This window comes from Streptomyces violaceoruber (genome assembly GCF_033406955.1).
Taxonomy (GTDB): domain Bacteria; phylum Actinomycetota; class Actinomycetes; order Streptomycetales; family Streptomycetaceae; genus Streptomyces; species Streptomyces violaceoruber.
In genome coordinates this window covers 7,895,321-8,120,703 of record NZ_CP137734.1, presented here as the reverse complement: position 1 = coordinate 8,120,703, position 225,383 = coordinate 7,895,321, and the positions used below count along the sequence as shown (strand labels likewise).

The following is a 225,383-nucleotide window of genomic DNA, read 5'->3' as shown; positions in this document are numbered from 1 at the left end:
CGCTCTCCAGTACGGAGACCACACGGCCGTCGGCCAGGGGCACGAAGCGGGCGGCCAGGTTCGGGTGGAGGGTCAGCAGGCGGGTGGCCGCCGCGGCCAGTCGGCCGGGGTCCACCTCGCCCTCCAGGGTGAGCAGTTGCTGCTCGACGTAGCTGCCGGTGGCGTCGCCGTCGTAGACCGAGTGGAAGTACAGGCCCTCCTGCAACGGGGTCAGCGGGAGGATGTCCCGCAGCGCCGGGCCGTCCAGGGCGTCGACGTCCGCCTGGGTGAGCGGCAGTGGGTGGAAGTCGCTGGGCGAGTGGCCGCCGTTCTCCAGGGCGGCCAGCCCCGTGAGCGCCTCGACGTAGTACGCGCCGAGGGTGGTGATGTCCGTGTCGGTGAACATGCCGTCCGGCCAGGAGATCGCGGTGACCAGTGTGTACGCGCCGGTGGCGTCGGGTTCGGCGATCGCGTTGAATTCCAGGGCCCGGGGCAGTCGCATGCGCGGGTCCCGCTTCTCGCCCAACTGTCCGTTGACACTGGCGAGTTGCCAATCGTCCGACGAGCCCGCGTCGAAGCGGCCCAGATAGTTGAAGAGCACCTGGGGGGCGGGTGCGTCGAAGGCGACCCGGGCCAGATGGCGCAGCGCGCCGTAGGAGACACCGTGGTCCGGTACGCGTGCGAGGTCCTCCTTGACCGCCTTCAGCGCGGCGGACAGGTACGCGGGTGCGGTCGGGTCCGGGGCGGTGCCGGGGTCGACGGTCACCGGGAAGAGGGTCGTGAACCAGCCCACGGTCCTGGAGAGTTCCGGCTCGAAGCCGGCGGAGGGGGCGACGAACGCGGCCTCGCGGCCGTGGCCCTCGAGTTCAATGTGCGCGAAGGTCTGGGTCTGGCCGAGATCGTGGCGCCGTCGGGCGAGGGCGACGGCGAGCGCGGTCACCAGGACGTCGTTGATCCCCGTGTGGAACTTCGCGGGTGTGTCGCCCAGGAGCGCGGCCGTGGCCGTGGCGCCGATCGACACGGTCCGAATCCGCTCGCGGGCCACGGTGTCGTCCGCGCGCAGGGGGCGACCGCCCAACGGCTCGTCGGGCCCCGGCAGGGCGCGGCGGTAGTAGGCGCTGTCCGCGTCGAACGCCGCGCGTTCCAGCAGTTGGGTCCAGCGCCGGAACGACGTTCCGCCCGACGGGAGTTCCACCGCCGTGCCCGAGGTGAACTGCCGCCACGCCGTGGCCAGGTCGTCCATCAGCACCCGCCAGGACACGCCGTCGATCACCACGTGGTGGACGACGAGGGCCAGTTGCCGGGCCTCGCGGCGCCAGACGGCGCGCAGCATCGCGCCGCCCACCGGGTCCAGTTCCCCGGTGGCGAGGGCGAGGCACGCGTCGAGCGGCTGGTCGCTCTCCCGCCAGAGCGCCACGGCCGGTACGGCCTCCGCCTCCGCCTCCGCCTCCGCCTCCGCCTCCGGGATGTCGAATCCCCAGCGCTCGCCGCGCACCAGCCTGGCCCGCAGCATGGGGTGCCGGCGGACCACGGCGGCGAGGATCAGGTCGAGGGCGTCGGCGGTCAGGTCCGCCGGGGTGTTGAGCACGACCGACTGGACGAACCCGTCGATGGCGTCCGTGGTCTCGCCGAGCCACTGCACGACGGGCGACCCCACGACGCTTCCGGTGGGCACGTCACGGTGGTCCACGACGGTGGTGTCCTCGCGGCTCGCCACCGCCGCCAGTGCTCCCACCGTGCTGTGGGTGAAGATCTGCCGGGCCGTGACGTAGAGTCCCGCGTCGCGCAGCCTGCCGAGCAGCGAGATGGCCAGGATGCTGTCGCCGCCGAGCTGGAAGAAGTCCTGGTCGACGCCGACCCGGTCGAGTTGGAGCAGCGCCGCGACCGCCGCGCACACCGTCCGCTCCTCGTCGGTGGTGGGCGGGGCGGACGAGCCCGCGGGGATCACGGGCTCGGGCAGCGCGTTCCGGTCGAGCTTGCCGTTCGCGGTGAGCGGGAACTCCGTCATCACGACCACGTGGGTGGGCAGCATGTACTCCACCATGTGCTCGCCGGCCCAGGCCTTGACCTCGTCCGCCCGCAGGTCCTCGTGTCCGGCGGCCGGGATGACGTATCCCACCAGGTAGGTGCCGCCCGCCGTGTTCTTCCTCGCGACGACGCAGGTGTGGCGCACGCGGGGGTGTTCGGCGAGGCCGACCTCGACGTCCTCGATCTCCAGGCGCATGCCCCGGATCTTGACCTGGTTGTCCGCGCGGCCGAGGAAGTCGAGCGAGCCGTCGGGGGCGAAGCGTGCGAGGTCGCCGGTCCGGTAGAGCCTGGAGCCGTCGTCGGCGAAGGGGTTCGCCACGAACCTGGACGCGGTCAGGCCGGGCGCGTTCACGTAGCCGCGGCCCAGCAGCAGCCCCCCGGCGTACAGTTCGCCGCCGACGCCGACCGGGACGGGGCGCAGTTCGTCGTCCAGGACGTACAGCCGGGTGTTGGGGTTGGCCCGGCCGATCGACGTCGACAGACGCTCCGCCGCGCCCCGGTAGACGACGTGCGACACGCCGATCGTCGTCTCGGCGGGTCCGTAGCCGTGGTAGAGGGGGATGTCGAGCCGGGTGCGGAAGCGCTCGTAGAGTTCGGGCGTGAGCACCTCGCCGCCGCACCAGACGTGACGGAGGCTGTCGAGGCGCCCCGAGTCGCCGGCCATCTCCAGCAGCACGTCCAGCATGGACGAGACCAGGTAGGTGAAGGTGACGCGCTGTTCGTCGATCACGCTCAGCAGATGGTGCGGGTCGCGTTCGCCGCCGGGCCGCAGGACGACGAGTCTGCCGCCGCTGACGAGGGGCAGGAAGATCTCGTTGATGGAGATGTCGAAGGACAGCGGCGCCTTGAACAGGGACGCGTCGTCGTGGCCGAAGCCCAGGATCTCGTGGATCTGCCAGAGCAGGCGCTCGCTGATCGCCTCGTGCCGGATCATGGCGCCCTTGGGGCGCCCGGTCGAGCCCGAGGTGAAGATGACGTAGGCCAGGGCGTCGCCGGGGACGGTGACTCCGGTGTCCTCGGTGGGACGGTCGCCGAACCGCCAGTCGTCGAGGTCGACGGCCACGGCTTCCGGTTCGCCCGGGGCGGGCTCGCCCGAGGCGTCGAGCTGCACGACGACCCCGGCGTCCTCGATGACGACGGCCCGGCGCTCGGCGGGCCAGTGCGGGTCGAGCGGGACGAACGCGCCGCCCGCCCGGAGGACGGCGAGCAGTCCGATCACCATCTCGGCGGAGCGTTCCAGGGAGATGCCGACGACGTCTTCGGCGGCGAGCCCTCGTGCGAGCAACTGGTGGGCCAACTGGGCCGACAGCTTCTCCATCTGACGGTAGGTCAGGGTGCGGCGCTCGTCGACGACGGCCACGGCGTCCGGCCTGGCGCGCGCCTGTTCGCGGAACATCTCCACCAGGCCGGGACGGGCCCGGTCGGCGTCGGTGTCGTTCCACCCGGCGAGGAGCTCCAGCCGCTCCGCCGGGCCACAGGGGCCGACGGTGCCGAGCGGGCGGTCCGGGAAGTCGGCCAGGTCGTCGAGCGTGAGCTGCGCCTCGTGGGACACGACGCCGCCCGGGACGGTGACGGTCCCCGCGTCGGCGCCCCAACCGGTGGGCGCGGTACCGCCGCTGTCGGCCCAGCCGAGCACGTCGGTGAACAGGGTGCCCGGGGCGAGGTCGAGTCCGGCGGGGCCGCGCCCCTCGGCCCAGTACGCCAGTGCGACGGCGCACGCCTCGGTGATGACCTGGTCGGAGAAGTCGCCGGTGCGGCGGCGCAGGCCGGCCAGCTGCGCGGGAGAAAGCCGTACGAGAGAAGCGGTCGGTTCCATCATCGAAGACTCAACGCCCCTTCCAAGGAATGAAGGCAGGCTAACCTAACTTAGGCATGCCTAACACCCCGCCCGGCCGCCCTCCCGCCAGGCCCGCCACAGCCGTGCGTAGCGGCCGCCCAGAGCCACCAACTCCGCGTGCGTGCCCTCCTCGACGACCCGTCCGGCGTCCAGGACGGCGATCCGGTCCGCCGCCATCGCCTGGGTCAGGCGGTGGGCCACGAACAGCGTGGTGCGTCCCGCGCACGCGGCGAGCACGGCACGTTCCAGCTCTGCGGCGCCCTCGCTGCCCGCCTCGGCGGTCGACTCGTCCAGGACCACCACGGGCGCCCGGCCGAGCACCAGCCGGGCCAGCGCGATCTGGGCGACCTTGGTCACGTCGAGGCGCTCGCCGCCCTCACCGACGGGTGTGTCCAGCCCGTCGGGCAGCGCGTCCACCCACTGACCGGCGCCGACGGTGCGCAGGGCGTCCAGGAGTTCGGCGTCGGTGGCCTCCGGCGCGGCCAGTCGCAGGTCGTCGGCGAGCGGACCGGAGAACACGTGCGTCTCCTGGGTCAGGATGCTCACCAGGGCCCGCGCCCCGGCCTCGTCCAGCTCCGCCAGGTCGGCCGGCCCGACACGCACCGACCCCGCCTGCGGGGTGCCGATGCCCGCGACCAGCGCGGCCAGCGTCGACTTGCCCGCGCCCGTCGCCCCCACGAGGGCGAGCGAGCCCCCTGCCGGGATCGTCAGGTCGACGTCCCTGAGGACCGGTTCGTCGGCGCCCGGATAGGTGAAGGTCAGCCCCCGCACGGTCACCGGGTACGCTCCGGCCGCCGCCGTCCCGACGGACGCGTCGCCGACCAGTCGGTCCGCCGCGTCCTCCCCCAGCACGCCGACCAGCCGGGTCAGGCTCGCGCCCGACTTCTGCGCCTCGTCGAAGGTGAACATGATGGCGCCCAGGGGGGTGAACAGCCGGTGGAAGAGCAGCGGTGCCGCGGACACCTCGCCCAGGGTGGCCGCGTCCGCCTCCAGCAGCGCGTAGCCCACCACGATGATGAGCGTCAGCCCGATGAACTCGGCGCGGTTCTCCCGGCCGACGAACCGGCCGAAGAACCGGAACACCTCGATGCCGAGCTCGCGCACCCGCCACGACTCCCGGGTGACCCGCTCCCGGAAGGCGCCCTCGAGCCGGTAGGCCCGGACGGTGTCGATGCCGTTCAGGCCGCTGATCAGGGCCTGCGCCCGGTCGGCCTGGGCCACCCGCTGCTTCCGGTACAGCGGGGCGGACCTCGGCAGGTACCAGCGCAGGGCCAGCGCGTACGCGGGCAGCGCACCGGCTCCCGCCAGACCGAGCCGCCAGTCGAGCCCGAACATGCCGGCGGTGGCGATGGCGACGAGGACTCCGGCCGAGAACACCGTGGGGACGGCGGTGCGGATTCCCTTGGAGATCACGGCGACGTCGTCGCCGACCCGGGACAGCACGTCGCCGCGGCCCACCTGTTCGACCCGCGCGCTGGGCATCGCCAGGACGGCGCGCACGGCGCCCTCCCGCAGCCGGGCGAGCAGGTCGGCGCCGAGCCGTCCGATCAGACAGGTCGACACCGCGGTCGCCACCGCGCCGAGCAGCGCCGCGGCGACCATCAGAATCCCGATCGTGACCAGGACGTCCTGCGACTCGCCTCCCGCCACCGCGTCGACCACCCGGCCGAGCAGCAGTACGGGGAGCACCTGGAGTGCCGCTCCGGCCACCGTGGTGAGAACCGTGGCGGCCGTCAGCCACGGCACCTCGCGGCAGTGTGCCGCGACCCACCGGCCGGACTCGCCTCCGGTCGCGGTGCGCAGGACGGCCGGGGCCGTGGCGACGCGGGTGTCGGTGGCGCTCACACCTACCCGGCCGACTTGACGAGTTCGTCGACGGCGTACGGCATGGACAGCAGGGTGCCCTGGGAGATGGCCGCGCCGACCGCCGGGCCCTCGCTGTCCAGCAGGTACGACACCTTGCCGTTCTTGACGGCGTCCAGGTTGGTGAACAGCTCGAACTTCTTCAACGCGTCCTGGTCCGCCTTGTCGTTGATGACGAAGACACGGTCCACGTCGACCAGGTCGACGCGTTCGGGCGAGAGCGTGGTGTAGAAGTCGCCGCCGGCGACCTTGTCGATCTCGGTCTCGTACTTGAAGCCGATGCCGGTCACGAGCCGTCCGCGCACGTCGGTGGAGGTGAACGGTGCCACCGAGTCCTTGTACCAGGACAGCACGACCGCGGTCTTGTCCGCGAATTCGGGGTGCGCCTGCTTGGCCGCGTCCAGCTTGCCCTGGATGTCGGCCACCATCTTCTCGCCCTCCTCGGCCTTGCCGAGCGCCTTGGCGATGTGCAGCGCGTTGTCCTGCCAGGGAGCGCTGAACGGCTCCTTCTCGCCCTTGGTGCGGCCCACCGTGGGCGCGATCTTGGAGAGCTTGTCGTAGGCGGCCTGGTCGATCTCGGAGTAGACCGCGACGATCAGGTCGGGGCGCAGCGCGGCGATCTTCTCGAAGTTGGGGCCCGTGTCCCCGTTCTTCATGACGACCTCGGGCTTGGTGTCGCCCCACTTGTCCTTCACCCAGGGCCACTGGGTGTTGATGTCGGGGCTCTGGCCGGCCGGGTTCGGGTACTGGTCGACCATGCCGACGGGCTTGATGCCGAAGGCCAGGACGGTCTGGTCGTCGGTGTAGCCGACGGAGACGACCCGCTCGGGCGCCTTGTCGATCTTCGTCGTTCCGAACGCGTGCTCCACGGTGACCGGGAAGGCGCCGGCCGCGGCCGGGGTGCCGCCGCCCGCCTCGTCCGCCGGGTCGTCCGAGTCGGATCCGCACCCCGCGAGGAGTCCGACGCCGAGCGCGGCGGCGGACAGGGCCGCCGCGAGTCGTCGCCAGGGCTTCGTACGCGTTGTTCTGAGGAGCATCCCGGGCATCCCTTTGCTGTCGCGCCAACCAATGTGAGGTAAGCCTACCCTCACTTCAACAACTCGGGCGCGGATCGGTCGAGTTCGACATGGGTGCGCCCGATCGGCACGATGAGCGGGCGGTCCCCGACCGGGTCGTCGATCACCTTGGCGCGCAGCCCGAACGCCTCGTGCAGCAGGCCGGCGGTGATGACGTCGCGCGGGTGCCCCTGCGCCAGGATCGCGCCCTCCCGCATGACGACGAGGTTGTCGCTGTAGCGCGCGGCCAGGTTGAGGTCGTGCAGCACCATGACCACGGTGCGCCCGGATTCGTGCAGGTCGTCGACGAGGTCGAGCACGTCGACCGCGTGCGCGAGATCCAGATAGGTGGTCGGCTCGTCCAGCAGCAGCAGGTCGGTGCCCTGGGCGAGGGTCATCGAGATCCACACCCGCTGGCGCTGGCCACCGGACAGCGAGTCGACGGGCCGGTCCGCGAGGTCGGACACGCCGGTCATGGCCAGCGCCTGCCGTACGACGTCGGCGTCGTCCGAGGACCACTGCCGCAGCCAGCTCTGGTGCGGGTGGCGGCCGCGGGCGACCAGGTCGGACACCGTCAGCCCCTCCGGGGCCACCGGTGCCTGGGGCAGCAGGCCGAGCTTCTTCGCCACGTCGCGGGTCCGGAGCGCGGCGATGTCCTCGCCGTCCAGCACGACCGTTCCGCCGGTCGGCCTGAGCAGCCGGGACAGGGTGCGCAGCAGGGTCGACTTGCCGCAGCCGTTCGGTCCGATGATGGTGGTGATCACCCCGGGCGGGATCGCCACGTCGAGGCCGTCGATGACGGACCGGGTCCCGTACCCGACGGTGACGCCCCGGGCCGCCAGCCGTGAGGCGCCGACAACTTCCGTCTCGGTCCCGGTGATGGACTGAACGACCACAAGGCCCCCTCGATTAGGCTCGCCTTACTTTGTACCAGCTATCTGCGGTTCGCCCGCACCAGCAGATAGACCAGGAAGGGGCCGCCGATGGCGGCGGTGACCACGCCGACCGGCAGCGAGACGGGCAGGGCGGTGCGCGCGAGAAGGTCGGAGCCGGTCAGCAGCAGCGCCCCCACCAGACCGGAGGCCACCAGCGGCTGGGTCGGGCACCGGGCCAGCCGCATCGCCACCTGCGGAGCCACCAGCGCGACGAACGGCACCGGTCCCGCCGCGCTCACCGCCACACCGGCCAGCAGCACCGCGCACAGCAGCAGGACCGCGCGCACCGTCCCGTACCGGACGCCGAGTCCGGCGGCGACGTCGTCGCCGAAGTGCAGCGGCTTGAACTGGAAGGCGACCGAGGCCACGACGACCAGCAGGACGAGCGTGCACCACAGCGCGACGTGCACCTCGCCCCAGGACCGGTTGTCCAGCGAGCCCACCAGCCACGCCTGGGCCCGGGCCACGTCCCTGATGTCGGCCGTGACCAGCAGCCATGTCGTGATCGCCTGCATCACGGCGTTCACCGAGATGCCGATGAGGATGAGCCGGAAGCCGTCGATCCCGCGGCGCCACGCCATGAAGTACACCAGCAGCCCCGTGCCGAGACCGCCCGCCAGGGCCGCCGCCGACAGGCCCACGGAGTCGGCCACGGCCGTGGCGGCGCCGCCGGACACCGTCACCAGGAACACCGCGACCGCGCCGGCGCCGCTGGTGATGCCGAGGACGTCCGGGCTGGCCAGCGGATTGCGGGCGATCGACTGGGTGAGGGCGCCGGACACCCCGAGCGCGACGCCCACGACGAGCCCGGCGAGCGCGCGGGGCATCCGCAGGTCCATGATCACGAACCGGTCGACCTGCTCGCCCCCGCCGAAGACGGTGGCGACGACCCGGGGCAGGGCGATGGGGAAGTCGCCGACCCCGATGGACAGGCAGAACACCAGGAAGCCGGCCACCGCCAGCAGCAGGGTGACGCCCGCGACCCAGGGCCGCCACACGAACGACAGGCCGCCGAACCGCACGCCGGGCGCCACCGAAGTCCGCACGTCTGCCTTCACGTCCACCGCCGCATCCGCCCCGTCCGCCCTCATGTCCGTACCGTTCACGCGCTCTTGAACTTCCCGCGCCACACCAGGACGGCGAAGAACGGTGCGCCGAGGAGCGAGACGACGACCCCTGCGTCCAGTTCCCCCGGCCGTACGACCAGGCGCCCCACGATGTCGCAGACCAGCAGCACCACGGCCCCGAGCAGACCGGCGTACGGGACCAGCCAGCGGTAGTCCGGGCCGGTCAGGTACCGGGCCACGTGGGCCACCATGAGACCGAGGAAGGCGATGGGGCCGCAGGCCGCCGTCGCCGCCCCGGCCAGCAGGGTGATGGCGACGATGCCGACGGTGCGGGTCAGCGCGATGTTCACCCCGAGTCCCCGCGCCACGTCGTCGCCCAGGTTGAGCAGGTTGACCGAGGGCAGCGTGGTCAGCGCCAGCAGCAGCCCGGCGGCGATGAAGGCCGACACGGGCCCGATGACGTCGAAGCCGACCCCGGTCAGCGAGCCCGCGTTCCAGAACCGCAGAGCGTTCAGCGAGGCCTTGTCCGTCAGCGCGACGGCCGTGGTCATCGCCGCCAGGAACACCGTGACCCCCTGCCCGGCCAGTGCGAGCGTCAGCGGGTTGCCCGCTCCCCGGCCGATGCTCGACAGCCCGAACACCACGACACCGGCGACCGCAGCGCCCGCGAAGCCGAACCAGACGTACTGGAACGGGCTGGTGAAGCCGAAGGCGGCGATCCCCGACACCACGGCGAACGAGGCACCGGAGTTCACCCCGAGGAGACCCGTGTCGGCGATGGGGTTGCGCGTGTACCCCTGGATCAGCGCCCCTGCGACGCCCAGCGCGATGCCCGCCACGACGGCGAGGACCGTGCGGGGCACCCGCACGGTCTGCACGATGAGCCTGATCTCGGTGAGCCGCTGGTCGGACTCGGGCGCCGCGAACAGTCCGTGCCAGACCTCGGCGGGGCTGAGCGCACGCGCGCCGACGGCCAGTGAGGCCGCCGCGGCGACCAGGAGGAGCGCCGCGAGCAGCCCCAGACCGGCAACGCGGCGCCGGCGCGCCTCTGTCGGGCCTCGGGGAGTGGGCGCGGGACGCTCCACCTCGGTCGTGGTCATAGCGCCGTACATTAACGCGCGCCGGTGCCGGTCCCGTCGGCGACCGTGCGGACCTCGTCGGAAGCGGACTCGAGGCCCCGGTCGAGGAGCGACTCGAGGATCTCGCCGACCCGGACGGCGGTGTTGGAGAGCAGCGACGAGGTGATGCCGTGCGTGTGCTCCGTGCCGCCCTGCAGGTAGATTCCGCAGCGCAGGGCGGGGTCGGTGGCGACGCGGTAGTCGCGCTCGACGCGCACCCGGCCCTCGTCGTCGCGCAGGCAGCGGTCCGCGACCTCGCCGAGCAGGCCGAGGGGGTCGGCGGGGCCGTAGCCGGTGGCGAGGACCACGACGTCGGCGTCCAGGTGGCTCTCCTCGCCGGTGACCAGCGACGTCACGGTGGCGCGCACCCGGTCCGGCGTCTCCTTGACGTCGGAGAGCCGGGACACGTTGAGGAAGCGCAGCCGCTCGGTGCCGAGGACCTTCTCCCGGTACATCTGCCGGTACAGGTCGTCGATCAGGTCGATGTCCACCACGGAGTAGTTGGTGTTGCCGTGGTAGTCCATCAGCCGGCGTTTGACGCTGCCGGGCGCCGTGAAGTAGTCGTCGACCGCCGCCGGGTCGAAGATCCGGTTGGCGAACGCGCTGTCGTCGGCGGGGCTGTAGCCGTAGCGGGCGAAGACCGCGCAGATCTCCGCCGAGGGGAAGCGTCGGTGCAGGTAGGCGACGTTCTCGGCGGCGCTCTGGCCGGCACCGACGACGACGAACCGGGAGGGCGAGGTGCCCTCCAACGTGTCGACCCTGGCCAGCAGTTCGGAGTTGTGCCAGACGCGGTCGCCGCGCTCCACGCCCTCCGGCACGAGGGGGCGCAGCCCCGTGCCGACGACGAGGTTGCGCGCCCGGTGGACCTCGAGCCCCTCCCCCGAACGCACCGTCACCTCCAGGTGGTCCACCACGCCGTCCCGCACGACGGGTGCGACGCCGACGACCTCGTGGCCGTAGGAGACCATGTCGTCGACCTTGGCGGCCGCCCACTCGAAGTAGTCGTGGAACTCGACCCGGAGCGGGAAGAGGTTCTTGTGGTTGATGAAGTCGATCAGCCTCCCCCTGCTCTGCAGGTAGCAGAGGAAGCTGTACCGACTGGCCGGATTGCGCAGGGTCACCAGGTCCTTGAGGAAGGACACCTGCATGGTCGCGTCGTCGATCAGCATGCCGCGGTGCCAGCCGAAGCGCGGCTGCTGCTCGAAGAAGCGGGCGTCGAGCTCCTCCTGCCCGCCGGCCTGTGCGTTGTGTTCGCGGATCGCGATCGCCATGGCGACATTGGACGGTCCGAAGCCGATACCAATGAGGTCGTGGACCAGCGTTGAGTCAGCAGGAAGAACCTGTGACATGTCACTCCCATCGTGCGCCGGAAACTTAGGTGAGCCTAAGCTAATGAGATACGGCTGTCGATAGGGCGCACCAGGGGCCGATTCGAGCCAACTCGGGACCTCCGAGGCGGTGTTGCGCACTAAGGTAAGCCTTGCTTAACTGCCCGGGTCAGCCCCTGCTCTGAGGAGGAACCCCATGCGGGTCGTCATGTTCGGCTACCAGACCTGGGGCCACCGCACCCTGCGAGCCCTGCTGGACTCCGAACACGACGTGGTCCTCGTGGTCACGCATCCCAGGAGCGAGCACGCGTACGAGAAGATCTGGAGCGACTCCGTCGCCGACCTCGCCGAGGAGCACGGCGTCCCGGTGCTGATCCGCAACCGCCCGGACGACGACGAGCTGCTCGAGCGCCTCAAGGACGCCGATCCGGACATCATCGTCGCCAACAACTGGCGGACCTGGATCCCCCCGCGCATCTTCGGCCTCCCGCGCCACGGCACGCTCAACGTGCACGACTCGCTGCTGCCGAAGTACGCCGGGTTCTCCCCGCTGATCTGGGCGCTGATCAACGGCGAGACCGAGGTGGGCGTCACCGCGCACATGATGAACGACGAGCTGGACGCCGGTGACATCGTCCGCCAGGAGGCCGTGCCGGTGGGCCCGGCCGACACCGCCACGGACCTGTTCCACAAGACCGTGGACCTCATCGCCCCGGTCACCGTCGGCGCCCTCGGGCTCATCGCCTCCGGGCAGACGGAGTTCACCAAGCAGGACCGGTCCCGGGCGAGCTTCTTCCACAAGCGGTCCGCCGAGGACATCCGCATCGACTGGAACTGGCCGGCCGAGGACCTGGAGCGTCTGGTCCGGGCCCAGTCCGAGCCGTACCCCAGCGCCTTCACCTTCCACCGCGGCAGGCGGCTGGAGATCCTCGCCGCCGTGGTCTCCGAGGCCCGGTACGGCGGCACGCCCGGCCGGATCTTCTACCGCGAGGGCGAGGGCGTGGTGATCGTCGCCGGGGCCGACGCGCGCCGGGGCCGCAACCACGGCCTCGCCATCACGCGCGTACGGACCGAGGACGGCCGGGAGTTGGCCGCGACCGAGTACTTCACCTCGATGGGCGGCTACCTGACCGCCCGCCCCTGAGCGCCGCGACCGGACACCCATGACGGGCAGGGCCCGACCGTGCCGTCACGGTCGGGCCCTGCCGGGTTGCGGGTCCTGCGCGGCCTCAGCCGCTCTTGCGCCGGAACGACCGCTGGCTGGCGGCCGGACCGTGGGTGCCCCGGATCTTCGCCACGTCGGCGTTGGCGGCGAGGGCGGCGGCCTCCGCCTGTTTGCCGCGCTTGCGCTCCAGCGCCTCGCGGAATTTGTCCTTCAGGTTGTACTGACCGTCGGCATCGGGTGTCAGGGCGGTGCCCTCGGCCTCCGCCGGTTCCGAACCTGCTTGCGATGAAGACTCTTCAGTCATGGCGACCTCCTGGGCTCGGACAACAGGAGCACAGCTTGTCACGACCGGCCGCCCGGAACCACCGAGAATGTTCCCGGCCCGGCCGGCAGGCTCACCGTGTACTGACGCAGATACGTGTCCAGGTACGGCGACCGGTCACCTGCGGTGGCGACGTCGTCCGCCGGATTGTCCAGCGCCAGCCCGAGCCTGGCCCCCTCGACCTCGACGGTCTCGCCGGAAGGCGTGTCGCGCCAGGAGCCGGTCTGGATGGAGCCGATCTCCACCGCCAGGACGTGCCCGGCGGCGAGGGTCCAGTCGGTCGCCTTCAGGTCGACGCTCATCCGGCCGGACTTCACCAGGGAGACCTGCTCGTCGAACATGACCGCGGTGCCGTCGGGGGCGACGTCGTACAGCTTGAGCATGACGTTGCCCGCGCCGCGGGCCGTCAGGGACACCCGCGGGGTGCCGGTGACGCGCGTGGTGCTCTTCAGCGGCTTCGACCACACGAAGAAGCTGGAGGCGACCTCACCGGCGCGCTGACGCTTCGCCAGTTCCGCGGCCAGCCCCGCCGGGGCGGGCTGCTCGGTCGCGGGCGCGTTCTCCATGTCCCACCTGCCGGCCGGCTGCGGCGGAGCCTTCGGCGCCGGGCTGCCGGACGCGGTCAGGGCCGCACGGGCGGACGCCCCGCCGTCGTCCACGTAGGAGCCGCCGCCGAGCGGCAGCGTGACCGTCCGTTCGGTGACGGGCCAGGTGCGCTGGGCCCGCCAGGCACCGGTGGAGTCCTCGACGGCGTAGGCCGGGTAACGCACCGTCGGCCTGGTCCCCTTCAGGTACTGGTCGTAGAAGGAGAGGGTCTCGTCGTACCAGCCCGCCCGGCCCATCGCCAGGCGTCCGTCCTCGACCCGGTCGCCGCCGCGCACGTGGTCCCACTGGCCGAGCCAGCCGCGCTCGGGGCCGCGGTGGTTGTCGAGGTACTCCTCCATCTCCTCGGGCTTGGTGTTGTTCTCGACGAAGCCCTGCGTGACGAAGAGCGGGGTGTCGCTGCCCCGGGCCATCCTCGCGAGGTCACGGGAGGTCCAGTGCGGGTCCCGCTGGTCGGATATCCGGTAGCCGGCCGAGTTCTCCGTGAGGCACTCCGGGTGGCTCTCCTCGTAACGGGCGGCGGCCTGGTACCGCGGGTCGTCGTCGGCCATCGGGGGCATCGAGGCGATGGAGTTGTACGCACCGGCGGTGCCCGTCACGTTCGGGCGGGGCACTCCGTTGGAGTAGATGTACTGGTACATGTCCCACACCGGCTCCTGGGCGACCACGGCCCTGAGCGCGCGCTGGTCCAGGTTGTTGCCGATGAGGCCCGTGACGGCGTCGTAGGACTTGCCGTACATGCCGACCGCGCCGGTGGACCACGGCTGCTTCGCCGCCCAGTCGATCGCGGCCTTCACGTCCGCCTGTTCGCCGGGTCCGCCCCAGTCCAGACAGCCGGTGGAGCCCCCGAAGCCACGCAGGTCCACCATGACGAAGGCGTACCCCTCGTCGAACAGGTCGGTGCCCTCGATGAAGTCCTGGAAGCGGGCGGAGGGGCCGGTGCGGGACCAGCCCTCGGGGCCGGTCTGGCCCGCGTGCGCGAAGTACGGGCCGATCGACAGGATGACCGGCACCTTCTCCTTCCGCTTCAGCCCTTCGGGCAGCAGGACGTCGGCGTGCAGCCGGGTGCCGGAGCGGTCGGCGGACGGGAAGTAGTGCTGGGTCCAGACCGAGCCCTCGGGGACGCGGTCGTTCTCCTCGTGGGTGACGGAACCGGTCCCGGTGGTGGCCGGCCCGGCCTCCGCCTCGTGCGCCGCGACGGCGGGGCCCCCGAGGCCGACGGTGAGGGCGAGGGCGGCGACGAGTGCCGAGGCGGTCCGGGCGACCGCGCGACGTGGTCTCACATGCTCCTCCTTGGAAGGCGGGTGCAGGTGGTACGGGTGGTGCAGGTCTAGCAGCGAAGTCCCTGCCCGTCGATGGGGCGCAATCACAACGTCCCCGGCCACATCGGGCGTTGACGGACGCGACCGGCCACCCGCCTCACGCCGGGCCCGCGGGGCGACGGCACCCGGCCCTCGCCTGCCGCGCCTCCGGCTCCGCGTCCGGGGCCGCTCCTGAATCGCCCGCACCCCGATCCCTGCCTAGGCTGAGCACGCCGACGGAACCGGAGTCCTTGCCGACCGCAGGAGAGTGGGGCGCCATGGCACGGGGTGTCGAGTCGATCCGGCGCACCGCCCTGGGTGCCCTCGGTGCCGTCCTGCTGCTGATCGGCGTGGCGCTGCTGGTGCTGCCCGGTCCGGGCCTGCTGCTCGTCTTCGCCGGCGTGGTGCTGCTGGCGCGCGCCGTTCCGGCACTGGACCGGTTCGTCGCCCCGGTCCGCGTCCGGGCGATGCGTGCCGCCGAGGAGAGCGTCTCGTCCCGATGGCGCATCGCCGGCTCCGTGCTCGTGGGCCTGTTCCTCCTCGCCGCCGGTGCGGCCTGGGGTCTCGTGCCCGAGCTGCCGTACTCCGGATGGGCCACCGGGGCGAGTCTGATCATCTCGGGCTTCGTGCTGTTCGCCCTGCTCGGGTGGAGCCACCGCCGGGTGCGGGCGGCGCGGCGCGGGTCGCCGCCGGCCTCGGAAGGCACGCGTTGACCAAACGGGACAGCGTTCCGTATATTTAACCGGGACAGCGTCCCGCTTTTTTCGCGCCGACGCGTCGCCTCCCGCACGGCTTCGCCGTCTCCGCCGTCGACTCATCGAACGGACATCCGCAGCATGAGCGCACAGACCCACCCGACCGACTTCGTTCCCGCGTCCGCTCCCGTCCTCTCCGTCGCCCCGGTCGTGCTCCCGGCCCCGGGACGCCCCGTGGACCTCCGGCTGCGGGTCTCCGCGCCCGTGACCGGGACCGGCCTCCCGGTGATCCTGCTCTCCCACGGCCAGGGCTACTCGAACCACCTCTCCTCCCTGGACGGCTACGCGCCGCTGGCCACCTACTGGGCGGCACACGGCTTCGTCGTGATCCAGCCGACCCATCTCAGCTCGCGGACGCTGGCTCTCGATCCCGGGACCCCCGGAGCGCCCCTGTTCTGGCGGTCGCGCGCCGAGGACATGACGCGTGTCCTCGACGGGCTCGACCTCCTGGAGAAGGCCGTCCCACAGCTCTCCGGCCGGCTGGACCGGAGCAGGGTCGCGGTCGCCGGGCACTCGATGGGCGGACACACCGCGAGCCTGCTGCTCGGCGCCCGGCTCACCGATCCGGACGACGGCACGGAGGTGGACCTGACCGAGCCCCGGATCGGGGCGGGCGTCCTGCTGGCCGCTCCCGGCCGGGGCGGCGACGCCCTCAGCGAGTCCGCCGCCCAGAGCATGCCCTTCTTCCTGAGCACGGACTTCTCCCGCATGACCACGCCCGCACTCGTCGTCGCCGGCGACCGGGACGACTCCGCCCACCTGACGGTGTCCGGCCCCGAGTGGCACACGGACCCGTACTCGCTCTCCCCCGGCCCCAAGTCGCTGCTGACCCTGTTCGGCGCCGAGCACGGGCTCGGCGGGGTGGCCGGATACGACGTCGCGGAGACCACCGACGAGGACCCCGGCCGAGTCGCCGCGGTGCAGCGGCTCACCTGGGCCTACCTGCGTTCCACGCTGTATCCGGGGGACACCGCCTGGCAGGTGGCACGGGACGCACTGGACTCCGGGCCTGATCCGCTGGGCCGGGTCGAGTCCAAGCAGGCCCCGCACCCTCGGCCGTGAGGCGGCGGAACGCCCGCTGGTAAAATGGGCCCACGCTTCGAGGCGCCCGGGTCCGTACCGAGGGGTACGGGCCCGGTCGCGTTCCGGGCGCCTGATCAGAAAGGTCTCCCATGAACGCGAAGCCGACCGCATCCTTCGACGGCCTCGGACTGCCGCCCGTACTGGTGGAGACGATGACCTCCCTCGGGGTGACACGCCCGTTCCCGATCCAGGCGGCGACCCTGCCCGAGGCGCTGGCCGGTCGCGACGTCCTCGGCCGGGCGCGGACCGGCTCCGGCAAGACGCTGGCCTTCGGTCTCGCCCTGCTCGCCGGGACCGCCGGCCGGCGCGCTGAGCCGAAGCGGCCGCTGGCCCTCGTCCTGGTGTCGACCCGGGAACTGGCCCAGCAGGTGAGCGACGCGCTGGCGCCGTACGCGCGGGCGCTGGGCGTGCGCCTGACCACGGTCGTCGGCGGGCTGTCGATCAACCGGCAGACCCAGGCGCTGCGCGACGGCGCCGAAGTGGTCGTCGCCACGCCGGGCCGCCTGACCGACCTGGTCTCCCGCCGGGACTGCCACCTGAACCAGGTGCGGATCACGGTGCTGGACGAGGCGGACCAGATGTGCGACCTGGGCTTCCTGCCGCAGGTCTCCGGCATCCTGGACCAGGTCCCCTCCGACGGGCAGCGGCTCCTGTTCTCGGCCACCCTCGACGGCGACGTCGACCAGCTGGTGCGGGACCACCTCCACGACCCGGTCCCCGTGTCGGTCGACCCGGCGTCGGCCTCGGTGAGCACGATGGAGCACCACGTACTGACCGTCCACCCGGCCGACAAGTACGCGACCGCGACCGAGATCGCCGCCCGCGACGGCCGGGTGCTGATGTTCCTCGACACCAAGGCCGGGGTCGACCGGTTCACCCGGGAGCTGCGGGCCGCCGGGGTGTCCGCGGGCGCCCTGCACAGCGGGAAGTCGCAGCCGCAGCGCACCCACACCCTCGCCCGGTTCGTCGAGGGCGGGGTCACCGTGCTGGTGGCCACCAACGTCGCCGCGCGGGGCATCCACGTCGACGACCTCGACCTCGTCGTCAACGTCGACCCGCCGGCCGACGCCAAGGACTACCTGCACCGCGGCGGGCGTACGGCGCGGGCCGGCCGGGCGGGGAGCGTGGTCACGCTCGTCACCCCGGACCAGCGGCGCGAGGTGAACCGGATGATGTCCGAGGCCGGGATCCGGCCGACGGTGACCCCGGTGCGGTCGGGCGAGCAGAAGCTGACGGACCTCACCGGCGCGAAGCGCCCGCCGGCCGGGCGGGGCAAGGAGAGCGGCAACGCCCCCTTCCGCGGGATGGGCACCCGTCCCGCCGGTGCCGCCAAGGGGTCCCGCAAGGCCGTCGAGGCGCGCAGGGCCGCGGAGGCGCGCGCGGCGGCCCGGGTGCGCAAGGGCCGCTGAGCCGACGGTCGAACGCGCCACCCGGGGCGGGGACTTGACGTCGGGAACTTTGAACACACCGATGACAAAGTATGGACACGTCGAGCGGAAGTCTCCTACCTTGGCGGCGGAACGTCCGTCACACCGCACAAGACCGGAGCGATATCCGGCACGGTCCGGTCCCCACCACCCGGAGGACCAATGCACCCACGGCTGTTCTCGCGTGCCCGAAGACACCTCATCCTCCTGCTGACCTCGGCCGTCGCGCTCGGCGGCGCCTGGGCCGCCCCGGCGTCCTCGGCGGCCCCCGCCGACATCCCGCCGCAGGAACCCGGCGTCACGCTGCGCGTGTTCGACGTCCAGACGCCGCTGAACGAGCTGTGCACCCTCAAGCCGGGCCAGACCCCCAACCACGACAAGCTGATGCCGACGGTCGACTGGTCCACCACCGCCGACTTCGGCGGCATCGCCGACAACTTCGTCTCCCAGGCGTCCGGTTATCTGGTGGCACCGCGTGATGGCACCTACGTGTTCCGGCTCGTCAGCGACGACGGCTCCCGGCTGACCCTCGACGGCGCCACGGTGATCGACCACGACGGGCTGCACGGCGCGGAGCCCAAGGACGGCACGGTCGAACTCACCGCGGGAGCGCACCCGCTGCGCATCGACCACTTCGACCGCGGCGGCGGCCAGCAGGTGCAGTTGTCCTGGATGCCGCCGGGCGAGAGCGGGTTCACCGTCGTCCCCACCGAGGCGTTGAGCACCGACGCCGGGGTCGTCCGGGTGACGGCGCCGGGCCGCAAGGAGTGCGAGGCCGGGCGCGACACCCCCGGCGACGGTCTGCCACTCACCTCCGTGCGCCCCGACCTCGACCTCACCGACCTGCGCCCCGAAGGCTTCGAGCCGCAGGTCACCGGCATGGACTGGCTGCCCGACGGCCGCCTGGCCATCAGCACCTGGGGCGGCACCGACAACGTTGCCGGAGAGGTGTACCTCCTGGACAACGTCACCGGTGAGACCAGCCGCGACAAGGTCACCGTCGAGAAGGTGGCGAGCGGGCTGCGCGAGCCGATGGGCATCAAGTACGTGGACGGCTCGCTCTACGTCTCGCAGAAGCACGAGCTGACCCGCCTGGTCGACAGCGACGGCGACGACGTGACCGACGAGTACCGCACGATCGCCACCTGGCCCTACGGCGGCAACTTCCACGAGTTCGCGTTCGGCCTGCTCTACCGGGACGGCTACTTCTACGTGAACCTCTCCGTCGCCATCGACCTCGGCGGCGCGACCACCAACCCGCAGCCCGCGCCCAACCGCGGCACGACGTACAAGATCAGCAAGAAGACCGGGAAGATCAGTCCGATCGCGGGCGGGCTGCGCACGCCCAACGGCATCGGCTGGGGACCGGGCGGGAGTCTGTTCGCCACCGACAACCAGGGCGGCTGGCTGCCCGCCTCGAAGCTCGTCCAGATCAAGCAGGACCGCTTCTTCAACCACTACACCGAGCCCGCCGGGCCCTTCGAGGACTCCCCCGTCACCGAGCCGGTGCTGTGGCTGCCGCAGAACGAGATCGGCAACTCGCCCTCCACCCCGCTGTACCTCACCAAGGGCAGGTTCGCGGGCCAGCTGCTGATCGGCGACGTCACCTACGGCGGCCTCCAGCGCGCCTACCTGGAGAAGGTCAAGGGCCAGTACCAGGGCGCCGTCTTCCGCTACACGCAGGGCCTGGAGGCGGGCGTCAACCGGGTCTCCATGGGCCCCGACGGCGCGATCTACACCGGCGGCCTGGGCGCCGACGGCAACTGGGGGCAGGAGGGCAAGCTCAAGTTCGGCCTGCAGAAGCTGACGCCGAACGGGGGCAACACCTTCGACGTCCAGAAGATGCGGGCCGTGCCCGGCGGCTTCGACCTGACGTACACCCAGCCGGTGTCCGAGGAGACGGCCGCGGAGCTGGCGTCCCGCTACGAGGCCGAGCAGTGGCGCTACACGCCGACCGGCGACTACGGCGGCCCGAAGATCGCCGAGGAGGAGCTGGCCGTGCGGTCCGCGACGCTCTCGGACGACGGCCGCACCGTGCGGCTGCGGCTGGACGGCCTGAAGCCCGACCGCGTCGTGCACGTGCGCTCCCCGCGCCCCTTCACCTCGGCCTCCGGTGAGACGCTCTGGAGCACCGAGGCCTGGTACACCCTCAACGAGATGCCCGGCAAGCAGCCGCCCGCGGCCACCCTGTACGAGGCCGAGGAGGCGCGTCTGACGGGGAAGGCGGGCATCAACACCGACCACGTCGGCTACTCCGGCAGCGGCTTCGTCGACCGCTACGCCACCGAGGGCGACGTCACCACGACGTTCGACGTGACCGTCCCGAGGACCGGCACCTACGACGTGGGCCTGCGCTACTCCAACGGCCCGGACCCCTTCGAGGGCACCAAGTCGCTGTCCCTGTACGCGGGCGGGAAGAAGGTGCGCCAGACACAGCTCCCGTCCACCGGGGACTGGGACACCTGGTCCACCCGCACCGAGAGCGTGCGGCTGCGGGCCGGCCACAACACGGTCTCCTACCGCTACGACCCCGGCGACACCGGCCACGTCAACCTCGACCTGATCACCGTGCGCCCGCACGGCGCGCGGGTCGCCCTGTTCGACGGCACCGCGGCCTCTCAGGAGCAGTGGCAGCACACGGACGGGAGGAAGGCGGCCTGGCCGCTGGCCGAGGAGCGGTCGATGGAGGTGTGCTGCGGCGACATCCGCACCAAGGACGCCTACCAGGACTTCAAACTGCACGTGGAGTTCCGCGTCCCGCTGCTGCCGGACGACGTGACCGGCCAGGACCGCGGCAACAGCGGCATCTACCTCCAGGACCGCTACGAGCTGCAGATCCTCGACTCCTACGGCGACACCACCCTGGACACCAACGAGGCCGGGGCTATCTATCTGAAGAAGGCACCCGACACCAACGCGGCGACGGCTCCGGAGACCTGGCAGACGTACGACATCGTCTTCCGTGCCGCCCGCTTCGACGAGAACGGCGCCAAGACCGCCGACGCGCGGGTGACGGTGGTGTGGAACGGAGAGACGGTCCACGACGACATCGCCCTAGACGGTCCCACCGCGGCGGGCCGGGCCGAGACCCCGGCCGCCGGGGCGATCCGGCTGCAGGACCACGGGAACAAGGTCCGGTTCCGCGACATCCGGGTCGAACCGCTGAACTGACCCGTAGCCGTGCGGGGCGGTTCCTGACGGCCGCCCCGCACCTCCCGCTCCACGGATCCGGTGGGCGGACCGGTGCTCCGGCCGCCTCTGGGTAGGGTGAATCGAGGAACACCCTGCCCGTCGAACAAGGAGCGGAATTGAGCGAGCCGGCGTCCATCGCCCTGCAGAAGGAGATCGCCCGGGAACTGGAGGTCGCCGAGACCTTCGACGCCGAACGGGAGATCGAGCGCCGGGTGGCCTTCCTCGCCGAGCGGCTGACCTCCACGGGTCTGCGTGCGCTCGTGCTCGGGATCAGCGGCGGGGTCGACTCGACCACCGCGGGCAGGCTGTGCCAGCTGGCCGTGGAGCGGGCCCGCGCCGCGGGACACGAGGCGCTCTTCTACGCGATGCGGCTGCCGCACGGGGTCCAGGCCGACGAGGACGACGCCCAGCAGGCACTCTCCTTCATCCGGCCCGACCGGGTGCTGACGGTGGACATCAAGCCCGCGAGCGACGCGGCGCTCGACGCCCTGCTCGCCGCCGACGTGGCCTTCCGGGACCCCCACCACCAGGACTTCGTGCACGGCAACATCAAGGCCCGGCAGCGCATGATCGCGCAGTACGCGGTGGCCGGGGCGCACGGCGGCCTGGTGGTCGGCACCGACCACGCGGCCGAGGCGGTCTCCGGCTTCTTCACCAAGTTCGGCGACGGCGCCGCCGACGTCGTACCGCTGACGGGCCTCACCAAGCGCCGGGTGCGCGCGGTCGGGGACGCGCTGGGCGCGCCCGCCGCGCTGGTCCGGAAGGTCCCGACGGCCGACCTGGAGACACTCGACCCCGGCAAGGCCGACGAGGACGCCCTCGGCGTCACCTACGAGGAGATCGACGACTTCCTGGAGGGCAAGCCGGTGACGGAGCAGGTCTTCGAGACGATCGTCACCCGCTACCGGCAGACCGACCACAAGCGGCGGCTGCCGATCGCTCCTTGACCTGCTCCGTCGCGCGGTCTCAGCCGGTCGCCGGTCCCGGCGGGAACCCCACGCCGGTGAGCCGCTCCGACAACTCCCACAGGCTGCGGCCGGTGGCGGCGTCGGCCGCCGCCGGTGACAGCCGGACCCGTTTCGGTCCGCCCCGCAGCTCGCCCGGGCCGTCCGGGCCGATGAACCCGCCGCCGCGCACACCGGGGTCGGCCGCCGCGTACAGCCGCGGCAGGGCTCCCCGTTCGGCGGACCGGGCGAGCGGCCGCAGTACGCGGCCGAACAGCATCCGCACCATGCCGGCCGGTGCGCTCGTCTGCGGGCCGGTGGCGCTGTAGCCGGGGTGTGCGAGCACGCTGCGCACCGGGCTGCCGGTCTCGGCCAGCCGTCGGTGGAGTTCCTGTCCGAAGACGGCGTTCGCGAACTTCGACCGGTTGCAGAACGCCATGGGTGAGTAGTGGCGCTCGCCGGTGAGGTCGTCGGGGAAGAGGTCACCACCGACGAGATCGCGTCCGCCGCGGGGGTGTCCAAGAGGACGTTCTTCCGCTACTTCGCCTCGAAGGAGGCCGTGGTCGTCCGGTTCCTGACGGACCTGGGCGCCGGCATCCACCGGGAGCTCGCGGCCCGCCCCGCCGGGGAACGACCCTCCTTGGCCCTGCGGAGCGTCCTCTCCGGCCCCCTCGCGGCCTGCGCGGATCACTCCGACAGAGCACTGCGGGTGGTCCGGCTGATTCTGCGCACTCCCGCCCTGCACGCGCGTCTCCTGGAGCGGCAGGGACGGTGGCGCGAGGGCCTCGCGGCGGAGCTGGCCCGCCGCCCGGACCTCGGCCCCGACCACGAGCTGTACCCCGAGCCGGCCGCCGGGATGGCACTGACCGCGTTCAACACGGTGCTGCACCGCTGGAGCGACAGCGACGGCACGGCGGACCCCGAGGCACTGACCGAACAGGCTTTCGCCCTCATCGCCCCGGCCCTCGACGGCACCCGCCGGCAGACCTGAGCGGCGCATGCCCTTTATGTGCGGTCGGCCGCGAGTCGCCTTAATCTGACCGAGGGGGGTGCTCGGGCAGTCGACGGCCGGTCACGCCGGCGGAATGTGAGCTTCCATGGCGGACTTCATCGGTGCGGTGGACCAGGGAACCACCAGCACCCGGTTCATGATCTTCGACCACGGTGGCAACGAGGTCGCGAAGCACCAGCTGGAGCACGAGCAGATCCTCCCGCGCTCCGGATGGGTCGAGCACGACCCGGTGGAGATCTGGGAGCGCACCAACTCGGTGATGCAGAACGCGCTGCGCAACGGCGGCCTGTCGGGGACGGACCTGGCGGCCATCGGCATCACCAACCAGCGGGAGACCACGGTGGTCTGGGACCCGCGCACCGGCCGCCCCTACTACAACGCCATCGTGTGGCAGGACACCCGCACCGACGCCATCGCGGCGAACCTGGAGCGGTCGGGCCGGGGCGACGTCATCCGCCGCAAGGCCGGCCTGCCGCCCGCGACGTACTTCTCCGGCGGGAAGATCCAGTGGATCCTGGAGAACGTCGACGGCGTCCGCGAGGCCGCGGAGCAGGGACACGCGGTGTTCGGCAACACCGACTCCTGGGTCCTGTGGAACCTCACCGGCGGCCCCGACGGCGGCATCCACGCCACCGACGTGACCAACGCGAGCCGCACCATGCTGATGAACCTGGAGACGCTCGACTGGGACGACGAGCTGCTGGGCTTCTTCGGCATCCCGCGCGGCATGCTGCCCACCATCAACCCCTCCTCGCACCCCGAGGCGTTCGGCACGACCCGGACCTCCCGGCCGCTGCGTGCCGCCGTGCCCATCACGGGAGTGCTGGGCGACCAGCACGCGGCGACCGTCGGCCAGGTCTGCTTCTCGCCCGGCGAGGCCAAGAACACGTACGGCACCGGCAACTTCCTGGTCCTCAACACCGGCACGGAACTGGTCCGCTCCCAGCACGGCCTGCTGACCACCGTGGCCTACCAGTTCGGCGACAACCCGCCGGTCTACGCGCTGGAGGGCTCCATCGCGGTGACCGGGTCCGCGGTGCAGTGGCTGCGCGACCAGATGAAGATCATCAAGACCGCGGCCGAGAGCGAGGAACTCGCCCGCACCGTCGAGGACAACGGCGGGATGTACTTCGTCCCCGCCTTCTCCGGCCTGTTCGCCCCGTACTGGCGCTCCGACGCGCGGGGCGCCATCGTCGGCCTCGCCCGGTACAACGACAACGCGCACCTGGCCCGGGCGACGCTGGAGGCCATCTGCTACCAGAGCCGCGACGTCGTCGTGGCCATGGAGCAGGACTCCTCGGTCCACCTGGACGTGCTCAGGGTCGACGGCGGGGTGACCGCGAACGACCTGTGCATGCAGATCCAGGCGGACATCCTCGGCGTCCCCGTCAGCCGCCCGGTCGTCGCCGAGACCACCGCCCTCGGCGCGGCCTACGCGGCGGGACTGGCGACCGGCTTCTGGCGGGACACCGACGAACTGCGCACCCACTGGAGCGAGTCCAGGCGCTGGGAGCCCCAGTGGTCCGAGGAGCAGCGCGCGCAGGGGTACGCGGGCTGGAAGATGGCGGTGGAGCGCACGCTCGACTGGGTCAAGGTCCCGGAGAGCTGACACCGGGGCGGATCACCGGCCGACGGTTCCGGCGGCGTACTCCCACAGACGGCCCGCGGCGCGCGGGTCGAGCGCGTGCGGAGCTACGCCGCCCGCCTGTTCCCCGTCCCCGCCGGCGACCGCCCGCGCTTCCCGGCCGTCCTCGAAGCAGCGCCCCGTGACGCCCTCCACCAGTGGGGACGCGGCCGGCAGCACGGAGGTCGCGGCGTCCTGGAGGGGCGTCTCGCAGGAGGGCCGCTCGATGACGTTCCCGTCGTCGTCCATCGCCCCAGGACCCGCATCGTCGCGGCGTCGAGGTGCCGCTGGAGGCTGGTGCCGATCCAGCGGGGTTGAGCGCGTGGGCGGCAATGCGGTCGGCGACCCAGTGGCGGGCGCCCACGGCGAACAGGACGTCGGCGGTCGTGGACTGGGCGCAGGCGGCCCAGCGGTCGGAGCCGGCCGCCCGCGGCTTCCTTCACACGGGTCACCGGCACCTCTCCGCGCGCGTACCGCCACCGGCACCGTACGGGCTGACCGAACTCTTTTCTGGACTTGCCAGTCCATTTTATTCGCCGCACAGTGGCATCCGCGCCCCGGCCGCCGGCCGGGGACGACGGAGAAGCACACGGCTGAGACGGCAGGCGAGGAGCAGGACATGTCGATGCGGCTTGCGGACAGGACCGCGCTGGTGACCGGGGCGACCAGCAACATCGGACGGGCCATCGCGGAGGCCTTCGCGGCCGAGGGGGCCCATGTGGTCGTCTCCGGGCGCAGCGCCGAACGGGGCAGGGAGGTCGTCGACGGCATCCGCGCCGCCGGCGGCCGGGCCGACTTCGTCCACGCCGACCTGGACGGCAGCGCGGCCGCCTCACGGACGCTGGCCGGCGAGGCGACCCGCGTGCTGGGCGGACGCGTGGACGTGCTGGTCAACAACGCCGGGATCTATCCGCCCGGCACCACGACCGACACCGACGAGGAGACCTTCGACCGGGTCTACGCCGTGAACGTCAAGGCCCCGTTCTTCCTCACCGCGGCCCTGGCACCCGCCATGGTCCGGGCCGGGGGCGGGACGGTCATCAACCTGGGCTCCTGGATCGCGCGCCTGGGCGTCCCGGTCGGCGCGCTCTACAGCTCCACCAAGGGTGCCGTGGAGACCCTGACGCGGGCGTGGGCGGCGGAGTTCGGGGCGCGAGGCGTACGGGTGAACGCCATCTCGCCGGGGGTGGTGCAGACGCCCCCGCCCGGCGAGGTCCATCCCGCCGAGGTCATGATGAAGGGCACGCCGGCGGGACAGATGGGCACGCCCGAGGCGATCGCGAGCGCGGCCGTCTACCTGGCCGGCGACGAGTCCTCGTTCGTGCACGGCACCGTGCTCGACGTCGACGGCGGGCGCACCGCGGCGGCCGTCATCGCCGCCTGACACGCGGCGGGTGCCGCGTCACCGCGCGGCGGCACCCGCCCGCCGGAGGTCCGCGATCCCCTGGTCGAGAGCGGCCCGCAGATGGGTCGACCGCCCCGTCGAGAGCAGGATGGACACACCGCCCTGAATGGCCGTCAGCAGGGCGGCCGCCCTGGTCTCCACATCGAGATCGGCGGGGAGCGCACCGGCCCCCTGGAGCGACCTGATGCCCGCCGCCAGGCTCTCCTGCCACTGACGCAGCAGCTCGACCACGATCGCACGCGTGCCCGGGGTGGAGCGGCCGATCTGCAGGAACAGCGACCCGAGCGGGCACTGGTCGCCCTGCGTCTCGTAGCGCTCGATCACGACGTCCCGCCATTCCCGCCACGCCTCCCACGAGTCCAGGCGGCCGAGCTGGGGCTGCTGGTCCTCCAGCACCTGGTCCGCCTCGAACCGGGCCACTTCGACGAGCAGTTCGTCCTTGCCCGCGGGGAAGTAGTGGAACAACTGGCTCTTGCTGGTGGCGGTCCGCGCCATGATGTCGTCCAGGGTCGTCGAGGCGACGCCCCGCTCCCGCAGCACCGCCGCGGCGCCCTCGACGATGCGGCGCCGTGTCGCCCTGCCCTTGGCCGTCAACTCACCGCGCACGCCGCACACCTCGAAAATATTGGACCGACGGGTCCATCGTACGGGCGCCCCCTTAGGGTGATCCCATGTCTGCCGGATTGAGCGCGGCGAAAACCCGGGCCGCGCTGCGCACCAGCGCGCGCGTCTCGGGCGAGCTGCTGCTGATACTCGTCATGCTCGCAGTGACCCTGTGGGTCCTCGGCCGTATGTGGTCGGTGGTGTGGCCGCTGCTCGTCGGCCTGCTCCTGACCACGTTGACGTGGCCCCCCGCCCGCTTCCTGCGGCGGCACGGGTGGCGTCCGGCACTGGCCGCCACGGTGGTGACGGTGGCCTTCCTGCTGGTCGTCCTGGGCATCGTGGCACTGATCGCCGTGCCGATGTCCTCCCAGACCGACGAGTTGACCGACGGCGTGGTCGAGGGCATCCAGCGGCTGCGCGAGTGGGCGGCGGGGCCGCCGCTGAACATCGGTGACGACGAGATCACCGGTGCGATGGACTCGGCGGTGGCACGCATCCAGGACAGCGTCGGCAGCATCACGACCGCGGTGGCGACGGGGGTGGGCGCGGTGGTCAACGGCCTGATCACCGCCGTCCTGGGCGTGTTCCTGATGTTCTTCTTCCTCAAGGACGGACCGCGGTTCCTGCCCTGGCTGGCCCGTCAGTTGCCCGGCCGGCTGGCCACCGACGTCCCGGTCGTCGCCCTGCGGGGCTGGGAGACCCTGGGCTCCTTCGTCCGGTCGCAGGCCCTGGTGGGGCTGCTCGACGCCGTGTTCATCGGCCTCGGCCTGTGGATCCTGGGCGTACCGCTGGTGCTGCCGCTGGCGGTCCTGACCTTCGTGTCCGCGTTCGTGCCCATCGTGGGCGCGCTGTTCGCGGGCTTCGTGGCCGTGCTGATCGCCCTGGTGTCGAACGGCCTGACGGACGCGCTCATCGTGCTCGCGATCATCGTGGTGGTGCAGCAGTTGGAGGGCAACGTCTTCCAGCCCATCCTCCAGAGCCGGGGCCTCGGTCTGCACGCGGCGGTGATCCTCCTGGCCGTGACGCTGGGCGGCAGCCTGTCCGGGATCGTGGGCAGCCTGCTCGCCGTACCTTTCGCCGCGCTGATCGCGGTGGTGTGGACCTACGTGCGCGAGCAGTTGAGCGAGCGGCCCGAGGCGACCGCGACCGCCGACGGCTGAGCCGACGGACACGTCTCCCGCGCGAATCGGGTCGCGGCCGGGCGGGCGGTGGTGTTGGCTGTCGGGCGTGGATCTCTTCTCCCGTTCCTGGTCGGCCCTGCTCGCCGCGGTCGCCGGCCTCTGTGACGAGGACTTCGCCCGGCCGTCCGGGTGCGCCGGCTGGCTCGTCCGGGACCTGGTGTGCCATCTGGTCGTCGACGCCCAGGACGTCCTGATCACCCTGGCCACCCCGACGGCCGACGAGCCGACCCGGGACGCGGTGACCTACTGGCAGGTCGTTGAGCCCCCGACCGGGGACGACCCGCTCGACGCGCTGATCGTCCGCCTGGCCGCCGCCTACGAGCAGCCGGGGCTGCTCAAGTTCCACCTGGACGACGTCGGTTCCGCGGCCGGGCGCGCCGCCGCGCTCGCGGACCCCGCGGGCCGGGTCGGCACACAGGGCCAGGTACTCACGGCGGGCGACTACCTCTCCGCGTACGTACTGGAGTGGTCCCTGCACCACCTCGACCTGATCGCACACCTCCCGGAGGCGGCGCCCCCGCCCGCGGCGGGGCTCAGGCGCTCGCGGGAGCTGCTGGAGGGGGTCGTCGGTACGGCGTTCCCCACCGTGTTCACCGACCGGGACGCGCTGCTGATCGGCACCGGACGGCGGGCGCCGACCCCGGCGGAGGAGGCCGCGCTGGGCGAGTTGGCGGCGCGGCTCCCCTTTCCGGTCGGCTGACCCGCACGTCCGGGTCCAGCCGCCGAAGGGGGACCGGGGAGTCGTCCGGCGGGTCGTCCGATCGGACGACAAGGCCGTCGTCCGTCCGGCGGGCGGGGAGGAGCCGGTGCGTCGACTCCTGCCGGCGCCTCGCGGGTCCAGGCTTGAGGAACACGTCCCCGACACCGTGGAGCCGTCCCACCATGACCGCCAAGCCACCCACCCCTGCCGACCTCGCCCTGTCGGACGCCGTTCGCCGCGGCGACGCCGATGCCGCCCGGGCCGCGCTGCGGGCCGGCGCCGACCGGGAACTGCGCGACGAACAGGGCCGCACGCCGCTGCTCCTGGCGGCCCTGGCCGACCGGGTCGCGGTCGCCGAGGTCCTGGTCGCGGCCGGCGCGGACGTCAACGCGCAGGACGCGCGGGACGACAGCGCGTGGCTGGTCACCGGTCACGGGCAGCGTCCCGATGATGCGGGCGCTGCTGCCCGGCGGCCCGGACGTCACGCTGACCAACCGGTTCGGCGGCGTCTCGGTCATCCCGGCGAGCGAACGCGGGCACGTGGCCTACGTACGCGCCGTGCTCGCCGAGACGGACATCGACGTCGACCACGTCAACCGGCTCGGCTGGACGGCGCTCCTCGAAGCCGTCGTCCTCGGCGACGGCGACCGCGCGCACCAGGACGTCGTGGTGGCGCTCCTCGCCGCCGGCGCCGATCCCTCGCTGCCGGACGGCGACGGTGTCACGGCCCGTGCCCACGCCGAGCGCAGGGGGTTCGAGGCCATCGCGGACCTGCTGCGGCGGGCCGAGTCGCGGGGCGGCGACGGCCCTCGCGCGGCGGGTGTCCGGCGGTGAACCGGCGTTCCCTCGCGGGCCGACTCGCCGCGCTGGCCGCCGTCACCGCGACGCTGGGCGGATGCGCGCCGGACGGCGGTGACGACGGGGCCGCCTCCCCGGTGTCCGCTCCGCCCGGCAGCACGGCCCAGCGCACACCCGGCTCCGGCGGCACCTCGGCACGCACACCCCAAGGCACCCTGCTGGTCACGGACTTCGGCGCGGACACCGTCACCTTCGTCGACCCCGCCGGGCGGGGCACGGCGGCCGACCTGGGCTCGGTACGGGTCGGGACGGCGCCGTACGGAATCGCGCTCGGCGAGGACGGCACCGCGTGGGTGGCGACCGCGGAGGGCGTGGCCGCCGTGGACACCCGTACGCGCGTGCGCACCGCCCTCGTCCCCCACCGGACGGACACGGGCCCGGTGACGACCGGCGAGTACCGGGGCGGCGGCATGGGCATCGCCCTGTCCCCCGACGGCAGCCGTGTCTACGTCGGGGTCAACGTCCCCGGCGGCAAGGGCACCTTGGAGGTCGTCGACACGGAACGGCGGGAGGTGACGCGGGTGGTCCCGATCGGTCGCCGTCCCTTCGACGTCGACGTCTCGCGCGACGGCCGGCAGGTCTACGCGACCAACCACGACTCGTTCGACGTGAGCGTCGTCGACACCGGTGACTGGACGGCGCGCCGCATCGAGGTCGCCCCGTACGGCACCGAGGGCGGCCTCGGCTCCTGGCTCAAGCCGCACTACGCCGCCGTACGCCCCTCCGACGGGGCCCTGCTGCTGCCCTTCGAGGGCGAGCGCCTGGCGGTGGTCGACCCCGGCACCGGGCGGGTCCGGATCGAGGACATGACCGCCAACACCCACCAGCACGGCGTCACGGCGGGCGCCGACGGCACGCTCTACGTGGTGGGCACCGGCCCGATCGACCCGTCCGAGGACGACGGCCCGTCCCTGACCGTCCGCACGCCCGAGGGCGACGAACGGGTCGTCCCGCTGGACGGCCCGCACGAGACCGTCGCCCTCTCGGCCGACGGTCGCACCGCCTACGTCTCGGGCGGCTTCACCCGCGACGGCTACTGGAACGGCCTGAGTGCCGTCGACGTCGCGACCGGCCGGGTGACCCGGCTCCCGGTGGGCGAGCGGCCCCTGGCCGTCGCGGTCCTCGGCGGCCAGGGGACCGGCGCGGGCTGAGCGCCGGGGGCGAACCAGGGCCGGCCGGCCCGTGCCGGGGTCGACGGCCCCTGGTGTCCCGGCCGGCCGGCGGGACGCTCGGATCGACAGTCCCCGGCGTGCCCCCGAAGGGAACGGCGAGAGGCGGCCGGACGAGCGGCGGTCCCGGACCGTCGGGCGGACCGTCCCGCCGAGCGGTCCCCCCGCCGTCCGTCCGCGGTGACCGCACGAATGGAGCCGGAGCGGTGACCTCTGGCACCACCCTGTCCGCGGCCCTCCACGGCGACCACCGCGAGCGCCTCGTGCGGGTCGCGCGGGAGGTCCGCGTCGCGGAGGGCACCCGCCTCTTCGAGGAAGGCCGGCGTGCCGAACGGTTCCGGATCGTCCGGACCGGGACGGTCGGCCTCGACCTGCGTGTCCCCGGCCGCCGGTCCCCGGTCGTCGAGACACCGGGGCACGGGGAACTCGTCGGCTGGTGCTGGCACTTCCCGCCGGCGGCGGATACGACTACCGGGGCACGGTGTCGGTCTGGTTCGGCGGCCTGTTCGCGCTCGGGCCCCGGCCGGAGGCGATCGCCGACGCCCCGCTGCTCTTCCGGCCGCACGCGCCGAGCGCCTGCCCGCTCTTCGCCGCCCGGCCGTTCACCCGGCTGGTGCACGTCTGGAGCGCACCGGTCGGATACCTGGTCCGCCCCCCTATTCGGTCCACCGGCGCCGCGCCACCCCCGCACGGGCCTCACGGACCCGCTCGACGACCGGGAGGTGGTCCGGTGACGACGACGGGCTAGTCCTGTGCGGTGGGACGGACCACGATGTCGCCCACGTCGACGCCGTCGGGCTGCTCGACGGCGAAGGCGACCGCGCGGGCCACGGCCTGCGGCGGGATGGCGACCCGGTCCCTGGTGTCGAGGATTTGGGCCCTGGCCCCGGCGTCCGGGATGCCGTCCGCGAAGTCCGTGTGGACGAACCCCGGTGAGACCACGGTGACCCGCAGGCTGTCACCGGCCTCCTGGCGCAGCCCCTCCGACACGGTGCGCACCGCGTTCTTCGTCCCGGCGTAGACCGACATGAGCGGGCTGATGCGCAGTCCGGCGGTGGAGACGATGTTGACGAAGTGGCCGGAACCCTGTTCCCGGAAGACGGGCAGGGCCTCGGCGATGCCGTACAGGACACCCTTCAGGTTGACGTCGATCATCCGCTCCCAGTCCTCGACGCGGAGTTCGTCCAGGGGTGAGATCAGGCCGACGCCGGCGTTGCCGACGAGGACGTCGAGCCGGCCGAAACGTTCGCGGGCCAGGGCGACGAGTGCGGCGACGTCCTCGCGGCGGGTCACGTCCGTACGGATCCAGGCCGCCTCCCCTCCGCTCCTGCCGATGCGCAGGGCCAGGTCCGCCAGACGCTCCGGACGGCGCGCCCCGAGCACGACCTTGGCTCCGCGCTCGGCGAGCAGGAGGGCGCTCGCCTCGCCGATGCCGCCACTGGCACCGGTGATCGCCACGACCTTGCCTTCGATTCCCGACATGTTGGGCAGTCCTTCCGGACGGGGACATGGGCAGAGCTGTGTCGTGCCCTAGAGTGAAAGTGGAGGCGCCGCCACTTCCATCACAGTAAGCGGGGGCGCCTCCACTTAGCAACCGGCGACGAGGAGAGGGCCGCTCATGTCCGACGCCACGAAACGGCCGCTGAGGGCCGACGCACAGCGCAACCGGGACAAGATCCTGGCCGCCGCCGTGCGGGTGTTCAGCGAGGAGGGGCTGGACGCGCACCTCGAGCGCATCGCCAGGGAGGCGGGCGTCGGCAGCGGCACCCTCTACCGGAATTTCCCCACCCGTGAGGCCCTGATCGAGGCGGCGTACCGCAACGAGGTGGCGCGACTGTGCGACTCCGTGCCCGGTCTGCTGGCGCAGCTGCCCCCGGCCGAGGCGCTGCGCGCGTGGACCCGCCGCTTCATCGACTACGCCACCGCGAAGTTGGGGATGGCGGACGCGCTGCGGGCCGTCGTCGCCTCGGGCGGCGATCCCTACGGCGACAGCCGGCAGCTGATCCAGTCCGCCCTGACGGCCCTCATGGACGCCGCCGCGGCGGCCGGTGAGATCCGGTCCGACATCAGGTCGACCGACATGTTCGCCGCCCTCGCGGGCATCGCCCTCACCTCGTCCCGCCCCGATCAGCGCGCGCAGGCCGAACGCCTTCTCGACCTCGTCCTGGACGGCCTGCGCCCCACGGCACCGCGTCCCGCATGACAGCGCCTGCCCTCACGTAGACTCCGCGCCATGGGTCGATGGGAGCCGAACGCGCGCGGCCGCCTGGAGCAGGCGGCGCTGGAGCTGTACGTGGAGCGCGGCTACGAGCAGACCCCGGTGGCCGAGATCACCAAGCGTGCGGGGCTGACGGAGCGGACGTTCTTCCGGCACTTCACCGACAAGCGGGAGGTCCTCTTCGCCGGGTCCGGCAGGCTGGAGGAGCTGTGCGTGGCCGCCGTCGCGGCGGCGCCCACGACGGCGAGTCCGATGGAGGCGGTGGCCGCCGCACTCGACGCCGCGGCGGGCGCCTTCGAGGAGCGCGGTGACCTGGTGGGCCTGCGGCAGGGCGTCATCGACGCCAACGCGGAGCTGCGGGAGCGGGAGCTGATCAAGCTCGCGTCCCTGTCCGGCGCGCTCGCCGACGCGCTGCGCGGGCGCGGCGTGGCCGAACCGGCGGCGGAGCTGACCGCCGAGTCGGCGATCGCCGTGCTCAAGGTCGCCTTCCGGCGCTGGATCGACGGGGGCCGGGAGCGACCGCTGCGGCCCCTGCTCGCCGAGTGCTTCGACGTGCTCCGCACCCTGTCCGCACGGGGCGCCGCGAGCGCCGGTTAGCCACCCGGGCCGCCCTCCCGCACGCCGGCGTCCCCGCGCGCCGGGCATGCCGCCGACGAGGCGGAACAGCCGTGTCCGCAGTCGCCGTCCCGCGTTGCCGGGGTGTGCCGCACCCAGGCGGGGAGCGTCCTGGTCCGTCCCCGATGTCCCGTACAGACTCGGCGCAGCAGATGCGGACCATCCATCGGAAGGACATCGTCATGACGCAGACCTCCAAGGTCGTCCTGGTGACCGGCGCGAGCAGCGGGATCGGTGAGGCCACGGCCCTGCGCCTGGCCGCCGACGGCCACCGGGTGTTCCTCGGCGCGCGCCGCACCGAGCGCCTGGAGAAGCTGGCCGCGCGGATCGCCGAGGACGGCGGCACCGCGGGCTACCGGCGGCTCGACGTCACCGACGCCGCCGACGTACGGGCGTTCGTGTCGGCCGCGGTGGAGCGCTGGGGACGGCTGGACGTCATCGTCAACAACGCGGGCGTGATGCCGCTCTCGCCGCTCTCGGAACTGAAGGTGGCCGAGTGGGACCGGATGCTCGACGTCAACGTCCGCGGAGTACTGCACGGCATCGCGGCCGCCCTGCCGGTCATGCGGGCGCAGGGCGGCGGGCACGTCGTGAACATCGCGTCGGTCGGCGCGTACGAGGTGGTGCCGACCGCCGCCGTCTACTGCGCGACCAAGTTCGCCGTGCGCGCCCTGTCCGAGGGGCTGCGCCAGGAGTCGGCCGGGGACATCCGGGTCAGCGTGGTCTCCCCGGGCGTCACCGAGTCGGAGCTGGCCGACTCCATCTCCGACCCGCGGGCGCGCGAGGACATGAAGACCTACCGCTCGGTGGCCGTTCCGGCGTCCGCGATCGCCGACGCCATCGCCTTCGCCGTCTCCCGGCCCGCCGAGGTGGACGTGAACGAGATCGTGGTGCGCCCGGCCGCCAGTGCGCAGTAGGCGACCCGCGCGCCACCCGGCACGTCGCTAGCCGGCGTCCAACGGCCGTTCGAAGAAGGTCTCCAGGACCACCGTCGCCTGGGTCCCGCTCACCCCGTCGATCGCGTAGAGGCGGCGCAGCACGTCCTGGAGCCGCTCGGTGGTGGCCGTGCGCACCTTCACGAGGACGGCCGCGCTGCCCGCGATGACGTGCGCCTCCTGGATCTCCGGCACGGCGGCGAAGTCCTCGGCCCGGTCACCCATCCACGCCGTCGAGTCGACCAGCACGAAGGCGAGGACACCGCGGTCGAGCGCCTCGGGGTCGACGTCGACCGTGGTCGACCGGATGACGCGCTGTTCGCGCAGTTTGCGGACGCGCTCGTGGGCGGCGCCCGCGGACAGACCCACCTCCCCGCCCAGCGCGGCGTACGGCCGGGTCGCGTCCTGCTGGAGCAACGCGATCAGTCTCCGGTCGATCTCATCCACTGATTTCATTCATGGACCATATCTGGTTCGGTAATGTGGGTGCTACGTTGAACGAGGTACTGATCACCGCGCTGAGAGGACACCATGTCCACCGACGGCCCGTACGAGATCCTGGACGACCGCTTCCGCACCGGACGCTGTGCGAACGGAGACAACAGGCTGGAGGTCCTGTATGACGGCTGCCGCTGGGCCGAGGGCCCGCTGTACCTCCCCGCCTGGCGTCAGCTGGTCTGGAGCGACATCCCCAACGACCGCATCCTGCGCTGGGACGAGGCCACCGGCTCGGTCGGCGTCTTCCGCGCTCCCGCGGGCCACAGCAACGGCAACACCCTCGACCGGCAGGGCCGCCTGGTCACCTGCGAGCAGGGCAACCGGCGCGTCACCCGTACCGAACCCGACGGGAGGGTGACCGTCCTGGCCGAGCGCTTCGACGGCAGGCGGCTGAACAGTCCGAACGACTCCGTCGTCCGCTCCGACGGCACCATCTGGTTCTCCGACCCGGACTTCGGCATCACCAGCGACTACGAGGGTCATCGCGCGGAGTCCGAGATCGGCGCGTGCAACGTGTACCGGATCGACCCGGTGTCCGGGCAGGTGCGGCTCGCCGCCGACGGTTTCGACGGGCCCAACGGCGTGATCCTTTCCCCTGACGAGCGGCGGCTGTTCGTCTCCGACTCGCGGGCCGCCCGGATCCACGCGTTCGACATCCGGGAGGACGGCACGCTCTCCGACGGGAAGGTCTTCGCCGAGGGCCGGGGGGACGTGCACTTCGACAACATCCGCTTCGACGACGAGGGCCGCCTGTGGGCCGCCGCCCTGCACGACGGTGTCCACTGCTACGACCCCGACGGCACGCTCATCGGCCGTCTGCGCGTGCCCGAGCCCGTCTCCAACATCGCCTTCGGCGGCCCCAAGAACAACCGCCTGTTCATCACGGCCACCACGTCCCTGTACTCCCTGGTGATGTCGGTGACGGGGGCACCGCGCCTCTGAGGACCGCCACCGTCCCGACGGCACCCCGGTCGCGTCCGGGCCCATCGGTTAACCGGTGTACAGAAAGGGGCCGTTGCGACGTAGGTTGTGGGCAAGCACCCACGCCTCGGCTGAAAGACGGACCGCACCCATGAGCGACCCCTCGACGACTCCCGGCCACACCGCGCAGCAGAAGATCGACACGTCCGTGCCGCACTCGGCGCGGATCTGGAACTACTGGCTGGGCGGGAAGGACAACTACCCGGTCGACGAGCAGGCCGGCGACGCGTACACCGCCGTCTTCCCCGGCATCGTCACCGTCGCCCGCAGCAGCCGCGCCTTCCTGCGCCGCAACATCACCCATCTGGTCGCCGAGGCGGGCATCCGGCAGTTCCTCGACATCGGCACCGGTCTGCCGACCGCCGACAACACCCACGAGGTCGCCCAGCGCATCGCGCCCGAGAGCCGGATCGTCTACGTCGACAACGACCCGATGGTCCTCGCCCACGCCCGCGCGCTGCTGTACTCCACGCCCGAGGGCGCGACCTCTTACATCGACTCCGACGTGCTCGACCCCGACACGGTCCTCGAGGCGGCCGCCCGGACGCTGGACTTCGACCGGCCCATCGCGCTGATCCTCAGCAACATCCTGGGGCACATCCCCGACTACGACCAGGCACGTTCCGTCGCCGCCCGGCTCGTCGACGCGCTGCCGTCCGGGAGCTACCTCTCGATCAACGACGGCTCGCGCGGCATCGACCCGGAGTTCGACCGGGCCCAGGACGGCTACAACGAGAGCGGTGCCGCGCCGTACATCCTGCGCACCGTCGACCAGATCACGGCGTTCTTCGACGGGCTGGAGCTGGTGGAGCCCGGCGTGGTGCCGGTGACCCGGTGGCGCCCGGACGCGGACACCGAGGACCCCGGGCTGATCGGCGAGCACGGCGGACTCGCCCGCAAGCCGTGACGTCCTGACCCGCGCCGGAGCGAGAGGAACCCGCACCATGTCGGCATGGCCGTTGCCCGAGGCGTTCACCGGCGGTTCGGGCACCGTCCGCTGGAACCGGCTGGGCACCCCGGACGGGCGCCCCCTGGTCCTGCTGCACGGAACGCCCTTCTCGTCGTACGTCTGGCGTGCGGTGGCCCGCTCGCTGGGGCGCGACCACCAGGTGTTCGTCTGGGACATGCCCGGCTACGGGGTGTCGGAGAAGAGCGCCGGGCAGGACGTGTCCCTGGCCGCGCAGGGCAGGGTCTTCACGGAGTTGCTGGAGCACTGGGGGCTCGAGGAGCCCCTGGTGGCCGCCCACGACTTCGGGGGTGCCGTCGCCCTGCGGGCGCATCTGCTGCACGGTGCCCGGTACGGGGCGCTCGCCCTGGTCGACCCGGTCGCGCTGGCGCCCTGGGGGTCGCCGTTCTTCCGGCTGGTCCGCGACCACGCCGAGGTCTTCGAGCAGCTGCCCGAAGCGCTGCACCGGGCGCTGGTGCGCGAGTACGTCGGTTCCACCGGCGGTCCGGGGCTGCACCCGGCGGTCCTGGACCGGCTGGTCGAGCCCTGGCTGGGCGAAACGGGGCAGCCGGCCTTCTATCGGCAGATCGCCCAGGCGGACCAGCGGTACACGGACGAGATCCAGGACCGGTACACCGGAATCGACGTCCCCACATTGATCTGCTGGGGCGAGGACGACGCCTGGATCCCCGTGGCCAAGGGACGCGAACTGGCCGGTCTCGTCCCCGGTTCCCGATGGGAGCCGATCGCCCACGCGGGCCACCTGGTCCAGGAGGACGCGCCCGCCGAGCTGACGGCCGCCCTGCTCGACTTCTTCCGCCGCGTCCCCTGAGGGCCTGGCCTTCGTCCCGCGGGACGACATGCCACAGGGCGGGGCCCCGGGAAACTGGCGTTCCCCGCAGCCCCGCCCTGCGCGGCGATCTCCCGATCAGGCGGGGGTGATGTTCTCCGCCTGCGGGCCCTTCTGGCCCTGGGTGATGTCGAAGGTCACGGCCTGGCCTTCCTGCAGCTCGCGGTAGCCCTGAGCGTTGATGTTGGAGTAGTGCGCGAAGACGTCGGGGCCGCCGCCGTCCTGCGCGATGAAGCCGAAGCCCTTTTCAGAGTTGAACCACTTGACAGTTCCGCTGGCCATGCCTTTTGCCTTTCAGCCGTTATCGGATTCGCACCGCGCGAACCCGGAGGTGGTCGTCCTGGTCCTCCGGCATTGCACAGCAAACCGCCCGCACTCCTGGGCGGGCGGTCTGGGCGAACCACGACATCTGCTGCTGACGCTACACGGCATGTCCGAGCCTCACCAGTGAGTAAGGGGTGTGAGCGGGAACCTTGTTGCCGACCCGAGTCCTCGGCCACCGCCGTGCGGGTCCCCGCTGCGCCATCCGGGGGAGACCGCGAGGCGGCCGCACAACCCGGTTCCGGAAGTGGTCTAGCTATGAAGAGTCCACCCACGGAGTCGGAGATCGATATGACCGTCAGGAAAGCGCTGGCCCTGGTGATCGGCGCTGTCATGTGCACCGGCGTGCTGGCCACCGGCTGCGCCCGGGAGCACGCGGGCGCCTCTTCCCAGGACGCGCACGCACCCGGGAGTTCCGCGGCCCCGCGCCCGGCTCCCCCGCGCTCCTTCCCCCGCCCGCTGCCCGGAGTCGGGCCGGTCATGCGGGACCGCCTCCCGGACGGCACCCGGCAGGCCCTGGTGGTCACCGGCGAGACCGAGAGCTCCTCTCAGGCACAGGTGGTGCTCTACGAGCAGTACCCGGCCGAGGGCTGGCGCGCGGTCGCCGGTCCCTGGCCCGCGCACAACGGCCTGCGCGGCTGGACCGACGACCACGAGGCGGGCGACCTGCACACGCCCATCGGCGTCTTCGGCCTCAGTGACGCCGGCGGCAGACTGCCCGACCCGGGCACCCTGCTCCCCTACGACGAGGACCCGGAGTTCTCCGTGTCGGGTACCGGGTACCTGGGCGAGCCCCTGGAGGGGTCGTTCGACTACGTGGTCGCCATCGACTACAACCGGGTGCCCGGCACCACCCCGCTGGACAAGGCCCGCCCCCTGGGCGAGGACAAGGGGGGCGGGGTCTGGATCCACGTGGACCACGACGGGCCGACCAACGCCTGCGTGTCCCTGAGCGAGGAGCACATGCGCGCGCTGCTGACCGCCCTGGACCCGGACAAGGAGCCGGTGGTCGTCATGGGCCCGCGGGAGGTCCTGATGCGGTAGGGGGTGCCGGGGCCCGGACGGCCGTGCTCAGCCGGCCGGCGGCATGTCGGTGGGCGCCGAGTCCAGGCCCGGCCTGCGCTCACGCCAGGCACCCCGGGTGAAGTCGGGTATCTCGACCGGGCGGCCGCCCCGGGCCAGCGACGTGACGCTGAGCGGGACGGGCGAGCACCAGGCGGCCGAGTCGTACACGTCGATGTCCGGTACCAGCCCCGCGCGCATCAGCTGGACGGTGCGCCACTGCAGGACGTAGTCCATGCCGCCGTGGCCGCCGTTGTTCGCGGCGTCGTCGCCCACCTTCTGCCACAGCCAGTGGTCGTACTCCTTGCGGTAGGTCTCGAAGTCGCGCCAGGTGTGGCCGCCGTGGTCGGGTTCGACGTAGATGCGGGCGCCGGTCGGGGCGGGTCCGGCGTAGTCCTCGACGATGCCGCGGCTGCCGGCGAGGGTGTTGATCCGGCTGTAGGGCCGGGGCGAACTCACGTCGTGCTCCGCCCGGACGGTCCTGCCCTTCGCCGTCTCGATCATGCAGGTGACCAGGTCACCGTTGATGTAGGTCTCCTTCCAGGACGGGTGGTCCCGGGGGACGAAGCGGGCCCGGTAGTCGGCCAGCCCCTTCGGGGCCGTCGTGGTGGCGCGCAGGGTGGTCATGCGGTCGCCGCGGTTGACGTCCATGGCCGCCGCGATCGGGGCGAGACCGTGCATCGGGTAGAAGGAGGCGGTGCTGCGGGTGTGCCACAACCGCCGCCAGGAGTCGGTGTAGTAGGTGTCCGAGAAGAGGAGTTCGCGCAGGTCGTGCAGGTAGCCGCCGTGGCCGTTGGTGAGGTCCCCGAACAGGCCGTCGTGCGCCGCCTTCAGCATGGCCAGTTCGTTGCGCCCGTAGTTGCAGTTCTCGGACAGGAGCAGGTGCCTGCGGGTGCGCTCGGAGGTGTCGACGAGGTCCCACAGCTGGCGCAGCTCCGTCGCGACGGGCAGTTCCACGACGGCGTGCCGGCCGCTGAGCAGCGCGGCCCGGCCGTGCTCGTAGTGGAACTCCCAGGGCGTGGCGATGTACACGAGGTCGATGTCGTCGCGGCGGAGCATCCGGGCGTAGGAGTCGGCCGAGCCGCCGTACTCGGCGGGGCGCGGGTTGCCCTTGCTCTCCAGTCGGTCGGCGGCGCGCTCGGCCCGGTCCGCGCGGATGTCGCAGACGGCGGTCACGGTGCAGCCGGGCACGGCCGCCCAGCCGGTGATCATGCCGCCGCCCCGGTTGCCGAGGCCGATGACCGCGACGCGGACGGTTGGGTGGGCGGCGAAGGGCACGCCGATCATCGACTTCTGGCCGGGCCTGCGGCGGGGCGCCTGCTCGGTCGCCGCGACGGGGGCGGCGGACCCGATGCCGGTCGCGAGGGCGCCGGTGGCGGCGGCGGAACCCAGGAGCAGTCGGCGTGAGACAGCGGGCGTTTCGGGCATGACGGCAACACTCCTCGTGGCGGTTCGCATCACGGTCGGGGCGCGGTCGGGCAACGTCGGGCTGTCGAACACTTTCGGGGCATGACTCTGCGACGTCAGCCGTGACATGTCAATGCGTGCTCGATACAAAGCCGTTCCGAGCACTTCCGCGCAGTCTCACGCAGTTCCGCGCACCTGAGGTGCCGCTACATGCCGCCCTGCACGACTCCGCGCGTGGAGAGCGTGACGGGATCCTTGGTGGCGAAGTCCCCGGGCGGGATGCCCGGGTGGTGACCCTCGCCCGGGGGTGGCGCCTGGTCGCGGGGGCCCAGGGTGAGCCGGGAGACGATCCGGTAGCGGTCGCCCCGGTAGAGGGAGTGCACGTACTCCACGGGGCGGCCCCGGGTGTCGGTGGTCAGGCGCTCGAAGAGCAGCGCCGGGGAGAGTTCGGGCACGTCGAGCAGGTCGGCCTCCGCGCGGGTGACCACGGTGGGTTCGATGGACTGCACGGCCTCGCTGACCCGGACGTCGTGCCGCTCGCCCAGGTGCTCGTACAGATCGCCCTGCTCCAGTTCCTCACTGGTCAGGTCCGAGACGAGGTCGGCCGGTACGTGCAGGTACTCGATGGCCATGGGCGAGCCGTCGACCAGTCGAAGACGTGCCACGTAGTGGATCTGCGCCGCCGGCGACATGCGCAGCTTGCGCCCCACCCGGGCGCCCGCGGGCAGGGTGCGGACCTCCAGGAGCCTGCTGGTCCAGGCGCCGGCCGCCTGCGGGAGGCTGAAGGCCCGGCGGTCGGAGACCAGTTCCTGGGTGATCTTCTCGGCGGCCACGAACATGCCCCGGCCGTGCTCGCGCACCAGCAGTCCGGCGACCACGAGTTCGTCGATCGCCGCCCGCAACGTCGGGCGGGACACGCCGAGTTCGGCGCACAGGGTGCGCTCCGAGGGGATCGCGTCCCCGGGGCGCCGGTCCTCGATGAGTTCCAGGACGGCGTCGCGGACGCGCTCCCGCTTGAGCACCGCACCGGAAGCGGCGGCGTCGATCTCCATGCAGTACTCCCGTGACTGGTCTGCTGGTCAACCGAGCTTACCTGTCCACCTGGGGCGCGAACCAGCCACTCTCCGCGAACGACAGGCCTGAATCCCATACATACGTGAGGGGTTGACGCCCTCATTGGTCCATGCCACCTTCGACCAACGCCGACTGGTAAGTCCTGCGCCCCTTACTGGTCAAGTGCGGGTGCGTCGTCCCTTCCAGCTCTCCCAGAGGTGAACCGTGAAGTACCGTTCGCTCGCCCTGCTCTCCACGCTGGTGCTCGGCGCCGGGCTCGCCGCCTGCTCCTCGTCCGGCGGTTCCGCCGACGGCGCCGGGGCCGGCAGGACCGCCCTCGACGTCTGGCTCATGCGTGACAGCGTCTCGGCCCAGTTCCAGAAGGAGTTCGAGACGGGCTTCGAGAAGGCCCACCCCGAGATCGACGTGAAGATCCAGATCCAGGAGTGGGAGGGCATAGGCGAGAAGGTGACCGCCGCCCTGGCCAGCAACGACGCCCCGGACGTCATCGAGGTCGGCAACACCCAGGTCGCCCAGTACGCCCAGAGCGGCGGCCTCACCGACTTCTCGGGCCGCGTCGCCGAACTGGGCGGCGGCGACTGGCTGGAGGGGCTCGCGGAGCCCGGGTCGTACGACGGCAGGCAGTACGGCATTCCCTACTACGCGGCCAACCGGGTGGTCATCCACCGCACCGACCTGTTCGAGAAGGCCGGGATCGATCCCTCGCGGATCAGGACCAGGGGCCAGTGGATCGCCGCCACCCGCAAGCTGAACACGGGCGGGACCCAGGGCATCTACCTGCCGGGGCAGAACTGGTATGTGCTGTCCGGTTTCGTCTGGGACGAGGGCGGCGACCTGGCCGTGCAGTCCGGCGGCGGCTGGAAGGGCGGTCTCGACAGCCCCGGGGCGCTGCGGGCCATGGACTTCTACCGGCGCCTCCAGGCCCTGGGCAAGGGCCCCAAGGACTCGGACGAGGCCCAGCCGCCGCAGGCGGAGGTGATGGCGAAGGGGCAGGTCGCCCAGATCATCGCCGTGCCGGGCGGAGCCAAGGTCATCGAGGAGAAGAACCCGGAACTCAAGGGAAAGCTCGGCTTCTTCCCGGTACCCGGCAAGTCCGCCGACGGGCCGGGCGCCGTCTTCACCGGCGGCTCCGACCTGGTCGTCCCGGCCGTCGCCGCGCACCAGGAGGAGGCGTTCACCCTCATCCGCGAACTGACCGGTGACGCCTGGCAGAAGAAGCTCGCCGTCGCCATGAGCTACGTACCGAACAAGACCACCCTGGCGGGCGCGGTCGCCGACGACCCGGGCACCGCGGCCATGGCGGCCGGCGCCGTGAACGGACACGCCACGCCCAACACGCCCCAGTGGGCGGCGGTCGAGGCCAAGAACCCGATCAAGGAGTACATGACGGCCGTGCTCACCGGCGAGGACGCCGGGTCCGCTGCGGCCGAGGCCTCCCGGACCATCACCGAGACGCTGGGCGGCGACTCCTGACCCCCCGCCGTCCCCGGCCCCACGACCACGAGACCAGGAGGCGACGTGTCGACCGTCCGTGAGCGGAGCGTGCCGCCCGGCGCGGCGGGCCGGGGCACCCTCTGGCCGTACCTGCTGATCGCGCCCGCCGTGCTGGGCATGCTGTACCTGCTGCTCTATCCGCTGGCCCGCGCCGTGCTCATCTCCTTCCAGGACTTCCGGCTGCGTCAGCTCATCCTGGGGGACGCCGACTTCGTCGGCCTGCGCAACTACCGGACCCTGCTCGGCGACCCGGAGTTCTGGGAGGTGGTGCGCCGGACCTTCGTGTTCATGGCGGTCGGCGTCGTCGCGATCATGGTGCTGTCCACCCTGGTCGCGCTGATGACCGAGCGGCTGGGCCGGGCGGCCAGGACCGTGGTGCTCAGCTCCCTGGTCCTGGTCTGGGCGGTGCCGGTGGTCGCGGCCACCACCGTCTTCCAGTGGCTGTTCCACTCCGAGTTCGGCATCGTCAACGAGACCCTCACCGGCCTCGGGTTCGAGTCGTACGAGGGCTATCCCTGGTTCGCGCACGGCGGGGCCGCGTTCGGCATCGTGGTGGTGCTGATCGTCTGGCAGTCCGTGCCGTTCGCCGCGATCACGCTCTACTCGGCGCTGGTCACGGTGCCGGCCGAACTGTACGAGTCGGCCCGCATGGACGGCGCGGGAGCCGCCCGCGTCTTCCGGTCGGTCACCTTCCCGCTGATCCGGCCGATCTTCATGCTGGTGCTGTCCCTCGAGGTGATCTGGACGTTCAAGGCGTTCGTGCAGATCTGGGTGATGACCCGCGGCGGACCGGGCGAGGCCACCACCATCCTGCCGGTGTACGCCGTGCAGACCGCGCTGGCCGGGCAGCGCTACGACCTGGGATCCGCCGCCTCGATGCTCACGGTCCTGCTGATGAGCGGCGTCCTGGTCCTCTACTTCCGCCAACTGTTCCGTCAGGAGGGCGAGCAGCCGTGAGCACCCCGCGTCCCCGTCCCCCGGTGCGCCGCGCGCTGCGCCGCCTCCCGCTGAACGCCGCCGCCGCGCTCACCGTGGTGGTCTGCCTGTTCCCGGTGTACTGGATGGTCACGACCGCGTTCAAGCCGTCGACGGACATCCAGTCCTACGATCCCCGGCTGGTGCCCGGCGCCTGGACGTTGGAGCACTTCCGGAAGGCGGTCGGCGCCGACGGCTTCGCGCTGTTCTGGCGCAACAGCCTCCTGGTCACCCTGAGTGCCGTCCTGCTCGCCCTGCTGGTCGCCCTGGGCGCCGCCTACGCCGTGGCCCGCATGCGCTGGCGCGGGCGCCGGCAGTTCATGCTGGCGGTGTTCGTCGCGCAGATGGCGCCCTGGGAGTCACTGATCATCCCGATCTACATCATCTCCCGCGACACCGGGATGCTCGACCGGCTCCCGACGCTGACCCTGATCTACTTCATGATCACGCTGCCGTTCACGGTGGTCGTGCTGCGCGGCTTCATCGCGGGCATCCCGCCGGAGCTGGAGGAGGCGGCCCAGGTCGACGGCTGCACCCGGGCCGGGGCGTTCCGCAGGGTGGCGTTCCCGCTGCTGGCCCCCGGGCTCATGGCCACCTCGCTGTTCGGCTTCATCACCGCCTGGAACGAGTTCACCTACGCCAACTTCCTCATCATCAAGCAGCAGGACAGCCGCACGCTCCCGGTGTGGCTCTCCTCGTTCCAGTCGACCTTCGGCACCGACTGGGGGGCCACCATGGCGGCCGCCACGCTCTTCGCACTCCCCGCGCTGGTCATCTTCCTCGCCCTGCAACGGCACGTGACGGCCGGGCTGGCCTCGGGAGGCGTCAAGGGCTGACCGGGAACGCCCGCCCCGCCCCTCCTACCCCCGCTCCTTCGCACTCTCTTCCTCCTCCCCCTCGACGTCGCCGTCGCGCACCGCCGACCACCGGAGCCGCCCCGTGGACCTGCCACGCCCCGAACTGGCCCTAGTCCCCCGCCCCCGCCGCCTCTCCGCCCGTTCCGGCCGCTTCCGGCTCGACCGCACGACCCGGCTGCGGGTCACCCCCGGGGCCGGTCCCGCCGCGGTCCTGCTGCGCACCCTCCTCGCCCCGGCCACCGGACTGCCCCTGGACTCCGCCGCCGACGGGGCCTTCGTCCTCGCCCTCGACCCCGCCCTGACCGGCCTCGGCGACGAGGGATACGGCCTGACCGTGAGCCCCCAGGGCGTCCTGCTGCGGGCCGCCCGCCCGGCCGGACTGCTGCGCGGAGTGCAGACGGTGCGGCAACTCCTGCCCTACGAGGCCCTGTCCGGGCGGCCGGTGCGCGGGGTGCCGTGGGAGCTGCCGGCCGTGGAGATCACCGACGTACCCCGCCATGCCTGGCGCGGCTCCATGCTCGACGTGGCCCGGCACTTCCAGCCGGTGTCCTATCTGCGGCGCTACGTCGACCTGCTGGCGCTGCACAAGCTGAACGTCTTCCACCTCCACCTCACCGACGACCAGGGCTGGCGGATGCCGGTGGCGGCCCACCCCCGGCTGACCGAGGTCGGCGGCCGGCGCGCGGAGTCGATGGTGGGCCCCGCGGGCAGCGACCGGTTCGACGGCGTGCCGCACGGCGGTTCCTACACCCGTGCGGAACTGCGCGCCCTGGTCGCGTACGCGGCGGAGCGCGGCGTGAGCGTACTGCCGGAGACCGGTGTACCGGGGCACGTCCGCGCCGCCCTGGCCGCGTACCCCGAGCTGGGCACCGACCCCGCCCGCCGACTGGACGTGTGGACGCACTGGGGCGTGTGCGAGAACGTCCTGGGCACCGGGGAGAACGTCCTGGACTTCTTCCGCACCGTCCTGGACGAGGTGATGGACGTCTTCCCCTCGCCGTACGTGCACATCGGCGGGGACGAGGTCCCCACCACGGAGTGGGAGCTGAGCCCGGCGGCGCGGGCCCGTGCCGCCCGTGAGGGGCTGGCGGGGCCCCGCGCGCTGCATCCCTGGTTCATCGCCCGGCTGGCCGAGCACCTGGTGCGCGCGGGCCGCAGGCCGGTCGTCTGGGCCGAGAGCGGCGTCGCCCTCCCCCTCGACTGCACGGTGATGAGCTGGCGCGATCCGGCGCACGCCCGGGCGGCGGCACTGCGCGGGCACCAGGTCGTGCACGCCGACCACCGCGCGACCTACTTCGACTACCCGCGCGGCGCCGGTCCCGGGGAACCGCCCGCGCAGCCCGGGGTGGTGGTCGACCTGCGCGCCGTCCACGAGGTGGACCTCGCGCCGCCGACTCCGCAGGCGGCGTCCCGGGTACTGGGCGCCCAGGGCCAGTTGTGGACGGAGTTCGTGCGCACCCCGGAGCACATCGAGTACCTCACCTTCCCGCGGCTGTGCGCGCTCGCCGAACGGGTCTGGGACGGCACGTCGGGCTGGCGGGACTTCACGGCCCGGCTGGCCGGACACCGGGCCCGGCTGGACGCCCTGGACGTCCCGCACGCCGCACCGCCGCCCGGTCCCCCCGTGTCGTTCCCCCACACCCCGCACCACCCGTCGAGGCTCCCGCTCGGGCGGGAGTCGTACCGAAAGGATCCCGCATGAGAAACCGACCCACCGCCGACCGCGCCCGCCTGGCGCTCGCCCTGTCCGTTCTGCTGGGCGGCGGTGCCCTGACCGCCCTCCCCGCCCAGGCCGCTCCCGCCGCCGACGGTCTCACCGTCCAGTACCGCACCAGCGCGAGCGGGGCCACCGCGGACCAGACGGAACCCTGGTTCAAGGTCCGCAACACCGGCTCCTCCACCGTGCAGCTGAGCCAGGTGAAGATCCGCTACTACTTCAAGGCCGACTCCCCGAACGCCTCCTACCGCTTCGCGTGCTCCTGGGCGGTGCGCGGCTGCGCCGCGGTCACCGGCACGTTCGGCACCCTGGCCAACCCGACGGCGACGGCCGATCGGTACCTGGAGATCGGCTTCACCTCGGCGGCGGGCACCCTGGCGCCCGGCGCGGACACCGGCGACCTGCAGCTGCGCTTCTACCAGAGCAACTGGCAGCCGCTGCGGCAGAGCGACGACTACTCCTTCGGCGGCGGCCAGACCTCGTACGCGACCTGGGACAAGGTCACCGCCCAACTGGCCGGCGCCACCGTCTGGGGCACGGCTCCCGAGGGCAACGACCCCACGGACCCGACCGACCCGACCGATCCGCCCGGCGGCGGTCAGACCCTGTTCGACGACTTCGACTACAGCTCGCACACGGATCCCGCGATCGCGGCCCACGGCTGGAGCGTGCGCTCCAACTCCGGCGGGCCCGGCGTCCCCGGAGCCACGTGGGACCCGTCGAAGGTCACCTTCGTCTCCGCCGGCGGCAACTCGGTGATGAACCTGGAGACGTCCACGGCCGGCACCGGCGCGTCCACCACGCAGACCGAGGTCCTGACCAAGTCGGTGAAGTTCAAGGACGGCACGTACGCGGCGCGGGTCAAGTTCGCCGACACCCCGAAGTCCGGGCCGGACGGGGACCATCTGGTGCAGACCTTCTTCACCATCAACGACCTCAAGGCGCCGATGGCCGACGACTACGCCGAGTACGACTTCGAGTACCTGCCGAACGGAGGGTGGGGCGAACCGTCGAACATCCTCTACACGACGTCCTGGGAGACCTACAACCCCGATCCCTGGCAGGCCGTCAACCAGCACTCCGAGCAGCGCAGCAGTTACGCCGGCTGGCACGACCTGGTGGTGACGATCGACGCCGGCGCCATCACCTATTACGTGGACGGGCAGCCGTTCGGCACGCATGACGCGCAGTACCTGCCGGAGCGGCCGATGTCGATCAACTTCAACCAGTGGCTGATCGACCTGAACGGCCAGACGTCGACGACGCCGCGCTCCTACGACCAGCAGGTCGACTACGTCCTGCACGTCAAGGACCAGGTGCTCACCCCGGCCGAGGTCGCGGCCAAGGTCGCCGGGTACCGCGCCGCCGGTACCGGGTTCGTGGACGAGGTGCCCGCCGCGTGATCCCCGGCGGGGACGGTCAGAACAGCGGCTCCTGACCGGGCGCGGGCCGTCCCCGCCGGCTGCGCGGCCGGGTGCCGGGTGCCGGTGCCGTCTCGCCGAACAGGGGGGCGGTGCCGTACTCGTCGGGCTCGGCTGGGACGGTGGCGGGGCCGGTGCCCACGTTGAGGACCAGTGGGGCGTCCCGGTCGAAGTCGCCCGGCGTCATCGCCACCCAGTCACGGTCCTGCCGCTCTCCCACGCACCGACACCTCTCTCGCGCCGCCCGCCGCGACCACGCGACGCTACCAGCCCCGCGGCGGCGCCGTGATCACGGCTCCCGCCCGGCCCGCATCCATCGTTCCCGGGTACCGGGGAACCGACGCCTGATGATTGTTTCTGCACTCTTGGAGCCCCTTTCAATCATCTTCATGCATCGCCTCTCTCGTTTCGAACCCTTGACAGGGCCTATATCCGGTCGATTTACTCCCGATCAACGCCGATGCCGTGTGATCGGCGGCAGAGGTACGCCCAGCCGGTAGCTGGCTTCGCGCCAGGAGCCCGGACTGAGTCGCCAGGACGGCCACGCGCGTCCGAGGCGGGGACGTGCCCACCATCCTCCGGAGCTCGAACCATGAGCCGTACACAGGTGCACACCCCCAGGAAGCCGGTACTGGCCGGCATAGGTGCCACCGCCGTCCTCGTCACCGCCGCGGCGCTCGTCCCGGGCAGCACCCCGGCCGAGGCGGCCACCTACACCCCGCCACCCGCCCACGCGGGCTTCGACTACCAGATCGGCGGCGCCTACACCCCGCCGGCCGGTGTCGAGGTGGTCAGCCGCGACCACACGGCCTCCCCCGCGCCGGGCCTGTACAACATCTGCTACGTCAACGCCTTCCAGGCCCAGCCCGGCGCCGAGGGCGACTGGGACGACGACCTGCTGCTGCGCGACGCGAACGGCGACGTCGTCTACGACACCGACTGGGGCGAGGCGTTCCTCGACATCCGCACCGCCGGCAAGCGCGAGCGCATCGCCGAGCAGGTCGGCACCTGGATCGACGGCTGCGCGGACAAGGGCTTCCAGGCCGTCGAGCCGGACAACTACGACAGTTACACCCGCGCGGGCGACCTGCTGGACGCCGCCGACGCGCAGGGCCTGATCAAGCTGCTGGCGGAGCGCGCTCACGCCGACGGGCTGGCCATCGGGCAGAAGAACACCGTCGAGCTGGCCCCGAACCGCAAGGCGAACGGGCTGGACTTCGCGGTCGCCGAGGAGTGCGGCGAGTGGGACGAGTGCGGCGACTACACGGACGCGTTCGGCGACCGGGTGATCGTCATCGAGTACACCGCCAAGGGCCTGTCGAAGGCGTGCGCGGGCTTCGGCGACGAGCTGAGCATCGTCCGGCGCGACCTGGACGTGTCGCCGAAGGGCAGCAGCGGCTACGTCCGTGAGACCTGCTGACATCCCCCGACGGCCAGTGAAGTCCTTGGAGGTACAGATGGATGCGGTCCGACGTGCCGCGCGCCCCTCGCGCCGGGGTGTGCTGCGGGCCGGCGGGGGTGCCGCGCTCGCGGCGGCCGCGGGCACCGCGGTGACCGGCTGCGGGGCCGGTGCGGACGACGGCGTCGCGGCCGACGGCACGGTCACCGTCGAGATGTGGCACGGCCAGGCGGACACCGCGAAGAAGGTCCTGGAAGGGCTCGTCGCCGACTTCGAGCGGGCCCACCCGAAGATCAGGGTGAAGCTGGGCGGCGGTGTGCTGTCCGACGTGATGCTGCAGAAGGTGACGGCCGCCCTCGCCGCCGGTTCCTACCCCGACATCGCCTACATCTTCGGGTCGGACCTGGCCCGGGTGGCCCGCAGCCCGCAGGTGGTGGACCTGACCGACATGGTGGGGTCGGGGCCCGTGCCGTGGAAGAACTACTGGGCGGCCTCCAGGGACGCCGTCACGCTCAACGGCAGGGTCAGGGCCGCCCCCGCGGTGCTCGACTCGCTCGCCGTGGTCTGCAACAGGAAGCTGTTCCGCGAGGCCGGGCTGGACCTGCCGAAGGCCGGCTGGACCTGGCAGGACTTCGTCTCCTCGGCCCGCACGCTCACCGAGTCGGGCCGGGGCCGGTTCGGCACCGGCTGGCCGGGCACGGGCGACGAGGACACCGTGTGGCGGCTGTGGCCGCTGATCTGGGACCTGGGCGGCGACGTCGTCGACGGCGGCGGCAAGGGCATCGGCTTCGCCGACACCGGCGCGCGGGCGCTGGAGGTGGTGGCCGACCTGGCCCGCGACAAGAGCGTGTACGTCGATCCCAAGCCCGGCAGCGAGCAGATGTACCAGGTCTTCCAGTCCGGCCGGATGGGCATGGTGGTCACCGGGCCGTGGCAGCTGCCCGACATCGAGACCGCCGGCATCGACTACCACGTCGCTCCGCTGCCCTCCTTCAGCGGACGCCCGGTCACCATCTCGGGACCGGACACCTGGACGGTGTTCGACAACGGCGAGGCCCGGTCGAAGGCCGCCCGGACCTTCCTGACCTGGCTGGCCCGGCCCGAGCAGGACGTGCGCTGGGACATCGAGGCCGGCAGCCTCCCGCTCAGCCGCCGCACCGAGGCCCTGCCCGCCTGGCAGGACAAGGTCGCCCGCACCGAGGGCCTGAACGTGTTCACCACGGCGTTGGAGACGGCGCGGGTGCGTCCGGTCCACCCGGCGTACCCGGAGGTCTCGCAGGCGCTGGGGCAGGCGATCGTCGCCGTGCTCCTGGGGCGCAGCAGTCCGAAGAAGGCGCTGCGTGCCTGCGCCGACGAAGCCAACGCCGCCCTGCTCATTCCGCGTTGAGGAGCCACACCGCCATGCCGCGCCTCCCCCGCCCCATCACCGTCGAGGGTCCGCCGCCGGACCCACGGCCACTGCGCCGCAAGCGCCGCCGCGAGACCGGCACCGCCTGGGCGTTCGTCTCACCGGCCGTCCTGATCGTCCTCGGTCTGAGCATCGTCCCGGTCGTCTGGTCGCTGCTGCTGTCCTTCCAGGCCAGCGACCTGGTGACGCCCAGCCGCTGGGTGGGCCTGGACAACTACCGCGCCCTCGCCCAGGACCCGAACTTCAGCCAGGCGGTCCGCAACACCCTGCTCTACACGGTGCTGTACGTGCCGCTGAGCCTGCTGTTCGGCCTGGCCCTCGCCATGGTCCTGAACCGGCGCATCCGCTTCGTCGGCCTCTACCGCACCCTGATCTTCGTGCCGTTCGTGCTGTCGGCGACCGCGCAGGGCGTGCTGTTCTCGTTCATCCTGGATCCGGAGTTCGGCGCCGCCAACTCGGTGCTGCACCGCCTCGGCGTCTCGTCGCAGGGCTTTTTGTCCGACCCCTCCCAGGCCCTGCTCGTGCTGGTCGCGATCACCCTGTGGAGCGGCACCGGATTCTGCGTCGTGGTCTACCTCGCCGCCCTCCAGGACGTGCCGCAGTCCCTGATCGAGGCGGCCCGCCTCGACGGCGCCGGGCGCCGGCACCTGCTGCGCCACGTCACGATGCCCACGCTCACCCCGGTCACCGTCTTCCTGGTGCTGTGGCAGGCCATCCAGTCCCTCCAGGTCTTCGACCTGGTGTACGTCACCACCAAGGGCGGTCCGCTCGGCTCGACCACGGTGATCGTCTACTTCATCTGGGAGCAGGCCTTCAAGAACGCCACGGCGGGATACGGGGCCTCGGCCGCCTATGTCCTGGCCGTCGCGCTCGGTCTGGTCGCCGGGGCCGTCCGCATCGTCCGGCGTCGGGGACGCCACCGTCTCGAAGGGGCCCGATCATGACGGCGACCTCCGCCCGGCCCGACACCGCCGCCGGCGCCCACGACCTCGCGAAGGCGCCCGCCGCCGGTGAACGGCGCCGCCCGCGGCTCCCGTTCAGCCCCTGGCACCTGCTGCTGGCGCCGCTCGCCCTCGTCTTCGCCGTGCCGCTGGTCTGGCTGGTGCTCAGCTCCGTGATGAGCAACGCGGAGATCAACCGGTTCCCGCCGGCGCTGTGGCCGTCCGGCATCGACCTCGGCGGCTACCGGTACGTGCTGGGCAACGCGATGTTCCCCCGCTGGTTCGTCAACTCGCTGATCGTCTCCGCCGTCACCGTCGCCGCGAACCTGGTCTTCGGGTCGCTCGCCGGGTACGCGTTCGCCCGGATGCGGTTCGCGGGTTCCCGGGTGCTGATGGGGCTGATGCTGGCCACCATGGCGGTGCCGTTCCAGCTGACCATGATCCCGACGTTCCTGGTGATGAAGAAGCTCGGCCTCATCGACACCCTGGGCGCGCTGATCGTGCCGTCGCTGGTCACGCCGTTCGCGGTGTTCCTGCTGCGGCAGTTCTTCCTCTCGCTGCCCAGGGAGCTGGAGGAGGCCGCCTGGATCGACGGCTGCTCCCGGCTGCGGGTGCTGTGGCGGATCGTGCTGCCGCTGTCCCGTCCGGCGCTGGCCACGGTGGCCGTGCTGACCTTCCTGACCACGTGGAACGACCTGACCTGGCCGCTGATCGCCATCAACCACGACACGCAGTACACGCTGCAACTGGGCCTGACGACGTTCCAGGGGCAGCACCACACCCAGTGGGCGGCCGTGATGGCGGGCAACGTCATCACCGTGCTGCCGGTCCTGCTCGCCTTCCTCGGCGCGCAGAAGACCTTCATCCAGTCGATCACCTCCAGCGGACTCAAGGGCTGACCACCCGCCCTCCGTCCGCCGCCACCCGCAACGGAAAGAACCCCGCATGAGCACCGCCCACCCGTCCGCACCCAAGATCACCTTCGTCGGAGCCGGCAGCGTCGTCTTCACCCAGGGTCTGCTCGCCGACCTCTTCGCCTTCGACGAGCTGAAGTCCGCGCACATCGCGCTGCACGACATCGACGCGGAGCGCCTGGCCACCGCGCGGGCCGCCGCCGAGTACATCGCCGCCGAACGCGGCGCCCGGCCGCGCGTCACCGCGCACGCCGACCGTCGCGAGGCCCTGGCCGGCGCCGACTTCGTCATCAACATCGTGCAGGTCGGCATGGGCGAGGCGACCCGTACCGACTTCGAGGTCCCGGCCCGCTACGGGCTGCGCCAGACCATCGGCGACACCCTCGGCGTCGGCGGCATCTTCCGCGCCCTGCGCACCTTCCCGCTGCTCAAGGCGCTCGGCGAGGACATCGCCGAGGTCTGCCCGGACGCCTGGCTGCTCAACTACACCAACCCGATGGCGATGAACGTCCAGTACCTCGCCGAGGCGACCGGCCTGACGCGCGTGGTGGGACTGTGCCACTCCGTGTACTGGACGGTCCAGGGTCTGTGCGAGCTGCTGAAGGTCCCCTACGAGGAGGTCACCTACCAGGCCGCGGGCGTCAACCACCAGGCGTGGGTGCTGCGTCTGGAGCACGGCGGCGAGGATCTCCACCCGCGCCTGGACGCGCTGATCGCCGAGGACCCGCAGCTGCGGCGCCGGGTCCGCATGGACATGTACCGGCGGCTCGGCCACTACCCGACGGAGACCAGCGAGCACTCCTCCGAGTACGTGCCCTGGTACCTGCACCACGACAGCGAGGTCGAGCGGCTGCGGCTGCCCGTCGGTGCCTATCTGGGCATCGTGGACGAGAACGTGGCCGAGTACGAGCGGACCCGCGACGCGCTGGCGTGCGGCGCGCCGCTCACCGTCGAGGGCACCATGGAGTACGCGCCGCAGATCATCCACAGCATGGTGACCGGCACGCCCCGCACGGTCTACGGCAACGTGCCGAACCACGGTCTGATCGAGAACCTGCCCGCCCGGGGCACCGTCGAGGTGCCGTGCCTGGTCGACTCCGCGGGCCTCCAGCCCACCCGCGTCGGTGCGCTGCCCCCGCAGCTCGCCGCCCTCAACCGGGCCTACCTCAGCACCACCGACCTGGTGGTGCGGGCGGCGACGGAGGACGACCCGCGGCACATCCGGCACGCGGCGATGGCCGACCCGGCGACGGCGGCGACCTTGCGGGTCGAGGAGATCTGGCAGCTGTGCGACGACATGGTCCGGGCTCACGGGGACCGGCTGCAGCCGGGGCTGCGGGGCGTACTCGCCCCCTGAGCCGCCGCCCGGCCGTGCTGGTGCGGCCCCGCGTACGGGGGAGAACGCGGGGCCGCACCAGCAAGCTATCGGAGTAATCGGCCGCCTGCCAGACCCGGCGCGTCCCCCGGCCGGTACGAGCCCCCCGTACCCGGCCGTCACCGGCGGGCTCCGCCCCGGGCTCGCACCGGGTGCCGTCACCCGGCCGGCGGACAGGAGCGTCGCCGTGAGCGGGAAGCGCGGCGACGGCGCGCGCTGCGGGGCGGGCCGTGCGGCAACACACTGGGGTCATGGTTTGCCCCGATCCGCCGGCGGCGGTGTCACGGCGTTTCCCCGACGGGCCGGCAAGCGCGGCGGCGGCCCGCCGGTTCGTGCGCACCGCGCTGGACGGTGCCGCCCGTGACCTGGTGGACACGGCCCAGCTCCTGGTCAGCGAGCTGGTCACCAACGCGGTGCTGCACGCGCGCACCGAGGTCGAGGTGAGCGTTGCGCGTCTGGAGGGCCGGGTGCGCGTAGGGGTCGGGGACCGGCGGCCGGGCCGCGGCCTCGTACCGCAGCGCTGCTCGCCGTACGCCGGTACGGGGCAGGGTCTCGTACTGGTGGAGCAGCTGGCCTCGCGGTTCGGGGCGGACGGCGGCGACGGGGGCAAGACGGTGTGGTTCGAGCTGTGGCACGACGGTCCGGCGCCGCCGTCCGCCGGGTGGGAGACCGCCGTGCCGCCGCGGCCCGCCGAACGGACCGTGACGCTGGTCGACATGCCGACCGCCCTGGAGTCCGCGTGCCGGCAGCACCGGCACGCGGTGCTGCGCGAGCTGACCCTCGCCGCGTCCGCGGGAGACCTCCTCGGGGTGCCGCCCGAGGACCTCGTCGCGGCCAACGACGTCAACAACGTGATCAGCGCCGGTGTGTCGGCCGCGCCGGCGGGACCTGCCTCCGAGTCCGGTCTGCGCACCCTGCCCCTCCCGCTGTCGGCCGACGCCCTGCCGGCGGTGCGGGCGCTGCGCCGCGTACTGGACCTGGCCGAGGCCCGGGCCGGGGAGGAACGGCTGCTCACGCTTCCGGCCCTGCCCCGCGGCCGGGCCTTCCAGAACTGGCTCTTCGACGAGATCGCCGGGCAGCTGGCCGGGGACCGGCCCACCGCGTGGACCGTGGTCCCCCGCGCGCCCGAGGTCAGCTCCGCCGAGCTCGTCCCGTGGGACGTCGGCCAGGTGCGGGCCAGCAGGATGCCGACCGTCGCCGCCGACGAGGGCAACCGGATCGTGGCGACCAACGGGGCCGCGGCGGACCTGCTGGGCTGGGACCCGGACCAGCTCGTCGGACGCCGTCTCACCACCCTCGTCCCCGAGCACCTGCGCGAGCGGCACACGGCGGCGTTCACCTCGATGCTGCTCACCGGCCGCACCCGCATCGTGGGGCGCTCGGTGCCGCTTCCGGCGCTGCACCGTGACGGCCGGCTCATTCCGGTGCGGCTGTACATCCAGACGCAGGAGACGGCCGACGGCCGCACCGTCTTCGTCGCACAGCTCGTCCCGAGGGCGACGACGTTCCTCGACGGGCCGAGGACTCCCGGCAGGATCCGGAAGGCGGCGGTCGGGGAGCCCGACGGGGGCCGGTCGCCCACCGTGCCGCCGGCGGGGGCCGGGACGCCCGGTGCCCGGGGCGGTATGTCGGCGCTGGACCGGCTCACCCTCCTGGCCGAACTGGGGGCGCAGCTCAACAACACCCTGGAGCTGGACGAGGGCCTCCAGCGCGCCGGCCGCCTGCTGACGCGGGCTGGCCGACTGGTGCGTGGTGGACCTGTTCACCGCCGACGCCCGGGTGGACCGGGCGTGTGTCGTCCACCGCGATCCCCGGGCCCTGCGCCCGGGGGCGTACGAGGGCCTGCTCCCCGGGGTCTCCGAGGAGTCGCGCGGCCCGCTGGCCCGGGTGCTGCGCGGCGCCGGGCCCCTCCTGCTCACCGGCGCCCCGCAGCCGGGGCAGACCGGGAGCGCGCTGGACCGGGCCTATGCCGGCCTGTTCCGGGAGTTGGGGGCGGGCAGCGCCGTCGTCGCCCCGCTGCGGGCCCGCCGCAAGATCTTCGGTGCCCTGACCCTCGCCCGCGCGCCCCGCGGACGGCCGTTCACGGAGGAGGATCTGACGCTGGTCGACGACCTGGTGCACAGCCTCGCGCTCGGGGTGGACAACGCCCGTCTGTACCAGGACACCCGCTCCATCGCCGAACGGCTCCAGCGCTCGCTGCTGCCGGTGCTGCCGAAGGTCGAGGGCCTGCGTCTGGCCGCCCGGTACGCCGCCTCCTCGACCACCGCGCAGGTCGGCGGGGACTGGTACGACAGCTTCGTCCTGCCCGGCGGGAACACCGCGCTGGTCATCGGCGACGTCACGGGGCACGACCTCGACGCGGCCATCGCGATGAGCCAGTTGCGCAGCATGCTGCGCGGCATCGCGGTGGACCGCGAGGAGCCGCCCGCGGAGGTGCTGCGCCGGCTGGACCTGGCGAACCACAGTCTCCATCGAGAGGCGACCGGCACCTGCGTCTACGGCCTGATCAAGGGTCCCCCGGAGGGCCCCTGGGAGCTGACGCACTCCTCCGCGGGCCATCTGCCGCCGCTGCTCACCACCCGGGACGGCCGGACCCGCTACCTCGACGGCGGTGCCGGCCTGCTGCTCGGCATGGACCCCGACGCCTCCCGCGGCACGGCCCGTGACGCGCTGCCGGCCCACTCGACACTGCTGCTGTACACGGACGGCCTCGTCGAGCGCCGCGACGAAGCCCTCGACGAGGCCCTCGACCGGCTGCGCCGGCACGCCGCCGACCTGGCCCGCGAGCCCCTCGACACGTTCTGCGACGAGCTGCTGATCGGCCTGGGGGCGGACAGCGCGGACGACATCGCGGTCCTCGCCGTCCGGCCCTCGCCGCCCTGACACGGGTGCCCGTTCGGGCATCTCCTTCTGCCTCGGCGGCTCGTGACGCCGGCACAGGGGTGGCGATAGCGTCGCCTGGTGAGCAACACGTCCCGGCGAGCGGCCAGATGAACGACGAGCGGCTGACCGTGGCGCCGACGGCCGACGACACGGACGACCCACGGCAGGAACCGGAGCGGGCGGAAGGCTCCGAGCGCGGCCCCGGGCGAAAGCGCCGCGGACCGGGCCCCGTCACCCTGTTGCTGCTGCCGGCTCTCGTGACCGTCACCGGTGTGGCCGCCTTCCTCGCGCTGGGCGGGCTGCCGGACCCGTGGCCCGACGACCCGGACGCCAAGGCGTCGACCGCGGCCGACATCGACCCCTCCTACGTCCCGTGGCTGCGCAAGGCCGCCTCGGCCTGCACCGTCCTGGAGCCGTCGGTGCTCGCCGCGCAGATCGACCAGCTCTCGGGCTGGAGCGACGACTCGGACGACCTCTCGGGCCAGAAGGGCATCGCCGCGTTCACCGACAGCGAGTGGCGGGCCTGGGGCAAGGACGACGACGGCAACGGGCACGCCTCGCCCCGCGATCCGGCGGACGCCATCATGGCGCTGGGCCGGCGGGACTGTTCGCTGGCCGAGAAGGTGACCGGGCTGCGCACCGAGGGGCGGGTCAACGGCGACCTCGTGGAGCTGACCCTCGCGGCGTACGCCGTGGGGCCGGACGCCGTGACCGGGGCGGGGCGGGTACCCGCGGCGGCCAAGACGTACCTCGCCGAGGTCCAGGCCCTGGTGCCGCGGTACGAGGCGCTGGACCGGGAGGACTCCGCCGACGGCTCGGGCGGGCCGGCCGGTGCCCTGCTGACCGCGCCGGTGAGCCCGCTCACCATCACCTCGCCCTTCGGGTCGCGGCAGCACCCGCTGACCGGGGTGACCAAGCTGCACACCGGCGTGGACTTCGCCGCGCCGCAGGGCGCGCAGGTCGTGGCGGCACGGCGGGGCCGCGTCGTGTTCGCCGCGCTCACCAGCGCGTACGGCAACCGCATCGTGATCGACCACGGGACCATCCAGGGCAAGCGGGTGGAGACGACCTACAGCCACCTCTCCGCCCTGGAGACGTCGGTGGGGCAGACCGTGGAGGCCGGGGCTCCGATCGGACGGGTCGGCTCCACCGGCCTGTCGACCGGCCCGCACCTGCATTTCGAGGTCATCCTCGACGGGTACTACACCGATCCGCGCCCCTGGGTCGTGGCGAACGGGGTTTGATCCGGCGGATCGTGTCGAGAACCTCAACATGACCCAGTCGAAGCGCGAGACGGAACGGAAGTACGAGCCGCCCGCCGGTGGCCTCGCCGGGCTGCCTGACCTCACCGGCGTCGGACCCGTCGCGTCGGTCACCGCGGCCGGGCCCGAGGAGCTCGACGCCGTGTACCACGACACGGTGGATCTGCGGCTCGCCGGGTCCTCGGCCACCCTGCGCCGCCGTACGGGCGGCCCCGACGCGGGCTGGCACCTGAAGCTGCCGCTCACCGGGGACACCCGCGAGGAGGTGTGGGCCCCGCTGTCGGACGACGTGCCCGCGGCGCTGCGCGAGCTGGTGCTGTCCCGCACGCGGGGCGCCCCGCTGCGTCCGGTGGTGCGGATCCGGTCCACCCGGGCCGTGCGGCGGCTGCACGACGCCGAGGGCGGGGTGCTGGCCGAGCTGAGCCTCGACGAGGTGCGGGCGGACGCGACGGCGGCGGGCGGCGGGCGCGGCGAGTGGGGCGAGCTGGAGGTCGAACTCGCCGAGGGCGTCCATGCCGGACTGCTCGACGCCGTGGAGAAGAAGCTCCGCAAGAAGGGGATCGTCCGGTCCGACAGTCCGTCGAAGCTCGCCCGGGCGCTGCGGGACACCGGCGTGGGTGGCGCGGGCGTGCCCCGGACGCCCGACGGAGTGGTCGCCGGCTCCTCCGGTTCGTACGTGCTCTCCTACCTGCGCGAGCAGGTCGGCGTCCTGGTGGGCCTGGACCCGGCGGTGCGCCGCGAGCTGCCCGACGCGGTGCACCGGATGCGCGTCACGTGCCGCCGGCTGCGCAGTTGCCTGCGTTCGTACCGGTCGGTGCTGGACCGGCGGGTCACCGATCCCGTGGCCGCGGAACTCCGGTGGCTGGCGGGCGAGCTGGGCGCCGCGCGGGACCAGGAGGTGCTGCGCGAACGCATCGGCGCCGCGCTGGACGGGCTCCCCGACGAGCTGGTGCTCGGCCCCGTCGCCGCCCGGCTGCGGGTGTGGGACGTGTCCCGGGACGAGGACGTGCGGTCCCGGACGCGGATGGCCCTGGGCAGCCCGCGCCATCTGCGCCTCCTGGACGCGCTGGACGAGCTGGTCCGGCACCCGCCGCTGCGCTCCGGGGCCGGGCGGAAGCCGGCCCGGACGATGGCCCGGGCGGTGCTCAAGGAGTACGCCCGTCTCGCCGGGCGCATGGACCTCGCGCTCGCGCGGCCGTCCGGCCGGTCCCGGGAGACGGAGCTGCACGAGGCGCGCAAGGCGGCCAAGCGGCTGCGCTACGCGGCCGAGGTCGCGCGTCCCGCGCTCGGCAAACCCGTCGCCCGGCTCGGCAAGCAGGCCAAGGCGGTGCAGCAGTTGCTCGGCGAGCACCAGGACGCCGTGGTCGCCCAGGACACCCTGCGCCGGCTGGCGGTGGCCGCCCACGGGGCGGGCGAGTCGGCGTTCACGTGGGGGGTGCTGCACGGCCGGGAACGGGCGGGCGCGGAAGCCCGGCAGCGGGAGCTGCCCGGGCTGTGGCGGGCGGCGTCGGATCCCGCGCTGCGGGCCCCGCTCGAACACTGAACGGCGACAACTCCTGTGCGGAGTCTTGCCGGATCGAAGCCTCACCACTTAAATCACACCTTGAACTAAGCCGCTGCGCTCAGCGGTTGGTCGGTCCTGTCCGCACCCGCAGAAAGCTCACGCATGAGACTGAGATCCATGGGTGTCGCGCTCGTCGCCACGGCGGCGCTCGTCACCCTCCCCGCTCCGATCACGGCCACCGCGGCCGACACTCCCCTCTCCCAGGGCCGGACGGCCACGTCGTCCTCGGCCGAGAACGCCGGCACGCCGTCGCAGAACGCCGTCGACGGCGACACGGCCACCCGGTGGTCGTCGGCCGCGAGCGACGACCAGTGGCTCCAGGTCGACCTCGGTGCCACCGCCTCCGTCACCCGGGTCGTGCTCGACTGGGAGGCGGCCTACGGCAAGGACTACAAGATCCAGCTCTCCCAGGACGGGAGCACCTGGACCGACGCGAAGACGGTCACCGGCGGCGACGGCGGCACCGACACCCTCGACGTGTCGGGCCAGGGCCGCTACGTCCGTATGCAGGGCGTCCACCGGGCCACCCCCTGGGGCTACTCGCTGTGGGAGTTCCAGGTCTTCGGCACCACCGGCGGCACCGCCCCGGGCGGCTCCTGCGACACCGCCAACGCCGCGCAGGGCAGGCCCGCCACCGCCTCCTCCGTCGAGAACGCCGGAACACCGGCCACCGCGGCCTTCGACGGCGACACCGGCACCCGCTGGTCCAGCCAGGCCTCCGACCCGCAGTGGGTGCGGGTCGACCTGGGCGCCGTGCAGGACCTGTGCAAGGTGGACCTGAACTGGGAGGCCGCCTACGCCAAGGACTTCCGCATCGAGGCCTCCGCGGACGGGCAGAGCTGGCAGACGCTGAAGAGCGTCACGGGCGCCACCGGGGGCAAGGCCTCCTACGACGTCAGCGGTTCGGGCCGCTACGTCCGCGTCCACGGCACGGCCCGCGCCACCGGCTACGGCTACTCCCTGTGGGAGGTCGCCGTGCACACCGGCACCACCGGCACTCCGCCCGTCGAGGGCGGCGGCGACCTGGGGCCGAACGTCATCGTCGTGGACCCGTCCACGCCGAACCTCCAGCAGAAGTTCGACCAGGTCTTCGCCCAGCAGGAGTCCAATCAGTTCGGCGGCGGCCGCTACCAGTTCCTGCTGAAGCCGGGCACCTACAACGGCATCAACGCCCAACTGGGCTTCTACACCTCCGTCTCCGGTCTCGGCCTCAACCCGGACGACACGCAGATCAACGGTGACATCACCGTGGACGCGGGCTGGTTCAACGGCAACGCCACGCAGAACTTCTGGCGTTCGGCCGAGAACCTCGCCATCACCCCGTCCAACGGCACCGACCGCTGGGCCGTCGCCCAGGCCGCCCCGTTCCGGCGCATCCACGTCAAGGGCGGGCTCAACCTGGCCCCCAACGGCTACGGCTGGGCCTCCGGCGGCTACATCGCCGACTCGAAGATCGACGGCACCGTCGGCCCCTACTCCCAGCAGCAGTGGTACACCCGGGACAGCTCGGTCGGCGGCTGGACCAACGGCGTCTGGAACATGACGTTCACGGGCGTCGAGGGCGCTCCCGGCAGCAACTTCGAGACCGGCCCGTACACCACGCTCGACACCACCCCCATCTCGCGCGAGAAGCCGTTCCTGTACCTGGACGGCAACGAGTACAAGGTGCGGGTCCCCGCCAAGCGCACCAACGCGCGCGGCGTCTCCTGGCCCGCCAACGCCGGTGGCACCTCGCTGCCGCTCAGCCAGTTCTACGTCGTCAAGCCCGGCGCGACGGCGGCGACCATCAACGCCGCGCTCGACCAGGGGCTCAACCTGCTGTTCACGCCCGGCGTTTACCACATCGACCAGACCATCGAGGTCGACCGCGCCAACACCGTCGTACTCGGCCTCGGTCTGGCCACCATCATTCCGGACGGGGGCGTCGACGCCATGCACGTGGCCGACGTCGACGGCGTGCGGCTCGCGGGCTTCCTCATCGACGCAGGGCCGGTGAACTCCGACACGCTGCTGCGGATCGGGACGCCGGGCGGCAACGCCGACCATGCCGCCAACCCCACCACCATGCAGGACGTGTTCATCCGCGTCGGCGGCGCGGGGCCCGGCAAGGCCACCGACTCCGTCGTGGTCGAGAGCGACGACGTGATCATCGACCACACCTGGATCTGGCGGGCCGACCACGGCGAGGGCGTCGGCTGGGAGACCAACCGCGCCGACTACGGCCTGCGGGTCAACGGCGACGACGTCCTCGCGACCGGACTGTTCGTCGAGCACTTCAACAAGTACGACGTCTACTGGAGCGGAGAGCGCGGCCGGACGATCTTCTTCCAGAACGAGAAGGCCTACGACGCCCCGAACGAGGCCGCCATCACCCACGACGGCATCGTCGGCTACGCGGCCTACAAGGTCGCCGACTCGGTGAACGTGCACGACGCGGTGGCGCTGGGCAGCTACTGCAACTTCACCGCCGACCCGGGCATCGTCCAGCACCACGGGTTCCAGGTACCGGTCAAGCCGGGGGTCAGGATGCGCAACCTCCAGGTGATCTCGCTGGGCGGCATGGGCCAGTACCGCCATGTCGTCAACGACACCGGCGCGGGCACGTCGGGGACGGACACCGTGCCGTCCAAGGTCGTCCAGTTCCCGTGAGCGACGACGCGCCCCGCAGCGGTGCGGGGCGCGTCACCCGTCCGGGCCGGAAGTCCGCGCCCCTCAGGCGAGTTGGACGAGAAGATCGCCGCCCTCGACCTGCTGGATGCGGTTGATGGCGAGCCTGGTCACCGTGCCGGACTTCGGGGCCGTGATCGACGCCTCCATCTTCATCGCCTCGATGGTGGCCACGGTGGCCCCGGCCTCCACCTCGTCGCCCTCGGCGACGGCGAGGGTCACCACACCGGCGAACGGCGCCGCGACGTGGCCGGGGTTCGCCCGGTCGGCCTTCTCCGTCACCGGGACGTCGGTGGCGGCCGACCGGTCGCGGACCTGGATGGGGCGGAGCTGTCCGTTCAGGGAGGACATCACGGTGCGCATGCCGCGCTCGTCGGCGTCGCCGACCGCCTGGAGTTCGATGAGCAGCCGGACGCCGGGGTCGAGGTCGACCGTGTACTCCTTGCCCGGGCGCAGCCCGTAGAAGAAGTCCTTGCTGTCGAGGATGCTGGTGTCGCCGTACGAGGCGCGGTGGGTGTCGAACTCGCGGGCCGGTCCCGGGAACAGCAGCCGGTTGAGCGTCGCCCGGCGGTCCTTGCCGAGGCCGTCGCGGTCGTCCTCGGACAGCTCGGCGAGCGGCCTGGCCTCGGCGCGGCCGCGCAGCGCCTTGCTGCGGAACGGCTCGGGCCAGCCGCCGGGCGGGGTGCCCAGCTCGCCGCGCAGGAAGCCGACCACGGAGTCCGGGATGTCGAACCGGTCGGGGTCCTGCTCGAAGTCCGCCGGGGAGACACCGGCGCCCACCAGATGCAGGGCCAGGTCGCCGACCACCTTGGAGGACGGGGTGACCTTCACCAGGCGGCCCAGCATCCGGTCGGCGGCGGCGTACATGGCCTCGATGTCCTCGAAGCGGTCGCCGAGGCCGAGCGCGACGGCCTGGGTGCGCAGGTTGGAGAGCTGGCCGCCGGGAATCTCGTGGTGGTAGACCCGGCCGGTCGGGGAGGCCAGGCCGGCCTCGAACGGGGCGTAGACCTTGCGGACGCTCTCCCAGTACGGCTCCAGGTCGCCGACGGCCTGGAGGTCGAGGCCGGTGGGCCGCTCGGTGTGGTCGGTGGCGGCCACGATCGCCGACAGCGACGGCTGCGAGGTGGTGCCCGCCATGGACGCCACCGCACCGTCGACGGCGTCCGCGCCCGCCTGGATCGCGGCCAGGTAGGTGGCGAGCTGGCCGCCGGTGGTGTCGTGGGTGTGCAGGTGCACCGGCAGGTCGAACTCCCGGCGCAGCGCGGACACCAGGGTCGCGGCGGCCGGTGCGCGCAGCAGCCCGGCCATGTCCTTGACGGCCAGCACGTGCGCTCCGGCGTTCACGATCTGCTCGGCGAGGCGCAGGTAGTAGTCGAGGGTGTAGAGCCGCTCGGAGGGGTCGGACAGGTCGGCGGTGTAGCAGAGCGCGACCTCGGCGACGGCGCTGCCGGTCTGCCGTACGGCCTCGATGGCGGGCCGCATCTGCTCGACGTCGTTGAGGGCGTCGAAGATGCGGAAGATGTCGATGCCGGTGGCGGCGGCCTCCTGCACGAAGGCGTCGGTCACCTCGGTCGGGTACGGGGTGTAGCCCACGGTGTTGCGGCCGCGCAGCAGCATCTGGAGGCAGAGGTTGGGCACCGCCTCGCGCAGCGCGGCCAGCCGCTCCCAGGGGTCCTCGGCGAGGAAGCGCAGGGCGACGTCGTAGGTGGCGCCGCCCCAGCACTCCAGGGACAGCAGCTGGGGCAGGGTGCGGGCGACGACGGGCGCCACGGCGAGCATGTCCTTGGTGCGCACCCGGGTGGCGAGCAGCGACTGGTGGGCGTCGCGGAAGGTGGTGTCGGTGACGCCGATGGTGGACGACTCGCGCAGTCGGCGGGCGAACCCCTCCGGCCCCAGCTCGGCCAGCAACTGGCGGGACCCGGCGGGGGGTTCACCGGCGGACACCGTCGGCAGCTTGGCCAGCGGGTCGACCAGCTCGGGGCGCTCGCCGTGCGGCTTGTTCACCGTGACGTCGGCGAGGTAGGTCAGCAGCTTGGTGCCGCGGTCGGCGGAGTGCCGGGCGGTCAGCAGGTGCGGGCGCTGTTCGATGAACGAGGTGGTGACCCGGCCGGCCTGGAAGTCGGGGTCGTCCAGGACCGCCTGGAGGAAGGGGATGTTGGTGGCGACGCCGCGGATGCGGAACTCGGCGACCGCGCGCCGGGCGCGGTTCACCGCGGTGGTGAAGTCCCGTCCCCGGCAGGAGAGCTTGACCAGCATCGAGTCGAAGTGCGCGCTGATCTCCGTACCGGCGTGGGTGGTACCGCCGTCGAGCCGGATGCCGGAGCCGCCCGGCGAACGGTAGGCGCTGATCTGCCCGGTGTCCGGGCGGAAGCCGTTGGCCGGGTCCTCGGTGGTGATGCGGCACTGGAGTGCGGCACCGCGCAGGGTGATGTTCTCCTGGGCGAGTCCGAGGTCGGCCAGCGTCTGGCCGGCGGCGATGCGCAGCTGGGACTGGACCAGGTCGACGTCGGTGACCTCCTCGGTGACCGTGTGCTCGACCTGGATGCGCGGGTTCATCTCGATGAAGACGTGGTTGCCGTCCCGGTCCACGAGGAACTCGACGGTGCCCGCGTTGCGGTAGCCGATCTGCCGGGCGAAGTTCACGGCGTCGGCGCAGATCCGCTCCCGCAGGGCCGGGTCGAGGTTGGGCGCGGGCGCCAGCTCGATCACCTTCTGGTGGCGGCGCTGCACCGAGCAGTCCCGCTCGAAGAGGTGGATGACGTCGCCCTCGCCGTCGGCGAGGATCTGCACCTCGATGTGGCGGGGTTCGACGACCGCCTTCTCCAGGAAGACGGTGGAGTCGCCGAAGGCGGACGCGGCCTCGCGGGAGGCGGCCTCGATGGCCTCGCGCAGCTGGGCGGGTTCCTCGACGCGGCGCATGCCGCGCCCGCCGCCGCCCGCGACCGCCTTGACGAACACGGGGAAGCCGACGTCGTCGGCGGCGCGTACGAGTTCGTCCACGTCGGTGGAGGGCGCCGAGGAGCCGAGCACGGGTACTCCGGCCTCGCGGGCGGCGGCCACGGCCCGTGCCTTGTTGCCGGTCAGTTCCAGGATCCGGGCGCTGGGACCGACGAAGGTGATCCCGGCCTCCTCGCAGGCGCGGGCGAGTTCGGGGTTCTCGGACAGGAAGCCGTAGCCCGGGTAGACGGCGTCGGCCCCCGCACGGCGGGCGGCGCGCACGATCTCCTCCACGGAGAGGTACGCGCGGACGGGATGCCCCTGCTCCCCGATCTCGTAGGCCTCGTCGGCCTTGAGCCGGTGCAGCGAATTGCGGTCCTCGTGCGGGAAGACGGCGACGGTGCGCGCGCCGAGCTCGTAGCCCGCCCGAAACGCACGGATCGCGATCTCACCGCGGTTGGCGACCAGCACCTTGCGGAACATTCTTGATCCCTTCAGCCTGCCGGGTGACGAGACCATGGTGTCGGCGCCGCCCTCCGTACGCCATGTGAGCCGGGCCACTCCCGGCCGCGTCACCGCAGGGCGGCGGTCAGGCGCAGGCGGATGCGGTCGAGGCCGGCCGGTGTGCGGGAGGGGGCGGCGGTGGTGCAGCCGGGCAGGCCGGCCCGGGCCAGGGTGCTCAGCAGCGCCCGGGGGCCGCTGTCGAGGTAGGTGGTGAATCCGGCCAGGCGCAGCGCGCACAGCGTCCGGTGGAAGGCGAGCGGCTCGGAGAGGTGGGCGGCCGCCACCGTGCGCAGCTGGGCCGGGGTGCGGGCGGGCCCCGGCGCGGCGGCCGTGTACACGGGGAGCGTGGGCGGGGCGACGGGCTGGGCGCGCAGGAGGCGCCGGAAGGCCCGCTGCACCTCGGCGAGCAGGGGGTGGTGGTAGGCGGTGCGGCTGGTCAGCGGGGTGGCGCGGCGGCCGAGCGCCCGGGCCGCGCTCCGGACGGCGGCCAACTGGTCGTCGGGTCCCGCAAGGACGGTCTGGCTGGGGGCGTTGCGGGCGGCGATCCGCACCTGCGGCAGGCCCTCGGCGCGCAGCAGGTCGGCCGCCGGCTCGGCACTCAGGTCGGTGGCCAGCAGGCCCGCCGCCGGCAGTGCGGCGTCGCGCAGCAGCCGGTCGCGGACGTGCAGCAGCCGCACGCCCTGTTCGATCGTGATGACCCCGGCCACGGTGAGCGCCGCGAGGTCGCCCACGCTGTGGCCGAGCACCGCGTGGACGGGCGGCGTCGCGAGATCGAGCAGGACGGCGGCGGAGGCGACCACGGCGGCGTAGGTGGCCAGGTCGAAGGCGAGGGGGTCGGTGCGCAGGAGCAGGTCGGGGTCGGGCGCGGCGCTGTCGGTGAGGAGCCGGCCGACGGGGGTGCGGGTGGAGCCGAGTGCGGTGCCGTGGGCGTCGACCGTCCCCAGCACCCGCGAGACCGACGGGACCCCGCTCAGGTGACGCAGGGCGCCCGGGAGGTAGGCCCCCTGGCCGGGGCACATCAGCACGGTGCGCGGTGTGCCGCCGGTGGGGGCCGGACGGTCGTCCGTCATGAGGCGTCGGCGAAGGCGAGCGCGACGTTGTGCCCGCCGAAGCCCATGCTCGTGCTGACGGCCGCGAGGGGCCCGCAGGGCAGTGCCGCCGGGTCGCGGCCGACGACGTTCAGGCCGATCTCGGGGTCGACCCGTTCGAGGCTGCAGGCCGGCGGTGCCGTTCTGTCCCGCAGGGCGAGGACGGTGAGGACGGCCTCGATGGCTCCGGCGGCACCGAGGGTGTGTCCGAAGGCCCCCTTGGTGGCGCTGACCGTGACGTCGTCCACGCCCTTGGCGAAGACGCTGTGCAGCGCCTGCGCCTCGCCGAGGTCGCCGAGCGGTGTGGCGGTGGCGTGGGCGTTGACGTGCTGGATCTGCTCCGGCACGAGCCCCGCGTCGCGCAGTGCGGCGTCGACGGCCGCCGCGCAGCCCGGACCGCCGGGCGCCGGCTGGGCCACGTGGTGGCTGTCGTTGGTGATGCCCGCCCCGGTGAGCCGGCCGTGGACGCGGGCGCCGCGGGCGGCGGCGTGCGCGGCGCTCTCGACCACGAGCATGCCGGCGCCCTCCCCCATCACGAAGCCGTCCCGGTCGGCGTCGAAGGGCCTGGAGGCCCCCTTGGGATCGTCGTGGCGCCGGGAGAGGGCCCGCAGCCGCGCGAACCCGGCCAGGACCAGCGGATGCAGCGCGGCCTCGGTGCCGCCCGCGACCACGATGTCCGCGCGGCCGTCCCGGATCATGCCGAGGGCCTGGGCGAGGGCCTCGGCACCGGCGGCGCAGGCACTGACGGGCGCGTGCACCCCGGCCTTCGCGCCCACCATGAGCCCCACTTCGGCGGCCGCGTGGTTGGGCAGCATGACCGGGATGGTGCGCGGGCTCACCCGCCCCGCGCCCTGCGTCCGCAGGCGGTGGTCCTGCTCCAGGACGCTGGTGAGGCCGCCCAGCCCCACCCCGACGACCACGGCCACCCGCGACCCGTCCCCGGCGAGCGCGGACGGGTCGGGGAACCCCGCGTCGCGGACGGCCTCGCGGGCGGCCACGAGGGCGAACTGCGCCGAGCGGTCGCAGTGCGCCGCCTTGGCGGACGACAGGACCGTCCCGGGGTCGACCGCGGCCGGGGCCGCGAGGTACACCTGTGCGGGCCCGGCCGGCTCGCCGAAGTCGACGCGTTCGACGCCGCACCCGCCGTCCAGCAGGGCCCGCCAGGTGGAGGGGACGTCGCCGCCCAGCGAGGTGGTCAGCCCCAGCCCCGTGACGACGGCGGCCCGCTCCCCGGGGGCCGGGCCGGCCGCGTGTCGTGGACTCACGCGGTGCCGCCGGCGGGGGCGGCGACGGCCTCGGCGAGGTGGGCGGCGATCTGCCGCACCGTCGTGAGCCGGTCCGCCTGCTCCTGGGGGACCTCGATCTGCCAGCGGTCCTCGATCGCGGCGACCAGTTCCAGCCGGGCCAGCGAGTCGACGCCCAGGTCGTCCTGGAGCGAGGAGTCGGGGCCGATCTCCTCCACGGTCAGGTCCTCGACCGTGGCGGCGAGCAGGTCACGCAGCTCGTCGAGCAGCTGTCGTTCGTCGGCGGTGGACGGCATGTCCGGTACCTCCTCGGTCGGTGCACGGCGCGCCCGGAGGCGGTGGGCGGGAGGACCCGTTCCCCGGGCGCGCCGGTGGTGTCCGGCGACCTGCCGGTGCACGCGGACAGGCTGTCCGGCCGGGCGGCACGGTAAGCGCCGGGGGCGGAGGGACGGCGGAGCATCGGGAGCACGGGACGGGCTCCTGCGAGCACCCGTGTCCCCCCTTCACCTTGAAGCGCCCCGGGGCCGACCGAGGGTGGCGGGCGGCGGGCGCGTAAGGGACCGGACGGGGCGAAACGGGGTGCCGGGCATCCTCAACGGACTTTGGCGGCTCTTTTAAGGCTTTCTGAAGATGACCTTCGAACGGGCGTTTCCACGCCGGTCGCGTCCTAGGCTCTCGAACACCCCCCACAGTCCCGGTGGGCGCGGTCGCGTCCACCGGGTACGGGGGCTCCGCCAGCCGACCGACAAGCCGAGGTGTCCTGCGTATGGGTTCCCGCCGAGCCTCTCGCCCGTCCCGCTCCCACGCCCGCCCGCGCGGCGGGCTCAGGAGCCGCGGTGCCGCGCTGGCACTCGGTGCCGTCACCTTGACCGCGGGCGTCGGAATCACCCTGGCCGTCGGCGACGGCGACGACGGCGGGGCCTCCGACCGGGTCACCGCGAACGCCGCCGACCAGGCGTCGAACGCCGAGGAAGCGGCAGGCGGTGCGGCACCGCTCGCCTCCGCGTCGGCGAGTCCGAGCGCCACGGCCGGCCGCTCGCCGAGCCCGAGTGCCGAGCCGAAGAGGACGCCGACGAAGACGGCGAGCCCCGCGACCAGTGCCCCCAAGGCTTCCGCGCCGGCTTCCAAGGCTCCCGTCCGGGCCACCGCGAAGAGCGGCGGCGACCGGTCCGGTGGCGGCGGGTCCGGCAGCGGTTCGGGGTCGTCCGGCGGCTCGGGTTCCGGCTCGGGTCCGGGTTCCGGCTCGACGGGCGGTGCGGAGGCACAGGTCCTCGCCCTGGTCAACGAGGAGCGGGCCGCGGCGGGCTGCTCCCCGGTCACCGCGAACAGCAGGCTGACCCGGGCCGCCGACGACTACAGCGACGTCATGGCGAGCAGTGGTGTGATGTCCCACACGGGTCCCGACGGCTCCACGATGGCGAGCCGGGTCGAGGCCGCCGGTTACCAGTGGTCGGCGCTGGGCGAGAACATAGCCCAGGGCCAAGCGGACGCCGCCTCGGTGATGGAAGCCTGGATGAACAGCCCCGGCCACCGCGAGAACATACTCAACTGCTCCTTCAAGGAGCTGGGCGTCGGCGTCCACTTCGGCGACGGCGGCCCCTGGTGGACGCAGGACTTCGGTACCGGTCGCTGACGCCGGTCGCCGCGACCCGCCTGACACCGGTCACCGCGGCCCGCGACACCGGTCACCGGTCACCGGTCACCGCCGCCAGGACGTCACCGGTCACCGTCCCCGGCCGCCCGCGCGTCCGCCAGCGCGAACGACACCGTCACCCGCGCGCCGCCCAGCGGCGCGCGGGCGATCGTCAGTTCGCCGTCCGCCGTACGGGCCGCCCGGGCCACGATGTCCAGGCCGAGCCCCGTGGAACCGCCCACGCTGACGCCCCGGGTGAGGGCCGCCTCGGGGTCCGCGACGCCCGGCCCGGCGTCGTCGACCGTGAGGCGCACGTGCCGGTCCCGGCGTTCCACGCGCACGACGAAGCGGGTGCCCTGCGGGGTGTGCCGGAAGACGTTGCCGATCAGGGCGTCGACGACGGCGGCGAGGTCGTCCTCGGGGAAGGCCACGGGGGCCGGACGCGGAGTGAGGGAGCGCTCGAACGGCCGGTCCTGCTGGGCGGCGAGGACCGACCAGAAGTCCAGGCGCATGGCGACCACCTCGGCGACGTCGCACGGTTTCGCCGTGCCCGCCCCGGTCCCGGCCAGCTGTGCCGCCGCCAGGGGGGTACGCGCCGCCGCGATGATCGAGTCCAGCTCGCGTTCGAGCTGTCCGGCAGCTTCCGTGACCCTCAGGGCGCTCGGTGTCGCGCCCATCCGGTCCGCCTCCAGGTACAGGGCGGTCAGCGGGGTGCGCAGCCGGTGCGAGAGGTCGGCGACCAGTTCCCGCTCGACGGCGAGCAGGTCGACGACCCGGTCGGCCATGGTGTTGAACGCCGCTCCGGCCTCCTGGAGCTCGGGCGGGCCGTCCGGTTCCACCCGGACCCCGAGATCGCCGGAGCCGAGGGCGAGCGAGGCGCGCTTGAGGCCCCGGGAGGAGCGCACCACCCGGGCGCCCAGCCGGTCGGCGACCAGCACCGAGCCGCCCACCAGGCCCACGGCGAGCAGTGCCATCACACCCCAGGAGGCCGTCACCCCCCGCGTGAGGTCGGCTGCGGGCACGTAGGCCTCGACGACCGCGACCCGGTCGCCCCGCAGGACGACGGGCTGCAGGTAGGCCCAGCCGTCCGCGGTGTCCACCGCGAGCGTCTCCCGCCCCCGTACGGCCCGGTCGAGGGCCTCCTCGGGCGCGTGCGGGGTGCCGACGAAGCCGCCGTCGGGCAGCCGGACGACCAGCTGGTCGGCGGAGCCGAGTTCCGCGACGGCCTGCTGGACGTCGGCGCGGCGGGTGGTGAGGGCGAGGACCGGCGAGAGGGCCGCGGCGCGCTGCTCGGCGGCGGTGGTGACCCGGTCACGGGCCTGTTCGCGCACGAGGAGGGCGAGCGGGACGAGGAACGACAGCGCCACCATGGAGGTGACGGCCAGGGCGATCCCGGCGAGGGCTCGTCTCATGGCGCGCTGACCAGCTTGATGCCGATCCCTCGCACGGTGTGGAGATAGCGCGGCTTTCGCGCCTTCTCACCCATTTTGCGGCGAAGTGCGGAGAGATGGACGTCCACCGTCTGGTCCTCGACGTACGGCTGTTGCCACACCTCGGCGAGTATCCGCTGCCGCGACATGACCTGGTCGGCGTGGGCGGCGAGGTAGGCGAGCAGGTCGAACTCCCTGCGGGTGAGGGGGAGTTCCCGGCCGGCGAGATGGGCGGTGCGCGCGGTGGGGTCGATGCGGAGGTCGGCGACCCGAAGGACGGGCGGACGGCCCGCCCGGAGGCCGGCGGGCGCGGAGCGGCGCAGCACGGCGGCGAGCCGGGCCGCGAGCTGACCGCCGGAGAAGGGCTTGACCATGTAGTCGTCGGCGCCCGCGTTGAGCAGCCGGATGATCTCGGTCTCGTCGTCGCGGGCGGTGGCGACCAGCACCGGGACGCGGGATATGCCCCGGATCATCCGCAGCACGTCGAGTCCGTCGAGGTCGGGCAGCCCGAGGTCGAGCACGACGATGTCCGGCGGGCTCTGGGTGATGTCGCGCAGCGCCTCGAAACCCTGGTGTGCGGTCTTGACCGCGTAGCCGTGTCCGGTGAGGACCTCGATCAGCGCGGCCCGGATCACGGGGTCGTCCTCGACGACAAGTACGGAGGCCATGGGCAGGCACGTTAGCCGGTCCGTCACTATGGTGTCGTGTCCCGCCTCCTGCGCTACCTGATCATCTGGCTGTCCTGCACGGCGGCCAGTGTCACGGCTGTCATCATCACGATCCACTTCGTGGTGGGGTCGACCCGGCCGACCGCGCCGGTCGCGCAGACGGCGCCGAAGGAGCTCCCGGCCCCGCCCCGGCCGACCGTGTCCAGGACCGTGACGGCCACGCCCAGCCCCTCGCCCACCAGCCGCACGCCCAGCCCGTCCCCGTCCCGCACCAGCGCGGAGCCGACGGAGCCGGAGGCGACCGTGACCCCCACGCCGACGCCGAGCCCCCGCACCACGGCGCCGCGGCCGCCCGCGGGCGCGGGTGCCCCGGGGTGCGAGGAGGGCGGGGCGGGGGTGTACACGGTGCCCTCCGAGGGCGGCAAGGCGACCGTGCGGTTCGGCGGTGACGGGGTGTGCCTGATCTCGGCGGTGCCGAACCAGGGCTTCACGGTGCGTACGGAGCAGAGTGCGCCGCAGACCCTCGCGGTGACCTTCGAGGCGAGCCGTCACCGTTCTGAGATCACCGCCACGACGCAGCCGCAGAGCCGGGCCGACGTCCGCGAGGTGTCGTGGTGACGTTCCTCGCCCGCACCCTCCCCTCGGTCACGGCGTGGCGCAGGCGGCCCCGTTCAGGCGGAACGCGGCCGGGGCGGTGTTGGTGTCGCCCTTGCGGGCGGTGAAGCCGAGGGTGACCGTGCCGCCGGCCGGAATGGTGGCGGTGTAGGAGGCCGGGGCGACGTTCACCGCGCCGGCGTCCTGGGTGGCGGTGCCGCCCCACATGTTCGTGACGGTCTGGCCGTCCGCGAAGGCGAAGGCGAGTGTCCAGGGGCCGATGGCGGCGCTTCCGGTGTTGCGGACGGCGATCTCGCCCTGGAAGCCGCCGGGCCACTCGCCCACGACGCGGTAGCCGACGGAGCAGGCGCCGCCGGGTGTGCCGCCGCCGTCGGTGGTGACCTCCACCGTCGCCGAGCGTGCGGACCGGTTGCCCGCCGCGTCACGGGCGTGGACGGCGAAGGTGTAGGTGGTGTCGGCGGTGAGTCCGGTCACGGTGGCGGTGGTGGTGGTCGAGGAGGCGACCGTGCTGCTGGTGCCGTCGCCGACCAGGACGACGTCGTATCCGCTGACCGCGGTGTCGTCGGTGGCGGCGGCCCAGCCGAGCGTGACGGAGGTGTCGGTGACCGCGGTGGCGCTCGGGGTGCCGGGTGCCGTCGGGGCCTCGGTGTCGTCCGGGGCGCCGTCGCCGTAGACGGTGGCCTCCTCGGAGGTCTGGGCGATGCCGTTGACGCCGTGGAAGATGCGTTCGCCCCAGCCGCTGAGCCTGCTCGGGTCGAAGTCGAGCGCCAGGTCGAGGACCGGGTCGGTGTTTCCGCTCCACGACCAGGCCAGGTAGCCGAGGCGGAGCTGCTCGGCGGTGGCCATCATGGTGTCCTCGTCCGGATCGCCGTACTGGTCGGCGGGTCCGCCGAACTCGCCGATGAGGATGGGCAGTTCGGCGTCGACGAACGCGTTCAGGTAGTCGGTGATCTCCTGGGCGGTGTCGAAGACGCTGTACATGTGGATGGAGAAGATCAGGTTGCCGGTGGGGTCGGCGTCGTAGACGGACCGTGCGTTGGCACGCATGACGCCCTGCCAGTCCTGGCCCCAGTTGGGGGCGTCCACCATGATCGTGTGCTGGAGCCCGGCGGCGCGCAGCTTCTTGACGGCCGCGACGGTCGGCTCGGTCCAGCCGGCGGGGTCGGTGTTGCCCCAGGGCTCGTTGCCGATGTTGACGATGACGTAGTCCTCCTGGCCGGCCAGGACGTCCTTGAGGCCGATCCAGTAGTCGGCCGCGTGGTCGAGCGTGCCGGCCGCGGCGTCCTCGGCGTAGCCGGTGGTGTCGTGCACCTCCAGTACGCAGATGAGCCGGTTGGCCTTGCACTGCTCGATGACGGCGGCGACGTCCGCCGGGCCGTTCTCGCTCCAGCGGTGCCCGTCGGAGAGGACGACCCGGACGCTGTTCGCGCCCAGCGCCTTGACGTCCGCCAGCGACTGCGTCTCGCCGGGATACCAGGTGTGGGCGTGGTTGACCCCGCGCATGACGAAGTCGTTGCCGTTGCCCTCCAGCAGCCGGCCGTCACCGATGTGCAGGCCGGCCGCCTGCGCGCCGGCCGACGGGACTCCGGCGGACCGCGCCGCGGGCGACTGGGCCAGGGCCGCGCCCGGACAGAGGGCGCCGACGACGACCAGCCCGATCAGCGCGGCCAGTCCGGTCAGCAGGCGGGCCGGGAGGGTTCTCGGTGTATCGCGTCTCGCTGGGCGCACGGCGACTCCAGGGCTGAGTAGTGCGGATGGGGGGAACCGGGAACGGCGCATGCGTGGGAGCGCTCCCACGTCTACCCCATGAAACTCACTACGGCGCGTACACGTCAATACAGTGGACAGAAAACGCTTGCCGCCCGGTGGGGCGTCAGTCCACGGTCACCACCACCGAGTGCCGTCCACTGGCGCCGTCGGGCACGGTGCGGGTGCGCTTGTCCGTCTGCACCTCGCCGGTCCGGTCGGTGGCCCGCACGGTGAGGGTGTGGCCGCCCTTGGTGGCACGCCAGGCGTACGACCACTGTCGCCAGGTGTCGCGCGAGTCCTCGGCGGCCAGGACGGCCTCCTCCCAGGGACCGTCGTCGACGCGGACCTCCACCTTGTCGATGCCGCGGTGCTGGGCCCAGGCGACTCCGGCGACCATCACGGTGCCCGCCTTCGGCCGGGCGAAGGGCCTCGGGGTGTCGATCCGGGACTGGGTCTTGACCGGTGCCTCACGGGCCCAGTCGCGCTTGACCCAGTAGGCGTCGTAGGAGTCGAACGTGGTCAGTTCGATGTCCTCGATCCACTTGCAGGCCGAGACGTAGCCGTAGAGGCCGGGCACGACCATGCGGACGGGGAATCCGTGGTCGAAGGGCAGGGGTTCCCCGTTCATGCCGACGGCGAGCATCGCGTCGCGGCCGTCCATGACGTCCTCGACGGGGCTGCCGATGGTCATGCCGTCCACGGAGCGGGCCACGAGCTGATCCGCCGGACCGCCCGCCGATGGCGGCCGGACGCCGCACTCCGCCAGCAGGTCGGCGAGCCGGACACCGATCCAGCGGGCATTGCCGACGTACGGGCCGCCGACCTCGTTGGACACACAGGTGAGGGTGATGTCCCGCTCGATCAGCTTCCGCCTCAGCAGATCGTCGAAGGTCAGCGTCCTCTCCCGGGCGACTCCCTCGCCGTGGATGCGCAGCCGCCAGGCCGTGGCGTCCACCTTGGGGACCACCAGGGCGGTGTCGACCCGGTAGAAGTCGCTGGTGGGAGTCGTGAAAGAACTGACCCCCTCCACCCTGGCCTGCGCGTGCCGGGGCACCGCCGGGGCGCGCGAGTCGGGCGGCGGGAGGGTGATGTTCTCGCGGGAGGCGACCGCTTCCCGGCCGCCCGCGCCGCTCAGGGCCCGGCCCAGGACGCCGGTCCCGGCCGAGGCCGCCGCGGCGGCGGTCGCCGCGATCACGAAACGGCGCCGGTCCCAGCCCTCGCCCCGCTCCCCCGGCGCCTCGCGGCGTGGTGCCGGCAGGAGGCCCGCGAGGAGGTACAGGAGCACCGCCCCCGCGATCGCCCCGAGGACGGAGGGGAAGGCGTCCGTGAAGCCGGTGGAGTCGGGCCTGCCCAGGGCCGCCGCGGCGCCGACGATGCCGAAGACGAGGACTCCCGCCGCGCCGGCGCGCCGGTGGCGGACGGCGAACGCGCCGAGGGCCAGGGCGAACAGGGTCAGCACGGCGAGGATGCCGAGCTGGAGCACCAGCTTGTCGTTGGTGCCGAAGGTGCGGATCGCCCAGTCCTTCACGGCGGTCGGCGTACGGTCGATGGCGGCCCCGCCGACCGCGACGACCGGGCCGGACCGGGGACGTACCGCCGCCGCCGCCAACTCGGCGACGGCGAGCGCGGCGCCGCCGGCCAGAAGACCGCTCAGTGCTCCCGGCCCGAGGCGTGTCCAGGTTCTGGCCGACGGATTCCGTGGTGTCTTGTCGTGGTCGCTCACGCGGGTAATCCGACACCGGGCGGAGGTCGGATTGGTAGGGCGCCGTCCACCGTCATCGTGCGTGTTCGCCGAAGGCGTGGTCCAGCACCGTGCGCAGTGCGTGCCGCACCGCCGTACGCGACTCGTCGGTCAAGTCGATGGTCTCGAAACCGTGGTGGCCGTGCGGCACGTCGACCACCTCCACGTCGGCCCCGCAGTCCTTGGCCGCGGCCAGGAACTCCTCCACGGTGGCGGCGATCTCGGGCATCTCCCGTCCCACCCGGGTGAGGACGACGGGCAGGGCACCGGCGTTCGCCACGGCGCGCACCGGACGGAAGCGGGATTCGGACAGTCCCCAGTTCGGCAGCGGCGCCAGGACGGGGTAGGTGGCCGCCAGGCAGCGCAGCCAGGCCGGCGGGGCGTCCAGCCAGTCGGCGGCGATCAGGCCGCCGCCGGAGAAGAACCACAGGGCGACCCGGTCACCGTCCACCCGTGGATCGGCTCGCACCGCCTCGACGGCGGCGGCCACGTCCGCGGCGGCACGCTCGAAGTCGCCGAGGTCGTGCAGACGGTGATCGAGGAGCGCGCCCACGGCTCCGTCCCCCGCCACGCACCGCGCGTACCCCGTCAGCCCGGGCCAGTCCCGGGGGGTGGGCCGGGCGTCGGCGGGGACCGGCCCACCGTGCACGAGCACCACGGCGGGCCGCGGCTCCTCGGCGTCGGGCAGGTAGAGGTCGAGGTTCCCGTGCCGCACCCTGGGGACGTCGGGCACGTCCATCAGGAACGGCCGCAGGTGGCCGGGCCCCTCGGTGTCGTCGACCGGCTCCAGCCGGTGCCCCTCGCCCGCCGCGGCCCGCAGCAGTACGTCCGTCAGCTCGGCGGGCAGGGACAGCATCGGCCAGTGCCCGGTGGGGAGTTCGAAGAAGCTCACCCGGGGGTCGGTCAGGGGGCGCAGCGCGGGATCTCCGAGGCGCACCAGCATCTGGACCAGCTCGATGCTGGTGCCGTTGCCGGTGCACAGCACGCCGGTGGTGGGCACCGGGTCGACGGCGCCGGTCAGCCGCAGCGGCTGGAGCAGGGTGCCCAGCGGCTGCGGCGCGGCGAGGGCGGTGAGCCGGTCCAGGGCCGCGTCCGGTACGCCCGCGGTGCTGCCCCAGCGCGGCCACTCCTCGTGCGCCGGGGGCGGCAGCACCCCGTCGGCCCCGGCGGCCCCGGCGAGGCGCTCGCGCAGGGACTGGTCGGGGACGGCGGCCAGGGCGGGGACGCCGTCCCGCGGCAGTCCCGAGTCCAGGTGGACGATCCGGTCGACGCGCTCCGCACGCCGGTCGGCGGCGCCGACCGCGGGGTGGATGCCGTAGTCGTGGCCGACCAGCACGATCCGCCGGTCCCCGGCCGCGCCCACCGAGTCGATCACCGCGAGCACGTCCGCGATGTGGGTCTCCAGGTCCACGCCGGGCGCGGCGGCCGCACGCGGTGCGTCGAGGCCGGTGAGGGCGACCGTGTGTACCTCGGCGCCCCGGGCGGTCAGGCGCGCGGCGGTGTCCTGCCAGATGTGCGTGCCGGTGAACATGCCCGACACCAGGATGAACGCGGTCATGGTCTTCTCTCCTCCGTCCACGGCGCGGCCCGGCCCGATCACCGGCCCGCTGTCGCCGGTACGGTAGGAACTCCCCCTGAGGGAGGTTCAAGTGTTCACCTCGAACGACGGTCTGTGCGGCATCGGCGAGCTGGCCGAGGGCGCGGGTGTCACCGTCAAGACCGTCCGTTTCTACTCGGACCGGGGGTTGCTGCCGGAGGCGTCCCGCAGCGCCGGCGGGCACCGGCGGTACGGTCCGGAGGCGCTCGACCGGCTGCGGCTGATCCGTTCGCTGCGTGCCCTCGGCCTGGCCGTTCCCGAGGTGCGGCGGATCCTCGACGAGCGGCACGCGCACGGCACGGCGGGCGGCGAGGGCGGGGTGCTGGAGGCCGCGGTGGCGGGCCGGCTGCGCGAGGTCGGCTCGGAGTTGAGGGCGTTGCGCTGGCGCGAGGCCGCGCTGCGGCTGGTGCAGGAGGCCCCGCCCGGCGAGCAGGCCGACCGGCTGCGGTTGATCGGTGCCGTGTCCGTCCCGCCGAGCACGGCCCCGCTGGTGCGGTTCTGGCGGGGCTGGCTTCCGGCGAGGATGCCGGCCCGCTCGGCCGGCGCGTTCCTGGACGTGGCGGTCCCGCAGCCCCCGGACGAACCCGCCCCGGCCCAGGTCCTGGCCTTCGCCCGCCTCAACGCCCTCACCCTCGCCCCGTGCCGCCCGGGCACCGTCCAGCCCCAGCCCGAGGCGCACCGGGCCGCCGGGGCGCGGGGGGCCGCCCTGCTGTACACGGGGCTCGCGGAGGCGTACGAGCTGGCCGGGGTGCACATGCGCCGCGGCCGGGAACCGCACCCGGGTGAGGCCCTGGACGCGTTCGTCGCCTCGTACACGAGCGCGTACGGGGTGCGGGACACCCCCGGCTTCCGCCGCCGGCTGGCCGGGCAGCTCGCCGCCGACCCCCGGCTGGACGGCTACTGGGAGCTGGTGGCCGAAGTGACCACCGCTCCGGGCGCGCGACCGGAACCGACGCCCGGGTCCGCGCACGACTGGCTGCTGGCGGCGCTGACCGCCGGGACGGGGGCGGTACCGGATCAGGGCACGTCGCCCCGCCAGTCGAAGCGGCGGGTGTCGCCCGGCCTCGGCGTGTAGGCGGAGCGGCCGCCCGGGCCGTAGCGGCCTATCTCCGTCGCCAGGGTCACTCCGCGGGCGCGCTCCTGCTCCGTGAGGTCCGTGACGTCCAGCAGCAGTCCGTCCAGGGGCCCGCCCACCAGATGCGCGTAGACGCGTCCGGCGCGCGGCCCGGGGTTGTCGTGGTCGGCGCCGTAGACCCTGCCGCGCATGAACTCCACCTCATCCATGACTCGAAGCCTCGCATCCGCCACTGACAACGGCACCCGAGCGGCGGGGACGGCCCTGCGGACGAGCCCTCCCTACAACGGTGGTTCGTCCAGCAGCTCGAGGAGGCAGCGGGCGCCCGCCGCGGCCGTCGCGGCACCGGACGCGCCGGACGCGCCGGGGAAGAGCCGGCCGTAGGCGGCGGCGCGGTTGAGCGCGCTGAGCCGCCAGGCGAGGCTCACCGCGCGCCGCAGCTGCGCGGCCGTACGGCCCTCGCCGGTCCAGGGTTCGAGGTAGGCGTCGCGCAGCCGCGGCAGTACCTGCGGCCCGTAGCGTTCGGCGGCGCGGCGGGCGGGGACGGCCAGGCTGGAGAAGGGCTGGGTGACGACGGCGTCGCCCCAGTCGAAGAAGGTGAACCTGCCGGGCGCGGGGCGGAACAACTGGCCGTCGTGCAGATCCGCGTGGTCGAGGGAGTCGGGAACGCCCAGGGCGGTGAGTTCCGCGCACCAGTCCAGCAGGCGGGGGCGCAGTTGCCGCAGCGCGGCCCGGTCCCGGGCGGACAGCGGCGCGGTGTCGAGCCGGTCCAGGACGCCGGCCTGCGCACCGGCGGGCACGGCGGGTACGCCGAGGCGTTCGATCTCGCTCGCGCGCGAGGTGAGGGCGTGCTGCATGGCCGCGTACTGGCGCAGGAGTTCCTCCCAGTCGCCGGGATCGACCGGTTCGCGGGCGAGCACGTCCCGGAAGAGCGGCCCTCCGTCGGGCAGCAGCGACCAGCCCCGGGCGGCGTCCACCGCCAGCGGCTCCAGTACGTGCCCGGGGACCCAGCGGGCCAGCGAGGCGGTCAGCGCCGCCTCGAAGGCGCCGGCCGGCGGGCTGGCCTTGAACCAGACGGCGCCGTCCCCCGCGACGCACAGCCGCAGCAGGACGGACCACGGCCGCAGCCGCACCCGCCACCGTCCCGTCGGACGCAGGCCGTGGGCGGCCAGCCGGGCCTCGATCCAGCCGATGGCCTCGGTACGCCAGGCCGGTTCCTCCCAGGGGGTGACGGTGTCCCGGTACCGCCCGCGGTCCACGGTCACCGGGGTGTCATTGAGCATCGGACCATCCCAGCACCGTGCACCGCGCGCGGCCACCGGATTCCGCCCCGCCCGGGGCGTCCCGGGCGGGGCGGGGTGGATCAGGCCAGGTCGAAACGGTCGAGGTTCATGACCTTCACCCAGGCGGCGACGAAGTCGTGCACGAACTTCTCGCCCGCGTCGTCGCTCGCGTAGACCTCGGCGAGCGCCCGCAGCTCGGCGTTGGAGCCGAAGACCAGGTCGGCGCGGCTGCCGGCCCACTTGACCTCGCCGGTGGCGGCGTCGCGGCCCTCGAAGGTGGTCCGGTCCTCGGACGTCGACTTCCAGGTGGTGCCCAGGTCGAGCAGGTCGACGAAGAAGTCGTTGGTCAGCGAGCCGGGCGTGCGGGTGAAGACGCCGAGCTGGGACTGCTGGTGTCCCGCGCCCAGCACGCGCAGGCCGCCGACGAGGACGGTCATCTCGGGCGCGCTCAGGGTGAGCAGGTTCGCCCGGTCGAGGAGCAGGAACTCGGCGGGCAGCCGGTTTCCCTTGCCCAGGTAGTTGCGGAACCCGTCGGCGGTCGGTTCGAGGGCCTCGAACGACTCGGCGTCGGTGTGCTCCTCCGTCGCGTCCACGCGGCCCGCGGCGAAGGGGACCTCCACCGGGAAGCCGGCTTCCTTGGCGGCCTTCTCGACCGCGGCCGAGCCGCCGAGGACGATCAGGTCGGCCAGGGAGACCTTCTTGGCGCCGGACCCGGAGTTGAACTCCCGCTGGACGCCCTCCAGGACGCGCAGCACCTGCGCCAGCTCGTCGGGCTCGTTGACCTCCCAGCCGCGCTGCGGTTCGAGGCGGATGCGGGCGCCGTTGGCACCGCCGCGCTTGTCGCTCCCGCGGAAGGTGGACGCCGATGCCCACGCGGTGGTCACCAGCTGCGACACCGACAGGCCGGACTCGAGGAGCTTGGTCTTGAGGGTGGCGACGTCCTCGGCGTCGATGACCTCGCCCTCGGGCTCGGGCAGCGGGTCCTGCCAGATCAGGGTCTCCTCGGGGACCTCCGGGCCGAGGTACAGGGACTTCGGGCCCATGTCGCGGTGGGTCAGCTTGAACCAGGCGCGGGCGAAGGCGTCCGCGAATTCCTCCGGGTTCTCGTAGAACCGGCGGGAGATCGGCCCGTAGATCGGGTCGAGGCGCAGCGACAGGTCGGTGGTGAGCATCCTGGGGCGGTGCTTCTTGGCCGGGTCGTGCGCGTCGGGGATGATCTCCGGTGCGTCCTTGGCGACCCACTGGTTGGCGCCGGCCGGGCTCTGCTCCAGCTCGTACTCGAACTCGAAGAGGTTCTTGAAGAAGCCGTTGCCCCACTGGGTGGGCGTGCTGGTCCAGGTGACCTCCAGGCCGGAGGTGATGGCGTCGCCGCCCTTGCCCGTGCCGTGGGTGCTCTTCCAGCCGAGGCCCTGCTGCTCCATGGCGGCGGCCTCGGGGTCGTCGCCGACGGCGTCGGCCGGGCCGGCGCCGTGGGTCTTGCCGAAGGTGTGTCCGCCGGCGATGAGCGCGACGGTCTCCTCGTCGTTCATCGCCATGCGGCGGAAGGTCTCGCGGATGTCGCGGGCGGCGGCGATCGGGTCCGGGTTGCCGTTGGGGCCCTCCGGGTTGACGTAGATCAGACCCATCTGGACGGCGCCGAGCGGGTTCTCCAGCTCGCGGTCGCCGGTGTAGCGCCGGTCGTCGAGCCAGGTGGTCTCGGGGCCCCAGTAGACGTCCTCCTCGGCCTCCCACACGTCGGCGCGGCCGCCGGCGAAGCCGAAGGTCTCGAAGCCCATCGTCTCCAGCGCGACGTTGCCGGTGAGGACCAGCAGGTCGGCCCAGGAGAGGTTCTGGCCGTACTTCTTCTTGACCGGCCACAGCAGGCGGCGGGCCTTGTCCAGGTTGCCGTTGTCGGGCCAGCTGTTGAGCGGGGCGAAGCGCTGCTGGCCGGCGCCCGCGCCGCCGCGGCCGTCGCTGATGCGGTAGGTGCCCGCGCTGTGCCAGGCCATCCGGATCATCAGCGGGCCGTAGTTGCCGAAGTCGGCGGGCCACCAGTCCTGCGAGGTGGTCAGCACCTCGGCGATGTCCCGTTTCACGGCCGCGAGGTCGAGGGCCTCGAAGGCCTCGGCGTAGTCGAACTCCTCACCCAGCGGGTTGGCGACGGCGGGGTTCTTGGCGAGGATCTTCAGGTTGAGGCGCTCCGGCCACCACTGACGGTTTCCGCCGCCCTGCGTGGGGTGCGGGGCGCGTCCGTGGGCGACCGGGCAGCCGTCCGTCTCCTCGGTCTTCGCGTCGGTCACGATGGCGTCGTGGTTCTCGGACATGGGAGGGGAATCCTTCCGAACGGGGCGGATCAGGGTGCGGGGGAACTGCCGGGGGTGGAGCAGTCGGGGCACAGGCCCCGGTAGATGACCTCGGCCTCGTCTATCACGAAGCCGCGGTCGTCCGAGGCGGTCAGACAGGGCGCGCCGCCGACGGCGCAGTCGACGTCGGCGAGGGCGCCGCAGGACCGGCACAGGACGTGGTGGTGGTTGTCACCGACCCGTCCCTCGAACCGCGCCGGGCTGCCGGGCGGTTCGATACGGCGCACGAGCCGTGCCGCGGTGAGGGCGTGCAGGGCGTCGTACACGGCCTGGAGGGAGACGTGTCCCACGCGTCGGCGCACCCCGGAGGTGAGAGCCTCGGCGTCGAGGTGGTCCCCCGCCCGGACGGTCTCGAGCAGCGCGACACGGGCGGCGGTCACCCGCAGTCCCGCCCGGCGCAGCTCGTCGGCGGTGGCCGGTTTCCGGGAGTTCCGGGATGCCGTCATGGCGGCGAACCTACTCCCTGGGACACGAACGGCTCAAGGAAACGAACGACTCCAGCGTGGTAAACAACGTGCGTGGCGGGCACTGGCAGGTGATGCCGCCCCGTACGGCACGACGACAGGAATGAGTGGCCGGTGCTTTTGAAGACGTTCCGCTGGGCTTTCGCCGTCACGGCCCTCGGCCTGGCCGCGGGCGTGCTCTACGACGGCTGGACCGCCCTCGGCATCGTGGCGATCCTGTCCGTCCTGGAGATCTCGCTGTCCTTCGACAACGCGGTGATCAACGCCGGGATCCTGAAGAAGATGAACGCCTTCTGGCAGCGGATCTTCCTCACGGTGGGCATCGTGATCGCGGTGTTCGGGATGCGGCTGGTCTTCCCGGTGGTGATCGTGGCGGTCAGTGCCCGGCTGAGCCCCTGGAGCGCGGTGCACCTGGCGCTCACCGACAAGGACCGCTACCAGGAGCTGGTGACGGACGCCCATCCGTCGATCGCGGCCTTCGGCGGCATGTTCCTGATGATGATCTTCCTCGACTTCGTCTTCGAGGAACGGGACATCAAGTGGCTGGGGTGGCTGGAGCGTCCGCTGGCCAAGCTCGGCAGGGTCGACATGCTGTCGGTCTGCATCGCCCTGGTCGTGCTACTCGTCTCCGCGACCACCTTCGGCGCCCACGCCCACCAGCACGGCGGCACGCACGCCGACAAGGCGGAGACGGTCCTGCTCGCGGGCGTCGCCGGGCTGATCACCTACATGGTCGTGGGCGGTCTCTCCGGCTTCTTCGAGCAACGCCTCGAGGACGAGGAGGAGCGCGAACAGGAGGCGGAGAAGAGGGCGGAGAAGGACGCGGAACGGGCGGGGCGGCCCGGTTCCCCCGTCAAGCTGGCGGGCAAGGCGGCGTTCTTCATGTTCCTCTACCTGGAGGTCCTGGACGCCTCCTTCTCCTTCGACGGTGTCATCGGCGCCTTCGCCATCACCAACGACATCGTCCTGATGGCCCTCGGCCTGGGCATCGGCGCCATGTACGTCCGGTCGCTCACGGTCTACCTGGTCCGCCAGGGCACCCTCGACGACTACGTCTACCTGGAGCACGGCGCCCACTACGCCATCGGCGCCCTGTCGCTGATCCTCCTCGTCACCATCCAGTACGAGATCAACGAGATCGTCACCGGCCTCGTCGGCGTCGTGCTCATCGGCGCCTCCTTCTGGTCCTCCGTGCGCCGCAACCGCGCGCTGCGCAGCGCCTCATGACGGGCGGCCCCGATCGCCCGACGCGGCCCCGCGCCGTCACCGCAGTCGCCTGATGTCACCGCGCACCCGGTAGAAGCCGCCCGACGCGGCGTGCAGCGCATCGACCACGTAGCGCGCGCCCGGCTCCCGGATCGCCCTCGGGAACTGGACGTTCCACGATCGGTCGTACCCTTCCGTCACCACATGGATCCGGGTACGGCCGTTCTCCTGGACGCACTCGACCACGACGGAGCCCGCGGGCGCCACGGTCACGGTCGTCACGGCGGTGGCGGCGGTGGCGGGCGCGTACGTCGGCAGGGTGGCCGCGAGCTTCACGTCCCGGACGACGGGCACCGAGCCCTGCTGCGCCGCCGTGACCGCCGCCTCGCTCGCGTCCACGCACACCAGGGAGCCGTCGGTGGTGACGAGGAACAGCCGCTCGTCGCGGTACTGCATGGACAGGGCGGAGCCGCCGCCCGTGCCCAGCTTCCACAGCCGGGTGCCATCCCGGTCGAAGCAGTACACCGAGGACGCGGAGTCGCCGGCGAAGACGAACCGGCCGCCGGGAGAAGTGGCGCACGAGTACACCGGGCTGTCGCAGTGGTACGTCGCCTCGATGCCACCGGTGGCCTTGGACAGCCGCTGGACCGTGTGCCGCGCCGTTCCCGCGTAGACCGCGTCGTCCTCCTGCCAGCCGAAGAGCACGGCTCCCTGGGTGGGCGTGTGCCACAACTCGACGCCGCCGTCCGGGGAGTGGGCGGTCACGCCGCGGGTGTGCCCGTGGTAGACGGCCCGGTCGTCGGCGCGCACCATCCACGCGTGCTCACCGCGTCCGCCGCGGGACCACTGGTGTTCGTCCTCGTGGTCGATCACGGTGAGCCGTCCGGCGCGGTCCGCGACGTTCAGCACGCCCTCGTGGATGTCGAGCCAGAAGATGTCCACGTCGGCCGCGATGTCGTAGGCGGCAAACGGCAGTTTGGACGACAGGTCGTAGACCCGGCCGTCGTCGCAGCCGGCGTAGATCCAGAAGTCGTCGGCGACCAGGCACTTGACGCCGTCCGGCAGCTGGTAGCGGGCGAGGACCTCGCCGCCGTGGGCGAGGGTGTAGACGTCGCCCGCCTGGTTGCCCACCCAGCACCGGTCCTCGTCGATGTGGATGCCGAAGGCCGCGGAGCCGGTGCGGAACCGCCACAGGACCGGTGCGACCGCGCGGGCGGTGGACGGTGCGGAGGCCACCTGCCGGCGGCTGACCGCGCGGGGCGCGCGCTGTCCCTGCACGGCGGCCTCGTAGCCCTTGCGCACCTTCTCGCCTATCTTCTTGGCGGCCGCCGCCTCGGCCTTCTGCGCGGTGGGGAAGGTCGACGTCTGGGTCTGTCCTGCCGCGCCGATCCGGCCGTAGCGCACCGTCACGACCTGTCCCTGGACGGTGACTTCGTAGAACTTGTGCGCGCTCCCGTCGTCCTGCGACAGCTCCAGGTACGTCCTCGACATGGCAGACCTCTCCCCGGTCGGTCCCGCGGCGTGTTCCGCGGGTTCCACTGATCACACCGTACGAGGTCCCACTGACAGCCGACGGTGCCGACGGACCGGCGGGTGCGGCGGCTCAGGAGACGGTCGGGGGCGGCGGGGTCCAGCGGCGGGTGCGGGCGGCGGCGCCGGAGACGCCGTACTCCTTCCTCAGCTGCTCGGGGATGGCGTAGTGCATGACGCGTCCGCGGGTGAGGGAGGACAGTTCGAGTGCCGTGGTGAGGTGGCCGAGCCGGTCCAGGGCCCACGCGCCCAGCGGAGAGCGGTCCTCAATCGTCTCCAGGACGCCGAGCAGGTGCGGGGCGGCCTTGACCAGGGTGTCCCAGGTGGTGCGGGGCACGTCCAGCCAGTCGGCGCACGTGTCGCCGACGAGGTAGCGGATCAACGCGGAGACGACCGGGTCGAAGAGGGTGCCGGGGACGACTTCCTCGTAGAGGTCGATCAGTTGCCTCGTCAGGTGGGCGCCCTCCTCGGAGGGGCCCATGTGACGCAGCATGTACAGGTCGAGGAACCGGCGTGCCTCGTCGAGCGTGGCGGGGACGGCCGCCTGGTCGACGCCGAGCATGGCGCCGACGACGCGCCAGGCGTAGTAGTAGGCGTCCGCGCCCTCGGCGGACATGTGGATGCCGAGTCGGTGCAGGCTGTCCAGGACCAGCAGGGAGAAGAACATCTGCCCGCCGATCATGTCCTCCTGGCAGATGGGGACGCCGAGGGTGTCCGTGTCCCAGCGGTCCTCCCGCTTCAGGTGGTGGCGGATGGCGGCGTGCAGCAGACGTACCTTCTGGGCGGCCGGGACGAAGCGTCCGCCGGACTCGAAGGCGTCGGGCCGCATGAGGTAGACGGTGAACTGGCCGGTCTCGGCCATGCGTTTGGAGGGATAGTTCAGGCCGTGGGTGGCCGACAGCAACCGGGCCACGTGCGGGACCAGGTAGCAGGCGGGCATCGACGCGAACGACAGCGCGGTGGAGATGTGCACGTTGTTGTCGATGAAGAACAGGCGGGCCCTCTCCATCTCGGCCCAGTCCACCCAGTCGGGCGGGGTGCCGGTCACCCGCAGGTACTCCCGGGCGACGCCGGGGAGGCCGTCCGGGAGGTCCTGGCCGGTGGTGGAGACGTAGCGCATCAGTGCGTTGAACGTGCCGACCTCGCCGCGCTCGAAGAGGGTGGCGACGACCGCGTCGGCCAGTTCGTCACCGCTGCGGCGCAGGGCGTCCATCGACTTCTCGGTGTGGGGCATCGCGGTCTCCTCGTCAGTGCGTGCGGTCGGTGGCCTGCTGGGCGAGTTCGCGCAGGGCCCGGCGCGCGTGCGGTGGTGTCCCGGCGCCGTCCAGGGCCCGGGTGGCCCGCTCCACACGGTCGGCGATCATCTGCTCGACCCGTTGCGGCGCGTTCAGCTCCCGCATGAGCCGGCGCACGTCGTGCAGGTGGGTCGCGTCCAGGTCGTCGCGGCCCAGCAGGCGGCGCAGCCACTGCCGTTGGGACGCGTCGGCGGCCTTCCAGGTCTCGGCCAGCAGTGCGGTGGGCCGGTGGGCGCGCAGGTCGTCCAGACTCGCCTTCCCGGTCCGTTCCGGGTCCCCGAACAGGCCGAGCAGGTCGTCGCGCAGCTGGAAGGCCTCCCCGAGCGGCAGTGCGTAGGCCCGGTAGGTGTCCCGCAGCGCGGGGGCGGCGCCGGCCAGCAGGCCGCCGATGAGCAGGGGGTGCTCGACGGTGTACTTGGCGGTCTTGTAGCGGACGACCTTCAGGGAGGTCCCGGTGTCCGGGGGTCCACCGGTGTGCAGGATCTCCAGGCACTCGCCGGCGACGAGTTCACGGGCGAGCACGACCCACAGGTCGCGGGCGCGGGCGAGATAGGCGGCCGGCAGACCGCTGGTGGTGAACAGGAGGCCGGCGAGGACCATCAGCTGATCGCCCACCAGCATGGCCAGGGACCGCGCCGCCGTGCGGGCGTCGGGGCGGCCGTCCCGGGCGAGTACGGCTTCCAGGGCGACGTGGGCGGTGGGCAGGCCGTGGCGCAGGCGGCTGTCGTCGATGAGGTCGTCGTGGACGACCGCGGCGGCGTGCACCAGTTCCATGGAGGCCGCCGCCCGTACGAGCGCGTCGCTCTCGGGCTGTCCGGCCGCCCGCCAGCCCCAGTAGCAGAAGGCCGCCCGCAGCCGTTTGCCGTGTCCGGCCGCCTTCCGCAGCTGGTCGGCCACGGGCGCGAGGGCCGCGTCGACCGCCGCCAGGTGGGCGGCCTCCTCGTCCAGGAAGCTCCGCAGGACCCCGTCGACGCGGGTTTTGAGGCCCGTCTGGTCCCAGCGGTCAGACATCGCCGTCTTCGGCTGCCCGGCGGGCCTCCACCTGCTGGGCGAGAACCTCCAGGTGGGCGGGCGGCACATGAGCGCACCGGTCCAGGGCCAGCCTGCCCCGGGCCTGGAGGTCCTGCTCCGCCTCCCGTACCAGGTCGGTGGTGTCCGAGCGGCCCAGGAGCCCGCGCAGCCCGCCCACCGCCGAGCCGATCGTGCTCACCGCCAGGTCGGCGAACCCGGCGACCAGCAGCAGCGCCCGGTCGTCCCCGCCCGGTCCCTGTCGTCTCGAATGCGTCATTCTTCCGCCCCAGTCGCTCACGTGGTCACGGACGCGCCCGGTCCACTGCGCGCCCGGTCAGAGCATGACCGGACGAACGGGGCGGAAGATCCCGAATACCCCTTTGAGCGATGTGGGGAACAGGTGTCAGGCGGAGCGTTCGACGCTCCACCGCGGCAGCAGCTCGAAGAAGGCGACGGCGTCCTCGCGCCACCGCGGACGCCAGCCCTGAGCCACCAGCCGGGCCCGCTCGGCGTACTGCCGCATGTCGGCACGCATCCGGTCGGCGACGCCGGCGCGCTCGCCGATCGCACGGATCTCGGCAATGGTCTCCGGCGTGCAGGCCGGATCGCCCAGGGCCCTGTCGACGAAGTCCCGCTCGGAGCCGCTCACGGCGGACAGCAGGCGGACGACGGTGTACGTGTGCCTGCCCTCGCGGATGTCGCCGCCCGTCGGCTTGCCCGTGGTCCCCTCGTCGCCGAACAGGTCCAGCCAGTCGTCGCGCATCTGCCCGCAGATGCCGACCAGCCGCGCGTACCGGCGCAGCTCGTCCTCGTGGGCGCCCGGTTCGGCGCCCGCCGCCAGGAGGCCCAGGCGCATCGGTGCGAGGACCGAGTAGCGGGCGGTCTTGTGGTCGGCGACGTCGTGCAGCATCTCCGCGTCCGGGACCGCGGCGGTGAAGTCCCGTTCCAGGTCGGTGATCTGGCCCACGAAGGTGTCGGTCGCCGCCCGGGTCTGGACCTCGACCATGGCATGACGCACCGCGACGGGCAGCGCGGCGTCCAGCAGTACGCGCAGGGAGAGGGCGAGGGCGAGGTCGCCCGCGAGCACGGTGAGGCCGAGGGCCGCCCGCGGACGCCCGGGGAACCGCTCCCGGTAGGCGTAGTAGGTGGTGGGGCCGCCCCGGCGGGTGGCGCTGTCGTCGATGAGGTCGTCGTGCACCAGGCCGTGGGTCTGCAGCAGTTCGATGCTCAGCGCGGCGGCGTCCAGCCCGTCCACCGGCTCGGCGGTCACCAGGCGCGCCGCCTCGTGCAGCAGCACGACCCGCATCCGCTTGCCGCCGCGCAGCGACAGGTCGCGCAGCAGCCCGACGCAGTCGGGGGTGAACCGGCTGAAGGCCGGGGCGTCCAGCGCCGTGCCCAGCGTGTCGAAGTACTCGGCGAAGCGCGCGTTGAACCGGTGCTCGATCCGGGCGGCACGGTCGAGCGGCTGCTCGGTCATGACGAAGTCCTCCTGGGGCCTGGGCGGGTGGCGCGCCCAGCAGTGTGTCAGGAGGCCCGGAGCGTCCGGCGACCTGTCCGGGGACACGGGTCACGTAAGCCGCAGAACATGATCAATGGTCGTTCGAGTTGAAGGAGATGTGGATATACCTCCCTCCTTCCTCCATGTCTCTCGGGTCTGCCGCCTCCGATCTGTCCGACCTGCGCGACTACGCCTTCGCGTGGGCGCTGGTCGATGTGGAGACCTCGGGTCTCGTACCGCGCCGTGACCGGGTGCTGTCCGTGGCCGTGGTGACCCTGGACGCCGACGGCGAGCAGACCGGCGCGGCACAGCTGGCGGCTGCGGGCCGTCGGCCAGGGCTACGACCACGGCCTGGGCGCCCTCGCCCGGGGCTGCGGCGTCGACGTGGACGGCTGATCCCGGCCGCGTGCACGGGCGTGCACGCCACGGCCCGGCCCCGTGGATCGCGGGCCGGGCCGTCGAGCGCGCGGGTGCTCAGCCCTGGCGGGCCTTGAAGCGCGGGTCCTTCTTGTTGATCACGTACGTCACGCCCCGGCGGCGCACCACCTGGGCGCCGGGCCTGGCCTTGAGGGCGCGCAGGGAGTTGCGGACCTTCACGACTGCCTCCTCACTTCTCGGCTCTCCTCGGCACGTCTCGACGTGCCGTTCAGCGTTCCTCGCGGAACGGCACGTGCTCTCCCGCCACCGGGTCGTACTTGCGCAGGACGAGCCGGTCGGGGTCGTTGAGGCGGTTCTTGCGGGTGACGTAGGTGACGCCGGTGCCGGCGGTCGACTTCAGCTTGACGACCGGGCGTGCGGTGCTGCGTGCCATGGTGCTCCTTCCGACCGCGGCGCGGGCTGCCGTTCTGTCCCGCGCATGTCAGTCACGCATCACAACCCCGACGGCCGCCGGGGCATTCCCCGCCGGCCTGACCCGTCAGCAGTCCTGCCACAGCCGGGTCATCACCCGTACGCCGAAGCGCAGACCCTCCAGCGGCACCCGCTCGTCGACGCCGTGGAAGAGCCGCCCGTAGTCGAGGTCGTGGGGCAGCTTGAGCCCCTTGAAGCCGAAGCAGCGGATGTCGAGCCTGGTGAAGGCCTTGGCGTCGGTGCCGCCCGGATTGCAGTACGGCACCGGGTGGCCGTCGGGGTCCTCGGCGCGGACGGCGGCGCACATGGCGTCGACGAGGGGCCCGTCGAAGGAGGTCTCCATCGCGATGTCGTGGTTGACCCACTCGCGGGACACCGAGGGCAGGAGCAGGGCGTCGATCGTGTCGATCAGCTCCTGCTCGTGGCCGGGCAGGAAGCGGCCGTCGACGCGGGCCGTGGCCCGGCCCGGGATGACGTTGGTCTGGTAGCCCGCGGTGAACATGGTCGGGTTGGCCGAGTTGCGCAGCACGACCTGCATGAAGTCGGCCACGTGTCCGAGCTTGGCCAGTTCCGCCTCCAGGTCCTCGGCGTCGAGGTCGAGGTCGACCGCCTGGAGGCGGGCCGCCTCGGCGAGCAGCGCGCGCACCGGTTCGATCAGCCGGACGGGGAAGGTGTGGCGCCCGATGCGGGTGAGGGACTCGGCCAGGTCGGTGACGGCGTTCTCGTCGTTCGGGGAGGACCCGTGCCCGGCGCGCCCGGCGGCCGTCAGCTCCATCCAGGCCATGCCGCGCTGGGCGTTCTCGATCGGGTAGAGGCGCCGGGTGTCGTCCAGCGCGTAGCTGAAGCCGCCGCCCTCGCCGATCGCCTCGGTGACCCCGGCGAACAGCTCCGGCCGGTGCTCCACCAGCCAGTGGGCACCGAACTTGCCGCCCGCCTCCTCGTCGGCGAGGAAGGCGAGGACGATCTCGCGGGCGGGCCGGGTGCCGGTGCGGGCGAAGTGCCGGGCGGTGGCCAGCATCACGGCCACCGTGTCCTTCATGTCGATCGCGCCGCGGCCCCACAGGTAGCCGTCCTGGATCTCGCCGGAGAACGGCGGCACCCGCCACTCGGCGGCGTCGGCCGGCACGACGTCCAGGTGGCCGTGGACCAGCAGGGCGCCGCGGGAGGTGTCGGCGCCGGGAATGCGGGCGACGACGTTGGCGCGGCCCGGGGCGCTCTCCACCAGCTCGGAGGCGATGCCCGCCTCGGCGAGGCGGGCCACGACCCAGTCGGCGCAGGCCCGCTCGTCGCTGGTGGGGTTGGAGGTGTCGAAGCGGATCAGCTCCGCGCACAGGTCGACGACCTCCCGCTGTGCCTCCTCGGAGGCCGGGACGACTGCGGGTGCGGTGGTGCTCACGGTGCTCCTACGGTGGCCGTGCCGGTGGCGGCCGGGGTGGGTTCGTCGGTGTCGTCCAGGGCGGTGGTGCCGTATGTCCTGATCCAGCCGGCGAGGCCGAGGACGCAGTAGAGGACGAAGGCGGTCAGCAGGGAGTTCAGGGCGGGGATGCCGCCGTCGTAGAACTTGCCGACGCAGAAGGCGGTCGCCCAGATGACCAGGGACATGGGCACCCAGGTCGGCGAGGTGGCCGGCAGGGTCTCCGCGTCGCGGGTGGCGTCCAGGGGTGCCCGCATGCGGCGCACCACCCAGTACTCGGCGACGATGATGCCGCCCACCGGCGGGATGGCGACGCCCAGCACGGACAGGAAGTCGGTGAAGTGGGTCATGATGCCGACGGCGGAGAGCAGGGTGCCCGCGATGCCGAGGACGATGGTGACCGCGCCCCGGTGCACGCGCTTGCCGAAGACGACCTGGAAGAAGTTGACGACGCCGAGCGAGGAGCCGTACAGGTTCCAGTCGTTGATCTTCGCGGTGGACATCAGGACGACGAGCACGCCGAAGACGCCGGAGGTGGAGAGCACGATCTGGGAGACCTGGCCGCTGCCGACCAGGTGGCCGAGCAGGACACCGGTCAGGCCGACGATGTACTCGGAGAGGATCATCGACGAGGCGCTCTGCAGGAAGACGTGGCTGCCCTTGCGGTTGTACCGGGTCATCTCCGGGGAGACGATCGCGCCGGTCATGAAGCCGCCCGCGATGGCGGTCGCGGCGACGGCGAGCGGGATGGTCTCGCCGGGCGCCGGGGAGTGGATCAGTTCGGAGAACGAGTGGTCGCTCAGCGCGTCGGTGACCGACCAGGCGACCATGGCGAAGAACAGCGGCGTGACGATCTTCGCGAAGACGGCCATGTACTTGAAGCCGAAGATGACCAGCACCGTGATGGCGACACCGGCGGCCGTGCACCACAGCCAGGAGGGACCGCCGACGAGCGCGGACACGCTGTCGCCGAAGATCGTGTTCTGCACCCCGAACCAGCCGACGAGGCTGACCGAGATGACCAGGCTGACCAGCGCGGAGCCGTTGCGGCCGAAGCCCGCCCAGCGGGTGAGCAGCGGGGTGGCGAGCCCCTCGCGCATGCCCGCGAGGCCGATCGCGAAGATCACGACTTCGAGGATCACCGCGCCGAGGGTGAACGCGAGGAAGGCGTCGCCGAAGGTCATGCCGACGCCGATGGTGGCGCCGAGGGTGAACTGCGAGATGGAGCCGGACTGCGCGAGCCACTGCAGCAGCATGGTCCAGAAGCCGAGCCGCTTGTCGCGCGGGACGCGGGAGAGGGCGTAGTCGTCGCTGCCCACGGCTCCCGTGGCCGCTTCCGCGGCGGCGGCCCCGCCGGCGGGGTTCTTGTGCATGGCCATGATCACGACCCCCCGGGTTCGCGGCCGAGGGTCTGCAGCCGGGTCAGCGGGCCGTAGCGGGACACGAGGGCGTCGAACTCCTGGTCGTCGTGGAAGTCGAGCTGTCCGCCGCCGTAGGCCTTGGCGGTCTCGACGGCGAACCGGGCGGCGGCCGCGATGTCGGTCTCGTGGCTGGCACCCGTCTGGCAGCCGGGCACCGCCGCCGCGGAGGTGATCGCGAGTCCGACCACCGGTGCGGCCGTCGCCGTGGCGGGCTGCAGGATCGAATTGATGTGGTGTACACCGTTACCGTACGGGGTGATGTCCTGGGTGGTCACGGGGTACGTGACCAAGGGCTCACCGGTCACCACGGCCAGCAGCTCGCCGAGCCGCTCGCTCACCCTGAGCACCCAGCCCTCCTTGACGGTGGGCGACAGGGCGAGCCCCTTGTGGTTGATGATGCGGTTGCCCTTGGTGGTGTCGACGGAGAGCACGGCCTCCATCTCGCCGGTGACCTCGTGCCGGTTCATGGTCGCGATGTCGACGGGCGAGTCCATGAACGGCACCGGGTCGTGCGGTGCGGTCGGGGCGTTCGGGCAGATGTGCGTGGCCACGATCACGTCGCCGTCGAGCACGTCGCCCCGGCGCCGCATGTCGAGCAGCTTGGCGGCGGTGGCGAGCGCCGCGACCGCGCCGTCCGCGTCGGAGACCAGGCCGACGGCCTCCGGGCGCGCCCCGACGCCGCCGAGCCGCCCCACCACGCCGAGCGTGCGCGCGGAACCGCCCCGGGTACGGCCGGCCCGGCCCGGTATCCGTACGAGCACGAAGTCCGTCGAGCCGCGCTCGCCGGTGACGGTGGTGACCTCGGCGCCGGAGCCCTCGGGGCCCGCCACCGCGTCGAGGTGGGCGGCGACGCGCTTGCCGTCGGCGTCGGGATCGTCGAGCAGATCCACGAGGTCCAGGACGTACTTCAACATGGGCAGTTCTCCTGATCCGCACCAGGGGCGGTGCTCCCAAGCAGGTTCGGGATGGACTAGCGTTGTCCGCAACTGTTTCCCGTTATCTGCAATACGGGTCTGCATGGTGAGATGCGATGGTGAGAAGTGGCTGAGAGGAGCCGTCATGGCCGGTCGCCCGGTTGAACCCGTGGACCGCAGGACGCCGGCCGGGGCGCTGCAGACCGTCGACCGCGCCCTGCTGGTGCTGCTGGCGTTCGAGCGCACCCGCCCGGACTGGGGTGTCACCGAGATCGCCGCCGAGTTCGGCTGGGACACCTCGGTCGCCCAGCGGCTGCTGTCCACCCTCGCGGGGCGCGGCTTCCTGGTATCGGACCCCGCGACCCGCCGCTACCGGATCGGCCCGGCCGCCCTGCGCCTGGGCCGCCTCTGGGAGCGCTCGGGCTCCCTGGAGCTGCTCGCGGAACCGGTGCTCCAGGAGCTGCGGGCGGCGACCGGCGACACGGTGCTCTTCTGCCTGCCCGACAGCTTCCACATGCGCTGTGTCGCGGCCGTCGAGGGCGAGGAGGGGCCGCTGCGCTACTACCCGCTGGTCGGCGAGCTGTACCCGGCGCACGCGGGCGCCACCAGCAAGTCGTTCTACGCCTTCCTGCCCGACGAGCAGCGCCACCGGCTCTTCCGCGGGCGTCCGATGGCACGCTTCACCGAGCGCACGGTCACCGACCCGGACCAGCTGGAGCGCGAGTTCCGCACGGTCCGCGCGCAGGGCTACGCGTGGACGGTCGGCGAGTACGACGCCGGCATCGGCACGGTCGCCATGCCGGTGTTCCTCGGCTCGGAGCCCTACGGCAGCCTCAGCCTCGGCGCCGCCAAGGAGCGCTTCCCCGAGGGGCCCGAGGACCGGCTGGAGGTGCTGCGCCGCGCCGCCCGGCTGCTGGAGCAGCGCCTGACCCACCCGCCCCAGCACCACCGGCGCCCGCGCGCCCCCCGTACGTCCTGACGCACCACCGATCCACCCCGTCGACGAGGAAGAACCCGTGAATCTCCTGCTCCTGTCCAACTCCACCCAGCACGGCCGCGGTTACCTGGAACACGCCCTCGACACCGTGACCGGCTTCCTGCCCGCCGGTGCCCGGCTCGCCTTCGTCCCGTACGCGCTGGCCGACCACGACACCTACACCGCGCGGGTCAGGGGCGCGCTCGCCGACGCCGGGATCGACGTGCGGGGCGTGCACGAGGGCGGCGACCCGCTCGCCCGGCTCGACGAGGCGGACGCCGTGTTCGTGGGCGGCGGCAACTCCTTCCGGCTGCTCTCCGCGCTGTACCGGACGGGGCTGCGGGAGGCGCTGGTCAAGGCCGTGCGCGGCGGGCTGCCGTACATGGGGGCCAGCGCCGGGACCAACATGGCGGCGCCCTCGCTGCGCACCACCAACGACATGCCGATCGTCGAGCCGCCGTCCTTCGAGACGCTGGGCCTGGTCCCGTTCCAGATCAACCCGCACTACCTCGACCCCGACCCCGGCTCGACGCACAAGGGCGAGACCCGCGAGGAGCGACTGCGGGAGTTCCTGGAGGAGAACGACGTGCCCGTGCTGGGGCTGCGGGAAGGTTCCTGGCTGCGGGTGGAGGGCGACCGGGCCGTGCTCGGCGGTGAGCGCGACGCCCGGCTGTTCCGACGGGGTACGGCCCCGCGCGAGCTGGCGGTGGGCTCGGACCTGTCCGAACTGCTGGACGTACGGGGCGAGTTCGACACCGGCACCCGCTCCTGAGCGCACGCGGCGACGCCGGAGGCCCGTGCGGGTCTCCGGCGTCGCCCGTAAGGTGGGTCAGCGCTTGATCTCCTTGATCCTCAGCATGCGCGTGATGACCTTGTCCAGCTCCTCGTCGTCGAAGACCTTCTTCCAGTCCTCGCGCACGATGGACTCGCGGCCGTAGTCCATGGCGATCAGGCAGGCGTCCGAGAAGGGGTTGGAGCCCTTCAGGGTGTTGGCGAGGGCGACCTGGGTGTGGCCGAGCAGCATCGCGCGGGCCGCCTTCTCGGGGACGCCGACGGTGTGGACGGTCTCGTGCAGGGCCTCGGTCAGCAGGGCGCCGACCATGCAGGCGATGGTCTCGACGAGGGTCGGCTCCAGCACGGCGAGCTGCTTGACGGTGACCCAGTGGACGTCGACGACCGGGGCGTACATGACGCGGATGACGGAGTCGGCGAGTTCCTGCTTGGCCGCGTCCCCGCCCTCGTAGGCGGCGACGACCTCCTGCGGGGCGGCGATGCCGCCGAAGGTGTCCTGCCACTCCTCCTTGGTGGTGCGCTCCAGGAACACCGAGGGGTGGCAGGGGTGGGCGCAGGCGTAGTGGATGTCCTCGCGGGCAAAGAGCAGTCCGGCGTAGGCGGCGGCCGGGTCGAGGGTGAGGACGACGGTGCCCGGCTTCATGAGCGGCACGAGTTCCTCGGACACCTTGCCGAGGACCACGTCGGGCACGGCGAGGATGACGACGTCGGCCTCGGCCGCGGCGGCGGCGGACTCGGTCAGTTCGCGGCCCAGGTCGCGGATCAGCTCCTGGCCCGTGGGCGACGCCTCGCTGAAGAGCACCCGGAAGTCGCTGTCGACCAGGTTGTTGGAGACACGCTGGCCCATCTTGCCGGCGGCCCCGATGACGGCGACGGTCTGCACGTCGGCGCGGGTCTGGATCTCGGTGGCCATTACTTGCTCCTCAGGAGGGTGTTGATGCTGTGCTGCGTCCACTGGTGTTCGAGCCGGGCGGTGGCGTCGTAGCCCTCGTCCTGCCACGGGAGCCAGTGCTCCACGATCTGGTTGATGCCGCGCTCCTCGGGACTCACCGCGGCGATCATGCCGTCGTGGTCGAGGAGTCCCTCGCCGAGCGGGCAGCCGGCGTAGGTGAAGCCGACCCAGCCGTCGCGGCGGGTGAAGGCGAAGTCCTTGACGTGGATGTTGACCACGTACGGCGCGGTGGCGGCCACGACGTCGGCGGGGCGTTCCAGCCGGGCGACGCTGTTGCCGGGGTCGAGGACGATGCCGAGGTGCGGGTCGTCGACGGCGCGTACGACGCTCACCAGGTCGTCGGTGGCGACCTGTTCGTAGGTCTCCAGGCCGAGGGTGACGCCCGCGGCGGCGTAGCGGGGCACGGCCTCCTTCAGGAGGGCCACCGCCTCGGTGGTGTCCGGGCGGTGGTCGGCCGTGTTGAGCATGGAGCGGACCAGGGTCACGCCCAGCTCGCCCGCCGTGTCGAGGTACGTGAGCAGGTGGTCGGGACGGATGCCTCGGGTGCCGAGTTCGAGGGTCAGGCCGAGGTCGGCGGCGGTGTCGCGGAGGTCGGCGAGGCGCGCGCGGTCGTAGGACTCGATCGGCGTGTAGTCGCAGATCTGGAAGACCTGGCCGCCCAGCTCCGCCGTGTCGCGGAGCATGTCCGGCAGACCCGTCGGCTCGGGGGCGCGGGACGAGAGACGCCAGAAGTAGGCGTAGGTGCTGATGCCGTACGCCATCACGCCACCGCCGCCGGGGCCGGGGAGCGGATCTCGTCGAGGATCGCCCCGACGTTCGCCGGGTCGTGGGCGAAGCGGCCGAGGAACAGGCCCTCGGCGGTGCCGGCCAGGCGGGTCAGCAGTCCGGGGCCCGCGCTGCCGCCGTAGATGACGGTGGAACCGGCGTGCCGGGGCTGGGAGTCGAGCCAGCCGCGCAGGGCGGTGCAGACGGTGGCGATGTGATCGGCGGAGGCGGGTTCGGGGGCGCCGATCGCCCACTGCGGCTCGTAGGCGAGGACGACCGCACCCGAAAGGCCGCCGAGCAGCCGCTCGGCCTCGGCGACCGTGCGGGAGGCGGCGTCGGCCGGGTCCGCCGCGTCGCGTTCGCCGACGCACAGGACGGGGGTGAGGCCGTTGCGCAGGGCGGCGGCGGTCTTGGCGGCGACGACGGTGTCGCCCTCGCCGTACAGACGGCGCCGCTCGGCGTGGCCGACCTCGGCGTAGCGGCAGCCGATCTCCTTGAGGACGGGACCGCCGACCTCGCCGGTGTAGGGGCCGCTGTCCTCGGTGGCGATGTCCTGGGCGCCGAGCGCCACGCCGTAGGGGGCGAGGATGCCGGTGGCGGGGACCAGGGCCGGGAAGGTGGGCAGGACGAAGAGGCGGGCGGCGCCGGAGGTGACGGCGGGGTGCCGCTCGGCGAGGGCCGCGATCCTGCGGGACCAGTTGAGCGTCTGGTGGTGGCCGAAGTACATCTTGAGGCTCACCCCCAGCAGCACGGGGGACGGTGCGGGCGCGGGCATCAGGCGGCCGCCCCGCCGTCGGCCGCGCTCCCGCTCGCCGCACCGGCGTCGTCGGCGGTCTCGTAGTCGCTCATCAGCTGGACCTTGGCGGCCGACGCCGAGCTCTCGTCGAAGCGGTAGGTGAGCCACTCGGCGGCGAGGCGGCGGGCGAGTTCGAGGCCGACGACGCGCTGGCCGAAGGTGAGGACCTGGGCGTTGTTGGAGAGGATCGCCCGCTCGACGGAGAAGGAGTCGTGGGCGGTGACGGCCCGGATGCCCCTGACCTTGTTGGCGGCGATGGCGACGCCGAGGCCGGTGCCGCACACCAGCAGGGCGCGGTCGGCCTCGCCCCGGGCGACCATCTCGGCGGCGGCGATGGCCACCTTCGGGTAGGCGGTGTGGCCGTCGGCGTCGACGCCGACGTCGGTGACCTCGGCGACCAGGGCGCTGCCGCGCAGGTCCTGCTTGAGGGCTTCCTTGTACTGGTGGCCGGCGTCGTCGGAGCCGACGACGATGCGGAGCTTGTCGGTCATGGCGGCTTTCCTCAGTGGTGGTCGAGCAGTGCGCCGTGGACGGCGCGGGTGATCAGGGCGAGGGAGTGGGCGCCCGCGTCGGGGGTGCCGAGGGACTTCTCGGCGTGCGGGCGGGCCCGGCCCCGGCGGGGCAGCAGGTCGGCGGTCCCGGCGGCGGCCGCGGTGGCGGTGGTGGCGGCGCGGTCCCAGGCCTCGGCGAGGGGCAGGCCCTCGGCCGTGGCGGCGGCCAGCGCGTCGGCGAAGGGGACCAGGACGTCGACCATGGTCTTGTCGCCGACCTCGGCCCCGCCCAGTCTGCGTACGGCGGCGGAGGCCTCCGTGACCCCTTCGGCGACGCGGGCGGCGTCGGGGGCGTCCCGGTCGCCGAGGGCCGTGCCGAGTGAGCGCAGGATCGTGCCCCACAGGGCGCCGGAGGTGCCGCCCGCCTTGTCGGCCCAGTCGTCGGCGGCGCGGGTGAGGACGGTTCCGGCGCCCGCGCCGACCCGGTGGGCGTCGTGGGCGGCCCGGTGCGCCGCGCTGGAGCCGCGCCGCATGCCGATGCCGTGGTCGCCGTCGCCCGCCACGGCGTCGATCCGGCCGAGTTCGCCGGCGTGGGCGTCGACGACTCGGGCCACCGCGTCCAGCGCGGCCAGGACGGTGCCGGCGGCCCGGCGGGAGGCGTCCGAGGCGACGGGTACGGCCGTGGTGCCGGAGGCGGCCGCGTCGGACACGGCGGTGTCCTGGGCCGCGGCCGTGTCCTGGCCCGCGGCGGTCGCGGCCGCCCGGTCCCGGTCGGGCTCCGGGTCGCCGAGGGCGCCCTTGCGGTAGGCGGGCGTGTCGGCCGGGGCCCGCCACAGCTCCTCCAGCCGGTCGTCCAGCCAGGTCAGCGTCAGCGAGATGCCGGCCATGTCGAAGCTGGTGACCAGTTCGCCGACCTCCGGGTCGACGATCTCCACACCGGCGTCGCCGAGCAGGGCGGCGACCTTGCGGTAGACGACGAACAGCTCCTCGTACTTGACCGAGCCGAGGCCGTTGAGAATCACGGCGGCGCGCCGGCCCGCCGGGTCGGCGACGTCGTCGGGGAGTTCCTTGAGCAGTGTCTCGACGAGCAGCAGGGCCGCCTCGTCGGCGGTGGGCAGGGCCTCCTCGCCGATGCCGGGCTCGCCGTGGATGCCGAGGCCCACGGCCATCCGGGCCTCGGGCACGGTGAACAGGGGATGGTCGGCGCCGGGCAGGGTGCAGCCGGAGAAGGCGATGCCGAAGGAGCGGGTGCGGACGCCCGCCCGTTCGGCGACGCGCAGCACCTCCTCCAGGGGCAGGCCCTGCTCGGCCGCGGCGGCCGCCGCCTTGAAGACGGGCAGGTCACCGGCTATGCCGCGGCGCTTGGCGGATTCGTCGGGGCCCGCGCTGGAGATGTCGTCGGCGACGGCGAACGTCCGGGTCTCGATGCCGTCGGCGGCGAGTCGCTCGGCGGCCTGTCCGAAGTGCAGGACGTCACCGGCGTAGTTGCCGTACATCAGCAGGACTCCCCCGCCCCCGTGCGCGGCGGTGGCCACGGAGTGGATCTGCCGGGCGGAGGGCGAGGCGAAGACGTTCCCGACGGCCGCGCCGTGTGCCAGACCGCGGCCGACCAGGCCGGAGAACGCGGGGTAGTGGCCGGAACCGCCGCCGATCACCACGGCGACCTGGCCGGCCGGGGTGGCGGTGGCCCGGACGACGCCGCCGGTGACCGGCCGGACCCAGCGCCGGTGCGCGGCGGTGAAGCCCTCCAGCGCCTCGTCGGCGAAGGCGGCCGGGTCGTTGAACAGGCGGGTCATCGCAGGGCCTCCTCGGCCTGGGGTTCGGGGGCGGTGGCGGGCTCGCCGGTGCCGTTGCGGGCGGCGAGCAGGATCATCAGCGCGGCGGACAGCAGCATGAAGAAGCCGACGAGGTAGAGCGGTACGTAGTAGGCGCCGCTCCAGTCCTTGAGCCAGCCGGTGATGTAGCTGGAGGCGAATCCGGCGACGTTGCCCGCGGTGTTGATCAGGGCGATGCCGGCCGCGGCGGCGGCTCCGGTCAGGAAGCGGGAGGGCACCGACCAGAAGACGGGCAGGGCGGCGAAGATGGCACAGGCGGTCACGGTGATCACCGCGACGGTGGCGGTCGGGGACCCCATGTAGAGCGCGAGGGGGATGGACACGCCGCCGACGACGGCCGGGCCTGCCACGTGCCAGGTGCGGGTGCCGTGACGGGTGGCGTGCCGGGTCCAGAAGAAGAGGACGATCGCGGCGGGCAGGTACGGGATGGCGGTGATCCAGGCCTTGTCCATGACGCTGAACGTGGTGTCGTACTGGTCCTGGAAGCCGTTGATGATCGTCGGCAGGAAGAAGGCGAGGGCGTACAGGCCGTAGACGAAGCCGAAGTAGACGGCGGCGAGGGTCCAGACCCGTCCGCTGCCGAAGGCCTTCCTGAGGTCGCCCTTGGCGTGCTTGCCCTCGTGGCCGGTCTTCTGGGCGTTCTCGGCGGCGAGTTCCGTGGTCAGCCAGTCGCGCTCGGCGGGGGTGAGCCACTTGGCGTCGGCGGGCTTGTCGATCAGGTAGAACCAGGCGACGACGCCCAGGACGATCGCGGGCAGCGAGACGAACAGGAACATCACCCGCCAGCCCTCCAGGCCGAAGAGCCCGTGCCGGCCGATCAGCCAGCCCGCCAGCGGGGCGCCGAAGACGGTGGTCAGCGGCTGGGCGAGGTAGAACAGGCCGAGGATCTTGGTGCGGTGGCGGGAGGGCACCCACTGGCTGAGGAAGAGGATCGCGCCGGGGAAGAACCCGGCCTCGGCGACGCCGAGCAGGAAGCGCAGCGTGTAGAGCTGGCCGCTGCTGCTGACCCAGGTGAACAGCAGGGAGACGATGCCCCAGGTCACCATGATCCTGGCCAGCCAGCGGCGGGCCCCGAAGCGGTGCAGGGCCATGTTGCTGGGGACCTCGAGCACGATGTAGCCGAGGAAGAAGATCCCGGACGCGAAGCCGAACTGGGCGGCGGTCAGGGCGAGGTCCTGTCCCATGCCGTTCGGTTCGGCGAACGAGACGGCCGTGCGGTCCAGGTAGTTCACGAAGAACATCAGCGCCACGAAGGGGACGAGGCGGACTGAGACCTTCTTGATGGCAGTTCTCTCGACTGCCGCGGATGGCGCTTGGGCACCCATGGGCGACTCCTCGGCTCGCCCGGACAGCTCCGTCCGGGTTGGGTCACTCCGGGTGGTCCGCCACGGGGGCGGCCGACCGGTTCGCCTTCACGCTAAGCCTCCGATCCAAATTGGTCACCAATTTACCAGTGTGGTGAGCGTCATAGATCCACCGTCGGCCCAACTCTTGACAAAACGCGACCGAGAGGGAGATGAACTGCCTGGTCAGCGGGGTGCGTACGGCATCTGGTTGACTGGTGACCGTGACCAGTCAGCCTGATCAGCACAGCTCCGCCGACGCGCCCGACCTCGCACGGCTGCTGCGCCCCGTGGTGCGCGAGTCGTCCGTCAGCGAGGTCGCCAAGCGGCTCCTCGACCACCTCTCGGCCGGTGACATCCGGCCCGGCACCCGGCTGCCCGCCGAGCGGCAGCTGGCCGAGGCCCTGGGCGTGGCGCGGTCCAGCGTGCGCGGTGCCCTGTCGGCCCTGGACGTCCTCGGGATCATCGAGATCCGCCCCGGCTCGGGGTCCTACGTGCGCGAGGGCACCTCGGAGTTCCTGCCCCGGGCGATCAACTGGGGCCTGATGCTGGGCCAGCGGCGCACGCGGGACCTGGTCGAGGTCCGCACCCACATGGAGGGCGTGTCGGCCCGGCTCGCGGCGGAGCGGGCCACCGACGCGGACGTGGCCAGGCTGGAGGAACACCTCCAGCACATGCGCGACGCGGGCGGGGACGTCACGGCGTTCATCGACGCCGACATCGCCTTCCACCTGGAGACGGCCCGCATCGCCCGCAACACCGTGCTCAGCGACATCCTGCACAGCATCCGGGCGCTGCTCCAGGTCTGGATGGAGCGCGTCAGCGACATCGAGGGCACCGTCAGCGGCACGTTGTGCGAGCACGACGCGGTGCTCCAGGCCATCCGGGCCCGTGATCCGGAGGCCGCGGACCGGGCGATGGCCGAGCACATGCGGATGGCCGGCGCACGGCTGCGCGCCTCGGTGGACGGCGAGGCCTGACCCGGCGGCAACGGTCCGGACGCGCGGTCTGTCGGAGCCGACGCCTCGTCAATAGCCTGGTGCGGCCATGGCGTTGTCGACCGAGGAGTCCCATGTCCACCGCGCAGCAGGTCCCCGACATCCTCTCCCCCGAGTTCGCGGCGAACCCGTACCCGGCCTACCGGACGATGCGGGACAGCGCTCCCCTCATCCGGCACGAGGCCACCCAGAGCTGGATCGTCTCGCGCTACGAGGACGTGGAACGCGTCTTCAAGGACCGCGCCGGTCAGTTCACGACGGAGAACTACGACTGGCAGATCGAGCCCGTGCACGGCCGGACGATCCTCCAGCTGAGCGGCCGGGAGCACGCGGTCCGGCGCGCCCTGGTCGCCCCGGCCTTCCGCGGGGCCGACCTCCAGGAGCGGTTCCTGCCGGTCATCGAGCGCAACTCCCGTGAGCTGATCGACGCGTTCCGGCACACCGGCCGCGCCGATCTGGTCGCCGACTACGCGACCCGGTTCCCCGTCAACGTCATCGCGGACATGCTGGGCCTGGACAAGGCCGACCACGACCGCTTCCACGGCTGGTACACGTCGGTCATCGCCTTCCTCGGCAACCTCTCCGGCGACCAGGAGGTCGCGGCGGCCGGTGCGCGCACCCGGACGGAGTTCGCCGAGTACATGATCCCGGTCATCCGGGAGCGTCGTGAGAACCCGGGCGACGACCTGCTGTCCACGCTGTGCGCCGCCGAGGTGGACGGCGTCCGGATGAGCGACGAGGACATCAAGGCGTTCTGCAGTCTGCTGCTCGCGGCGGGCGGCGAGACCACCGACAAGGCGATCGCCGGCATCTTCGCCAACCTGCTGGCCCATCCGGAGCAGTTGGCGGCCGTGCGCGAGGACCGGAGCCTGATCCCCCGCGCCTTCGCCGAGACGCTGCGCTACACCCCGCCGGTCCACATGATCATGCGTCAGACGGCGACCGACGTCACGCTCAGCGGCGGCACGATACCGGCCGGTGCCACCGTCACCTGCCTGATAGGAGCGGCCAACCGGGACGAGACGCGCTACCGCGACCCGGACCGCTTCGACATCATGCGCGACGACCTGACCACGACGACCGCCTTCTCGGCCGCCGCCGACCACCTCGCCTTCGCGCTCGGCCGGCACTTCTGCGTCGGCGCCCTGCTGGCGAAGGCGGAGGTCGAGATCGGGGTCGGGCAGCTCCTGGACGCGCTGCCCGGCCTGCGGACGGAGGACGGCTTCGAGGTGGTGGAGCGGGGCGTGTTCACCCGGGGCCCGCAGTCGCTGCCGGTCCGCTTCACACCCGCGGCCTGAGGTACCGCACGCCGGTTCTCAGGCCACGACGGGTGTGAAGAGCGCGGGCAGGGCGGTCAGGCCGCGCATCCAGATGGACGGACGCCAGGTCAACTCCCCGGGCTCGAGGGCGAGTACGAGGTCGGGGAGGCGCTCCAGCAGGGTCTCGACCGCGGTGCGGGCGACGACGTCGGCGAGCAGGGGTGCCGGGTAGGGGCACCGGTGTTCGCCGTTGCTGAAGGACAGGTGCGCGGAGTTCTCGGCGCCGACGTGGGCCTCGGGCCACAGCTGCGGATCGGTGTTGGCCGCGGCGAAGCCGAGCACCAGGCAGTCGCCGGCCCGGATGTGCCGGCCGCCCAGCTGGGTGTCGTTGACGGCCCAGCGTCCGATGAAGTTCTGCGTGGGTGTGTCCAGCCACAGCACCTCGTTGAGGGCCTCCCCCACGCTGAGGCGGCCGCCGGAGACGTTCAGGGCGAAGCGTTCGTCGGTGAGCAGCAGGCGGAGCGTGTTGCCGATCCAGTTGGCGGTGGGCTGCTGGGCGGCGGCGATGACGGAGATGAGGTCCTGGACGATCTCCTCGTCGGTCAGTCCCGCCGGGTGTGTGAGCATGCGGGAGGTGACGTCGGGGCCCGGGCGCTCGCGCTTGTGGCGGACCAGTTGGTGGATGCGCTCTCCCACGCGCGTGTAGGCGGCGACCGGGTCGTCTCCCTCGGCCGCGTCCAGGGAGATGCGCAGGTCCTCGACGAGTTGCCGGGTCTCGACGCCGGTGTGCGGCATCCCGCACATGCGGACGGCGGCGCGCATCGGCAGGGGGTGCGCGTAGCCGCTCATCAGCTCGGCCCGGCCGCTTCCGGCGAAGGCGGCGATGAGCCGGTCGGCGAGGTGCCTGCAGTCCCGGGCCAGTTCGAACTGGTCGATGCCCGCCAGTGCCTGGGTGATGACGCCGGCCCGCCGCCGGTGCTCCTCGCCCTCGGTGAACAGGACCGACGGCTGGTGGCCGACGTAGGGCAGCAGGGGCCAGTCGGGCGGGATGCTGCCCCACTGGTTCCAGCGGCGCGAGTCCCGGGCGAACAGCTCGTCGTGACTGGTCACATAGCTGACCTCGGGGTAGCCGAGGACCAGCCAGGCGGGGATGCCGCCGTCCAGGAGCACGGGCGCGACGGCGCCGTGTTCGGCCCGCAGACCTCGGTACAGCTCCGACGGCGTCTGCTGGTACTCCAGTCCGGCCAACGGCACGGCGTCCAGGTGGACGGGGCAGCCCGGTGCGGCGACGGGGTGGGGTGACGGGTCGATGTCGGTCACGATGCGCTCTCCTGGGCCAGGGCCAGTTGGTAGAGGTGGTCCACGAGGGTGACCAGCACGTGCTTGCCCGAGGTCCGCACCCGCGCGTCGCAGTCGATCAGCGGCACGTGGTCGGGCAGCGCGAGGGCCAGCCGGATCTCGTCCAGGGAGTGCCGGGCGGTGTCGTCGTCGAAGCGGTTGACGGCCACCACGAACGGGGTGCGGTGGTGTTCCAGCCGGTCTATCGCGTACCAGGAGTCGTCCATCCGGCGGGTGTCGACCAGGACGACCGCGCCGAGGGTGCCGGAGAACAGCCGGTCCCACACGAACCAGAAGCGTTCCTGGCCCGGGGCGCCGAACAGGTACAGCACCATGCGGTCGTTGAGGCTGATCCGGCCGAAGTCGAAGGCCACGGTGGTGGTGGTCTTCGACGTGACCCCGCCGGTCTCGTCGACGCCGACCCCGGCCTGGGTCATGACCTCTTCGGTGTTGAGCGGCCGGATCTCGCTGACGGAGCGGACGAGGGTGGTCTTGCCGACTCCGAAGCCGCCCACGACGACGATCTTCAGTCCGGTCTCCGCGGCGTCGGTCAGGGGCGTGCGGCCGGAGGTCGTGGTGGAGCCGGAGGCGGTCGGGTCAGAGGTTGCGGAGCCCATGGAGCACCTCCTGGAGCAGGGCGGTATCGGGGTGGGACGCGGCGGTCTGCCCCAGGCGCGGGTGGCGCGCGGTGATGCTTCCGGTGGCGAGCAGGTCGCCGAGCAGGATGCGCACCACCGTGATCGGCAGGGCCAGTTCGGCGGCGAGTTCCACCACGGCCGTGGGGTGCCGGCACAGGTCGAGGATGCGGACGTGCTCCGACTGCATGCCGGCCGACGGCCCGCACTCGGCGACGACCAGGGTGACGAGGTCGAAGGAGTCGTCGGCACGGCTGCGCCCGCCCGTGACCGTGTAGAGCCGGTCGGGTGCGCCGGTGTCCACGGGCCTGCGCGTCACGAGGAGCTGCCCCCGGGGACGGCGTGCCGCGGCTCGGCCCTCAGGTGTTCACCGATCTGCTCGACCAGCTCGGTCATCTGGTGGCCGACGACGCCGGGGTCGGCGTCCTCCACCGCGACGACGGCCAGGTGCGCGCCCTCGCCCGCCTCCACGATGAACAGCAGCCCGCCGTGGAACTCGGTCATGGAGTGCCGCACGCCGCCGGTGCCGTTGCCGAACTCGACGGAGGCGCCCTGGGCGAGGGCCTGGATGCCCGAGCAGATCGCGGCGAGCTGGTCGGCCCGGTCCAGGGTGAGGTGTTCGGTCCAGCAGAGCCTGAGGCCGTCGCGGGAGAGGACGAGGGCGTGGCGGGTACCGGGGGTGCGGTCCAGGAGGTTCTGCAGGAGCCAGGTGAGGCTGTTGTCGGTGGTCTGCATGATGGGTGCGGGGACGGTGGTTCCTGGTGTTGCGGTCACCGGCCCGTTCCTCCAATCTCACGAGCGACACGAGCGGTGGGGCGAGGAGCACCGGTGCGCGCCGGGGGGGGCGTGCTGCGGGTGCGATGCGGGTGCTGTGCGAGGGGGCGCGGTCCTGCCCGGCGCCTAGCCCGGGGCGGGCGGTTCGGACTCCGACGGGCCGCCGGACGCCCCGGACCGGCGCCCCCGGTGGAAGGCGCCGAAGCTGGCCCCGGCGTCGCGGGAGGCGGACGCCGCCGGGTCGACGGGCGGCCGGTGGTTCTCGCGGCGTTCCCGCTCGGCCTCCGCCTCGGCCATCGTGCGGCCCGGGGAGCGCATGGGCAGGCCGCCCGGCGTGGCGGTCGCGGGACCGGGGCGCACCGCCTGTTCGGGCAGGACGGTCCGCTCCACCGGCCGGACGTCCGGGACCCGCCGCGGGTACGCCGGGGCCTCCGCGGCCGGGGCGGGGCCCGGGACGGTGGGGGCACCGCCGCCGAAGGTGCGGCCGGTGAGGACGGGCCCGGGGTCCCGCTGCTGGGCCAGCAGCTGGGGCGGCACCAGGACGACGACGCCGGTGCCGCCGCGCGAGGAGGGCCGGTAGCTCACGCCGACGCCGTACTTGGCGGCCAGCCGTCCCACCACGGCGAGGCCGAGGCGGGTGCCCTGCAGCGAGGCCAGGTCGTTCGTCCGCCCCGACACCGCCTGTTCGGCGTGGCGCATGGCGGCGTCGGCCATCTTCAGGCCGCTGTCCTCGATGGTGACGACGATTCCGGCGGTACGTTCCTCCACGTAGACGTGGACCTCGTCGATGGGCGGCGAGAAGTTGGCGGCGTTGTCCATGAGTTCGGCCAGCAGGTGCATGACGCCCTCGGCCGCGTAGCCGGAGATGGCGGCGTCGGTGGAGCAGTGCATCCGCACCCGCTGATAGGCGGCGATCCGGCCGACGGCGCCGCGCAGGATGCTCTCCATCACGATGGGTCTGTTCCAGGCCCGGCTGGAGCGTCCGCCCATCAGGAGGGCCAGCCGGTCGGTGATGAGGCCGAGCTGCGAGGTGCTGTGGTCCAGGCGCAGCAGATCGCCGAGGACCTCCTCGCCGTGACGATCCTGCATGTCCCTCAGGTCGGCGAGCATGCCGACGGCCTTGGCCTGGACGCGGCTGAGGGACTTGGCGGAGGCGGCCTGCGCGGCGGCGGTACGCCGTTCGCTGTGGGCCAGTTCCCGGACGAACAGCTCGGCGCAGGCACGGGCCTGTGCTCCGCGTGGCCAGTCCAGTTCGGCGAGGACGATCTCCGCCGAGGTGCCGTCCCGCAGCTTCCCCACGGCGGCGGGCAGCGTGCTGTTGGTCAGGTGTTCCAGCTCGGCGACGCCCCGGCGCGTCTCCCCCAGTGCCTGCTGCCGCCGGGACTCGGCGTCCGCGGCCTGCCGCACCGCGTCCTCCACCAGGACGGCGAAGCTCTGGACGACCTGGCGCAGGTGCGGCCCGGAGGAGGGAGCGGTGTTGGCGACGGCCTCGTCCGCGCCGGTGCCGTCGCGCACCTGCTGCGCGATACCCGGTAACGCGACGTTGACCAGGTGCACCAGCCCGGCGTTCTCCTGTGCGAGCTGGGCCTTGAGGGCGCTGATCTCCGTCCGCCGGGCCGCCGCGGTCCGGCGCGCCCGTCCGACCAGGTGGGAGCCGAGGACGACGGAGACGGCGACGCACAGCCAGGACGTCACGGCGAGGGTCGCGGTCCAGCTCCGGGCGGTCTCGGGAGCGGCCGCCCAGGCGGCACCGGCGGCCGCGGCGGCGGCCGGCAGCACGAGCAGGGGGACGGCTGGGGTGGAGCGGTGAGGTTTCTGCGTCCGGGTCGGGGTGGGGGGTGCAGACACTGACATTCCGCGGTCCCTCGGGTCCTTGAGAGCGGGGAAAGGGCCGGTCGACCTGGGTCGACCGCGGGCCGGAGCCGGGCCACCGGCCAATGGTGATCACTCCGGCGGGCTTGCGGCTCATGCTAGTCAGCGGGTTGACCGCGCATGCCGGACCGGCCGCAGACCCCACCGAGGAGCGAACTTTCCCGACATCTCGCCGATCGAACTCAGCGATGTGGTACTGGCGTTCTGCCTGGGGCAGGTGTCGCTTTCCGCCCGGGGCAGGTGCTCCGGGCCGACGCCTCGGGTCGGCCCCGGGCGAGCGGCGGTCAGTCGCCCAGATGACGGACGAGCACCCGGGCGACCTCCCGCGCGGCGGGTGCCGTCCAGCGCCTGCGGTGCCGGGCCAGCCGTACCGGTGCGGCGGGGAAGCCGGGTCCCTCCACCCGTACCAGGCGCCCGCGGCGGAGTTCCTCCGTCACCGTGGTGAGCGGCAGCAGCGTGATCCCCAGCCCGGCCGCGACGCAGTTGCGCGCCGCGTCGACGCTGCCGAACCTGGTCAGCCGGGGCCTGGTGCCCGGCACCGCGAGCAGCCGACGGGCCAGCGCGTCGCTGTAGGAGCAGCCCTCCTCCAGCAGGAAGAAGCTCTCCTCGGCGAGTTCCGGCCAGCTCGCCGCGCGCTCCCGGGCGGCCAGCGGGTGTCCGGGAGCGGCGACCAGGGCGAGCGGCTCGCGGCCGACCGGCTCCGACGTCACGTCGGGGAACTCCGTCTCCTCCTCCAGCAGCAGGGCCAGGTCGAGGCGTCCCGACCGCAGCCCCTCGACGCACTCCCGGGTCCCGGCCGCGTACAGGTGGACGTCCACCTCGGGGTGGCTCGTGCGCAGCGCGGCGACCAGTCCCGGCAGACGGCTCGCGCACAGGGACTCCGGGCTGCCGATCACCACCCGGCCCGACACGGCGCCGGCCTCCGCACTCCCGGCCCGCAGCCGCGCCACGGCGTCGAGCACCTCCTCGGCCCGTTCCAGGAGGCGGCGGCCGGCGTCGGTGAGCAGCGCTCCGGTGGGCAGGCGGTCGAAGAGCCGCACGCCGAGGTCCCGTTCCAGGGTGCGGATGTGCACGGTGACGGTGGACTGGGCCAGGTGCAGTTCGGCCGCGGCGGCGGTGAAGCCGCCGGTGCGGGCGAGCACGGTGAAGGTCGTCAGCAGTCGGGTGTCCACGGAGCCAGGGTATGTGGTGTGCCGATGGAGGAGATCACGAACGATCGTTGGACACGATCGGCGGGCGGCTGGCAGCGTGTCCGCCATGACGACAGAGATCCTGCGCTACTCGGCCTTCACCGACGACCCGGCGGGCGGCAACCCGGCCGGAGTGGTCCTCGACGCGTCCGGGCTGGACGACCCGGCGATGCTCGCGATCGCCGCCGAGGTGGGCTACTCCGAGACCGCGTTCGTGACCGGCGGCGACGCGGAGCGACGGCGGTTCCGGGTCCGCTACTTCAGTCCGCTGGCCGAGGTGGCGTTCTGCGGGCACGCGACGGTGGCGCTGGCCGTCGCCCTCGCCGAGCGGCTGGGTCCCGGCGAGGTCGTCCTGGACACGCCCGCCGGTGAGATCCCGGTGTCCACGGCGGTCGACGGGACCGGAGCGGTGCGGGCCACCCTCACCAGCGTGCCGACGCGTTCGCGCCCGGCGCTGCCCGCCGAACGCGACGCCGCGCTGGGAGCGCTCGGCTGGACGGCGGCCGACCTGGATCCCGCCCTGCCCGCCCACGTGGCGTTCGGGGGGAACGACCACCTGGTGCTCGCCGCGGCCTCCCGGGCGCGGCTGGCCGACCTCGACTACGACTTCGACGCGCTCGCCGAGGTCATGCGGCGCTACGGCTGGACGACGGTGGACCTGGTGTGGCGCGAGTCGGCCGGGCTCTATCACGCCCGCAACCCGTTCCCCGTCGGCGGCGTCGTGGAGGACCCGGCGACGGGTGCGGCGGCCGCGGCGTTCGGCGGGTACCTGCGCGAACTGGGCCTGGTCACCGGCCCGGCCACGATCGCCGTCCGCCAGGGCGAGGACATGGGCCGGACCAGCGAACTGCTGATCGAGGTGGGTCCGCGCGATCCGCGCACACGGGTCACCGGACAGGCCGTGCCCGTCTCCGGGGCCTCGGTCTGAGACCGCCCCCAACACCGTCTGGGCGACTGTGGGATGCGGTGCGGCCCGACTGCGGTTCGGATGGGTGCCATGCGCAGACCCATAGCCGTGGCTCAACGCCACTCACGCCTGCTCACCTCAGGCGTCATCCTCGCCGCCCAGTCACTCCTGCTGACCCTGGCCGCCGTTCCGGCCACGGCCTCCGCCGACGACACCAGGACGCCCGCTCGTGGCACCGCCCACATGGGCACCGGTGTCCTCGCCCACGAAGGTGTCCGGGGCCGCCCGGTCGGCACCCGCGTCGCCCAGACCGAGGGGGTGGACGTCTCCAGCCACCAGGGCAACGTCGCCTGGTCGACCCTCTGGAAGAGCGGCGTGAAGTGGGCCTATGTGAAGGCCACCGAGGGGACCTCCTACCGGAACCCGTACTTCGCCCAGCAGTACGGCGGTTCGTACGACGCCGGCATGATCCGCGGCGCGTACCACTTCGCGACCCCGGACACCTCGGGCGGCGCCGCCCAGGCCGACTACTTCGTCGATCACGGCGGCGCCTGGTCCAAGGACGGCAAGACGCTGCCGGGTGTCCTCGACATCGAGTACAACCCGTACGGGGCCACCTGCTACGGACGGACGCACAGTCAGATGGTCAGCTGGATCCGGGCCTTCCTGGACCGGTACAAGCAGCGCACCGGCCGGCACGCCGCCGTCTACACCTCCACCAACTGGTGGACCCAGTGCACCGGGAACTACAGCGGCTTCGGTGCGAACAACCCGCTGTGGATCGCCCGGTACGCCTCGACCGCGGGGACGCTCCCGGCCGGCTGGGACTTCCACACGATGTGGCAGTACACCTCGTCCGGGCCGACCGTCGGGGACCACGACAAGTTCAACGGCGCGCTGGACCGGGTCAAGGCCCTGGCCAACGGCTGACGCGGACGGACGGAGCCGGCCGCCGGTTCAGCGGTCGGCGAGGGGGCCCAGGATGCCGGCGACCTGCTCGCGCACCACGTCCCGGGCCCCGGCGGGCAGCGCGCCGATGTCCGTCCGCCCCAGGGCGTCGAAGGTCTCCTCGGCGTCCGTGCCGCACCCGGTGGTCCCGCTCAGCACGTCGTAGCCGTCGCGCACGGCGACGCGCAGCCGGAGCCCGCCCTCGCCGTCGGCGTGCACGGCGGTGGCCACCACCAGGGGCGGCGGACCGCCGGCTTCGGCGGGCTCCTTGCGGTAGCCGCTGGCCAGCGGCGTGCGCCAGCGCAGGCCGAGCAGCAGGTGACGCTTCGCCATCACCTCGGCCAGATCGGTCTCGTAGGGGCGGTCCGGGCCCAGCGCCGTGGCGCGGGCGTCCAGCACGAGGGCCGCGGGCAGCAGGCAGCGCAGGCTGCTGCCGACGAGGTTGCCGCCGACCGTCGCCGTCCGGCGTACGGCTCCGGTGCCGACCGAGCCCGCCGCCCGGCGCAGCACCTCGGGCACCCGGTCGTCTATGCGGTGCAGCACCACGGCCGCGCCCAGCGACTCGGGTTCGACGGCGGTCGCCTCCGGCAGTCCGCGCAGCGACATGGCCAGTTCCGGGAACCCGTCGCGTTGCCAGGTGGCCCACACGAGCGTGGCCCCGCCGACGGGCACCGCGCCCTGCGCCATGCACTCCTGCGCTTCGGTCACGGTGGTGGGCTGACGCAAGAGCATGACGATCGACCTGCTTCCCGGGAGTCGGCGGCCGGACGACACCGCGTCTTCCGCCGGGTGATCACGGTCACTGGGATTGTCCGTACCGCGAAGGGGGCGCGTACAGGGCTCACTCGATTCTCATGTGCGCCCTCCGCGCGCTACCGCGCGTGCGAACGCCCGGCGCCGGTTCAGGGACCGAGCAGCGCGTCGGCCAGTTCGGCGCTCAGTCGCTCGCCGTCCTTGCGGACCAGTGCGGGGACCTGTGCGTTCCACGCCACCGCGGCCCGCTCCAGCGCCTCGGCACCGGCCCGCCGGGCGCGGCGCCCCAGCACCGCCGCGGCGAGGGGCAGCAGCGGGCGGGCGAAGGAGCGGCCCCTGATCCGTGCCTTCACGGTCACCCGCCAGCGTCCGTCCGGGGCGGGGCGTGGAACGACGGTCACCGAGACGCGGACGAGCGCGTGCGTCAGGGTTCCGCCCAGGGGGGCGCGGGCAGAGTGCCGGCCGTGGCTCGTCGCCTGCCACCACCGGCCGAGGTCGAGGCGCAGGCGCCCGGTGCCGCCCAGGTACTTCGCGCGCTTGCCTCCGGCCGAGTGCAGCGTCGCCGTCAGCCACGCCTCCCGTGGCCGTTCGACGCTGGTGAGCCCGAGGGCGCAGACCAGTCGCGCGGGGTGGTCCGGGTCGTCGTCGTGGGTGACGACCTCCAGCGCCGTCTCCCCGCGGCGGTCCCGGGCGAGGACGGTGAGGCACTGGTCCGCGTCCGGTTCCCCGTCCTCCTCGTTCACGGGCCGGTACCGCGCGCCCGGCTCCGGATGCCGCCCCTCCGCCAGCACCAGGCCGGGCAGCGGACGTCCGTCGGGCAGCGTCAGCCGCCCTCCTTCGGCGTCCGTGCCCTCCGCCAGGTCGTGCAGCGCGGCGACGCACGACTCGAACCAGCGGCGGGGTACGGGGGCGAGGGTCACGGTGTGCTGGAAACGGGCCATGCGGCGAGCATGGCCGCCCGGAGGGTGCCGGGTCACGGGGGCGGCCGGGCAGTGAGCGGGCGGCGTTGGCTGCCGGTTTCGGGAGGTCTTCCGGTGCGGACGGCGTCAGGCCCCCGCCGCCTGCGGACGCCGCGCGACGAAGACGAACTCCCGCCCCGCGCGGTCGAGGGCCCCGCGCACCTCCTGCACCACGTACCCCTGTTCGGCCAGGTCGGCCGCGACCTCGTCCCGCTCCCGGAAGCGCAGCGTCGAGTCGGAGGTCAGCACCGCGCCGTCCGCGCCGAAGACGTAGGTCCACCGGAAGGTGACCAGCGGGCCGCTCACGTCCAGCAGCCGGCACCAGCTCTCGACGGTGCCCGTACCGGGGACCTCCACGACCTGGTGGGTGTGCTCGCGGGTCCACTCCTCCCAGGCGCGCCGGGCCGGGTCCCGGGTCTCGAACACCAGGTGCCCGCCGGGTCGCAGGGCCTCGTACGCGCCGCGCAGCGTCCCCTGCCAGGCGGACCGGCCGGTGATCGCCTGGGCGACGTTCGCCGTCATGGTCGCGAGGTCGACGCGCAGCGCGGGAAGCGAGGTGGCGTCGCCCTCGATCCAGCGCACCCGGTCGGCGCCCTCGCGGCCTCGCGCCACGTCGAGACTGGCCCCGGCCGGGTCGACGCCGACGACCTCGAGGCCGCGGTCGGCCAGCAGCAGGGCGAACACCCCGGTTCCGCAGCCGATGTCCAGCACGCTCCGCGCCCCGAACTCGCCGGCCATGAGCAGATACGGGACGAGGTCGCCGCGGTCGGTGTCGAGCACGTCGTAGAGCGCGGCGAGCCGCGGATGCCGGAAGGACTCGTCAGCCATACGGCCGACGGTAGCGTCAGGCCCGCCGGGGAACCCGGGTGGGCATGCGCGCACTCGTGATCAACTGCACTCTCAAACCCTCCCCCCAGCCGTCGAACACCGAGGCGCTGGCCGCCACGGTCATCGCGGCGCTCAAGGGCCACGGGGCGGAGGTGGACGTCGTACGGGCCGTCGACCTGAACCTGAAACCGGGGGTCGAGACCGACATGGGCGACGGGGACGACTGGCCGGGCGTGCACGAGAAGCTGCTGGCCTCGCAGATCCTGGTCATCGCGTCGCCGACCTGGCTCGGCCGCCCCTCCTCCGTGGCCCAGCGGGTCCTGGAACGCATGGACGCCATGCTCGGTGAGACCGACGACGAGGGCCGTCCGGTCGCGTACAACCGCGTCGCCGGTGTCCTGGTCACCGGGAACGAGGACGGTGCCCACCACGTCATCAGCGAGATCGGCGGCGGCCTCGCGGACATCGGCTACACCATTCCCGGCCAGGCCTGGACCTACTGGCACCTCGGCCCGGGACCCGGTCCGGACTTCCTCGACGACGAGCGCGGCCACGACTGGTCGGTCTCCACCGGCCGCGCCATGGCGTCCAATCTGGTGCACGCGGCGCGCGCCCTCGACGCGATGCCGCTCCCGGCCCCGCCGTCCTGATCCCGGACCTGCCCGCGCATGTCTGCCTGAGCCGATACGGGGCATTCGTGCACGAGCAATGACGTACGAAACGCATGAGGAGCTGAGGTCCGCCATGACGCACGACCTGACCCCGAAGTACACGGTCCCCGGCATCGAGCGCGAGGCCGCCGGACGGCTGATCGGTGTGCTGCGGCTGCGCCTGCACGCCCTCAACGACCTGCACCTGACCCTCAAGCACGTGCACTGGAACGTCGTGGGTCCGCACTTCATCGCGGTCCACGAGATGATCGATCCCCAGGTCGACCAGGTGCGCGACATGGCCGACGACGTCGCGGAGCGCATCGCCGCGCTCGGCGGGGTGGCCCAGGGCACGCCCGGGGCGCTGGTGGCCGAGCGGAAGTGGGACGACTACTCCATCGGACGGGCGGACGCCATCGCCCATCTCGGCGCGCTCGACGTCGTGTACACCGGCGTGGTCGAGGGCATGCGCGCGGCGGTCGAGGAGGCCGGCAAGATCGACCCGGCCACCGAGGACCTTCTGATCGGTCAGCTCAGGGACCTGGAGCAGTTCCAGTGGTTCGTGCGGGCGCATCTCGAGAGCGCCGGCGGCGCCCTCGCGACGGGCAGCGCGACATCCGAGACGGAGGCGGCGGCACGCGGCGCGGAAGTCGCGTAGCCGGACCGCCCGGGCCCGCGGTGGCGGTGCCCGCGCCGCGCGGCGGTGGTGCCCGGTCCGCGCGGACCGGGCACCGCCCACGGGGTTCAGCGGCGGCCGAGACGGCGTTCGCCGCGGCTGCCCGGCTCGTGGGGCAGGTGGTAGTGGGCGAAGACCGCACCCTCGTCCTCGGCGGCCAGCTCACCGTCCGGGTCGATGCCGGGTGCGTCCTTGACCAGGGACTTGTCGTAGGTGACCTTGAGGTAGGACGGTCCGACCGTGGCCTTGTCCACCGGCACGAAGACGAGCCGCCGACGGGTCGGCAGACCGATCGTGACCGTGGCGAACGCGGGCCGGTCGGTGAGGGTGTCGAAGTAGATGGACTCCAGGGTCCCGATCTTGCGGCCGTCGTAGTCGACGACGTCGAGGCCACGCCAGTCACGAATGTTCTCGGCTTCAAACATGCCCAGTCTTCCCTTCCGACCTTCCGAGGACGCACTCACTCTGCCTTGTTCCCCGATCCGCCCGACTGTCGCCAGTTTGTCCCCTCACCGGCGTACGACGCCCCGATCGGGATAGGCTGCCTGGTCGGAAGACGTGCCCGGGCAGCCGGCGTATGCCCGGCGAAGTTCCGAAGGGGATCGAGTGTGGATGGCACAGGCGCCGCGGGCGGCCCGGCCCGCACGGGCGGCGGTGTCCTGCTGGACGTGGGTCCGCTGTCCGGCCGTCCGGGCATCCGGGCCAGTGGTGAGATCGGCGTGAGCACCAGACTCTCCTGGGAGAACGCCCTGACCGAGCTGTCCCGGCGGCACACGGACGTGTCCTACGTGGAACTGTCGGCGGTGCGGTTCGTCGACGTGGCCGGGGTGGCGGCACTGGCCGTCACGGCCATGAACCTGCCCGTCGGCCGCGTCGTGGTGGAGCGGCCGCCGCCGCAGCTGCCGCGGGTACTGGACCTGTTCTGGCCGTCCCTGCACCGGATCGAGGTGGCGCCACGATGAGCACGGCGACCGCCGACGAGGCATTCATCCATCCGGCGCTGTTCTACCGTTCGGAGACCGAGTACACCGACCGGACGGCGGCGTTCGTGCGGGAGGGGCTGGCCGCGGGCGAGCCGGTGGCGGTGGCCGTGCCCGGCCCCAACCTGGAGCTGGTCCGGGCGGGACTGGGCAGCGACGCGCGGGACGTCACCTTCCTGGACATGACCGAGGCCGGACGCAATCCGGGGCGGATCATCCCGGGCGTGCTGAGGGCGTTCGCCGACGCGCACCCGCGGGTACGGGTCCGGATCGTCGGCGAGCCGGTCTGGGCCGGGCGCAGCGCCGCCGAGTATCCGGCGTGCGCCCAGCACGAGGCGTTGATCAACGCGGCCTTCGCGGGCCGCCGGGCGACGATCCTGTGCCCGTACGACGAGACCCGGCTGGCCGCGGACGTCCTGGCCGACGCCCTGGTCACCCACCCGACGGTCATCACGGAGGGGAGTGAGCGGATCAGTGAGGGGTACGACTGGCCGGCGGTCGTGGCCCGTTACAACGAACCGCTCGGGCGCGCTCCCGACGCCGCCGTCCTGGCCTTCGGGTCCGGGGAGCTGCCCGAGGCCCGCCGCTTCGCGGTCGGTCTGGCCGCCTCGCTCGGACTGTCCGGGCAGCGGCTGCAGGACGCGGAACTGGCGGTGGCCGAGCTGACCACCAACAGCGTGGTCCACGGCGGCGGCAGCGGAACGGTGGCGGTCTGGGCCGAGGCGGGTCAGGTGGTGTGCGAGGTCCGCGACGCGGGGCGGCTCACGGATCCGCTCGTCGGCCGACGGCCCCCGGAGCACGGGCAGATCGGTGGCCGCGGCCTCCTGCTCGTCCACTACGTCGCCGATCTGGTGCGGGTTCACACGACCGACGAGGGCACCGCGGTCCGCTTCTACCTGGGCGTCTGAGGCCGGGTCCGGAACCCGCGCGGAGAGTTGCGGCGCTCCGGCAGGTGTGCGGTGCTTGACCCGGGGTAGGCGATCGGTCGTCGGCCGACAAGGTGACAACGACGACCGATCCACCGGGAGGGCACATCATGACGACGACGACCGCGCGAGCCACCGACCATGCCACGACGGACATGCCGGAGATCGCGGACCCGTCCAAGGTGGCGCCCAGGGACGCGCGGGAGTTGTCGAAGCTGTTCTTCGAGCAGCTCACCGTGCTGGAGGAGGGCACGCCCGAGCACCAGTACGCACGCAACACGCTGATCGAGATGAACATGTCCCTGGTCCGCTTCGCGGCCGGCCGCTTCCGCAGCCGTGGCCCGGAGGAGATGGAGGACATCGTCCAGGTCGGCATGATCGGCCTCATCAAGGCCATCGACCGGTTCGAACTGACCCGAGAGGTCGAGTTCACCTCCTTCGCCGTGCCGTACATCGTCGGGGAGATCAAGCGGTTCTTCCGGGACACCTCCTGGGCCGTGCACGTGCCCCGGCGCCTCCAGGAGGCACGCGTCCAGCTCGCCCGCGCCACCGAGGAACTGCGCAGCCGGCTCGGCCGCACCCCCACCACCGCGGAGCTGTCGGAGCTGATGAGCCTGCCGGAGGACGAGGTCGTCGAGGCCCGTCTCGCGGCCAACGGCTACAACTCCGCCTCCCTGGACGCGGCCATCAACGGCAGCGAGGACGGCGAGTCGGCGCTCGCCGACTTCATCGGCGCCGACGACGCCGCCCTGGCCCTGGTCGACGACTTCCACGCCCTGGCCCCGATGATCGCCGAGCTGGACGAACGCGACCGGCAGATCATCCACTGGCGGTTCGTCGAGGAACTCACCCAGAAGGACATCGGCGAACGCCTCGGCGTCTCCCAGATGCATGTGTCCCGGCTGATCTCCCGGCTGCTGGCCCGGCTGCGGGAAGGCATGCTCAGCACCACCTGAGCGGGGCTCGGGTCTCAGGCCGCGGTCGTCGTCTTCTTCCGGCGGCCGCGGCTGCCGCTGCCGGTCCCCCTGCCGCGGCCGTGGTCGCGGTCGGTGAGCGCGTCGACGAGTTCCTGGCGGCTCATCTTCGAACGGCCGGCGATGCCCTGTTCGGTGGCCCGCCGGTACAGCTCGGCCTTGCTCAGCTCCCGCAGCCCGCCCCGCTCGGCCGGGGTCCGGCGGGAGGGCTCGGTGGCCTTCTTCCGCGACGCAGCGGACCGCTTGCCGCCCGTGCCCGCGCCCTTCGCCTGCTCCAGGCTGCCGCGCAGGACCTCCATCAGGTCGACGACGTTGGTGGCCCCGGGCGCCTCCTCGGCGACGGCGACCTCCTCGCCCTCGGCCTTGGCCCGGACCAGCTCGCGGACCTTGTCCTGGTAGGTGTCGCGATAGCGGGCGGGTTCCCAGTCGCCGCTGAGGGCGTCGACGAGACGCAGCGCCATGTCCAGCTCCTTGCCGCGGCCCACCCGGTCGGACGGCAGTTCCGGAAGCTCCTCGACGGGGTCGCGGACCTCGTCGGCCCAGTGCAGCGTCTGGAGCAGCAGGACCCTGTCCTCGGCGCGCAGCGCGGTCAGGTACTGCCGGTTGCGCATGACGAAGGTGGCGACCCCGGCCTTGCCGGTGTCGGCGAGCGCGGTGCGCAGCAGCTCGTAGACCTTGAGGTACTCCTTGCCGCGCGGGGCGAGGTAGTAGGTGCGGCCGAAGTAGACCGGCTCGATCCGGTCCAGGTCCACGAAGTCGGTGATCTCGAGGGTGCGGGAGCGTCCCGGCGCGATCTCGTCGAGTTCCTCGGGCTGCACGACGACGTATTCGCCCTCGCTCACCTCGTAGCCCTTGACGATGTCGTCGGCGTCGACCTCCTTGCCGGTGCGCTCGTTGACCCGCCGGTTGCGGATCCGGTCCGAGGTGCCCCGCTGCAACTGGTGGAAGTGCACCGTGTGGTCCTCGGTCGCCGTGAACAGACCGACGGGTACCGAGACCAGCCCGAAGGTGATCACACCCGTCCAGATCGCCCGCGCCATGGCCTCCGCTCCGTCCGTCCCGTCCGTGCCCGTCGCACCGCCCGGTCCCGCCACGCTGCCATCCGGTGGGCGGCCCCGCGCGCCGGACGGAGCACCCGGGTGGCCGGGCGGACGACAGCGCGCGGATCGGCGTCCGTCGTTGTTCCCTGTGAGGTGTGCGGGCCGGCGAGCGCGCCCGCGTCCCGGCCGCCTCACCCCTGAGCAGCCGCACCGTCGCACCGTCGAACGAAGCGAACAGAGGGACACCCCATGAGCTGTCGTCTGAAGCCGATCACCCGCGAGGAGCATCTGCGCTTCGTCGCGGCCCGGCCTTCCGTGAGCCACCTCCAAGTCCCCTCCTGGGGCGACGTGAAGCCGGACTGGCGGGCGGAGAGCCTGGGATGGTTCGACGAGGGCGGCGAGCTGGTCGGCGCCGGCCTTGTGCTGCTGCGGCCACTGCCGCGCCTGAAGCGGTACCTGGCGTATCTGCCCGAGGGGCCGGTCATCGACTGGACGGCGGACGGTCTGGAGCGGTGGCTGGAGCCGATGCTCGCGCATCTGCGAGGGCGCGGCGCGTTCACGGTGCGGATGGGGCCGCCGGTGGTGGCGCGCCGCTGGAGCGCCGAGGCGGTCAAGGCGGCGATCGCCGACCCGGAGGCCCGGCGGCTGGGCGACGTGGAGGCGACCGAGCACGAACCGGGGGCCGACGCCCTCGCCGAGCGGCTGCGGCGGATGGGCTGGCGGCGCACCGAGCCGGGCGGCGCGGACGGCTTCGCCGCGGGCCAGCCGCGCCACGTCTGCCAGGTGCCGCTCGCCGGACGGTCCCTGGAGCAACTGCAGAACGGCTTCAACCAGCAGTGGCGGCGGAACATCAAGAAGGCCGACAAGGCCGGTGTCAAGGTCGTCCGGGGCGACCAGGAGGACCTGCCCGTCTTCTACGAGCTGTACGTGGAGACCGCGCGACGGGACCGGTTCGCGCCGCGTCCCCTCGCCTACTTCCAGCGTATGTGGCAGGCGCTGACGGCCGAGGACCCGGACCGCATGCGTCTGTACCTCGCCCATCACGACGGGGAGGTGCTCGCCGCGGCCACGATGCTGACGGTCGGCGAGCACGTCTGGTACTCCTACGGCGCGTCCACCGGCCGGCGGCGCGAGGTGCAGCCCAACAACGCCCTCCAGTGGCGGATGATGTGCGACGCCCGTGAACTGGGCGCGGCTGTGTACGACTTCCGCGGCATCACCGACACCCTGGACGAGGACAACCACCTGCTGGGACTGCTCCGGTTCAAGGTCGGCGCGGGCGGACAGGCCGTCGAGTACCTCGGCGAGTGGGAGTATCCACTGAACAGGGTGCTGCACAAGGCCGTGGCCCTGTACCTGGCGCGCCGCTGAGCCGGCGCGACGCCGGGTCCGGACGAGGTGAGGCGGGGTGGGGAGATGGCGCGGCTCTTGGTGGTGCAGAACCATCGGGGCGGTGGGGCGGGCCGGTTCGGTGACTGGCTGACCGCGGACGGGGTGTCCCTGGACGTGGTGCACGCGTACGCCGGAGGGGCCCTCCCCCGGCGTCCGGAGCACGACGGCGTCATGGTGCTCGGCGGTGGCTACCTGCCCGACGACGACGTGCGTGCCCCCTGGCTCGCGCCCACCCGGGCCCTGGTCGCCGAGGCGGTGGACCGGGGTGACCCGGTCTTCGGGATCTGCCTCGGCGGGCAGCTCCTCGCCCGGGTCGCCGGGGGCACGGTGCGCGGTGAGCACGGCCGGCCGGAGTTCGGCAGCACCCCGTTGACGGTGCGCGCCGAGGCCGGTGCCGATCCGCTCTTCGGCGGGCTGCCGGAGCGGGTGACGGCGATCGAGCACCACGTGGACGCCGTCACCGCACTGCCGCCCGGCGCGGCGTGGCTCGTGTCGAGCGAGGGGTGCCCGTACCAGGCGTTCAGGGTCGGCGAGCGGGCGTGGGGCGTGCAGTTCCACCCCGAGGCGACGGCGGACCGGGTCAGGTCGTGGGACGCGGCCAGGCTCGGGGCCCGGGGGCTGGACCCGGTGGAGCTCTCCCGCCGGGCGGAACTCGACGAGCCTGCCGCCGAGGCGGTCTGGCGCGAGGTGGCCCGGCGTTTCGCCGCGGTCGTCGCCGGGTCCTGAGCCCCGGCGCACGAGGACCGGGCCGCGCAGGCCGGGCCGGGCCGTGCGGCTCAGTCGCCGAAGGCGCCCCTGTCGGCGAAGGCGCCCCGGTCGGCGAAGGCCAGCTTGGCGAAGCGCTCGCCGATGAGGCGGTGGGTGGCGGCGTCCGGGTGGATGTCGTCCGGCAGGGGCAGGTCTGCCGCGTCGGCCTGTCCGTAGAGTTCGCGGCCGTCTAGGTAGTACAGGTTCTCGTCGTCGGCGGCCCGCTCCGACACGATCCGGGACAGCTCGTCGCGGATGACGTTCAGGGTCAGTTTCCCGCTCGCGCGCTCCGCCGGGTCACCCGTGGCGACGAACCGGAGGCTGCCCTCGGCGAGGCCCGAGAAGTCGGGGGCGAGGGGGCCGGGGGTGTCCTCCTGTACGGGGCACAGGAGGGGCGAGACGACCAGCAGCGGGGCGGTGGGGTGGCCCTCCCGGACGGTGTCCAGGAAGCCGTGCACGGCGGGGCCGAAGGCGCGCAGACGCATGACGTCGGCGTTGACCACGTTGATGCCGATCTTCACGCTGATCAGGTCGGCCGGGGTGTCGCGCATCGCCCGTGCGGTGAACGGGTCGAGCAGGGCGCTGCCGCCCAGGCCGAGATTGATCAGTTCGACGCCGCCGAGGGAGGCGGCCAGGGCGGGCCAGGTGGTGGTGGGGCTCGCGGCGTCCGAGCCGTGGCTGATCGAGCTGCCGTGGTGCAGCCAGAACCGGCGGCCGGGGTCGGGGGCGGGCTCGACGGGAGCGTCGGTGCGCAGGGCGACGAGTTCGGTGGTCTCGTTGTGCGGCAGCCAGATCTCGATGTCCTTGGTGCCCCCGGGCAGGTCCGCGAAGCGGAGGGTGCCGACCTCACCGGGTTCGACGGCCGCGGCGCCGGTGGTCATGTCGATGGTCAGGGTGTTGCCGCCCACGACAGTGCCCCGGCCCGCCGGACGGCCGTCGACGAGCAGGTCGTACACGCCGTCCGGACGTGGCGGGACGCCGACGTAGACCCGCTTGGTGGGCAGGGTGTCCAGTTCGAGGACGGTGGCGCGGGTGCGCAGGGCCAGGCGTACGCCGGAGGGCTGGGACTCGGCCATGGCCAGTTGGCCGTCGTTGTTCTGCGCGCGGGCCCTGGCGGGCAGCCGGTGGGGCAGCAGGCCGCGCTCGGTGCGCTCCACGTCGAGGGCGCCCCGCAGCAGGTCCCGGGTGAGGGGCGTGGTGATCCAGTCGTCCGTGGTGTGCATGTCGCCTCCGGCGGTGGTGCGTCTCGCTGCGTAGCGTCTTCCTTCTTTGATTGTGCATTAACCTAATGCGCTTAGGCAAATTGCTTATTGTGGTGGACAGTGGTTCGGTCGACGGCCTGTGGCAGGAGTGACAGCTTTCGACGGGAAAACGCCACGCCCGCCGATCACCGGCCCGCGAGGAGGTACTTTCCGGCCATGCACACCGTCGCCGTTCTCGCGCTGGACCGGGTGATCCCGTTCGACCTGTCCACCCCGATCGAGGTCTTCACCCGTACCCGGCTGCCCGACGGCCGTCCCGGCTACCGGATCCGGGTGTGCGCCGAGCACCCCGAGATCGACGCCGGCGCGTTCACACTGCGGGCCCCCTGGGGGCTGGACGGACTGCGGGACGCGGACACCGTCATCGTGCCCGGTACGGCCGCCGCCGAGCCGCTCTCCCCGGCCGTCCGGGAGGCGCTGCGCACGGCGGCCGGGAACGGCACCCGGATCGCCTCCATCTGCTCGGGCACCTTCCCGCTGGCCGCCACCGGGCTGCTCGACGGGCTGCGGGCCACCACCCACTGGACCGCCGCAAAGGCCCTGGCCCGCGCCCATCCGGAGGTCGACGTCGACCCGGACGTCCTCTACGTCGACAACGGCCGCATCCTCACCTCGGCCGGTGCCGCCGCGGGCCTCGACCTGTGCCTGCACATGATCCGGCGGGACTACGGCTCGGCGGTCGCCGCACACGCGGCCAGGCTGTCGGTGATGCCGCTCGAACGCGAGGGCGGTCAGGCCCAGTTCATCCTCCACGACTACCCGCCCGTGCCGCGCGGCTCCACCTTCGAACCCCTGCTCGCCTGGTTGCGGGAGAACCTCGCCCGCGACCTGTCCCTCGCCGACATCGCCGCACACGCGGGGATGAGCACGCGGACACTGATCCGCCGTTTCCGGGAGCAGACCGGCAGCACCCCGCTGCAGTGGCTGCACCGCGCCCGGGTCCGCCAGGCGCAGCACCTGCTGGAGACCACGGAGCACTCCGTGGAACGCATCGCCGCCCAGGTCGGCTTCGGCTCGCCGACCGCCTTCCGCGACCGCTTCAAGCGCACCACCGGAGTCAGCCCGCACGCCTACCGGCGCACGTTCGGCTGACGGTGCCACCGGCCCGGCACCGTACCCGGGTGGGCCCCGCCCGGGTCGCGGGGCGGACCGCGTGACCGTAGACAGAGGGCATGGTGGTGTGCGGCTACGGAGGGTCGGGGTCATGCAGCGCAAGGGCGGGCGTCGCCGGGAGACCGGCGGACCGGACGCGGGAGGGGTCGAGCAGGTCCTGGACGAGCTCTACGGCACGCCGCCGTCCGCCTTCGTCCCCCACCGTGAGGAACGCGCCGCGGCCGCCAGAACGGCCGGCCGCAAGGAGGACGCCCGTCGTATCCACGCCGCTCGCCGGCCCACTCTCGCGGCCTGGGCGGCCAATCTCCTGACCCGCTCCCGGCCGGAGGAGACCCGGCGCTTCCTGGAACTGGGGCAGGCACTGCGCGAGGCACACCGCACCCTGGACGCCGCCGGACTCAAGGAACTCTCGGCGCAGCGCCGGCGCATCGTCGCCGCCCTCTCCCGGCAGGCCGCGCAGCTCGCCGGTGAGGCCGGGCACCCGCTGTCCCAGGCGGCGCAGCGGGAGGTGGAGTCGACCCTGCGCGCGGTCCTCGCCGACCCGGACGCGGCGAACCAGTGGGCCGGGGGGCGCCTGGTGGTCTCCCTGACCCCGCCCTCGGACTTCCCCTCGGGCACGGCTCCGGCGGAACCGGCCCGGACCGCGGGACCCGAGCCGGCACCTCGCCCGAAGCCGCCCCGCACCGCCGCCCGGACCCGGGCGAAGGACGAACTCGCCGAGCGGCGCCGTAGACGGCGGGAGGAACTGGAGCGGGCCGAGCGGGAGGCGGAGCGGGCCGCGGGTCACCTGCGGGACGCACGCGCCGAGCAGACCGGCGCGCAGGAGTCGCTCCACCGGGCCGACGACGAGCTGGACCGGATCCGCGAGACGGTGGCCGCCGCCGAAGGCAAGCTGCGCGAGACCCGCGAGGACCTCGACCGGGCCGAACGGGAACGGCGGGTGGCGCGGGAGCGGCACCGAACGGCCGCGGACGCCGTCGCGGGGGCCGAGCGGGAGGCACGGGCGAGCGCACGCCGACTGGACCGACTGGCCGGCCGTGACGGGTCGTACGGCTCGTCCGATTGAGTACCCGTACTCATGAGGTGCTTCCCCCCGACGGGGGACGCTTGCCGCACCAGTCACCCACAGGGAGTCAACCGTGCGTACCAGCAACCCGGTTCACCGGCCGTCGGCCGCGCCCCCCGTCCGCATGCGGCGGTCCGTTCCCGGTCTCGTCCTGGCCTGCGTCGCCGCCGCGGCCGTCCTGACCGGCTGTTCCATGGAGGACGCCACCTGCGGCGGCGGTGAGTACCCGGTGCTGTCCGTCGGGGGCACCGGCAGTGCGTGTGTGCCCAACGGCGAGGACCCGCCCGAGGGTTACACCCGCTACCCCGAGGGCAAGGTCCCGGAACACGTCGGTGACAAGTGGGACACCTACTGGCAGACACACACCGTCGACGAGCAGGGCAAGGTCGTGGAGGTGCCCGAGGGCGGGTGAACGACGCGCTCCGCGGTCCGAACACACACACGGGGTTGCGGCGGCACATACCACGAGGGCGGCCATACGTGGTATACCGACTCGGCAGCGAACAGGGCAACAACCGGGGGCTGCGCGTCAGCCTTCACGGCCGCGAACCAAGGAGAGTCAACACCATGTCCGAGAGCACGATGCAGTCCGCCACGGAACTGGCCTCGCAGTACAGCGTCCAGGTGACCGACGACCTGGAGCGCAACGTCAAGGAGCAGGAACGTGTCAGCACGGAGATCACGGCTCTCCAGCAGCAACTGGCCGCGCTGCAGCACGACCACGCCCTGCTCGTGAACATGCAGCAGGCCCTCGGCATCGCCCCGCAGCCGGCCCGGTCCGCGCCCGAGTCGGCCTCCTCGACCGGAGCGGCCACCGTGCCGGCGCCGCGCGGCAGTGCCGCCGCGCAGTCGGAGACGGACAGGCGGACGCGGGGCAGGAAGACCACCACCGCGCCCAAGCGCGCCGCGGCCGCGAAGCCCGGTGCCAAGCCCGCCTCGAAGCCGAAGGCGAAGAAGGCCACGAAGTCCACCGCCACGGCCACCACGAAGGCCACCACGAAGGCCACCGCGAAGACGGACACGCCGGCGGACCCGAAGGCGGACCCGAAGCCGAGCACGAAGACCGGCACGAAGACGGCTCCCGACGCGGTCACCACGGCACCGGCCACGTCGGCCGCCAAGCCCGCCGGCAAGCCCGCGGCGAAGAAGGCGGCGGCGCGGGCCACCGCCCAGCCCACCCTGGTGGAGCTGGTGCGCGAGCACCTCGTCGGGCAGCGGGAACCGCGGTCCGCCGCCGAGGTCACCACGGCGCTGAGCGAGGCCCACTCCGGACGCACCGTCAAGACCACGGTCGTGCGCACCACGCTCGAGGGTCTTGTCGCCAAGAACCAGGCGCAGCGCACCAAGCAGGGCACCTCGGTCTACTACACCGCCACCGAGACCCCCGCGTCCGAGCCGAAGCAGGAGCCCGCGGCCGGGACTCAGTCCGCGCGGAACGGCAGCTGAGCGAGAGTGAGCGGTAGCTGAGCGACAGTTGCGCCGCCCCCTCCGTCCCCGGCGTGCCGCGAGCGCGCGGCCGGGGGGATTCGGGGTGAGTATCGGTGGATGGGTGTTGTCCTGCCGGTGCTCTTCGCACTCCTCGCCGCGTTCAGCAACGCGCTGGCCACCGTGCTCCAACGGCGCGCCGCACTGAGCGTGCCGCAGTCCCGGGGATTCCGCCCCGGGCTCGTTCTCGACCTGTTGCGTCGGCCCGTGTGGCTGGGTGGAATGCTGGCCGTCGTGGTGGCCGGCGTGGGGCAGGCGGTGGCCCTGGCGACGGGGCCGCTGTCACTCGTCCAGCCCCTGTTCGTGCTGGAACTTCCGCTGGCCCTGCTGCTGGCCTCGCTGCTGACCGGCAACCGGCTGCCGGAGGTGTTGTGGCTCGCCGTGGGCGGGGTGGTCGTGGGGCTGGGTGTCGCGCTCGCCTCGGCCGCGCCCGGGGGCGGCGAGGCCGAAGTGCCCCTGGACCGCTGGGTCCCGGCCCTCGTGGCCTGTGCCGGGGCGGCCGTGCTGCTGGCCGCAGCGGGCCTCAGACGCCCCGTCGGCAAGGCCCGTGCCGGTTGCCTCGGCGCGGCCACGGCGGTGTGCTACGCGCTGACGGCCGGTCTGATGAAGGACTCCATGCGCGCCCTGGACTCCGACGGTGTGGCCGGCTTCTTCACCGCCTGGCAGACCTACGGATTCGCCGTGGCCGGGGTGTGTGCCGTGCTGCTGCTGGAGCACGCCATGCAGGGCGGCCCGCTCGTCGCCTCCCAGCCCGCCCTCACCCTGGGCGACGCGACGGTGAGCCTGCTGCTCGGCGTGGTCCTCTACCGCGAGGAGGTGCGCGGCGACTGGTGGGTCGTGCCGCAACTGCTCGGGGTGGCACTGGTCGTCGTGGGTGTCCTCAGCCTGGCCAGGCGCGGTGCGGATCTGCGCACCGCGCAGTGAGCGCGCCGTGGGCCGGGTGGCGTAGTGCGCCACGCTCCCCGCGAACCCGCAGGTCAGTCGTTTCCCCAGGTCAATGAGGGTGGCGTAACTTCGGCGAAACATGACCCGGGTTACCGTGAGCGCCATGGACCACCACGGGGGACGGCCGCGCGCCGAGCGGGCCCGGGCACTGGCCGACGCGCTGCGGCAGCAGATCACGGACGATGCCTTCGCCGACGGGGTGCTGCCCGACGAGCGGGACCTGGGCCGCCGGTTCGGGGCCTCGCGCAACGCGGTGCGGGACGCCCTGGCCCTGCTGCGCGAGGAGGGCCTGATCACCCGGCGGCGCGGGGTCGGGACGACGGTGCTGCTGCCGAAGTACGCGCACGGTCTCGACCGGCTGACCGGGCTGGCCGAGGAGCTGACCGGCCGCGGCACCGTGACCAACGAGGTGAGGGTCGCGGTGGAGGTGCCCGCGCTGCCCGCCGCGATCGCCTCCCGGCTGGAGGTTCCGGCCGGGGCGGGCGGTGTGTACGTGGAGCGGCTGCGCCGGCTGGACGGGCTGCCGTTGTCGTTGGACACCAGCTATCTGACCGTCGACGTCGGCCGTGCCGTGCTCGCCGGCGACCTGCGGGACCGGGACGTGTTCGGTCTGATCGAGGAGGCCGCGGGCGCCCGGCTCGGGCGCGCCGAGGTGGCCGTGCACGCGGTCAACGCGGACCCCGGCACGGCACGGCTGCTGGGGATCGGGCCCGGGGCGGCGGTGTTCGCCCTGGAACGGCTGACCCGGCTGGCGGACGGCCGGCCGGTGGACGCGGAGTCGATCCGGATCCGCGCGGACCGGATGGCCCTGCGCGCCACGCTGCGGCGTGGCGGGCCGCGGACCTCGTGAGAGGAGGCCGGTGATGGCTGGTGCGAGTGTGCCCGTGCTGGTGGCCCTGGGGCTGCTGGGGCTGGTCGGCGGGGTGGGCATCACCGCCGTCGGGCCGGGCGGTGTGCTGCCCACGATCGGTCTGTTCGCCCTCACCGGCCTGACACCGGCACAGGTGGCCGGGACGGCCCTCGTCACCCATGTCGCCACCGGGATCCTCGCGACCGCCGCCTACACCCGCTCCGGGCAGTTGCGCGAGCCCGGGACCCGGCGCACGGCACTGGTCCTCGCGGTGAGCGCGGCCGCCGGGACCCCGCTCGGCGTGCTGGTCAACTCGTATGTGTCCAAGCGGATGTTCGGGCTGGTGCTCGGCGTGTTCGTGGCGGGCGTGGCGGGGCTGGTGTGGTCCCGCGAGCACCGCCGTCCGGCCGGCTCACGGGTCCACCCGCCGACGGCGGTGGTGGCGGGGATGGGCTGCGCGGTGGCCGTCGCGGCCGGGGTGGTCGGCATCGGCGGACCGATGCTCACCGTCCCCCTGCTGGTGGCGCTGGGCGTCCCCGTGCTGGAGTCCCTCGCCTCGGCGCAGGCGCAGTCCGTCGTCATCGCCGGTGTGGGCACCGTGGGTTACCTGGCCCAGGGGGCCGTCGACTGGCCGCTGGCGGTGCTGGTCGGGGTTCCCGAGCTGGCGGGGGTGCTGCTGGGCTGGCGGATCGCGCACGCGCTGCCCACCCGCCATCTGAAGTACGCCCTGATCACGACGCTGCTCGCGCTCGCCCCGTACCTCGCGCTGCACGGCTGACCGCGAACAAGATGCCCCGAGCCACCACATGCTGCACAGTGGTCACAATCGATCGGCCATCCGGAGGGACGGCATGTCGCAGGCCGCTGCGTCCGACGTCGGCGGTGCGGCCCCGGTCGGTCTCCTCGCCGTGCCGGCCCGCCGGGCGGATCAGCCGGCGGACGCCCTTTCCCGTTCCCCTCCCCGCTCGTACGCATCCCTCCAGGAGGCCGTGTGACCAGCAACGAGAGCGCCGTGAGTCAGGCGCTCGGCGTCCATTCCGAGGTCGGCAGGCTGCGCAAGGTCCTGGTGTGCTCCCCCGGTCTTGCACACCGGCGGCTGACTCCGACCAACTCCGACGAGCTGCTCTTCGACGACGTCATGTGGGTGGAGAACGCCCAGCGCGACCATGCCGCCTTCGTCGGTGAACTGCGCCGGCGCGGCGTGGAAGTGGTGGAGCTGCACGACCTGCTGGCGCAGATCATGGCGCTCCCGGAGGCCAGGGCGTGGCTCCTGGACCGGAAGATCACCGCCAACCAGGTCGGCATCGGCCTCATCGACGCGGCCCGCGCGTATCTGGAGACCCTCTCGCCGAGGGAACTCGCCGAGTACCTCGTCGGCGGGCTCGCCACGAGTGACCTGCCCGAGGACTTCCGCTCCCCGCACCTCGCGCTGGCCCGCGAGTCCACCGGCGCCCGCGAGTACCTGATGCCGCCGCTGCCGAACACCCTGTACACGCGCGACACCACCTGCTGGCTGTACGGCGGTCTCACCCTCAACCCGCTGTACTGGTCGGCACGGCACGACGAGACGCTGCTGATGAAGGCGATCTACACCTTCCACCCCGACTTCAAGGGCTCGAAGGTCTGGTGGGGCGACCCCGAGCGGGACTGGGGCCAGGCCACCTTCGAGGGCGGCGACATCATGCCGGTGGGCAACGGGGTCGTCCTCATGGGCATGAGCGAGCGCACCTCCCGGCAGGCCATCACCCAGGTCGCCGCCGCGCTGTTCCGCAGCGGCGCCGCCGAGCACGTCGTCGTCGCCGGGATGCCGAAGCTGCGGTCCGCCATGCACCTGGACACGGTCTTCACCTTCGCCGACCGCGACGTGGTGACCCTCTACCCCCGCATCATGGACGCGGTGCACACCTTCTCGCTGCGGCCCGGCGACCGGGCCCCCGGTTTCGACGTGGTCGACGAGGGGTCGACGCCCTTCGTCGATGTCGTCGCCAAGGCTCTCGGACTGCCGAAGCTGCGGGTGGTGGAGACGGGCGGCGACGCCTACGCCTCCGAGCGCCAGCAGTGGGACAGCGGCAACAACGCCGTCGCGGTGGAACCGGGTGTGGTGTTCACCTACGACCGCAACACCCTCACCAACGCGCTGCTGCGCGAGGCCCGGGTGGAGGTCGTCACCATCGTGGGCGCGGAACTGGGCCGGGGGCGCGGCGGGGGGCACTGCATGACGTGCCCGCTGGTGCGTGACCCCGTCGACTTCTGACCCCGCCGGCAGGGCGTCAGCGGCAGAACCCGTAAGCCTGCTCCAGCCATCGGTGCAGTGCCGTGTGCACGCTTCCGGGGAGCACACTGAGCTGCTCGATGGCGGCCCGGTCCCCGGCGGAGGGAGCGATGCCGGCGGCGGTCAGCAGGGCGAGCAGGTCGAGGCGGCGCAGGTCGACGGGGTCGACGCGGCAGGGGACGCGCCGGGCGGGGTCGGGCGGCTGGAGCAGGAAGTCGCCCCCCGTGTCGCGGGAGCGCGAGTGCGTCGGGGCGGCGGCGGTCGGAACAGTCGTCGGGTGCATACCGCGGTCCTCCACGTGAGGGGCGCCCGGTCGGGTCGCCGTTCTTGACGGCATGAGACACCGGGGCGCGGACGGCGGTTGCGGACCGCCGGGAGGACCACACGGGGGATGCAATCGGCGTCTTGTCGCACGAACCGGACGGCCCGGCCGACGCGCAGGTCCGCGCCCTCGGGGCCCGGCCGCTGCTCCGTACGAGTGGTGCGTTCACGAACACGGTCGTACGGTCGGAACGGAGAAAAGGGGCAAGCGGAGACAAGCGACCCCGAGACGGCGGGAGCAGACATGGGCAGGAACCCGATGAGGGCAGCGGTCACACTCTGTGCCGCCGCCGCGCTCGCAGTACCGCTGGGCACGGCCTCCGCCGCGCCGTCGGCGCAGCCCGCGGCACGCACCCAGCAGACGCAGGACCCGGTGCTGCTCGACTGCTCCGGGCAGCCGCAGATCGGGCCCGAGGCGTACGTGCTCGCCTGCGGGGACGGCAACAGCCGCCTGGTCTCCGTGCGCTGGTTCCGCTGGGACGCGCAGGCGGCGGTGGGCCGGGGCACGAACGCCGTGAACGACTGCGACCCGTACTGCGCCGCGGGCGCCTTCCACTCCTACCCGGTGACGGTGCGGCTCGACATGCCGACGGGCGGGGAGCAGGGCACGGGGCAGTCGCACTTCACCCGGATCACCCTGACCTACACCGACGGCAGGCCGGACGGGTCCCCGCGCACGGTGACCTACCCCTTGCCCGGCTGACCGGCCGGCGGGCGGGCCCGGTCGGTCCGGAAAGGCCCGGTCAGTCCGGCAGCACCAGCCGGCAGGTGTCCCCCGGCTGGAGACGCACCTCGCGGTCCGGCAGCCGGACGTCGATCGGCAGCGGTCCGGCCGCGGGCACGGCGATCTCCAGCCGGCTGTGCTCCAGCCGGAACCGCACGCCCCAGTGGCCCTGGTAGCGCACGGAGAAGCCGTACGACGACAGCTCCGGCAGCGGCACCGGGTCCAGCCACAGGGCGCCCGCGCGGGTCTCCAGGCCGGTCAGGCCGCGCTGGACGAGGTCGAGGGTGCCGGCCATGGCGCCGAGGTGGATGCCCTCGCCCGTGGTGCCGCCCTGGAGGTCGGCGACGTCGCCCTTGAGCGCCTCCTGGAAGTAGTCCCAGGCCTCGGCGCGGCGGGCGCGGGCCAGGATCCAGCCGTGGACGAGTCCGCTGAGGGTGGATCCGTGGCTGGTGCGGGCCAGGTAGTGGTCGACGGTGCGCTGCCAGGTCCGCTCGTCGAGGGCGTAGCCCAGGCGCCGGAACAGCGACCGGAGTTCGGCCGGGGAGAACAGGTAGCCGAGCATGAGGACGTCGGCCTGTTTGGAGGCCTGGTAGTTGTTGACGCTGTCGTTCTCGGCCTCCAGGAGACGGTCGAGGCGCCGGATGTCGCCGTACCGGTCGCGGTAACCCTCCCAGTCCAGTTCGGCGAGGTCGCCGTACCCCTCGAACTGGCTGACGACGCCCTCGTGGAAGGGGACGTGCAGGGTGCGGGAGACGCTGTCCCACTGTTCCAGCTCCGCGTCGTCCAGCGCGGTGCGCTCGCCGAGTTCGCGGCGGCGGGGTTCGGGCAGGTCGTCCAGGACACGGAGGGTGCGGGAGAGGACCCAGGCGGCGGTGACGTTGGTGTAGGCGTTGTCGTCGAGCCCCGGCCGGTCGGCGCCGGGGTAGGCCTCGTGGTACTCGTCGGGGCCGACCACGCCCCGGATGCGGTGCCGCCCGAGGTGTTCGTCCCAGGTGGCGGAGTCGGCCCAGAAGCGCGCGATCTGCAGCAGCATCTCGGCGCCCTTGGTGTGCAGGAACTCGGCGTCGCCGCTGGCCTCGCAGTACTGCCACACGTTGTACGCGATGGCGGAGCCCACATGGTGCTGGAGGTGCGAGTGGTCGGGGAGCCAGCGGCCCGAGCGCGGGTTGAGGTGCAGTTGCTGGGTCTCCTCGCGGCCGTCGCTGCCGCTCTGCCAGGGGTAGAGCGCGCCGCGCCTGCCGATCGCGCGGGCCGCGGAGCGGGCCTTTTCGAGGCGGCGGTGCCGGTAGTGCAGCAGGGCCCGGGACACCTCGGGGAAGTGCAGGTTCAGGTAGGGCAGGACGAACAGCTCGTCCCAGAAGACGTGGCCGCGGTAGGCCTCGCCGTGCAGTCCGCGCGCCGGTACGCCCACGTCCAGGTCGGCGGTGTGCGGCGAGAGGGTCTGGAGCACGTGGAAGAGGTGCAGGCGCAGGATGCTGCCCGCCTCGCCGGGCACCTCCAGTTCGGCGCGGCGCCACAGCTGGCCCCAGGCGGTGCGGTGCGTCACCAGCAGGTCGTCGAAGCCGGGAGCCTCGGCCACCCGGTCGACGGCGGCCTGGAGCGGGTCACTGATCGCCGGGTCGCGCGAGGTGTGCAGGGCGACGACCTTGTCGACGGTGGCGGTGCGGCCCGGCCGGGCCCGCAGGGTGACGCGCTGGGTGACGCACAGGTGCTCGCGGGCCGCGGTGACCGGCGCGTCCGCGGTGGTGCGGGCGGCCATGCCGGTCCGGATGTCGGAGGTGCGGGTCCGGCAGCGCAGCCACACCGTGTCGTCCCCGGCGGTGCCGGTGTGCACGTGCGTGAGGTGGTGGCCGTCGAGGTCCCGGTAGCGCGGCACCCCGGAGTTGGTGACGCCGCCGTCGAGGGCCGCCTCCACCTCCAGGTCGACCGGGCCGCCCTCGGCGGTGAACTCGGTGCGCAGGGCGGCGAGGTGGGGGTCGGCCATGTGTACCAGCCGCAGTTGGCGTACGGACAGCACGCGTTCCCCGTCGAGGCCGAAGCGGGTGAGCCGTTCCAGGACGCCCGAGTCCAGGTGCACGGTCTGGCGGTGGTCGAGCACCTCTGCGGTGTCGGGTGTGAGCCAGTCACCGCCGGCGGGCCTGAAGCGCAGCGGCAGCCAGTTGGGGAGGTTGACCATGTCCTCGTTCTCGACCTCGCGCCCCGCGACGGTGGAGATGAGCCGGTTGTAGCAGCCGGCCACGTAGGTGCCCGGGTAGTGCACGTCGTCCGCGGCGCACTCGGGCAGCGCGCCGCGGGTGGCGAAGTAGCCGTTGCCCAGGGTGCACAGGGACTCCCGCAGCCGCTCCTCGGCGGCGTCGTAGTGGTCGTAGTCCCAGGTCGACGGGGTCGCGGTCACCGCGGCGCCTCCCAGGTCCAGTCGGCGACCTCGGGCAGGTCCACACCGTGTTCGCGGATCCAGTCGTGGTGCCGCTGCCGGGCGTCCTCCATCCGCTGCCGTACGGCCGCCGCGCGCACGGCGAGCCCGGGCACGCGGTCGATGACGTCCATGACGAGGCGGTAGCGGTCCAGGTCGTTGCCGACCACCATGTCGAACGGCGTGGTGGTGGTCCCGATCTCCTTGTAGCCGCGCACGTGCAGATGGGCGTGGCCGGTGCGCCGGTAGGCGAGCCGGTGGATCAGCCAGGGGTAGCCGTGGTAGGCGAAGATCACCGGCTTGTCGGCGGTGAACAGGCCGTCGTACTCGAAGTCGCTCATGCCGTGCGGGTGTTCCCCGCTGGGCAGCAGGCGGGCGATGTCGACGACGTTGACCACGCGCACGGCGAGTTCCGGCAGGTGGTGGCGGATCAGCTGGGCGGCGGCCAGGATCTCCAGGGTCGGTACGTCGCCCGCGCAGGCGAGGACCACGTCGGGTTCGCGGCTGCCGTCCTCGGTGCCGGCCCAGTCCCAGATGCCGGCGCCGCGCGCGCAGTGCGCCTTGGCCTGGTCCATGGTCAGCCAGTCGAAGCAGGGCTGCTTGCCGGCCACGATCACGTTGACGTAGTCGCGGCTGCGCAGCGCGTGGTCGGCCACGGAGAGCAGGGTGTTGGCGTCCGGCGGCAGGTAGACCCGTACGGCTTCGGGGCTCTTGTTGAGGATGTGGTCGACGAAGCCGGGGTCCTGGTGGGAGAAGCCGTTGTGGTCCTGGCGCCACACGTGGGAGGTGAGCAGGTAGTTGAGGGAGGCGATGGGCGCCCGCCAGGGCAGGCGGCGGGTGACGCGCAGCCATTTGACGTGCTGGTTGACCATCGAGTCGACGATGTGGACGAACGCCTCGTAGCAGGAGAACAGTCCGTGCCTGCCGGTGAGGAGGTAGCCCTCCAGCCAGCCCTGGCAGGTGTGTTCGGACAGGATCTCCATCACGCGGCCGTGCCGGTCCAGATCCTCGTCGACGGGCAGTGTCCGCTCCTGCCATGCCTTGCCGGTGGCGGCGTAGACGGCCTGGAGGCGGTTGGAGGCGGTCTCGTCGGGGCCGACGAGACGGAAGTCGCGCCGGTCCGTGGTGGCCGCCATGACGTCCCGGAGCAGGTCGCCGAGGACCCGGGTGGGTTCGTGCGTGCTCGCGCCGGGTTCTCCGACGGGGACGGCGTACTTCTCCAGCGGGGGCACGGGCAGTTCGCGCAGCAGGAGGCCGCCGTTGGCGTACGGGGTGGCGCCCAGGCGGCGGGGCCCCTCGGGGATTGCTGCGAGGACGGCGGGCCGCGGCGCACCGGCGTCGTCGAACAGCTCCTCGGGACGGTAGGAGCGCAGCCACCGCTCCAGCTGCGCGAGGTGCTCGGGGTTGGTGCGTACGGCGGACAGGGGCACCTGGTGGGCGCGCCAGGTGTTCTCCACGGGCAGTCCGTCGACCTCGGCCGGGCCGGTCCAGCCCTTGGGGGTGCGCAGGACGATCATCGGCCAGCGGGGGCGCCCGGTGGCCCCCTCCTCGCGGGCGGCCCGCTGGATCGCGGCGATGCGGTCGAGGGCGGTGTCCATGGCGCGGGCCGTCGCGCGGTGGACGGCGGCCGGGTCGTCGCCGGTGACGTGGACCGGGTCGTGTCCGTAGCCCCGCAGGAGTTCGTCCAGCTCGGTCTCGGGGAGGCGGGCGAGCACCGTCGGGTTGGCGATCTTGTAGCCGTTGAGGTGCAGGATCGGCAGGACGGCGCCGTCGTGCACCGGGTCGAGGAACTTGTTGGAGTGCCAGGACGTCGCCAGCGGGCCGGTCTCCGCCTCGCCGTCGCCGATCACGCAGGCGACCACCAGGTCCGGGTGGTCGAAGGCGGCGCCGTAGGCGTGCGAGAGCGCGTAGCCCAGCTCGCCGCCCTCGTGGATGGAGCCCGGCGTCTCGGGCGCGACGTGGCTCGGTACGCCGCCGGGGAAGGAGAACTGCTTGAACAGCCGGGCCATGCCGGCCGCGTCCCGGGTGATGTCCGGGTAGGTCTCGGTGTAGGAGCCCTCCAGCCACGCGTTGGCCAGCACGGCGGGCCCGCCGTGGCCGGGGCCCCAGACGCACAGGGCGTCGAGGTCGCGGGCCTTGATCACCCGGTTGAGATGGGTGTGGACCAGGTTGAGGCCGGGTGAGGTGCCCCAGTGGCCGAGCAGACGGGGCTTGACGTGCTCGGGACGCAGGGGGTCGGTCAGCAGGGGGTTGGCCATCAGGTAGATCTGGCCGACGGCGAGGTAGTTCGCGGCGCGCCAGTGGGCGTCCAGCCCGGCGAGCTCCTCGTCCGTGGGCTCGGGGGGCGCCTGCTGCGTGTCGACGGACATCGGTGGTCCTTCCGTGTCGGGACAGCCGGTCGGGGCGCGCGGGCACGGGGTGCCCGTGCACATCCCAACCCTGCGCCGACCGGGCGGGTACCCGAGAGGGCCGTTCGGGTCACGTGGTGTTCCGAACGGGTCACGGAGCGCCGGTGCCGTGGGGCGACGGGCGGCGGTGCGTGACGAGAACGGCACGGCCGTCACCGGCGCCGACCCCGGTGTCGACCGTGCCGACGCACCGGGTACCCCAACTTCGGCGTCGTACACCGGAGTTGCCCGGGTCTCGCGGCACAGGCGCGCAGCGGCGGCGCACTCGGCCCGCGACGGCGCGGGGGCGGCGCGAGCAGAAGACGAGCACACCCTCTCGATACCCCCCTGGGTATATCTGTTACGGTGGCCGGAAGAGATACCCCAGGGGGTAATTCCGGAAGGAGAGCGTGCCGTGTTCTTTGTCGACGTCCTGGAGACCGAGTCACTGGGCAACCGCAGCTATCTGGCGGGCGGTCCCGACGCGGCCGTCGTCGTGGACCCGCCGCGGGACATCGACCGTGTCATCGCCGCGGCCGCCCGGCGCGGGGTGCGGATCGCCGTCGTCGCCGAGACCCACGTCCACAACGACTACGTCACCGGCGGTCTGGAGCTGGCCCGGCTCACCGGCGCGCGCTACCTGGTGCCGGCCGGGGCCGAGGTGGCGTACGCGCGCGTCGCGGTGGCCGACGGCGCCGTGGAGCCGGTCGACGCGGGGCTGGAGCTGCGCGCGGTGGCCACCCCTGGCCACACCCCGCACCACACTTCGTACGTCCTCGAGGAGGCGGGGCGGGCCGTGGCCGCCTTCACCGGCGGTTCGCTGCTGATCGGCACCGTGGGCCGGCCCGACCTCGTGGAGCCCCGGCTGACCGAGGAGCTGGCCCGCGCGCAGCACGCCTCCGCGCACCGTCTCGCGGACCGGCTCGAGGACGCGGTGAGCGTGCTGCCCACGCACGGCTTCGGCAGCTTCTGCTCCTCCACCGCCGCCGGCGGCGAGCACAGCACGATCGGTGCCGAGAGGGCCGCGAATCCGGCGCTCGTCCAGGACGCGGAGACCTTCGTCCGCGAGCTGCTGGCCGGGCTGGACGACGTGCCCGCCTACTACGCCCACATGGCGCCGGTGAACAGCGAGGGACCCGCTCCCCTGGATCTGACCGAGCCCCGCCGCGCGGACGCGGACGAGATAGCCCGGCGCCTGGCCGCGGGCGAGTGGGTCGTGGACCTGCGCTCCCGGGTGGCCTTCGCCGCCGGTCACGTCGCCGGGTCGCTCAACTTCGAGGCCGACGGACAGCTCGCGACCTACCTGGCCTGGCTGATCCCCTGGGGCAGGCCGGTGACGCTGCTGGCGCACAGTGCCGACGACCTGGCCCGCGCCCAGCGCGAGCTGGCCCGGGTGGGCATCGACCGCCCGGCCGCGGCGGCCGTGGGCTCCCCGGCCGACTGGGTCGCGGAGGGGGAGCGGCCGGCCTCGTTCCGGCGCGCCACCTTCGCCGAGCTGGCCGCGGCGCGACGGGACGGCGCGGACGACATGGTGGTCGTGGACGTACGGCGGGCCGCGGAACGCGCCCACGGGTGGGTCCGGGGCAGCGTGCACCTGCCCGTCCACGAGATCCACCGGCGCCTGGACGAGGTGCCGCCGGGCACGGTGTGGGTGCACTGCGCGGGCGGGATGCGCGCGGCGGTCGCCGCGTCCGTGCTGGACGCCGCCGGGCGCGAGGTGGTCGCGATCGACGACGGCTTCGCCGCGGCGGCCGGGGCGGGCCTCCCGCTCGTGACGCCCTCGGACGCCACCGCCGCATGACGCCGCTGATCCTCGCGCTGCTCGCCGGCGCCGCGGCCGGCGTGTCCCTGGGCGCGCTGGGGGCGGGCGGCAGCATCCTCACCGTGCCCGCGCTCGTCTACCTGCTCGGCTTCACCCCGGCGGCGGCGACCACCGCGAGCCTCGTCGTCGTGATCGTCACGTCCGTCACCGCGCTGGTGGCCCACGCCAGGGCGGGGGCCGTGCGGTGGCGGGCCGGGCTGCTGTTCGCGGCCGCGGGTGTGCTGCCCGCCGCCGGGGCCGGCGCCCTGTCCTCGCGGGTCCCTGCGACGGTGCTGACGCTGCTGTTCGCCGCCCTGGCCGCGCTGGCGGGCCTGCACATGCTGGGCCGCCGCGCGCCGCGCGAGAACGGCGCCGTGTCGGGGGCGCGCGCGGCCGGGGCCGGGGCCGGTCTCGGTGCGGTGACCGGGTTCCTCGGGGTCGGCGGCGGCTTCCTGGCGGTACCGGCGCTGGTGGCCGTCCTCGCGGTGCCGATGAGCGCGGCGGTGGGCACGAGTCTGCTGGTGGTCGGGGCGAACGCGCTGGTGGCCCTGGCCGCCCGGGCGTACTCCTCCGTACACCTGGACCTCACCCTGCTGCTGCCGTTCCTGGCGGCCGCGGTCCTCGGCGCGTGGGACGGCAGGCGGCTGGCCGCGAAGGTCTCCGCCGGGACGCTGCGGCGCGTCTTCGGTGCCGTGCTGCTCGCCGTGGCCGTGGCGATGGGCGTGTCGGCGGTACTGTGACCCGCCGACCCGCCGACCCGCCGACGCCGGCCGCCCGGCGAGCCCGCCGGCGTCAGGCCAGGGAGAGGAAGAGCTTCTCCAGCCTGGCCCGCATCTGTGCCGAGTCGCGCACCTCGGGGTCGTCACTGGTCATGCACTGCTGCAGTCCCGTGGCGATGATCGAGAACCCGGCCCGGTCCAGGGCGCGGGAGACGGCGGCGAGCTGGGTGACCACGTCCTCGCAGTCCCGGCCCTCCTCGATCATCCGGATGACTCCCGCGAGCTGCCCCTGGGCGCGCCGCAGCCGGTTCAGCGCCGACTTCAGTTCGTCGGCCGACATGTCGAGCTCCACGCTTCTCCCTCTCCTCCACCCGATACCTCACCGAACCCCACATACCCCCGCGGGTATCCTACCGCGCGGGGGGACGAACAACGAGAAAGGTCTCGCTCCGTGAACACCCCCGCAGCAACCGCCACCGCACTGACCACCGGGCAGGCGGCGGCCCGCCTGGCCGAGTTCACCGTCGTCGACGTCCGCTCCCCCGGCGAGTTCGCCGGCGGCCACCTGCCCGGCGCCCACAACGTTCCGCTGGAGCGCCTCGACGAGGCCGCCGGCACCCTGGCCGCGGCCGCCGCACGCGGACCGCTGCTGCTCGTGTGCGCCTCCGGGAACCGGTCCGCCAAGGGCTGCGCGCGGCTCGCGGCGCGGGACGTCGCGGCGGCCACGCTCGAGGGGGGCACCAGCGCGTGGGCGGCGGCCGGTCATCCCGTCGAGCGTCCGGCCGGGGCGCGTACCCCGTGGCCCATGGACCGGCAGGTGCGCCTCGCGGCGGGGTCGCTCGTCGCCGCCGGCTTCGTGGCGGGACGCTTCTGGCGGCCCGCGCACTGGCTGTCCGGCGCGATAGGCGCGGGACTGGTCTTCTCCGGAGTGACCAACACCTGCGGCATGGCCGCGGCACTGGCCCGGCTGCCGCACAACCGGCCCACCGGGGACGTCGCCTCCTTCGAGGAGACGCTGGCCCGACTGGCCGCCTGAGCCGCACCGACGACGGCGGGCGCCGATCCCTTCCGGGGTCGGCGCCCGCCAATTTTGCATGTCGTGCATCTTTGCATACCATGCAACTTATGTCGGAGAAGGGTGCCGCGGGGGGCGGTCTGCGGGAGCGGAAGAAGCGGGCCACACGTGCCGCTCTGGCCGAGGCCGCGGTGCGCCTCGCCGCCGAACACGGGGCGGAGAAGGTCACCGTCGAGGCGATCAGCGCCGCGGCCGGAGTGTCCGTGCGCACCTTCTTCAACTACTTCGACAGCCGCGACGAGGCCTTCGTGGTCATCGACGCGGACGCGGGCGCACGCATGCGGCGCGCCGTCCTGGAAGCACCGGCCGATCTCTCCCCGCTGGCAGCCCTGCGCGAGGCCATGGCGGCGGAGCTGGCCGAGGCGGAACAGCAGCACGAGCTGTGGCGGCTGCACGCCGAGGTCCTGCACGCCTCACCGCACCTCCTGGCGCGCGGCGTCGGGGCCCACATGGCGGCCGAGGCGGACCTGGCCGACGCCATCGCCCTGCGCGTGCGCGGGGACGGCGACCCGGGCGGGGACGGGCCGGGGCTCTACCCGCGACTGCTGGCCGCGGTGGCGGGCGCCGCGGTGCGCACCAGCATGGACCACTGGTCCGCCCACCAGGAGGAAGCCGCCTTCCTCGACGTCTTCCACGAGGTCTTCACCCTCCTCGCCGCCGGTCTCCCGGCACCCTCCGCGTAGCCTCCGCGCCGGGCTCGCGACCCCTCAGGACCCATCACACGAAAGAGATGCCGTGACCGCTACCCAGGCGCCCGCCGACGCGCCTCCCACCTCGATGAACCACCGGCAGATACTCCAGGCCATGTCGGGCCTGATGGCCGGCATGTTCGTCGCGATCCTGGCCGGCACCGTCGTGGCCAACGCGCTGCCCACGATCATCGCCGACCTGGGCGCCAGCCAGTCGTCGTACACATGGGTCGTCACCTCCGAGCTGCTCGCGATGACCGCGACGGTGCCGCTGTGGGGCAAGCTGTCCGACCTCTTCAACAAGAAGCTGCTGCTCCAGCTGTCGCTGAGCATGTTCGTGGTCGGCTCGCTGCTGGCCGGCTTCTCGCACGGGGTCGGGCTGCTGATCTTCAGCCGGGTCGTGCAGGGCATCGGCGCGGGCGGTCTGACCGCGCTCGCGCAGGTCGTGATGGCCTCCGTCATCCCGCCCCGCCAGCTGGGCAAGTACGCCGGCATCTTCGGCGCCGTCTTCGCGGTGGGCACCGTGGCCGGGCCGCTGGTCGGCGGTGTCCTGGTGGACACCTCGTGGCTGGGCTGGCGCTGGTGCTTCTTCATCGGCGTGCCGTTCGCGCTGCTCGCCATCGCCCTGCTCCAGCGCACCCTGCGCCTGCCCACGGTCAAGCGCGAGGTGCGCATCGACTGGCTCGGCGCCTTCCTGATCGTCGCCGGTGTCTGCGCCCTGCTCATCTGGGTGTCGCTGGCCGGCAACGAGTTCGACTGGGCGTCCTGGCAGACCGGTGTCCTCACGGGCGGCGGCGTGCTGCTGCTGGTCGCGGCGGTGTTCGTCGAGGCCCGCACGCCCGAGCCGGTCATCCCGCTCGGCATCTTCAGGAACCGCACGGTCACCCTGACCACCGTCGCCAGCCTCCTGGTCGGTGTCGCCATGTTCGGCGGGACGGTCTTCCTCTCGCAGTACTTCCAGATCTCCCTGGGCAAGTCGCCGACCGTCGCCGGTCTGATGAGCCTGCCGATGATCCTCGGCCTGCTGGTGTCCTCCACCGTCGCCGGACAGGTGATCAGCCGGACCGGCAAGTGGAAGCGGTACCTGGTGGCGGGCGCGTTCATCATGGCCGTCGGCCTGGCGCTGCTGGCCACGATCGACGCGAAGACCAACTTCGGCCTGCTCAGCCTCTACATGGCGATCCTGGGTGTCGGCGTCGGCATGCTGATGCAGAACCTGGTGCTGGCCGCCCAGAACGACGTGCCCGCCGCCGACCTGGGCGCCGCGACCTCGGTGCTGTCGTTCTTCCGCAGCATGGGCGGCACCATCGGCGTCAGCGTCCTCGGCGCGATCCTCGCCAACCGGGTCGCCGACGAGACGGCCAAGGGACTTCGCAACGCCGGTGTCACCGCCCCCGGTGGCGGCGGCTCCGGCGAGGGCAGCGTCCCGGACATGTCCACGCTGCCCGGCCCGCTGCGCACGATCATCGAGCACGCCTACGCCGTCGCCACGGCCGACCTGTTCCTCGTCGCCACGCCGTTCGCGGTGCTCGCGCTGATCGCCGTCGTGTTCATCAAGGAGAAGCCGCTGAAGACCACCAGCGGCATGGAGCGCCTGGCCGAGGAGTCCGGCGAGGGCCCCGCCGCGCCGACCGGCACCGACAAGGACCCGGCGCCCGTCGCCTGAGGCACCCGTCGAGAAGACAGCGGGGCCGCCCGTCCGATCCGGACGCGCGGCCCCGCTGCCGTGGGTGCGGCGGCCCCGGGGTCAGCCGCGGGCCATCGCGATCGAACCGGCCAGCCGCTCCCCCGCCTCGTAGATCATGTACGGGACGCCGCGGTCGGTGCCGAAGGACGGGGAGGCCGCACGGCCGTTCTCCGGTGCCGACGCCCGGGAGTCGTAGAGGACGCCGAGGTGCCTGCGGAGCGAGAAGTCGTTGCCGACCTCGGTGATCATCAGGTCGCCGCCGCTCTCCTTGTCCTTGTTGTAGACGACGTACGTGCTGTTGTTCCGGTGCAGCAGGTGCGGGCCGCCGACGTTGACCGCGCCGACGTCGCCGTGGCGGACCAGGGGCTCCTGGGCGAACGTCCAGGTGCGGCCGTCGGCGGACCAGCCCCAGCCGATGTCACGGTGGTTGGTGGTGTTGTTGACCATGAAGACCATGACGTAGTGCGCGCCGCGCGAGGGCAGTTCGTGCGGGAAGACCCGCGCGTAGGAGGTCTCGGTGGTGCCGGACGGCAGCATCGAGGTGTTCAGCACGACCTTGTCGTAGGTGAAGTGGATGCCGTCGGTGGAGCGGGCGAGCCTGGTCGTGGTGTTCTCGCCGTGGAAGTACAGCCACATCTCCTTCCGCCCGGCGTGCCACATCACGTGCGGCGAGGAGACGTGGCTGACGGAGTAGTGCGGCGACCACTTGTTGGAGACGATCGGGTTGTGCGGGTACTCCGTGAAGGGGCCCTCCAGCGAGTCGCCGTAGGCCAGGCAGATGCCGCCGGGAGCGTCGTGCGGGGCGTAGTAGAGGTAGTAGCGGCCGAGCCGGCCGCTCGCGGGCAGCCGGTCGTAGACGCCCCGGACGGTCGGGAAGATGATCTCGCCGGTGGGGTTGTAGGCCAGCTGGGACGGCGTCAGCAGGGTGCGGACGTAGGTGTAGTCGGGGAACCCGCCGGGTGCGGCGGAGGCGGTGGGCGCGGCGGTGGCGCCCAGGGCGAGGGCGGCGCCGGTGACGGCCGTGCCCTTCAGGAACAGACGGCGGTCGAGGTGCGGCTCGTGCATGTCGACTCCTGGGTGAGGGGGGATGTCACACGTACGGATGTGTCACAGGTACAGGGCGGCGGTGACGCACATGCCGCCGAGGGCGACCAGCCACACGTAGGGCAGGGTGCGGACCATGACCTGCTGCGGACTGACGCCCGCGTACTGCGCGGCCCACACGGTCTGCGTGCTGGTCGGGTCGGCGACGCCGAAGACCTGGTTGTACGAGGTGGCCATGCCGAGGACGGCGACGGCCGGGTAGATGCCGGTGGCGATGAGGACGCCCGCGATGCCCGCGCCGAGCCCGAACACGTTGAGCGGGCCGCGGTACAGGCACAGCGGCACCAGCACGGTGAAGACGATGACGAACAGCACCGGGTTCTGCGGGCTGACCGCCTTCATCAGCGGCTCCAGCGCGTCCACCGCGCCGGGGAGTTTGACGGCCGCGAGCAGGATGCCGATCGCCACGAACAGCGCGAGCGGCGGCGCGGCCACCTCGAAGCCGCCGTACAGGGTGCGCAGCAGGCGCTTGTTCATCTCGCCGGGCCGGGTGGTGGTGACCAGCGCGTAGAGCACACCGGCCAGCATCGAGGGGATGATGGCCACGTCCAGGCCGAGGGCCAGGACCAGCGGGATCACCGGGGCGAGCAGCGCGTACCAGGGTGCGTCGCCGAGGCGTTCGCGGCGCGGGGCCGGGCGGGCGGAGACCGACTTGAGCGACCAGGCGTGCTCGGTGCCGCGGCGCCGGTTCTCGATCACGACGTAGGCGACGGCGGCGACCAGGGCGAACGGGAACAGCTTCACCATGAAGCCGCGGACGGTGTCGACGGGCAGGTCGAGGGCGGTGGAGAAGAACTGCCAGACGGGCAGTTCGAAGGGGACCCCGACCGCGATGCCCATCAGCACCGTGCCCGCGGCGGTCACCTTGGGCACACCGACGGCGACCATCGCGGGGATGCCGATGATGCCGGCCAGCATCGCGGCGGGCGCGGAGCCGGTGACGGTGCCGACGAGCGCCGAGACGGCGAGGACGCCGAGGGCGACGACGGTGGGCCGGTCGCCGCCGAACTCGACGATCTTGCGGACGAGGGTGCCGGCGATGCCGGTCTCGTCGAGCAGCTTGCCGAGCCAGGAGCCGAGGATGATGGCGACCATCGTCGCCGCGAGCGCCGGGGCGCCCTCCTGGAGCACCGTGTCCAGGACGCTGTTCTTGCCCGTCAGGGGCGCGCCGGAGAGGAAGGCGATGACCACGGCCAGCAGCACCAGCGCGAAGGCGGTGGGGAGCTTGCGGGTGAGCATCGCGGCGACGCCGGCCGCCATGACGAGGAGGATGACGACACCCATGGGTCAGTTCTCTCTTCTTGCGTCACGTGCGGGTGGTGGGGTGCTCCCGGTCACGGAGCCGTTCTCGGTCTCGGTCACGGTCTCGGTCTCGGCGGCCAGGGCGGCGGTCAGCAGCAGCGGACTGCGGCCCAGTCCGCAGACGGTGCGGGCGTAGGCGTGCGCGGCCACCTCCTCGGCCCCGGCGACATGGCCGGGGACGCGGAGCCGGCCCAGGCGCAGGGCGCTGTGACCGAGGGCCTGCTTCAGCGCGGCCTTCCCGGGCCCGTGGTGAAGGTGGACGTGCACCGCCTCGTGGGCGAGGGCGGCCGCCCGCACGGAGCCGGGCGGGTACCAGGCGCGCCAGCCGCGGGCGTCGACGACCCGTTCGGCGAGATCGATGGTGTCGGTGTACAGCTCGACGGTGGGCGGTCTGGAGGTGTAGCGGGCGAGCAGCCCGAGTTCCAGTCCGCCGTCGCGCTCGACGATCCGGGCCCGGCACTCCACGGGTGCCAGGGCGGCGCCGAACGCGTCGGCCGCCCGCGCCCACCGGTGCAGCAGCTCCGGGTCCCGGTGCTCGTGGGTGGGGGTGGCGGCCAGCAGCCGCACCGCCCACCCGATGTCGTCGGTGGCGGCGAGGTCCGCCCGCGCGGGGGCTTCCTTGACGGTCATTCGCGCACCTCCAGTACGGCGACCACCGGTTCGTCGGCGGCGCGGGAGCGCAGTTCGCTGCGGGCGAGGGCGAGCAGCGGCTCGGGGTCGAGGACGCCGGAGAGGTCGGCGATGCGGGAGCCGAGCAGCAGCCGCACGGCGGGGGCGCGGACGCCTCCGTCGCCGTAGGAGGTGTGCTCGGTGACCAGCTTGGCGAGCACCTCGGGAGCGGCGGCGACGGTGGTCGCCTCGACCCGGGCGTCCGGCGCGTGGTGGCGGACGACCCCGTCGGCGTCGACCACCCGCACCGGGTGGCGGACGGGCCGGAAGCGCCGGTGGACCTCGGTGCCGTACACGGTGTGGGCCGGGGTGCCCGCGAGGACGTGCACCTTCGACGGGTCGGTCTTGAGGCTGGTGGCGGCCAGTCGCAGGCGTTCGGCGTCGTCGGCGCGGTGGGCCCGGTCCTGGGTGCGCAGTTCGGTGGCGCCGGTGGCGATGGCGCGTACGACGTTGGTCTGCGGGTCGACGGTGACCTCGACCTCGACTCCGTCGGCGGCGGCGCCCTGTTCGACCACGGCGCGCTCGGCCTCGGCGCGGACGGCGAGGATCTGCTCCTGGGTGGCGCCCGGCACGATCCGCTCGACCTGTTCGCGGACCAGCGCGAGGGCGACGCCGATGGGGCTGATGACCTCGTTGTGCCGGGCGATGCGGCCGGTCATGCCGGTGCGGGCGGCCAGGTGCGGGGTGACCGAGGCGGCGCCGCCGCCCCCGCCGACCAGGACGGCGGTGTCGGTGTCCAGCCGGTACTCGCGTACGAGGTCGTCCACGACGGACTTCACCTGGTCGGTCCCCGCGTCCAGGAGCCGAGCGGCGGCGGTGTCCACGTCGGTGCCGAGGGCGGCGGCGAGCGGGGCCAGCGCGGCGCGGGCGGTGTCCGGGTCGGCGTGGGCGAAGTCGCCCTCGGGGACCCGGCCGAGCGCGTTGGCGGCGCAGGTCATGGTGAGGGCGAACCGGCCGCCGGCCGCGTCCAGGACGGCGTAGTCGGCCGGGTCGCCGGGCAGCGGGCTGATGGTGGTCAGCTTCGCGTCCCGCAGGTCGGCCGGGTCGGCGTAGCAGGCGTACGGCAGCCCGGCGATGTGCGCGCTGCGCGGTCCGGTGCCGGTGACCCGGCCGCCGGAGACCCGCACCATGGAGCCGCCGCCGACGCCGACGGTGCGGACGTCGAGGGCGTTCAGGTAGGAGGTCCGGCCGAGCAGCACGGCGTGCCGTACCGCGACCTTGCCGCGCCTGACGACGCTGATGTCGGTCGAGGTGCCGCCGGTCTCCAGGAACACGCCCTCGCTGACGCGTTCCTGCATGAGCGCGCCGGCGACCCCGGCGGCCGGCCCGGACAGCACGGTCAGCAGGGGTCTGCGCCGCATCTCGTCCAGGGACATGACACCCCCGTCGCAGCGCATCACCATCAGCGGCGCGGTGACGCCCGCCTTGGTGATGGAGGCGTCGACGAGGTCGGCGGTGGCCAGCATGCGCGGCAGGATCGCCGCGTTGACGACGGCGGTGCGGGTGCGCTTGCGCAGCCCGTACAGGGAGGTGATCTCGTGCGCGGCGGTGGTCGGCAGGCCGGTGGCGCGGGCGGCCTCCGCGACCGCCTCCTCGCCCTCGGGCCGGTCGACGCCGAAGGGCTCGCTGGCGACCAGCGCCTGGGCGCCCGCGGCCATGAGCTGTTCGACGGCGGCCCGAACGGCGGGGGCGTCCTCGGGGTCGGGCACATGCGCGTAGTGCAGCGGGAGCCGTTTGCCGGGGGTGAGTTCGAGTTTGGCGAGGGTGGCGAGCCTGCGGGTGAAGTACGTCCCGCCGCCGGTGCCGATGCCGAGCAGGCCGACGGTGGCGACGTCGCCCTCCAGCAGGGCGTTGGTAGCCTGGGTCGTGCCGTGTGCCAGGAAGGCCACATCGGCGGGTGCGTGTCCGGTCTGCGTCAGCAGCCGGTCGAGCGCCTCGACGATGCCGTGTGCGACACCGTCCTCGTGATGGTGGCTCGTGGGGACCTTCACCTGGCCCACGAGCCGGAGCGTCGTGGCGTCGACCGCCACGGCGTCGGTGAAGGTTCCGCCCACGTCGATGCCGACGCGGATGCGGTGGGTGGTCATGTCCGGGCACCTCCTTGTGCTGGGTCGGTCCACGCGCGGGCGGTCACCGGGCGGGGCAGGTGGTGCTGCCCCGCCCGAACTCGCGCCGCGCGCGGGGTCGTTCAGTAGCCCCTGACGTCGGGCCAGTGACGCTGTACGCCGTTGTGGTCGAGCACCCTGGCGAACTCCTCGAACCGCTTGTCCTCGGCCTGCACCTGGTGCGGCTCGACGTCCTCGGCGAGGCAGTGGGCGGCGAGGGCTCCGGCGACCTCGCCGACGTTCCACTCCACCGGGTGCAGGCGGTAACAGCCGTTGGTGATGTGGGTGGTGCCCAGGTTCTTGCCGGCCGGCAGCAGGTTGCGCACCCGGCGCGGGACGAGCGCGCCGAGCGGGATCTCGAAGGGGACGGAGCCGATGTCGACGTAGCCGTCGCCGCCGGTGGAGGGGTGCAGGTCGATGCGGTAGTTGCCGACGCCCACGGAGTCCCGGTGGCGGGTGCGGCCGTAGGGGCCGAGCAGGTCGATGGAGACGTCGTGCTCGGTGACGGTGGTGACGGCCTTGATCCGGCGGGACTCGCGGACGTAGGCCGCCTTGGCGAGGCCGTCGGCGGTGCCGGTCACGTCGGGTCGCGGGCGCAGCCCGGGGAAGCCGGTGCCGCCGTCGGTGCGGGGCGCCTCGGTCTGGAGCCAGTACAGCACCGAGAGGGACAACTGCCGTGCCTCGCGCAGGGCTTCGGCCTCCTGGCCGATGTAGGGCTTGAGCCAGTAGTCGTTGAGCGGCCAGTTGACGAGGGTGATGTCGGAGTCGAAGGCGCCGTCGGTGTGCAGCTTGCGGGCGAGGATGCGGCGGAAGCCCCACAGCTCCTTGTCGCCCGCGTCGGCGCTCTGGTCGGCGCTGACGGCCAGCGGGTCGAGGTCGGGGTTGGGTTCGAAGGTGCGCGGCACCGGTTCCAGGGTGCGGGGGTCGGGGGCCTCGAAGCCGAGCAGCGGGCCCGGCCAGAAGTCGGGCTTGTAGTCGCGCCAGAAGTCGTAGTCGGCGGGCCGGTCGATGGTGTGGTCCTCGCCCTCGTGGTGGGAGAGGGCGAAGCAGACGGTGATGCCCTGCTGGTTGCCCGGCTGGGCCCGGTCGGGTGCGTGCGGTTCGTCGAACTCGGCCCGGGACTCGGCGCCGTTGACGTGCTCGACCCCGGCGAGGTGCAGCAGTTCGCCGGTCTCGGTGGCGTCCAGGACGTAACGGGCGGGGACGGTGCGGCGGGTGCCGTCGCGGAGGTCCTCCAGGGTGACGGCGCGTACGACATCGTTGTCGGTCTCGGCGGCCACCGGGCGGTGCTCGGTGAGGACGGTGAGGCGTCCGGCCGCCCGGTGCGGGGCGAGCATGCCCTCCAGGACGGCGAGGGCGACGCGCGGCTCGTGGCAGAGCTTGCTGACCCGGCCCGCGCCGGGGTTGAGGTCGGTGAGGGCGGCGGCCTCGGCGCGCAGGGGGTACCACTGGCGGTAGTACTGCCGGATGCCCTCGCGCAGTCGCCGGTAGGTGGCGGTGGTGCCGAACTGTTCGACCCACGGGTGCTCGTCGGGCGGCACGGCCTGGCTGGTGAGCTGGCCGCCGATCCAGTCCGTCTCCTCGGTCAGGACGACACTGCGGCCGGCCCGGCAGGCTGCGAGGGCCGCGGCGACGCCGCCGAGGCCGCCGCCGACGACGAGGATGTCGGGTTCCGGTATCACGCTGCTGCTCCTTGAGTGGTGCGGTCGGTTCAGTGGGTGGGGTGGGTTCAGGGGACGGCCGGGGGGCCGGCGGTCGCGCCCGCTCTGAAGGCGCAGGCGACGAGGGTGCCCTCGGCGGGACCGCCCGCGATGCGGGTGGCGAGCAGCCGTACGGCCTCCGCGCCGAGCGCCGGGCGCGGGATGTCGAAGCCCATCGGCGCCGGTCCGTCGGCGAGGTCGGCGGGCGGGCTGCCGAGCAGCGCGAGCGACACCTGGCCGGGGCAGTCGAGGCCCGCCGCGTCGACGGCGGCGCGCAGCGCCCGCCATGCGGCGCCGGTGTCGGTCTCCTCGGCGACGAAGGCGGTGACGCCGTCGGCCACCCAGGCGCGGACCCGGTCGGCGGTGAGGTCGCCGCGCGGGTCGCCGGAGCGGAAGACGGCGTCGGGTCCGGCGGGCAGACCACTCGCCGCGAGCCCGTCCAGGAAGCCGCGTTCGCGGTCGGTGGAGGCGGGGGCGTCGTCGTCCTCGCGGACGAGGAGGACGCGCCGGTGACCGAGCCCGGCGAGCGCGGTGACGACCTCGCGGCTGGCGCTGACGTAGTCGGCTCCCACCCAGGCGAGGCCCTCGGGCTCGTCGCGCCGGCCGACGTGGACGACGGGGAAGTCGTCGGCGACCAGTCGGCGCAGCGCGTCCGCGGGGGCGTGGCGGCCCAGGAAGAGGCAGCCGTCCGCCAGCCGTACGCGGTTGAGCGCGCCCGCGCCGCCGGCGCCCGCTCCCCCGGTGCTCGACCCGGTGAACAGCACCAGGTCGTAGCCCTGCGCGGCGGCTTCCTGCTCCACGCCGACGAGGAACGGGTAGTACGAGTGCCGGACGTCGGTCGGGAACGTCGCGGTGAAGCTGAAGACGCCGAGCAGGTTGTTGCGGGCGGCGGCGAGCCGGCTGGCCGCCGGGTCGGGGACGTAGCCGAGGCTGTGGGCGGCGTCCAGGACCTTGGCTCGGGTCTCCGCCGAGATCGGCCGACCGGTGGCGAGGTCGCGCCCGGACAGCACGAGGGACACCGTCGCCTGCGAGACTCCGGCGAGCCTGGCCACCTCCGCCTGCCTCGGCCGGGCCCGCCGGCCGGCCGGCGCGGGGGCCCGCCCCGGCCTCGCCCGCCCTGCGGCTTCCTTCGCCACCACCGCTCCTCTCCGTCGCGCAAAGCTTGTTAATGCGCATTACCTAATGCGCATTAACAAGCAATGTGAAGGACCGCGGGCGTCGGGTCAAGGGGCTGCGCCGAGAAAAGGCCGCGTGGCGGCGGGAGAAGCTCCCACCGCCACGCGGAGTGTCGGTTCAGATACCGAACGGCGCGGCGTACCGGACGGTCCCGGCGGGCAGCGGGTGGGCGGCGTCCAGGGTGAGGGCCATCAGGGCCTCGTCCGGGACGTCGATGCTCAGCCGGATGCCGTGGGCGGAGGCCCTGCCGAAGCCGAAGCGGGGGTAGTACTCCGGGTGTCCGAGGACGACGACGTGGTGCTCGCCGAGGCGCCCGGCAGCCGCGAGCGCGGCCCGGACCGCGGCCGCGCCGGCGCCGCTGTTCTGGTGCTCGGGCCGGACCGCGACGGGCGCCAGGCACAGTGCCGGGCTGTCCCCGATGTGGCAGCGGGTCAGCAGGGCGTGCCCCACGGGCCGGTCGGAGTCGTCCACCGCGACGAGGGACAGACCCGCGATCCACGCCCCGGCGTCGGCGCGCAGCGCGTCGACGAGGGCGGCTTCCTCCGGTGTGGGGAAGGCGGCCCGGACGATGTCACGGATGACGGGGACGTCGGCGCCGGTCTCGGCGCGGGTGTTCCAGGAAGAACGGGAAGAGGACATGGCGGAATGAGAATCCGTTTCTGGGGTTGCGTTCGTGGGAGGCGGGGTCAGGCCGCCGCTCGGGACGCGAGGGAGACCGCGAGGGACATCCGGGCATCGCGAAGGACGGCGTCGAGCACGGTCATCAACCTCACCTCCCTGTCCTCCCGCTCCTGTGGAGCACGATCGAACGCGAACGCGGTCACTATACCCATGCCGCCCGTGGGAGGGTGTGCGGTTGCCGAGAGCACCGCGGCTTCGCGCGGCCCTCGACCAATCCGCGGGCCGCGCGGCCCCGGATTACGCGGGGACATCCCCCGCCCGTCGCGCATTCTTTGGAGCAACCGTCGTGAAGGAAGCCGTGCACATCGGCAGAAATCCATCGTCCCAGCCCGATCTGCAGCAGTTGATCCGGGAGGTCGCCCTGGGCGATCAGGACTCCTTCGCCGCCGTGTACGACGCGGTGGCGGGGTCCGTGCTCGGGGTCGTCCGGGCGGTGCTGCGCGACCAGGCGCAGTCGGAGGAGGTCGCGCAGGAGGTGCTGGTGGAGGTGTGGCGCACGGCGCCCCGCTACCGTCCGGAGCGCGGCACGGTGATCAACTGGGTGCTGACCCTGGCCCACCGGCGGGCGGTGGACCGGGTGCGGTCGGTGGAGGCCGCCGCGGCCCGCGACCACAGGGCGGCGCTGCTCGACCGGACACCCGAGTACGACGAGGTGACCGAACAGGTGGAGACCCGTCTGGAGCGGGAGCAGGTGCGGCGCTGTCTGCGCACCCTGACCGACATCCAGCGCCAGTCCGTGTCCCTCGCCTACTACCGCGGCCTGACCTACCGGCAGGTGGCCGAAGCGCTCGCGCTGCCGCTCGGCACGGTCAAGACGCGGCTGCGCGACGGTCTCATCCGGCTCCGTGACTGCCTGGGGGTGAGCGCGTGATGCGCACCGAGGACCTGCACAGCCTGACGGGCGCCTACGCCCTGCACGCGCTGCCCGACGACGAGCGGGAGGCTTTTGAACGCCATCTGGCGGGCTGCGCCACCTGCGAGCAGGAGGCCCGGGAGTTCGCTGCCGCGACGGCCCGGCTGGGGCTGGCCGCGACGGTCGTCCCCGCTCCCGCGCTCCGGGACCGGGTGCTGCACCGCGTCACCGCGGTGCGCCAGGTCCCGCCGGGCGGTGGCACGGCGGAGAAGGCACGGCGCGTCGTGCCCCGGGGACGCGGCCTGGCCCGGTGGGCGCTGGCGGCCTGCGTGGCAGCCGCGGCGGGGCTCGGCGGCACGGCGGTGTGGCAGTACGAGCGGGCCCAGGACGCCGGGCAGCGGGCCGCGCGGGCCGAGCGGCGGGCCGAGACGCTCGCCGGGGTGCTGGCCGCGCCGGACGCCGAGTCCCGCACGGCGCGGCTGGCGGCCGGGGCGAGCGGGACGCTGGTCGTCTCCGAACGCCAGGACCGGGCGGTCTTCCTCGCCTCCGGCATGGCCGAGCCGCCGCGGGGCAAGGTGTACCAGCTCTGGTTCGACGACCACGGCACGATGCGCTCGGCGGGCCTGATGGATCCGGGCAGCACCAGTCAGGCGGTGCTGATGGACGGCGCCGTCGACGGCGCGGCAGGTGTGGGCATCACGGTCGAGCCGGCCGGCGGTTCGAAGCAGCCGACCTCCGACCCGATCGCGCTGCTGAGCATGCCGGCCTGACAGGGTGGGGGCCGCGGCCCCCACCCCCACCGGCCGAGTCCCACGCGGACCGGGGCCGGCGCGGCGGACGGGGAAGAAGCCGCTGGTGCGCGCCGCGTACTCGGCCCGACCCGGCCGGTCCGCCATGTGCCGCTCGAGCAGCCGCTTCCCGCTGCCGCCGATCAGCGGGTAGCTCATCACCAGCGGGGAGACGACGGACACCGCGGCGGCCGCGGGGCCCGCGTCGCAGGCGATCGGGTGCCGTCGGCGGCGGTGGCGTCCACGCCGTCCGCGTGCCGGGGCACCGTGCGGACCGGGGTGGCGGTGCGCACGTCGGGCAGCCGCTCGGCGATTCCGGTCGACGCGGGCGCGGGAGCCGCCGGTGACCGTGCGCCAGACCGGGGAGCCGCCGACGGCGAGCATGCCGTGGTGGTGCAGGAAGCGGAACAGGTGGGCGGCCGGGTGGCGCAGGGCGGTGGCGGCGTCGCAGGACCGGACGGCGGAGACGACGGGCGTCATGAAGTGGGCGCGGAAGTACGGTGAGAAGCCCTCGCGGTCCAGGAACCCGCCGAGCGTGAGGGCCTGGTCGGCGTCCTCGTGAGCAGCCCGCGGGCGGCGCGGTGGAACCGGGGCACCTGGGCGAGCTTGCGCAGGCAGGGGCCGTTCAGGGCGTTGCGTGGGCGGGCGAGGAGCCCGGCGGGGTCGCGGGCACCGGCGTACTCCAGGCCGCAGCCCTCGCACTGTACCGACATGCTCATCTCCGACTCCTGGGTGGCGACGCCGAGTTCGTCGATGAGCCGCAGCAGGTGCGGGTAGGTGCGGCGGTTGTGCGGCGGTTGTGCACGGTGAATCCCGAGTCGACCCGGTGGCCGCGGCCGTCGGACGACGTCAGGTCGCGGGTGTGGGCGTGCCCGCCGAGGCGGCCGTCGGCCTCGTACAGGGTGACGCGGTGTGCCCGGCCCAGTATGTGTGCGGCGGTCAGCCCCGCCACTCCGCCGCCGACGACGGCGGTGCGGCGTGCGCTCTCCCCTGAACTTCGCGGCATTTCCGCTGTACCTCCACCCCACTGTGATCAACACTTGCGTGGGTGGTCCGGAGCCGTGGGGCGGGCGGACTGGAGGGCGCCGCGGACCGTTTCGGCGACCACCGGTCCGGGGGCGGCGCGGCAACGGATCATCCGTTGCGGGGAGAAGAAGGAAGCGGCAGGGAAGGGGCCGGCATGGGCACTCAGGACGATCCGTCGAGGGACCGGGCACTGCGGGTACGGCACCGGCCGCCCCGGACGCGCGCGGCCGTGCTGGTGCTGCACGGCGGCCGGGCGGAGAGCCGCAGCGCGGCGCGCCCCTGGCAGCTCGCGGCCCTGCGGATGCACCCGTTCCTGCGGGCGCTGGGGGCGGCCACCGGCCACGACGACGTCCTCCTCGGCCAGGTCCGCTACCGCAACCGCGGCTGGAACGGCGCCGCCGAGGATCCCCTGCGGGACGCCCGGCGGGCCCTCGCCGAGCTGCACGGCCTCGTCGGCGACGTACCGGTGGTGCTGCTCGGTCACTCCATGGGCGGCCGGGCGGCCCTGCGCGCGGCGGACGCCGACCCGGTACGCGGCGTGGTGGCGCTGGCGCCCTGGTGCCCGCCGGGTGAGCCGGTCGCCCAGCTCCGGGACCGGGCCCTCCTCGTGCTGCACGGCAGCCGGGACCGCGTCACCGATCCCGGCGAGTCGGCCGCCTACGTCTCCCGGGCCCGGGCTGCCGGGGCCCGGGCGGGCCTGCTGCTGCTGGAGAACGGCGACCACGCCATGCTGCGTCACCACGCCCGCTGGCACCGCACCGCGACCGCGGCGGTGGCCCACCTGCTCGCACCGGAAGCGGCGCCCTGTGAGCTGTTCGCCCGGGCCCTCTCGGCGGCCGCGCCACCGGTTCTGCGGTCGGCGCCGCCCGCCGCGTCCGACGCGGCACGCGGGCCGGTGCGGGAGCCCGGCTGCTAGGCTGGTGGCGACGTTGATCGTGCAGCGAGGGAGTCGCGGACATGGTGGGTGACGACGACATCTCCGGGTGAGACCCGGTTCCGGTAGGCCGCAGCGGGCGTGTTCGAGCGCCGTCGCAGTGGCCCCCTCGTCGTTCCCTTTTCCCGTTTCGCCTTCCGGGCAGAGCTCTGTTCTCTGCCCCTCACTGCCACGAGGTCGTCTTCATGTCCGACGCCGCTGTCCGCTGCTCCGACCTGTCCTTCTCCTGGCCCGACGACACCCCCGTCTTCCGGAATCTGTCGTTCACCGTGGGCGTGGGCCGCACCGGCCTGGTGGCCCCCAACGGTGCCGGGAAGTCCACCCTGCTCAAGCTGATCGCCGGTGAGCTGCGCCCCACCGGCGGCTCCGTCACGGTCTCCGGCGTCCTCGGCCACCTGCCGCAGGCCCTGCCCCTGACGGGTGGCCCCACCGTGGCCGAGGTCCTCGGCGTCGACGCCGTGATCCGGGCCATCGACGCCGTGGAGTCCGGTGACGTGGCCGAGGAGCACTTCGCCACCATCGGCGACGACTGGGACATCGAGGAGCGCACCCGCGCCCAGCTCGACCGTCTCGGTCTCGGCGCTCTCGCCCCGGACCGCCGGCTGAGCACGCTGAGCGGTGGCCAGATCGTCTCCCTCGGACTCGCCGCCCAACTGCTGAAGCGGCCCGACGTGCTCCTCCTCGACGAGCCCACCAACAACCTCGACGTGGCGGCCCGCGACAGGCTCCAGGACGTCCTGATGGACTACACCGGCTGCCTGCTGCTGGTCAGCCACGACCGGGAACTGCTCGACCGCATGGAGCGCATCGCCGAGCTCGACCGCGGTGAGCTGCGCTTCCACGGCGGCAACTTCACCGCGTACGAGGAGGCCGTCCGTGCCGAGCAGGACGTCGCCGAGAAGAACGTCCGCAGCGCCGAGCAGGAGCTGAAGCGGGAGAAGCGGGAGTTGCAGCAGGCCCGCGAGCGCGCCGACCGCCGGGCGAGCAACGCCGCCCGCAACCTCAAGAACGCCGGGCTGCCCCGGATCTTCGCGGGCAACATGAAGCGCGGGGCGCAGGAGTCCGCGGGGCGGGCGGGTCAGACCCACGCCAACCGGGTCGGTGAGGCGAAGGCGCGGCTGGACGAGGCGGAGCGGTCGCTGCGCGAGGAGCAGCGCATCACGCTGGACCTGCCCGAGACCCGGGTGCCCGCCGGACGCACCCTCTTCCTCGGCGAGCGGCTGCGGATCCGGCTCGGCGACAGGGACATCTTCGGGGACCGGGGCGTCGACCTGACGGTCCGCGGCCCCGAGCGGATCGCGCTGACCGGGGCCAACGGAACGGGCAAGAGCACGCTGCTGCGCCTGGTCGACGGCGACCTGGACCCGGAGGGCGGCGACATCACGCGCGCCGACGGCCGGGTCGCCTACCTCTCCCAGCGGCTGGACCTGCTGGACGACGAGCGCACCGTCGCCGAGAACTTCGCCGCCCACGCCCCGCGCCGGCCGGAGGCCGAGCGGATGAACCTCCTCGCCCGCTTCCTCTTCCGGGGCGCCCGTGCCCACCTGCCCGTCGGCCTGCTCTCCGGCGGCGAGCGGCTGCGGGCCACGCTGGCCTGCGTGCTGTGCGCGGAACCGGCGCCGCACCTGCTGCTCCTGGACGAGCCGACGAACAACCTCGACCTGGTCGGCGTGGCCCAGTTGGAGAGCGCCCTGAACTCCTACCGGGGTGCGTTCGTGGTGGTCAGTCACGACCGGCGGTTCCTGCGCGAGGTCGGCGTCGACCGCTGGCTGCGGCTGGCCGAGGGAGAGCTGACGGAGACGGGGGCGCCGGAGGAGTAGGCCGTCGGCGGCGGACCTCCCGGGTGCCATGGTGTCCGTTTGCGGTCGGGGGGTGCCGGGCGGCAGGCTGCCGGTGTGGCCACTTTGCTGATCGTGCATCACACGCCGTCGCCGAACTGCCAGGCGATGCTGGAGTCCGTCGTGTCCGGGGCGACCGCGCCCGAGATCGAAGGGGTGCGGGTGGTCCGGCGGGCGGCGCTGGCGGCCACGGCCGTGGACGTGCTGGAGGCCGACGGGTACCTGCTGGGCACCCCGGCCAACCTCGGGTACATGTCCGGTGCGCTCAAGCACTTCTTCGACCAGGTCTACTACCCGTGCCTGGACGGGACGCGCGGCCGTCCCTTCGGTTACTACGTGCACGGGGGCAGCGACACCACGGGCGCGGTGCGCGGCATCGAGTCGGTCACGACCGGGCTCGGCTGGCAGCGTGCGGCGCCCGCGGTGAACGCGACCGGGGAGCCCGGCAAGGCCGACCTGGAGGCCTGCTGGGAGCTGGGGGCCACGCTCGCCGCCGGGCTGATGGACGACTGAGCGCGCGCTGGGCGGCCGCTCGGGCGGGCCGCTTGCCCAGGGGCCCGTGTCCCGCCCGTCCCCCTCGCCCCGCCGGGGGGGCGGGCCATGGCCCGACCCGCTCCCCCGGCTCCCGGGCCGCCACGCCCGCTCGCGCCTCAGCTCTTCGGCATGAGGACGGTGTCGATGATGTAGACGTTGGCGTTGGCGGTCCTCACGTTGCCGCAGACGACCTTGGCGGAGTCGTTGACCTGGTAGGACTCGTCCGAGCCCGAGGTGGTGAGCTTGGACTTCTGCAGGGTCTCGAAGGAGCCGTTCGCCAGGTCCTCGGGCGCGAGCTTCTGCCCCACGACGTGGTAGGTCAGGATGTTGGTGAGCATGTCCTTGTCGTTGAGGACCTTGTCCAGGTCGGCCTTCGGGATCTTGGCGAAGGCGTCGTTGGTGGGCGCGAACACGGTGATGTTCTCGGCGTTGTTGAGCGTGTCGACGAGACCGGCCTTCTTCACCGCCGACACCAGCGTGGACAGGGCCGGATTGTTCGAGGCGGCCGTGGCGACCGGGTCCTTGGCCATGCCGTCGAAGGAACCGGCGCCCTCCTTCGGCACCGTGGAACAGGCCGGGCCGAACGGCTCGTCGGAGCCCGCCATGCCGCCGGAGGCGTCGGCCGACTGGTCGTCGGTCGCCGCGGGGGCGGACGACGCCGCCTGCGCGGAGTCCGAGGAACCGCTGTCGCCGTCGTCGGAACAGGCGGCCAGGGACAGGGGCAGGACGGCGGCCGCGACGACGGCGACGGCGGAGCGGCGGATACGGGCGTTCATGGAAAATCTCCCTGAAAACGGGCAGCGCAAAGGCTGCGTTGGCGCGAAGTCGTGACGCGGAGCTGAAGTGGTGTGCGGCGGGCCGCCGAGCACGCGGTGCCGTTACGTGGTGGCCGGCCGCCCCGGTTCGGGGGTCAGCCGCCGGTTCGCTGTCGGCACGGTCTCGGTTCTTCCCTCACACGGGGAATCCGGAGCGGGTCCCGACCCGGATTGGTCACTCACCCGATCGAGTGAAGAAGAAGCGGCGACACTTCTGTGACCTGCGAAACTTCCTGCCCGCCATCGCCCGTCAAGGAGTGAGGACCGGTCAGAACGGCGTCGCGGCCCGCAGGATGAGGAACATCGTGACGGCGGCGTTCGCGGACGACATCGCCGAGACGGCGGTTCCGGCGGCCGCCGCCCACGCCGCCAGACCCACCGACGTGAAGACCGGGGGCCAGGTGCGGACCGCGGGGGCGGGGCCGAGCAGGGCCGCCACCCGGCGCGGCACCGGGCCGGGCGCCGCGAGACCGGCGAGGGTGGCGACGGGCGTGCCGCGGGAGACCAGGGCCGCCTTGCCGATCGCGGTCGCGACCGTCCGCCGGTCGCCGACCGTCCGTGCGGCCGCCTCGTCCGCCCACCGCTCCGCCGTGTAGGACACGGCGGTCCGCAGCGGGCGCAGGAACGGGTTGGCCAGTGCGGCCAACCGTACGGCGAGCAGGAAGCGGTGGTGCCGGCCGGCGAGATGGGCACGCTCGTGGGCGAACAGCGCGCGCCGCTCCCCCGGTTCGAGGCAGTCGAGCAGGGCGGTGCTCACCACCACACGGTCGCGGTGTCCGCCGGGCAGCGCGTACGCGTAGGGCACGTCGTCCGGCAGCACGGCCACCCCGGTGCCCGGCAGTCCGGCCAGCGCGCGGTGGGCGGCACGGCGCACCCGGCGGTGCCGCCACAGGGTCCGCGCCGACGCCGCGACCACGGCGCACAGCGCGGGGATCGCCGCCTTGCCGACGACCTCGTCGTAGGGCACCGCCGCCCGCACCTCCGGGTCCGACCAGCCGTCGGGGAGCGGGTTGCCCGGCAGTTGCGCGGTGCCGACCACCATCACCAGGGCCAGGCACAGCGTGCTGCACAGGGCCATCACGACGGCCACGGCGGTGAGCAGCCTGGTCGCGGTGCGCGGGTGCAGGTGCTGCTCGGCCAGCCTGGCGATCGGCCACGCCGTCAGCGGCAGGACCAGGGGCAGGAAGACGAAGACTCCCATGCGGCGTCAGCCGTCCTCCGCGGCACGCGCGTGCCCCAGCACTTCGCGCAGCAGCCGTTCGTCGTCGGGGTCGAGGCCGGTGACGAAGCTGGCCAGCACGGCTTCCCGGTCGCTCTCGGCGTCCAGGACCTTGCGCATCTTCCGGGCGGCCAGTCCCGCCTGGTCGGCGGCGGGCGTCCAGGCGAAGGACCGGCCGGCCCGCTCCCGGCTCACGGCACCCTTCTCCAGGAGCCGGGTCAGGATCGTGATCACCGTCGTGTAGGCGAGGTCGCCGCCGAGGCGCTCCTGCACCCAGCCGGCCGTCGCGGGCCCGTCCGCCTCGCGCAGCGCGGACAGCACCAGCGCCTCCAGCTCACCCTGCCCCCGTCGCCGCGGACGCCGGTCATCCGTCACGGCCCGCCTCCTTCCGCCGCCGATCGTCTTCCGGAGCGACATCGTATAGAAAGCTTTCTTCTACAGTGTTGTAGATTGGCGGCAGGCACGCACACACGGAACACGACGGACACGACGGACACGACGGACACGACGAAGGAGAACGCAGTGGGAGTTTCCCTGGCCAAGGGCGGCAACGTCTCGCTCAGCAAGGAGGCGCCCGGCCTGACCGCCGTGCTGGTGGGTCTGGGCTGGGACGTGCGCACCACGACCGGCACCGACTACGACCTGGACGCCTCGGCGCTGCTCCTCGACACGTCGGGCAAGGTGCTCTCGGACGGGCACTTCGTCTTCTACAACAACCTCACCAGCCCGGACGGGTCGGTCGAGCACACCGGCGACAACCTCACCGGTGAGGGCGAGGGCGACGACGAGGCGGTCAAGGTGAACCTCGTCGCGGTCCCGGCCGAGGTGGACCGGATCGTCTTCCCCGTCTCGATCCACGACGCGGAGAACCGCGGCCAGAGCTTCGGCCAGGTCCGCAACGCCTTCATCCGGGTCGTCAACCAGGCGAACAACCAGGAACTCGCCCGCTACGACCTGTCCGAGGACGCCTCGACCGAGACCGCGATGGTCTTCGGCGAGCTGTACCGGCACGGCGCCGAGTGGAAGTTCCGCGCGGTCGGGCAGGGCTACGCCTCGGGTCTCGCCGGGATCGCCGCGGACTTCGGCGTCAACGTCTGATCCGTCGCCGTCCCGGTCTCCGCCGCCCCCGCCCCGCCCCTGGGCCGGGGCCGGGGCGGACGGCGTCACTGGCCGGTGGCACAGCAGCCCGCGTCGCCACCGGCGGCCGGGGCGGGCTCGAGGCGGCAGAAGCAGGACGCCTCGACCGGCACGTCCGCCAGGGCGGCGGCGAACCGCAGCTGCTGTGCCACGATCCGCGCCTCCCCCGCCCTGCCGAGCCGTACCAGGCACTCGTGGAGTCCGTGCAGGGCCCAGACGTTGTTCGGGTGCTGGAGCGGGCGGGGCAGGGTGTCGTCCAGGCCCAGGTCGGCCCGGTAGACCGCCTCGGCCTCGGCGGTCCGGCCCTGTTCCAGGAGCAGGGCACCGTAGGCGTGCCGGGTGGGCTGCATCCAGCCCCAGGGTTCGTCGTAGGGCAGGTTGTCGTCCAGTTCGACGGAGCGCTCCAGCGCGGCGAAGGCGGCGGTGTGGTCGCCCCTGCGGTACTCCAGCTCGCCGTCGAGCATGGCGGAGGCGATGGCGAGGATGTCGGCGCAGGTGTTGTTGAACAGCGTGCGGGAGCCGGGCACGCGGTCCACCGCCGCCCGGAACAGATCGCGTTCGGTCTCCGCCTCCACGACCCGGCCGGTGGCCGAGAGGGCGACGCCGCGGGCGTAGTGCAGCATCGCGGTCGTCACGCAGTACAGGCGCGGGTCGTCCGGCAGCGGCAGGGCGAGGATGTCCGTCCAGCGGCCGAACCGGATCAGGACGTGCACCCGCATGGCCAGGAAGGCCTCGAGCCAGTCGGCCATGGGAGGGCTCTCCACCCGCAGCAGCGCCTCGGGAACGGACGCCTCCAGGCGGGCCGCGGCGTCCAGGGCGACCTCGTACCGGCCCAGGAACATCGCGCCGTAGATCTTGAAGTGGTGGTTGTGCGCGCGGTAGAGGGTGTAGAAGTTCATCGCCCCCGACCGTGCGAGGCACTTCTCGTCGGCGGCGATCGCGGCCTCGTTGTCCGACACCACGCGGCGGTAGTCGCCGCACAGTACTTCGAGGTGTGAGGGCATGTGCAGCAGGTGCCCCGCGTCCGGGACCAGGCCGCGCAGCCGGTCGGCGACCGCGAGGGCCGCCTCGGGGGTGGGCGACATCTCCATCAGGTGGATGTAGAGGTGCACGACGCCGGGGTGGTCGCGGCCCCCCTCCGCGGCCAGGGCACGGTCCAGCACCTCCTTCGCCGCCAGGGTGCGCGCGCCCTCCGCCGGCAGCCCGGTGCGCAGGTCCCACAGCTGCCAGGGGGTCAGGTTCATCAGCGCGTCCGCGTAGAGGGCCGCCACGTCCAGGTCGTCGGGGGCCAGTTCGTACACGGCGCGCATGCCGTCGGCGTACGGCGCGTTCCACACCGAGCAGTCCTCGACGGCGCTCGCCTGCGGGTAGCGGGCGCGCAGGGCGTCGATCAGGGCCCGCTCGGCCGGCGTGGCCCGGCCGGCCAGGGCGTGGGCGCGTTCGACGGCGGCATGGGTGCGGTCGACGGTCCGGGTCAGCTCCTCGGTGTCGAAGGCATCCCACGGCTTGTTGTAGTTGGGGCCGAGCGCGTGGGCGATGCCCCAGTGGGCCATGGCGCAGTCCGGGTCCGCCGCGACGGCGGCCTCGAAACAGGCGACGGCCTCCTCGTGGTGGAAGGCGTACGTCCACACCAGCCCACGGTCGAACCACCGCTGGGCCTCGGGCGACGAGGTCGTCACCGGGCGCCCGTGGCGGCCCAGGTCGTAGTAGTCCATGGAGGGACGTATACCGCATCGGGGACGGTCCCGGAGCGCCTCGGCGGACGGTCGCACGACCGGTGTCCCCGCCGGACGCGGGCGCGACCGGCGGGGGTGGGGGGACGGGAGTGGCGCGGGTCAGCCGAAGTCGACGTCGCTGCACAGGAAGTAGGTCTGGTCCATGTGCGAGGCCTGCCAGATCGTGTAGACGACGTGCCGGCCGGTCAGTCCCGAGGTACTCACCGGGATCTCGTAGTTCTGGCTGGGCCCGTAGCTGCCCGTGCGCGCGACCTGCTGGAGGTCTCCCCAGGTCAGGGCCTGGGTGGCGGGGTCGAAGCCCTGCTTGGTGACATAGACCAGGAAGTAGTCGGCGCCGTGGCTGGCCTGGTCGTGGAGCTTGACGGTGAAGTCGTCGGTGACGTCCGTGGTCTGCCACGGGCCCACGGCGTCGAGGGAGTTGTAGCGTCCGCTCTCGGTACGGCCGCCGCTGCACAGCTGACCGTCGGGGACGACCGCCTCGAAGTCGCCGGCCGAGCCGTTGCGGTAGAGGCCGTTCCAGTTCCACATGGCGTTGGGGTCGTCCTGCCACGCCTGCCAGCACATGGGGTCCTCGTCGGCCATGGCCGGGTTCTGGAAGTCGTCGCCCCAGCGTTCCCAGCAGCCGTAGTTGCGGGAGGCGGGGTCGACGACCGAGCCGTGGGCCACGGCGGTGCCGCTCCAGGGGATCAGGGTGAGCAGGACCGCGGCCAGAGTACTGAGGACGAGGGTCGTCGCCCGTCGGGCCCTTCCGGCGAGTTGAACTTTGGCGCGATCATGACACGTCATGAGGCATCCTTCTTCCGCGTGGGGGACAGCGAGGAACAGGAACTCGCGAACAGGCATGGGAGCGCTCCCAAGGCCTGTTCGAAGACCAGGCTGCGCCAGGGTGCGGGAATTGGCAACATCCCGAATGAGCCAAACGGCGGGTGAGCGGGGAACGGCCCCGCCCACCCGCGCTCAGGCGGCTCCGGCAGCCGTTACGGCGTGCGCCGCCTGGAACGGAGCAGCAGCACGCAGCCCCCGGCGAAGAGCACGCCGCCGACCGCCGCGGGCCAGAGCCCGAGTCCGGAACCCGTCTCGGCGAGCCCGCCCTGCGCCTGCGGTGCGGGTGCGGCCCCGCTGCCGCTCACGTCGTTCGGGGCGTTCGGGGCGTCGGCGGGTGTCGTCGCGGCCCTGGGCTCGGCGCTCGCGGATGCGCCGGCGTCCTGCCCCTCGGCCGGGGGCACGGGCTCGTCCCCGCCGGTCCGCCCGTCGTTCTGCTGCCCGTTCCGCCCCTCATGTGGCCGCTCGTCCTGGCTCGCGTTCTGGCCCGGGGCCTTCCCGGAGTCCTTCCCGCCCGTCTGCCCGTCCTGGCCGTCCTGGCCGTCCTCTCCGGTGTCCGCGGGGGCCGAGGCCGTGGCGGTCTGCTCGGCCGGGGGCTCGGCGGTCTGCCCGTCGTCGTCGCCGGGCTGCTCCCCGTCGTTCCCGCCGGGCTGTTCCCCGCCCTGGCCAGGCCCGGGCCCCGGAGGTGTGTCCGGACCGCACTCACGACCGGAGTTGATGCACTCGACCATCTCGCGCATCAGGTCCTCGTCGAAGACGTTGATGAAGTCGCTGTGGTCAGTGACCGGCTTGTGCAGCTGCTCGGGGAAGGAGTCCACGGCGAACAGCGGAACGGTCCGGCCGCCGTCCTCCAGGCTGGGCGCGGCCACGTCGTAGACGACCCGCTGCACCAGTCGCGGAACGGCCCGGAACCCCTCCGGGCAACTGCCGTCGGCGGCGGCGAAGGCCATGTGGGTGCGGTGGTTGGCGCTGTCGATGTTGCGGCCGTCCCAGCAGCTCTGGAAGGTGAAGGTGCGCACCACGTCGCTGCCCGAGGGGCACAGCGGGTACTTGTCCTTCAGCTGCCGGTCCTCGAAGCCGGTGCAGCTCCAGGAGGCGTTCGCGTTGGTGTTTCCGTTGACGAACGCCTTGGCGTCGCCGGTGATGATGCGCAGCAGCCGCGGCATCTCCGTGACCTCGCCGCGCTCGTTGCCCTGGAACGTCAGCGTGACCTCGTCCGGCGTGACGATCTCGCCCGCGTTGCCCTCGATGCCGCCGCCCGGCGACTGGGCGTCCTGTTCGTCGGAGCCGTTCTGGAGCCGCAGCACGGGCCAGTAGTACGAGGACTTGTCGCCCTGGTCGGCGCAGCTCGTGTCGCCCGCGGCCAGGTTCTCGTCACTGGCCAGGGCGTTGTTGGCCTGGTTGCCGACGTAGTCGTGGAAGTGATGGGCGCCGTTGCTCACGCCGGGGGCGGCGATCAGGTTGTCCGAGTTGAACAGGCCCTCGGCGTTGACTCCGCAACTGGTGGCGAAGGAGCCGGTCGAGGCCTTCTGCTGCCGGGGCGCTCGCGCGGCGTTGGGCCGGACGGATTCGATGCCGACGTAGTCCGCCGCCACGGGGCCGTTGCCGGCCTGTCCGCCGTTGCCGGGCTGCTGCTGCCCGTCACCGGGCGCCTCGCCCCCGTCGTCCTGGCGCCCCTGCTCCTGGCCCTCTTCCCGCTCCTGGCCTTGGCCTTGTCCCTGCTCCTGCCCCTGCTGGGCCGGGCTGCCGCTCCCCGCGTCCGCCGACGCGACCTCGGTGCGGCGCAGGGTGCACTCGGCCAGGGCGTCCAGGCCCTCGGGGCGCCGGCCCGCCCGGTCGATGGCGGCGGCGATGCGCTCGATCGTCGCCGCGCGTTCCTTCTTGAGCGGGTCGAGGATCGCGCCCTCGTCGAGCGTGCCGTCGTCCGCGGCGCGGGCGGCTTCCTGAAGCCCGCGGTAGGCGGCGGCGATCTGCTCGTCGAGCTGGGCGAGTTCGGTGTCCACCGTCGGTCTGGCCTGCTCCGGAACGGCCGTGAGCCGCTCGGTCGGATCGGGGCAGTCGACGGTGGCCGCGATTCCGGAACTGCCCAGCGGAACGGCGGGGTTGCCGGACTCGGTCGCGGAGGCGAAGACGTTCACGGCCACCAGTCCGCTGCCCCCCAGTATCAGCGCGACCGCTCCGAAGGTCGCGCGCCGCGCCCCGGTCGGGCGTCTGCGCCTGTTGTGTCCCAAGGCGTGCTCCTGTGTCGTGACGGACTCGGGCATGAAATGCCCCCGGCTCCATACGGAACCGGGGGCCGGAGCGTTCACACGCCGCTGGGATTCTCAGCTTTCCCTCACCTCACGGGCGCAGCACCAGCCGGATCGGGTCGCCCTCCTTCTTCTCCAGCCGGGCGACCGCTTCGGCGGCCTCGGCGAGCGGCAGCACCCCGCTGACGGAACCGGAGAAGTCCAGCCGTCCGCCCTGGATCAGCCGCAGGAGCTGCGGCAGGGCCACCGGCATGTCGGAGCCGTAGTGGCCGAGGATGCGCTGTTGGAGGTAGCTGAACCGGGTCCCGTCCGTGACGGTGAGCGGCTTGTCGGTCAGACCGGCCAGGACCAGCCGCCCCTTGGGCGCGAGGACGGACACGGCCTGCTCCCGCACCGGCGGCACGCCCGCGAAGTCGAAGGCGGCGGCGAGCCCCGCGCCGCCCGTCGCCGCACCGACCTTCTGCCGGAACTCCGGGTCGGCGGAGTCCAGGGCCAGGTCGGCGCCCGCGGCCAGGGCCCGTTCGCGGGCGACGGGGCTGGGGTCGACGGCCACGACCGGGCAGGCGCCGATCGCCCGGAGCAGTTGCACGGCGTGGACGCCGAGGCCGCCGACGCCCCACACGCCGACCGCCTCGGCGGGCCGGACCTCCCCGGTCTCGGTGATCGCGCCCCACGGGGTGGACACGGCGTCCGGGATGATCGCGCCCTGTTCGAAGGGGATGGCGTCCGGCAGCGGCGTCATGGCGTCGGCGGCGCAGAGGGCGTACTCGGCCCAGCCGCCGTCGTAGTCGACGCCGCGGGTGTAGGTGACGCCGTCCCGCCGCTCACCGGCGTGCAGCACCACCCGCTGCCCCGGCGACCAGGCGGTGACGCCCGCCCCGGTCCCGGCGACGGTGCCGGAGACCTCGTGGCCGAGGGTGACCGTGTCGCCCCGGAGGAGGAGCGGGGTGAGGGTGCCGTCGATGAGGTGTACGTCGGACAGGCAGACGCCGGCCGCCTCGACCTTGACCAGCACCTCCCCCGGGCCGGGCTGCGGGCGGGGCACCTCTTCGAGCCGCAGTGTGCGGCTCGGGACGTGCAGGCGGGCGGCGAGCATCTGCGCCATGACAGGACCTCCTCGGTGCGGCGACCTCTGGACGGTCCCCAGCGGCCCATCGCAGGTCGACTTGCGTTAACCGTACACCCAATGCAAGCCCACTTGCATTACGCTGTTCCGATGAGCTCACCGGAACCCCCCGCCCCGCCCCTGCGCCGCCGTGGGGAGCGCATGCGGCAGGCCGTACTGGCGGCCACGGTGGAGCTGCTGTCGAGCCAGGGCCTGGCGGGCGCGACGGTCGGCGCCGTGGCGCGCGCGGCCGGGGTGCACGAGACCTCCGTGTACCGGCGGTGGGGCACGCGGGAGAACCTGATCCTGGACGCGCTGACGACCGAGCTGGACGCCGCGCTGCCGGTCCCGGACACCGGGCGGGTCCGGGACGACCTGCTGGCGTTCTTCTCCGCCCTGGCCCGCCTGCTGGGCACCCCGCAGGGCCGGGCGCTGCTGCGGCTGAGCGTCGAGCACGACGACACCCTGGAGGACCGGCGCGGCCCCTACTGGAGCGAGCGTCTCGACCGCGCCGTGGTGATGGTGCGGCGGGGCGTCGGGCGCGGCGAGCTGGCCGCGGACACGGACGCCGGGCTGCTGGTCGAGGCGGTCAGCGGTCCGCTGTTCGTGCGGGTGCTGCTCAGCGGGGCGCCGTTGGACGACGCGCTCGTACGGGGGCTGGTGGACCTGGCCCTTGCCGGGGCCCGTCCGCGGTGAGCGGTCCGCCCCGTGGTGGACCGTGCGGGTGCGACGGCCCGGATCGGGGCACCCGGCGGTCCTCAGGGGGCGGCGCGGGTGCGCCGAGGACGGAGGAACCATGGACGGCAGCAGGCCGCTCGCCCTGGTCACCGGGGCGTCCAGCGGAATCGGGTACGAGCTGGCCGCCCTGTTCGCCGAGCACGGCTACGACCTCGTGGTCAACGCCGAGGACGAACGGCTGGAGCACGCCGCCCGGCGACTGCGGGAGACGGGCGTCCGGGTGCGGGCCGTGCGCGCGGACCTCAGGCACCCCGACGGCGTGGACCACCTGATCGCCGCCCTCACCGGACTCGCGGTGGACGTGGCGGCCCTCAACGCCGGGGTCGGGCAGGGCGGCGCCTTCGTCGACACCGACCTCGCGGACGACCAGTCCGTCATCGACCTCGACGTGACCGCCACCGTGCGGCTCGCCAAGCCCCTCCTGCGGGACATGGTGGCGCGCGGGGTGGGGCGGCTCATGTTCACGTCCTCGGTCGCGGCGACGATGCCGGGCTCGTTCCAGTCGGTCTACAACGCGTCGAAGTCGTTCGTGCAGTCCTTCGCTCAGGCCCTCCAGGAGGAGGTCGCGGGCACCGGTGTCACGGTCACCTCCTTCATGCCGGGGCCGACCGAGACCGACTTCTTCCGGCGGGCCGGCATGGTGGACACCAAGGTCGGCACCATGCCCAAGGACGACCCGGCGCAGGTCGCCCGGCAGGCGTTCGACGCCGTCATGAAGGGCCGCGGGAAGCTGGTCACCGGCTCGGCGAAGACCAAGGCCCAGGGGGTGGCGGCCAAGGTGCTGCCCGACCGCGTCAAGGCCGCCGTACACCGCCGGACAGCCGAGCCGGGAACAGCACGGGGCGGGGGCGGCTAGATGTGTTGTTCGGAGAGGTTGGTGCCGCGGCTGGCGGGTGTGTGGCCGCCGATGCCGGTGTGGGGTCGGTGGTAGTTGTACCAGTGCAGCCAGTGGGTGAACGCTTCCCTGCGTTCGTGGTCTGAGGTGTAGGGCTTCTGGTAGGCCCATTCGTCGAGCAGGGTGCGGTGGAAGCGTTCGACCTTGCCGTTGGTCTGGGGCCGCCAGGGCCTAGTCCAGCGGGGGCTGATGTCCAGGTCGCGGCAGGTGTTCCGCCAGGTGTTCTTGCTGTAGGCCCAGGCGTTGTCGGTCAGGACCCGTTCGATGCGGATGCCCAGGGATGCGAAGTAGGCCGTGGCCCGGACGAGGAAGGCAGCGCAGGTCGGGGCGGTCTCGTCGGGCAGGTCCTCGGTGTAGGCGATGCGGCTGTGGTCGTCGAGGGCGGTGTGCAGGTAGGCCCAGCCGGCGCCGTTGGTCCGGCTGCGGTGGCCTTCGGCCCGACCGAGAGTCTTGTGGCCGCCGCCGTCGGGGATCCGGCCCAGCTTCTTGACGTCGATGTGGACCAGTTCGCCGGGTCGGGCGCGTTCGTAGCGGCGGACGGGCTCGCCGGTGGCCCGGTCCAGGGCGGCCAGTGGCGGCAGGCCGTGCCGGACCAGGATGCGGTGGGCGGTCGAGGCGGCGATGCCGCATCGGACGGCCAGTCGTAGCGGCCCGATCCGGTGCTCGCGTCGCAGCCGGAGAACGTGCTCCTCGACGGCGGCCGCGGTCCTGCGAGGCTGGTGGTGCGGGCGGCTGGAGCGGTCGCTCATTCCGGTGACGCCGAGCTGCCGGTAGCGGCGGGCCCAGCGGCTGGCGGTGGTGTGGCTGACCTGGAAACGCTCGGCCGCCCGCCGCACGGGCCATCCGTCCTCGACGACGCAGCGGGCCAGGCGGAGTCTCCCGGTCTCGGTCAGCGGGGCATTACGGTGGACCACGAGGGCCTCCTGAACTCGGTGGAGATGTCGCAATCCACACCGAACCTGGAGGCCCTCACCCATTTCAAGAACCCAGCACGCGTGTCACCAACGTCCCGGGACAACACAGCTAGAGGGTGTCCCGCGGGGCGCGCGTCGCCCGAAGGGCCCCTTGTCGGCGGCTCGCTCCCGGTGGAACGATGCCGGGGCACCGGCTCACCGCACCGAAGGGACCGACCGTCGTGACCGACGACCAGGAACACCCCCGGGCGGCCGCCGCGTTCGACGCGCTGGGCGTCGAGTACGAGAAGGCGTTCGCCGCGTCGAAGACGCACCGCCGGTCACTGGAGTGGCTGCTGGCACGGCTCGCGCCGGGCAGCCGGGTGCTGGACGTGGGCAGCGGCACGGGGCGGCCCACCGCCGAGACCCTCGCGGGCGCCGGGCACGAGGTGCTGGGCGTCGACGTCTCCCCCGTCATGGTGGAGCTGGCCGCACGGCAGGTGCCCGCCGCCACGTTCCGGTGCGCCGACATCCGTGACGTACCGCTGGCGGACGAGTCGTTCGACGCCGTCTGCGTGTACTTCTCGCTGCTCCAGCTCGACCGGGCGGAACAGAAGGATCTCGTCCGACGACTGGTGCGGCTGCTGAGGCCCGGGGGTCATCTGGTCCTGGCCACCGTGCCGCTGGACGTGGAGGGCGTCGACGCCACCTTCATGGGGCAGCCGGTGCGCGTGACCAGCTTCCCCGCGCAGGAGCTGATCGCCCTGGCCGAGGAAGCCGGGCTGGAGGTGCTGGCGCAGGAGGCGTCGATGTTCACCCCGGCGCACCCCGACGCGCGGCCGGAGCCGCACCTCTTCCTGCACTGCCGGCGCCCCCAGCCGCCCCGGATGGGGTAACCGGGCACGCCAGGAGCGGGGTCCCACGGTCACAGTGGGCACATGACAGAACCTGGCGAGCGACGGCGCCGCACCACTTCCACCGCCACGCGCGAGCGTGGCGTGCGCGATGCCCGGGACGCCGCCCGGCGCGCCGCCGACGCGCTGTCCGAGCTGATCCGGCACCACCTCGAAGGAGTCTCCGCGGTGTGCCGGGGCGAGGACGGCGGCTGGATCGTCAACGTGGACGTGCTGGAGGTGGCGCGCATCCCCGACACCACCAGTCTGCTCGCCACCTACGAGGTCGAGCTGGACCCGGCGGGCGACCTGCTCCAGTACCGCAGGATCGCGCGCTACCGGCGCGGGGCCCAGGACCAGTGAGCGGACCGTGAGGCCCGCACCCGGAAGGACCACCGCATGATCACCTACGACGACGAGGTCGTCTGCGCGCCCCGCGCCGGAACCCTCTACGACGTCCTCGAACTCATCCTCGACCGCGGCATGGTGATCGACGTCTTCGTGCGCGTCTCCCTCGTCGGCATCGAGATCCTCAAGGTGGACGCACGCATCGTGGTCGCGAGCGTCGACACCTACCTCCGGTTCGCCGAGGCCTGCAACCGGCTGGACCTGGAGCACGACGTGCGCTCCAAGACCGTTCCCGAGATGTTCGGCAGCCCGATGGCCAAGACCGTGGGCCGGGCCGGTGCCAGGCGGACGGCACGCTCCCTGACGGACAAGGTGCGCGACGTCCTCACGCCCGAGCACGAACACGAGGACGAGCCGGAGGAGGCGGAAGACCGTCCCCGCGCGGGCGCCGAGCGCGGCAGGAGCACGCAGCGGCCCCGCAGCCGGCCCGCCGCGCGCCCGCGCGACGAGGACGACCGCCCCCGTTCCCGCCCCCGCCGGCGCACCGAGGAGGAGGACCGATGACCGCGCCCGCCACCACCCGGGCCCCCGGATCCGCTCCCGAGGCGGCCCCCGCACCGCAGGCCCTGTACGTCTACGGCATCACCCCGGCCGGAGTCCGCACCCCGCGTTCCGCGGGCGTCGACGGCGCCCCGGTACGGCTGCTGACGGAGTCCGGGCTGTGCGCCGCGGTGTCGGCCGCGCCCCCGCGGCTGCGGCCCCGGCGCCGTGACCTGCTGGCCCACCAGTCCGTCCTGGACGAACTGGCGGCACAGGGACCGGTGCTGCCCATGCGGTTCGCGGTCCTCAGCCCGCGCACCGACGTCCTGCACTCCCAACTGCGCTCGGACGCGGCGCACCTGACGGCGCAGCTCGACGGCGTACGGGGGTGCGTGGAACTCAACGTCAAGGGGACGGTGGTCCCCGGCCACTTCGCCGATCTGGTGCGCCGGGACGACAAGCTGCGGACCCTGGCCCTGCGGACCCGGCGCCGGCCGGACTACGAGGCCAACGTCCGGCTGGGCGAGGCGATCGCCCTCGGTGTGCGCCGCGAGGCGCGACGCGCGGCCCGGGAGGTCGTCGACCGGCTGGCCCCGCTCGCCGTCCGTACCGTCCAGGGCGCGACCGACGACGAGCAGGTGCTCAGCGCGTCGTTCCTGCTCCGCTCGGCCGACGAACCGCGGTTCAGGGAGGCGGTGGCGGAACAGGCCCGGGACCGCGGCGACCGGCTGGCCCTCAGTGTGACCGGTCCCCTGCCCTGTTACAGCTTCGTCGACCCGCGCCCCGCGGCACCGGCCGGCCGGTGACGGCGTGGGCATCGTGAGCGGTCTCCTCCTGCTGCCCCTCGCACCGGTGCGCGGCACCGCGTGGATCGCCGACCACCTGCTCCAGGAGGCCAGGCGCCAGGCCCACGACCCACGCGCCGTACAGGCGCGGCTGGCCGCACTCAACCGGGCCCTGGACGACGGCGCCATCGACGAGGCCGCCTTCGAACGGGAGGAGGAGCGCCTTCTCACCCTCCTCGAACGCCCGGCCGGGTCCACCGGTCCTACGACCCCTACGAATCAAGCGCGGAGACGACACCTATGAACGACAGCAGGACGGCCATGGCGGCTGCCGTGGCGGGCGGCTATCTCCTGGGGCGCACGAAGAAGGCCAAACTCGCTTTCGCCGTCGGCTCCTACCTCGTGGGCCGACGTGTCGGCCTCTCCCCCGGCCAGGTGCTCGGCCAGGGGCTGGGCAGTCTGCAACGGGCGCCGCAGTTCCAGGAGTTGACCGACCAGGTCCGGGGCGAGCTGCTGACCGCCGGACGCGCGGCCTTCACCGCCGCGGCGAACCGACGGCTCACCACCTTCGCGGACACGCTCCGCGACCGTACCGACGCGCTCACCGGCGAGGACCGCCGGGACGACGACAGCGACGAGAACGGGGACGAGGACGCCTACTTCGACGAGGAGGACCGGGCGGAAGACCGGCGGCCCGCGCCGGCACCGCCCCGGAAGACGGCCAAGAAGGCCGCTCCGCGCAAGGCGGCGCCGCCCGCGAAGAAGGCCGCGAAGAAGACGGCCGCCAAGAAGACGGCGCCGGGGAAGCGGGCGGCCGGTCCGGGCGTCCGGCGCGGGGGTGGGCGGGCATGACCCCCGACCGGAAGGGCGACGGCGGACCGTCCCCCCTCGGCGACCTCAAGGACGCCCTGGGCGGCTACCTGTCCGCCGCGGGGCACGGACTCGTCGGCAGGGCGGGGGACCGGCTCGGCTCGCTGACCGACCGCCTGACCGAGTCGGCCGACGGCGGTGGTGCCAACGGCGGGACCGGTGGTTCCGAGCCCGGTAACGGTGGTTCCCGGAGCGGATCCGACGGTTCCAAGAGCGGATCGGGTGGGTCCAAGAGCGGATCGGGTGGGTCCAAGAGCGGCGGCAGCGTCAAGGCGACGCACATCATGGAGACCGTCGACATCGGCGTCCCCCTGCGCACCGTCTACGACCAGTGGACGCAGCTCCAGGACTTCAGCGACTTCACCAAGGGCGTGCAGAGCGTCAGCCCCCACGACGAGACGACCTCGGACTGGACCGCCAAGATCGCTTTCTCGACCCGCAGCTGGAAGGCGACCGTCCAGGAGCAGATCCCCGACCAGCGGATCGTCTGGACCTCCGAGGGCGCCAAGGGCAGTACCAACGGAGTCGTCACCTTCCACGAGTTGGCGCCCCGGCTGACCCGCGTCGTCGTGGTCGTCGAGTACTACCCGGCGGGCTTCTTCGAGAAGACCGGCAACCTCTGGCGCGCCCAGGGCCGGCGGCTGCGGCTGGATCTGAAGCACTTCGCGCGGCACGTGACCATGACGGACGCCGAGGAGATCGAGGGCTGGCGCGGCGAGATCCGCGACGGAGAGGTCGTCAAGAGCCACGAGGAGGCGCTGGAGGAGGACGAGGACGCGGCGGACGAGTACGAGGACGACGAGGAAGGTGAGTACGACGAGGAGGAGTCGGACGGGGAGGTGCCGGACGGGGAGGAGGAACCGTATGCGGACGAGGACGACGGCGAGTACGAGAACGACGACGCGTACGAGGCCGACGACGAGGACGACGAACGTGCCCGCCCGCGTCGCTGACGACGCCGCCGCGGGGAGTACGCGGTGACCGACCTCGACCACCGGTATCCGGGCGAGGAGACCGAGCCCTACGGGCCGCCCTCCGGGAGCCTCGCCGACCTCCTCGAACGCGTCCTCGACAAAGGCATCGTCATCGCCGGCGACATCAAGATCGATCTGCTCGACATCGAGCTGCTGACGATCAGGCTGCGGTTGTTCATCGCCTCCGTGGACACCGCGAAGAAGGCGGGCATCGACTGGTGGGAGACCGACCCCGCGCTGTCGTCCCGGGCCGCGCGGGACGCGCTCGCCGAGGAGAACGCGCGGCTGCGGGAGCGGCTGGACGCCCTGGAGGGGGCGGCCGGGGAGACGACGGGAGCGGTGCGATGAGCGCGTCCGCCGCCGGACCGGCGGCCCCCGCACTGGTGTGCGCGTTCGCCGTCACCCGGACCCCGCCGGACCCCGCCGGGCTGGCGGCGGCGAGGGGGCACGAGGAGGGCGGCGCGCTGCGCGTGCTGCGCGCGGGCGACCTGTGCCTGGTCGTGCAGGACGTCCCCGCCGCCCTGTTCGGCGAGGAGGCGCTGACCGAGCGTCTCAACCGGCCCGAGGACCTGGAGCGCTGCGCCCGCGCCCATCACCGGGGCGTCGAGGCCGCGGCCGGGCGGGGCCCCGTCGTGCCGCTGCCGATGGCGACCCTGTACCGCGGCGACCGGACCGCGGAGCGGGCGGTGGCCGCCCGGCGGCCGGTGCTGGACACCCTGCTCGACCGTCTCCGGGACCGTACGGAATGGGCGGTGAAGGTACATGCCGCCGAGGCCGGGCCCGGGGCCCCCGCGGACACCGGTGGCCCCGCCGGGCCGGGCAGCGGTGGCCGTGCCTACCTCAGCCGGGCCAGCGCACGGCGGCGGGAGCGGCAGGGTGCGCACGGCAGGGCGCTGGCCGAGGCGGAGGCCGTCGACGCGGCACTGCGGTCCCACGCGGTCGCCGCGACGCGGCACCGCCCGCAGAGCGAGCGGCTGACGGGCCGCCGCGCCCCGCAACTGCTCAACGTCGCCTACCTGGTGGAGGACGCGCGGCGCGCCGACTTCACCGCCGCCCTGGCGCGTTTCACCGCCGGCCGGCCGCATCCGGGCGTGCGGGTGGAGGCCTCGGGCCCGTGGATCCCGTACTCCTTCGCCCGCTGGGACGAGGACCCGCGGCCGGGCCAGGACCAGGAGGCCCCTTCATGACCGTTCCGGACGCCCGTACCCCGGGTCCCGCTCCCGTGCCCTGGGGCGGCCCCGAGCCGTACGCACCGGTCGGCGTGCCCCTGGTCGACCTGCTGGACCGGGTGCTGGCGACCGGGGTCGTGGTCAGCGGCGATCTGGTCCTGGCCGTCGCGGACGTGCCCCTGGTGCGGATCTCCCTGCACGCGCTGCTGTCGTCGGTGAACGAGCGGGTGCCCGCCCCCTGGCCGGACAGCGGGCCGCTGTGACCGCGCCCCGGGACCGTGCCGCCCATGCCCTCGACCTGGATCCCGAGCGGGTGGCGAACGACCTGGCCGCGCTGGTCCTCACCGTGGTGGAACTGCTGCGCCAGCTCATGGAACGCCAGGCCGTGCGCCGCTTCGACGAGGGGACGCTGAGCGCGGAGCAGGAGGACCGGCTCGGCACGGCGCTCATGCTGCTCGACGAGCGCATGGACGACCTGTGCGCCCAGCACGGCCTGAGCCGCTCCGACCTGAACCTCGACCTGGGCCCGCTCGGCCCCCTCCTCGCCGACCCGGAACCGTAGGGACTCCGGCACCCGGTGCGAGCGATCGTTATGATGGCGCGGAATCGCTCAAACGAACATTCTCGGGTGGGGAGACCTGATGCGGGAGCCGGTCGATCTCAGGCGCCAGCGGATACTGGCGGCGGTCCAGGCGCGCGGTACCGCGCGGGTGCGTGACCTCGCCGACGAGTTGCAGGTCTCGGTGGTCACCGTGCGCCGGGACGTCGAGGAGCTGACGCGCGAGGGCAGGCTGAGCCGCGGGCACGGTGTCGTGCGGTCGACGCTGCCGGCCCGGGAGAGCGCCCCCGAGGCGGTCCCGGCGGCCGGGGACCGGGTGGCCGTGGTGGTGCCCGTACGGCACTCGTACCTGACCGAGACCCTGCACGGGGCCCGGACGGTCCTGGAGCGGGCGGGGGTGCGCATGGCCCTGCACCTCGCGCCGCAGGCGTCCGGCGCCGAACGCCCCCTGGTGGAGCGGGCGCTGGCGGACGGGGCGGACGGGCTGCTGATCGCACCGCGCTGGCGCGGCCGGGCCGACGAGGAGGCCGACCACGAGTGGCTGGCCGGGACCGGGGTGCCGACGGTGCTGATGGAGCGCCGCCCGTGGCGCGGCAGCGCGCTGCACGCCCTGGACTCGGTCTGCTCCGACCACTGGTACGGCGCGCACCTGGCGGTGGAGCACCTGGTGGGTCTCGGGCACCGGCGGATCGTGGTCGCCACCCGGCACGACAGCCCCACCGCCCGTTCGCTGCGTGCCGCCTTCACGGAGATCGCCGGGGCGCATCCCCTGGTGGAGCGGTGGGCGTGGACGCTGGTCGCGCCGGAGGCCGGGGCCGACGGACCGTACTCGGCGGACGAGACGGCCGAACCGCCGGCGCTGATGCGCAAGGTGGGTGCGACCGCGATGGTGCTGCACGGTGACGTGGACGCGCTGATGGTCGTCCAGCGGCTCGCGGAGGAGGGGGTGCGGGTGCCGGAGGACTGCTCGGTGGTCGCGTACGACGACGTCGTGGCCGGTCTCGCCGCGCCCCCGCTGACGGCCGTGTCGCCGCCGAAGGCCGAGGTCGGTCACACGGCTGCGGAACTGCTGCTCCAGCGGCTGACCGAGGCACCCGGCGGCCGGCGGCCGGGCCGTCGGGTCGAGCTGCTGCCGCGGCTGATGGTGCGGGGTTCGACGGACCGGTCGGTCGAACCGCTCGACGAATGAGCGTTTGAGCGTTTCATTTTCTTCTGATCGATCTATTGACCGTTTGAAGCGGGGCGTTCAGGATGCCGGTGTCTCGAAGAGTCGTGTCCGCACCCGCGCGGACCCGCAGGAGCCGCGGAGGCGCCATGCCCGGACGACCCAGCCGTCGCTCCGTGCTCGCCGCGATGACCGCCCTACCCCTTGCAGGAGCCGCGAGCGCCTGCAGCGGGGGGAACGGCGCATCGTCGGCCCGCACGGGCACCACCACCCGCATCACCTTCTGGTCCGCCCTGCGCGGCAGCCAGGAAGTGGTCGACGCGTTCAACCGCACCCACCGCACCATCCAGGTGGAGTTCCAGCAGATCCCCTCCGGCGGGCAGGGCGGCTACGCCAAGCTCAGCAACGCCGCCCGGGCGGGCAACGCGCCCGACGTCGCCACCCTCGAGTATCCGCAGGTCCCGGGGTTCGCCATCGACGGTGTCGCCCGCGACATCACCGACCTGGTCAGTGACGGTCTGCGCCGCAAGCTGCTGCCGCAGGCGCTCGGCCTGACCACGTTCGAGCGCCGGGTGTTCGCCGTGCCGCTGGACGTCGAACCCATGGTGATGCACTACCGCGCCGACCTGTTCGACCACTACGGGCTCCAAGTCGCCGGTACCTGGGACGAGTTCGCCGAGCAGGCCGCGACGGTGCGCCGCAAGGCCGCCGACCGCAGGCTGGTGCTCTTCCCGACCGACGGGATGACGCAGTTCGCCTGCTACGCCTGGCAGGCGGGCGCCCAGTGGTTCGACACCTCCAAGGGTGCCTGGAACGTCTCCCTCGCCGACGCGCCCTCCCGGCGGGTCGCGGAGTACTGGCAGGGGCTGATCGACCGGGACGACGTCTTCGTGAACGCCGTCGAGAGCAGACAGTCCGACGCGCAGATCGGCAACGGACTGGTCCTCACCCGGCTCACCGGCGCCTGGGACGCCGGTGCCCAGATGAACGCGCGTCCCGGGCAGAAGGGCCAGTGGCGGATCGCCCCCATGCCCCAGTGGGACACCGCCGCCCCCTCGACCGGTACGCACGGCGGCTCGACCTTCGCGGTCACCGAGGACAGCGAGCACCCGGAGGCCGCGATGGAGTTCATCGAGTGGCAGGTCTCCCACCCCGACGCCCTGCGCGCCCGGCTCTCCAGCGGCACCAGCAGCCAGTACCCGGCCGCGCCCGGCCTGGTCGCGGTGGGCCGCGACGCCTTCGACCGCACGTACTACGGCGGCCAGGACATCTACGGCCTGTTCGAGCGGGAGGCCGAGAAGATCGGCGACCAGTGGCTCTGGGGCCCGCGGATGAGCGCCACCCAGAAGGTCATGCAGGACTCCTTCGCCCGGGTCGGCGGCGGCCAGGGCAGCCTCGTCGAGTCGCTGCGCACCGCGCAGGAGGGCACCATGCCCGACCTCAAGGCCCTCGGCCTGTCCACCACCCAGCACAGCACCTGAGCCGACGAAAGGCAGGTGACACACCCATGACCACGACCACCCACCCACGGGTGCCGGCCGGCACGGCCCGCGCCGCCTCCCCAGCGCCCTCGGACTCGGGCCTGCGGGCCCGCAGAGCGGCCAAACGCCGTCAGCTGACCGCCGCCGGCGTCCTCATGACGCCGTTCTTCGCCCTGCTGGTCACCGTCTTCCTGATCCCCGTCGGCACCGCCGTCTACCTCAGCTTCTTCAGCGACGACCAGCCCGGCCTCGGCTTCGGCCCGGAGCGCCAGGTCTTCGTCGGGCTGCGCTCCTACGCGGCCGTCCTCACCGACCCCACCTTCCTCGGCGGGCTCGGCACGGTCGCCCTGTACTGCCTGATCTACATCCCCCTGATGGTCGTCGGCGCGCTCGCCCTCGCCCTGCTCCTCGACTCGGGCGTGGTGCGGCTGCGCGGCCTCGCCCAACTCGGCCTGTTCCTGCCGCACGCGGTGCCCGGCATCATCGCGGCACTGATCTGGCTGTACCTGTACACGCCCGGCATCAGCCCGGTGATCGAGCTGTTCGCCAAGGGTGACATCACGATCGACTTCCTCGGCGTGCACACCGTGATCCCGTCCATCGTGAACATCGCCCTGTGGAGCAACCTCGGCTACAACATGGTGGTCTTCTACGCCGCCCTCCAGGCCGTGCCCCGCGAGGTCATCGAGGCGTCCGTCGTCGACGGCGCCGGCCCGGTGCGCACGGCCCTCCAGGTCAAGACGCCGCTGGTACGTGCCTCGATCGTCATGGTCGCCATCTTCACCCTGATCTGGGCGCTCCAGCTGTTCACCGAGCCGATGCTGCTCAGCCAGTCCTCCCCGATGATCAACTCGCGCTTCTCGCCCAGCATGTACATCTACGACGCGGCCTTCACCCGCAACAACTACAGCCTCGCGGCGGCCGCCTCAGTGGTCCTGCTGGTGTGCACCATCGCACTGTCCTACGGCGTCACCCGCTTCACCAGCCGCGCCGACTCCGAGGAGGCCCGATGAGCGCCACCGACAGCTCACTGCTCCGCCCGAAGCTGCTGGGCCGTGCCACCGTCAACGTGGTCGTCGCCGTCTCCGTCCTCTACACCCTGCTGCCGGTGCTGTGGCTGGTGCTCGCCTCGACCAAGAACCGCGACGCCCTGTTCAGCAGCGACCTGCTCTCCCTGAGCGACTTCTCGCTCCTGCAGAACCTGAAGGACCTGTTCGCCATGGACGGCGGGCTGTACGGCCGCTGGTACGTCAACAGCCTGCTGTACGCGGTGATCGGCGCCGCCGTCGGCGCGCTGGTGAGCGTGGCCTGCGGCTACGCCTTCGACAAGTACCGCTTCCGGCACAAGGAGAAGCTGTTCGGCCTGGTCCTCGCGGCGGTGATGGTGCCGCAGACGGTGCTCGCGCTGCCGCTGTACCTGATGGCCTCCGAGGCCGGCCTGGTCAACACCTTCTGGGCGGTGTTCATCCCGGTGCTGTTCAACCCCTTCGGCGTCTACCTCGGCCGGATCTTCGCGCGCGGCTACGTGCCCGACGAGGTGCTGGAGGCGGCGCGCGTGGACGGGGCCGGGGAGCTGACCACGTACGCCCGGGTGGCGTTCAGGATGCTCGGGCCCGGTCTGATCACCGTCTTCCTCTTCCAGCTCACCGCCATCTGGAACAACTTCTTCCTGCCCATGGTGATGCTGTCCGACCAGGACCTGTATCCCGTCAGTCTCGGCCTGTACCAGTGGAACAGCTCGGCGTCCGTGTCGCCCGAGTACTACCCCGTGGTGATCATGGGCTCGCTGCTCGCCGTGCTGCCGCTCATCCTCGCCTTCGTGCTGCTCCAGCGATTCTGGCGCAGCGGCCTGACCGCCGGAGCCGTCAAGTGACCGTGCACGCCCCCGGACCCGGCCACCGGCCCCGTGCCGCCGTGGCCATGTCCCCGGACGCCGCCTCGGCCGTCCTGGACCCCCAGTCCCTCGCCGCCTTCCGCCGGGTCTGCGACCTCGCGCCGTTCCCGGTGCTCGACGACCTGTCCACGGCGCGGGCGAGATCCGTACTGGCGGACGTGGAGCTGCTGGTCACCGGGTGGGGCTGTCCGCCACTGGACGCTCAGGTGCTGCGGTCGGCGCCCCGGCTGCGGGCCGTGGTGCACACGGCGGGCAGTGTCCGCGGACATGTCACCGACGCGTGCTGGGAGCGGGGCGTCGAGGTCTCCTCGGCCGCCGCCGCCAACGCGCTGCCGGTGGCCGAGTACACCCTCGGCATGATCCTGCTGAGCGGCAAGCGGGTGCTGGAGCGGGCCCGCGACTACCGGGCCTCCCGGGTGCGCGGGAACTGGCTGCGCACCCCGCGCGGCGTCGGCAACTACCGCCGGACGGTGGGGATCCTGTCGGCGTCGCTGATCGGCCGCCGGGTCGTCGAACTGCTGCGGCCGCACGACATCGAGGTCCTCCTGCACGACCCGTACGTGACCGACGCCGAGGCCGCCGAGCTGGGCGTCGAGAACGTGGGGCTGCCGGAGCTGTTCGCGCGCTGCGACACCGTCAGCGTGCACACCCCGCTGCTGCCCACCACCCGCGGTCTGGTGAGCCGTCCGCTGATCGAGGCGATGCCGGCCGACGCGGTGCTGATCAACACCTCGCGGGGCGCGGTGATCGACCAGGACGCGCTCACCGACGCCGCGCTGGCGGGCCGCATCCGCGCCGTCCTGGACGTCACCGACCCCGAGGCGCTGCCGCCGGAGCACCCGCTGTGGGACTGCGAGCACGCCCTGATCACCCCGCACCTCGCCGGTTCCGAGGGCAACGAGTGGCGCCGGCTGGCCGACCTCGCCCTCGCCGAGACGACCCGCTGGGCGTCCGGTTCCGGCTTCCTCCACCCCGTACGACGCGAAAGGCTGGCGTTCCTGGCATGAGCATCCCGTTCGAACTGCCCACCGAGGACCGTGCGTCCAGCCCGTACACCGGTTATACCCGGGCCCACTGGGAGGCCGTCGCGGACGGGCTGCTGTGGGCCGCGTGGCGCTGGAGCACCCCGGGCCGCGCCCTGCTCGACCTGCCGGGGCGGCCCTCGCGCTCGGGGGTGCGCTCCGACGGCCTGGAGGGCTTCGCGCGGACCTTCCTCGCGGCGGGCTTCCGCGTCGCGGGCGCGGACGGCGCGGACCCGCACGGCTGGCTGGACCGCTACGCCGAGGGCCTCGCCTCCGGCACCCGCACCCCCGGCCGGGACGACACCGAGTCGTGGCCGCTGATCCTCGACCACGACGTGCAGGGCCAGCCCATGGTCGAGTCCGCCTCGGTGGCACTGGGGCTGCGGCTGACCGCGCCGTGGCTGTGGAAGCACCTCGACTCCGGCGTCCAGGACCGGGTGGAGGAGTGGCTGCGCGGGGCGCTGCGGCACGTCCCGGCGCCCAACAACTGGTACCTGTTCCCGTACACGGTCGCGGGGTTCCTGGAGTCGGTCGGCCGCGGCGACGCCGAGACGGCCGCGGCGCGGCACCGGGCGCTGGAGCTGATGGAGGGCTGGTACCGGGGCGAGGGCTGGTACGCCGACGGGGACGGACGCGCCTTCGACCACTACAACGGCTGGGCGCTGCACCTCTACCCGGTGCTCGACGCACACCTCGGCGGCGACACCGACGCCCTCGCCCGGTACGGGGACCGGCTGCGCGCCCACCTGGACGGCTTCGCGCTGATGTTCGGCTCCGACGGGGCGCCGGTGCACTTCGGGCGCTCGCTCACCTACCGTTTCGCCGCGTCGGCGGCCGTCGGCCTGGGCGCGCTGACCGGGCACACCCCGCTGACGCCGGGTGCCTCGCGGCGACTGGTCAGCGGCAGCCTGCGGTACTTCGTGGACCGGGGGGCGCTGACCGACGAGGGGGTGCTGAGCCTCGGCTGGTACGGCCCGCACGAGGCGACCCTGCAACCGTACTCGGGTCCGGCCTCCCCGTACTGGGCGTCGAAGGCGTTCGTGTCGCTGCTCGCTCCCGCGGACCACCCGCTGTGGGCGGCGCCGGAGGAGCCGGCGCCGGTGGAGGAGGCCGACCGCGTGCTGGCCCTGTCCGCGCCGGGACTGCTGGTGCAGGCGACCCGCGCCGACGGGATCGTACGGCTGCACAACCACGGCAGCGACCATGTCCGCCCGCACGAGGGCGAGTCGGCGGCCGAGGACGATCCGTACTACGGCCGGCAGGCCTACTCGACCCGGACCGGTCCCACGGCGCGGGAGAACGTCGCGGACAATCATCTGTCGGTCGAGGTGAACGGCCGGTCGAGTGTGCGGCGCCGTGTCCATCCGCTGGGGGCGGGCGGCGGTGACGGCTGGGGCTGGGCGGCGTCCTGGCACCGGCCCGTCTTCGTGTCCGGGCCGCCGATGGTGCCGGGGCTGCGGGTGGAGAGCGTCACGGTGGCCCGGGGGCCGTACGAACTGCGGGTGCACCGGGTGGTCGGGGCGCCGGCCGGGGCCCGGGTCACCCACACCGGGTGGGCCACCGGTCCCGAGGAGCCACTGACCTCCACGCTGGACGGGCTGCACGGCTGGGAGCCCGAGGCGCAGACCGTGCGCGCCCCGCAGGGCACGGCGTACGTGCCGTGGGCGGAGCTGCCCCGGCTGTCCGGCACGGCGGGCGGCACCTCGGTGCACGTCGCCCTGGCCGCGCTCACCGGTGCGCCGGCGAGCGTCCCGGCCGATGGGGCCGTCGCCGAGGTGCTGCCCGGTGAGGACGGCGTGGAGGTCGTCTGGACGGCCGACGGCGCCCGCACCAGGGTGTCGTTCGAACCGGTGGCGGTGACGCACACGGAAGGTTAGGGCCTGTCCGGTGCTTCGAGGGCTCCGGCCGCGGCGGCGGCCGGGGCCCTTCGCCGTGTGCGCTCCCCCGTGCGCGCTCCCCCGGTGGCGTGCCGCGGCCGGGCCGGTGACGCTGGGACGGCACCGGTGAGAAGGAGCCGTCCCCATGCGCAAGTCGTCGTGCACCGTCGTCGCGGCCCTGGCCCTGTCGGTCCTGGGCGCCACCGGCGCAGAGGCCTCGGCGCCGCGCGCCCCGAGCGTGGCGAGCGACGTGACGGCGAGCGAGTGCCTCCGGGGCGGCGGAGTGACCATCATCTCGGCGGACGGGGACGGCACCGGCACTTTCACGAAGCTCTGCCGGGGCGGCATCCACGACGGTCAGACCATCACCTGAGCCCGCCACCTCCGTTCCCCCGCGCCCATGCCTCGACTCCCGAAGGCTGGGTACGCGGTCACGGCCCACCACGGCAGTCGGTACGCGAACACGACCGGGCGCGGGCAGCGGCCCGCCCAGAAACGGAGAAAGGCCGATGAGCGAGGCCAACCCCCTCAAGCGAGTAGCCCGCAAGGTGACCGAGGGCCTGCACGGCGAGGCCGGCGGGCCGCCGGACGGGATCCCCGGCAGGCCAGGCCCCGAGTCGCCCTCCGCCGCCGAACCCACCGAGCCCCGCGAGCCGCTGCCTCCGAAGCCGGACCAGACCGGTCCGGACACCGTGTCCCCGACCGGTCAGCCCACGGGCGCCGACCAGGCCCGGGTGGCGCAGTCCGGCAGCTACCTGACGAACGCCCAGGGGACCCGGCTGTACGACACCGACCACTCGCTGAAGGCCGGGCCGCGCGGTCCCGTGCTGCTCCAGGACCACCACCTGCGCGAGAAGGTCATGCACTTCGACCACGAGCGCATCCCGGAGCGCGTGGTCCACGCGCGGGGCGCGGGCGCCCACGGGGTCTTCCAGAGCTACGGCACGGCGGCCTCGGTGACCAAGGCCGGGTTCCTGGCCGCGGACGTGGAGACGCCGGTGTTCACCCGGTTCTCCACGGTGGTCGGCTCGCGCGGTTCGTCGGACACCGTGCGGGACACCCGGGGGTTCGCGACGAAGTTCTACACCAGTGAGGGCGTCTTCGACCTGGTCGGCAACAACATCCCGGTCTTCTTCATCCAGGACGCCATCAAGTTCCCGGACGTGGTGCACGCGGCGAAGCCGCACCCGGACCGGGAGATCCCGCAGGCGCAGAGCGCGCACGACACCTTCTGGGACTTCGTCTCGCTGCACACCGAGGCGACGAACCACACCATCTTCTTCATGGGCGACCGGGGTATCCCGCGCTCGTTCCGGATGATGGAGGGCTTCGGCGTCCACACCTTCCGGCTGGTGAACGCGGAGGGCGCCACGACGCTGGTGAAGTTCCACTGGAAGCCGAAGCTGGGTGTGCACTCCCTGGTGTGGGACGAGGCGCAGCTGATCAACGGCGTCGACCCGGACTTCCACCGCCGGGACCTCGCGGACGCGATCGAGGCGGGCGCGTACCCGCAGTGGGAGCTGGGCATCCAGACCTTCCCGGACAACCCGGAGCAGACCTTCGAGGGCATCGACCTGCTGGACCCGACCAACTTCGTGCCGGAGGAGCTGGCGCCGGTGCAGCCGGTCGGGCTGCTGACCCTGAACCGCAACCCGTCCAACTTCTTCGCCGAGACCGAGCAGGTCGCCTTCCACGTCGGTCACCTGGTGCCCGGTATCGACGTCACCGACGACCCGCTGCTCGCGGGGCGGCTGTTCTCGTACCTGGACACGCAGATCACGCGGCTGGGCGGTCCCAACTTCCCGCAGCTGCCGATCAACCGGCCGCAGGCGCCGGTCAACGACATGCTGCGTGACGGCATGCACCAGAGCGCCGTGCACCGGGGCGTGGCGCCGTACCGGCCCAACTCCCTGGACGGCGGCTGCCCGTTCACCGCGGGCGCGGACACCAGCGCGTTCGTCGAGGCCCCGGTGCGGGTGCCGGAGGGGCGCAAGGTCCGCGAGGCCTCCGAGTCGTTCGCGGACCACTTCAGCCAGCCGCGCCGCTTCTGGCTGAGCATGAGCCCGGTGGAGCGCGAGCACATCATCGGCGCCTACACCTTCGAGCTGGGCAAGTGCTACGAGCAGGCGATCCGGGAGCGCACGCTCCAGGTCCTGGCCAACATCGACCCCGAGCTGTGCGCGGGGGTCGCCGAGGGCCTCGGCCTGCCCGCCCCGGAACCGACGGTCCCGCTGGCCGAGGTCGAGCCCAGCCCGGCGCTGTCCCAGGTGGGCGGCGTCTGGCCGCTGGACGGCAGGGTCGTCGGCATCGTGACCGGCGGGGCGGACCTGGAGGGCGTGGGCGCGGTACGGGAGGCCGTGCTGAACGCCGGGATGGTGCCGCTGGTCGTGGCGCCGACCGGCGGCACCCTGGGCTCCGGCGACGCCGCGCTGACCGTGCAGCGCAGCTATGTCACCGCGCGGTCGGTCGAGTTCGACGCGGTGCTGATCGCGGGGACGCCCGACATGGGCGGCGACGCGTACACGCCGCGCGACTACAAGGCCGGGCCGGCGCCCGCGGGGCCGGGGACGGTCGACCCGCGGGTGAGCCTGCTGCTGTCGGAGGCGTTCCGGCACGGCAAGGCGATCGGCGTCTGGGCCGGTGGCACGCCGGCGCTGGAGGCGTCGGGGGTGCCCGCCGACGCCCCGGGTGTGATCGTCGCCGACTCCGGCACCGCCGCCCTGGAACGGGTGACGGAGCTGATGGGCTCGCACCGGGTGTGGGAACGCTTCACCACGCCGCGGGGCTGATCCACCGGGCCGTGGGGCCGGGCGCCGACCTGGGCGCCCGGCCCCGCGGTGTGTTCAGCACAGGACGCGCAGCGCTCCGGGCAGCACCTTCGCGGTGACGGGTACGACGGCCTCGACCTCGCCGTCGGCGCCGTAGGGTATCGCCCGGTCCGCCTCGATGCGGACCTCCCGGCCGCGCAGGACGCGTACCTGGGGCCGGTGGACGTGGGCGCCCGTGGAGAGTTCGTTCATCAGGGCGAAGAACAGCCGTCGCGGGGCGTCGGCGATCATCACCACGTCCAGCAGACCGTCGTCCACCCGGGCGGAGGGGGCGACGAGGCGGTTGAAACCGTAGTAGCCGGAGTTGGCCGCCACCACCGTGTAGCCGCTGAAGGCGTGCTCCTCGCCGTCGACCGTGACCCGGTAGCCCGCCGCACGCCAGCCCGCCACGGCCCGCACGGCCCCCGCGTAGTAGGAGGCGGCTCCGCGCAGCAGCCGCGCGTGGTTGGCGTGCCGGTTGGCGAGCGCGTCGACACCGGCGTACACGCTGCCGAGGACGACGGTGCGGTCGTGGACGGCGGAGGTGACCTCGACGGTGTCGACCGGGCGGGGTTCGCCGTGCAGCAGCACCTCGGCCAGTCCGGGCCCTCCCGTGGGCAGCTCCAGGGCACGGGCGAAGTCGTTGCCGCGCCCGGCCGGGACCAGCCCGAGCACGGTGCCGGTGCCGCTGAGGGCGCCGCCGATCCCGCCCGCCATGCCGTCGCCGCCGACGGCGAGCACCACCCGGCCCCGCTCCCCCGCCCGCCGGGCGAGTTCGCGGGCGTGGGCGAGGCTGTGGCTGTACTCGGTCTCCAGCCCGGCCCCCGCCTCGCGCAGCAGGCGGGCCACCCCGAGGAGCGCGGCGGCCGAGGTGGCGCCGCCCGCGGTGGGGTTGACGACGGCGGTGAACTGTCGCATCGGTGTGCCTCCGGGCTGACGGGTGGTGCCGACTGTTGTCTCACGGGGTGGGAGCGTGCCGTTCGGCGGGGTCAGTCCGCCGGCAGCAGGACGCCCGGGCTGAGCAGTCCGGCGGGGTCCAGGCTCCGCTTGACGGCGCGCAGGGCCTCGACGCCGAGGGGGCCCGCCTCCCGGACGTACCAGTCGCGGTGGTCGGTGCCCACGGCGTGGTGGTGGGTGATGGTGCCGCCCGCGGCGAGGATGGCGTCGTTGGCGGCGTGCTTGGCCCGGGTCCAGTGCGCCACGGCGTCCTCCCCCTGGGCGGAGACGACCGTGAAGTACAGCGAGGCGCCGTTCTCGTAGACGTGCGAGATGTGGCACATGACCAGGGGCGGGGTGCCCGCAGCGGTGAGGGTGGCGGTGAGCGCCTCGCGGACGGCGGCGTACAGGGCGGGGAGGCGGGACCAGAGGGCCGCCGTCTCCAGGGTCTCGGCGAGCGCCCCGGCGTCGAGCAGCGCGTCGCGCAGGTACGGCGCCGAGTAGCGGCCGTGGGCCCAGCGCTCCCCCGGCTCCTCCCCCGCGAAGGTGCCGCCGCTCTCGCGCAGGATCTCGGCGGCGCCCTCGCGGCGGTGCGCGGTGTCCTCCCCGGTGCCCTCGAAGCCGACGACCGCCAGGCATCCGGCGTCCTGGCGCTCCAGGGAGGCGCCGACGGCGTCGGGCTGGGCGAGGCCGATCAGGGTCTCGGTCTCGTCGGACAGCCGCAGCACCGTGGGGCGCGGACCGTCCTGGGCGAGGCGGCGCAGGGCGGCGGTGCCCTCGTCGAAGGAGGCGAAGCGCCAGCCCTCGTAGCGGCGGACCTCCGGAGCGGGCCGTACGCGCACGGTGACGGAGGTGATGACGCCGAAGGCGCCCTCCGAGCCCAGGACGAGCTGGCGCAGGTCGGGTCCGGCGGCCGAGCGCGGTGCGCGGCCGGTGTCGAGCGTGCCCCGGGGGGTGGCGAGGGTGAGGCCGAGGACCATCTCGTCGAAGCGGCCGTAGCCGGCGGAGGCCTGTCCGCTGGAGCGGGTCGCGGCGAAGCCGCCGACGGTGGCCCACTCGTAGGACTGGGGGAAGTGGCCGAGCGTGTACCCGTGCTCGGCCAGCAGCGCCTCGGCCTCGGGGGCGCGCAGGCCGGGCTGGAGGGTCGCCGTGCGGGAGACCTCGTCGAGGTCGAGCAGGCGGTTCATGCGGCGCAGGTCGAGGGCGACGAACGCGCCCTCGCGGCCGGGGGCGAGGCCGCCGACGACGGAGGTGCCGCCGCCGAAGGGGACGAGGGCCAGGCCGTGTTCCGCGCAGGCGGCCAGCACGGCGAGCACCTCGTCGTGGCCGTCCGGGAGGACGACGGCGGCCGGGGTGTCGGTGACGTCGCCGGCGCGCATCCGCAGCAGGTCGGGGGTGGACTTGCCGCGGGTGTGCCGGATGCGGCTCTCCGCGTCCGTGCGCACGTCCCGCGCGCGCTGTCCGACGGCGGCCTCCAGCGCGCGGCGGGCGTCCGCGTCCAGCGGCGGGGCGGGTACCCCGATCTCCTCCAGCGGGAGGGGGGCGGCGGCGCGGGGGGTGACGCCGAGCAGTTCGCGCAGCAGCCCGGTCACCGTGTCGGGCAGCGGCGTCGCCCGGGCCGGGTCGCCCCAGCCGTTCCACAGCATGTCCATTGCCTGTCGTCCTCACGGTCGCTTCGAGGGATGCCGTCCGCACCGCCCCGCTGGGCGTTACACTGTTACACATGACGCCCAACCGTCACAACCATCCGACCAGGCAGACCCCCTCCGACAGCGACACGGTGCTGGACGCCGTGCGCGACTGCGTGCTGGCCGTCGGGGTGCGGCGCACGACGATGACCGACGTCGCCCGCCGCGCCGGCGTCTCCCGGATGACGCTGTACCGGCGCTGGCCGGACGTGCGGTCCCTGGTCGGCGACCTGATGACCCGCGAGTGGATCGCGGTGGCCACCGGCGCCGTTACGGAACCCGGGCAGGACACCGACGCCCGCTCGCGGATGGTCGAGGGCCTGGTGGCGGGGGTGGCGGCGTTCCGCGCCCACCCTCTCTTCCGCAAGATCGTCGACGTCGATCCGGAGCTGCTCCTGCCCTACGTCCTCGACCGGCGCGGGGCGAGCCAGGAGGCCCTGCTGGAACTGCTTGCCGACTCGCTGGAGGAGGGCCACGCCGACGGTTCGGTCCGCCGGACGCACACCGGGCGGCAGGCGCGGTCGGTGCTGCTGGTGGTGCAGTCCTTCGCCCTGTCGCTGCGGACCATGGCCGACGAGGACGACGCCGAGCTGACCCCCGCCGCCCTCCTCGCGGAGCTGCGCACCATCCTGGAGAGGACCCTCGCACCATGAGCCCCACCAGCCGCCCCGCCACCGGGGCCTCCCTGTCCGCCGCGCGGCGCTCGCGCGAGGTGGCCGACACCGTCGGCGGCCCCGTGGTGGACGTCCTGGTCGTCGGTCTCGGCGCGACCGGTGCCGGTGCCGCGCTGGACGCCGCCGCCCGGGGACTGGGCGTCGTCGCCGTGGACGCCCACGACCTGGCCTTCGGCACCTCCCGCTGGAGCTCCAAGCTCATCCACGGCGGACTGCGCTACCTCGCCTCCGGCCAGCTCGACGTCGCGCACGAGAGCGCGGTGGAACGCGGGGTGCTGATGGAGCGCACGGCACCCCACCTGGTGCGCGCCCAGCCGTTCGTGCTGCCGCTCACCCCGCTGGTCTCCCGCGGCCAGGGCGCGCTGGCGTGGGCCGGGTTCCGGGCCGGGGACACCCTGCGTCTCGCGGCGCGCACCGCACGGGCCACCCTGCCCGCGCCGCGCCGGCTGTCCGCGGTGGAGACCCGTCACCTCGCACCGGCGCTGCGCTCCGACCGGCTGCGCGGCGGGCTGCTCTCCTGGGACGGCAGGCTCGCCGACGACGCCCGGCTGGTGACCGCGCTCGCCCGGACCGCGGCGGCCCGCGGCGCGCGGATCCTTACCCGGGTCAGGGCACTGGAGCTGACCGGGTCGGGCGCCCGGGTCCGCGACGAGACGACCGGCGAGGAGGGCGTGATCCGGGCCCGCGCGGTGGTCAACGCCTCCGGGGTGTGGGCCGGAGACCTCGTGGACGGCATCCGGATCCGTCCCTCCCGCGGCACGCATCTCGTCCTGCGCTCCGACCGCCTCGGCCCCCTCCCGGCCGGCCTGCACGTGCCGATCCCCGGCGAGACCAACCGCTTCGTCCTCGTCCTGCCCCAGGACGACGGCCGCGTCTACGTCGGCCTCACCGACGAGCCGGTGGACGGGGACGTCCCGGACGTGCCGGAGGTCCCGGAGACCGACGTCGGCTTCCTGCTCGACGTGCTCGGTTCGGTGCTCGACGTGCCGGTGCACCGCGAGGACGTGGTGGGCGCCTTCGCGGGCCTGCGCCCCCTGCTCGACACCGCCCCGTCGGACCGGCCCGGCGCCGCGCCCCGTACGGCGGACGTCTCGCGCCGGCACGCCGTGCTGACCTCGTCCGAGGGTGTGATCACCGTGGTCGGCGGCAAGCTCACCACGTACCGGCGGATGGCCGAGGACGCCGTGGACGCCGCCGTCGCCGCCCGGGGCCTCGCCGCGGGACCGTCCCCCACCGCCGCGCTGCCCCTGGTCGGCGCCGCCGCCCCGCACACCCTGGCCGGGGTCCGGGCACCGCGCCGCCTGGTGCGGCGCTACGGCACCGAGGCCCCTGCGGTCCAGGCCCTCGCCTCCCGGGAGCCCTGCCTCGCCGAACGCGTACTGCCCGGCCACCCCGTCACCGGCGCGGAACTGGTGTGGGCCCTGCGCCACGAGGGCGCCCTCGACGAGGCCGACCTGCTCGACCGGCGCACCCGCGTCGGCCTGGTCCCCGAGGACCGCGCGGCGGCCCTGGGCGCCGTACGTGACCTCGTCGGCGAGGTCACGGCGGACCCGCGCTGACGACGGCGAGGCCCGGGACACGGCCCGGGACCAGAGCGAAATAGTCCGAGCCCGCCCCGGTGACCCGGCGCGGACGGTGCGCGCCCGGGCCCGGGGCCGGGCCCGGCCGGTCAGATGTTGCGGTCGTCGTCCTGGACGGCCTTGCGGAGCTTCGCCTCGATCTTGTGCCGGGACTGGCCTCCCTCCTTGACGTACTCCGCCATCGCGGTCCGCGCGTCCCGGTCCAGGTCGCGCCAGGCCCGTACGGCGGTCTCGTACGTCTCCGACTGCCTCGGGGTCCACCGATGCTGTGTGGGCGGCCCGTACGAGTCGCGCAACTCCTCGACCCGGTGCTGTGCCAGGTCTGCCGCGCGGCGTTTGTGCACGAGCTCCTCGAATGTGTGTGCCACCACACCTCCGACCGTAGTCAGAGGAACGCCGTCGCGCGCGCCGAGCCCGGCGGGGCCGGGTCCGGCCGCTGCGTTCCGGTCCGCACGAGTGGGCCCACGCGGGCCGCGAAGGGCCTTAACATCGAGCCACCCGACGACGGCCGGGCACATGCGGCGCACGCGAGAAGTGAGGGCAGTGTGGCGGAGATCGAGGGAGCGGCGGTACCGGAGCGGCTGCTGATCACCCGTACCACCACGGGTGACGGCGTCTGCCTCGTGATCCTCGCCGGAGAGGTCGATCTCGACGGCAGCGGCCATCTGCGCGACGTCCTGCTGTCGTCGGTGGAGTCCGCGCCGGGCACGGTGGTGGACTTCGGCGAGGTGGGTTTCCTGGACTCCAGCGGCATCAACGTCCTCATCTCCGCGCACCGGGCCGCCGAGTCCCGCGGCGTCTTCTTCCGGCTGGCCGCACCGCGCGACGCCGTCGAACGCGTACTGCGGCTGGTGGGCGTCGACGCGCTCATCCCCTGCTACCCGAGTGTGGAACAGGCCCTGACCGCCTGAGGCGGGGGTCAGACCAGCGGCAGGCGCGCGTACACCGTCTTCCCGGTCGCGTGCGGCTTGGTGATGACCTCGCCGCACAGCCGCGTCACTATCTCCAGCCCGTGCCGGCCGACCCGCACGGGGTCACGGGGCAGGAAGGTGGGGAAGGCCTCCGCCGTGTCCGACACCGCGATCTCCACCCGGTCGTCCACCAGGGTCAGCTCCAGCCGGCAGGGGCCGGGGGCGTGCCGCAGCGCGTTCGTCACCAGCTCGCTCGCGACCAGACGGGCGGCGTCCAGGAAGGCGTCCGTCAGGTCCAGGCCCCGCTCGGACAGGCGCGTGACGAAACCGTGCACGACGTCCCTGGAGGCGGGGATCATCGCCGATCCGCCCCGGAACTCCACCACCGCGGACACGACGGAGGTGTCCGCGGTGTCGGGTCCGTGCGCCGGAGTCATACCGAGCCTCACCGTCCGGTCCGGGGCCGAGTGGCGGGAGCGGGGGCCCCGGCTCTCACGATACGCACCGGGACGCTGCCCACGCTCCGTTTGCCCCAACTTCCGCCGGACGCGCCGTTTTTTGCGCGGATCCGGCCGACCGCGCCCATGCCCGGCGGAAGGTGGGGCGCGAGGTCGGGCGGGCGCCCGGGTCAGGAAGCCGTGCAGGTGCCGACCGTGGGCGCGGCGTCGCTGCCGTTCTTCGCCGCGGTGAACCCGAAGCTGGTCGACGCGCCGGCCGCCAGGGGGCCGTTCCAGCTCGGCCGCACCGTCATCACGTTGCCGCTCCAGGTGGGCGTGCCGTTCCAGAGCGAGGAGACGGACTGCTGGGCCGGCAGCGTGACCGTCGCGGTCCAGGAGCTGATCGGCTCGGCGCCCGCGGTGATGGTGACCTGGCCGTTGTAGCCGCTGCTCCAGTCCGCGGTCCTGGTGTACGTGGCCGTGCAGCTCGCGCCGTCACCCGGGTCGCCGGGGTCTCCCGGATCGCCCGGACCGCCCGAGCCGCCGAGGGCGGACAGGACGGCGCCGTAGGCCGGCTTCTCGTTGTAGTCGCCGTCGAACAGCAGCGGGGTGCCGCCGCTGCGCCACGAGTACTTGTCGGTGACGCCCCACACGGTCATGCCGGTGCAGCGGCTCACCGCGAGGCAGGCCTCGACCACCTTGGTGTAGTCGGCGGCCTGGGCGGAGCCGGAGCCCTCGATGTCCAGCTCGGTGATCTGCACGTCCACGCCGAGGTCGGCGAAGCGCTGGAGGTTGTGCCGGTAGTCGGACGGGACGGGCGAGTTGCTGTTGAAGTGGGACTGGAAGCCGACGCAGTCGATGGGCACGCCTCGGGACTTGAAGTCCTTGACCATGTCGTAGACGGCGTTGCTCTTCGCGTTGACACCGTCGGTGTTGTAGTCGTTGTAGCAGAGCTTGGCGGCCGGGTCGGCGGCGCGGGCGGTGCGGAACGCCTCCTCGATGAAGCCGTCGCCCAGCTTGTCCTGGAAGGGCGAGCTGCGCCGGGCGCCGCTGCCGCCGTCCTGGAACGCCTCGTTGACGACGTCCCAGCTGTGGATCTCCCCCTTGTAGTGGCCCATCAGGCCGTTGATGTGGGCGTTCATCGCGGTGCGCAGGTCCTGGGCGCCCAGCGGGCTCACCCAGGAAGGCAGTTGGGAGTGCCAGACCAGGGTGTGGCCGCGCACGTCCATGCCCTGGCTCTGCGCGTGGTCGACGATCCGGTCGGCGGAGGTGAAGGTGAAGCTGCCGCGGCTGGGCTCGGTGGCGTCCCACTTCATCTCGTTCTCGGGCGTCACCGAGCTGAACTCCCGGTCCAGCGTGGCGGCGTAGTCGCTCTCGCCGAGGTGGCTCGCCGCGACGGCGGTGCCGAAGTAGCGGCCCTGTCCGGCGGCCGCGGACCCGAGCGTGTCGGCGGCTTCGGCGGAGTGGGCCGCGGCCGTCAGCGCGGCGGCGGCCACGAGACCGGCGGTGGCCGCTCTCGACAGGCGTCTGACAATCATGCTCATGTCATCCCGTTCCTTGAATCGGTGTGCGCAGGCCGTTCGGAAGGGCGGAAGCCGCCGGACTTCACCCTGGGAGGTCGAAAGTTTCGGATCGATTTCCGAATGTCGAGAGGAGATTATGGGCTCCGGTCCGCGGGGTCAACGCCCCGTCACCGCCGGGTCACGCTCACCCGTGCGGTCCGACCGCGTGCGCGACGCCGGGCCGGGGCGCATTCTTGCTGTGTCGCCCGCGCGGCGGCGCACGGACGAGGTGGGGCCGATGAGTACGGGCGCCGAGAACACCGAGAACACCGCCCGGACGCCGGGACGGCTGACGGCGCTGCTGGTCGACGCGTCCACCCGGGCGGTCGGCGCGGCCGGCGGCCGGGTGGGGGGTGTGTATCTGCGCTCTGCCACGCCCGGCCTGCTGCGGCTGGCCGTCCTCTCCGGACTGCCCGGGCCGCTCTTCCGTCCCTGGTGGCGCCTGCACGCCGACAGTCCGTTCCCGGTCGCCGACGCCTACCGGCTGGGCGTGCGCGTGGTGCTGCCCAACGCCGCGGAGACGATGCGCCGCTACCCGCAGTTCGCCGCCGGTCTCCCCTTCCCCTTCGGGTCCCTGTACGTGCCCGTCGCCGGGGCGAGCCGTACCTACGGCGTGCTGACCGTGCTGCGCCTGCCCGCCCCGGACGCCGCCGACATGCTGGAGGGCGCGGACCTCGTGGCCGAACTGGCCCAGGACCTGGGCGCGGCGCTGGAGCGGCTGGACGCCGACGGTGACGCCCCGCCGGTCGCCTGGGAGGGCGAGCCGCTGTGCGTCCGGCCGCCCGCCTCGGGACGGCACCCGCAGCACGCCGGAAGTTTCGGCTGGGACCCGGACACCGGCGCCGTCACCCTCGACGAGCCCCTGTGCGTCCTGCTCGGCCTGCCGTCGAGTGCGGCCGGGACCCCGGCGGCCCTCGGGAGGCTCACCGGGGTACTGGCCCCGGACGACGGCCACCGGATCGCCGCGGCGCTGCGGGACACGGCCGCGGGCCGGCCGCCCCGGCTGCCCCTGTGCGTGCGCACGACGGAGGGTTCGCCGCGCCTGGTGGAGCTGTGGCGGCCGCGGCCCGCACCGCCCGGCGGCGGGCCGGTGCGCGGCGCCGTGCGCGACCCCTTCGCCGGCACCGTGGCCGACGCCGCGGCCGACCTGCTGCCGGAGGGGGTCTTCTGCGTGGACCGTCTGGGCACCGTCGTCTACGCCAACCCCCGTGCCGTCCGGCTGCTGGGCAGCCCGCGGGCGAGGCTCCTCGGCCGTTCCCTGTGGGAGGCCGTGCCCTGGCTGGACCAGGCCGCCTACGAGGACCATCTGCGCGGTGCCCTGCTCTCCCCGGACCCGGTCCGCTTCCACGTCCGGCGGCCGCCCGACGCGAGCCGCCGCGCGGCACCCCGGCCCTACGAGGGCGACTGGCTCGCCGTCAGCGTGTATCCGGGGCCGGACTTCCTCACCCTCACGCTCCGCCCGGCCAACCGGGTGGCCGACGCGTCCGCCGGTCTCACGCCCGAGCACGGCGCGCCCGAGGACGCCCCAGGACCCGAGGCCGGCGATCCGGCCCCGCCGGTCACCACGACGGCACCGGAGTACCGCCCCATCGTCCTGGCCGTGGCCCTGACCGAGGCGGTCACCGCCCGCCAGGTGTCCGAGGTGGTCGTACGGGAGCTGCTGTCGGCGTTCGGCGGCCGCCGGCTCGCCATCTACCTGCTCCAGGACCGCCATCTGCACCTGGCGTGGGAGACGGGGTTCCCGCCCGGTTTCCTCGCGCCCTTCGAAGGGGTGCCGCTGGACGCCCGGCTGCCCGGGGTGGAGACGCTGACCAGCGGCCGACCGCTGTTCTTCGACTCGATGCGGGCGCTGGCCTCCGCGTATCCGGGCATCCCGCTGGACGCCGCGGAGGGCGCCCGCGCCTTCCTGCCGCTGATCGCCTCCGGTCGCCCGGTCGGCTCCTGCATCCTCGGCTTCGAACGTTCCCGGGGCTTCAGCACCGAGGAGCGCACGGTGCTCACCGCCCTCGCCGGGCTCATCGCGCACGCCATGGAGAAGGCCCGGCGCTACGAGTCCGAGACCGCGCTCGCCCGCGGACTGCAGGAGGTGCTGCTGCCCCGGCGGCTGCCCGCACACCCGCTGCTGGAGACCGCGGGCCGCTATCTGCCCGGCACCCAGGGCCTGGACGTGGGCGGGGACTGGTACGACGTGGTCGCCTCGGGCGACGGCATGGCGCTGGTCATCGGGGACGTGCAGGGCCACGGTGTGCAGGCCGCGGCGACCATGGGGCAACTGCGCAGCGCCGTACGCGCCTTCGCCCTCGGCGACCGGCCGCCCGACGAGGTGATGAGCGGCGTCAACCACCTGCTGGCCGACCTGGACCCGGGCCTGTTCGCCAGCTGCTGCTACATCCGGCTCGACCCGGCCACCGGACGGGCCTGCGCGGCCCGCGCGGGGCACCCGCCGCCGTTGCTGCGCCACCCGGACGGACGCACCGAGACACTCGACCTGCCGGGCGGGGTGGTGCTCGGGGTGGACCCCGGCGCGCCCTATCCGCTGACCGAGTTCGCCATCGAGCCCGGCGCCGTCCTCGCCCTGTACACGGACGGCCTCGTGGAGCGGCCCGGCACCGACATCGACGAGGGGATCACCGCGCTGCGCCTGGCGCTGGCCAGGGCCGGGGCGCCCGCGGCGCGGCCCGGGAGCCGTTCGCTCGCGGGCGTCGCGGACCGGATCGTCGTGTCCGCCCGCCACACCGCGGACCGTCCCGACGACATCGCCCTGCTGCTCGCCACCCGCCGCGCCCGCTCCGGGAACCCCCGGTGAGGGCGGCCGCACGCGACCCGGTGCCGGCCGGCCCGAACGCCCGTGGTTCCGGTCCGGCGGACTCCCGCGTCACGGGGGGTGCCCCTCGCCTCTGCGGGCCCGGCAGTGTAGACATGGGCACATGGTCCGACTGATGGGTCGATCGGGAGAACGGTCACCCCGTCGTCCCGGCGGCCCGCACGCCCGACACCGGCAGGACGCGGACCGGTCACGGCGGGGAGGGGACGCGAGGCGGCCTGCCTCGGCACTGCGCTCGGCGCTGTCCGGACGCAGTGTGGCCGGCCAGGTCTTCGTGATGAACGTGGTCATCGTGCTGCTGCTGGTGGTGGCCGCGGCCGTCGCGCTGGTGCTCCAGGTACGGCACGACAGCACCGTGGAGGCCCGCAACCGCTCCGTCTCGGTGGCCGAGACCTTCGCCAACTCCCCCGGCATCCTCCAGGCGCTGCGCAGTCCCGACCCCACGGCGGTGCTCCAGCCCCGCGCCGAGGCGGTGCGCAGGGCGACGGACGTGGACTTCGTGGTGGTCACCAACGACGAGGGGGTCCGCTACACCCATCCCAAGCCGGACCGCATCGGCAAGAAGTTCGTCGGGAACATCGCCCCCGCGCTGGCGGGGAAGACGGTGACCGAGGAGATCGAGGGGACGATCGGCCCGCTGGTCCAGGCCATCGTGCCCGTCGAGGACCCCGACGGCAGGGTGGTGGGGCTGGTCTCGGCGGGCATCACGACGGACAACGTGGGCGGGGCCGCCAACCGCCAGCTGCCCCTCGTACTGATCACGGCGGCCGTCGGGCTGGCCCTGGCGACGGGGGGCACTGCTCTGGTGAGCCGCCGGCTGCTGCGGCAGACGCACGGCCTGGGGCCGCACGAGATGACCCGGATGTACGAACACCACGACGCCGTCCTGCACAGCGTCCGCGAGGGCGTGCTCATCGTCGGCGGCGAGGGCAGGCTGCTGCTCGCCAACGACGAGGCGCGGCGGCTGCTCGCCCTGCCCCCCGACGCCGAGGGCCGGCACGTCGGCGCGCTCGGGCTGCCGTCCGACCTGGCGGAGCTGCTGGCCTCGGGCCAGGCCGCCACCGACGAGGTGCACCTGGTCAAGAACCGGCTGCTGGCCATCAACCAGCGCCCCACGGACGTCCGGGGCGGTCCGGCCGGCAGTGTCGCGACGCTGCGCGACTCCACCGAGCTGCGGGCCCTGTCCGGCCGGGCCGAGACCGCCAGGGAACGCCTGGACATCCTCTACGCGGCCGGGGTGGGCATCGGGACCAGTCTGGACGTCACCCGCACCGCCGAGGAGCTGGGCGAGCTGGCCGTGCCGCGGTTCGCGGACTACGTCAGCGTCGACCTGTTCGACACCGTGCTGGCGGGCGGCCAGCCGGGCGGCGTGACGCCGCTGCGCCGCACCGCGCTCAGCGGGATCACCGAGGAGGTCCCGCTCTATCCGGTGGGCCGGCAGATCCGCTACGTGGACTCGTCCCCGCAGGGCCGCACCCTGAGGACCGGACGGGCCGTCCTGGAGCCCCGGCTCGACGAGGCGCCGGGCTGGCAGGCACAGGACTTCGAGCGCTCCGCGCAGGTGGTGGAGTACGGGGTCCACTCGCTGATCACCGTCCCGCTGCGGGCGGGGACCCTGGTGCTCGGGGTGGTGAGTTTCTGGCGTTCGGTCAAGCCCGAGCCGTTCGACGAGGACGAGCTGGCACTCGGCGAGGAACTGGTCGCGCGGGCCGCGGTCTCCATCGACAACGCCCGCCGATACACCCGTGAGCACAGCATGGCGGTGACCCTCCAGCGCAGTCTGCTGCCGCGCAGGCTGCCCGAGCAGAACGCCCTGGACGTCGCCTACCGCTACCTGCCCGCGCAGGCGGGGGTGGGCGGGGACTGGTTCGACGTGCTGCCGCTGCCCGGGGCCCGGGTCGCGCTCGTGGTCGGCGACGTCGTCGGGCACGGGCTGCACGCCGCGGCCACCATGGGCCGGCTGCGGACGGCGGTGCACAACTTCACCGCCCTCGACCTGCCGCCCGACGAGCTGCTCGGGCTGCTGGACGAGCTGGTCGGACGGATCGACCAGGACGAGGCGGCCGACGACAGCAGCGCCCCGGTGACCGGCGCGACCTGCCTCTACGCGATCTACGACCCGGTCGCCGGTTCCTGCGTGATCGCCCGGGCGGGTCATCCGCCGCCGGCTCTGATCCGGCCGGACGGCACCGTGGAGTTCCCGGAGGTGCCCGCGGGGCCCCCGCTGGGCCTGGGCGGCCTCCCGTTCGAGACGACGGAGCTGCGGCTGGCCGAGGGCAGCCGGCTGGTGCTGTACACCGACGGGCTGGTCGAGGACCGCGTGCACGACATCGACGTCGGTCTGGAGGAGCTGCGCCGGGCGCTGGAGGCGGCGGGCGAGACTCCCGAGGAGACCTGCCGGACCGTCCTGGACGCCCGGCTCCCGGACCGGCCGGGCGACGACATCGCCCTGCTGGTGGCCCGGACCCGGGTGCTGGGCCCGGACCAGGTGGCCGAGTGGGACGTCCCGAACGATCCGGCGGCGGTCGCCGAGATCCGTTCCCAGGTCACCCGGCGGCTGGCCGAGTGGGGGCTGGACGAGCTGGCGTTCACCACCGAGCTCATCCTGAGCGAGCTGGTCACCAACGCGATCCGGTACGGCGGCGAGACCGTCCACGTCCGGGTGGTGCGCGACCGCAGCCTGATCTGCGAGGTGTTCGACAGCAGCAGCACCTCCCCGCACCTGCGCTACGCGGCGATGACGGACGAGGGCGGGCGCGGACTGTTCCTGGTCGCGCAGCTCGCCGAGCGCTGGGGCACCCGCTACACACCGGCCGGCAAGGTCATCTGGGCGGAGCAGCCGGTGCCCTGACGGACGCGGCCCCGGTCCCCCGCTCCGTACCAGTTCGTGCACGACGGGTGCCCGGCACGCCCTTCTTCTGGTAGGAAACTTTCCTATCAGTGCCCGGCACTCCCCTCCCCCACTCCCCCACACCTGGAGATTCCGTGAGGCACCCCTTCCGCGACCCGGCGCGCCCCGCAGGCCCCTCGCGCCGTACCGTGCTCGCCATGGCATGCGCGTCCCTGGCGACAGTCCCCCTGTTCACCCCCTCGCGCGCCGCGGCGGCGTCCGCGCGCGCGACGGGACTCGACGACCCGGCGAAGAAGGAGATCGCCATGCAACTGGTGTCGAGCGCCGAGAACTCCTCGCTCGACTGGAAGGCCCAGTACCGGTACATCGAGGACATCGGTGACGGTCGCGGCTACACCGCGGGCATCATCGGCTTCTGCTCCGGCACCGGCGACATGCTCGACCTGGTGGAGCTGTACGGCCAGCGCAGCCCCGGGAACGTCCTCGCGTCCTATCTGCCGGCGCTGCGCCGGGTGGACGGCTCCGACTCGCACGAGGGCCTCGACCCCGGCTTCCCGGACGACTGGCGCCGGGCCGCCGACCAGGACCCGCAGTTCCGCCGGGCCCAGGACGACGAGCGGGACCGCGTGTACTTCGACCCGGCCGTACGGCGCGGCAAGGAGGACGGGCTGCGGACGCTGGGGCAGTTCGCGTACTACGACGCGATGGTGATGCACGGCGACGGCGGCGGCCTCGGCTTCGGCAGTATCCGCGAGCGCGCCCTCGGCCGGGCCCGCCCGCCGGCCCAGGGCGGTGACGAGGTCGCCTACCTGCACGCCTTCCTCGACGAACGGGTGTGGGCCATGAAGCAGGAGGAGGCGCACAGCGACACCAGCCGGGTCGACACGGCACAGCGCGTCTTCCTGAACGAGGGCAACCTGGACCTCGAGCCGCCGCTGGACTGGCACGTGTACGGGGACGCCTACCACATCGGCTGACCCGCGCCCCGGCCTTCGCCCCCGCCGGGGTGCCCGGGCAGGACGCGGGCCGCGGAACCGGCCGTACGCCGGGTTCCGCGGCCCGTGTGCCGCCGGTTCCGCGTTCCGTGTCAGTGCCGGAACACGTCCTTGCCCTTCTCCTTGGCCTGCCGGGCGTCGCCCTTGGACTGCGCGGCGCGGCCCTCGGCCGTCATCCGCTCGTTCCCGACGGCCCGGCCGGCCGCTTCCTTGGCCTTCCCCTTGGCCTGCTCCATCTTGGCCCTGGACTTCTCGTTGCCGGCCACAGTGGCTCACCTCTCGGCGTTCGCTTGCGATGTCCTGCCCAGCGGGTCGCCCGCTGCGGCGCGCCCAAACGTGCGAACGCCCGGCAGGGGTGTCCGGCGGGGCCGTGGGTACGAGCACGGCAGGGCAGAACGCCACGTCGTCGACTCGGAGGAACGTCATGGCCGGAGTACTGGACCGGATCAAGCAGTTCGCGCGCAGTCCGCAGGGCCGGCGGGCGGCCGAGCAGGTGCGCCGGGCCGCCTCGGACCCGCGCCGCCGCGCGCAGGCCCAGGAGATGCTGCGCAGGTTCGGCAAGCGCCGCTGAGCGGCCCCGTCCCCGGAAGCCGGCGGGGCGGTCAGTTCTGACCGGCGTGGGTGTGGCTGTGGGAGGTCTCCGGCGGACAGCGCCGGTCGTCGCCGGGGCGGTCCCGGTGCCAGTCGCGGACCGCGACCGTCAGCGCGCACAGCATGGCGGCGACACCGGTGCCCACCGACAGGGCCACGGCCTCGTGGTAGTCGTCGTGGGTGGCGTTGAGCGTCAGGTAGAAGAGCCCCGGCAGCGCGGCGGTGCCCACGGCGCCGCCCAGCCGCTGGCCCGTCTGGAGGGCACCCCCGGCCGCACCCGCCATCCGCACCGGTACGTCGCGGAGCGTCATGGTGATGTTCGGCGAGATCACGCAGCCGCTGCCGAGTCCGCCGAGCAGCAGGGCCGGGGCGGCGAGCCAGACCGCCGGGCCGGCGGGTGCGAGCCAGAGCAGCAGCGCGGTCGTGCCCAGCCCCGCCATGACGGCGACCAGCCCCCAGACGGTCAGCAGCCGGCCCAGCCGTTCCACCAGCCGGCCCGCCACGGCGGCGGCGACGGCCGACCCGACGGCGAACGGGGTCACCGCGAGGCCCGACATGAGCGGTGAGTAGCCCAGCCCGTTCTGGAAGAAGAGCGCGAAGACGAGCCACACTCCGCTGAACCCGACGAAGTACAGGGCGGCCAGCCCCGCGCCGGTGGCGTAGCCGCGGGTCTCGGTGAGCAGCCCGGGTTCCAGGAGCGGCTGACCGCCCCGCCGGGCGATCCGCCGTTCCCACCGTGCGAAGGCGAGCAGGACCAGCGCCCCCGCCGGGAACAGCCACCACACCTTGGTCAGGCCGCCGCCCTCGGCGAGGATCAGCGGCAGCATCAGCGCCAGGATGCCCGCGCCGAGGAGCGCCACGCCCACGGGGTCGAGGTGTCCCCGGCCGCCGGGCGCCACCCGGGGCAGCAGGCGGAAGCCGAGGAACAGGGCGAGCAGGCCGACCGGCACGTTCACGTAGAAGATCCACCGCCAGCCCTCGGGCCCCGCCAGCGCCAGGATCAGACCGCCGACGACGGGTCCCACGGCGCTCGACACCCCGACGGTGGCACCGAACAGCCCGAACGCCCGCCCGCGTTCCGCGCCCCGGAACAGCTGCTGGATCAGTGCCGAGTTCTGCGGCGCGATGCTGCCCGCGGCGACACCCTGGGCGAGCCGGGCGGCGACCAGCAGTTCGATGCCGGGCGCGGCCCCCGCCGCGGCGCTGCACAGCACGAAGGCGGCCAGGGCGGCGAGGAAGACGCGGCGTCTGCCGAACGCGTCGCCGATCCGGCCGGCGGTCACCAGGGTCAGGGCGAACGCGAGCGCGTATCCGGAGACGACCCACTGCACGGACGCCGGCGAGGTGTGCAGCCCCTGTTGCATGGAGGGCAGGGCGACGGCGACGATCGTCACGTCCAGCAGGGTCATGAAACCGGCGACCAGGGTCACCCACAGGGCCCGCCACCGGTTGGGGTCCAGGCTGTCGTCCGGACGCTGCACGCGGACTCCCCTCGCGAGACGGCACGGGACGCCACTGCGTCCCCACGCCTGCGTCACCCGTGACCGGACCTTCAAACCCACGCCCCAAAGTCAAGCCAGGAGATCCCATAAGATGTCCTTATGACCTCATAGACCGGACCCGCGTACCGACTTAGGCTTGCCTTAGCTTAGGCTTCCCGGAGAGTCGATCTGTCACCGCTCGAAGGGAACCTGAACATGCCCCGCCCTCTGCGGGTAGCCATCGTCGGATCCGGCCCGGCCGGGATCTACGCCGCCGACGCCCTGCTCAAGTCCGAAGTGGCCGCCGACCCCGGTGTTTCCATCGACATCTTCGAGCGCATGCCCGCCCCGTTCGGCCTCATCCGGTACGGCGTCGCGCCCGACCATCCGCGGATCAAGGGCATCATCACGGCCCTCCACCAGGTGCTCGACAAGCCGCAGATCCGCCTCTTCGGCAACGTGAACTACCCCACCGACGTCAGCCTGGACGATCTGCGCGCCTTCTACGACGGTGTGATCTTCGCCACCGGCGCCACGGCGGACCGGGACCTGTCCCTCCCGGGCATCGACCTCGACGGCTCGTACGGCGCGGCCGACTTCGTCGCCTGGTACGACGGCCACCCCGACTTCCCGCGCACCTGGCCGCTGGAGGCGGAGAAGGTCGCCGTCCTCGGTGTCGGCAACGTCGCCCTGGACATCGCGCGCGTCCTCGCCAAGACGGCCGACGAGCTGCTGCCGACCGAGATCCCGCCGAACGTCTACGAGGGCCTCAAGGCCAACAAGGCGCTGGAGGTGCACGTCTTCGGCCGCCGCGGCCCGGCGCAGGCGAAGTTCAGCCCGATGGAGCTGCGGGAGCTGGACCACTCCCCCAACATCGAGGTGATCGTCGACCCCGAGGACATCGACTACGACGAGGGCTCGATCGCGACCCGGCGCGGCAACAAGCAGGCCGACATGGTCGCCAAGACCCTGGAGAACTGGGCGATCCGCGACGTCGGCGACCGGCCTCACAAGCTCTTCCTGCACTTCTTCGAGTCGCCCGCGGAGATCCTCGGCGAGGACGGCAGGGTGACCGGCCTGCGCACCGAGCGCACGGAGCTGGACGGCACGGGCAACGTCAAGGGCACCGGCGAGTTCAAGGACTGGGACGTCCAGGCGGTCTACCGGGCCGTCGGCTACCTCTCCGACCAGCTGCCCAAGCTGCCCTGGGACCTCGAGACGGGCACGGTCCCGGACGCGGGCGGCCGGGTCGTCCAGGAGTCCGGCGAGCACCTCCAGTCGACGTACGTCACCGGCTGGATCCGGCGCGGTCCGATCGGCCTGATCGGCCACACCAAGGGCGACGCCAACGAGACGGTGTCCAACCTGCTGGACGACTACGCGAACGGCCGTCTCCAGACGCCCTCCTCCCCCGCTCCCGAGGCCGTGGACGCGTTCCTCGCCGAGCGGAACGTCCGCTTCACCACCTGGGACGGCTGGTACCGGCTCGACGCCGCGGAGAAGGCGCAGGGCGAACCGCACGGGCGTGAGCGCGTGAAGTACGTCGAGCGCGAGGACATGCTCCGCGAGAGCGGCGCCTGAGCCACCACGTCCGGCGCCGGTGACCTCCTCGCGGAGGTGCCGGCGCCGGTCGTGTGTCCGCCGGTCCCGCGGCGGGTGAACGGGCGGCCGGGATCAGACCTCCAGTTCGCTCTCGATCCGGCGCAGTTGGTGGCGGGCCATGGCCAGGTTGGCGCGGCTCGCGTCCAGCACCAGGTAGAGGAACAGGCCGTTGCCGCCGCGGCCCTTGAGCAGGCGGATCATGTGGTACTGGCTGCTCAGGGTGATCAGGATGTCCTCGATCTCCTCCTTCAGACCGAGGTGCTCCATCGTGCGCAGTTTGGACCGCACGACATCGGTGTTGCCCGCGGCGGCGACCTCGAGGTTGAACTCCTTGCCGCCGCCCAGGGTGCCGAGGGCCATCCCGCTGGTGTAGTCGACCAGCGCGGCAGCGGTCGCTCCGTCGATGGAGCTGAGGCATTCCTTGAGCGAGGTCTCCAGGTTGGCCATGGTGATTTCCTTTCCGGACGTGATCCGTACGCGATCGGTGGGTCAGGTCGGCCGGTGGGTGCCGCCGGCCTGGGGGGTGGGCTGGTGGGCGGGCCGTTGCGGGGTGCGCACCGGCAGGGTGCCGATGGGACGGGGCGGCTGGGCGGGGAGCGTCGCACCGTGCCCGGCGGCGGGGGCGCGACCGCGTTCCGCCCCGATCCCGGCGGCGACCAGCTCCCCGATCCGCGCACCGCTGCGCCGGCCCTCCAGGTGGAGGCGGCCCACGTTGACCCGGCCGTCGGCGAGCAGGGTGAGCACGGCGGCCGGACCGGCGGCGTAGGTGGCGACGTAGCCGTCGGCCCCGCGCAGCAGCAGCTCGCGGAAGCCGCCGCGTGCGGTGGCCTCGGCCATGCGGTGCGCGACGCCGAGGGCGGCCGCGGTGAGCGCGGCGAGGCCCTCGGGTTCGGTGCCCGGCGCGTCGTGGGCCAGGACGAGCCCGTCCACGGTGGCCGCGAGCGACCCGGTCAGCTGGGGCACGCGGTTGCGCAGTCGGTGCAGTTCGTCCAGGACGTCGCTCTCGACGGCCATGAGCAGTCTCCTTTCGTCGCGACGGCGACGCGCGCGGATCACAGGGCCTCCAAGGCGTCTCGAAGCCGTCGCAGCAGGGCCGTGTCGGGGTCGTCCCACACGACCGCGCTTGGTGCCGGGCCGGGGACGACGGGCGGCGCGGCGGGCGGCGCGGCACGGACGAGTCCGTCGGCGGCGAGGCGGCGCAGTTCGACCAGGGTGTGGTAGGTGCGGCAGGCGAGCGCCGACGCGATCTGAGCGGCGGTGCGGACGCCGTCCACCTGCGTCAGGGTCCGGCCGCGCCGCACGGGCAGCTCGGCGGTGTCCGCGCCCGGCACCCGGGTCAGGGGGAGGGTGTCGATGGCGGGGTCGGGCCAGATCCGGTCCAGCAGGGCGCGCCGGCGCCCGGACTCGCGGACGACGACGTCCACCGGGACGGAGCGGACCGCGCCGAGCCAGTGCACCGCGCCGGGCCGGAAGCGCTGTGCGCGCGCGTCGTGGGCCAGCACGAAGTACGCGGCGTCGAACAGTGCGCCCAGGTGGCAGACCTCCAGCGCGCCCGCGGTGAGCCGGCCGCTGTCCACGAGCCGGTGGCCGACCCGGTGCTGGGCGCCGCCCCGGTCGACCGCGTCCCACCAGCCGTCCGGCGGGACCGCGCCGCTGCGGGTGAGCAGCGCGCCGAGGTCGGGGGTGAAGGCCGATTCCACGTGCACGACGCGGCCCGCCGAGAGGTAGACGATGCCCCGCTCGCCCGACAGCGCCCCGGTCGCCCCTTCGGCCGCGAGGACGCCGAGCGCCTCGGACGTCGTCTCGTGCGTGGTCCAGGTGGTCGTCACCCGGGTCATCCGAGCACCAGCCGGTCCGCCATCTCGGCCAGCCGGATGCGGGCCAGGGCGAGGTTCCCGTCGTTGCGGTCCAGCCACAGGTGGAGGAAGACGGTGCTGTCGAACGGGGTGCTGACGAACCTGAGCAGATGGTAGGCGTCGCCGGTGGTGGCGATCAGGTCCTCCACCGGGGGTTCCTTGCCGGGCTCCACGGTGCCGCCCGCCGTACCGGCCGCCGCCAGGGAGCCGCTCTCCGCGACGTGCCGGCCCAGCTCGGCCGTCTCCGCGGCCGTCGCCTCCCAGTCGCCGCCCGGCGCCTCACCGACGGCGCCGAGAGCGAGCCCGCTGATCCAGTCGACCAGGGACGCTCCGCGCGCGCCGGGCAGTCGCATGGCTTCCAGCAGACTCTCGTCGATTCCGGGCACGCCGGATCCCCTCCCCTGCACGGCTGTACCGCGAACGTGACGACGACACTACGGAAAGTGCACGCATCCGGTGAGCGCTTTGGCATTTTCCAGAGGAACGTGCGCGCGGACGGGCATACTGCGCTGTTCGGCCCGATCCAGGGGACGGCGGACGAGCGTGCGGACGCCGAGACTGGCAACCCGGGGGGCATGGCCCGACTCCACTTCCCCCGCGGCGGGAAGCACACGAAGGACGCGACGGCGGACGCACCGACCGGCGAGAGGAGCGGCGAGGACTACGGTCCGGACGCCGCCACCGAGCGCGCCGCCCCCGACTCCCCCACCGAACTGCCCGGCCGTTCCTGGTCGGCGCTGTTGCGGCGCGTGTTCGCCGAGTTCAAGGACGACGAGCTGACCGACCGGGCCGCCGCGCTGACCTACTACGGGATCCTGGCGCTGTTCCCGGCCCTGCTGGTGCTGGTCTCGCTGCTCGGCATCGCCGGGGACTCCGCCACCCAGGAGGTCCTGGACAACGTGAAGAAGCTCGCGCCCGGCTCCGCGCGGGACGTGCTCACGAACGCCGTGGAGCAGTTGCAGGCCAAGGCCGGCCTGGGCTCCGTGCTGGCGGTCGTCGGTCTGGTGGGTGCCGTCTGGTCGGCGTCCGGATACGTGGCGGCGTTCATCCGCTCCGCCAACGCGGTCTACGACGTGCCCGAGGGGCGCCCGGTGTGGAAGGTGCTGCCGCTGCGCGTCGCCCTGACCGTGGTACTGCTCGTGCTCGCGGTGGTCAGCGCGCTCATCGTGGTGTTCACCGGAAGCCTGGCCCGGCAGGCGGGCACCGCGCTCGGTGTCGGCGACACCGCGCTGACCGTGTGGTCGATCGCCAAGTGGCCGGTGCTCGTCCTGCTCGTCACCTTCATGATCGCGATCCTGTACTGGGCCGCGCCGAACGCCCGGGTCAAGGGGTTCAAGTGGATCTCTCCGGGCAGCCTGGTCGCGCTGCTGATCTGGCTGCTGGCCTCCGCGGGATTCGCCTTCTACGTGGCCAACTTCGGCTCCTACAACAAGACGTACGGCACCCTGGCCGGCGTCATCATCTTCCTGGTGTGGCTGTGGGTGACGAACCTGGCCATTCTGCTCGGCCTGGAGTTCGACGCCGAACTGGCCAGGCAGCGGGTCATCGACGGCGGCCACCCGCCCGAGGAGGAGCCGTACGTCGAACCGCGCGACACCCGGGCCTGGAACGAGGCGGACCGGCGGCGCGCGGCCTCGGACGAATGACGCCAGGGAAGCCAGGGAAACCAGGGGCGCAGGGAAGCCAGGGACCCAGACGCCAGGGACGCTACGGCAGGATCGAGTCGACGTATCCGCCGTCGACCCGGACGGCCGCGCCGGTGGTGGCGGAGGCGAGCGGGGAGCTGAGGTACACCACCAGGTTGGCGATCTCCTCCGGCTCGATCAGCCGCTGGAGCAGGGACTGCGGGCGGTGTTCGCGCATGAAGACGCGCTGGGCCTCGTCCCAGGGCAGGTCGCGGTCGACCAGCTGGTACACGAAGTCCTCGACGCCCTCGGTGTGGGTGGGCCCCGCGATGACGCAGTTCACCGTGACGCCGCTGCCCGCGGCCTCCTTGGCGAAGCCGCGGCCGACGCCGAGCAGGGCCGTCTTGGAGACTCCGTAGTGGATCATCTCGGACGGGATCACGACGGCCGAGTCACTCGCGATGTACAGCACCCGGCCCCAGCCCCGGTCCCTCATCCGGGGGAGATGGGCGCGCGTCAGCCTGACGCCCGCGAGGACGTTGATCTCGAAGTAGCGGCGCCACTCGGCGTCGCTGATCTCCAGCGCGGGTGCGGCGCCGAAGACGCCGAGGTTGTTCACCAGGATGTCCACGTCGGGCAGCGCCTCCAGGGCCCGCTCGGCGCCCTCCTCGGTGCCGAGGTCGGCCGCGACCGGCACGAACGTGCCGTCCGGCACCTCGGCCCGCAGCTTCTCGACGCTCTCCGCCAGACGACCGGCGTCGCGCCCGTTGACGCCCACGGTGGCACCGGCCCGCGCCAGTCCGGCGGCGATCGCCGCCCCGATGCCCTGCGAGGAGCCCGTCACCAGTGCGGTGCGTCCGCCGAGGTCGAGGTTCATCAGGTTGCTCCTTGTCCTGCCGTACGGTCGGTCGGGTTGCTCCTGCCCACCCTCGCCCCCGACGCACCCGCGGCCCGGCCGGCCGCACCGTGCGCCCGCCCCGGCACGCCCGGTCGGCGGACCCCCGGTGCTCTCGGTTGACCTGCGGCGACGATACTTGCTACGTCCGTGCCCCTGCTGCCCGATGGACCCATGCCGACCTCTTCCACCGCCCGCCCCACGCATCCGCCCACGCTGTGGGCCGCTCGCGGCCGCCATGTCGGCTCCGCGGCCGAGGACACCGTCCGGCACCGGCTGCGGCGGCTCAAGGACGACCACGTCGTCGACGACTTCCTGGAACCGCCCGACGACCCGGCGGCGGAGCCCCCGTCCGCCGGGACCCCCGGCCCCCGCATTCTCGAGGCGCGCTGGAAGGCCGCCGGGACCGTCACCGTGCGGGCCAGACTGATCCTGGAGCCCGCGTCGGCGGGCGGGCAGGAGTGGACGCTGCTCGCGGAGGCCGAGGAGGCCTGGGACCTCGCCTGGCCCTCCCCCGCCACCGTGTTCTGGCCGGACGACCCGGACGTCACCTGGGACCGGGACGCCGCCACGGGGCTGCGGCTGCGCGGCATCAACACCCTGCCCGACGACGACAAGGCCGTGCGCCGGCTGCTCAAGGAGGCGGGGCGCAGCCCGTGGAACATCCACGTGGTGGTGCACGAGGCGATGACCCCGGACCACCGCGGCCGGGTGCCGCTGGCGCAGCGCCTGCCCCCCGGTCTGCGGCACCGGGTGGTCGAGCACCGCGCCGCGCCGCAGCAGTTGCGGGTGGTCAACTGGGCCCTGGAGGACTTCGGGGTCCAGGTGCCGCGCGGCGGCGCCGTGGTGCTGCCCGGCACCCCGGCCCCGGCCGACTACGCCGCCGGTGACTTCTCCGTGCGCACCGTGTTCCTGGACGGCTCCGAGCCCACCGCGCTGATCGCGGCGGTGACGTCCTTCGCCGCGCTGCCCAGGCCGCTGCCCGACGACGCGGTGGCGGCCCTCGCCTCGCTGCGGGAGGACTGGCGGCTGCTGACCCTGGAGGAGGAGCTGGAGCGCGAGCGCAAGCTGGTGAAGATGTACGCCGAGGCGCTGGAGGCCATGACCCAGTCCCGTGACCTGTACCGGGAGGCGGCGGAACGCGCGGCCGAGGCCCTCGCCGTGTACCGGGAGTCCGCGGCGGCGGCACCGGCCGGACCACCGCCGTCCCAGGCTCCGCCGGCCTCTCCCCTGCGGGGTCTGACCCGCACGCTGGAGCGGTTCAGGGGTTCCGCCCGGACGCCCCGCCCGGACGCCGCCGATCGCGGTACCACGGAGCCTCCGGGGAGCCCGGCGGGCGAGGACTGACGACCGGCCGCGCACGGCTGGGCGCGCACGACGGGCCGCCGCCGGGGTGAGGGCACCCTCACGTGTCATCCGGCGGGAGGTGGATACGCGGACGGCACAGGAGCACCGGCCCGTCCCGGAAGGTCACCGACGCCATGGACAGCCAGCACGACAGCGCCCCCGCTTCCCGCCCACCGGAGTCCTCCCGTTCCCAGACCACGCTCCGGGTCAACGGCAAACCGCACACCCTCACCGTCGACCACCGCCGCGTCCTGCTGGACCTCCTGCGGGAGGACCTCGAACTGGCGGGTGCCAAGAAGGGCTGCGACCACGGCCAGTGCGGTGCCTGCACCGTCCTGGTCGACGGGCGGCGCGTCAACAGCTGCCTGCTGTTCGCGGTCGCCCTGGACGGCTGCGAGATCACCACCGTCGAGGGTCTCGCCGGGGACGGCGAGGAGCTGCACCCGCTCCAGCGCGCCTTCCTGGACCGCGACGCCTTCCAGTGCGGCTACTGCACCCCGGGCCAGATCTGCTCCGCGGTCGGCGCGCTCGCCGAGGCCGCGGCCGGGCACCCCTCGCACGTCACGGACCCGGCGGTGCCCTCCGGAGAGCCCGTCGCGCTGGACCGGGAGGAGATCCGGGAGCGGCTGAGCGGCAACCTGTGCCGCTGCGGCGCCTATCCGCGCATTGCCGACGCCGTCGAGGACGTGATCCCGTGAAGCCCTTCGCCTACGTTCGCGCGGGCAGCGTCGAGGAGGCCACCGAGGCCTTCGCCGCCCATCCCGGCGCCCGCTACCTCGGTGGCGGCACCAACCTCGTCGACCTGATGAAACTCGGGGTGGAGACGCCCGCCGCGCTCGTCGACGTCACCCGGCTGCCGCTGGACACCGTGGAGGAGCTGCCCGACGGCTCGCTGCGGGCCGGGGCGATGGTCCGCAACAGCGACCTCGCCGCCCACCCCGCCGTCCGCGACCGCTATCCCGCGCTGTCCCAGGCGCTGCTGGCGGGCGCCTCCGGGCAGTTGCGCAACGCCGCCACCACCGGCGGCAACCTGTTGCAGCGCACCCGCTGCCCCTACTTCCAGGACGTGTCGAAACCCTGCAACAAGCGGGAGCCCGGCACCGGCTGCGGCGCGCTGGAGGGCGTGCACCGGGACCACGCGGTCCTCGGCCACTCCGACCAGTGCATCGCCACCCACCCCTCGGACATGGCGGTGGCGCTGGCCGCCCTCGACGCGCGCGTGGAGCTGCACGGCCCCGAGGGGACCCGCAGCGTGCCCGCCGCCGACTTCCACCGGCTCCCCGGACTGCATCCGGAGCGCGACACGGAGATCCACCCCGGCGAGCTGATCACCGGCGTGGTCCTGCCCGCGGGCACCGCCGGGCTGCCCTCGGCGTACCGCAAGGCACGCGACCGGGCGTCGTACGCCTTCGCGCTGGCCTCCGTCGCCGTCGTGCTGCACCTCGCGGACGGGGTGGTGGAGCGGGCCGGGATCGCCTTCGGGGCGCTGGCGCACCGGCCCTGGCGGGCCCGGCGGGCCGAGGACGCGCTGCTGGGCGCGGCCCCCACGACGGCGGCGTTCGAGCACGCGCTCGACCTGGAGCTGACCGCGGCGGAACCGCTGCGGGACAACGCCTACAAGGTGCCGCTGGCCCGGCGGCTGGCCCTGGACGTACTGGGCCGGCTGGCCCCGCCCGCCACGACCTGACGACCGAGGCGTCCACGAGGAGGACTCCATGACCGCCACCGATGCCGTCCTGGGCGCTCCGGTCGAGCGCCGGGAGGGGCGGGAGAAGGTCACCGGCACCGCCCGGTACGCCGCCGAGTACCCGCAGCCGGGCCGCGCCCAGGCCTGGCCGATACCCGCGACGGTCGTACGGGGCCGGGTGACCGGCGTCGACACCGCGGCCGCGCTCGCGCTGCCCGGCGTGCTCGCGGTGCTCACGCACGAGAACGCGCCCCGGCTCGGCGCCCCGGACGACCCGACGCTGGCCGTGCTCCAGGGTCCCCACGTACCGCACCGGGGCTGGTTCGTGGGCCTCGTGGTGGCCGAGTCGCTGGAGGCGGCCCGGGCCGGTGCCGCCGCCGTCCGGATCACCTACGAGACCGAGCCCCACGACGTGGCACTCACCGCCTCGCACTCCGGGGCCTACGTCCCGGACTCCGCCAACGGCGGCTTCCCGGCCGTCACCGAGCACGGCGACCCGGACGGTGCCTTCGCCGCCTCGGCGACCCGGGTGGACGTGGCGTACACGGTGCCGCCGCTGCACAACCATCCCATGGAGCCGCACACCAGTACGGCGCACTGGGACGGCGAGCGGCTGACCGTGCACTCCTCCAGCCAGGGCACCTCGGCGGTGCGGGCGGAGCTGGCGCGCCTGTTCGCCCTGCCCGAGGACCGGATCACGGTGCGCGCGGAGCACGTGGGCGGCGGTTTCGGCTCGAAGGGCACGCCGCGGCCCGAGGTGGTGCTGGCGGCGATGGCGGCGCGGGAGACCGGGCGGCCGGTCACCGTCGCGCTGCCGCGCCGCTATCTGCCCGCCGTCGTCGGACACCGCGCGCCGACCCTGCACCGGCTGCGCCTGGGCGCGGACGCCGGCGGCCGGCTCACGTCGCTGGTGCACGAGGTGACGACGTACACCTCGCGGGTGAAGGAGTTCGTGGAGCAGGCCGCGGTCCCGGCCCGCGTCATGTACGGCACGCCCGCCCTGCGCACGGCCCACCGCGTGGCGGCGCTGGACGTTCCCACGCCGTCCTGGATGCGCGCCCCCGGCGAGTGCCCCGGCATGTACGCCCTCGAGTCCGCCATGGACGAGCTGGCCGCCGAGCTGGGCGTCGACCCGGTGGAGTTGAGGATCCGCAACGAACCGGAGAGCGAGCCGGACAGCGGAAAGCCGTTCAGCAGCAGGCATCTGGTGGAGTGTCTGCGCGAGGGCGCCCGGCGCTTCGGCTGGGAGGACCGCGACCCCCGGCCCCGGTCCTGCGAGGAGGGGTCCCTGCTGATCGGCAGCGGCGTGGCCTCGGCCACCTATCCGGTGCTGGTCTCCCCGTGCGTCGCCTCGGCACGTGCCCTGCCCGACGGCGGCTTCCTGGTGCGCGTCAACGCCACCGACATCGGTACGGGTGCCCGGACGGTGCTCGCGCAGATCGCGGCCGACGCCCTCGGCACCCCGCTGGACCGGGTGCGGCTCGACGTCGCCGACAGCGGCATCGGGTTCGCCCCGATGGCCGGCGGTTCCTCGGGCACCGCGTCCTGGGGGTCGGCCGTCCACGCGGCGTGCGTGCGGCTGAACGGCCGGCTGGCGGAGCACTCGGGGCGGCTGCCGGACGAGGGGATCGCGGCCGAGGCCGACACCTCCGGCACGGCGGGCGCCGAAAGCCCCTTCGCCCGGCACGCGTTCGGCGCCCATTTCGCCGAGGTCGGCGTGGACACCGTCTCGGGCGAGGTCCGGGTAACGCGGCTGCTGGGTGTCTTCGCCGCGGGCCGCATCCTCAACGCGCGCACGGCCCGTTCCCAGTTCATCGGGGGCATGACGATGGGGCTCGGCATGGCGCTGACCGAGGACAGCACGATGGATCCGGTGTTCGGCGACTTCGTGCAGCGTGACCTGGCGGCGTACCACGTGCCCGCGCACGCGGACGTCACCGACCTGGAGGCGCACTGGGTCGAGGAGGAGGACGACCACCTCAACCCCATGGGCAGCAAGGGGATCGGCGAGATCGGGATCGTGGGCTCGGCGGCGGCCGTCGGCAACGCCGTCCACCACGCCACCGGCATCCGCTTCCGGGAGCTGCCGCTCACTCCGGACCGGGTGCTCACCGCGCTGCTCGCCCACGAGCACCCCGCCGGCATGCTGGGCGTCTGACGACGGACACGTGGTGGTCCGCGCCGGTTCACCGTCCGGCGCGGACCACGCGGTGCGGGGGTCGGGCGGCGGCGGTCAGTCCGCGGCGGTGCGGCTGGACACGGCCACCGGGCGGGTCGGCCGGCGTCGGGCGGAGTCCTGCGAGGCCACCCGCACGCACAGTGCCATGAGCGCGACGAGCGAGGCCGCCACGGCCACGGCGACCGCGACCCAGACCGGTGCCAGCGTGAGGTCCGTGACCGGGGTCACCCGCGCCGAGGGGGTGGCGCTGCCGTAGAGCTTGGCCGCGGCCAGTGCCGCCGGTCCCACCACCGCGGCGGCGAGCATCGGCACGGCCGGGCGCACGGTCAGCAGCAGGGCGAGCACCAGGCACAGCGCCGACAGGCCGAGCGCCACCCCGTAGGCCGGTGCGGAGGCGTCACCGCGGTGCAGCGGGAAGTAGGCGACGCCGCACCCGGCCAGGACCGCGACGGTGAGCCAGGCCGGCCAGGCCGGACCGCGGGCGGCCCGCCGTGCCGCGCGGTCGCGCACCGCCCGGGCCTTGTCCCGGTCGCGCACCGCCCGGGCCCGGTCGCGGTCGCGCGCGGTACGGGCCCGGTCGCGGTCGCGTGCGGCGCGGGTCTCGTCACGGTCACGTCCCCGGCGGAACGGGCGTGGCGGCCTGCGGCGTTCACGGCCGCGGCGGTCCGCTCCGGCGGAGGTGCCGCCGCGCCCCGCCGACCGGGGCGCGCGCCCGTCTCCGTCGTCCTCGTCGGCCGCGTCCCGGTCCGCCCGCAGCCGCCGGGCGTCGGGACGCTCCGGGCGCATGTGGCCGCTCTCGGCGAGCCGGCCGATCAGTTCGACCAGTTCCTCCACGGGCCGGCCGGTGGCGGCGGCGCGCACGGCCGCCTGACCGCAGTGCGGTTCCAGGGGCGTGCGGTGCAGCAGCGCCATCAGCCGGGTCACGTCCTCCACGGAGCGGCACTCCGCGGCGGCCCGGATCGCCTCGTCCGCGCTGTCGGACTGGCGCGGCGGCCGGGTCAGCAGACCGACCAGCCGGGTCACGTCCTCCACGGACCGGTTCACGCCGACCGCGCGGAGCGCGTCGACCGTGGCCTGTGCGTACTGGGGTGACCGCTCCAGCGTCGTGATCAGGTCGACGACCTCGTCCAGCGGCCGGTCGGCCACGGCGGCGCGCACGAGGTCGCCGACGGGATCGCCGTACCCGTGGGCCGCGTCGGCGTCCGCGCCGGCGGCAGGGGCCGGGCCGGCGTCGGCATCGAGCGCGCGGGGGCCGGGGCCGTCGGGAGCGGGGAGGCCGGAGGCGGGGAGGTCGGGGTCGGGCTCCGGTTCGGGCAGGTCGGCATCGTCGAAGTCGACGTCCCAGATGTCGCTCTCCTGCTCGGGCGAGGGCCGGGCGGAAGAGGCCCGTGCCTCGGCTTCCGTGCCCGGCGGTCGCGCCGTGCCGGTGGTCGTGGTCGTCTCCCCGGTGGGCAGGTCCAGGGCGGATATGGCGTACTCGGGCGAGCGGGATGATGAAGAGCCGGTGGTCATGATCTCTCCGTGTGGTGGGGGTGCGGCCGCCCTGCGTCCCCGACATGCGACTCGCGCTGTGTGCTGCCATTACTAGGCACGTCCACGACGCCGTGCCACTCCGGGTGGGCCACAGGGATGAGAGAACCCGTCCCGCGGTCTTGCCGACGCCGCCGGCGGGCATCCGGGTAGGGAGGCGTGCACCGCGCGCCGGAGGAGGGGGCCGTGGATACGACCACAGTGATCGTCGTGGCGGTGCTGCTCGCGGCGCTCGTCCTCGCGGCGGCGGTCGCCGTCCTGGTGCGCCTGGTGCGCACCCGACGGGACCTCAGGCGGGCCGGGCTTCCGACGGGCCCCCGCTGGGTGTTCTGGGGGGCGGTCCTCTACCTGGTCCTCCCGGCCGACCTGTTGCCCGATCCGGTCTACCTGGACGACATCGGCGTACTGCTCCTCGCCCTGCGGTCCGCGCGCGGCGCGACCGGGGGCCGGCACGGCCCCGCGGAACGGCGGCGGACCACCGGCCCGCCCGGTGATTACGCAGCGTAAGGAAACCAATCACCCGTTCGATTCGTATAAGTCTCTGGAAGCCGAAGGAAGTCGGCGGACCAGACGACGGCGCAAAGGGACCGTCTTCTGATCGGCGCAGCACCGACTAGGGAGAGACGATGCAACCGTTCGCGCTCAACTACGCACGGCCGGCAGTGGAGTTGGAAGCCACCACTCCGTACGTCTACGACTCCGGGCTGCAGTTGAACGTGCTCCTCGACGGGCGGGTGGCCGCCTGCGACCACGCGCTGCTGAGAGAACTGGGGACCACGACCTCCACCGCGGGGTCGAAGACTCACTTCGACGACTAACACGGGTCGTCGAGAATGACCGTGTTGATCCTGACCAGTGAAGAGGACGTCACCGCCGACATGGTGGTGGTGCACCTGAACGCGTCGGGGGTGCCGGTGGTCCGGCTGGACCCCGCCGACCTCACCGACTCCGTCGCCCTCTCCGGCGAGTTCGTGCACGGCTCCTTCCGGGGCCATCTGTCCTCGGGGGGCCGCCTGGTGAGCATCGGGGGGCTGCGGTCCGTCTGGGTGCGCAGGCCGGGGGGCGCGGCCACGCGGGCCGCCGAGCCGTCCGCGTGGCTGACCGAGGAGGCCGGTCAGGCGCTGTACGGCATGCTCCGCGGCTCGGGAGCACGCTGGATGAACCAGCCCGACGCCGCGCACCGGGCCAGGTACAAGCCCTGGCAGCTGCGTCTCGCCCAGCGGTGCGGGCTGCCCGTGCCGGCGACGCTGATCACGACGTTTCCGCGGGCGGCGCGCGAGTTCGCCGAGCGCTACCCGGATCTGGTGGTCAAGCCCGTCTCGGGCGCCCACCCGCAGGATCCGCCGCTGGCGGTGCCGACCAGCCGGGTTCCGCCCGAGGCCGACTTCTCCGCCGTCGCGCACGGCCCGACACTGCTGCAACGCCGGGTCGCCAAGCGGGCCGACATCCGGCTGACCGCCGTCGGCGAGGAGCTGCTGGCCGCCCGCAAGACGGCACTCGCGAGCCTGGACCCCGACGAGGTGGACGTCCGCTTCGCCGGGTCGGGCGAGCCGTGGCGGCCGACCGAGGTGCCCCCGCGTGTCGCCGAGGGGGTCCGCGCCTACCTCCGGGCGGCCGGACTGGCCTACGGCGCCCTCGACTTCGCCGAGGACGGCGACGGCACCTGGTGGTTCCTCGAATGCAACCAGTCCGGGCAGTTCGGCTTCGTCGAGGTGGACACCGGCCAGCCGATCGCCCGCACCATCGCCGAGTGGCTGGCCCGGCCCGGCGCGGCGGACGCGGTGGAGCCGGGCGGTCCCGACGCGGCGGCGGTCGGGTGATGCCGGGTGCGGCCGTCAGTGCGGGCGCGGACCGGGCAGCAGGGCGGTGCGCTGCCAGCCGGCGCCGGGGGACGGCTGGCGCTCGGCGCCGGGCAGGTGCCCGGGGGCGCGCAGCGGACGCATGACCACCTCCAGTTCCCTGCTCACACGCTCGGCGTCCCGCCGCACCTGCTCGGGGACGTCACCGCGTTCGGCGACGAGTCGGTCGTAGATGGGGGAATCCTGGAACACCCGTCAACGTGCCTTTCGTGTCGTCCGCCCCCGCACGGAGGCGCGACTGAGCAGTCTAGGCGCCCGTTCACGTAGTGGTGCGCATTCCGCCAGGATGTGAACGGCAGCTCAGGCACCGGTCGTGGAGCCGGGCCGCACGATCATGAGGACGGTCACGGTCGCCCACAGCAGGTTGAACACGCCGGTGAACATGGCGAGCCGAGCCGTGCGGGCCCGTTCGACCGGCCGCCCGTCGGCCAGTTCCTCCAGCAGTTCCTCCTGGCGCGGCAGCACGAAGGCGGCCAGGAGTCCCGCGGCGACGGCCGTGAGGGTGATGGACGCGACGAGCCAGGCGTCCGACAGCACGCCCATCGCGGCGGCGGTGGCGAAGCCCAGGACCGGCACCGCGATGCCCAGACCGGCGTAGACCCGGCAGATGCGGTGCAGCAGCCGGACGGTACCGACGCCTCCGGCGTCCCCGGCTGCCGCCCCGTCCGCTCCCCCGACGGTCGCGGCCACCGGCACCCGCCGGGCGGCGGCCGGGAACATGCTGGCCGCGACGGTGACCGGTCCGACGGCGACGATGGCCGCCAGGACGTGGAGGGACAGCAGGATCTTGGTCATGGGGCGAGCTCCGGGGGGGGATCGGGCGATGCGGTGATCGAGAACAACGGTAGGAAGACGGCGAGCGGTCGCCCAGCGGCCGAAACGACAGCTTCCGACGGGATCTCGCCAGTGCCTCCACCGGGGGACGGCGAGCAGACCCGGGTTCCACCTCGCCTTCTGCGGCCGGCGGGAACCCGCCTAAGCTGCTCCGCACGCACTCGGTCGCGATCCTGGTCCTCGACGACGTGGTGCCGTTCGAATGGCGGCGCCCATGCAGGCCTTCGACTGGACACGGCTGCCCGACGGCCGCAGCCCCTACCGGGTGACCCTGTGCGCGGAGTCGGCCGAGGTGCGCACCGAGGGACTCGCCTTCCGGATCGAACGGGGTCTGGAAGCGCTGGAGACCGCGGACACGATCATCGTGCCGGGGCGTTCCGAGGAGTCCGGCCCGCCGTCCGACCGCGTCCTCGAAGCGCTGCGCCGGGCGGCCGGCGCGGGGACGCGGATCGCGTCGGTGTGCGTGGGCGCCTCCCTGCTCGCCCGGGCCGGGTTGCTGGACGGGCTGCGGGCCACCACCCACTGGATGGCGGCCGCGGAACTGGCCCGCCGTCACCCGCGGGTGGACGTACGTCCGGACGTCCTCTACGTCGACAACGGGCAGATCCTCACCTCGGCGGGCGCGGCCGCCGGGCTGGACATGTGCCTGCACATGATCCGCCGGGACCTGGGGCCGGCCGTGGCCGCGCAGGCCGCCCGCATGTGTGTCGTACCACTGGAACGGGAGGGCGGGCAGGCCCAGTTCATCGTGCACGAGCATCCGCCGGTGCCGAGGGGCGTTGGAGCCTGTTCTCCGGTGGATCGAGGACGATCTGGCCGGGGAGGTCGCCCTCGGGGCGATGGCGGCGCGTTCGGGCATGAGCGAGCGCACCTTCAGCCGCCGGTTCCGCGAGCAGACCGGCACCACTCCCCTGCAGTGGCTGCTGCAGGCCCGGGTGCGCGCCCAGTACCTGCTGGAGAGCGGGGACCAGTCGGTCGAACGGATGCCAGGCAGGCGGGTTTCGGCTCCTCCACGGCCTTCCGCGAGCGGTTCCGCCGGGTGGTGGGCACCACGCCCTACGCCTGTCGCGCCGCCTTCCGGGCGAAGACCTCCGCGTCGCCGGACGGCTCCGAGGCCCCGCTCGCGGTGTCACACGGCCAGTGACAGGCCGCTCTTCCCGTCGGCGTCCGCCGGGCACGCCTCCGGTGTCGCGCGTCCCTTGGCGAGCAGCAGCGCGTCCGCCCTCGCCACCGCTTCGTGGACACTGGTCGTCGCCAGCATCACGCACAGTGTGTAACTGACGTCCGTCAGTTCCCGCGTCACCGCGGGCCGCGGCCGCTCGGCCTGAGCGATCCGCAGCGTTGCGTACCGCGTCAGCAACTCCCTGACGACCTTCGGGTCCGGTTCGAGCACGAAGCGCCCCTCTCTCGACTTTCGCTGCGTATGCCCGGCCCCCGCCGTCACAATCGCACCGTGCCCGCCCTCGCCCGCAATTGACCGGATCCGGGCGTTCAACGCCCCGTCGACTCCCTTTCCACCACCTCCCGAACGGCGCGCGGCGGGCGGCCGGTGACGCGTTAGACGGTGTCGGTGGTGCGGTCCTCCGTCCCTTGGACGATCGCCGGGTCCAGGCCGACGAGGAGCGCGGCGAAGTCCGGCGGCGCTCCGCTCGCGAGGAGGGCGCGCAACTCCTCGGTAGTCAGGAGGCGGTGGACGACCGGCCTGCCGCCGGCCCGGGTGCGGACGGCGGCGATCCCGTCGTGGTCGAGGGCCTCGGGGGCCGTGAGGACGAGATCGGTGTTCGGTGCGCGGTCGTCGGTGAGGGCGTGCACGGCGACGTCGGCGATGTCGTCGGCGTCGACGAGAGCCACCGGCCGCTCCGGGCGGCGGTCCGGATGGTGCCGTACCGGCGGATGCCGTCCGCGTGGGTGTGCGGGAGGGACTCGGACGCGTTCAGGCGACCTGACCGCTGTGGAGTGCGGCGTACGCCCCTCCCCCGGCCAGCAGTTCCTCGTGCGTGCCGATCTCCTGGATGCGGCCCTCACCCATCACCACGATCCGGTCCGCACCTCGCACGGTGGACAGCCGGTGCGCCACGACGAAGGTGGTGCGCCCGCGCAGCAGCCGGGCCAGCGCCTGCTGGACGAGCGCCTCCGAGCGGGTGTCCAGCGCCGAGGTGGCCTCGTCGAGGACGAGCACCCGGGGGTCCCTGATCAGGGCGCGGGCGATGGCCAGCCGCTGGCGCTGCCCGCCGGACAGCCGGGCCCCGTGCTCCCCGACCAGGGTGTCCAGTCCCCGCGGCAACCGGTCGACGAACTCCAGGGCGTTGGCGTCGCGCAGGGCGCCGCGCACCGTCTCCTCGTCGGCCTCGTCCATGCCGTAGGCGACGTTCTCCCGGATGGTGCCGTCGAACAGGATGGACTCCTGCGGCACCACCGAGACGAAGCGCCGGTACGTGCGCAGGTCGAGGGTGTTCATGTCGTGGCCGTCGAGCAGCAGCCGCCCCGAGGTCGGCCGCAGGAAGCCGATCACCAGGTTCAGGACGGTGGACTTGCCGGCGCCGGACGCGCCGACCAGCGCGATGGTCTCGCCGGGCTCCACGGAGAGGGTGAAGTCGCTGACGGCGGGCCGTCCGTCGCTGTCGTAGAGGTGCCCGACGCCCTCGAAGGCGACGGCTCCGCGCAGTGCGGTCAGCTCCTTCTTGCCCTCGTTGTCCTCCAGTTCGGGGGCCTGCAGCACCTCGCCTACCGAGCGGACGGACTCCAGGCCCTTGGTGATGACGGGGGCGAGGCCCGCCAGCGTCGTCGTGGAGTTGGTGAGGGTGGTCAGGAAGGCGCTGAGCATGACGACGTCACCCGCGGTGACGCCCCAGACGTCGTAGTACGAGATCAGCGCGGCGCCCGCGAGCACCACGACGCCGACCACGTTGAGCACGACCCAGGACAGCGAACCGAAGCGGCCGTTGACCAGGTCCAGGCGCATCCCGGAGGTCAGCAGCCGGTCCAGGGTGCCGTCCATGCGGCGCAGCGCCTTGCCCTCCAGACCGTGGGCCCGGGTGACCGGGATGAGCCGGGTCATCTCCGTGACCCTGGAGGACAGGGTCTCCACCTCGTGGCGGAAGCGTTCGTTGTGGGTGCGCAGCCGGGCGCGGAGGCGGGCCACGAGGAGGGAGGCCGCGGGAACCACGACGAGGAAGACGGGCAGGAACTCCGGCGTGCGCACACCGATGATGACGAGGCCGCCGGTCAGCACGGTGAACGCGCCCAGCCCGGTCTCGGCGGTCTGCTGCACCATCTGCTCCACCGTCTCCACGTCGCGGACCACCTTGGCCTGCAGCACGCCCGCGCTGACCCGCGAGTGGTAGCCGATGGAGAGCTGCTGCATGCGCGTGCACAGCGCGGACCGCAGGGCGGTGCCCATGCGGCGCACGCTGCCGTACAGGAGGCGGACGTAGAGCAGGTGCAGCGGGTAGTTGACCACCAGGATGAACATGATGAGCCCGGTGCTGGTCCACAGGTCGGTGATCGGACCGTGCTGGACCACGGTGTCGACGATGGCGGCGGTGACGAGGGGCAGCAGCCAGATCGGGCTGTGCTTGACGGTGAAGACGGCGACCGCGCCGGCCAGTCGGCGGCGGTCGGCGCGGAACAGGTAGACGAGCGTGCGTATCGGGTGTTCGCCCCGGTAGCGGTGATCGAGCGGCTTTTCCATCGACGACGCCATCGGCGTGGTCCTCCTGGTGACCGAGTGGGGCAAGCGCTTGCTTCCCGCGCTTTCCTACCCTGTCGGCCGGGAGCACGCCACACCGTTCCGCGCCTTGGGAGGGACCCGCGCCTTCTCCCCCGTGGAGGGCGCGGGTCCCGGTCCAGGCGGTGCCGGTCTCAGTCCCCGAGGGTGCGGGCGAGTTCGCTGGTGGCGCGCATGATCTCGGTGTCGTCGTCCGCCAGCAGCCGCTCCAGTCCGTCCCGTCGGGCGCGGACGGCCTGCCGCGCCGCGCGCTCCCAGGCCACCGGGTTCTCCCGGTGGTTGAGCAGCTTGGGGTAGGCGGTGGCGGTGGTCTCCCACTGCCGGGCGTCGGCGATGTTCTTGAGCAGCTGGATGATCTGCGCCCGGCAGCTCACCTGGGGCCGCTGCGCCAGCTCCCACAGGAAGGGCACGGTCGCGGCGGTCGCCTGCTCGACGACGAAGCCGTACTGGCAGATGCGCCTGCGCAGGTCGCCGAGAGCGGCGCGGGCGGTTTCGGCGTCGCCCCGGGCGACCTTGCGCAGCAGCCGCGGAATGGCCGCCGCCGAGCCCGTGGAGTCCTGGATGTCGCTCCAGGGCACGCCGTCCAGGCCCGCGAGCAGGGTGGTGGTACGGGGGGAGCCGGGCGGCGTCTGACGGTCGGTGCGCCGGATGCTCGGCTCGGGTGTCGGAGCGCTGCGCATGGTGTGGGGCCCTTCCGCGGCAGTCGGGTCAGGTGAGGGGGCGGGTCGACAACGTGGCCCAGACCGTCTTGCCCGCCGGCGGGCGCGGGGTCCAGCCCCACTCCTCGGCGAGGGCGTCGACGATGCACAGGCCGCGTCCGTGCTCCCGGAGTGCGGAGCCGTCGGACGGGGTGAGCCGGGGCGCGTCGTCCCCGGGATCGGAGACGGTCAGCTTCAGCCGGCCGGAGCCCAGGGCGAGTCCGAGCCCGATCTCCGGCCCGCCGGCCACCGACGGCGGCACCGCGTGCGTCAGCGCGTTGGAGACGAGTTCGGTGATCACGAGGACCGCGTCGTCGCCGAGGTGGTCGAGCGACCACCCGCGCAGGGTGTCCCGCGTGAAGACCCGGGCCCGGGCGAACCCCTCCCCGCTGCACGCGACGCGCAGTACGGCGGCGGTCGGGCGGCCGCTGAGAGCGGGGCTGCCCGGGTACGGGGCGGACGACGGCGGGACGGCCCGGCCGGCGGTGGCCCGCACCGGGTACGGGAGTCCTCCGGAGCGGGTCGCCTCGCCTGCCTCCGACCCGGGTTCGCCGGGCGACCGGAGCGTTGGATGCGCAGGTGACGGCACAGCATCTCCCTGATGCGACGTCAGAACGGGGCGTCGACCGGGGGGTTGACGCCACGGCTATTATCCACGCTTAGAGCGCTCGCGTGCAATTGCACGAGAAATTGCGCGAAAAAAGTCGGATGGGGGCGCTCGGGGACCGGTACGACTCGGTCCGCTCCCCCGAACAGCAAGGAGACCGCGGTGCCACCAGTGCGCAACGGAGTGCAGGCCAGCTTGTTGGACGCCTGCTGGAAGAAGAGTCGGCACAGCAACGCCGAGGGCAACTGCGTCGAGGTCGCCCTCGTCGACGGAGGCATCGCGATGCGCAACTCCCGGGACCCCGACGGCCCCGCGCTCGTCTACACCCCGGCCGAGGTGGCGGCGTTCCTGGCGGGTGCGAAGGACGGCGAGTTCGACCACCTGGTGTAGGGCGCGGGCGGCGCGGCGGCCCCCGGAAGCGGAGCCCAACTACCCGATTTCCGCGGGCGGATGCGGCGGGCACCGAGGGGATGAGATAGTCTTTCCTTCAAGTCTGCCGGTCTGCTGGGAGTCAGGATGTCCGCCGCGTCGCATCGCATCTCCCGTCTCGAACCCTATCTGGATCGGGCCGAGCCGGCTCCGACCCTGCTGAAGATGCTCGTCGGCGTGCAGCTGGCGGGCTTCCGCGAGGATGCCGGCCTCTCCCAGGACCAGGCCGCACGCGCGCTCGGCTTCAGCGCCGCGAAGCTCTCGCGCATCGAGTCGGGCAAGGGCCTCAGGCCTCCCTCGGAGACCGACGTCCGGGCGCTGCTGGAGCACTACGACACCGATCCGTACGAGGCCTCGGTCCTGCTCAAGCTGTTGCAACGAGCGGGCGAACCGGGCTGGTGGCAGCGGTACGACAAGCGCCTGATGCCCGAGTGGTTCGACCGCCTGGTCGGCCTTCAGGAGGCCGCGGCGACCATCCGTACCTTCGAGATCCAGTACGTCCCCGGTCTGCTGCAGACCGAGGCCTACACCGATGCCGTGGTCAGGCGCGGCCTGCCGAACGCACCCGCGAGCGAGGTCGGACGCCGGGTCGAACTGCGCAAGCGCCGGGCCCAGTTGCTGGACCGCAAGGACGCGCCGCAGCTGTGGGCGATCATCGACGAGTCCGTGCTGCTGCGCGTGCTGGGCAGCCGCGAGGTCATGCGCGAGCAGCTTGCCCACCTGGCCGCGATGGCGAAGCTGCCCCATGTGACGCTGCAGATCGTGCCGCTGGACGTGACGAACGCGTCGGCGCCCGCGATCCCCGTCACCTATCTGCGTTTCGGTGGCACCAGCCTGCCGGACGTGGTCTACCTGGAGCACATCAGGAGCGCCAACTTCCTGGAGGACCAGGACGAGACCGAGGAGTACCGGGTCGCGCTGGACCGGCTGGCCGACGAGGCGCTCACTCCGCGGGAGTCACTGGAGCGGCTGCGCGAGACGATGGCGACGCGCTACTCCGACAAGTAGCGGCACGGACGACGGAGGAGGGGCCACGCGCGGCGCGCGTGGCCCCTCCTCCGTCGTGTCGTCGTGCTCTCGTGCGGGCGACCGGCCCGGCCGGCGTCAGCGCAGACGCCCCAGTCCGCCGAACTCGATCCACTCGTCGGTGAGCTGACGCGGCGCCACCTCGGTGTCGGGGCGCCAGGTGGAGACCTCCACGAGCCCCGGCTCCAGGATGTCCATGCCGTCGAAGAGTGCCTCGACGTCCTTGGGCTCCCGCACCCGGCCCCAGTGGCCCTGCGTCGCCTGGTCCATGAAGTCCGTGACGAACTTCCGCACCTCGGCGTCCTCGCTGACCAGCTGGCACATCACCGCGAAGCTGCCGGGCGCGAGCCGCTCGGTCACCCGGCGGACGACCGCCCGGGGACCGTCCGTGTCGCTGTCCGGGATGCAGTGGAACACCGAGTTGAACAGCACGGCGACCGGCTGCGAGAAGTCGATCAGGCGCTGGGTGTCCGGGTGGGAGAAGATCTCCTCCGTCGCCCGCATGTCGGCGTGGATGACGGCCGTCTGGTCGTTCTGGTCGAGCAGCGCCCTGCCGTGGACCAGCACCATCGGGTCGTTGTCGACGTAGACGACGCGGGAGTCGGGGGCGACGCGCTGGGCGACCTGGTGCACGTTGTCCTGCGTGGGCAGGCCGGATCCGTGGTCGAGGAACTGGCGGATGCCGTAGTCCTCGGCGAGGACGCGGACGACCCGCTGGAGGAAGCGCCGGTTGTTCAGCGCCAGCCGCCGCGTGCTGGGGACGACCTTGTCGAGTTCGCCGACGGCGGCCCGGTCGGCCGCGTAGTTGTCCTTGCCGCCCAGGTAGAAGTCGTACATACGTGCCGCTGTTGGCACGTTGGCGTCGATCTCCGTGGACAGCTGCTTGTCGGCTTGCATCGTTCCCCCAGCTCCGTACCGGCGCCAACTGGACTGGCATGACAGACAGTACATCCTAAAGACTTAGTGGTCAGCCAAACCAGGGGCCGGATCAAGTGGCCGTCAAACCCGTTTGCGCCCGGCCCAGTTGACGGCCACTCGATCCGATCAGCCGCGACCGGCCAGGTACGCGTCCACTCCGGGCGCCTTGTGGGCCTCCTCCACGCCGACCAGACCGCCGAGCGCCTTGGCGTCGGGCTTCAGCACGTACGTCGACCGGCTGGCCGGCGCGGTGACGTAGGTGAAGTTCTGCGGGGTGCCGAGGCCGGTGTCGGCGTTCTTCTGCGAGCGGTGCGCCTTGACCACGTCCTGCCGGGCGAGACTGCCGCCCTCGCAGGCCTTCTTCAGGTCGGCTCCGGTCAGTTGGGCGGCGTTGTATCCGGAGAGCACTCCGGAGTCGACCGGCTCGCCCGGGTACGCCTTCTGGTAGGAGGCGACCATCTTCTTGACGCCCGGCAGGTCGGAGCTGACCGCCGGCGCGGCGCTCACCACGTGCACCATGGCTTCCAGCGCCGCCGCCGCGGGCGTCTTCAGCAGCTGCGGCGCGTAGCCGGGCGCGCTGCTGACGATCGGCACCTTCAGACCGCGGGCGGCGGCCACGCCGGCCAGGGAGGCGGTCTGGGCGGGGCCCGCGCTGATCAGGATCGCCTTCACCCCGGCCTTGCCCAGGGCGGACACCTGCGCGGTCAGGTCGGTGTCCGTGGCTTTGATCTTCTGCCCGGCGACCTTCATCCCCGCCTGTTCGGCGGCCCACTCGGTGCCCTCCAGCGCGTTGGCGCCGTAGTCGCCCTCGAAGTAGACGTGGCCGATCGTGTCGCCCTTGGCGAGCTTCTTGGTACGGGTGAGGAAGTCGACGGCGGCG

General features: G+C 73.2%; 209 protein-coding genes and 6 pseudogenes (2 of these 215 running past the window's edge). 113 read left to right on the top strand and 102 right to left on the bottom strand.

What is annotated here, in order from left to right:
- The 7 genes in view from R2E43_RS36670 to R2E43_RS36640 are tightly spaced (at most 57 nt apart) and all read right to left on the bottom strand, a layout consistent with a single transcriptional unit that may run on beyond the window.
- Positions 1-3,826, bottom strand: partial view of a non-ribosomal peptide synthetase gene (locus R2E43_RS36670; protein ID WP_332057007.1) — the beginning only. 7,130 nt of this gene lie to the left of the window's left edge; only the first 3,826 of its 10,956 coding nucleotides appear in the window; its start codon is at positions 3,824-3,826; its stop codon lies beyond the left edge, outside the window.
- A gap of 57 nt (positions 3,827-3,883) precedes the next feature.
- Positions 3,884-5,689 (bottom strand): ABC transporter ATP-binding protein, encoded by a 1,806-nt coding sequence (locus tag R2E43_RS36665; protein WP_011027157.1) that lies wholly within the window; start codon positions 5,687-5,689, stop codon positions 3,884-3,886.
- Between the two features lie 2 nt (positions 5,690-5,691).
- Positions 5,692-6,744 carry an iron-siderophore ABC transporter substrate-binding protein gene (locus tag R2E43_RS36660; RefSeq protein WP_003978370.1) on the bottom strand — a complete coding sequence of 351 codons (1,053 nt, stop codon included), beginning with the start codon at positions 6,742-6,744 and terminating at the stop codon, positions 5,692-5,694.
- A 50-nt stretch (positions 6,745-6,794) separates the two neighbouring features.
- Positions 6,795-7,658 carry an ABC transporter ATP-binding protein gene (locus R2E43_RS36655; protein ID WP_016325139.1) on the bottom strand — a complete coding sequence of 288 codons (864 nt, stop codon included), beginning with the start codon at positions 7,656-7,658 and terminating at the stop codon, positions 6,795-6,797.
- Between the two features lie 38 nt (positions 7,659-7,696).
- Positions 7,697-8,788 carry a FecCD family ABC transporter permease gene (locus R2E43_RS36650; RefSeq protein WP_332057006.1) on the bottom strand — a complete coding sequence of 364 codons (1,092 nt, stop codon included), beginning with the start codon at positions 8,786-8,788 and terminating at the stop codon, positions 7,697-7,699.
- Between the two features lie 11 nt (positions 8,789-8,799).
- On the bottom strand, positions 8,800-9,864 hold the full coding sequence (locus R2E43_RS36645) for a FecCD family ABC transporter permease (protein ID WP_030862652.1): 1,065 nt from the start codon (positions 9,862-9,864) through the stop codon (positions 8,800-8,802).
- An 11-nt stretch (positions 9,865-9,875) separates the two neighbouring features.
- A complete protein-coding gene (locus tag R2E43_RS36640) occupies positions 9,876-11,231 on the bottom strand; it encodes a lysine N(6)-hydroxylase/L-ornithine N(5)-oxygenase family protein (RefSeq protein ID WP_121717120.1) in 1,356 nt (451 codons plus the stop codon).
- Positions 11,232-11,406: 175 nt separating this feature from the next.
- On the opposite strand from R2E43_RS36640, the gene R2E43_RS36635 reads away from it, so the two are divergent.
- Positions 11,407-12,354 carry a methionyl-tRNA formyltransferase gene (locus R2E43_RS36635; protein WP_332057005.1) on the top strand — a complete coding sequence of 316 codons (948 nt, stop codon included), beginning with the start codon at positions 11,407-11,409 and terminating at the stop codon, positions 12,352-12,354.
- Positions 12,355-12,439: 85 nt separating this feature from the next.
- Here the strand turns inward: R2E43_RS36635 and R2E43_RS36630 are convergent, their stop codons facing one another.
- Together R2E43_RS36630 and R2E43_RS36625 are read right to left on the bottom strand one after the other, a co-directional pair.
- Entirely contained in the window at positions 12,440-12,679 is a 240-nt protein-coding gene (locus tag R2E43_RS36630; RefSeq protein WP_003978364.1) for a DUF5302 domain-containing protein, read from the bottom strand.
- Positions 12,680-12,717: 38 nt separating this feature from the next.
- Positions 12,718-14,583 carry a CocE/NonD family hydrolase gene (locus R2E43_RS36625; protein ID WP_168715185.1) on the bottom strand — a complete coding sequence of 622 codons (1,866 nt, stop codon included), beginning with the start codon at positions 14,581-14,583 and terminating at the stop codon, positions 12,718-12,720.
- 296 nt (positions 14,584-14,879) lie between these two features.
- On the opposite strand from R2E43_RS36625, the gene R2E43_RS36620 reads away from it, so the two are divergent.
- The 5 genes from R2E43_RS36620 to nadE all read left to right on the top strand — a co-directional run bounded on the left by R2E43_RS36620 (position 14,880) and on the right by nadE (position 22,005).
- Positions 14,880-15,314 (top strand): PGPGW domain-containing protein, encoded by a 435-nt coding sequence (locus R2E43_RS36620; RefSeq protein ID WP_011027165.1) that lies wholly within the window; start codon positions 14,880-14,882, stop codon positions 15,312-15,314.
- A gap of 123 nt (positions 15,315-15,437) precedes the next feature.
- Complete coding sequence (locus R2E43_RS36615; RefSeq protein ID WP_093455410.1) at positions 15,438-16,418, top strand: alpha/beta hydrolase family protein; 981 nt, start codon at positions 15,438-15,440, stop codon at positions 16,416-16,418.
- Positions 16,419-16,528: 110 nt separating this feature from the next.
- Positions 16,529-17,848, top strand: coding sequence for a DEAD/DEAH box helicase (locus tag R2E43_RS36610; protein WP_011027167.1), 1,320 nt, complete (start codon positions 16,529-16,531; stop codon positions 17,846-17,848).
- A 180-nt stretch (positions 17,849-18,028) separates the two neighbouring features.
- Complete coding sequence (locus R2E43_RS36605; protein WP_332057004.1) at positions 18,029-21,037, top strand: family 16 glycoside hydrolase; 3,009 nt, start codon at positions 18,029-18,031, stop codon at positions 21,035-21,037.
- A 137-nt stretch (positions 21,038-21,174) separates the two neighbouring features.
- Positions 21,175-22,005 carry an ammonia-dependent NAD(+) synthetase gene (nadE, locus tag R2E43_RS36600; protein ID WP_003978357.1) on the top strand — a complete coding sequence of 277 codons (831 nt, stop codon included), beginning with the start codon at positions 21,175-21,177 and terminating at the stop codon, positions 22,003-22,005.
- A 19-nt stretch (positions 22,006-22,024) separates the two neighbouring features.
- On the opposite strand, the pseudogene R2E43_RS36595 reads toward nadE, so the two are convergent.
- Positions 22,025-22,483, bottom strand: a pseudogene (locus R2E43_RS36595) (short-chain dehydrogenase); the annotation flags it as partial.
- On the opposite strand from R2E43_RS36595, the gene R2E43_RS36590 reads away from it, so the two are divergent.
- Positions 22,451-22,993, top strand: coding sequence for an acyl-CoA-like ligand-binding transcription factor (locus R2E43_RS36590; RefSeq protein WP_332057003.1), 543 nt, complete (start codon positions 22,451-22,453; stop codon positions 22,991-22,993). The pseudogene R2E43_RS36595 and the gene R2E43_RS36590 overlap by 33 nt on opposite strands.
- A gap of 106 nt (positions 22,994-23,099) precedes the next feature.
- The gene (glpK, locus tag R2E43_RS36585) at positions 23,100-24,623 is read left to right on the top strand and encodes a glycerol kinase GlpK (protein ID WP_003978354.1); all 1,524 of its coding nucleotides are present in this window, start codon (positions 23,100-23,102) and stop codon (positions 24,621-24,623) included.
- A gap of 12 nt (positions 24,624-24,635) precedes the next feature.
- Here glpK and R2E43_RS36580 read toward each other — a convergent pair whose 3' ends face one another.
- Positions 24,636-24,887 (bottom strand): SDR family NAD(P)-dependent oxidoreductase, encoded by a 252-nt coding sequence (locus tag R2E43_RS36580; protein WP_003978353.1) that lies wholly within the window; start codon positions 24,885-24,887, stop codon positions 24,636-24,638.
- A gap of 370 nt (positions 24,888-25,257) precedes the next feature.
- On the opposite strand from R2E43_RS36580, the gene R2E43_RS36575 reads away from it, so the two are divergent.
- The gene (locus tag R2E43_RS36575) at positions 25,258-26,022 is read left to right on the top strand and encodes an SDR family NAD(P)-dependent oxidoreductase (RefSeq protein ID WP_329433310.1); all 765 of its coding nucleotides are present in this window, start codon (positions 25,258-25,260) and stop codon (positions 26,020-26,022) included.
- Positions 26,023-26,040: 18 nt separating this feature from the next.
- Here R2E43_RS36575 and R2E43_RS36570 read toward each other — a convergent pair whose 3' ends face one another.
- Positions 26,041-26,649: a TetR/AcrR family transcriptional regulator gene (locus R2E43_RS36570; RefSeq protein WP_011027174.1), complete on the bottom strand. Its 609-nt coding sequence runs from the start codon at positions 26,647-26,649 to the stop codon at positions 26,041-26,043.
- A 65-nt stretch (positions 26,650-26,714) separates the two neighbouring features.
- On the opposite strand from R2E43_RS36570, the gene R2E43_RS36565 reads away from it, so the two are divergent.
- From R2E43_RS36565 to R2E43_RS36540, 6 genes and pseudogenes are all read left to right on the top strand, one after another.
- The gene (locus R2E43_RS36565; protein ID WP_003978350.1) at positions 26,715-27,806 is read left to right on the top strand and encodes an AI-2E family transporter; all 1,092 of its coding nucleotides are present in this window, start codon (positions 26,715-26,717) and stop codon (positions 27,804-27,806) included.
- A gap of 67 nt (positions 27,807-27,873) precedes the next feature.
- On the top strand, positions 27,874-28,527 hold the full coding sequence (locus tag R2E43_RS36560; RefSeq protein WP_003978349.1) for a maleylpyruvate isomerase N-terminal domain-containing protein: 654 nt from the start codon (positions 27,874-27,876) through the stop codon (positions 28,525-28,527).
- Between the two features lie 182 nt (positions 28,528-28,709).
- Positions 28,710-29,361, top strand: a pseudogene (locus R2E43_RS36555) (ankyrin repeat domain-containing protein).
- Complete coding sequence (locus R2E43_RS36550; RefSeq protein WP_332057002.1) at positions 29,358-30,536, top strand: YncE family protein; 1,179 nt, start codon at positions 29,358-29,360, stop codon at positions 30,534-30,536. Before R2E43_RS36555 ends, R2E43_RS36550 begins: the two are co-directional and overlap by 4 nt.
- Before the next feature lie 224 nt (positions 30,537-30,760).
- A pseudogene (locus R2E43_RS36545) lies at positions 30,761-31,009 on the top strand (cyclic nucleotide-binding domain-containing protein); the annotation flags it as partial.
- A complete protein-coding gene (locus R2E43_RS36540) occupies positions 30,991-31,302 on the top strand; it encodes a respiratory nitrate reductase subunit gamma (protein WP_308428280.1) in 312 nt (103 codons plus the stop codon). The pseudogene R2E43_RS36545 and the gene R2E43_RS36540, both read left to right, overlap by 19 nt.
- Here the strand turns inward: R2E43_RS36540 and R2E43_RS36535 are convergent.
- Positions 31,299-32,036 (bottom strand): SDR family oxidoreductase, encoded by a 738-nt coding sequence (locus R2E43_RS36535; protein ID WP_003978344.1) that lies wholly within the window; start codon positions 32,034-32,036, stop codon positions 31,299-31,301. The two genes, R2E43_RS36540 and R2E43_RS36535, sit on opposite strands and share 4 nt — an antisense overlap.
- Before the next feature lie 136 nt (positions 32,037-32,172).
- On the opposite strand from R2E43_RS36535, the gene R2E43_RS36530 reads away from it, so the two are divergent.
- From R2E43_RS36530 to R2E43_RS36520, 3 genes are all read left to right on the top strand, one after another.
- Positions 32,173-32,757 carry a TetR/AcrR family transcriptional regulator gene (locus R2E43_RS36530; protein ID WP_030862680.1) on the top strand — a complete coding sequence of 195 codons (585 nt, stop codon included), beginning with the start codon at positions 32,173-32,175 and terminating at the stop codon, positions 32,755-32,757.
- 30 nt (positions 32,758-32,787) lie between these two features.
- Positions 32,788-33,369 (top strand): TetR/AcrR family transcriptional regulator, encoded by a 582-nt coding sequence (locus R2E43_RS36525; RefSeq protein WP_191848922.1) that lies wholly within the window; start codon positions 32,788-32,790, stop codon positions 33,367-33,369.
- Positions 33,370-33,569: 200 nt separating this feature from the next.
- A complete protein-coding gene (locus tag R2E43_RS36520) occupies positions 33,570-34,304 on the top strand; it encodes an SDR family oxidoreductase (RefSeq protein ID WP_030862685.1) in 735 nt (244 codons plus the stop codon).
- 27 nt (positions 34,305-34,331) lie between these two features.
- On the opposite strand, the gene R2E43_RS36515 is transcribed toward R2E43_RS36520, so the two are convergent.
- Complete coding sequence (locus R2E43_RS36515; protein WP_011027181.1) at positions 34,332-34,769, bottom strand: Lrp/AsnC family transcriptional regulator; 438 nt, start codon at positions 34,767-34,769, stop codon at positions 34,332-34,334.
- 84 nt (positions 34,770-34,853) lie between these two features.
- Between R2E43_RS36515 and R2E43_RS36510 the strand changes: the two genes are divergently transcribed.
- From R2E43_RS36510 to R2E43_RS36500, 3 genes are all read left to right on the top strand, one after another.
- Positions 34,854-35,762, top strand: a complete 909-nt coding sequence (locus R2E43_RS36510) for an SMP-30/gluconolactonase/LRE family protein (protein ID WP_319214485.1) — start codon at positions 34,854-34,856, stop codon at positions 35,760-35,762.
- 130 nt (positions 35,763-35,892) lie between these two features.
- A complete protein-coding gene (locus R2E43_RS36505; RefSeq protein WP_003978338.1) occupies positions 35,893-36,708 on the top strand; it encodes an SAM-dependent methyltransferase in 816 nt (271 codons plus the stop codon).
- Positions 36,709-36,745: 37 nt separating this feature from the next.
- Positions 36,746-37,579 (top strand): alpha/beta fold hydrolase, encoded by an 834-nt coding sequence (locus R2E43_RS36500; RefSeq protein ID WP_191848921.1) that lies wholly within the window; start codon positions 36,746-36,748, stop codon positions 37,577-37,579.
- Between the two features lie 96 nt (positions 37,580-37,675).
- On the opposite strand, the gene R2E43_RS36495 is transcribed toward R2E43_RS36500, so the two are convergent.
- On the bottom strand, positions 37,676-37,879 hold the full coding sequence (locus R2E43_RS36495; protein ID WP_003978336.1) for a cold-shock protein: 204 nt from the start codon (positions 37,877-37,879) through the stop codon (positions 37,676-37,678).
- 330 nt (positions 37,880-38,209) lie between these two features.
- Here R2E43_RS36495 and R2E43_RS36490 point away from each other — a divergent pair, with 330 nt between their 5' ends.
- Positions 38,210-38,962: a lipoprotein gene (locus R2E43_RS36490; RefSeq protein ID WP_003978335.1), complete on the top strand. Its 753-nt coding sequence runs from the start codon at positions 38,210-38,212 to the stop codon at positions 38,960-38,962.
- A 27-nt stretch (positions 38,963-38,989) separates the two neighbouring features.
- Here R2E43_RS36490 and R2E43_RS36485 read toward each other — a convergent pair whose 3' ends face one another.
- Together R2E43_RS36485 and R2E43_RS36480 are read right to left on the bottom strand one after the other, a co-directional pair.
- Positions 38,990-40,408, bottom strand: a complete 1,419-nt coding sequence (locus R2E43_RS36485) for a Gfo/Idh/MocA family protein (RefSeq protein ID WP_319126656.1) — start codon at positions 40,406-40,408, stop codon at positions 38,990-38,992.
- 185 nt (positions 40,409-40,593) lie between these two features.
- On the bottom strand, positions 40,594-41,439 hold the full coding sequence (locus R2E43_RS36480) for a GntR family transcriptional regulator (protein WP_332057001.1): 846 nt from the start codon (positions 41,437-41,439) through the stop codon (positions 40,594-40,596).
- A gap of 226 nt (positions 41,440-41,665) precedes the next feature.
- Between R2E43_RS36480 and R2E43_RS36475 the strand changes: the two genes are divergently transcribed.
- From R2E43_RS36475 to R2E43_RS36455, 5 genes are all read left to right on the top strand, one after another.
- Positions 41,666-42,934, top strand: coding sequence for an extracellular solute-binding protein (locus tag R2E43_RS36475; protein WP_332057000.1), 1,269 nt, complete (start codon positions 41,666-41,668; stop codon positions 42,932-42,934).
- Between the two features lie 45 nt (positions 42,935-42,979).
- Positions 42,980-43,912, top strand: a complete 933-nt coding sequence (locus R2E43_RS36470) for a carbohydrate ABC transporter permease (protein WP_003978331.1) — start codon at positions 42,980-42,982, stop codon at positions 43,910-43,912.
- On the top strand, positions 43,909-44,766 hold the full coding sequence (locus R2E43_RS36465) for a carbohydrate ABC transporter permease (RefSeq protein ID WP_011027186.1): 858 nt from the start codon (positions 43,909-43,911) through the stop codon (positions 44,764-44,766). The genes R2E43_RS36470 and R2E43_RS36465 overlap by 4 nt, the downstream gene beginning before the upstream one ends.
- 103 nt (positions 44,767-44,869) lie before the next feature.
- Positions 44,870-46,489 (top strand): beta-N-acetylhexosaminidase, encoded by a 1,620-nt coding sequence (locus R2E43_RS36460; RefSeq protein ID WP_189284129.1) that lies wholly within the window; start codon positions 44,870-44,872, stop codon positions 46,487-46,489.
- Positions 46,486-47,907: a cellulose binding domain-containing protein gene (locus tag R2E43_RS36455; RefSeq protein WP_332056999.1), complete on the top strand. Its 1,422-nt coding sequence runs from the start codon at positions 46,486-46,488 to the stop codon at positions 47,905-47,907. Before R2E43_RS36460 ends, R2E43_RS36455 begins: the two co-directional genes overlap by 4 nt.
- 16 nt (positions 47,908-47,923) lie before the next feature.
- Here R2E43_RS36455 and R2E43_RS36450 read toward each other — a convergent pair whose 3' ends face one another.
- Positions 47,924-48,145 carry a hypothetical protein gene (locus tag R2E43_RS36450; protein ID WP_003978327.1) on the bottom strand — a complete coding sequence of 74 codons (222 nt, stop codon included), beginning with the start codon at positions 48,143-48,145 and terminating at the stop codon, positions 47,924-47,926.
- Between the two features lie 372 nt (positions 48,146-48,517).
- Here R2E43_RS36450 and R2E43_RS36445 point away from each other — a divergent pair, with 372 nt between their 5' ends.
- The 9 genes and pseudogenes from R2E43_RS36445 (at position 48,518) to R2E43_RS36405 (ending at position 62,320) form a co-directional block, all read left to right on the top strand.
- Positions 48,518-49,345, top strand: coding sequence for an endo alpha-1,4 polygalactosaminidase (locus tag R2E43_RS36445; RefSeq protein ID WP_003978326.1), 828 nt, complete (start codon positions 48,518-48,520; stop codon positions 49,343-49,345).
- Between the two features lie 37 nt (positions 49,346-49,382).
- Positions 49,383-50,711: an ABC transporter substrate-binding protein gene (locus tag R2E43_RS36440; protein ID WP_011027190.1), complete on the top strand. Its 1,329-nt coding sequence runs from the start codon at positions 49,383-49,385 to the stop codon at positions 50,709-50,711.
- 14 nt (positions 50,712-50,725) lie between these two features.
- Positions 50,726-51,676: a carbohydrate ABC transporter permease gene (locus R2E43_RS36435; protein WP_003978324.1), complete on the top strand. Its 951-nt coding sequence runs from the start codon at positions 50,726-50,728 to the stop codon at positions 51,674-51,676.
- Positions 51,673-52,572, top strand: a complete 900-nt coding sequence (locus tag R2E43_RS36430; protein ID WP_003978323.1) for a carbohydrate ABC transporter permease — start codon at positions 51,673-51,675, stop codon at positions 52,570-52,572. Before R2E43_RS36435 ends, R2E43_RS36430 begins: the two co-directional genes overlap by 4 nt.
- Before the next feature lie 46 nt (positions 52,573-52,618).
- Positions 52,619-53,944, top strand: a complete 1,326-nt coding sequence (gene melA, locus R2E43_RS36425; RefSeq protein WP_003978322.1) for an alpha-glucosidase/alpha-galactosidase — start codon at positions 52,619-52,621, stop codon at positions 53,942-53,944.
- A gap of 269 nt (positions 53,945-54,213) precedes the next feature.
- A pseudogene (locus R2E43_RS36420) lies at positions 54,214-56,845 on the top strand (SpoIIE family protein phosphatase).
- A gap of 107 nt (positions 56,846-56,952) precedes the next feature.
- A complete protein-coding gene (locus R2E43_RS36415) occupies positions 56,953-58,089 on the top strand; it encodes a M23 family metallopeptidase (RefSeq protein ID WP_193484429.1) in 1,137 nt (378 codons plus the stop codon).
- Positions 58,090-58,117: 28 nt separating this feature from the next.
- Positions 58,118-59,650 (top strand): CYTH and CHAD domain-containing protein, encoded by a 1,533-nt coding sequence (locus R2E43_RS36410; protein ID WP_003978319.1) that lies wholly within the window; start codon positions 58,118-58,120, stop codon positions 59,648-59,650.
- Positions 59,651-59,773: 123 nt separating this feature from the next.
- Complete coding sequence (locus tag R2E43_RS36405) at positions 59,774-62,320, top strand: discoidin domain-containing protein (RefSeq protein WP_189284126.1); 2,547 nt, start codon at positions 59,774-59,776, stop codon at positions 62,318-62,320.
- 63 nt (positions 62,321-62,383) lie between these two features.
- On the opposite strand, the gene R2E43_RS36400 is transcribed toward R2E43_RS36405, so the two are convergent.
- The 4 genes from R2E43_RS36400 to R2E43_RS36385 form a co-directional block, all read right to left on the bottom strand.
- Positions 62,384-65,758, bottom strand: coding sequence for a pyruvate carboxylase (locus tag R2E43_RS36400; protein ID WP_332056998.1), 3,375 nt, complete (start codon positions 65,756-65,758; stop codon positions 62,384-62,386).
- A gap of 89 nt (positions 65,759-65,847) precedes the next feature.
- Positions 65,848-66,849 (bottom strand): ACP S-malonyltransferase, encoded by a 1,002-nt coding sequence (locus R2E43_RS36395; protein WP_332056997.1) that lies wholly within the window; start codon positions 66,847-66,849, stop codon positions 65,848-65,850.
- Positions 66,846-68,132 carry a beta-ketoacyl-[acyl-carrier-protein] synthase family protein gene (locus R2E43_RS36390; protein ID WP_016325152.1) on the bottom strand — a complete coding sequence of 429 codons (1,287 nt, stop codon included), beginning with the start codon at positions 68,130-68,132 and terminating at the stop codon, positions 66,846-66,848. The genes R2E43_RS36395 and R2E43_RS36390 overlap by 4 nt, the downstream gene beginning before the upstream one ends.
- Positions 68,129-68,407 (bottom strand): acyl carrier protein, encoded by a 279-nt coding sequence (locus R2E43_RS36385; RefSeq protein WP_003978314.1) that lies wholly within the window; start codon positions 68,405-68,407, stop codon positions 68,129-68,131. Before R2E43_RS36385 ends, R2E43_RS36390 begins: the two co-directional genes overlap by 4 nt.
- Positions 68,408-68,877: 470 nt before the next feature.
- Here R2E43_RS36385 and R2E43_RS36380 point away from each other — a divergent pair, with 470 nt between their 5' ends.
- Complete coding sequence (locus tag R2E43_RS36380) at positions 68,878-69,744, top strand: CAP domain-containing protein (protein WP_332056996.1); 867 nt, start codon at positions 68,878-68,880, stop codon at positions 69,742-69,744.
- An 83-nt stretch (positions 69,745-69,827) separates the two neighbouring features.
- Here R2E43_RS36380 and R2E43_RS36375 read toward each other — a convergent pair whose 3' ends face one another.
- Genes R2E43_RS36375 through R2E43_RS36365 form a run of 3 tightly spaced genes read right to left on the bottom strand, consistent with a single transcriptional unit; the run spans position 69,828 to position 72,246 of the window.
- Positions 69,828-71,156, bottom strand: a complete 1,329-nt coding sequence (locus R2E43_RS36375; protein ID WP_136207362.1) for a sensor histidine kinase — start codon at positions 71,154-71,156, stop codon at positions 69,828-69,830.
- Entirely contained in the window at positions 71,153-71,842 is a 690-nt protein-coding gene (locus R2E43_RS36370; RefSeq protein ID WP_319126641.1) for a response regulator transcription factor, read from the bottom strand. Before R2E43_RS36370 ends, R2E43_RS36375 begins: the two co-directional genes overlap by 4 nt.
- A gap of 53 nt (positions 71,843-71,895) precedes the next feature.
- On the bottom strand, positions 71,896-72,246 hold the full coding sequence (locus R2E43_RS36365; protein WP_238363719.1) for a hypothetical protein: 351 nt from the start codon (positions 72,244-72,246) through the stop codon (positions 71,896-71,898).
- Here R2E43_RS36365 and R2E43_RS36360 point away from each other — a divergent pair.
- Positions 72,239-72,460: a hypothetical protein gene (locus R2E43_RS36360; RefSeq protein ID WP_003978310.1), complete on the top strand. Its 222-nt coding sequence runs from the start codon at positions 72,239-72,241 to the stop codon at positions 72,458-72,460. The two genes, R2E43_RS36365 and R2E43_RS36360, sit on opposite strands and share 8 nt — an antisense overlap.
- Before the next feature lie 27 nt (positions 72,461-72,487).
- Here R2E43_RS36360 and R2E43_RS36355 read toward each other — a convergent pair whose 3' ends face one another.
- The 3 genes from R2E43_RS36355 to R2E43_RS36345 form a co-directional block, all read right to left on the bottom strand.
- On the bottom strand, positions 72,488-74,185 hold the full coding sequence (locus tag R2E43_RS36355) for a cellulase family glycosylhydrolase (protein ID WP_332056995.1): 1,698 nt from the start codon (positions 74,183-74,185) through the stop codon (positions 72,488-72,490).
- A gap of 145 nt (positions 74,186-74,330) precedes the next feature.
- Positions 74,331-75,929, bottom strand: a complete 1,599-nt coding sequence (locus R2E43_RS36350) for a sulfite oxidase (RefSeq protein WP_136207364.1) — start codon at positions 75,927-75,929, stop codon at positions 74,331-74,333.
- Positions 75,930-75,981: 52 nt separating this feature from the next.
- Positions 75,982-77,505 carry an alpha/beta hydrolase gene (locus R2E43_RS36345; protein WP_319217659.1) on the bottom strand — a complete coding sequence of 508 codons (1,524 nt, stop codon included), beginning with the start codon at positions 77,503-77,505 and terminating at the stop codon, positions 75,982-75,984.
- A gap of 91 nt (positions 77,506-77,596) precedes the next feature.
- On the opposite strand from R2E43_RS36345, the gene R2E43_RS36340 reads away from it, so the two are divergent.
- Entirely contained in the window at positions 77,597-78,619 is a 1,023-nt protein-coding gene (locus R2E43_RS36340; RefSeq protein WP_332056994.1) for a MerR family transcriptional regulator, read from the top strand.
- On the opposite strand, the gene R2E43_RS36335 is transcribed toward R2E43_RS36340, so the two are convergent.
- The 4 genes from R2E43_RS36335 to R2E43_RS36320 form a co-directional block, all read right to left on the bottom strand.
- A complete protein-coding gene (locus tag R2E43_RS36335) occupies positions 78,562-78,828 on the bottom strand; it encodes a hypothetical protein (protein WP_121708770.1) in 267 nt (88 codons plus the stop codon). The genes R2E43_RS36340 and R2E43_RS36335 overlap by 58 nt on opposite strands.
- Before the next feature lie 72 nt (positions 78,829-78,900).
- Complete coding sequence (locus R2E43_RS36330) at positions 78,901-79,902, bottom strand: aminoglycoside phosphotransferase family protein (RefSeq protein WP_136207367.1); 1,002 nt, start codon at positions 79,900-79,902, stop codon at positions 78,901-78,903.
- 80 nt (positions 79,903-79,982) lie between these two features.
- Positions 79,983-82,205 (bottom strand): catalase/peroxidase HPI, encoded by a 2,223-nt coding sequence (katG, locus tag R2E43_RS36325; protein WP_332056993.1) that lies wholly within the window; start codon positions 82,203-82,205, stop codon positions 79,983-79,985.
- 29 nt (positions 82,206-82,234) lie between these two features.
- Positions 82,235-82,690, bottom strand: a complete 456-nt coding sequence (locus tag R2E43_RS36320) for a Fur family transcriptional regulator (protein ID WP_030862740.1) — start codon at positions 82,688-82,690, stop codon at positions 82,235-82,237.
- A 132-nt stretch (positions 82,691-82,822) separates the two neighbouring features.
- On the opposite strand from R2E43_RS36320, the gene R2E43_RS36315 reads away from it, so the two are divergent.
- Positions 82,823-83,935 carry a DUF475 domain-containing protein gene (locus tag R2E43_RS36315; RefSeq protein ID WP_003978300.1) on the top strand — a complete coding sequence of 371 codons (1,113 nt, stop codon included), beginning with the start codon at positions 82,823-82,825 and terminating at the stop codon, positions 83,933-83,935.
- 36 nt (positions 83,936-83,971) lie between these two features.
- Here the strand turns inward: R2E43_RS36315 and R2E43_RS36310 are convergent, their stop codons facing one another.
- From R2E43_RS36310 to R2E43_RS36265, 10 genes are all read right to left on the bottom strand, one after another.
- Positions 83,972-85,405, bottom strand: coding sequence for a WGR domain-containing protein (locus R2E43_RS36310; RefSeq protein WP_003978299.1), 1,434 nt, complete (start codon positions 85,403-85,405; stop codon positions 83,972-83,974).
- 112 nt (positions 85,406-85,517) lie between these two features.
- Entirely contained in the window at positions 85,518-86,678 is a 1,161-nt protein-coding gene (locus tag R2E43_RS36305) for an oxygenase MpaB family protein (RefSeq protein WP_003978298.1), read from the bottom strand.
- Between the two features lie 13 nt (positions 86,679-86,691).
- Positions 86,692-87,750 carry a polyprenyl synthetase family protein gene (locus R2E43_RS36300; RefSeq protein ID WP_332056992.1) on the bottom strand — a complete coding sequence of 353 codons (1,059 nt, stop codon included), beginning with the start codon at positions 87,748-87,750 and terminating at the stop codon, positions 86,692-86,694.
- Positions 87,743-88,027, bottom strand: coding sequence for a polyprenyl synthetase (locus R2E43_RS36295; protein WP_332056991.1), 285 nt, complete (start codon positions 88,025-88,027; stop codon positions 87,743-87,745). Before R2E43_RS36295 ends, R2E43_RS36300 begins: the two co-directional genes overlap by 8 nt.
- A 126-nt stretch (positions 88,028-88,153) precedes the next feature.
- Positions 88,154-89,227: a polyprenyl synthetase family protein gene (locus tag R2E43_RS36290; RefSeq protein WP_332056990.1), complete on the bottom strand. Its 1,074-nt coding sequence runs from the start codon at positions 89,225-89,227 to the stop codon at positions 88,154-88,156.
- 495 nt (positions 89,228-89,722) lie between these two features.
- Positions 89,723-89,845: a type B 50S ribosomal protein L36 gene (gene ykgO, locus R2E43_RS36285; protein ID WP_003978293.1), complete on the bottom strand. Its 123-nt coding sequence runs from the start codon at positions 89,843-89,845 to the stop codon at positions 89,723-89,725.
- A 49-nt stretch (positions 89,846-89,894) separates the two neighbouring features.
- Positions 89,895-90,059: a 50S ribosomal protein L33 gene (gene rpmG / locus R2E43_RS36280; RefSeq protein ID WP_003978292.1), complete on the bottom strand. Its 165-nt coding sequence runs from the start codon at positions 90,057-90,059 to the stop codon at positions 89,895-89,897.
- A gap of 105 nt (positions 90,060-90,164) precedes the next feature.
- On the bottom strand, positions 90,165-91,493 hold the full coding sequence (locus tag R2E43_RS36275) for a M20/M25/M40 family metallo-hydrolase (protein WP_332056989.1): 1,329 nt from the start codon (positions 91,491-91,493) through the stop codon (positions 90,165-90,167).
- Positions 91,490-92,890 (bottom strand): cytosine permease, encoded by a 1,401-nt coding sequence (locus R2E43_RS36270; RefSeq protein WP_408649132.1) that lies wholly within the window; start codon positions 92,888-92,890, stop codon positions 91,490-91,492. Before R2E43_RS36270 ends, R2E43_RS36275 begins: the two co-directional genes overlap by 4 nt.
- Positions 92,891-92,892: 2 nt before the next feature.
- Positions 92,893-93,846, bottom strand: coding sequence for a DUF1177 domain-containing protein (locus R2E43_RS36265; protein WP_011027212.1), 954 nt, complete (start codon positions 93,844-93,846; stop codon positions 92,893-92,895).
- 145 nt (positions 93,847-93,991) lie between these two features.
- Between R2E43_RS36265 and R2E43_RS36260 the strand changes: the two genes are divergently transcribed.
- Entirely contained in the window at positions 93,992-94,825 is an 834-nt protein-coding gene (locus R2E43_RS36260; RefSeq protein ID WP_003978288.1) for an IclR family transcriptional regulator, read from the top strand.
- A 37-nt stretch (positions 94,826-94,862) separates the two neighbouring features.
- Complete coding sequence (pepE, locus tag R2E43_RS36255; protein ID WP_011027213.1) at positions 94,863-95,594, top strand: dipeptidase PepE; 732 nt, start codon at positions 94,863-94,865, stop codon at positions 95,592-95,594.
- Between the two features lie 57 nt (positions 95,595-95,651).
- Here the strand turns inward: pepE and R2E43_RS36250 are convergent, their stop codons facing one another.
- The 6 genes from R2E43_RS36250 to R2E43_RS36225 are packed head-to-tail and all read right to left on the bottom strand — an operon-like array spanning position 95,652 to position 101,778.
- Positions 95,652-96,527, bottom strand: a complete 876-nt coding sequence (locus R2E43_RS36250) for a phosphogluconate dehydrogenase C-terminal domain-containing protein (protein WP_011027214.1) — start codon at positions 96,525-96,527, stop codon at positions 95,652-95,654.
- Positions 96,527-97,327: a sugar phosphate isomerase/epimerase family protein gene (locus tag R2E43_RS36245; protein ID WP_011027215.1), complete on the bottom strand. Its 801-nt coding sequence runs from the start codon at positions 97,325-97,327 to the stop codon at positions 96,527-96,529. The genes R2E43_RS36250 and R2E43_RS36245 overlap by 1 nt, the downstream gene beginning before the upstream one ends.
- Entirely contained in the window at positions 97,327-98,106 is a 780-nt protein-coding gene (locus R2E43_RS36240; protein WP_332056987.1) for a triose-phosphate isomerase family protein, read from the bottom strand. The genes R2E43_RS36245 and R2E43_RS36240 overlap by 1 nt, the downstream gene beginning before the upstream one ends.
- The gene (locus R2E43_RS36235) at positions 98,106-98,618 is read right to left on the bottom strand and encodes a ribose-5-phosphate isomerase (RefSeq protein WP_003978283.1); all 513 of its coding nucleotides are present in this window, start codon (positions 98,616-98,618) and stop codon (positions 98,106-98,108) included. The genes R2E43_RS36240 and R2E43_RS36235 overlap by 1 nt, the downstream gene beginning before the upstream one ends.
- Positions 98,619-98,629: 11 nt before the next feature.
- Positions 98,630-100,414, bottom strand: coding sequence for a dihydroxyacetone kinase family protein (locus tag R2E43_RS36230; protein ID WP_332056986.1), 1,785 nt, complete (start codon positions 100,412-100,414; stop codon positions 98,630-98,632).
- Positions 100,411-101,778 carry an MFS transporter gene (locus R2E43_RS36225; protein ID WP_003978280.1) on the bottom strand — a complete coding sequence of 456 codons (1,368 nt, stop codon included), beginning with the start codon at positions 101,776-101,778 and terminating at the stop codon, positions 100,411-100,413. The genes R2E43_RS36230 and R2E43_RS36225 overlap by 4 nt, the downstream gene beginning before the upstream one ends.
- Positions 101,779-102,014: 236 nt before the next feature.
- On the opposite strand from R2E43_RS36225, the gene R2E43_RS36220 reads away from it, so the two are divergent.
- Together R2E43_RS36220 and R2E43_RS36215 are read left to right on the top strand one after the other, a co-directional pair.
- Positions 102,015-102,776, top strand: a complete 762-nt coding sequence (locus tag R2E43_RS36220) for a FadR/GntR family transcriptional regulator (protein ID WP_030862765.1) — start codon at positions 102,015-102,017, stop codon at positions 102,774-102,776.
- 92 nt (positions 102,777-102,868) lie between these two features.
- Positions 102,869-104,092 carry a cytochrome P450 gene (locus R2E43_RS36215; RefSeq protein WP_011027220.1) on the top strand — a complete coding sequence of 408 codons (1,224 nt, stop codon included), beginning with the start codon at positions 102,869-102,871 and terminating at the stop codon, positions 104,090-104,092.
- Between the two features lie 18 nt (positions 104,093-104,110).
- Here R2E43_RS36215 and R2E43_RS36210 read toward each other — a convergent pair whose 3' ends face one another.
- From R2E43_RS36210 to R2E43_RS36185, 6 genes are all read right to left on the bottom strand, one after another.
- Positions 104,111-105,373 carry a cytochrome P450 gene (locus tag R2E43_RS36210; protein WP_332056985.1) on the bottom strand — a complete coding sequence of 421 codons (1,263 nt, stop codon included), beginning with the start codon at positions 105,371-105,373 and terminating at the stop codon, positions 104,111-104,113.
- Positions 105,370-106,008, bottom strand: coding sequence for a GTP-binding protein (locus R2E43_RS36205; RefSeq protein WP_332056984.1), 639 nt, complete (start codon positions 106,006-106,008; stop codon positions 105,370-105,372). The genes R2E43_RS36210 and R2E43_RS36205 overlap by 4 nt, the downstream gene beginning before the upstream one ends.
- Positions 105,989-106,345, bottom strand: coding sequence for a DUF742 domain-containing protein (locus R2E43_RS36200; protein ID WP_003978275.1), 357 nt, complete (start codon positions 106,343-106,345; stop codon positions 105,989-105,991). Before R2E43_RS36200 ends, R2E43_RS36205 begins: the two co-directional genes overlap by 20 nt.
- Positions 106,342-106,761, bottom strand: coding sequence for a roadblock/LC7 domain-containing protein (locus R2E43_RS36195; RefSeq protein WP_003978274.1), 420 nt, complete (start codon positions 106,759-106,761; stop codon positions 106,342-106,344). The genes R2E43_RS36200 and R2E43_RS36195 overlap by 4 nt, the downstream gene beginning before the upstream one ends.
- A 165-nt stretch (positions 106,762-106,926) precedes the next feature.
- Positions 106,927-108,654 carry a sensor histidine kinase gene (locus tag R2E43_RS36190; protein WP_011027225.1) on the bottom strand — a complete coding sequence of 576 codons (1,728 nt, stop codon included), beginning with the start codon at positions 108,652-108,654 and terminating at the stop codon, positions 106,927-106,929.
- Positions 108,655-108,956: 302 nt separating this feature from the next.
- Entirely contained in the window at positions 108,957-109,844 is an 888-nt protein-coding gene (locus R2E43_RS36185; protein WP_030862781.1) for a LysR family transcriptional regulator, read from the bottom strand.
- 85 nt (positions 109,845-109,929) lie between these two features.
- Between R2E43_RS36185 and R2E43_RS36180 the strand changes: the two genes are divergently transcribed.
- Both R2E43_RS36180 and R2E43_RS36175 read left to right on the top strand, forming a co-directional pair.
- Positions 109,930-110,790, top strand: a complete 861-nt coding sequence (locus R2E43_RS36180; protein WP_173668695.1) for a PhzF family phenazine biosynthesis isomerase — start codon at positions 109,930-109,932, stop codon at positions 110,788-110,790.
- A 69-nt stretch (positions 110,791-110,859) separates the two neighbouring features.
- A complete protein-coding gene (locus R2E43_RS36175) occupies positions 110,860-111,699 on the top strand; it encodes a lysozyme (RefSeq protein WP_265695680.1) in 840 nt (279 codons plus the stop codon).
- A 27-nt stretch (positions 111,700-111,726) separates the two neighbouring features.
- Here R2E43_RS36175 and R2E43_RS36170 read toward each other — a convergent pair whose 3' ends face one another.
- The 3 genes from R2E43_RS36170 to R2E43_RS36160 form a co-directional block, all read right to left on the bottom strand.
- Entirely contained in the window at positions 111,727-112,449 is a 723-nt protein-coding gene (locus R2E43_RS36170) for an FAD binding domain-containing protein (protein WP_003978269.1), read from the bottom strand.
- 170 nt (positions 112,450-112,619) lie between these two features.
- Positions 112,620-113,411, bottom strand: coding sequence for a hypothetical protein (locus tag R2E43_RS36165; protein WP_202492401.1), 792 nt, complete (start codon positions 113,409-113,411; stop codon positions 112,620-112,622).
- Positions 113,412-113,516: 105 nt separating this feature from the next.
- Positions 113,517-114,257, bottom strand: coding sequence for a class I SAM-dependent methyltransferase (locus R2E43_RS36160; RefSeq protein WP_011027230.1), 741 nt, complete (start codon positions 114,255-114,257; stop codon positions 113,517-113,519).
- 44 nt (positions 114,258-114,301) lie between these two features.
- Here R2E43_RS36160 and R2E43_RS36155 point away from each other — a divergent pair, with 44 nt between their 5' ends.
- Both R2E43_RS36155 and R2E43_RS36150 read left to right on the top strand, forming a co-directional pair.
- A complete protein-coding gene (locus R2E43_RS36155; RefSeq protein ID WP_030862793.1) occupies positions 114,302-114,907 on the top strand; it encodes a flavodoxin family protein in 606 nt (201 codons plus the stop codon).
- A 94-nt stretch (positions 114,908-115,001) separates the two neighbouring features.
- Positions 115,002-115,565 carry a Dps family protein gene (locus R2E43_RS36150; protein ID WP_011027232.1) on the top strand — a complete coding sequence of 188 codons (564 nt, stop codon included), beginning with the start codon at positions 115,002-115,004 and terminating at the stop codon, positions 115,563-115,565.
- A gap of 86 nt (positions 115,566-115,651) precedes the next feature.
- Here the strand turns inward: R2E43_RS36150 and R2E43_RS36145 are convergent, their stop codons facing one another.
- Positions 115,652-116,008: a PRC-barrel domain-containing protein gene (locus R2E43_RS36145; protein WP_003978264.1), complete on the bottom strand. Its 357-nt coding sequence runs from the start codon at positions 116,006-116,008 to the stop codon at positions 115,652-115,654.
- A 183-nt stretch (positions 116,009-116,191) separates the two neighbouring features.
- Here R2E43_RS36145 and R2E43_RS36140 point away from each other — a divergent pair, with 183 nt between their 5' ends.
- The 3 genes from R2E43_RS36140 to R2E43_RS36130 all read left to right on the top strand — a co-directional run bounded on the left by R2E43_RS36140 (position 116,192) and on the right by R2E43_RS36130 (position 118,445).
- A complete protein-coding gene (locus tag R2E43_RS36140) occupies positions 116,192-116,545 on the top strand; it encodes an STAS domain-containing protein (RefSeq protein ID WP_003978263.1) in 354 nt (117 codons plus the stop codon).
- Complete coding sequence (locus R2E43_RS36135) at positions 116,542-117,471, top strand: anti-sigma factor RsbA family regulatory protein (protein ID WP_030862799.1); 930 nt, start codon at positions 116,542-116,544, stop codon at positions 117,469-117,471. The genes R2E43_RS36140 and R2E43_RS36135 overlap by 4 nt, the downstream gene beginning before the upstream one ends.
- A 128-nt stretch (positions 117,472-117,599) precedes the next feature.
- Positions 117,600-118,445 carry an RNA polymerase sigma factor SigF gene (locus R2E43_RS36130; RefSeq protein WP_003978261.1) on the top strand — a complete coding sequence of 282 codons (846 nt, stop codon included), beginning with the start codon at positions 117,600-117,602 and terminating at the stop codon, positions 118,443-118,445.
- Positions 118,446-118,459: 14 nt separating this feature from the next.
- On the opposite strand, the gene ku is transcribed toward R2E43_RS36130, so the two are convergent.
- Positions 118,460-119,503: a non-homologous end joining protein Ku gene (ku, locus tag R2E43_RS36125; RefSeq protein WP_011027236.1), complete on the bottom strand. Its 1,044-nt coding sequence runs from the start codon at positions 119,501-119,503 to the stop codon at positions 118,460-118,462.
- 249 nt (positions 119,504-119,752) lie between these two features.
- Here ku and femY point away from each other — a divergent pair, with 249 nt between their 5' ends.
- Together femY and R2E43_RS36115 are read left to right on the top strand one after the other, a co-directional pair.
- Positions 119,753-120,874, top strand: a complete 1,122-nt coding sequence (gene femY, locus R2E43_RS36120) for a peptidoglycan bridge formation glycyltransferase FemY (RefSeq protein ID WP_003978259.1) — start codon at positions 119,753-119,755, stop codon at positions 120,872-120,874.
- A gap of 45 nt (positions 120,875-120,919) precedes the next feature.
- Entirely contained in the window at positions 120,920-121,621 is a 702-nt protein-coding gene (locus tag R2E43_RS36115; RefSeq protein ID WP_003978258.1) for a type 1 glutamine amidotransferase, read from the top strand.
- A 50-nt stretch (positions 121,622-121,671) separates the two neighbouring features.
- Here the strand turns inward: R2E43_RS36115 and R2E43_RS36110 are convergent, their stop codons facing one another.
- The gene (locus R2E43_RS36110; protein ID WP_332056983.1) at positions 121,672-122,865 is read right to left on the bottom strand and encodes a GDSL-type esterase/lipase family protein; all 1,194 of its coding nucleotides are present in this window, start codon (positions 122,863-122,865) and stop codon (positions 121,672-121,674) included.
- 195 nt (positions 122,866-123,060) lie between these two features.
- Between R2E43_RS36110 and R2E43_RS36105 the strand changes: the two genes are divergently transcribed.
- The 8 genes from R2E43_RS36105 (at position 123,061) to R2E43_RS36070 (ending at position 130,617) form a co-directional block, all read left to right on the top strand.
- Positions 123,061-123,996, top strand: a complete 936-nt coding sequence (locus R2E43_RS36105) for a GlxA family transcriptional regulator (protein WP_003978256.1) — start codon at positions 123,061-123,063, stop codon at positions 123,994-123,996.
- A 112-nt stretch (positions 123,997-124,108) separates the two neighbouring features.
- Positions 124,109-125,083 (top strand): hypothetical protein, encoded by a 975-nt coding sequence (locus R2E43_RS36100; RefSeq protein ID WP_319126608.1) that lies wholly within the window; start codon positions 124,109-124,111, stop codon positions 125,081-125,083.
- A 124-nt stretch (positions 125,084-125,207) separates the two neighbouring features.
- The gene (locus R2E43_RS36095) at positions 125,208-125,495 is read left to right on the top strand and encodes an SCO0607 family lipoprotein (protein ID WP_016325176.1); all 288 of its coding nucleotides are present in this window, start codon (positions 125,208-125,210) and stop codon (positions 125,493-125,495) included.
- A gap of 155 nt (positions 125,496-125,650) precedes the next feature.
- The gene (gene slbR, locus R2E43_RS36090; RefSeq protein ID WP_319126606.1) at positions 125,651-126,529 is read left to right on the top strand and encodes a gamma-butyrolactone-binding regulator SlbR; all 879 of its coding nucleotides are present in this window, start codon (positions 125,651-125,653) and stop codon (positions 126,527-126,529) included.
- Between the two features lie 99 nt (positions 126,530-126,628).
- The gene (locus tag R2E43_RS36085; RefSeq protein ID WP_332056982.1) at positions 126,629-127,492 is read left to right on the top strand and encodes a DMT family transporter; all 864 of its coding nucleotides are present in this window, start codon (positions 126,629-126,631) and stop codon (positions 127,490-127,492) included.
- A 100-nt stretch (positions 127,493-127,592) separates the two neighbouring features.
- Positions 127,593-128,363 (top strand): GntR family transcriptional regulator, encoded by a 771-nt coding sequence (locus R2E43_RS36080; RefSeq protein ID WP_011027244.1) that lies wholly within the window; start codon positions 127,593-127,595, stop codon positions 128,361-128,363.
- A 13-nt stretch (positions 128,364-128,376) separates the two neighbouring features.
- Complete coding sequence (locus R2E43_RS36075; protein WP_332056981.1) at positions 128,377-129,141, top strand: sulfite exporter TauE/SafE family protein; 765 nt, start codon at positions 128,377-128,379, stop codon at positions 129,139-129,141.
- A gap of 213 nt (positions 129,142-129,354) precedes the next feature.
- Positions 129,355-130,617, top strand: a complete 1,263-nt coding sequence (locus tag R2E43_RS36070) for an arginine deiminase (RefSeq protein WP_003978248.1) — start codon at positions 129,355-129,357, stop codon at positions 130,615-130,617.
- 16 nt (positions 130,618-130,633) lie between these two features.
- On the opposite strand, the gene R2E43_RS36065 is transcribed toward R2E43_RS36070, so the two are convergent.
- A complete protein-coding gene (locus R2E43_RS36065) occupies positions 130,634-130,918 on the bottom strand; it encodes a hypothetical protein (RefSeq protein WP_003978247.1) in 285 nt (94 codons plus the stop codon).
- Between the two features lie 282 nt (positions 130,919-131,200).
- Between R2E43_RS36065 and R2E43_RS36060 the strand changes: the two genes are divergently transcribed.
- Complete coding sequence (locus R2E43_RS36060) at positions 131,201-131,659, top strand: hypothetical protein (RefSeq protein WP_003978246.1); 459 nt, start codon at positions 131,201-131,203, stop codon at positions 131,657-131,659.
- A 40-nt stretch (positions 131,660-131,699) separates the two neighbouring features.
- On the opposite strand, the gene R2E43_RS36055 is transcribed toward R2E43_RS36060, so the two are convergent.
- Together R2E43_RS36055 and R2E43_RS36050 are read right to left on the bottom strand one after the other, a co-directional pair.
- The gene (locus R2E43_RS36055; RefSeq protein WP_011027248.1) at positions 131,700-134,075 is read right to left on the bottom strand and encodes a glycoside hydrolase family 65 protein; all 2,376 of its coding nucleotides are present in this window, start codon (positions 134,073-134,075) and stop codon (positions 131,700-131,702) included.
- Positions 134,072-136,462 (bottom strand): phosphoketolase family protein, encoded by a 2,391-nt coding sequence (locus R2E43_RS36050; protein ID WP_134111821.1) that lies wholly within the window; start codon positions 136,460-136,462, stop codon positions 134,072-134,074. Before R2E43_RS36050 ends, R2E43_RS36055 begins: the two co-directional genes overlap by 4 nt.
- A gap of 433 nt (positions 136,463-136,895) precedes the next feature.
- On the opposite strand from R2E43_RS36050, the gene R2E43_RS36045 reads away from it, so the two are divergent.
- Both R2E43_RS36045 and R2E43_RS36040 read left to right on the top strand, forming a co-directional pair.
- Positions 136,896-138,281, top strand: a complete 1,386-nt coding sequence (locus R2E43_RS36045; RefSeq protein ID WP_011027250.1) for an MBL fold metallo-hydrolase — start codon at positions 136,896-136,898, stop codon at positions 138,279-138,281.
- On the top strand, positions 138,278-139,021 hold the full coding sequence (locus R2E43_RS36040; protein ID WP_011027251.1) for a sulfite exporter TauE/SafE family protein: 744 nt from the start codon (positions 138,278-138,280) through the stop codon (positions 139,019-139,021). Before R2E43_RS36045 ends, R2E43_RS36040 begins: the two co-directional genes overlap by 4 nt.
- A gap of 52 nt (positions 139,022-139,073) precedes the next feature.
- Here R2E43_RS36040 and R2E43_RS36035 read toward each other — a convergent pair whose 3' ends face one another.
- Positions 139,074-139,352: a metal-sensitive transcriptional regulator gene (locus R2E43_RS36035; RefSeq protein ID WP_003978241.1), complete on the bottom strand. Its 279-nt coding sequence runs from the start codon at positions 139,350-139,352 to the stop codon at positions 139,074-139,076.
- Positions 139,353-139,451: 99 nt separating this feature from the next.
- Here R2E43_RS36035 and R2E43_RS36030 point away from each other — a divergent pair, with 99 nt between their 5' ends.
- From R2E43_RS36030 to R2E43_RS36020, 3 genes are all read left to right on the top strand, one after another.
- Entirely contained in the window at positions 139,452-140,036 is a 585-nt protein-coding gene (locus R2E43_RS36030; protein WP_011027252.1) for a rhodanese-like domain-containing protein, read from the top strand.
- A gap of 80 nt (positions 140,037-140,116) precedes the next feature.
- Positions 140,117-140,758, top strand: coding sequence for a TetR/AcrR family transcriptional regulator (locus R2E43_RS36025; protein ID WP_011027253.1), 642 nt, complete (start codon positions 140,117-140,119; stop codon positions 140,756-140,758).
- Positions 140,759-140,852: 94 nt separating this feature from the next.
- Positions 140,853-142,430, top strand: coding sequence for an MDR family MFS transporter (locus R2E43_RS36020; protein ID WP_231909220.1), 1,578 nt, complete (start codon positions 140,853-140,855; stop codon positions 142,428-142,430).
- 81 nt (positions 142,431-142,511) lie between these two features.
- Here R2E43_RS36020 and R2E43_RS36015 read toward each other — a convergent pair whose 3' ends face one another.
- The 7 genes from R2E43_RS36015 to R2E43_RS35985 form a co-directional block, all read right to left on the bottom strand.
- Entirely contained in the window at positions 142,512-143,516 is a 1,005-nt protein-coding gene (locus tag R2E43_RS36015; protein ID WP_030862822.1) for a twin-arginine translocation signal domain-containing protein, read from the bottom strand.
- A gap of 42 nt (positions 143,517-143,558) precedes the next feature.
- Entirely contained in the window at positions 143,559-144,839 is a 1,281-nt protein-coding gene (locus R2E43_RS36010) for a TRAP transporter large permease subunit (RefSeq protein ID WP_003978237.1), read from the bottom strand.
- A 3-nt stretch (positions 144,840-144,842) separates the two neighbouring features.
- The gene (locus tag R2E43_RS36005; RefSeq protein ID WP_030862825.1) at positions 144,843-145,487 is read right to left on the bottom strand and encodes a hypothetical protein; all 645 of its coding nucleotides are present in this window, start codon (positions 145,485-145,487) and stop codon (positions 144,843-144,845) included.
- Positions 145,484-147,613, bottom strand: coding sequence for a hydantoinase/oxoprolinase family protein (locus tag R2E43_RS36000; RefSeq protein WP_030862828.1), 2,130 nt, complete (start codon positions 147,611-147,613; stop codon positions 145,484-145,486). Before R2E43_RS36000 ends, R2E43_RS36005 begins: the two co-directional genes overlap by 4 nt.
- A 101-nt stretch (positions 147,614-147,714) precedes the next feature.
- Positions 147,715-149,313 (bottom strand): FAD-dependent oxidoreductase, encoded by a 1,599-nt coding sequence (locus tag R2E43_RS35995; protein ID WP_332056980.1) that lies wholly within the window; start codon positions 149,311-149,313, stop codon positions 147,715-147,717.
- 47 nt (positions 149,314-149,360) lie between these two features.
- Positions 149,361-150,470, bottom strand: coding sequence for a LacI family DNA-binding transcriptional regulator (locus R2E43_RS35990; RefSeq protein ID WP_063739092.1), 1,110 nt, complete (start codon positions 150,468-150,470; stop codon positions 149,361-149,363).
- 154 nt (positions 150,471-150,624) lie between these two features.
- The gene (locus R2E43_RS35985; protein ID WP_093455452.1) at positions 150,625-151,146 is read right to left on the bottom strand and encodes a GNAT family N-acetyltransferase; all 522 of its coding nucleotides are present in this window, start codon (positions 151,144-151,146) and stop codon (positions 150,625-150,627) included.
- A 328-nt stretch (positions 151,147-151,474) separates the two neighbouring features.
- Between R2E43_RS35985 and R2E43_RS35980 the strand changes: the two genes are divergently transcribed.
- Both R2E43_RS35980 and R2E43_RS35975 read left to right on the top strand, forming a co-directional pair.
- Positions 151,475-152,059: a sigma-70 family RNA polymerase sigma factor gene (locus R2E43_RS35980; RefSeq protein ID WP_011027261.1), complete on the top strand. Its 585-nt coding sequence runs from the start codon at positions 151,475-151,477 to the stop codon at positions 152,057-152,059.
- Positions 152,059-152,811 (top strand): anti-sigma factor, encoded by a 753-nt coding sequence (locus R2E43_RS35975; RefSeq protein ID WP_265695635.1) that lies wholly within the window; start codon positions 152,059-152,061, stop codon positions 152,809-152,811. The genes R2E43_RS35980 and R2E43_RS35975 overlap by 1 nt, the downstream gene beginning before the upstream one ends.
- Positions 152,812-153,047: 236 nt before the next feature.
- Here R2E43_RS35975 and R2E43_RS35970 read toward each other — a convergent pair.
- Positions 153,048-153,835: pseudogene (locus tag R2E43_RS35970) on the bottom strand (FAD-dependent oxidoreductase); the annotation flags it as partial.
- A gap of 174 nt (positions 153,836-154,009) precedes the next feature.
- On the opposite strand from R2E43_RS35970, the gene R2E43_RS35965 reads away from it, so the two are divergent.
- From R2E43_RS35965 to R2E43_RS35955, 3 genes are all read left to right on the top strand, one after another.
- Positions 154,010-154,771 (top strand): alpha/beta hydrolase, encoded by a 762-nt coding sequence (locus tag R2E43_RS35965; protein ID WP_003978227.1) that lies wholly within the window; start codon positions 154,010-154,012, stop codon positions 154,769-154,771.
- Between the two features lie 203 nt (positions 154,772-154,974).
- Entirely contained in the window at positions 154,975-156,609 is a 1,635-nt protein-coding gene (locus tag R2E43_RS35960; RefSeq protein WP_093455454.1) for an ABC-F family ATP-binding cassette domain-containing protein, read from the top strand.
- A gap of 75 nt (positions 156,610-156,684) precedes the next feature.
- Complete coding sequence (locus tag R2E43_RS35955; RefSeq protein ID WP_003978225.1) at positions 156,685-157,140, top strand: flavodoxin family protein; 456 nt, start codon at positions 156,685-156,687, stop codon at positions 157,138-157,140.
- 137 nt (positions 157,141-157,277) lie between these two features.
- Here R2E43_RS35955 and R2E43_RS35950 read toward each other — a convergent pair whose 3' ends face one another.
- From R2E43_RS35950 to R2E43_RS35940, 3 genes are all read right to left on the bottom strand, one after another.
- On the bottom strand, positions 157,278-157,937 hold the full coding sequence (locus R2E43_RS35950; RefSeq protein WP_003978224.1) for a fasciclin domain-containing protein: 660 nt from the start codon (positions 157,935-157,937) through the stop codon (positions 157,278-157,280).
- 307 nt (positions 157,938-158,244) lie between these two features.
- Positions 158,245-159,177, bottom strand: coding sequence for a M56 family metallopeptidase (locus R2E43_RS35945; RefSeq protein WP_003978223.1), 933 nt, complete (start codon positions 159,175-159,177; stop codon positions 158,245-158,247).
- Between the two features lie 6 nt (positions 159,178-159,183).
- Positions 159,184-159,612, bottom strand: coding sequence for a BlaI/MecI/CopY family transcriptional regulator (locus R2E43_RS35940; protein WP_011027265.1), 429 nt, complete (start codon positions 159,610-159,612; stop codon positions 159,184-159,186).
- A gap of 105 nt (positions 159,613-159,717) precedes the next feature.
- Here R2E43_RS35940 and R2E43_RS35935 point away from each other — a divergent pair, with 105 nt between their 5' ends.
- Positions 159,718-160,293: a TerD family protein gene (locus tag R2E43_RS35935; RefSeq protein WP_003978221.1), complete on the top strand. Its 576-nt coding sequence runs from the start codon at positions 159,718-159,720 to the stop codon at positions 160,291-160,293.
- Between the two features lie 65 nt (positions 160,294-160,358).
- On the opposite strand, the gene R2E43_RS35930 is transcribed toward R2E43_RS35935, so the two are convergent.
- The 4 genes from R2E43_RS35930 to R2E43_RS35915 all read right to left on the bottom strand — a co-directional run bounded on the left by R2E43_RS35930 (position 160,359) and on the right by R2E43_RS35915 (position 166,244).
- Positions 160,359-162,047, bottom strand: coding sequence for a hypothetical protein (locus R2E43_RS35930; protein ID WP_162495087.1), 1,689 nt, complete (start codon positions 162,045-162,047; stop codon positions 160,359-160,361).
- Between the two features lie 120 nt (positions 162,048-162,167).
- Positions 162,168-162,854 carry a lytic polysaccharide monooxygenase auxiliary activity family 9 protein gene (locus tag R2E43_RS35925; protein ID WP_003978219.1) on the bottom strand — a complete coding sequence of 229 codons (687 nt, stop codon included), beginning with the start codon at positions 162,852-162,854 and terminating at the stop codon, positions 162,168-162,170.
- A 191-nt stretch (positions 162,855-163,045) separates the two neighbouring features.
- Entirely contained in the window at positions 163,046-165,034 is a 1,989-nt protein-coding gene (locus tag R2E43_RS35920; protein WP_408649146.1) for a DUF1996 domain-containing protein, read from the bottom strand.
- A 196-nt stretch (positions 165,035-165,230) separates the two neighbouring features.
- On the bottom strand, positions 165,231-166,244 hold the full coding sequence (locus tag R2E43_RS35915; RefSeq protein WP_003978217.1) for a zinc-binding dehydrogenase: 1,014 nt from the start codon (positions 166,242-166,244) through the stop codon (positions 165,231-165,233).
- 111 nt (positions 166,245-166,355) lie between these two features.
- On the opposite strand from R2E43_RS35915, the gene R2E43_RS35910 reads away from it, so the two are divergent.
- Together R2E43_RS35910 and R2E43_RS35905 are read left to right on the top strand one after the other, a co-directional pair.
- Entirely contained in the window at positions 166,356-166,940 is a 585-nt protein-coding gene (locus R2E43_RS35910) for a TetR/AcrR family transcriptional regulator (protein ID WP_030862858.1), read from the top strand.
- 100 nt (positions 166,941-167,040) lie between these two features.
- The gene (locus R2E43_RS35905; protein WP_011027270.1) at positions 167,041-167,838 is read left to right on the top strand and encodes an SDR family NAD(P)-dependent oxidoreductase; all 798 of its coding nucleotides are present in this window, start codon (positions 167,041-167,043) and stop codon (positions 167,836-167,838) included.
- Here the strand turns inward: R2E43_RS35905 and R2E43_RS35900 are convergent.
- The gene (locus tag R2E43_RS35900; protein ID WP_161270167.1) at positions 167,835-168,791 is read right to left on the bottom strand and encodes an IS481-like element IS1649 family transposase; all 957 of its coding nucleotides are present in this window, start codon (positions 168,789-168,791) and stop codon (positions 167,835-167,837) included. The genes R2E43_RS35905 and R2E43_RS35900 overlap by 4 nt on opposite strands.
- Positions 168,792-168,970: 179 nt before the next feature.
- On the opposite strand from R2E43_RS35900, the gene R2E43_RS35895 reads away from it, so the two are divergent.
- The 19 genes from R2E43_RS35895 to catB all read left to right on the top strand — a co-directional run bounded on the left by R2E43_RS35895 (position 168,971) and on the right by catB (position 185,136).
- Positions 168,971-169,666 (top strand): class I SAM-dependent methyltransferase, encoded by a 696-nt coding sequence (locus R2E43_RS35895; protein WP_003978214.1) that lies wholly within the window; start codon positions 168,971-168,973, stop codon positions 169,664-169,666.
- 42 nt (positions 169,667-169,708) lie between these two features.
- Positions 169,709-170,026: a gas vesicle protein GvpO gene (locus tag R2E43_RS35890; protein WP_003978213.1), complete on the top strand. Its 318-nt coding sequence runs from the start codon at positions 169,709-169,711 to the stop codon at positions 170,024-170,026.
- Between the two features lie 36 nt (positions 170,027-170,062).
- Positions 170,063-170,575 carry a gas vesicle structural protein GvpA gene (locus R2E43_RS35885; RefSeq protein WP_030862863.1) on the top strand — a complete coding sequence of 171 codons (513 nt, stop codon included), beginning with the start codon at positions 170,063-170,065 and terminating at the stop codon, positions 170,573-170,575.
- On the top strand, positions 170,572-171,357 hold the full coding sequence (locus R2E43_RS35880; protein ID WP_011027273.1) for a GvpL/GvpF family gas vesicle protein: 786 nt from the start codon (positions 170,572-170,574) through the stop codon (positions 171,355-171,357). The genes R2E43_RS35885 and R2E43_RS35880 overlap by 4 nt, the downstream gene beginning before the upstream one ends.
- 4 nt (positions 171,358-171,361) lie before the next feature.
- Positions 171,362-171,640, top strand: a complete 279-nt coding sequence (locus tag R2E43_RS35875; RefSeq protein WP_003978210.1) for a gas vesicle protein GvpG — start codon at positions 171,362-171,364, stop codon at positions 171,638-171,640.
- Entirely contained in the window at positions 171,637-172,188 is a 552-nt protein-coding gene (locus R2E43_RS35870; RefSeq protein ID WP_030862868.1) for a hypothetical protein, read from the top strand. Before R2E43_RS35875 ends, R2E43_RS35870 begins: the two co-directional genes overlap by 4 nt.
- Complete coding sequence (locus tag R2E43_RS35865) at positions 172,185-173,159, top strand: SRPBCC family protein (RefSeq protein WP_030862871.1); 975 nt, start codon at positions 172,185-172,187, stop codon at positions 173,157-173,159. The genes R2E43_RS35870 and R2E43_RS35865 overlap by 4 nt, the downstream gene beginning before the upstream one ends.
- A 24-nt stretch (positions 173,160-173,183) precedes the next feature.
- Positions 173,184-173,528 carry a gas vesicle protein gene (locus R2E43_RS35860; protein ID WP_003978207.1) on the top strand — a complete coding sequence of 115 codons (345 nt, stop codon included), beginning with the start codon at positions 173,184-173,186 and terminating at the stop codon, positions 173,526-173,528.
- Positions 173,525-174,367: a GvpL/GvpF family gas vesicle protein gene (locus R2E43_RS35855; RefSeq protein ID WP_011027276.1), complete on the top strand. Its 843-nt coding sequence runs from the start codon at positions 173,525-173,527 to the stop codon at positions 174,365-174,367. The genes R2E43_RS35860 and R2E43_RS35855 overlap by 4 nt, the downstream gene beginning before the upstream one ends.
- On the top strand, positions 174,364-174,612 hold the full coding sequence (locus tag R2E43_RS35850; protein ID WP_016325204.1) for a gas vesicle protein: 249 nt from the start codon (positions 174,364-174,366) through the stop codon (positions 174,610-174,612). The genes R2E43_RS35855 and R2E43_RS35850 overlap by 4 nt, the downstream gene beginning before the upstream one ends.
- On the top strand, positions 174,609-174,911 hold the full coding sequence (locus tag R2E43_RS35845) for a gas vesicle protein K (protein WP_003978204.1): 303 nt from the start codon (positions 174,609-174,611) through the stop codon (positions 174,909-174,911). The genes R2E43_RS35850 and R2E43_RS35845 overlap by 4 nt, the downstream gene beginning before the upstream one ends.
- Positions 174,912-174,990: 79 nt before the next feature.
- Positions 174,991-176,097, top strand: a complete 1,107-nt coding sequence (locus R2E43_RS35840) for a substrate-binding domain-containing protein (RefSeq protein WP_011027277.1) — start codon at positions 174,991-174,993, stop codon at positions 176,095-176,097.
- A gap of 125 nt (positions 176,098-176,222) precedes the next feature.
- Positions 176,223-177,554, top strand: coding sequence for an ABC transporter substrate-binding protein (locus R2E43_RS35835; protein WP_003978202.1), 1,332 nt, complete (start codon positions 176,223-176,225; stop codon positions 177,552-177,554).
- Between the two features lie 26 nt (positions 177,555-177,580).
- Positions 177,581-178,567, top strand: coding sequence for a carbohydrate ABC transporter permease (locus tag R2E43_RS35830; protein ID WP_003978201.1), 987 nt, complete (start codon positions 177,581-177,583; stop codon positions 178,565-178,567).
- On the top strand, positions 178,564-179,427 hold the full coding sequence (locus R2E43_RS35825) for a carbohydrate ABC transporter permease (RefSeq protein WP_003978200.1): 864 nt from the start codon (positions 178,564-178,566) through the stop codon (positions 179,425-179,427). The genes R2E43_RS35830 and R2E43_RS35825 overlap by 4 nt, the downstream gene beginning before the upstream one ends.
- The gene (locus tag R2E43_RS35820; RefSeq protein WP_011027278.1) at positions 179,424-180,455 is read left to right on the top strand and encodes a hydroxyacid dehydrogenase; all 1,032 of its coding nucleotides are present in this window, start codon (positions 179,424-179,426) and stop codon (positions 180,453-180,455) included. Before R2E43_RS35825 ends, R2E43_RS35820 begins: the two co-directional genes overlap by 4 nt.
- Positions 180,452-182,347 carry a DUF2264 domain-containing protein gene (locus R2E43_RS35815; protein WP_189282696.1) on the top strand — a complete coding sequence of 632 codons (1,896 nt, stop codon included), beginning with the start codon at positions 180,452-180,454 and terminating at the stop codon, positions 182,345-182,347. The genes R2E43_RS35820 and R2E43_RS35815 overlap by 4 nt, the downstream gene beginning before the upstream one ends.
- Before the next feature lie 145 nt (positions 182,348-182,492).
- Positions 182,493-182,720: a hypothetical protein gene (locus R2E43_RS35810; protein WP_332056978.1), complete on the top strand. Its 228-nt coding sequence runs from the start codon at positions 182,493-182,495 to the stop codon at positions 182,718-182,720.
- A 136-nt stretch (positions 182,721-182,856) separates the two neighbouring features.
- Positions 182,857-185,136: a catalase CatB gene (catB, locus tag R2E43_RS35805; protein ID WP_003978196.1), complete on the top strand. Its 2,280-nt coding sequence runs from the start codon at positions 182,857-182,859 to the stop codon at positions 185,134-185,136.
- Between the two features lie 54 nt (positions 185,137-185,190).
- Here catB and R2E43_RS35800 read toward each other — a convergent pair whose 3' ends face one another.
- Together R2E43_RS35800 and R2E43_RS35795 are read right to left on the bottom strand one after the other, a co-directional pair.
- Entirely contained in the window at positions 185,191-186,072 is an 882-nt protein-coding gene (locus R2E43_RS35800; protein WP_011027281.1) for a diacylglycerol kinase family protein, read from the bottom strand.
- A gap of 71 nt (positions 186,073-186,143) precedes the next feature.
- On the bottom strand, positions 186,144-187,742 hold the full coding sequence (locus R2E43_RS35795) for an FAD-binding oxidoreductase (protein ID WP_016325205.1): 1,599 nt from the start codon (positions 187,740-187,742) through the stop codon (positions 186,144-186,146).
- A gap of 71 nt (positions 187,743-187,813) precedes the next feature.
- Here R2E43_RS35795 and R2E43_RS35790 point away from each other — a divergent pair, with 71 nt between their 5' ends.
- Both R2E43_RS35790 and R2E43_RS35785 read left to right on the top strand, forming a co-directional pair.
- Positions 187,814-188,431 (top strand): TetR/AcrR family transcriptional regulator, encoded by a 618-nt coding sequence (locus R2E43_RS35790; RefSeq protein WP_003978194.1) that lies wholly within the window; start codon positions 187,814-187,816, stop codon positions 188,429-188,431.
- Positions 188,428-190,011 carry a glycerol-3-phosphate dehydrogenase/oxidase gene (locus R2E43_RS35785; RefSeq protein WP_011027283.1) on the top strand — a complete coding sequence of 528 codons (1,584 nt, stop codon included), beginning with the start codon at positions 188,428-188,430 and terminating at the stop codon, positions 190,009-190,011. The genes R2E43_RS35790 and R2E43_RS35785 overlap by 4 nt, the downstream gene beginning before the upstream one ends.
- Before the next feature lie 110 nt (positions 190,012-190,121).
- On the opposite strand, the gene R2E43_RS35780 is transcribed toward R2E43_RS35785, so the two are convergent.
- Positions 190,122-190,400 carry a hypothetical protein gene (locus tag R2E43_RS35780; RefSeq protein ID WP_016325207.1) on the bottom strand — a complete coding sequence of 93 codons (279 nt, stop codon included), beginning with the start codon at positions 190,398-190,400 and terminating at the stop codon, positions 190,122-190,124.
- A gap of 177 nt (positions 190,401-190,577) precedes the next feature.
- Between R2E43_RS35780 and R2E43_RS35775 the strand changes: the two genes are divergently transcribed.
- Positions 190,578-190,943, top strand: coding sequence for an STAS domain-containing protein (locus R2E43_RS35775; RefSeq protein WP_016325208.1), 366 nt, complete (start codon positions 190,578-190,580; stop codon positions 190,941-190,943).
- Positions 190,944-190,951: 8 nt separating this feature from the next.
- Here the strand turns inward: R2E43_RS35775 and R2E43_RS35770 are convergent, their stop codons facing one another.
- Entirely contained in the window at positions 190,952-191,380 is a 429-nt protein-coding gene (locus tag R2E43_RS35770; RefSeq protein WP_016325209.1) for an ATP-binding protein, read from the bottom strand.
- A 191-nt stretch (positions 191,381-191,571) separates the two neighbouring features.
- Positions 191,572-192,924, bottom strand: coding sequence for an endo-1,4-beta-xylanase (locus tag R2E43_RS35765; RefSeq protein WP_011027286.1), 1,353 nt, complete (start codon positions 192,922-192,924; stop codon positions 191,572-191,574).
- Positions 192,925-193,180: 256 nt separating this feature from the next.
- Between R2E43_RS35765 and R2E43_RS35760 the strand changes: the two genes are divergently transcribed.
- The 3 genes from R2E43_RS35760 to csnA all read left to right on the top strand — a co-directional run bounded on the left by R2E43_RS35760 (position 193,181) and on the right by csnA (position 199,594).
- Positions 193,181-195,748, top strand: coding sequence for a SpoIIE family protein phosphatase (locus R2E43_RS35760; protein ID WP_332056977.1), 2,568 nt, complete (start codon positions 193,181-193,183; stop codon positions 195,746-195,748).
- Between the two features lie 121 nt (positions 195,749-195,869).
- Positions 195,870-198,617: a SpoIIE family protein phosphatase/ATP-binding protein gene (locus R2E43_RS35755; RefSeq protein ID WP_198653066.1), complete on the top strand. Its 2,748-nt coding sequence runs from the start codon at positions 195,870-195,872 to the stop codon at positions 198,615-198,617.
- A 134-nt stretch (positions 198,618-198,751) separates the two neighbouring features.
- Positions 198,752-199,594 carry a chitosanase CsnA gene (gene csnA / locus R2E43_RS35750; RefSeq protein WP_189282700.1) on the top strand — a complete coding sequence of 281 codons (843 nt, stop codon included), beginning with the start codon at positions 198,752-198,754 and terminating at the stop codon, positions 199,592-199,594.
- Positions 199,595-199,704: 110 nt separating this feature from the next.
- Here csnA and R2E43_RS35745 read toward each other — a convergent pair whose 3' ends face one another.
- The gene (locus tag R2E43_RS35745; RefSeq protein ID WP_011027290.1) at positions 199,705-199,878 is read right to left on the bottom strand and encodes a CsbD family protein; all 174 of its coding nucleotides are present in this window, start codon (positions 199,876-199,878) and stop codon (positions 199,705-199,707) included.
- Positions 199,879-200,036: 158 nt separating this feature from the next.
- Here R2E43_RS35745 and R2E43_RS35740 point away from each other — a divergent pair, with 158 nt between their 5' ends.
- Complete coding sequence (locus tag R2E43_RS35740) at positions 200,037-200,183, top strand: hypothetical protein (RefSeq protein ID WP_016325212.1); 147 nt, start codon at positions 200,037-200,039, stop codon at positions 200,181-200,183.
- Positions 200,184-200,214: 31 nt separating this feature from the next.
- Here R2E43_RS35740 and R2E43_RS35735 read toward each other — a convergent pair whose 3' ends face one another.
- Positions 200,215-201,684: an MFS transporter gene (locus tag R2E43_RS35735; protein ID WP_332056976.1), complete on the bottom strand. Its 1,470-nt coding sequence runs from the start codon at positions 201,682-201,684 to the stop codon at positions 200,215-200,217.
- 216 nt (positions 201,685-201,900) lie between these two features.
- On the opposite strand from R2E43_RS35735, the gene R2E43_RS35730 reads away from it, so the two are divergent.
- Positions 201,901-203,265, top strand: coding sequence for an FAD-dependent oxidoreductase (locus R2E43_RS35730; RefSeq protein ID WP_003978182.1), 1,365 nt, complete (start codon positions 201,901-201,903; stop codon positions 203,263-203,265).
- Positions 203,266-203,358: 93 nt separating this feature from the next.
- On the opposite strand, the gene R2E43_RS35725 is transcribed toward R2E43_RS35730, so the two are convergent.
- Genes R2E43_RS35725 through R2E43_RS35710 form a run of 4 tightly spaced genes read right to left on the bottom strand, consistent with a single transcriptional unit; the run spans position 203,359 to position 205,528 of the window.
- Positions 203,359-203,733 (bottom strand): roadblock/LC7 domain-containing protein, encoded by a 375-nt coding sequence (locus tag R2E43_RS35725; protein ID WP_003978181.1) that lies wholly within the window; start codon positions 203,731-203,733, stop codon positions 203,359-203,361.
- Between the two features lie 42 nt (positions 203,734-203,775).
- Positions 203,776-204,300, bottom strand: coding sequence for a roadblock/LC7 domain-containing protein (locus R2E43_RS35720; protein ID WP_003978180.1), 525 nt, complete (start codon positions 204,298-204,300; stop codon positions 203,776-203,778).
- A gap of 38 nt (positions 204,301-204,338) precedes the next feature.
- Positions 204,339-205,124 (bottom strand): hypothetical protein, encoded by a 786-nt coding sequence (locus tag R2E43_RS35715; protein WP_003978179.1) that lies wholly within the window; start codon positions 205,122-205,124, stop codon positions 204,339-204,341.
- Complete coding sequence (locus R2E43_RS35710) at positions 205,121-205,528, bottom strand: hypothetical protein (RefSeq protein WP_003978178.1); 408 nt, start codon at positions 205,526-205,528, stop codon at positions 205,121-205,123. The genes R2E43_RS35715 and R2E43_RS35710 overlap by 4 nt, the downstream gene beginning before the upstream one ends.
- 189 nt (positions 205,529-205,717) lie before the next feature.
- On the opposite strand from R2E43_RS35710, the gene R2E43_RS35705 reads away from it, so the two are divergent.
- Positions 205,718-206,788 carry a YihY/virulence factor BrkB family protein gene (locus R2E43_RS35705; protein WP_161269960.1) on the top strand — a complete coding sequence of 357 codons (1,071 nt, stop codon included), beginning with the start codon at positions 205,718-205,720 and terminating at the stop codon, positions 206,786-206,788.
- A 61-nt stretch (positions 206,789-206,849) separates the two neighbouring features.
- Here R2E43_RS35705 and R2E43_RS35700 read toward each other — a convergent pair whose 3' ends face one another.
- Positions 206,850-207,644, bottom strand: a complete 795-nt coding sequence (locus R2E43_RS35700) for an SDR family NAD(P)-dependent oxidoreductase (RefSeq protein ID WP_011027295.1) — start codon at positions 207,642-207,644, stop codon at positions 206,850-206,852.
- A gap of 192 nt (positions 207,645-207,836) precedes the next feature.
- Between R2E43_RS35700 and R2E43_RS35695 the strand changes: the two genes are divergently transcribed.
- From R2E43_RS35695 to R2E43_RS35680, 4 genes are all read left to right on the top strand, one after another.
- The gene (locus R2E43_RS35695; RefSeq protein WP_079021259.1) at positions 207,837-209,009 is read left to right on the top strand and encodes a hypothetical protein; all 1,173 of its coding nucleotides are present in this window, start codon (positions 207,837-207,839) and stop codon (positions 209,007-209,009) included.
- 134 nt (positions 209,010-209,143) lie between these two features.
- The gene (locus R2E43_RS35690; protein ID WP_003978174.1) at positions 209,144-209,707 is read left to right on the top strand and encodes a 2Fe-2S iron-sulfur cluster-binding protein; all 564 of its coding nucleotides are present in this window, start codon (positions 209,144-209,146) and stop codon (positions 209,705-209,707) included.
- On the top strand, positions 209,704-210,696 hold the full coding sequence (locus R2E43_RS35685; RefSeq protein WP_016325216.1) for an FAD binding domain-containing protein: 993 nt from the start codon (positions 209,704-209,706) through the stop codon (positions 210,694-210,696). The genes R2E43_RS35690 and R2E43_RS35685 overlap by 4 nt, the downstream gene beginning before the upstream one ends.
- 28 nt (positions 210,697-210,724) lie before the next feature.
- Positions 210,725-212,854 (top strand): xanthine dehydrogenase family protein molybdopterin-binding subunit, encoded by a 2,130-nt coding sequence (locus tag R2E43_RS35680; RefSeq protein WP_106518089.1) that lies wholly within the window; start codon positions 210,725-210,727, stop codon positions 212,852-212,854.
- Between the two features lie 75 nt (positions 212,855-212,929).
- Here the strand turns inward: R2E43_RS35680 and R2E43_RS35675 are convergent, their stop codons facing one another.
- Positions 212,930-214,387, bottom strand: a complete 1,458-nt coding sequence (locus tag R2E43_RS35675; protein ID WP_319349191.1) for a hypothetical protein — start codon at positions 214,385-214,387, stop codon at positions 212,930-212,932.
- Between the two features lie 204 nt (positions 214,388-214,591).
- Between R2E43_RS35675 and R2E43_RS35670 the strand changes: the two genes are divergently transcribed.
- The 3 genes from R2E43_RS35670 (at position 214,592) to tgmB (ending at position 216,225) form a co-directional block, all read left to right on the top strand.
- On the top strand, positions 214,592-214,912 hold the full coding sequence (locus R2E43_RS35670; RefSeq protein WP_016325219.1) for a YkvA family protein: 321 nt from the start codon (positions 214,592-214,594) through the stop codon (positions 214,910-214,912).
- 119 nt (positions 214,913-215,031) lie between these two features.
- Positions 215,032-215,223, top strand: a complete 192-nt coding sequence (tgmA, locus tag R2E43_RS35665) for a putative ATP-grasp-modified RiPP (RefSeq protein WP_003978169.1) — start codon at positions 215,032-215,034, stop codon at positions 215,221-215,223.
- Positions 215,224-215,238: 15 nt separating this feature from the next.
- On the top strand, positions 215,239-216,225 hold the full coding sequence (gene tgmB, locus R2E43_RS35660) for an ATP-grasp ribosomal peptide maturase (protein ID WP_030862915.1): 987 nt from the start codon (positions 215,239-215,241) through the stop codon (positions 216,223-216,225).
- A gap of 15 nt (positions 216,226-216,240) precedes the next feature.
- Here tgmB and R2E43_RS35655 read toward each other — a convergent pair whose 3' ends face one another.
- Together R2E43_RS35655 and R2E43_RS35650 are read right to left on the bottom strand one after the other, a co-directional pair.
- Positions 216,241-216,456 (bottom strand): hypothetical protein, encoded by a 216-nt coding sequence (locus R2E43_RS35655; RefSeq protein ID WP_003978167.1) that lies wholly within the window; start codon positions 216,454-216,456, stop codon positions 216,241-216,243.
- A 108-nt stretch (positions 216,457-216,564) separates the two neighbouring features.
- Positions 216,565-217,059, bottom strand: a complete 495-nt coding sequence (locus R2E43_RS35650; RefSeq protein ID WP_011027303.1) for a membrane protein — start codon at positions 217,057-217,059, stop codon at positions 216,565-216,567.
- A 185-nt stretch (positions 217,060-217,244) separates the two neighbouring features.
- Between R2E43_RS35650 and R2E43_RS35645 the strand changes: the two are divergent.
- Positions 217,245-218,242, top strand: a pseudogene (locus R2E43_RS35645) (GlxA family transcriptional regulator).
- On the opposite strand, the gene R2E43_RS35635 reads toward R2E43_RS35645, so the two are convergent.
- The 5 genes from R2E43_RS35635 to R2E43_RS35615 form a co-directional block, all read right to left on the bottom strand.
- On the bottom strand, positions 218,228-218,491 hold the full coding sequence (locus R2E43_RS35635; protein WP_332056975.1) for a DUF5133 domain-containing protein: 264 nt from the start codon (positions 218,489-218,491) through the stop codon (positions 218,228-218,230). The pseudogene R2E43_RS35645 and the gene R2E43_RS35635 overlap by 15 nt on opposite strands.
- A 164-nt stretch (positions 218,492-218,655) precedes the next feature.
- On the bottom strand, positions 218,656-218,949 hold the full coding sequence (locus tag R2E43_RS35630; RefSeq protein WP_011027305.1) for a Rossmann-fold NAD(P)-binding domain-containing protein: 294 nt from the start codon (positions 218,947-218,949) through the stop codon (positions 218,656-218,658).
- An 82-nt stretch (positions 218,950-219,031) separates the two neighbouring features.
- Complete coding sequence (locus R2E43_RS35625; RefSeq protein ID WP_011027306.1) at positions 219,032-220,801, bottom strand: ABC transporter ATP-binding protein; 1,770 nt, start codon at positions 220,799-220,801, stop codon at positions 219,032-219,034.
- Positions 220,802-220,959: 158 nt separating this feature from the next.
- Entirely contained in the window at positions 220,960-221,505 is a 546-nt protein-coding gene (locus R2E43_RS35620) for a hypothetical protein (RefSeq protein WP_016325223.1), read from the bottom strand.
- A 28-nt stretch (positions 221,506-221,533) separates the two neighbouring features.
- Positions 221,534-222,112, bottom strand: coding sequence for an ATP-binding protein (locus R2E43_RS35615; RefSeq protein WP_332056974.1), 579 nt, complete (start codon positions 222,110-222,112; stop codon positions 221,534-221,536).
- A 180-nt stretch (positions 222,113-222,292) separates the two neighbouring features.
- Here R2E43_RS35615 and R2E43_RS35610 point away from each other — a divergent pair, with 180 nt between their 5' ends.
- Together R2E43_RS35610 and R2E43_RS35605 are read left to right on the top strand one after the other, a co-directional pair.
- Entirely contained in the window at positions 222,293-222,520 is a 228-nt protein-coding gene (locus tag R2E43_RS35610) for a DUF397 domain-containing protein (protein ID WP_003978159.1), read from the top strand.
- A gap of 126 nt (positions 222,521-222,646) precedes the next feature.
- Positions 222,647-223,567 carry a helix-turn-helix domain-containing protein gene (locus tag R2E43_RS35605; protein WP_332056973.1) on the top strand — a complete coding sequence of 307 codons (921 nt, stop codon included), beginning with the start codon at positions 222,647-222,649 and terminating at the stop codon, positions 223,565-223,567.
- A gap of 96 nt (positions 223,568-223,663) precedes the next feature.
- Here the strand turns inward: R2E43_RS35605 and R2E43_RS35600 are convergent, their stop codons facing one another.
- Both R2E43_RS35600 and R2E43_RS35595 read right to left on the bottom strand, forming a co-directional pair.
- On the bottom strand, positions 223,664-224,482 hold the full coding sequence (locus R2E43_RS35600; RefSeq protein WP_003978157.1) for an SAM-dependent methyltransferase: 819 nt from the start codon (positions 224,480-224,482) through the stop codon (positions 223,664-223,666).
- A 147-nt stretch (positions 224,483-224,629) separates the two neighbouring features.
- Positions 224,630-225,383: the 3' portion of an ABC transporter substrate-binding protein gene (locus R2E43_RS35595; RefSeq protein WP_003978156.1), read on the bottom strand. It continues 530 nt past the right edge of the window; the window shows 754 of its 1,284 coding nt (coding positions 531-1,284); the start codon falls outside the window, past its right edge; the stop codon is at positions 224,630-224,632.

Coding starts and splice junctions, on each gene's coding strand:
- R2E43_RS35680 (WP_106518089.1), top strand. CDS start 210,725: ATGACCGCCACCGATGCCGTCCTGGGCGCTCCGGTCGAGCGCCGGGAG.
- R2E43_RS36105 (WP_003978256.1), top strand. CDS start 123,061: ATGCACACCGTCGCCGTTCTCGCGCTGGACCGGGTGATCCCGTTCGAC.
- R2E43_RS36005 (WP_030862825.1), bottom strand. CDS start 145,487: ATGACCGTCAAGGAAGCCCCCGCGCGGGCGGACCTCGCCGCCACCGAC.
- R2E43_RS35770 (WP_016325209.1), bottom strand. CDS start 191,380: ATGACTCCGGCGCACGGACCCGACACCGCGGACACCTCCGTCGTGTCC.
- R2E43_RS35880 (WP_011027273.1), top strand. CDS start 170,572: ATGACCGCGCCCGCCACCACCCGGGCCCCCGGATCCGCTCCCGAGGCG.
- R2E43_RS35600 (WP_003978157.1), bottom strand. CDS start 224,482: ATGCAAGCCGACAAGCAGCTGTCCACGGAGATCGACGCCAACGTGCCA.
- R2E43_RS36455 (WP_332056999.1), top strand. CDS start 46,486: ATGAGAAACCGACCCACCGCCGACCGCGCCCGCCTGGCGCTCGCCCTG.
- R2E43_RS35755 (WP_198653066.1), top strand. CDS start 195,870: ATGGTCCGACTGATGGGTCGATCGGGAGAACGGTCACCCCGTCGTCCC.
- R2E43_RS36605 (WP_332057004.1), top strand. CDS start 18,029: ATGCACCCACGGCTGTTCTCGCGTGCCCGAAGACACCTCATCCTCCTG.
- R2E43_RS36395 (WP_332056997.1), bottom strand. CDS start 66,849: ATGACGGACGACCGTCCGGCCCCCACCGGCGGCACACCGCGCACCGTG.
- R2E43_RS36015 (WP_030862822.1), bottom strand. CDS start 143,516: ATGCACGAGCCGCACCTCGACCGCCGTCTGTTCCTGAAGGGCACGGCC.
- R2E43_RS36190 (WP_011027225.1), bottom strand. CDS start 108,654: ATGTCAGTGTCTGCACCCCCCACCCCGACCCGGACGCAGAAACCTCAC.
- R2E43_RS36495 (WP_003978336.1), bottom strand. CDS start 37,879: ATGGCCAGCGGAACTGTCAAGTGGTTCAACTCTGAAAAGGGCTTCGGC.
- R2E43_RS36385 (WP_003978314.1), bottom strand. CDS start 68,407: ATGCCGTCCACCGCCGACGAACGACAGCTGCTCGACGAGCTGCGTGAC.
- R2E43_RS35965 (WP_003978227.1), top strand. CDS start 154,010: ATGGGCACTCAGGACGATCCGTCGAGGGACCGGGCACTGCGGGTACGG.
- R2E43_RS36180 (WP_173668695.1), top strand. CDS start 109,930: ATGACGACAGAGATCCTGCGCTACTCGGCCTTCACCGACGACCCGGCG.
- R2E43_RS36115 (WP_003978258.1), top strand. CDS start 120,920: ATGGCGCGGCTCTTGGTGGTGCAGAACCATCGGGGCGGTGGGGCGGGC.
- R2E43_RS35815 (WP_189282696.1), top strand. CDS start 180,452: ATGAGCATCCCGTTCGAACTGCCCACCGAGGACCGTGCGTCCAGCCCG.
- rpmG (WP_003978292.1), bottom strand. CDS start 90,059: ATGGCACGCAGCACCGCACGCCCGGTCGTCAAGCTGAAGTCGACCGCC.
- R2E43_RS36250 (WP_011027214.1), bottom strand. CDS start 96,527: ATGGCCACCGAGATCCAGACCCGCGCCGACGTGCAGACCGTCGCCGTC.
- R2E43_RS36145 (WP_003978264.1), bottom strand. CDS start 116,008: ATGTTTGAAGCCGAGAACATTCGTGACTGGCGTGGCCTCGACGTCGTC.
- R2E43_RS36010 (WP_003978237.1), bottom strand. CDS start 144,839: ATGGGTGTCGTCATCCTCCTCGTCATGGCGGCCGGCGTCGCCGCGATG.
- R2E43_RS36525 (WP_191848922.1), top strand. CDS start 32,788: ATGGGTCGATGGGAGCCGAACGCGCGCGGCCGCCTGGAGCAGGCGGCG.
- R2E43_RS35725 (WP_003978181.1), bottom strand. CDS start 203,733: ATGGCCAACCTGGAGACCTCGCTCAAGGAATGCCTCAGCTCCATCGAC.
- R2E43_RS35650 (WP_011027303.1), bottom strand. CDS start 217,059: ATGACCAAGATCCTGCTGTCCCTCCACGTCCTGGCGGCCATCGTCGCC.
- R2E43_RS36430 (WP_003978323.1), top strand. CDS start 51,673: ATGACGGCGACCTCCGCCCGGCCCGACACCGCCGCCGGCGCCCACGAC.
- R2E43_RS35690 (WP_003978174.1), top strand. CDS start 209,144: ATGGACAGCCAGCACGACAGCGCCCCCGCTTCCCGCCCACCGGAGTCC.
- R2E43_RS35620 (WP_016325223.1), bottom strand. CDS start 221,505: ATGCGCAGCGCTCCGACACCCGAGCCGAGCATCCGGCGCACCGACCGT.
- R2E43_RS36080 (WP_011027244.1), top strand. CDS start 127,593: ATGACCCGGGTTACCGTGAGCGCCATGGACCACCACGGGGGACGGCCG.
- R2E43_RS35605 (WP_332056973.1), top strand. CDS start 222,647: ATGTCCGCCGCGTCGCATCGCATCTCCCGTCTCGAACCCTATCTGGAT.
- R2E43_RS36085 (WP_332056982.1), top strand. CDS start 126,629: ATGGGTGTTGTCCTGCCGGTGCTCTTCGCACTCCTCGCCGCGTTCAGC.
- R2E43_RS36400 (WP_332056998.1), bottom strand. CDS start 65,758: ATGTTCCGCAAGGTGCTGGTCGCCAACCGCGGTGAGATCGCGATCCGT.
- R2E43_RS36650 (WP_332057006.1), bottom strand. CDS start 8,788: ATGAGGGCGGACGGGGCGGATGCGGCGGTGGACGTGAAGGCAGACGTG.
- R2E43_RS36060 (WP_003978246.1), top strand. CDS start 131,201: ATGGGCAGGAACCCGATGAGGGCAGCGGTCACACTCTGTGCCGCCGCC.
- R2E43_RS36265 (WP_011027212.1), bottom strand. CDS start 93,846: ATGTTGAAGTACGTCCTGGACCTCGTGGATCTGCTCGACGATCCCGAC.
- R2E43_RS36270 (WP_408649132.1), bottom strand. CDS start 92,890: ATGGCCATGCACAAGAACCCCGCCGGCGGGGCCGCCGCCGCGGAAGCG.
- R2E43_RS36025 (WP_011027253.1), top strand. CDS start 140,117: ATGCAACTTATGTCGGAGAAGGGTGCCGCGGGGGGCGGTCTGCGGGAG.
- R2E43_RS36260 (WP_003978288.1), top strand. CDS start 93,992: ATGGCCGGTCGCCCGGTTGAACCCGTGGACCGCAGGACGCCGGCCGGG.
- R2E43_RS36640 (WP_121717120.1), bottom strand. CDS start 11,231: ATGTCACAGGTTCTTCCTGCTGACTCAACGCTGGTCCACGACCTCATT.
- ku (WP_011027236.1), bottom strand. CDS start 119,503: ATGGCGCGGGCGATCTGGACGGGTGTGATCACCTTCGGGCTGGTCTCG.
- R2E43_RS36505 (WP_003978338.1), top strand. CDS start 35,893: ATGAGCGACCCCTCGACGACTCCCGGCCACACCGCGCAGCAGAAGATC.
- R2E43_RS35855 (WP_011027276.1), top strand. CDS start 173,525: ATGAGCGCGTCCGCCGCCGGACCGGCGGCCCCCGCACTGGTGTGCGCG.
- R2E43_RS36065 (WP_003978247.1), bottom strand. CDS start 130,918: ATGCACCCGACGACTGTTCCGACCGCCGCCGCCCCGACGCACTCGCGC.
- R2E43_RS35700 (WP_011027295.1), bottom strand. CDS start 207,644: ATGAACCTCGACCTCGGCGGACGCACCGCACTGGTGACGGGCTCCTCG.
- R2E43_RS35840 (WP_011027277.1), top strand. CDS start 174,991: ATGCGGGAGCCGGTCGATCTCAGGCGCCAGCGGATACTGGCGGCGGTC.
- R2E43_RS35720 (WP_003978180.1), bottom strand. CDS start 204,300: ATGGCCGTCGAGAGCGACGTCCTGGACGAACTGCACCGACTGCGCAAC.
- R2E43_RS36230 (WP_332056986.1), bottom strand. CDS start 100,414: ATGACCCGCCTGTTCAACGACCCGGCCGCCTTCGCCGACGAGGCGCTG.
- R2E43_RS35675 (WP_319349191.1), bottom strand. CDS start 214,387: ATGACCACCGGCTCTTCATCATCCCGCTCGCCCGAGTACGCCATATCC.
- R2E43_RS36630 (WP_003978364.1), bottom strand. CDS start 12,679: ATGACTGAAGAGTCTTCATCGCAAGCAGGTTCGGAACCGGCGGAGGCC.
- R2E43_RS35890 (WP_003978213.1), top strand. CDS start 169,709: ATGACAGAACCTGGCGAGCGACGGCGCCGCACCACTTCCACCGCCACG.
- R2E43_RS36290 (WP_332056990.1), bottom strand. CDS start 89,227: ATGACCGAGCAGCCGCTCGACCGTGCCGCCCGGATCGAGCACCGGTTC.
- R2E43_RS35960 (WP_093455454.1), top strand. CDS start 154,975: ATGTCCGACGCCGCTGTCCGCTGCTCCGACCTGTCCTTCTCCTGGCCC.
- R2E43_RS36135 (WP_030862799.1), top strand. CDS start 116,542: ATGAGCACGGCGACCGCCGACGAGGCATTCATCCATCCGGCGCTGTTC.
- R2E43_RS35985 (WP_093455452.1), bottom strand. CDS start 151,146: ATGTCCTCTTCCCGTTCTTCCTGGAACACCCGCGCCGAGACCGGCGCC.
- R2E43_RS36165 (WP_202492401.1), bottom strand. CDS start 113,411: ATGGCCCGTTTCCAGCACACCGTGACCCTCGCCCCCGTACCCCGCCGC.
- R2E43_RS36380 (WP_332056996.1), top strand. CDS start 68,878: ATGGGTTCCCGCCGAGCCTCTCGCCCGTCCCGCTCCCACGCCCGCCCG.
- R2E43_RS35765 (WP_011027286.1), bottom strand. CDS start 192,924: ATGAGCATGATTGTCAGACGCCTGTCGAGAGCGGCCACCGCCGGTCTC.
- glpK (WP_003978354.1), top strand. CDS start 23,100: ATGGCGGACTTCATCGGTGCGGTGGACCAGGGAACCACCAGCACCCGG.
- R2E43_RS36310 (WP_003978299.1), bottom strand. CDS start 85,405: ATGTCGAGGACGTACCTGGAGCTGTCGCAGGACGACGGGAGCGCGCAC.
- R2E43_RS36195 (WP_003978274.1), bottom strand. CDS start 106,761: ATGCAGACCACCGACAACAGCCTCACCTGGCTCCTGCAGAACCTCCTG.
- R2E43_RS36415 (WP_193484429.1), top strand. CDS start 56,953: ATGAACGACGAGCGGCTGACCGTGGCGCCGACGGCCGACGACACGGAC.
- R2E43_RS36520 (WP_030862685.1), top strand. CDS start 33,570: ATGACGCAGACCTCCAAGGTCGTCCTGGTGACCGGCGCGAGCAGCGGG.
- R2E43_RS36240 (WP_332056987.1), bottom strand. CDS start 98,106: ATGCCCGCGCCCGCACCGTCCCCCGTGCTGCTGGGGGTGAGCCTCAAG.
- R2E43_RS36635 (WP_332057005.1), top strand. CDS start 11,407: ATGCGGGTCGTCATGTTCGGCTACCAGACCTGGGGCCACCGCACCCTG.
- R2E43_RS36620 (WP_011027165.1), top strand. CDS start 14,880: ATGGCACGGGGTGTCGAGTCGATCCGGCGCACCGCCCTGGGTGCCCTC.
- R2E43_RS36490 (WP_003978335.1), top strand. CDS start 38,210: ATGACCGTCAGGAAAGCGCTGGCCCTGGTGATCGGCGCTGTCATGTGC.
- R2E43_RS36445 (WP_003978326.1), top strand. CDS start 48,518: ATGAGCCGTACACAGGTGCACACCCCCAGGAAGCCGGTACTGGCCGGC.
- R2E43_RS36170 (WP_003978269.1), bottom strand. CDS start 112,449: ATGCTCTTGCGTCAGCCCACCACCGTGACCGAAGCGCAGGAGTGCATG.
- R2E43_RS36160 (WP_011027230.1), bottom strand. CDS start 114,257: ATGGCTGACGAGTCCTTCCGGCATCCGCGGCTCGCCGCGCTCTACGAC.
- R2E43_RS36295 (WP_332056991.1), bottom strand. CDS start 88,027: ATGACGCATTCGAGACGACAGGGACCGGGCGGGGACGACCGGGCGCTG.
- R2E43_RS36485 (WP_319126656.1), bottom strand. CDS start 40,408: ATGCCCGAAACGCCCGCTGTCTCACGCCGACTGCTCCTGGGTTCCGCC.
- R2E43_RS36615 (WP_093455410.1), top strand. CDS start 15,438: ATGAGCGCACAGACCCACCCGACCGACTTCGTTCCCGCGTCCGCTCCC.
- R2E43_RS35930 (WP_162495087.1), bottom strand. CDS start 162,047: ATGGACTACTACGACCTGGGCCGCCACGGGCGCCCGGTGACGACCTCG.
- R2E43_RS35830 (WP_003978201.1), top strand. CDS start 177,581: ATGACCACGACCACCCACCCACGGGTGCCGGCCGGCACGGCCCGCGCC.
- R2E43_RS36645 (WP_030862652.1), bottom strand. CDS start 9,864: ATGACCACGACCGAGGTGGAGCGTCCCGCGCCCACTCCCCGAGGCCCG.
- R2E43_RS35865 (WP_030862871.1), top strand. CDS start 172,185: ATGACCCCCGACCGGAAGGGCGACGGCGGACCGTCCCCCCTCGGCGAC.
- R2E43_RS36375 (WP_136207362.1), bottom strand. CDS start 71,156: ATGAGACGAGCCCTCGCCGGGATCGCCCTGGCCGTCACCTCCATGGTG.
- R2E43_RS36500 (WP_191848921.1), top strand. CDS start 36,746: ATGTCGGCATGGCCGTTGCCCGAGGCGTTCACCGGCGGTTCGGGCACC.
- R2E43_RS36435 (WP_003978324.1), top strand. CDS start 50,726: ATGCCGCGCCTCCCCCGCCCCATCACCGTCGAGGGTCCGCCGCCGGAC.
- R2E43_RS36410 (WP_003978319.1), top strand. CDS start 58,118: ATGACCCAGTCGAAGCGCGAGACGGAACGGAAGTACGAGCCGCCCGCC.
- R2E43_RS35810 (WP_332056978.1), top strand. CDS start 182,493: ATGCGCAAGTCGTCGTGCACCGTCGTCGCGGCCCTGGCCCTGTCGGTC.
- slbR (WP_319126606.1), top strand. CDS start 125,651: ATGTCCGAGAGCACGATGCAGTCCGCCACGGAACTGGCCTCGCAGTAC.
- katG (WP_332056993.1), bottom strand. CDS start 82,205: ATGTCCGAGAACCACGACGCCATCGTGACCGACGCGAAGACCGAGGAG.
- R2E43_RS36330 (WP_136207367.1), bottom strand. CDS start 79,902: ATGCTCAATGACACCCCGGTGACCGTGGACCGCGGGCGGTACCGGGAC.
- R2E43_RS35885 (WP_030862863.1), top strand. CDS start 170,063: ATGATCACCTACGACGACGAGGTCGTCTGCGCGCCCCGCGCCGGAACC.
- R2E43_RS35895 (WP_003978214.1), top strand. CDS start 168,971: ATGCCGGGGCACCGGCTCACCGCACCGAAGGGACCGACCGTCGTGACC.
- R2E43_RS36175 (WP_265695680.1), top strand. CDS start 110,860: ATGCGCAGACCCATAGCCGTGGCTCAACGCCACTCACGCCTGCTCACC.
- R2E43_RS36440 (WP_011027190.1), top strand. CDS start 49,383: ATGGATGCGGTCCGACGTGCCGCGCGCCCCTCGCGCCGGGGTGTGCTG.
- R2E43_RS35785 (WP_011027283.1), top strand. CDS start 188,428: ATGAGCCCCACCAGCCGCCCCGCCACCGGGGCCTCCCTGTCCGCCGCG.
- R2E43_RS35905 (WP_011027270.1), top strand. CDS start 167,041: ATGGACGGCAGCAGGCCGCTCGCCCTGGTCACCGGGGCGTCCAGCGGA.
- R2E43_RS36155 (WP_030862793.1), top strand. CDS start 114,302: ATGCGCGCACTCGTGATCAACTGCACTCTCAAACCCTCCCCCCAGCCG.
- R2E43_RS35975 (WP_265695635.1), top strand. CDS start 152,059: ATGCGCACCGAGGACCTGCACAGCCTGACGGGCGCCTACGCCCTGCAC.
- R2E43_RS35795 (WP_016325205.1), bottom strand. CDS start 187,742: ATGGACATGCTGTGGAACGGCTGGGGCGACCCGGCCCGGGCGACGCCG.
- R2E43_RS36095 (WP_016325176.1), top strand. CDS start 125,208: ATGCGGCGGTCCGTTCCCGGTCTCGTCCTGGCCTGCGTCGCCGCCGCG.
- R2E43_RS35800 (WP_011027281.1), bottom strand. CDS start 186,072: ATGCGACAGTTCACCGCCGTCGTCAACCCCACCGCGGGCGGCGCCACC.
- R2E43_RS36510 (WP_319214485.1), top strand. CDS start 34,854: ATGTCCACCGACGGCCCGTACGAGATCCTGGACGACCGCTTCCGCACC.
- R2E43_RS35790 (WP_003978194.1), top strand. CDS start 187,814: ATGACGCCCAACCGTCACAACCATCCGACCAGGCAGACCCCCTCCGAC.
- R2E43_RS36110 (WP_332056983.1), bottom strand. CDS start 122,865: ATGCACACCACGGACGACTGGATCACCACGCCCCTCACCCGGGACCTG.
- tgmB (WP_030862915.1), top strand. CDS start 215,239: ATGACCGTGTTGATCCTGACCAGTGAAGAGGACGTCACCGCCGACATG.
- R2E43_RS35625 (WP_011027306.1), bottom strand. CDS start 220,801: ATGGCGTCGTCGATGGAAAAGCCGCTCGATCACCGCTACCGGGGCGAA.
- R2E43_RS35695 (WP_079021259.1), top strand. CDS start 207,837: ATGCCGACCTCTTCCACCGCCCGCCCCACGCATCCGCCCACGCTGTGG.
- R2E43_RS36335 (WP_121708770.1), bottom strand. CDS start 78,828: ATGGATGAGGTGGAGTTCATGCGCGGCAGGGTCTACGGCGCCGACCAC.
- R2E43_RS36345 (WP_319217659.1), bottom strand. CDS start 77,505: ATGACCGCGTTCATCCTGGTGTCGGGCATGTTCACCGGCACGCACATC.
- R2E43_RS36245 (WP_011027215.1), bottom strand. CDS start 97,327: ATGGCGTACGGCATCAGCACCTACGCCTACTTCTGGCGTCTCTCGTCC.
- femY (WP_003978259.1), top strand. CDS start 119,753: ATGAGCTGTCGTCTGAAGCCGATCACCCGCGAGGAGCATCTGCGCTTC.
- R2E43_RS36215 (WP_011027220.1), top strand. CDS start 102,869: ATGTCCACCGCGCAGCAGGTCCCCGACATCCTCTCCCCCGAGTTCGCG.
- R2E43_RS36580 (WP_003978353.1), bottom strand. CDS start 24,887: ATGGACGACGACGGGAACGTCATCGAGCGGCCCTCCTGCGAGACGCCC.
- R2E43_RS36130 (WP_003978261.1), top strand. CDS start 117,600: ATGACGACGACGACCGCGCGAGCCACCGACCATGCCACGACGGACATG.
- R2E43_RS36040 (WP_011027251.1), top strand. CDS start 138,278: ATGACGCCGCTGATCCTCGCGCTGCTCGCCGGCGCCGCGGCCGGCGTG.
- R2E43_RS36100 (WP_319126608.1), top strand. CDS start 124,109: ATGCAGCGCAAGGGCGGGCGTCGCCGGGAGACCGGCGGACCGGACGCG.
- R2E43_RS36020 (WP_231909220.1), top strand. CDS start 140,853: ATGAACCACCGGCAGATACTCCAGGCCATGTCGGGCCTGATGGCCGGC.
- R2E43_RS36225 (WP_003978280.1), bottom strand. CDS start 101,778: ATGGGTGCCCAAGCGCCATCCGCGGCAGTCGAGAGAACTGCCATCAAG.
- R2E43_RS35950 (WP_003978224.1), bottom strand. CDS start 157,937: ATGAACGCCCGTATCCGCCGCTCCGCCGTCGCCGTCGTCGCGGCCGCC.
- R2E43_RS36205 (WP_332056984.1), bottom strand. CDS start 106,008: ATGGGCTCCGCAACCTCTGACCCGACCGCCTCCGGCTCCACCACGACC.
- R2E43_RS36000 (WP_030862828.1), bottom strand. CDS start 147,613: ATGACCACCCACCGCATCCGCGTCGGCATCGACGTGGGCGGAACCTTC.
- R2E43_RS35910 (WP_030862858.1), top strand. CDS start 166,356: ATGAGCTCACCGGAACCCCCCGCCCCGCCCCTGCGCCGCCGTGGGGAG.
- R2E43_RS35760 (WP_332056977.1), top strand. CDS start 193,181: ATGAGTACGGGCGCCGAGAACACCGAGAACACCGCCCGGACGCCGGGA.
- R2E43_RS35870 (WP_030862868.1), top strand. CDS start 171,637: ATGAACGACAGCAGGACGGCCATGGCGGCTGCCGTGGCGGGCGGCTAT.
- R2E43_RS36535 (WP_003978344.1), bottom strand. CDS start 32,036: ATGTCGGGAATCGAAGGCAAGGTCGTGGCGATCACCGGTGCCAGTGGC.
- R2E43_RS36050 (WP_134111821.1), bottom strand. CDS start 136,462: ATGTCCGTCGACACGCAGCAGGCGCCCCCCGAGCCCACGGACGAGGAG.
- R2E43_RS36150 (WP_011027232.1), top strand. CDS start 115,002: ATGACGCACGACCTGACCCCGAAGTACACGGTCCCCGGCATCGAGCGC.
- R2E43_RS35705 (WP_161269960.1), top strand. CDS start 205,718: ATGGCCCGACTCCACTTCCCCCGCGGCGGGAAGCACACGAAGGACGCG.
- R2E43_RS35835 (WP_003978202.1), top strand. CDS start 176,223: ATGCCCGGACGACCCAGCCGTCGCTCCGTGCTCGCCGCGATGACCGCC.
- R2E43_RS36530 (WP_030862680.1), top strand. CDS start 32,173: ATGTCCGACGCCACGAAACGGCCGCTGAGGGCCGACGCACAGCGCAAC.
- R2E43_RS36235 (WP_003978283.1), bottom strand. CDS start 98,618: ATGACCGACAAGCTCCGCATCGTCGTCGGCTCCGACGACGCCGGCCAC.
- R2E43_RS36370 (WP_319126641.1), bottom strand. CDS start 71,842: ATGGCCTCCGTACTTGTCGTCGAGGACGACCCCGTGATCCGGGCCGCG.
- R2E43_RS35940 (WP_011027265.1), bottom strand. CDS start 159,612: ATGTCGCTCCGGAAGACGATCGGCGGCGGAAGGAGGCGGGCCGTGACG.
- catB (WP_003978196.1), top strand. CDS start 182,857: ATGAGCGAGGCCAACCCCCTCAAGCGAGTAGCCCGCAAGGTGACCGAG.
- R2E43_RS35740 (WP_016325212.1), top strand. CDS start 200,037: ATGGCCGGAGTACTGGACCGGATCAAGCAGTTCGCGCGCAGTCCGCAG.
- R2E43_RS35850 (WP_016325204.1), top strand. CDS start 174,364: ATGACCGTTCCGGACGCCCGTACCCCGGGTCCCGCTCCCGTGCCCTGG.
- tgmA (WP_003978169.1), top strand. CDS start 215,032: ATGCAACCGTTCGCGCTCAACTACGCACGGCCGGCAGTGGAGTTGGAA.
- R2E43_RS35730 (WP_003978182.1), top strand. CDS start 201,901: ATGCCCCGCCCTCTGCGGGTAGCCATCGTCGGATCCGGCCCGGCCGGG.
- R2E43_RS36405 (WP_189284126.1), top strand. CDS start 59,774: ATGAGACTGAGATCCATGGGTGTCGCGCTCGTCGCCACGGCGGCGCTC.
- R2E43_RS35715 (WP_003978179.1), bottom strand. CDS start 205,124: ATGACCCGGGTGACGACCACCTGGACCACGCACGAGACGACGTCCGAG.
- R2E43_RS36575 (WP_329433310.1), top strand. CDS start 25,258: ATGTCGATGCGGCTTGCGGACAGGACCGCGCTGGTGACCGGGGCGACC.
- R2E43_RS35915 (WP_003978217.1), bottom strand. CDS start 166,244: ATGGCGCAGATGCTCGCCGCCCGCCTGCACGTCCCGAGCCGCACACTG.
- R2E43_RS36565 (WP_003978350.1), top strand. CDS start 26,715: ATGTCTGCCGGATTGAGCGCGGCGAAAACCCGGGCCGCGCTGCGCACC.
- R2E43_RS36480 (WP_332057001.1), bottom strand. CDS start 41,439: ATGGAGATCGACGCCGCCGCTTCCGGTGCGGTGCTCAAGCGGGAGCGC.
- R2E43_RS35945 (WP_003978223.1), bottom strand. CDS start 159,177: ATGGGAGTCTTCGTCTTCCTGCCCCTGGTCCTGCCGCTGACGGCGTGG.
- R2E43_RS36300 (WP_332056992.1), bottom strand. CDS start 87,750: ATGTCTGACCGCTGGGACCAGACGGGCCTCAAAACCCGCGTCGACGGG.
- R2E43_RS36610 (WP_011027167.1), top strand. CDS start 16,529: ATGAACGCGAAGCCGACCGCATCCTTCGACGGCCTCGGACTGCCGCCC.
- R2E43_RS35825 (WP_003978200.1), top strand. CDS start 178,564: ATGAGCGCCACCGACAGCTCACTGCTCCGCCCGAAGCTGCTGGGCCGT.
- R2E43_RS35925 (WP_003978219.1), bottom strand. CDS start 162,854: ATGACGTGTCATGATCGCGCCAAAGTTCAACTCGCCGGAAGGGCCCGA.
- R2E43_RS36660 (WP_003978370.1), bottom strand. CDS start 6,744: ATGCTCCTCAGAACAACGCGTACGAAGCCCTGGCGACGACTCGCGGCG.
- melA (WP_003978322.1), top strand. CDS start 52,619: ATGAGCACCGCCCACCCGTCCGCACCCAAGATCACCTTCGTCGGAGCC.
- R2E43_RS36075 (WP_332056981.1), top strand. CDS start 128,377: ATGGCTGGTGCGAGTGTGCCCGTGCTGGTGGCCCTGGGGCTGCTGGGG.
- R2E43_RS36320 (WP_030862740.1), bottom strand. CDS start 82,690: ATGACGGCATCCCGGAACTCCCGGAAACCGGCCACCGCCGACGAGCTG.
- R2E43_RS36305 (WP_003978298.1), bottom strand. CDS start 86,678: ATGCCCCACACCGAGAAGTCGATGGACGCCCTGCGCCGCAGCGGTGAC.